At 57.6% G+C, this 187415-nt stretch carries 149 protein-coding genes and 3 tRNA genes (1 of these 152 running past the window's edge); 64 read left to right on the top strand and 88 right to left on the bottom strand.

Going from position 1 to position 187415, the window contains the following annotated elements; genetic code table 11:
* Positions 1 to 254: 254 nt before the first annotated feature.
* Positions 255 to 3470 carry a TonB-dependent receptor gene (locus RBB75_RS20455; RefSeq protein WP_353069146.1) on the bottom strand — a complete coding sequence of 1072 codons (3216 nt, stop codon included), beginning with the start codon at positions 3468 to 3470 and terminating at the stop codon, positions 255 to 257.
* Between the two features lie 513 nt (positions 3471 to 3983).
* On the opposite strand from RBB75_RS20455, the gene RBB75_RS20450 reads away from it, so the two are divergent.
* Positions 3984 to 4196 carry a hypothetical protein gene (locus RBB75_RS20450; RefSeq protein ID WP_179638453.1) on the top strand — a complete coding sequence of 71 codons (213 nt, stop codon included), beginning with the start codon at positions 3984 to 3986 and terminating at the stop codon, positions 4194 to 4196.
* 88 nt (positions 4197 to 4284) lie between these two features.
* Here the strand turns inward: RBB75_RS20450 and RBB75_RS20445 are convergent, their stop codons facing one another.
* Positions 4285 to 4680, bottom strand: a complete 396-nt coding sequence (locus tag RBB75_RS20445; protein ID WP_179638452.1) for a winged helix-turn-helix transcriptional regulator — start codon at positions 4678 to 4680, stop codon at positions 4285 to 4287.
* A 41-nt stretch (positions 4681 to 4721) separates the two neighbouring features.
* Here RBB75_RS20445 and RBB75_RS20440 point away from each other — a divergent pair, with 41 nt between their 5' ends.
* On the top strand, positions 4722 to 5732 hold the full coding sequence (locus RBB75_RS20440; RefSeq protein ID WP_179638451.1) for a zinc-binding dehydrogenase: 1011 nt from the start codon (positions 4722 to 4724) through the stop codon (positions 5730 to 5732).
* A 420-nt stretch (positions 5733 to 6152) separates the two neighbouring features.
* Positions 6153 to 6623: a hypothetical protein gene (locus RBB75_RS20435; protein WP_353069145.1), complete on the top strand. Its 471-nt coding sequence runs from the start codon at positions 6153 to 6155 to the stop codon at positions 6621 to 6623.
* Positions 6624 to 6701: 78 nt separating this feature from the next.
* Here the strand turns inward: RBB75_RS20435 and RBB75_RS20430 are convergent, their stop codons facing one another.
* Both RBB75_RS20430 and RBB75_RS20425 read right to left on the bottom strand, forming a co-directional pair.
* Positions 6702 to 6980, bottom strand: a complete 279-nt coding sequence (locus RBB75_RS20430; protein ID WP_353069144.1) for a hypothetical protein — start codon at positions 6978 to 6980, stop codon at positions 6702 to 6704.
* Between the two features lie 542 nt (positions 6981 to 7522).
* Positions 7523 to 7597 (bottom strand) — tRNA-Val (locus tag RBB75_RS20425).
* A 151-nt stretch (positions 7598 to 7748) separates the two neighbouring features.
* Here RBB75_RS20425 and RBB75_RS20420 point away from each other — a divergent pair.
* From RBB75_RS20420 to RBB75_RS20410, 3 genes are all read left to right on the top strand, one after another.
* Complete coding sequence (locus RBB75_RS20420; protein WP_353069143.1) at positions 7749 to 8540, top strand: RNA polymerase sigma factor; 792 nt, start codon at positions 7749 to 7751, stop codon at positions 8538 to 8540.
* A gap of 68 nt (positions 8541 to 8608) precedes the next feature.
* Complete coding sequence (locus RBB75_RS20415) at positions 8609 to 9112, top strand: anti-sigma factor family protein (RefSeq protein ID WP_353069142.1); 504 nt, start codon at positions 8609 to 8611, stop codon at positions 9110 to 9112.
* 125 nt (positions 9113 to 9237) lie between these two features.
* Positions 9238 to 9876, top strand: coding sequence for a DUF3106 domain-containing protein (locus RBB75_RS20410; RefSeq protein WP_179638446.1), 639 nt, complete (start codon positions 9238 to 9240; stop codon positions 9874 to 9876).
* Positions 9877 to 10388: 512 nt separating this feature from the next.
* Here RBB75_RS20410 and RBB75_RS20405 read toward each other — a convergent pair.
* The 3 genes from RBB75_RS20405 to RBB75_RS20395 form a co-directional block, all read right to left on the bottom strand.
* Positions 10389 to 10907 (bottom strand): hypothetical protein, encoded by a 519-nt coding sequence (locus RBB75_RS20405; protein ID WP_179638444.1) that lies wholly within the window; start codon positions 10905 to 10907, stop codon positions 10389 to 10391.
* A 93-nt stretch (positions 10908 to 11000) separates the two neighbouring features.
* On the bottom strand, positions 11001 to 11402 hold the full coding sequence (locus tag RBB75_RS20400; protein ID WP_218884546.1) for a hypothetical protein: 402 nt from the start codon (positions 11400 to 11402) through the stop codon (positions 11001 to 11003).
* A gap of 86 nt (positions 11403 to 11488) precedes the next feature.
* Entirely contained in the window at positions 11489 to 12070 is a 582-nt protein-coding gene (locus RBB75_RS20395) for a TetR/AcrR family transcriptional regulator (protein WP_353070424.1), read from the bottom strand.
* Between the two features lie 438 nt (positions 12071 to 12508).
* Between RBB75_RS20395 and RBB75_RS20390 the strand changes: the two genes are divergently transcribed.
* Positions 12509 to 13801 carry a peroxiredoxin family protein gene (locus RBB75_RS20390; protein ID WP_353069141.1) on the top strand — a complete coding sequence of 431 codons (1293 nt, stop codon included), beginning with the start codon at positions 12509 to 12511 and terminating at the stop codon, positions 13799 to 13801.
* Positions 13802 to 14040: 239 nt separating this feature from the next.
* On the opposite strand, the gene RBB75_RS20385 is transcribed toward RBB75_RS20390, so the two are convergent.
* The 6 genes from RBB75_RS20385 to RBB75_RS20360 form a co-directional block, all read right to left on the bottom strand.
* A complete protein-coding gene (locus tag RBB75_RS20385) occupies positions 14041 to 14976 on the bottom strand; it encodes a proline dehydrogenase family protein (protein WP_353069140.1) in 936 nt (311 codons plus the stop codon).
* Between the two features lie 107 nt (positions 14977 to 15083).
* Positions 15084 to 15206, bottom strand: coding sequence for a hypothetical protein (locus tag RBB75_RS20380; protein WP_257030961.1), 123 nt, complete (start codon positions 15204 to 15206; stop codon positions 15084 to 15086).
* Positions 15207 to 15316: 110 nt separating this feature from the next.
* Positions 15317 to 15859, bottom strand: a complete 543-nt coding sequence (locus RBB75_RS20375) for a hypothetical protein (protein WP_179638435.1) — start codon at positions 15857 to 15859, stop codon at positions 15317 to 15319.
* Positions 15860 to 16079: 220 nt separating this feature from the next.
* Entirely contained in the window at positions 16080 to 17882 is a 1803-nt protein-coding gene (locus RBB75_RS20370; RefSeq protein ID WP_353069139.1) for an amidase, read from the bottom strand.
* A 133-nt stretch (positions 17883 to 18015) separates the two neighbouring features.
* Positions 18016 to 18588 (bottom strand): hypothetical protein, encoded by a 573-nt coding sequence (locus RBB75_RS20365; RefSeq protein WP_353069138.1) that lies wholly within the window; start codon positions 18586 to 18588, stop codon positions 18016 to 18018.
* Positions 18589 to 18713: 125 nt separating this feature from the next.
* Positions 18714 to 20057, bottom strand: coding sequence for a zinc dependent phospholipase C family protein (locus tag RBB75_RS20360; protein ID WP_179638939.1), 1344 nt, complete (start codon positions 20055 to 20057; stop codon positions 18714 to 18716).
* A 61-nt stretch (positions 20058 to 20118) separates the two neighbouring features.
* Between RBB75_RS20360 and RBB75_RS20355 the strand changes: the two genes are divergently transcribed.
* On the top strand, positions 20119 to 20646 hold the full coding sequence (locus RBB75_RS20355) for a TlpA family protein disulfide reductase (RefSeq protein ID WP_353069137.1): 528 nt from the start codon (positions 20119 to 20121) through the stop codon (positions 20644 to 20646).
* 50 nt (positions 20647 to 20696) lie between these two features.
* Here RBB75_RS20355 and RBB75_RS20350 read toward each other — a convergent pair whose 3' ends face one another.
* Positions 20697 to 21308 (bottom strand): D-sedoheptulose-7-phosphate isomerase, encoded by a 612-nt coding sequence (locus RBB75_RS20350; RefSeq protein WP_353069136.1) that lies wholly within the window; start codon positions 21306 to 21308, stop codon positions 20697 to 20699.
* A 544-nt stretch (positions 21309 to 21852) separates the two neighbouring features.
* Positions 21853 to 22212, bottom strand: coding sequence for a cupin domain-containing protein (locus RBB75_RS20345; RefSeq protein WP_353069134.1), 360 nt, complete (start codon positions 22210 to 22212; stop codon positions 21853 to 21855).
* Between the two features lie 249 nt (positions 22213 to 22461).
* Between RBB75_RS20345 and RBB75_RS20340 the strand changes: the two genes are divergently transcribed.
* From RBB75_RS20340 to RBB75_RS20305, 8 genes are all read left to right on the top strand, one after another.
* Positions 22462 to 23916: an ammonium transporter gene (locus tag RBB75_RS20340; RefSeq protein WP_353069133.1), complete on the top strand. Its 1455-nt coding sequence runs from the start codon at positions 22462 to 22464 to the stop codon at positions 23914 to 23916.
* A 42-nt stretch (positions 23917 to 23958) separates the two neighbouring features.
* The gene (locus RBB75_RS20335; RefSeq protein WP_183811189.1) at positions 23959 to 24297 is read left to right on the top strand and encodes a P-II family nitrogen regulator; all 339 of its coding nucleotides are present in this window, start codon (positions 23959 to 23961) and stop codon (positions 24295 to 24297) included.
* 91 nt (positions 24298 to 24388) lie between these two features.
* A complete protein-coding gene (glnD, locus tag RBB75_RS20330; RefSeq protein WP_353069132.1) occupies positions 24389 to 27034 on the top strand; it encodes a [protein-PII] uridylyltransferase in 2646 nt (881 codons plus the stop codon).
* A 120-nt stretch (positions 27035 to 27154) separates the two neighbouring features.
* Positions 27155 to 27772 carry an NADH-quinone oxidoreductase subunit B gene (locus RBB75_RS20325; protein WP_179638422.1) on the top strand — a complete coding sequence of 206 codons (618 nt, stop codon included), beginning with the start codon at positions 27155 to 27157 and terminating at the stop codon, positions 27770 to 27772.
* 228 nt (positions 27773 to 28000) lie between these two features.
* Positions 28001 to 29632 carry a hypothetical protein gene (locus tag RBB75_RS20320; RefSeq protein ID WP_179638421.1) on the top strand — a complete coding sequence of 544 codons (1632 nt, stop codon included), beginning with the start codon at positions 28001 to 28003 and terminating at the stop codon, positions 29630 to 29632.
* A 113-nt stretch (positions 29633 to 29745) separates the two neighbouring features.
* Positions 29746 to 31755, top strand: a complete 2010-nt coding sequence (locus RBB75_RS20315) for a WD40/YVTN/BNR-like repeat-containing protein (RefSeq protein WP_179638420.1) — start codon at positions 29746 to 29748, stop codon at positions 31753 to 31755.
* Positions 31756 to 31793: 38 nt separating this feature from the next.
* Positions 31794 to 32945 carry an aminofutalosine synthase MqnE gene (gene mqnE, locus RBB75_RS20310; protein WP_179638419.1) on the top strand — a complete coding sequence of 384 codons (1152 nt, stop codon included), beginning with the start codon at positions 31794 to 31796 and terminating at the stop codon, positions 32943 to 32945.
* Positions 32946 to 33374: 429 nt separating this feature from the next.
* A complete protein-coding gene (locus RBB75_RS20305) occupies positions 33375 to 34013 on the top strand; it encodes a PEP-CTERM sorting domain-containing protein (protein ID WP_353069131.1) in 639 nt (212 codons plus the stop codon).
* 335 nt (positions 34014 to 34348) lie between these two features.
* On the opposite strand, the gene RBB75_RS20300 is transcribed toward RBB75_RS20305, so the two are convergent.
* Together RBB75_RS20300 and RBB75_RS20295 are read right to left on the bottom strand one after the other, a co-directional pair.
* Entirely contained in the window at positions 34349 to 35560 is a 1212-nt protein-coding gene (locus RBB75_RS20300; protein ID WP_179638418.1) for an MFS transporter, read from the bottom strand.
* A 7-nt stretch (positions 35561 to 35567) separates the two neighbouring features.
* Positions 35568 to 36647: a LacI family DNA-binding transcriptional regulator gene (locus RBB75_RS20295; protein ID WP_306459677.1), complete on the bottom strand. Its 1080-nt coding sequence runs from the start codon at positions 36645 to 36647 to the stop codon at positions 35568 to 35570.
* A gap of 233 nt (positions 36648 to 36880) precedes the next feature.
* Here RBB75_RS20295 and RBB75_RS20290 point away from each other — a divergent pair, with 233 nt between their 5' ends.
* Positions 36881 to 37348: a GNAT family N-acetyltransferase gene (locus RBB75_RS20290; RefSeq protein WP_353069129.1), complete on the top strand. Its 468-nt coding sequence runs from the start codon at positions 36881 to 36883 to the stop codon at positions 37346 to 37348.
* A gap of 16 nt (positions 37349 to 37364) precedes the next feature.
* On the opposite strand, the gene murA is transcribed toward RBB75_RS20290, so the two are convergent.
* On the bottom strand, positions 37365 to 38645 hold the full coding sequence (gene murA, locus RBB75_RS20285; protein WP_353069128.1) for a UDP-N-acetylglucosamine 1-carboxyvinyltransferase: 1281 nt from the start codon (positions 38643 to 38645) through the stop codon (positions 37365 to 37367).
* A gap of 452 nt (positions 38646 to 39097) precedes the next feature.
* Here murA and RBB75_RS20280 point away from each other — a divergent pair, with 452 nt between their 5' ends.
* Genes RBB75_RS20280 through RBB75_RS20270 form a run of 3 tightly spaced genes read left to right on the top strand, consistent with a single transcriptional unit; the run spans position 39098 to position 42189 of the window.
* Positions 39098 to 39844, top strand: a complete 747-nt coding sequence (locus RBB75_RS20280) for a hypothetical protein (protein ID WP_179638415.1) — start codon at positions 39098 to 39100, stop codon at positions 39842 to 39844.
* Between the two features lie 2 nt (positions 39845 to 39846).
* A complete protein-coding gene (locus RBB75_RS20275; protein ID WP_179638414.1) occupies positions 39847 to 40431 on the top strand; it encodes a class D sortase in 585 nt (194 codons plus the stop codon).
* A gap of 18 nt (positions 40432 to 40449) precedes the next feature.
* The gene (locus RBB75_RS20270) at positions 40450 to 42189 is read left to right on the top strand and encodes a hypothetical protein (RefSeq protein WP_353069127.1); all 1740 of its coding nucleotides are present in this window, start codon (positions 40450 to 40452) and stop codon (positions 42187 to 42189) included.
* A gap of 3 nt (positions 42190 to 42192) precedes the next feature.
* Here the strand turns inward: RBB75_RS20270 and murQ are convergent, their stop codons facing one another.
* Positions 42193 to 43161, bottom strand: coding sequence for an N-acetylmuramic acid 6-phosphate etherase (gene murQ / locus RBB75_RS20265; RefSeq protein WP_353069126.1), 969 nt, complete (start codon positions 43159 to 43161; stop codon positions 42193 to 42195).
* Between the two features lie 416 nt (positions 43162 to 43577).
* Here murQ and lepB point away from each other — a divergent pair, with 416 nt between their 5' ends.
* Positions 43578 to 44108, top strand: a complete 531-nt coding sequence (gene lepB / locus RBB75_RS20260) for a signal peptidase I (RefSeq protein WP_353070423.1) — start codon at positions 43578 to 43580, stop codon at positions 44106 to 44108.
* A gap of 47 nt (positions 44109 to 44155) precedes the next feature.
* Here lepB and tpiA read toward each other — a convergent pair whose 3' ends face one another.
* The 8 genes from tpiA to RBB75_RS20220 form a co-directional block, all read right to left on the bottom strand.
* Positions 44156 to 44917: a triose-phosphate isomerase gene (tpiA, locus tag RBB75_RS20255; RefSeq protein WP_353069125.1), complete on the bottom strand. Its 762-nt coding sequence runs from the start codon at positions 44915 to 44917 to the stop codon at positions 44156 to 44158.
* A gap of 64 nt (positions 44918 to 44981) precedes the next feature.
* Positions 44982 to 46202, bottom strand: a complete 1221-nt coding sequence (locus tag RBB75_RS20250) for a phosphoglycerate kinase (RefSeq protein ID WP_179638411.1) — start codon at positions 46200 to 46202, stop codon at positions 44982 to 44984.
* Between the two features lies 1 nt (position 46203).
* Entirely contained in the window at positions 46204 to 46698 is a 495-nt protein-coding gene (locus tag RBB75_RS20245; RefSeq protein ID WP_179638410.1) for a hypothetical protein, read from the bottom strand.
* Positions 46699 to 46724: 26 nt separating this feature from the next.
* Positions 46725 to 47099 carry a RidA family protein gene (locus RBB75_RS20240; protein WP_353069124.1) on the bottom strand — a complete coding sequence of 125 codons (375 nt, stop codon included), beginning with the start codon at positions 47097 to 47099 and terminating at the stop codon, positions 46725 to 46727.
* Between the two features lie 287 nt (positions 47100 to 47386).
* Complete coding sequence (locus RBB75_RS20235) at positions 47387 to 48019, bottom strand: pyridoxamine 5'-phosphate oxidase family protein (RefSeq protein WP_353069123.1); 633 nt, start codon at positions 48017 to 48019, stop codon at positions 47387 to 47389.
* Positions 48020 to 48157: 138 nt separating this feature from the next.
* The gene (gene gap / locus RBB75_RS20230; RefSeq protein WP_353069122.1) at positions 48158 to 49168 is read right to left on the bottom strand and encodes a type I glyceraldehyde-3-phosphate dehydrogenase; all 1011 of its coding nucleotides are present in this window, start codon (positions 49166 to 49168) and stop codon (positions 48158 to 48160) included.
* A 199-nt stretch (positions 49169 to 49367) separates the two neighbouring features.
* On the bottom strand, positions 49368 to 50228 hold the full coding sequence (locus tag RBB75_RS20225) for an alpha/beta fold hydrolase (protein WP_353069120.1): 861 nt from the start codon (positions 50226 to 50228) through the stop codon (positions 49368 to 49370).
* Between the two features lie 153 nt (positions 50229 to 50381).
* On the bottom strand, positions 50382 to 50615 hold the full coding sequence (locus RBB75_RS20220; RefSeq protein WP_179638406.1) for a hypothetical protein: 234 nt from the start codon (positions 50613 to 50615) through the stop codon (positions 50382 to 50384).
* Between the two features lie 205 nt (positions 50616 to 50820).
* On the opposite strand from RBB75_RS20220, the gene RBB75_RS20215 reads away from it, so the two are divergent.
* From RBB75_RS20215 to RBB75_RS20180, 8 genes are all read left to right on the top strand, one after another.
* The gene (locus RBB75_RS20215) at positions 50821 to 51606 is read left to right on the top strand and encodes an ATP-binding protein (RefSeq protein ID WP_353069119.1); all 786 of its coding nucleotides are present in this window, start codon (positions 50821 to 50823) and stop codon (positions 51604 to 51606) included.
* Positions 51607 to 51639: 33 nt separating this feature from the next.
* Positions 51640 to 52389 (top strand): ATP-binding cassette domain-containing protein, encoded by a 750-nt coding sequence (locus RBB75_RS20210; RefSeq protein ID WP_353069118.1) that lies wholly within the window; start codon positions 51640 to 51642, stop codon positions 52387 to 52389.
* Positions 52386 to 53018 carry an ABC transporter permease gene (locus tag RBB75_RS20205; RefSeq protein WP_353069117.1) on the top strand — a complete coding sequence of 211 codons (633 nt, stop codon included), beginning with the start codon at positions 52386 to 52388 and terminating at the stop codon, positions 53016 to 53018. Before RBB75_RS20210 ends, RBB75_RS20205 begins: the two co-directional genes overlap by 4 nt.
* Position 53019: 1 nt before the next feature.
* Positions 53020 to 53568, top strand: a complete 549-nt coding sequence (locus tag RBB75_RS20200; RefSeq protein WP_353069116.1) for a GNAT family N-acetyltransferase — start codon at positions 53020 to 53022, stop codon at positions 53566 to 53568.
* Positions 53565 to 54479: a glycine betaine ABC transporter substrate-binding protein gene (locus RBB75_RS20195; RefSeq protein WP_434557160.1), complete on the top strand. Its 915-nt coding sequence runs from the start codon at positions 53565 to 53567 to the stop codon at positions 54477 to 54479. The genes RBB75_RS20200 and RBB75_RS20195 overlap by 4 nt, the downstream gene beginning before the upstream one ends.
* A 102-nt stretch (positions 54480 to 54581) precedes the next feature.
* Positions 54582 to 55058 carry a DUF1203 domain-containing protein gene (locus RBB75_RS20190; RefSeq protein ID WP_353069115.1) on the top strand — a complete coding sequence of 159 codons (477 nt, stop codon included), beginning with the start codon at positions 54582 to 54584 and terminating at the stop codon, positions 55056 to 55058.
* Complete coding sequence (locus RBB75_RS20185; RefSeq protein WP_353069114.1) at positions 55058 to 55606, top strand: DinB family protein; 549 nt, start codon at positions 55058 to 55060, stop codon at positions 55604 to 55606. Before RBB75_RS20190 ends, RBB75_RS20185 begins: the two co-directional genes overlap by 1 nt.
* Positions 55607 to 55827: 221 nt before the next feature.
* The gene (locus RBB75_RS20180) at positions 55828 to 56907 is read left to right on the top strand and encodes a DUF3179 domain-containing (seleno)protein (protein ID WP_353069113.1); all 1080 of its coding nucleotides are present in this window, start codon (positions 55828 to 55830) and stop codon (positions 56905 to 56907) included.
* 1 nt (position 56908) lies between these two features.
* Here the strand turns inward: RBB75_RS20180 and ribA are convergent, their stop codons facing one another.
* A complete protein-coding gene (gene ribA, locus RBB75_RS20175; protein ID WP_353070421.1) occupies positions 56909 to 57547 on the bottom strand; it encodes a GTP cyclohydrolase II in 639 nt (212 codons plus the stop codon).
* A 91-nt stretch (positions 57548 to 57638) separates the two neighbouring features.
* On the opposite strand from ribA, the gene RBB75_RS20170 reads away from it, so the two are divergent.
* A complete protein-coding gene (locus tag RBB75_RS20170; RefSeq protein ID WP_353069112.1) occupies positions 57639 to 59042 on the top strand; it encodes a histidine kinase in 1404 nt (467 codons plus the stop codon).
* Here RBB75_RS20170 and bshA read toward each other — a convergent pair.
* The 7 genes from bshA to RBB75_RS20135 all read right to left on the bottom strand — a co-directional run bounded on the left by bshA (position 59000) and on the right by RBB75_RS20135 (position 67680).
* Positions 59000 to 60151 carry an N-acetyl-alpha-D-glucosaminyl L-malate synthase BshA gene (bshA, locus tag RBB75_RS20165; protein ID WP_353069111.1) on the bottom strand — a complete coding sequence of 384 codons (1152 nt, stop codon included), beginning with the start codon at positions 60149 to 60151 and terminating at the stop codon, positions 59000 to 59002. The genes RBB75_RS20170 and bshA overlap by 43 nt on opposite strands.
* A 113-nt stretch (positions 60152 to 60264) precedes the next feature.
* Positions 60265 to 61134, bottom strand: a complete 870-nt coding sequence (locus tag RBB75_RS20160) for a ChbG/HpnK family deacetylase (RefSeq protein WP_353069110.1) — start codon at positions 61132 to 61134, stop codon at positions 60265 to 60267.
* A 70-nt stretch (positions 61135 to 61204) separates the two neighbouring features.
* On the bottom strand, positions 61205 to 63307 hold the full coding sequence (locus tag RBB75_RS20155; protein WP_353069109.1) for a beta-glucosidase family protein: 2103 nt from the start codon (positions 63305 to 63307) through the stop codon (positions 61205 to 61207).
* 299 nt (positions 63308 to 63606) lie between these two features.
* Positions 63607 to 64029 carry a VOC family protein gene (locus RBB75_RS20150; protein ID WP_353069108.1) on the bottom strand — a complete coding sequence of 141 codons (423 nt, stop codon included), beginning with the start codon at positions 64027 to 64029 and terminating at the stop codon, positions 63607 to 63609.
* Between the two features lie 53 nt (positions 64030 to 64082).
* The gene (locus RBB75_RS20145; protein WP_353069107.1) at positions 64083 to 64427 is read right to left on the bottom strand and encodes a hypothetical protein; all 345 of its coding nucleotides are present in this window, start codon (positions 64425 to 64427) and stop codon (positions 64083 to 64085) included.
* Positions 64428 to 64543: 116 nt separating this feature from the next.
* Positions 64544 to 66010 carry a sensor histidine kinase gene (locus RBB75_RS20140; RefSeq protein ID WP_353069106.1) on the bottom strand — a complete coding sequence of 489 codons (1467 nt, stop codon included), beginning with the start codon at positions 66008 to 66010 and terminating at the stop codon, positions 64544 to 64546.
* A 23-nt stretch (positions 66011 to 66033) separates the two neighbouring features.
* Entirely contained in the window at positions 66034 to 67680 is a 1647-nt protein-coding gene (locus RBB75_RS20135; protein WP_353069105.1) for an FAD-dependent oxidoreductase, read from the bottom strand.
* A 239-nt stretch (positions 67681 to 67919) separates the two neighbouring features.
* Between RBB75_RS20135 and RBB75_RS20130 the strand changes: the two genes are divergently transcribed.
* Positions 67920 to 68576, top strand: a complete 657-nt coding sequence (locus RBB75_RS20130; RefSeq protein ID WP_353069104.1) for a response regulator transcription factor — start codon at positions 67920 to 67922, stop codon at positions 68574 to 68576.
* Positions 68577 to 69294: 718 nt separating this feature from the next.
* On the opposite strand, the gene pruA is transcribed toward RBB75_RS20130, so the two are convergent.
* Complete coding sequence (gene pruA / locus RBB75_RS20125; RefSeq protein ID WP_179638387.1) at positions 69295 to 70935, bottom strand: L-glutamate gamma-semialdehyde dehydrogenase; 1641 nt, start codon at positions 70933 to 70935, stop codon at positions 69295 to 69297.
* Between the two features lie 136 nt (positions 70936 to 71071).
* A complete protein-coding gene (locus RBB75_RS20120) occupies positions 71072 to 74647 on the bottom strand; it encodes a polysaccharide deacetylase family protein (RefSeq protein WP_179638386.1) in 3576 nt (1191 codons plus the stop codon).
* A 115-nt stretch (positions 74648 to 74762) separates the two neighbouring features.
* Here RBB75_RS20120 and RBB75_RS20115 point away from each other — a divergent pair, with 115 nt between their 5' ends.
* The 5 genes from RBB75_RS20115 (at position 74763) to RBB75_RS20095 (ending at position 80143) form a co-directional block, all read left to right on the top strand.
* Entirely contained in the window at positions 74763 to 76193 is a 1431-nt protein-coding gene (locus tag RBB75_RS20115; RefSeq protein WP_179638385.1) for an ArnT family glycosyltransferase, read from the top strand.
* A gap of 157 nt (positions 76194 to 76350) precedes the next feature.
* A complete protein-coding gene (locus tag RBB75_RS20110) occupies positions 76351 to 77565 on the top strand; it encodes a hypothetical protein (protein WP_179638384.1) in 1215 nt (404 codons plus the stop codon).
* A gap of 118 nt (positions 77566 to 77683) precedes the next feature.
* Positions 77684 to 78010, top strand: a complete 327-nt coding sequence (locus tag RBB75_RS20105; protein WP_353069102.1) for a PilZ domain-containing protein — start codon at positions 77684 to 77686, stop codon at positions 78008 to 78010.
* A 3-nt stretch (positions 78011 to 78013) separates the two neighbouring features.
* Positions 78014 to 78799, top strand: a complete 786-nt coding sequence (locus tag RBB75_RS20100; protein WP_179638383.1) for a response regulator transcription factor — start codon at positions 78014 to 78016, stop codon at positions 78797 to 78799.
* Positions 78800 to 79111: 312 nt separating this feature from the next.
* Positions 79112 to 80143: a hypothetical protein gene (locus RBB75_RS20095; protein ID WP_353069101.1), complete on the top strand. Its 1032-nt coding sequence runs from the start codon at positions 79112 to 79114 to the stop codon at positions 80141 to 80143.
* Here the strand turns inward: RBB75_RS20095 and RBB75_RS20090 are convergent.
* Positions 80044 to 82095 (bottom strand): tetratricopeptide repeat protein, encoded by a 2052-nt coding sequence (locus RBB75_RS20090; RefSeq protein WP_353069100.1) that lies wholly within the window; start codon positions 82093 to 82095, stop codon positions 80044 to 80046. The genes RBB75_RS20095 and RBB75_RS20090 overlap by 100 nt on opposite strands.
* A 148-nt stretch (positions 82096 to 82243) precedes the next feature.
* Here RBB75_RS20090 and RBB75_RS20085 point away from each other — a divergent pair, with 148 nt between their 5' ends.
* On the top strand, positions 82244 to 82849 hold the full coding sequence (locus tag RBB75_RS20085; protein WP_353069099.1) for a hypothetical protein: 606 nt from the start codon (positions 82244 to 82246) through the stop codon (positions 82847 to 82849).
* A 459-nt stretch (positions 82850 to 83308) separates the two neighbouring features.
* Positions 83309 to 84076: a phenylalanine 4-monooxygenase gene (locus RBB75_RS20080; protein WP_353069098.1), complete on the top strand. Its 768-nt coding sequence runs from the start codon at positions 83309 to 83311 to the stop codon at positions 84074 to 84076.
* Positions 84077 to 84215: 139 nt separating this feature from the next.
* On the opposite strand, the gene RBB75_RS20075 is transcribed toward RBB75_RS20080, so the two are convergent.
* Positions 84216 to 84749 carry a hypothetical protein gene (locus RBB75_RS20075; protein ID WP_353069097.1) on the bottom strand — a complete coding sequence of 178 codons (534 nt, stop codon included), beginning with the start codon at positions 84747 to 84749 and terminating at the stop codon, positions 84216 to 84218.
* A gap of 497 nt (positions 84750 to 85246) precedes the next feature.
* On the opposite strand from RBB75_RS20075, the gene RBB75_RS20070 reads away from it, so the two are divergent.
* Positions 85247 to 86101 carry a PEP-CTERM sorting domain-containing protein gene (locus RBB75_RS20070; RefSeq protein WP_353069096.1) on the top strand — a complete coding sequence of 285 codons (855 nt, stop codon included), beginning with the start codon at positions 85247 to 85249 and terminating at the stop codon, positions 86099 to 86101.
* A gap of 21 nt (positions 86102 to 86122) precedes the next feature.
* Here the strand turns inward: RBB75_RS20070 and cobA are convergent, their stop codons facing one another.
* The 7 genes from cobA to RBB75_RS20035 all read right to left on the bottom strand — a co-directional run bounded on the left by cobA (position 86123) and on the right by RBB75_RS20035 (position 98155).
* A complete protein-coding gene (gene cobA / locus RBB75_RS20065) occupies positions 86123 to 86851 on the bottom strand; it encodes a uroporphyrinogen-III C-methyltransferase (protein WP_179638375.1) in 729 nt (242 codons plus the stop codon).
* Complete coding sequence (locus RBB75_RS20060; protein ID WP_179638374.1) at positions 86848 to 87489, bottom strand: precorrin-2 dehydrogenase/sirohydrochlorin ferrochelatase family protein; 642 nt, start codon at positions 87487 to 87489, stop codon at positions 86848 to 86850. Before RBB75_RS20060 ends, cobA begins: the two co-directional genes overlap by 4 nt.
* Before the next feature lie 9 nt (positions 87490 to 87498).
* The gene (locus tag RBB75_RS20055) at positions 87499 to 89223 is read right to left on the bottom strand and encodes a nitrite/sulfite reductase (protein ID WP_179638373.1); all 1725 of its coding nucleotides are present in this window, start codon (positions 89221 to 89223) and stop codon (positions 87499 to 87501) included.
* Positions 89224 to 89473: 250 nt separating this feature from the next.
* Positions 89474 to 90148: a phosphate signaling complex protein PhoU gene (phoU, locus tag RBB75_RS20050; RefSeq protein ID WP_179638372.1), complete on the bottom strand. Its 675-nt coding sequence runs from the start codon at positions 90146 to 90148 to the stop codon at positions 89474 to 89476.
* Between the two features lie 117 nt (positions 90149 to 90265).
* Positions 90266 to 94360, bottom strand: coding sequence for a sodium:solute symporter family transporter (locus RBB75_RS20045; protein ID WP_434557159.1), 4095 nt, complete (start codon positions 94358 to 94360; stop codon positions 90266 to 90268).
* Between the two features lie 233 nt (positions 94361 to 94593).
* Positions 94594 to 95937, bottom strand: a complete 1344-nt coding sequence (locus RBB75_RS20040) for an Hsp70 family protein (protein ID WP_353069094.1) — start codon at positions 95935 to 95937, stop codon at positions 94594 to 94596.
* A 58-nt stretch (positions 95938 to 95995) separates the two neighbouring features.
* Positions 95996 to 98155: a beta-N-acetylhexosaminidase gene (locus RBB75_RS20035; RefSeq protein ID WP_353069093.1), complete on the bottom strand. Its 2160-nt coding sequence runs from the start codon at positions 98153 to 98155 to the stop codon at positions 95996 to 95998.
* A 392-nt stretch (positions 98156 to 98547) separates the two neighbouring features.
* On the opposite strand from RBB75_RS20035, the gene RBB75_RS20030 reads away from it, so the two are divergent.
* Positions 98548 to 100269 carry a hypothetical protein gene (locus RBB75_RS20030; RefSeq protein WP_257030957.1) on the top strand — a complete coding sequence of 574 codons (1722 nt, stop codon included), beginning with the start codon at positions 98548 to 98550 and terminating at the stop codon, positions 100267 to 100269.
* A 320-nt stretch (positions 100270 to 100589) separates the two neighbouring features.
* On the opposite strand, the gene msrB is transcribed toward RBB75_RS20030, so the two are convergent.
* Positions 100590 to 101153, bottom strand: a complete 564-nt coding sequence (gene msrB, locus RBB75_RS20025) for a peptide-methionine (R)-S-oxide reductase MsrB (protein ID WP_353069092.1) — start codon at positions 101151 to 101153, stop codon at positions 100590 to 100592.
* Positions 101154 to 101348: 195 nt separating this feature from the next.
* Between msrB and uxaC the strand changes: the two genes are divergently transcribed.
* From uxaC to RBB75_RS20005, 4 genes are all read left to right on the top strand, one after another.
* The gene (uxaC, locus tag RBB75_RS20020; RefSeq protein WP_353069091.1) at positions 101349 to 102752 is read left to right on the top strand and encodes a glucuronate isomerase; all 1404 of its coding nucleotides are present in this window, start codon (positions 101349 to 101351) and stop codon (positions 102750 to 102752) included.
* Positions 102753 to 103102: 350 nt separating this feature from the next.
* On the top strand, positions 103103 to 104377 hold the full coding sequence (locus tag RBB75_RS20015; RefSeq protein ID WP_179638366.1) for a lactate racemase domain-containing protein: 1275 nt from the start codon (positions 103103 to 103105) through the stop codon (positions 104375 to 104377).
* A 20-nt stretch (positions 104378 to 104397) separates the two neighbouring features.
* Positions 104398 to 104904 (top strand): gluconokinase, encoded by a 507-nt coding sequence (locus RBB75_RS20010; protein WP_179638365.1) that lies wholly within the window; start codon positions 104398 to 104400, stop codon positions 104902 to 104904.
* Positions 104905 to 104940: 36 nt separating this feature from the next.
* A complete protein-coding gene (locus RBB75_RS20005) occupies positions 104941 to 105717 on the top strand; it encodes an SDR family NAD(P)-dependent oxidoreductase (protein ID WP_179638364.1) in 777 nt (258 codons plus the stop codon).
* Between the two features lie 470 nt (positions 105718 to 106187).
* Here the strand turns inward: RBB75_RS20005 and RBB75_RS20000 are convergent, their stop codons facing one another.
* The 5 genes from RBB75_RS20000 to larE all read right to left on the bottom strand — a co-directional run bounded on the left by RBB75_RS20000 (position 106188) and on the right by larE (position 110948).
* Positions 106188 to 106439: a hypothetical protein gene (locus tag RBB75_RS20000; RefSeq protein WP_179638363.1), complete on the bottom strand. Its 252-nt coding sequence runs from the start codon at positions 106437 to 106439 to the stop codon at positions 106188 to 106190.
* Positions 106440 to 106497: 58 nt separating this feature from the next.
* Positions 106498 to 107259: a nickel pincer cofactor biosynthesis protein LarB gene (gene larB / locus RBB75_RS19995; RefSeq protein WP_179638362.1), complete on the bottom strand. Its 762-nt coding sequence runs from the start codon at positions 107257 to 107259 to the stop codon at positions 106498 to 106500.
* A gap of 367 nt (positions 107260 to 107626) precedes the next feature.
* The gene (locus tag RBB75_RS19990; RefSeq protein ID WP_353069090.1) at positions 107627 to 108643 is read right to left on the bottom strand and encodes an aldo/keto reductase; all 1017 of its coding nucleotides are present in this window, start codon (positions 108641 to 108643) and stop codon (positions 107627 to 107629) included.
* Positions 108644 to 108726: 83 nt separating this feature from the next.
* Entirely contained in the window at positions 108727 to 110076 is a 1350-nt protein-coding gene (larC, locus tag RBB75_RS19985) for a nickel pincer cofactor biosynthesis protein LarC (protein WP_353069089.1), read from the bottom strand.
* A gap of 38 nt (positions 110077 to 110114) precedes the next feature.
* Positions 110115 to 110948 (bottom strand): ATP-dependent sacrificial sulfur transferase LarE, encoded by an 834-nt coding sequence (gene larE / locus RBB75_RS19980; protein WP_353069088.1) that lies wholly within the window; start codon positions 110946 to 110948, stop codon positions 110115 to 110117.
* Positions 110949 to 111227: 279 nt separating this feature from the next.
* Here larE and glgX point away from each other — a divergent pair, with 279 nt between their 5' ends.
* Positions 111228 to 113363, top strand: coding sequence for a glycogen debranching protein GlgX (gene glgX / locus RBB75_RS19975; protein WP_179638359.1), 2136 nt, complete (start codon positions 111228 to 111230; stop codon positions 113361 to 113363).
* Positions 113364 to 113423: 60 nt separating this feature from the next.
* On the opposite strand, the gene RBB75_RS19970 is transcribed toward glgX, so the two are convergent.
* The 4 genes from RBB75_RS19970 to RBB75_RS19955 all read right to left on the bottom strand — a co-directional run bounded on the left by RBB75_RS19970 (position 113424) and on the right by RBB75_RS19955 (position 119789).
* Positions 113424 to 117359, bottom strand: a complete 3936-nt coding sequence (locus RBB75_RS19970; RefSeq protein WP_353069087.1) for an alpha-amylase family glycosyl hydrolase — start codon at positions 117357 to 117359, stop codon at positions 113424 to 113426.
* A gap of 301 nt (positions 117360 to 117660) precedes the next feature.
* On the bottom strand, positions 117661 to 118542 hold the full coding sequence (locus tag RBB75_RS19965) for an HvfC/BufC N-terminal domain-containing protein (RefSeq protein WP_179638357.1): 882 nt from the start codon (positions 118540 to 118542) through the stop codon (positions 117661 to 117663).
* Positions 118539 to 119414: an MNIO family bufferin maturase gene (gene bufB, locus RBB75_RS19960; RefSeq protein WP_179638356.1), complete on the bottom strand. Its 876-nt coding sequence runs from the start codon at positions 119412 to 119414 to the stop codon at positions 118539 to 118541. Before bufB ends, RBB75_RS19965 begins: the two co-directional genes overlap by 4 nt.
* Before the next feature lie 90 nt (positions 119415 to 119504).
* Positions 119505 to 119789, bottom strand: coding sequence for a hypothetical protein (locus RBB75_RS19955; protein WP_179638355.1), 285 nt, complete (start codon positions 119787 to 119789; stop codon positions 119505 to 119507).
* Positions 119790 to 120589: 800 nt separating this feature from the next.
* Between RBB75_RS19955 and RBB75_RS19950 the strand changes: the two genes are divergently transcribed.
* From RBB75_RS19950 to RBB75_RS19940, 3 genes are read left to right on the top strand one after another with little or no spacing between them, the layout of a single operon-like run.
* Positions 120590 to 121063, top strand: coding sequence for a DoxX family protein (locus tag RBB75_RS19950; protein WP_179638354.1), 474 nt, complete (start codon positions 120590 to 120592; stop codon positions 121061 to 121063).
* The gene (locus RBB75_RS19945) at positions 121060 to 121680 is read left to right on the top strand and encodes a sigma-70 family RNA polymerase sigma factor (protein WP_179638930.1); all 621 of its coding nucleotides are present in this window, start codon (positions 121060 to 121062) and stop codon (positions 121678 to 121680) included. Before RBB75_RS19950 ends, RBB75_RS19945 begins: the two co-directional genes overlap by 4 nt.
* Positions 121671 to 121949 (top strand): anti-sigma factor family protein, encoded by a 279-nt coding sequence (locus tag RBB75_RS19940; protein WP_179638353.1) that lies wholly within the window; start codon positions 121671 to 121673, stop codon positions 121947 to 121949. The genes RBB75_RS19945 and RBB75_RS19940 overlap by 10 nt, the downstream gene beginning before the upstream one ends.
* A 25-nt stretch (positions 121950 to 121974) precedes the next feature.
* On the opposite strand, the gene RBB75_RS19935 is transcribed toward RBB75_RS19940, so the two are convergent.
* Positions 121975 to 122433 carry a hypothetical protein gene (locus RBB75_RS19935; RefSeq protein WP_257030953.1) on the bottom strand — a complete coding sequence of 153 codons (459 nt, stop codon included), beginning with the start codon at positions 122431 to 122433 and terminating at the stop codon, positions 121975 to 121977.
* A gap of 84 nt (positions 122434 to 122517) precedes the next feature.
* Entirely contained in the window at positions 122518 to 123285 is a 768-nt protein-coding gene (locus RBB75_RS19930) for a 4'-phosphopantetheinyl transferase family protein (protein ID WP_179638352.1), read from the bottom strand.
* A gap of 384 nt (positions 123286 to 123669) precedes the next feature.
* Here RBB75_RS19930 and RBB75_RS19925 point away from each other — a divergent pair, with 384 nt between their 5' ends.
* From RBB75_RS19925 to RBB75_RS19915, 3 genes are read left to right on the top strand one after another with little or no spacing between them, the layout of a single operon-like run.
* The gene (locus RBB75_RS19925; protein ID WP_353069086.1) at positions 123670 to 125625 is read left to right on the top strand and encodes an amino acid adenylation domain-containing protein; all 1956 of its coding nucleotides are present in this window, start codon (positions 123670 to 123672) and stop codon (positions 125623 to 125625) included.
* The gene (locus RBB75_RS19920) at positions 125622 to 133721 is read left to right on the top strand and encodes a non-ribosomal peptide synthetase/type I polyketide synthase (protein WP_353069085.1); all 8100 of its coding nucleotides are present in this window, start codon (positions 125622 to 125624) and stop codon (positions 133719 to 133721) included. The genes RBB75_RS19925 and RBB75_RS19920 overlap by 4 nt, the downstream gene beginning before the upstream one ends.
* Positions 133718 to 136333 (top strand): condensation domain-containing protein, encoded by a 2616-nt coding sequence (locus RBB75_RS19915; protein WP_353069084.1) that lies wholly within the window; start codon positions 133718 to 133720, stop codon positions 136331 to 136333. The genes RBB75_RS19920 and RBB75_RS19915 overlap by 4 nt, the downstream gene beginning before the upstream one ends.
* 23 nt (positions 136334 to 136356) lie before the next feature.
* On the opposite strand, the gene RBB75_RS19910 is transcribed toward RBB75_RS19915, so the two are convergent.
* From RBB75_RS19910 to RBB75_RS19865, 10 genes are all read right to left on the bottom strand, one after another.
* Positions 136357 to 137832 carry an alpha/beta hydrolase family protein gene (locus tag RBB75_RS19910; RefSeq protein WP_179638348.1) on the bottom strand — a complete coding sequence of 492 codons (1476 nt, stop codon included), beginning with the start codon at positions 137830 to 137832 and terminating at the stop codon, positions 136357 to 136359.
* A gap of 121 nt (positions 137833 to 137953) precedes the next feature.
* Positions 137954 to 138871 (bottom strand): transcriptional regulator, encoded by a 918-nt coding sequence (locus RBB75_RS19905; protein ID WP_179638347.1) that lies wholly within the window; start codon positions 138869 to 138871, stop codon positions 137954 to 137956.
* 359 nt (positions 138872 to 139230) lie between these two features.
* Positions 139231 to 141147 (bottom strand): glycosyltransferase family 39 protein, encoded by a 1917-nt coding sequence (locus RBB75_RS19900; RefSeq protein ID WP_353069083.1) that lies wholly within the window; start codon positions 141145 to 141147, stop codon positions 139231 to 139233.
* A 324-nt stretch (positions 141148 to 141471) separates the two neighbouring features.
* Complete coding sequence (locus tag RBB75_RS19895) at positions 141472 to 144630, bottom strand: efflux RND transporter permease subunit (protein ID WP_353069082.1); 3159 nt, start codon at positions 144628 to 144630, stop codon at positions 141472 to 141474.
* Complete coding sequence (locus RBB75_RS19890; protein WP_353069081.1) at positions 144630 to 146219, bottom strand: efflux RND transporter periplasmic adaptor subunit; 1590 nt, start codon at positions 146217 to 146219, stop codon at positions 144630 to 144632. Before RBB75_RS19890 ends, RBB75_RS19895 begins: the two co-directional genes overlap by 1 nt.
* Entirely contained in the window at positions 146216 to 147475 is a 1260-nt protein-coding gene (locus tag RBB75_RS19885; RefSeq protein ID WP_353069080.1) for a TolC family protein, read from the bottom strand. The genes RBB75_RS19890 and RBB75_RS19885 overlap by 4 nt, the downstream gene beginning before the upstream one ends.
* Positions 147476 to 148478: 1003 nt before the next feature.
* Positions 148479 to 148555, bottom strand: a tRNA-Asp gene (locus RBB75_RS19880).
* Between the two features lie 176 nt (positions 148556 to 148731).
* Positions 148732 to 149100 carry a metal-sensitive transcriptional regulator gene (locus RBB75_RS19875; protein ID WP_179638342.1) on the bottom strand — a complete coding sequence of 123 codons (369 nt, stop codon included), beginning with the start codon at positions 149098 to 149100 and terminating at the stop codon, positions 148732 to 148734.
* Between the two features lie 7 nt (positions 149101 to 149107).
* Positions 149108 to 151558, bottom strand: coding sequence for a heavy metal translocating P-type ATPase (locus tag RBB75_RS19870; RefSeq protein WP_353069079.1), 2451 nt, complete (start codon positions 151556 to 151558; stop codon positions 149108 to 149110).
* Positions 151559 to 151572: 14 nt separating this feature from the next.
* Positions 151573 to 151785, bottom strand: coding sequence for a heavy-metal-associated domain-containing protein (locus RBB75_RS19865; protein WP_353069078.1), 213 nt, complete (start codon positions 151783 to 151785; stop codon positions 151573 to 151575).
* 154 nt (positions 151786 to 151939) lie between these two features.
* Between RBB75_RS19865 and RBB75_RS19860 the strand changes: the two genes are divergently transcribed.
* Positions 151940 to 152016: transfer RNA gene (locus RBB75_RS19860), tRNA-Val, on the top strand.
* A gap of 403 nt (positions 152017 to 152419) precedes the next feature.
* Here RBB75_RS19860 and RBB75_RS19855 read toward each other — a convergent pair.
* From RBB75_RS19855 to RBB75_RS19845, 3 genes are all read right to left on the bottom strand, one after another.
* Positions 152420 to 153166 carry a copper homeostasis protein CutC gene (locus RBB75_RS19855; RefSeq protein ID WP_353069077.1) on the bottom strand — a complete coding sequence of 249 codons (747 nt, stop codon included), beginning with the start codon at positions 153164 to 153166 and terminating at the stop codon, positions 152420 to 152422.
* Positions 153167 to 153388: 222 nt separating this feature from the next.
* A complete protein-coding gene (locus RBB75_RS19850; RefSeq protein ID WP_353069076.1) occupies positions 153389 to 154330 on the bottom strand; it encodes an N-acetylglucosamine kinase in 942 nt (313 codons plus the stop codon).
* 195 nt (positions 154331 to 154525) lie between these two features.
* Positions 154526 to 157984, bottom strand: coding sequence for a TonB-dependent receptor (locus RBB75_RS19845; protein ID WP_353069075.1), 3459 nt, complete (start codon positions 157982 to 157984; stop codon positions 154526 to 154528).
* Positions 157985 to 158261: 277 nt separating this feature from the next.
* On the opposite strand from RBB75_RS19845, the gene RBB75_RS19840 reads away from it, so the two are divergent.
* The 3 genes from RBB75_RS19840 to RBB75_RS19830 all read left to right on the top strand — a co-directional run bounded on the left by RBB75_RS19840 (position 158262) and on the right by RBB75_RS19830 (position 160572).
* Positions 158262 to 159047 (top strand): DeoR/GlpR family DNA-binding transcription regulator, encoded by a 786-nt coding sequence (locus RBB75_RS19840; protein ID WP_179638336.1) that lies wholly within the window; start codon positions 158262 to 158264, stop codon positions 159045 to 159047.
* A 132-nt stretch (positions 159048 to 159179) separates the two neighbouring features.
* The gene (locus RBB75_RS19835) at positions 159180 to 159473 is read left to right on the top strand and encodes an energy transducer TonB (RefSeq protein WP_353069074.1); all 294 of its coding nucleotides are present in this window, start codon (positions 159180 to 159182) and stop codon (positions 159471 to 159473) included.
* Between the two features lie 124 nt (positions 159474 to 159597).
* The gene (locus RBB75_RS19830; RefSeq protein ID WP_179638334.1) at positions 159598 to 160572 is read left to right on the top strand and encodes a glycosyltransferase family 2 protein; all 975 of its coding nucleotides are present in this window, start codon (positions 159598 to 159600) and stop codon (positions 160570 to 160572) included.
* 30 nt (positions 160573 to 160602) lie between these two features.
* Here the strand turns inward: RBB75_RS19830 and RBB75_RS19825 are convergent, their stop codons facing one another.
* The 4 genes from RBB75_RS19825 to RBB75_RS19810 form a co-directional block, all read right to left on the bottom strand.
* Positions 160603 to 161748 (bottom strand): acyltransferase family protein, encoded by a 1146-nt coding sequence (locus RBB75_RS19825; RefSeq protein WP_353069072.1) that lies wholly within the window; start codon positions 161746 to 161748, stop codon positions 160603 to 160605.
* 81 nt (positions 161749 to 161829) lie between these two features.
* Complete coding sequence (locus RBB75_RS19820; RefSeq protein WP_353069070.1) at positions 161830 to 162363, bottom strand: hypothetical protein; 534 nt, start codon at positions 162361 to 162363, stop codon at positions 161830 to 161832.
* Positions 162364 to 162736: 373 nt separating this feature from the next.
* Entirely contained in the window at positions 162737 to 163774 is a 1038-nt protein-coding gene (locus tag RBB75_RS19815; RefSeq protein WP_353070420.1) for an LLM class flavin-dependent oxidoreductase, read from the bottom strand.
* Between the two features lie 44 nt (positions 163775 to 163818).
* The gene (locus tag RBB75_RS19810) at positions 163819 to 164838 is read right to left on the bottom strand and encodes an ATP-grasp domain-containing protein (protein ID WP_353069069.1); all 1020 of its coding nucleotides are present in this window, start codon (positions 164836 to 164838) and stop codon (positions 163819 to 163821) included.
* Positions 164839 to 165028: 190 nt separating this feature from the next.
* On the opposite strand from RBB75_RS19810, the gene RBB75_RS19805 reads away from it, so the two are divergent.
* Entirely contained in the window at positions 165029 to 165997 is a 969-nt protein-coding gene (locus RBB75_RS19805) for a quinone oxidoreductase family protein (protein ID WP_353069068.1), read from the top strand.
* A 136-nt stretch (positions 165998 to 166133) separates the two neighbouring features.
* Positions 166134 to 168533, top strand: coding sequence for a TonB-dependent receptor plug domain-containing protein (locus RBB75_RS19800; RefSeq protein ID WP_353069067.1), 2400 nt, complete (start codon positions 166134 to 166136; stop codon positions 168531 to 168533).
* Between the two features lie 320 nt (positions 168534 to 168853).
* Here the strand turns inward: RBB75_RS19800 and RBB75_RS19795 are convergent, their stop codons facing one another.
* On the bottom strand, positions 168854 to 169006 hold the full coding sequence (locus RBB75_RS19795) for a hypothetical protein (RefSeq protein WP_353069066.1): 153 nt from the start codon (positions 169004 to 169006) through the stop codon (positions 168854 to 168856).
* 24 nt (positions 169007 to 169030) lie between these two features.
* The gene (locus tag RBB75_RS19790) at positions 169031 to 169906 is read right to left on the bottom strand and encodes a VWA domain-containing protein (protein ID WP_353069065.1); all 876 of its coding nucleotides are present in this window, start codon (positions 169904 to 169906) and stop codon (positions 169031 to 169033) included.
* 351 nt (positions 169907 to 170257) lie between these two features.
* Between RBB75_RS19790 and RBB75_RS19785 the strand changes: the two genes are divergently transcribed.
* Complete coding sequence (locus tag RBB75_RS19785) at positions 170258 to 171217, top strand: hypothetical protein (RefSeq protein WP_353069064.1); 960 nt, start codon at positions 170258 to 170260, stop codon at positions 171215 to 171217.
* 422 nt (positions 171218 to 171639) lie between these two features.
* Here RBB75_RS19785 and groL read toward each other — a convergent pair whose 3' ends face one another.
* Together groL and RBB75_RS19775 are read right to left on the bottom strand one after the other, a co-directional pair.
* Positions 171640 to 173313, bottom strand: coding sequence for a chaperonin GroEL (gene groL, locus RBB75_RS19780; RefSeq protein ID WP_179638324.1), 1674 nt, complete (start codon positions 173311 to 173313; stop codon positions 171640 to 171642).
* 112 nt (positions 173314 to 173425) lie between these two features.
* Positions 173426 to 173725: a co-chaperone GroES gene (locus RBB75_RS19775; protein ID WP_179638323.1), complete on the bottom strand. Its 300-nt coding sequence runs from the start codon at positions 173723 to 173725 to the stop codon at positions 173426 to 173428.
* A gap of 305 nt (positions 173726 to 174030) precedes the next feature.
* Here RBB75_RS19775 and RBB75_RS19770 point away from each other — a divergent pair, with 305 nt between their 5' ends.
* Both RBB75_RS19770 and RBB75_RS19765 read left to right on the top strand, forming a co-directional pair.
* Positions 174031 to 174597, top strand: coding sequence for a carboxypeptidase-like regulatory domain-containing protein (locus RBB75_RS19770; protein ID WP_179638322.1), 567 nt, complete (start codon positions 174031 to 174033; stop codon positions 174595 to 174597).
* Positions 174598 to 174623: 26 nt separating this feature from the next.
* Positions 174624 to 175352: an SDR family NAD(P)-dependent oxidoreductase gene (locus RBB75_RS19765; RefSeq protein ID WP_179638321.1), complete on the top strand. Its 729-nt coding sequence runs from the start codon at positions 174624 to 174626 to the stop codon at positions 175350 to 175352.
* Between the two features lie 127 nt (positions 175353 to 175479).
* On the opposite strand, the gene RBB75_RS19760 is transcribed toward RBB75_RS19765, so the two are convergent.
* The 3 genes from RBB75_RS19760 to RBB75_RS19750 all read right to left on the bottom strand — a co-directional run bounded on the left by RBB75_RS19760 (position 175480) and on the right by RBB75_RS19750 (position 178779).
* Entirely contained in the window at positions 175480 to 176271 is a 792-nt protein-coding gene (locus tag RBB75_RS19760) for a tyrosine-protein phosphatase (protein ID WP_179638320.1), read from the bottom strand.
* A gap of 40 nt (positions 176272 to 176311) precedes the next feature.
* Positions 176312 to 177010 (bottom strand): phosphoribosylformylglycinamidine synthase subunit PurQ, encoded by a 699-nt coding sequence (purQ, locus tag RBB75_RS19755; RefSeq protein WP_179638319.1) that lies wholly within the window; start codon positions 177008 to 177010, stop codon positions 176312 to 176314.
* A gap of 431 nt (positions 177011 to 177441) precedes the next feature.
* A complete protein-coding gene (locus RBB75_RS19750) occupies positions 177442 to 178779 on the bottom strand; it encodes an alpha-amylase domain-containing protein (RefSeq protein WP_353069062.1) in 1338 nt (445 codons plus the stop codon).
* A 135-nt stretch (positions 178780 to 178914) separates the two neighbouring features.
* Here RBB75_RS19750 and RBB75_RS19745 point away from each other — a divergent pair, with 135 nt between their 5' ends.
* The 3 genes from RBB75_RS19745 (at position 178915) to RBB75_RS19735 (ending at position 181535) form a co-directional block, all read left to right on the top strand.
* Positions 178915 to 179397, top strand: a complete 483-nt coding sequence (locus tag RBB75_RS19745) for an AI-2E family transporter (RefSeq protein WP_353069060.1) — start codon at positions 178915 to 178917, stop codon at positions 179395 to 179397.
* 469 nt (positions 179398 to 179866) lie between these two features.
* Positions 179867 to 180223 carry a hypothetical protein gene (locus RBB75_RS19740; RefSeq protein WP_353069058.1) on the top strand — a complete coding sequence of 119 codons (357 nt, stop codon included), beginning with the start codon at positions 179867 to 179869 and terminating at the stop codon, positions 180221 to 180223.
* Positions 180224 to 180329: 106 nt separating this feature from the next.
* On the top strand, positions 180330 to 181535 hold the full coding sequence (locus RBB75_RS19735; protein WP_353069057.1) for a P1 family peptidase: 1206 nt from the start codon (positions 180330 to 180332) through the stop codon (positions 181533 to 181535).
* Positions 181536 to 181560: 25 nt separating this feature from the next.
* On the opposite strand, the gene RBB75_RS19730 is transcribed toward RBB75_RS19735, so the two are convergent.
* From RBB75_RS19730 to RBB75_RS19715, 4 genes are all read right to left on the bottom strand, one after another.
* Positions 181561 to 182040 (bottom strand): cupin domain-containing protein, encoded by a 480-nt coding sequence (locus RBB75_RS19730; RefSeq protein ID WP_353069056.1) that lies wholly within the window; start codon positions 182038 to 182040, stop codon positions 181561 to 181563.
* A gap of 51 nt (positions 182041 to 182091) precedes the next feature.
* A complete protein-coding gene (locus RBB75_RS19725; RefSeq protein ID WP_353069055.1) occupies positions 182092 to 182628 on the bottom strand; it encodes a cupin domain-containing protein in 537 nt (178 codons plus the stop codon).
* 174 nt (positions 182629 to 182802) lie between these two features.
* Positions 182803 to 184593, bottom strand: coding sequence for an ABC transporter permease (locus RBB75_RS19720; protein ID WP_353069054.1), 1791 nt, complete (start codon positions 184591 to 184593; stop codon positions 182803 to 182805).
* Positions 184590 to 185942 carry an ABC transporter ATP-binding protein gene (locus tag RBB75_RS19715; RefSeq protein WP_179638312.1) on the bottom strand — a complete coding sequence of 451 codons (1353 nt, stop codon included), beginning with the start codon at positions 185940 to 185942 and terminating at the stop codon, positions 184590 to 184592. The genes RBB75_RS19720 and RBB75_RS19715 overlap by 4 nt, the downstream gene beginning before the upstream one ends.
* 168 nt (positions 185943 to 186110) lie before the next feature.
* Between RBB75_RS19715 and RBB75_RS19710 the strand changes: the two genes are divergently transcribed.
* Complete coding sequence (locus tag RBB75_RS19710) at positions 186111 to 186494, top strand: response regulator (protein ID WP_179638311.1); 384 nt, start codon at positions 186111 to 186113, stop codon at positions 186492 to 186494.
* Between the two features lie 94 nt (positions 186495 to 186588).
* Here the strand turns inward: RBB75_RS19710 and RBB75_RS19705 are convergent, their stop codons facing one another.
* Positions 186589 to 187023, bottom strand: a complete 435-nt coding sequence (locus tag RBB75_RS19705; RefSeq protein ID WP_353069053.1) for a hypothetical protein — start codon at positions 187021 to 187023, stop codon at positions 186589 to 186591.
* A 189-nt stretch (positions 187024 to 187212) separates the two neighbouring features.
* Positions 187213 to 187415, bottom strand: partial view of a glycosyltransferase gene (locus RBB75_RS19700; protein ID WP_353069052.1) — the 3' portion only. Its footprint extends 973 nt past the window's final position; only the last 203 of its 1176 coding nucleotides appear in the window; its start codon lies beyond the right edge, outside the window; its stop codon occupies positions 187213 to 187215.

Genomic DNA, 187415 nt, shown 5'->3' with positions numbered 1-187415 from the left:
ACTTATAGATCGTTCTTGACGGCCTTAGACACAAGGCCGACCGATGATTTGTAGTGATATGTCTTTTGATATCAGCCTCGTGTTAAGCGTCAGCGGAATAGGTGCGATCAATGCGAAATCCGATGAGTATAGCCCTGACTCATCAACTTGAGGCACTGACGGTCGCGAACCGCAAAGCGATGAGGAGGGATCCAAGAGACTCCCTCCTCATCCCTATTGAACGAGATTGGCTTCTTTCCAATGTCCGTTCTTAGTTAGAAGCTGAAGTTCGCTTTGACCTGAATTAGACGGGGAGAAGCATCTCCACCGAGAAAGGAGCCAAGGATGGAGGTTGGAGGATTGACGGTGCCGGTGATCGTTCCGATGGACGAACCAGCGCAGGGGTTAGCCTCAGAGGAAGTGCAAGCACTCACATCGTGGGCCGGCTGGGCGAAATTGGGATGGTTGAAGAGGTTGAACATCTGAACGCCGAGTTTCAACTTGGCGCTCTCCATGAAGTGAAGATCAAACGCTTTGGTAATGGTGAGATCGGTATCCGTGTAGTTCGGCCCGAAGACCTGATTTCTGCTCTGTTGACCGAAGTCAGTGGCGGTCGTGAAGTCCAACGAAGCCGCGCAGTTCGCGCCTTGAGTGAGGGCGTGTCCAGAGCACTTGGTTGGAACATGGGCCACAGTCTGCTGCGCGAAGATGGGACCTCCGTGGTTCGGCAGATTACTGGCGGTGTTGGCATCGGTGAAAGTGAATGGAAGGCCAGTGCTGTGGAAGACGGTTCCAGCTGCCTGCCAGCCGGCGGTGAGGATCCTGGGGCCGCGGAAAGAGGGCAGATTGAAGATATAGTTTCCACTGATGTAATGACGAACATCGTAGTCGGCGTTGCCATAGTTCTGATGAAGGTTAGCGGAGTTTGAGGGGAAAACGGAGTTTCCGCTGAAGCCGTTGAAACCCCCATTGGAGATCTCGTCCAACGCGTGGCTATACGTGTAATTGAACTGCAATGTGAGGACATTCGTGCGATGGATCCCGCTGAGAGTCACACCATTGTAGTTGGAACTTGCACCGGTGTAGACCTGAGTGACTGCAGCGAAGTTTGGATTTGGGATGGAAGTTGGCAGGGAGGCGAACCCGGGGATGCCGGCATTGAACGCGTTTACGTTATTGTCATTCACCGGCTCATGATATCCATGATTGCCTACGTAGCCGACAGAGATGCTGGAGGCGTGAGTTACTTGGTGCTCGACTTGAAGATTCCACTCTTCGTACGTGGGATAGGAGAGTTTGTTTACGGTGCTGGTAAAGCTTGGCGCAGCAAACCCTGGCACCGATGCAGAGAGCGAGTCTTTCGATCCACCAGCTCTAAATTGGTTTTGAAACGCTACGCTGGACGCGGATGCGAGGCTTTGGAAACTACCCGCGGCACCAGGAACAATAGGAGAGCTAGGTCCTCCGCCGGCAGGTCCTTGGATGGTGAAGCCTATGTTGTTGGGAGCGTTGTTGAGCAGGCTGTCTGTAATTTGGGCAGGAAAAGAGTCGGCAAACATACCGAAGCCGCCGCGTAGGACTGTCTTTGAGTCAGCGCCGAGCGGAGACCATGAGAAGCCTACGCGAGGCTCATAGCCGACCTTCTGGAAATTCTGAAAGGCTGAGTTAAGCCCTGTGCTGATGAGTTTGGTATAAGGCACTTCTGTAGAGTTAGCAACAGAGCCGAAGTTCTCGGCGAGTTGAGAGAAGCAGTCAGTTTTGCAGATGGGATTCGAGTTGTGCTCAAACCGCATCCCGAAGTTGAGAGTGAAATTGGAAGCTAGCTTCCATTGGTCTTGCGCATAGAGGCCAAGAGTGTAGAGAGCAACAGGCTGACTTTCCCGGGTTGGGAACTGTTGAACGAACTGATCAGCTGTTCCAGCCTCGAAACTTGCCTCACTAGTAACAACGAGCGGAGTGGTGTTGAAACCGGGGCCATAGTCGGTGACATCATCTCGGCGGAAGGCGAATCCAAGTTTAATGGTATGACGGCCTTTGTTCATGCTGAAGTCATCGACAAATTGGTAACCGGTGACGTTCCTACCTTGTGGGAACTGAAAGTTTTCGCCGCCAGGCAGCGTCGAATACTTTCCTGATGCGTTGTTCAAATTGTTGACCAGATCTCCATCGCTAAATTGCAGAGTGAAAGGGACGAGGGCGTTGGCAGCTACTGCATTGGTGTTGGTGAAGATGGCGCGGTAGTAGATTGCAGCAAAGACGAATTGGTTGGTGACATTCGGTGTAAAGATGTGCGTCTCATTCAGCTGGCCTTCATATTCGGGCTGAGGGCTTGCCGCATTGAAGAGTGGGTTCAGAAGACTAGTTGAGGTCGGCTGGACTCCTTTATCAATCTTGGCGTGCCCGAAAAGAGTATCTCTGTCGCTGATCTTATGATCGATTCGGGTCGTGATCAGCCACTCATGAGCGAAGTTTGCCGAGTTAGCGTTGTAGCTAACGCTGTTCGAATCTGTGGAACTAAGAGTGGCCGTCGCGTAAGCAGGATTTGAGGTGTAGAGGTCAAAGATGTGCTGATAAAAAGCGGTGGCTGCGGGCCCTTGCGCTGCTGCATTCGCCAACGTTTTGGAGATATAGCTAGGGCTAGGCGCATACACTGTGCCGCGAACTGGAATGATGACGCGAAGGCCTTCAGTGTTGAAGAAAAAGAAGGTTTTATCTTTTCGAACGGGTCCACTGAAGGCTCCTGCCCATTGGTTGGCGTTGCTGCGAGGCCGCGGGGTGCCTGACTGGTTGTTGAAGTAGTCGTTTCCATTCAGCGCGCTGCCATTCCACCACCAAGTGGCATCGCCATGAAACCGATTCGATCCTGAGCGGCTGATCTCGTTTACCTGGGTGGCACCGAGGCCGCCGAATTGCGCGCTGTAAGCGTTACTGGTGACTGTTACCTCACTGACGTCGTTGTTGCCGAGCAAGAGGTTGGACGCGCCGGAGTTGCTTAGATTAAGGAAAGGATCATTCTCATATCCGCCGTTGACGGTAAAGGTGTTCGATGTTGCAGGGAGACCGAAGGAGGAGAAGTTGCCGAAGCCGCCTTGGGTGTTCATAATCGCACCCGGCGAAGTCTGCGCGATAAAAGTCAGGTCGTTGCCGGGGTTCGGGAGACTTTGGACTTGGTCTTGCGTGAAGGAGGTAGTGAGATCCGCGTTTTCTGTGTGTAGCAGCGGTTCGGTTACTGCCACCTCCACGCTGGTGGTGCTTGAACCGACGGGCAGCTTGACATCGGCTTGAGCGATCTGTCCAGGTGTAACGGCGACAGTAAGAGTAATGCTCTGGAATCCTGCCATAGTAATGGCGACAGTGTAAGAATCAGGTTTCAAAAGGGAGGCGCGAAAGTTTCCATTCGAACCCGTGGTGAGTATCTGTGTAGCGCCAGTTGCCTTGTCAACGATTGTGACTTTGGCACCTGGAATGGTAGCTCCTGTCGGGTCAGTCACTGATCCTGCGATATCGCCAGACGTATTGTTCTGTGCGAAAAGGGGCGAAGAGCAGATGTTGGGGTTGGCGATGACACTGAGAAAGAGCGCTACCGCGAAGAGGGGACGACAACTGAAAATAAGTCTCTCTTTCGCGATAACGTTACGGAAGGTTTGAGAAACCCCTTTTGCGAGTCTCTTTATTTCATCATAAAAGTGCACTGGCTTCTCCCAATCGAGTTGCAGGAAACAGGTAAGAACCCTAACTCTTGACTATCAGCGTCATGAGTATGCGACGATCAGGCTTCGTCATGATCGTTTCTTGATTGAGCTAGGGAATACGATTCGCTACTGGGAGCGTAAAAGAGAGGGGATGGCGGCCACCTATAGGCTTCTGCAGCCCGGAGACTGCATTTCCATATAGGCTAGGACGGTAATCGGTTGCAGTAGACGGTAATACGCTGAGCGCTGCCGGTGTGACTGCCGGACTGCATGCAGCCCTTATCCTGGTATCCCGTCTCTGTGGAGATGCGGTTGCGCAGGAGATTCAGCTGGCAATCGAGTATGGGCCGAATCCTATCTTTTGATGGTGGTACACCGGAAAATGCGCCGGCCGGTGTGGTTGATGGCTTTCAGAAGAAGTACGACCCGATCGGAGTTGCAAGAGAAGCCGAGGTGATTCACTATGCAGCGAAGGATGCGCTCGCATATGACCTGGCGGAATTGACCGACATCAACTGTTGCTAACAGGGCATGTCATTCATCGAGCCGATCTCAATGATTGACTCCGCGATTTCGCACTGATCCAGAATCACTGTGTGTGTCTTGCGAGGCGCTATGGAATCTCGGCAATCTTCACCTGGTGCTCTAGCCCCCAAGCGGCCATCGACGCCATCACCGGGCGCAGTGTGTTGCCCAGCGCTGTCAGGGTGTATTCGGTTTTGGGCGGCACTTCGCCGAAATCGCGCCGCGAGATCAGGCCACACTCTTGAAGTTCGCGCAGCTCCTTAGTCAGGATGCGGTCGCTTACGGGCGGACACGCGCGGCGAATCTCCGAGAAGCGAAGCGGTTCGTTGCGCACCAACGCCCAGACGATTCGAGCCTTCCACTTACCACCAAGAATTTTGGACGTAAAGGCGACGGGACATCGAGTGGCAAGTTTCATAAAATGCACACTAACAAAAAAACCCGTACTTGCGGAAAGATTAGCGAAGGCGTCATCTGGAACCATCCCCTCAACGAGACAGTTCGTTTGAAGGTATGGAGGAAATTGTGAAAGCCGTTTGCGTCAACGCCAACCGAAAGCTCGAAGTGCAAGATGTCTCCACCCCAAACGATCCGCCGCCCGGTCATCTCATCGTCGATGTTGAAGCCGCCGCGATCAACCACGGCGACAAGGCCTTCCTCGCCAACCCCAGTATTGCAGGAGTGCTGCTCAAGACCAGCGCTTATGGGATTTGGGGTGCCTCCTGCGCTGGCGCCGTCCGTGCCGTGGGAGAGGGTCTGACTGCGGAGCTGGTTGGTCGTACTGTGGCGATCTACCGCTCACTGAGCCAGAGCGAGCATACCGTTGGTCTATGGAGCGAGCAGGCTCTGGTGCCCCGTACGAGTTGCGTGGTGTTGCCAAGGAGCGTCTCCGCACGCGACTACTCGGGTTCGCTCGTCAACATCATGACGGCACACGCGTTTCTTGAGGAGTCTGCCGAAGCCCACAAGGGCTTGATTGTAACCGCAGGAAATTCAGCAACGGGCCTCGCGATGGCTGCACTGGCGCGGAAGCGAGGCGTATCGGCGATCTTTTTATCGCGCTCAGCTGAGGCCGCAACGAAGTTGCGTGCCCTCGGCATCGAGCATGTGCTTGCAACGAGCGACGCGAGCTTTGAGAACGACCTAGGCAAACTTGTGGCAGACTTCGGCGCGACCGCCGTGTTTGATGGGGTCGGTGGCGACCTGACCAGCCGCATCGCTCCGCAGCTACCGATGAATTCGACAATTTATCTGTACGGATTGCTGGGAGCTACCGCGCCGCTCACAATCTCATGCTTTGCCGTCATGGCGAAGAACCTCGTGCTCAAGCGGTTCAGTAACTTCGCGAGTGCAACAGTCAGGGATCCTCAGAGGCTGACATCGGCTATCAGCTATCTTGAAAGTGTTATCGACGATCCACTCTTCCATACCCGGGTGGGGAAAGAGTTCACGTTCCGCCAGATCGATGCTGCGATGGCCTACGAAGCGACGCCAGGCGCAAAAGCGGTCTTTGTCTCGCGGTCAGATCCTGCGTGACCGCAAGAGCCTAACCGTTCGCGCGCCAAAAGGGAACTTCGATGGCGGTAAGAAGAAAGGAAGCTTCGCCACATTTGTAGACCTAAAACTCAAGACGAAACGTCTTCTGTCCTTGCGCGAAGAAGGCCTCGCACGAGCAGCGGAAGCGTTAGAGTTTACGACTGAGTCTGTGGGAACTCGTACAGACAGCCCGGTTCCAGTTGCCCATGTCAAAGCTTAAGCTAGAGCGGAAGGTATCGCGCCCGTAACGCTGCAACGGGTGAAGGAATCAACGAAGATCCAAAGCAGAAAGACAAAGGGTGAGTTTGTGGGTAGTTGGGATTGGTCATTGAGCAAGGCGCAAGTGTTTATTTTTGATGAACTTAGCTGGACGGTGGCGGACAAATACACCTGGACAGTAGCTTGATTTAGTCTTGATGCATGGCGAAGAATCCCGAAAGCAATAAAGACAAAGAAGTGTTGAAGCAGCTCCAGCGGTTGCTCAAACGTTCTCAGGGATTCTTAGGTAAAGTAAACACACTTGTAACGGCTGCGGAGAATAAGAAGTTGACCTCAGAGGTCCGCGAGGACATCAATACCTTGTGGAAAGACGCCGATGACAAGTTGAGACGGGCACAGAAAAACGTTGGAATAGGCGCGTCTCTAACGACACGTCATAATTTGATGAACGCCGGACTTTACGATAAAGAACTCACCGCGAAGGAGCGCTTGTTGGAATTTTGCTTTGATGAAAAGCGATTCATAAGTGCGCTGAAATTGCTTCAGAGCATTGTGGGCAGTTTGACAAAGGCATTTCCGATACTCAGCGCAGTAAAGGAATTCATTGATGCGGTGCTTACCATGCGCGATTGGCTAAACGATCCAGAGATGACAAGGCTAGATTTCAACTAATCTTCGCCAGCAGATGCGACAGTACGCAACGAGTAATCTTTCTGTTCTACTTCGGCGTCCCATTCAAACTTGAATGAACTATTGCGCTTCGCTCTTCAGGAGGCCCATCGATTGGGCTTGATCGTAAGTAATAACTGCGAAAGATTTGAAACCACTTCTAACGGTTGTCAGAGCGGTATTCATCTCAAAATCTGCTACACGAGCCTCAGAAAGGGCCGCATTTAGTTGACTTTCGTTGTCGAAAGTTTTGCTTAGACCGTAGTAACCCATTGACGGACCGACAACTGCGCAGGTTGCAATTATTTTGAAGTCGAAACCACGAGATGCACGCTCAAGAAGAAGGACATAGCTGGTCATTCACCCAGCCTACCATCCTCCCTTGCGTCTGCGTGTGAGACTTGTTGCTGCACTATATGGCTATCAGGGAAACCTAGAAAGACTTCGCTTGGCCGGTAGCGTCGAAGCTCCCCACATAGAGTGCATTGAACTGCGACGTTGCTTCGAGGGAATTCTTGTACGCCACTCTGTGTAGACCGCGCACACTTCTTACACGTCACAACATAGTTCGTCGGACTGACCTTGCCTTGCTGGCTGTAGTGCATTGACATAGGCGAATAATAGGCGAAAAAAAATCGTGCGTCATCCACAGATTTGATTGCTACGTTATAGGGGCAAGACCGACTTTCTACTTCAATCCAAGGCCGGACAGGGCAGGCACCAGCAACAATTACGTGGCACCGGAACCGGGGGGCTGGGGATGTACCTCTGCGCTCGCATCGACACGCCTGTTACGAGCTAATGACGACGCCAGGTGACAGCAGGATTTTGAAAACGCTATGATAAAGCTGGCGTCCGCCGTCGTTGCTAAAACAGTATCTGATTGACTTGTAAAGGTTATTTGGTGGGCACAGCAGGATTCGAACCTACGACTTCCACCGTGTGAAGGTGGCACTCTACCGCTGAGTTATGCGCCCGGAATGGCTTCGGCTGACTGTGCAAGCCGTTCGCCCAAGCTTTTGTACAGAATAGCATTCCTCGCCCTCCAAAACCACATTCCAGCCGCCAGCCGGTACTGACGGGAATACTTGGGCCGCGCTTTCGATAACGGTACAATCGACCAGCAGAATGTCCGCTCCCTCTCCGAACTTTCGTCGCCAAGACCCCCAAGACCCACAGGGTCCCCTTGAGCAGGGTGGCTCCGAGGAGAATACGACGAAATTTGAGCAACAGCCGCAACCCCACGTGGAAGACGGGGTTGACAAAGATATGGCTACGCTGGCGATCAATCCGAGACTCTTTGAAAACCTTCCGGTTGCAGAGACACACCGTGCCACCGGCGACTTTGGACAGATGGATGACGCCGCTATCATGCTCGAACTCCGCGCCGGAAACATGGCCGGGTTCGACTTTCTCATCCAGAAGTACCGTAAGCCGATTATTCACTTCATGTATCGCATGGTGCACAACCAGGCTGTCGCAGAGGAGCTCGCGCAGGAGGTCTTCCTCAGGGTCTACCGTTCGCGTGAGACCTATCGCGCTGAAGCCCGGTTCAGCACCTGGCTCTACCGGATCGCCACCAACCTGGGAGTCAACCACGCCCGCGATACCCGGCACGAACGGACCGCTTCCACCATCTATCTCGACGAGCCCGACTCCGAGACGGGGACGACGCCCGATGTCGCAGACTCCACGCCCGATGTCGAAGCCAACCTCCTCAGGCAAGAGCGTCTCAACGCCATTCGCGAGCATGTCATGGCGCTTCCCGAGCGGCAACGCATGGCCGTACTCATGCACAAGTATGAAGGTATGGACTACAAGCAAATTGGTGATGTCCTTAAATTGAGCGAGTCCGCTACGAAGTCCTTACTCTTCCGCGCCTACCAGACGCTGCGCGAAAAGTTGAAGGCTTTTGTTTAGGAATTCGCTGGAGGTTTTTACGCGCCCTTGTTGAACGCGCTGCAGGAAAGAAATTGGAAAGGTTCACAATGATCTGTAAAGAATGCCAATCCGCAATCGTCGAGCTCCTTCTGGATCCGGCCTCGCCTGCGAGTCGAGAGGTGCAAGCCCATATCGACTCGTGCGCCGGCTGCGCCCAGGAGTTCAAGTCGATGCAGGAGACCTTTGCTCTGCTCGATACCTGGAAGGCGCCGGAGCCATCGCCTTACTTCGATCAAAAGCTGGCAGTGCGCCTCCGTGAAGAGCAGACACACGCCCCCGCAAGTTGGTTTGAGAAGCTCAAATCTCGCCTGCTCTTCAACACAGGACGCCAGCTTCGTCCCGCGCTTGTTGGTGGACTTGCGCTCGTCCTTCTGGTGGGTGGCGGAACCTTTGCCGATCTCACCGGCTTCCATCACTCAGCCCCAGAAACCTCTGCTGCGGTTCAAGATCTGCAGATCCTCGACAAGAACGATCAGGCCCTGCAGACCATGGATCAACTCCTGCAGGACGACACCCCCGCCGACGACTCTTCGGCCCAGCCCAGCAGCTAATTTTTGGAAAGAAGATCCGGAGAAGGTCCGGTCACGAGAAAAACCGATGGAAAGGAGAGAGAACGCGATAAGCTGCTCTAAACACAAAGTCTTATGAAACTGCATCTCCTTTACCCTTTGAAAACATGCCATCTCTCCTTCAGTTTCGGACTCTTGCTCGACTAGCTTCTGCCGGGATTATCTTGTCCTCCGCGATGACGACTGCCCTCGCTCAGTCGGGCTCTGCGCGTAGAGCTGGGGTGGCACTTCGCGCGCCCGTCGCGCAGTCGCGGCCTGCCCCGGGGCCTCAGCCGAATCGAAATCAGGAGCATCTGGCCCAGTGGATGGACCGTCACAGCAACCTCACCCTCCCGGAGCAGCAGCGCGCTCTGGAAAACGAGCCCGGCTTCCGCGATCTGCCCCCGCCGACCCAGCAACGTATGCGCGATCGTCTCACGCAGCTCAATAACATGTCGCCCGAGCAGCGCCAGCGGATACTTGACCGCACCGAAGCGATGGAGCGTCTCACCCTGCCGCAACGCCAGCAGGTTCGCGGCGCCATGCAGCAGCTCGGCGGCCTCCCGGAAGATCGCCGCCGTCTGGTCGCCCGTGCCTTCCGCGACCTCCGCGAGATGCCTCAACCGCAACGCCAGGCCATCCTCGACTCGGATCGCTTTCGTGGCCAGTTCTCCGATCAGGAGCGCAGTACACTCTCCAATCTCCTTGCTGTCGAACCCTATCTCCCGGTCCGGCGGCCAAACGACGGCACGACCTACGGAAAATAACGCACCTGATCTCTACGAAGCTGTAGAAAGAGAGATAGCCGCCCGGAGGCGGCTATTTTTTATTGCGGGCGTGTGGCGGGGCTATGGGTGAGGGACACCGTCTGCTTTTTGGCCCAGCTTCTAGAGGCTATCTCTGGAGGTAAACGATCAAGCCAATCAGGATTGCGGCGAGGTGATCGCGAAGTCCAAACAGATCCGAGATATCTCCTGAACGGTCTCCCTCCCCATAGTGGATACAGTCTGCGCTGGCACAGGTTAACTATCCATACAACTTTGGCAGAACCTATATGGTTCCTTTGCGCGAGGCCCAAGAGTGCCCTTGGCTACCCGTTATTGGAAAGATTTGGGCAACTTCCAAGTTGCCCGTAATTCGCGGGAATCCAAAAAAATGAGTGTGCTCCAACGTGCCTTCAACGCTCACTAAGTGACTCGACGATGTACTTCTCGTCGAGAACCGCATCGACTTTTCGATGATCTCCTCACGACAAGAAGTCGATGCGGCTGATCCCGGCCTAAAATGCGACCGCATCGCCGGCCATCGCCGCCTTGGGTTGAGAGCGCAGCAGCAAATAGAAAGCCGCAATGTGCGTGATCATCAACGCGGGTACGTAGATGATCGGGACCGCATAGATCGCTCCCAGTTGTCCCGCCATCGCGGGAAGGCCGGCCCGGACCGCGTGGTAGTAGTTGAGAACAAGATCAGCTGTTCCCACTGCATTGAAGGCGACGGCTAAGGTCCAGAACAGCGGCCGGACCCTTGTCGCAAGAAGCGCGAGAAGCGCCAACACGCCGGTAGCCAAGTCACCATAGGCTGCGAAGGTCGCAAAGCTCGCAGGCAGATCGGGTCCGACTACGCCCGGAAGAATAAAGACCAGGCCGAAGAACCGGAAGCTGTGAATAGTCGCGATGACGCGTTGCGCCGCGAAACTGTCCATTGAGCTGAGCCTAGGCCAGAAGTAAACCCTGAAGCAGAGCAAGCACGCTACATAACCTAAAACGAGATGGATTCCGAAGATGGTTTCTGGCGTCATTGAGAACTCCTATCGCATGGTTTGAGAGACATGATCGTCTGCTTCCGGTTTTTCTCCTGCAGTTAACGCGAAGAGAGCCTCACTGCTGCAGTCTTACTGCTGCGCACCAGGGCCTATCAACATTCTGAGCGGCATCAAGGGTCCAAGGGGAATGTACTGTTCATCCATCAAGTGTTCCTTAGCGAGCGGTAGCGTTTCCATAGTGGCTCGTGCCTCCTCTTCGGTCTTCGCGTCGAGAAGAAAGACGACACCTCGGCCATCGCCGCGGGAGTACCACTCGCGGATCTTCCCATCGAGATAGAGCCTCACGGTTGCCTCAATCTCTGACGGCATCACTGCCATGATTTGTTGAACTGTTACGCCCTGCCTGGGAGTCAGAATGACCAGTACTGCTGTAGTTTTTGGTATCGCCGCGCTGGGCAGCCCCTGGGAGGCTCCTGACTGCGATTGCGCCAAAGATGCGATGGGTAGCATTGCCATGAGAAGTGAGATCATTAGTTTCACCGGGTATCCTTTCGATTCAGGTTATGGTTTCGCTTCGCGTAAAGAGTACGACAGTACTCTTTGTGAACAAAAAAATACTACTCAGCGAAGGACTTTATAAAAAAAATCCTCGCCTCCATCAACAGCTGCTCACGCTTTTTGGGGGAAGAGGTCATCCGGGCTACAGTCAGAACCCCAGCCATACTGGAGAACAAAAGTTGAAACTTCGTCACCTTTTCCTCTTGCGTCTGACCAGGAAGAAACGGCAGTAGACGCTCACGGTACGCTTCTCGCAAGACCTCAATCCGCTTTCGCACGGCTAGAGGCTTTCGCGCGAACTCCTGCCCGAGAGCGGAGATCACACAACCCATTCCGGGAGAATTCGCATGGCGCGCGCTTAGATAGTATTCGATCATTGCCCGCAGAGCGTGGCCTTTGGGCGCGGACCTCGCAATTACATCCATGCCGCTTCCCATCTCGTCGAATGCTCGGGCTACCGCTTCGACGAACAGGTCGTCCTTGCTCTCAAAGTGCCGGTAGAACCCCCCTTTCGTCAGGCCTGCCTTCTTCATCACAGTCCCGATGCCGCTGCTGTCACCGCCGTGCTCACGGAAAGAGCGAGCGGCCAGGGAAAGAATGTTCTCGTGGTTCCGTGCTTTGTGTTCCAGGGAATACCGCATTGAAAAAAAGAGTACGCTCGTCATCTTAGGGCTGTCAAGCGCAAAATTGATCTTAATAACGACAGCCCGCGGCATGGATTATCACGAACAAAATCCGCAGTCGAAAGTCCGAGCGTATGACGGGCAAACCGAAAGTTGACTCACTCGGCGCCTTCAGGCCAAAGCACTATTTCAGAGAGGGTGTGTTCGGATTCTGGACGAATCTCGTCAATTCGGAAGTTGCACCGGTAGTGAGATGGCTACCAAACAGAGTTTCGTAACTCTCTCTTGACCTGTCCCCACCGCTCGGCCTACTTTATAAAGATGCACATGCAGTACAGCTTCTGTTGTTGTCGCCGCTCCCCGCTGGCCTGACACGCGTGCTCCGAGTCTGCTGATCAAGCAGACTCCCATTGAGTCTTCACCTCCCATAATTCTAAGAAAGAATCGAGATCTTTCATGAAGCTCTTCGCCAGTCTTGTTCTGGTCGTTCTGTCTACCGTTGCTCAGGCTTCGAAGCAAGGTGCAATCGCTGGTCCCTGGGTGGGCGATGCCACTGTCCACGGACAGCAGGTTCCCCTTCGCCTCGTGATTACCGGCCGTGGCAAAGACCTTCAGGCCGCTCTGCTCAATGGCCCGCAGCTCAACGGTCCGCAGCCCAATAATCCTCAGCTCAACGGTCCAGACCGCAGCCCCGCCTCCAGCGTCAGCTTTGTCGGCAATCATCTGCTGATCACCTTCAACTATTACGCCCGAACCCTCGACGCAACCGTAGCGGACGGCCATCTCACCGGAACCTTCGGCACCATCGCCACCCGCTATCCCGTCAGCCTGACTCTTCACGGCTCAACCGGCGTCGACACCAAAGCGGACGGCCCGGCCATCCCCGGGGATTGGGAGGTGGAGGTTAAATCCTCCAAGGGCGAGTCGGCGTGGCAGCTTCGCATTGAGCCCTCAGCTCACTCGGACCAGGTCAAGGCTGTCATTCAGCGCATCGACGGAGATACCGGTGCTCTCTACGGAGGCTGGACAGGGCACGAGTACCTGATCGGGCACTTCACCGCCGCTGGCCCCGCGCTCTACAGCGTCACTCCGCAATCCGACGGAACGTTATTGGTCTCCAATAAACTGCGGGCCGATGTAAACGAGCAGCAGAATCTTACCGCTCGCAGACCCGCACAGGCGCGGGCGGCGGCCCTTCCCGGCATGACCGACCCGACCCAGCAGACTACAGTGAAAGACCCGTCGGCGCGCTTTGCCTTCAGCTTCCCGGACCTCAACGGCAAGCTCGTCTCCAACACCGATCCGCAGTTCGACGGCAAGGTCGTGATCGTTGCGATCGGCGGGTCCTGGTGCCCCAACTGCCACGACGAAGCGCCCATGCTGGAGAGCCTCTACAAGCAGTTTCACAGCCAGGGACTGGAGGTAGTGAACCTCTCGTTTGAAGAGGCCGATCAGTTGAAAGAGCCGACCCGGCTGCGTGCCTTCATCGAAAAATATGGACTTACCTACACGGTTCTGGTGGCAGGAGAGACTGAGCAGTTGAATGAAAAGATCCCGCAGGGCGTAAACCTCAACTGCTGGCCCACCTCGTTCTTTCTGGGACGCGATGGGCGGGTGAGGGAAGTTCATGCAGGCTTTGCCGGCCCGGCGAATCCGCCCGCGCACGAGGCCTTGGTAAAGGAGACGACAGAGCTGGTGGAGAAGCTGCTGGCCGAGCCGGTCCCTGCTCAGTCGGCTTCGTTGAAGTAAAAATCTAGTCGGCTTCGTTGAACCAAAAATAAAGTTCAAAAACGTGGCGTGTTTTTCGTTGTTGAAAAACAGCCTGCAACGCGCCACGTTTACACCACCCATCCACCACGTTCACACCAGCAAAAAACCACCACCAACCACCCACTTTTTTCAAAACCCCCAACAAAACAACAAAATCCAGACTCGAGTCACGGGCAATTTTTTTTTGACTTCCGATCCTCCCCGTCGTTCGGAAGAAGCTAGTTTTTGAAGAAGTTTTTGGCTAGGAAGATGACGTTGGCCGGGCGCTCGGCGAGGCGGCGCATGAAGTAGGGATACCACTCCGGGCCAAAGGGGAGGTAGACGCGGACGCCAAAGCCCTCAGCCGTGAGACGGTGCTGGAGATCGCGGCGAATTCCGTAGAGCATCTGAAACTCGAAGGCCGACTTGTCGATATTGTGTTCCCGAACAAAGGCTCGCATCTGCTCGACGATCGCTTCGTCATGAGTTGCAATGCCACAGAAAACACCCTTACCAGTTGTGGGATTAGAGAAGGTGACCATGCGCCTCATGAGTTTCACGTAGTTCGCATCGACGTCAGATTTAGCAGGGAAGGCGATCTCAGGGCCTTCCTTGTAGGCGCCCTTGCAGAGACGGATGCGGATGCCTTCATTGAGCAAACGCTCGGCGTCACCTTCAGTGCGGAAGAGATAAGCCTGAAGAACTGTGCCAACAGCTCCGGGGAATTTTGTGGCGAGGCGCTCGGTCATGGCGATGGTGGCTTCGGTATAGGGGGAGCCTTCCATGTCGATGCGGACAAAAGATTGAACGTGGGCGGCGTGCTCAACCATCTCGCCCACGATGCGCTCGGCAAGCGCGGGATCGAAGTCCATACCGACCTGCGAAAGCTTCACGCTAACGTTGGCGTTGAGGCCGCGGGTGTGAATGGCATCGAGGAGTTGGTGGTAGATGTCGGCGGAGGTGCGGGCTTCAGCTTCGGTGGTGACGGATTCGCCGAGGGAGTCGAGGCTAACGGCGATGCCTTCTTTGTTGACGCGCTGGCAGGCAGCAAGTGCCTCTTCCACAGACATGCCGGCGACGAAGCGGCCCGACATTTTCTTCCCCATTGTGGAGCGCTCTGAGAATGAGCGTAAAGACTTGTTTTGAGAGAGAGCAATAAAAGCAGATCGCAGCAAACTAAACCTCTGATTCGCCGAAAGGCGCGAGTTCCATTGTTTCACGGGATGAGTCTGAAGGGCGAGACAGGGGTAACTGGAGCTTCTGTGGCTTAGGGAGGCTGCGCTTATTCGGCGGGGTGAATCGGCTGTTCTCCCCAGTGATTGGAGTGGATCGGCTTAACGTTTTGCCAGTCCTTGAGGGCGCCGGTGGACTCTATCTTCAGCGTCACCAACCGACGTACACGCATTCCTGTCTGAGCTGTCTGAATAGGGTAGAGAAGGATGTAGATCAGGCGCCGCCGCTATGCGACGTACTCGTGCTGTAAATGATGGACACAACGGCAAACGAGAGGTGAATCTAGTTATCCATTCTTATCAGATATCTGCTGTCGCGCAGATGCTGATGGAGGTTGGCGAGATGGCACAGGTATTGATCGAAGCCTGTTGCCATCAGCTTCATCATCTCGGCCCGCTTGCCTACAGCGGCCATGAGATAGCACTCTCGGCCCATGGTGGAGTAGAAGTTGATGTTGTGGCGGTGCTTATTCTGGCTTTGAAAGAAGCCGGCATAAAGGAGAATGTGCGCGCCGGCAGACTCCATCCAGAGAGGATTCTTTGCGCTGGTGAGCTGGCGCATCATGAGCTCGGCGATCTGTGTGAGGTCCGCGAACTGACGGAACTCTTGATCGCCGGGGTTGTAGTCGGGGGAGAGAACTTCGGCTCGATCGACCGACTGCAGGCAGAAGTGACCGAGGACGCTTGCGAGATATACGCCAGTCGAGTCGCTGATCTGGGACCACTGCTCACTTCCTATCGACTCGTGGAGATTTGACGCCCAGAAGTTGAGAGCTCGTTCCTCGGTGACTCCGTATAGATCGTCAAAGTAGTTGGTTGATGGCATCTGCACCCCAGGGCCCACATTTCGCGATACGGCATTGTTATCCCGTACCTGTCATGGCGAGAGTGTTTATTTTGTTTGCCCGTATCCAACTGGGTACACATCGGCCTTCGTTTAGCGGCAGAGATGCCGCGGATGGCCCACTGCGCGTGCGTGGTCACTTCATGACTCGTGTACCGGTCTTAATAGCGTGATCCATTCCGATCCTTCCGTTGGCCGGAGGCTAAAAACCAGGTGGGGTTTCTTTGGCTACGTTGAAGTGACGCTCCAGAGCCAAGCCGACACTGGCGATAGTACCCTCGTCGAAGAGGCGGCCGATGAGGGTGACGCCGTGGGGGACGCGGCGCGGTGGGGTGAACTTTGGCAGAGGCTTGGCTGGGTCGGGTGCCCAGTCGCTGCGGGCCTCGGAGACTTCGACGAAGCCGGCGCGGAGGGTGAGGGAGGGGTGGCCGGTGAAGTTGGTGATGGTGAGGATCTCGTCGCGGAGGGAGGGGACGAGGAGGAGGTCGGGAGCGTTGGGGCCTGGGGCGAAGATGCGGGCCATCTCGACGGCGACCATGCGGCGAAGGCGGTCGGCCTGGACGTAGTCGACCGCGGAGAGGAAGCGGGATTGGCGGAAGGTGTTGGGCCAGGCGTCGGGGACCTGGGCTTTGAGCTGGTCGACGGCGTGGTTGAGGGTGATCTCTTCGAAGGCGGCGGCGGCTTCGGCGAAGAGGATGAGGTCGAGGTTGTCGTAGGGCCAATCAGGGAGGGTGACTTCGACGGGCGTCATGCCGAGCGTAGAGATGGCGGCGAGGGCGGCGCGATCGACGTCGGTGGCGGGGGCTTCCTTCATCCACTGGGAGAAGTAACCAACCTTTAGATTTTTTACGGGGGCTTCGGCGTCGAAGTCGAGCTTGCTTAGGACGCAGGCTACGTCATGGCCGTCGGGGCCTGTGATGGCGTTGAGGACGAGCATGGTGTCTTCGACGCTGCGTGCCATGGGGCCGAGTTTGTCGAGGGACCAGCAGAGAGTCATGGCTCCTGTGCGCGGGACGCGGCCGTAGGTGGGGCGCAGGCCGGTGACGCCGCAACGCATAGACGGCGAGACGATGCTGCCTCCGGTTTCAGAGCCGATGGCGAAGGCGACGAGGCCTGCGGCGGTGGCTGCGCCTGGACCTGCGCTTGAGCCGGAGGAGCCCTCTTCGAGAAGCCAGGGATTCATGGTCTGGCCGCCGAACCAGACATCGTTGAGGGCGAGAGCGCCGAGGGAGAGCTTGGCGATGAGGACTGCGCCTGCGGCGTTAAGTCGTTCGGCGACGGTGGCGTCTGCGGGGGGGACGCGGTGCTGGAATGGCTCTGCGCCCCAGGTGGTGGCGATGTTGGCGGTGTCGAGGAGATCTTTTGCGCCCCAGGGGATGCCGTGGAGCGGGCCGCGGTAGTGGCCGGAGGAGATTTCGGCGTCGGCGGCTTTGGCTTGCGCTAGGGCGTGGTCTCGGGTGAGGGTGATGATGCAGTTGATCTTCGGATTGAGGCGCTCGATACGTGCGAGGTAGATCTCGGTGAGGCGTGTGCTGGTTAGCTTGCGGGTTTCAATCCAGCGGGAGAGTTGGTGGACGGGGGCAAAGGCGATGGCTTCGTCCGTGGTGGGGAGTGGGGCGTCGGAGGTGGTGCGGATGAATTCGTTTTTTGGCGGGAGGGTGGGCTGGCCGGGGAGGATTGAGTTGATGAGGGAGTACGGTGCGGTGGTGTTGGGGATGGCTACTTTGCGGGGGCCGGTGCGGCGTTCGTAGAGAGGAGCCATCGCGGCGCGCCAATTGCCTGCGGCCTGAGCTCGGTCTTTTTCAGTGAGAGCGACCTGGACGAGCTTTTCAGCTTCGGCGAAGGTGGCGGGAGAGACCTCTGGGCCGACTGAGGGTGAGGTGCCGAAGGCGGGCGGCGCGCCGGGGGTTGCGGGGGTGGAGGGCGTCTGCGCGAGGGTGGTGGAGGCGGAGGCGAGTACAGCGAGCGTGCTTTGAGTCAGGAATTCACGGCGGGATTTCGACATTGGATCCTCTGGTGAGGATTGTAGCGGGAGATTTGTCCTGCCGGACGGATCTACAGCGCGTGGCGGTTACTTCGTGACGGGTACACCTTGTCTCGGTGGGTCGGTGTGTGCTTGGGCACTCCCGTTGGTCGGGTTAGTCGGGGACCTGCCAGCCTACGGGGGATTGGGCAAGGGTGATGGTGTCAGTGGCCTGGCTGGTGGTGGCGCGAGCCATAGCGGGGAAGGCAGCTTGTACATCGTGGCTCTCGGCCCAGACGGGGACTTCTTTCATGGTGTAGCTGTAGGTGATGGTGGTCTCTTTGAAGCCGTTGGAGACGGCTACGGGCGTGAAGCTGTTGATGCTGGTGACCTCGCGATGGCCGTAGCAGAAGCGCGGGGCGTAGCGGGTTCCGGCGGGGGCGACGGTGTAGCGGCTGACGTGGATGCTGGTCTCGACGGATTTTTCGAGGAGAAGATTTTTGACCAGGGTATCCATCTGTTTTGTCGTTGCGGCGTCGCCGGTCTCGAAGGGGAAGCGAGTGTCGGTGAGCAGGCACTCGGGATGGTCGAGGTAGTGGTTGTTGATGCCGATGGTGAAGTTGGCGGGTGTGGCGGCGGCTTTGCCGGTGTTGTTGCAGCCGGGGAGGAGCAGGAGCGGGATGAGGCTGAGGGCTGCGGCTGTGCGCGAGGCGTGAGTGCGTTGGGCGTGCTTACGAAGGATCGTCATCGCTTCTCCTGTGAATCTAGTTGCCTGTGAATCTGGTTGCCTGCGGATCTGGATGTATGTTCAGTTGGATGCATAGAAGAGGGTGAGGCGGCTTGCATTTGTCAGGGAGGCGCGAATGTTGACCGCTAGTCAGCATCGAGGATGCCATCGGGAACGGGGTCAAGGGCGCCGATGGTCTTCATGGAGGCCAGGGTTTGCAGATTGGTCTGGACCTGGGCCCACTGCTTCGGATCTTTTTTTGTCTCGATGGGAGAGTTCGGGTCGGCGTAGTAGGCAATGAGGTCGTGCTTGAGCTGGAAGGGGACCACGTTTTCGGGCTTTTTGGTGATGGTTGTGAGGAGCTCGGCGTAAGTCCTATCGGTGAGGCGGTAGCCGCCGGGTCGAACGACGTCGCCGGTATCGAGATCGCGATTGGCGATGTAACGGTCGATGGTGTCGTAGTTGGTCAGGACTAGGCGCATGGCCTTGATGGAGCGGTTGACGCTCTTGATGTAGAGGTCTTCGGTCTGCTCGGTGGGGCCTTTGATGGCGAGCAGCTTGAGGAAGCCGACCTTGGGCAGGATGTAGATGAAGCCTGCGAAGAGGTGGCTGCGGACGCCGGGTTTTTTGCGGTAGGCTTCCCAGTTGTTGTCGGCCGAGGCCTGGCGGAGGTCGGTTGCCAAGGCGTCGAGATCGGGACTGGGGGTGTCGGTGGGGAAGTTCTTTTTGTGAAGGATGGTCTCGGCGCGGGCGATGTCGGGAAGGAAGCGGCGGACGGCGAAGCGATAGACGCGGATGGAGGTGTCTTTGGTGCCGATGATGTCGGGAAGGCGAAGGCCGTAGGTCTCGAAAAACGCTTTGCGAAGCAGGACGATAGGGACTTCGAGGCCGACGAAGCGGGTGTAGGCGGAGGGTGCGAAGCGCCTCTTGCTGAGTTGGTTGATGTCGAAGGCGAACTCGGTCTGAACGTGGGCGTGGGGATCCTGAGCGTAGTTGACCGAGGCTCCGTATCTCTGTTCGAGCTTGGGGAACTCGACGGGAACGGACTGGTTGACGGCGTATTTGTGCCCCAGGTTGTCGCCGATGTAGTGGGAGAGCGAGCCGATGGCGAAGGCCAGTTCGTCGGGGGTGTGGGCGTTATGGAGAAGAGAGAGAACGAAGTCGCCGGAGCGGACGTAGTGGGTGAGGTCGGAGAAGAAGGCGTTGCCGAAGGGGTAGTAGCCGAAGTCCTGAATGGCGCTGCCGCCGTAGGCATAGGCGTGGGCCTCCTGCAGCTGGGCTTCGGTGAGGGTGGGAAACTTTTTGAGCAGGAGCGGGCGGATGGACTGCTTCCAGGCGAGATCGATAAGCTCCTGATGGGTCTGGACGGAGTAGGGAACGGCGGGAATTGCCGTGAGGAATAAGGCCAGAAGGGTTATCGTTCTGAGTAGTGCGGAGCGGCGATGGGTGGGAGTGATGGGAGTTGGTCCCTTCTGGCTGGTGTGAAGCATCTCTGACAACTGTACATAGCTCGAGTGGCGGAAGAAAGAGTTGGGGGGCGGGGAGCTGACGATGCGGTCGAGGTGGGTAGGGTATGGGGTTGGCTTGATCGGGTTTGCGGTGGTGAGTGGGGCGTGGTACTTCGCGACCCGGCAGTCGGGCGGGATGACACCGATGGCTGACAGGAGGGCGATGCCGGCGCTGGTGATGACACAGCTCGACGGCGGCACGTGGAGGATGGCGGAACATCGGGGGCAGGTGGTGCTGGTGAACTACTGGGCAAGCTGGTGCGGGCCGTGCTGGGAGGAGACACCGGGGCTGATTCGACTGTCGCAGGAGTTGGGGCCGCAGGGACTGGCGGTGGTGGGAGTGGCCGTCGATGAAGGGGGAACGGCGAAGGTGAAGCAGTTTGTGGAGGAGTTTGGCGTGCCGTATCCGGTGGCATTGCCGGAACCGGGATCGCAGACGGCTTATGGCATGGTCGGTGTGCCTACGACGGTACTGGTGGATCGGCAGGGGCGTGTGGCGAAGACTTATGTTGGAGCAGTGAGGCAGGCGGACTTCAAAGCGGATGTGGATGTATTGCTCGCGGAGCATTAGAGGGAGCACTGCCGAGATCCAAGAGTAACCTTTGCGGCGAGAGGGCTGTTCTATTCGCTGAGAATTTGGCGTTTTTTGTCGAGGTCGTGGCCGAAGGCGAAGCGTTCGACCAGCATGCAGAAGATATGCTCCAGGGCGAGATGGGACTCCTGGATGTTCTGGGTGATATCAGAAGGGACGACGATGTTGTAGTCGCACAGTGGACGCATGAGGCCGCCGCCGTTGCCGGTGAGGCCGATGGTGGAGATGCCGATTATCTTGGCCTGCGTGATGGCTCTGAGCAGGTTCTTCGAGTTGCCGGAGGTCGAGATGGCGAGGAAGACGTCGCCGGGCTGGGCGAGTGCTTCTAATTGGCGAGAGAAGATGTGGTCGAAGCCGTAGTCGTTGCCGGCGGCGGTGAGGATGGAGGTGTCGGTGGTGAGAGCAATAGCGCGGAGGGCGGGGCGGTTGACGGTGAGGCGGACGACGAACTCGGCGACCAGGTGCTGCGCGTCGGCCGCGGAGCCACCATTGCCGGCGACCAGAAGCTTGTGACCGGATTGCATGGCTTCGGCGGTGAGTTTTGCGGTGGAGACGAGAGTCTCGGAGATGGTTTCGTCGGCGAGGACAGCTTGCAGCGTGGCGATAGAGAGAGCGAGTTGCTTCTGGATCAGTTGCTTCATGACTTCTCCGGTGTGGCCTTGGGTGGTGATCCAAGGGTACGGGATGGGTGGGTGGGATGTCGAAGGAAGTATGTCCTGCCGGACGAGCCCGCTACGCTTGCCACCCCACGAACGAAGACCTGTTCGTGGGGGCCCCGATTCGCGCGGGCACTTCGTGACTCGTATACCCTTGTTTCGGTGATGCTAGAGGTATCAGTCCTCGCGTTGCTCGGTGTTTTGAGTTCGAATAGCGGGAGAATTGTCTTGCCTTTGCCCTTACACCCAGGTCGGAGCCTCTCAAGAAAAGTGGCTGCCTCATTTATGGTGCAACTTAATCTCCACAATTTTTTCCGTCGCAAAACAACAAAACCCGCATCATTCCTGCTCGCGCACCACGCGTGTGTGGTGCCAAATCACCACGTTTCACCACCCAAAAACCACGTTGTCACCACAAATCCACCACAAGCTGAACCGCTGGAGAGACCTCTCATGATTCGAGCCCGCACCCTAGCTCTTGCCGCACTTAGCCTCAACCTTTCGGCTCGCACGGCACAGTGGGTTTTTACTATCGGCGGAGATAGCTGTCGTCTTTGTCGATCCAGTCCTGGCGCGGTGGGGCGAAGATGTCGAAGTCGATCGTGTCTTCGAGAGCAGTGGCGCAGTGGGCAAGGTTGCCGGGGATGACGAGGACCTCACCTGCTCTGACAGTGTGCGAAGTGCCGTCGTCGTAGTCGAAGCGGAGTGCGCCCTCAGTGATAAAGGTGATCTGCTCGTTGGGGTGGGAGTGGCGCGGGACGATGCAGCCTTTGGCGAGCACGACGCGGGCGAACATGGCGAGGGCGCCGGTGACGAACTGGCGGGTGAGAAGAGGATTGAGTTGCTCGGGTTCGATTTCATTCCAGCGGTGGAGAGTTGCGGTCGACATGATGAGCGCCTTTCGAAGAGGACGTGGATGCGGGGGCGGCGAATGCAGAATGAATTTCCTGCTTTGTGTTGCGCGCCGTCTTGTGTAGAGTAAAGCGAACCGGAGCGCTGCATGAGGTGCTTCGCTCCTTTTTTTGACGTGTGAAGATTGAGTCGTAGGCTGCCAGATTGGCGAATTGACGGCGTATCTCTTCTCTCCTGCTGCTTCGTTTATTTTGAAATGACTAACTTTGAAACGGGTGATTGAACCATGCGTCTTCCAGTGGCGAAGGTGTTTCTGGCTTTTCTGTTTGCGCTGATTGTCGGCGGAATGGCAGCGGGTGGGTCGCGGGTTCTGGCGCAGACGACTGCCTCGGGCGCTTCTGGAGGTTCGAGTTTGAGCCAGACGGACAGGATAGCGGCGCTGGAGAAACAGAACGCGGACAACACGACGCTGATCGCTGCTGCGCAGACTTCGGGGGATAACGCCTGGATGCTGGTTTCGGCGGCGCTGGTGCTGATGATGAGCGGGCCCGGGCTGGCGCTGTTCTACGGCGGGTTGGTGCGGAAGAAGAATATTCTTGGCACAATGATGCAAACCTTCGCGATGATGGCGGTGATCACGGTGCTGTGGGCGCTGGTGACGTATTCACTGGCGTTTGGGGAGGGGAACGCGTTTATCGGCGGGCTGCACAATGTGTTTCTGCGCGGCGTGGGGCTGGCTCCGGATGTGAAGTATGCGGCGACGATTCCGCTGCAGACGTTCATGGTGTATCAGCTAATGTTCGCGATTATTACGCCGGCGCTGATCACGGGCGCGTTTGCGGAGCGGATGAGGTTTTCCGCAATGCTGGTGTTTATGGTGCTGTGGGCGATGATTGTCTACAGTCCGATGGCGCATATGGTCTGGGGTAAGGGTGGGTTGCTGAATGCTTCGCTGGGCGGACGGTTTCCTTGTCTGGACTTTGCGGGCGGGACGGTGGTGCATGTGACTTCCGGGGTTTCGGCGCTGGTGACGGCGCTCTATCTGGGCAAGCGGCTGGGATATCCGAAGGTGCCGATGCCGCCGCATTCGGTGGTGTTGAGCTTCATTGGGGCTTGTTTGTTGTGGGTGGGTTGGTTCGGGTTCAATGCCGGTTCGGCGCTGAGCTCGGGAACGCTGGCAACTTCGGCGTTTGTGGCGACGCACTTTGGCGCGGCTGCTGCGGCGATCGGGTGGAGCGTGGCGGAGTGGATTCGGCAGGGGAAGCCTTCGGCGCTGGGAGCGATCTCTGGCGCGGTGGCTGGGCTGGTGGCGATTACACCGGCTTCAGGTTTCGTGACGCCGATGTCGGCGCTTTGGATTGGGCTGATCGCGGGAGTGGGCTGTTATTTGATGGTGGTGAAGGTGAAGGCGGCGTTCGGATATGACGACTCGCTGGATGCGTTCGGGGTGCATGGCGCGGGCGGGACGATGGGCGCGATTTTGACCGGCGTGTTTGCCAACAGCGTGATCAATCCGATCTTCGGTGCGGGGAAGGCTACGGGGCTGCTTGAGGGGAATGCTCATCAGTTGCTCAACCAGCTGGTCGGCGTGGCGATTGCCTGGGCTCTTTCGATTGTGGGCACGCTGGTGATTCTGTTTATCGTGGATAAACTGATCGGGCTTAGAGTGAGCGAGGATGAGGAGCGCGAGGGACTCGATCTTTCGCAGCATGGCGAAGAAGGGTACGATTGGGCGCACTAAATTTCGGCGGTAGAACGATCGGCTTGAGAGGAAGATACGGATATGCAGAAGATTGAAGCGGTGATTCAGCCGTCGAAGCTGGACGCGGTGAAGGATGCTCTGGTGGAGATTGGCGTTGAGGGGATGACGATCACCGAGGCTCGGGGGCATGGGCGGCAGAAGGGCCATACGGAGTTCTACCGGGGGCGCGAGTACTCGGTGGACCTGCTGCCGAAGGTGAAGCTCGAGGTTGTGGTGGCGGACGAGATGCTGGATAAGGCGATTCTGGCGATCACAGGCGCGGCTCGGACGGGAACGATTGGGGATGGAAAGATCTTCATCTCGAAGATCGATGAGGCGATTCGAATTCGTAACGATGAGCGTGGCGAGATTGCGCTTTAGGTAATTGGCAGGCGTGTTTAGGTTGCCGCCTTGGCCGCGTGGGGACGGCACGGTTGGCTGTATGCTTAAAGTTCTTTCGAGCACAATGGCCATGAAGGCAACTGAGTACCCAGGGAGCGGAGGGCGCGCGGCGTACCAGCGGAGGATGCTGGAGGTTCGTGGCGCGTTCGAGGCGGGGGGCGCTTCGGGGGCAGCGACGATTGCTGCGCGGGCTGCGGCGCTGGATGAGTTGGTGCGAGACCTGTGGGCGCAGGCGATTGAGCGGGATTCGCGGCTGGGCAATGGAATCTCTCTGGTGGCGGTTGGCGGATACGGACGGAAGGAGCTGTTTCCTTACTCGGATGTGGACCTGCTCTTTTTGCTGGATGGGAGGCTGGCTGAGAGGGATGTCAAAGACGGGATTCGCCGCGTGAATCAGGAGATGTGGGACTGCGGGATTCGGGTCTCACCGGCGACGCGGAAGCTGGCGGAATGCGAGAGGTTCGACGCGGAGAATGCAGAGTTTGCGCTGTCGTTGATGGATCATCGCTGGGTGACCGGGGATGCATTGCTCTACGACAAGCTCGCGGAACAGAGCGTGCCGAAGCTGCTGCAGCGGGAGCATAAGACGATAACGGTTCGTCTGTTGGAGCTGACACGAGCCCGCCATGCGAAGTACGGAGACACGCTGTTTCACTTGGAGCCGAACATCAAAGACTGTCCCGGTGGACTGCGGGATGTGCATGTTTGCGGGTGGATGGCGAAGCTTCGTGCCGCGGGCGCGTTGGCGCAGAAGAAGGGCGGGAACGAGAGTGATCGCGGGCCGGCTGCCGATGGCAATGAGTTTCGTAAGGCGGTGGATTTTCTTTGGCTGGTGCGGTGTTTTCTGCACTATCGGCATGAGCGGGACGACAACACACTGGATTGGCAGGCGCAGGATGCAGCGGCTGAGACCGCTGTAGGAATGACGGGCCGCAAGCCGAAGAAGGCGGATGCGGCGTATTGGATGCGGCTCTATTTTCGACATGCGCGCAGCGTGGAGCGCCGGGTGACGCAGATGCTAGATGAGATGCCTGTAGCCTCCGCGTCCCGGCTGCCTGGATTGAAACGCGAGCGGAAGGTGGAGGTTGTGCAGCATGGCTTTCGTCTGGAGCGCGGCCGGGTCGTGCTTGAGACTTCGACCGAGTTCGGCCATGATCCGGCAGGGGATCCGGATGTGGTGCTGCAGGTGTTTGCGGCAATGGCGCGGACGGGAGTGACGCTGGGGGGGGATGCGGAAGAGCGGTTGTCGCAGGGGCTGCCGCTGCTGTCGGCGCATCTGGAGGAGGGGCCGGCGCTGTGGCATCATCTGCAGGGGATATTGAAGGGCGCTTATGCCGGCGATGCGCTGCGGTCGATGCATGCGATGGGCGTGCTGGAGTTGCTGATCCCTGAGTTTCACGGAATCGACGCGCTGGTGATTCGGGATGCGTATCACCGCTACACGGTGGATGAACACACGTTTGTGCTGATCGATACGCTGCATGGACTGGAGAGCGCGCAGTCGGGTGGTATGGCGGAGTGGGCGATGCGGCTTGGCGGAGTGCTGCGGGAGCTGCCGCATCCGGAGCTGCTGTATCTTGCAGCGTTGCTGCATGACACCGGTAAGGGTCGGAGCACGGGCGATCATACGCGGGAGAGTGCGCGGATGGCCGAGAGTGTTCTGGAGCGGCTGGAGCTGGATACGTATGAGAGCGGTCTGGTGGTGAACTTGATCGCGAATCACCTGGAGATGTCGGCTGCGCTGCGGAGAGATATCTTTGACGAGGAGACGGTGCAGGCGTTCGCGGGAAAGATGCAGACGCCCGAAGCTCTCCGCATGCTGACTTTGTTTACTTATGCGGATATCAATGCGGTACATCCGGATGCGTTGACGCCGTGGAAGGCAGAGAATCTCTGGCAGCTTTTTATCGCTACGGCGAACTATCTGGACCGCAGCGTGGATGAGGAACGGCTGGGGGCGCAGGAGGAGAGCGAACTGGTGCATCGGGTGGTGGCTCTGCTGCCGGGGCAGAAGGCGGCAGTGCTGGAGTACCTGGAGGGTTTTCCGGAGCGCTACGTGCTGACGAGGACGCCGGCGCAGGTACGGACACACTTCAAGATGGCGACGGGGTTCGCGGGAGATCCGGTGCAGCTGGATTTTCGCTATGTGCCTGCGGTGAGCGAGTTGACGCTGGTGACGAAGGACAGACCGCAGCTCTTCGCGACGATGGCGGGGGTGCTGGCGGCGTGGGGGATGAATATTGTCACGGCGGATGCGTTTTCGAACCGGCAGGGCGTTGTTGTGGATACGTTCCGGTTTACGGACAGTTTTCGGACACTGGAGATGAATGCCTCCGAGCACGAGGCGTTTGTGAAGAGCGTCCATGACGTGATGACCGGAGCGGTGTCGGTGGAGAAGCTGCTGAGTGGGCGTCGGAGAGGTAGGCGGAAGGCCCCGCTGGTGGTGGTCGAGACCAGGGTGGAGTTCGACGATGAGGCCTCGTCGCACAGTACGCTGCTGGAGGTGGTGGCGCAGGATACGACTGGACTGTTGCGGGCTTTAAGCCTGATGCTGGCAGCTCAGGGCTGCAATATTGAGGTGGCCCTGGTGGATACGGAGGGGGAGACGGCCATTGACGTCTTCTACCTTACGCGCAGCGAAGCAAAGCTGGACAAAGAAGAGGAAAAAGTGCTGAGAGAGGCTTTGTTGCGGGCCATCGAAGAGAATGCGCGCTAGCCTGAAGAAGGGTTTCATGCTTCGAACGCACTGTTTCAACTCGAGCGGCTTTGGAGTTGCCTGTCAATTACATGCGGAATTGACTATGCGGCGATTGTGTAAGGGTCTTATATTAGAAACATGGGCACAACTACCAGCGACAACACAAGCAATGGCCGTCCCACAGCCACTCCGCAAAGAAACGATCGCTATCTCTTCGGCAACCTGGAAAGCTCCGGCAAGAACCATGAAAAGGTAACCGAGGTGAGCTGGGGAGATGAGCAGCCGGAGGGCATTGTGCTGGCTTCGATGGATGCGGCGATCAACTGGGTGCGAAAGAACTCCATCTGGCCGATGACCTTTGGGCTGGCGTGCTGCGCGATCGAGATGATGTCCATGGGCGGATCGCGGTACGACATTGCGCGGTTTGGGGCGGAGGTGTTTCGCCCGTCGCCTCGGCAGAGCGACCTGATGATTATCGCGGGGCGGGTTTCGCAGAAGATGGCGCCTGTAATTCGGCGGCTGTACGAGCAGATGCCTGAACCAAAGTGGGTGATCTCGATGGGGGCGTGCGCGACTTCGGGTGGAATCTTCAACAACTATGCTTTGCTGCAGGGGGTTAATCAGGTCATTCCAGTGGACGTGTACGTTCCCGGGTGTCCACCCCGACCGGAGCAGCTGCTGTATGCGATCACGCTTTTGCAGGAAAAGATCCAGCAGGAGCGCGGGTCTATGCGAAAAACCCTGAATTTGAGTTAAAGCACCAAGAAAAGTGCAGTTACTGGAAGGGTTCATCCATTCCACCTGAGGAACGTTTTTTCCTTTCTCACTGGTAACGTATTGAAAATAGTGTCATCGAGGAGTATTTTTTTACCGGATGCATTAGCAACTGAAGTAAGCTGTAAGGAATCGAACCAACAAAACGATCCCTGTAGATGAAGATGAAGGCTCGTAAAAAAAAGCAAGACTTTGAGTGGAGGAACTCGAATGGTTTATCGCCCGTTTCGTAATACACGCCGGTACGTACTGGCTGCATGTGCAGTCAGTCTCGGAGTTGCCAGTCTCAGTGCGCAGACTCCCAGCACAGCCGCCCCGGTGGGGCCGAACCCTTCACGCATCGACGTATTCCTGGGATACTCGTACTTTGGAGCTCATGGCCAGGTAAAGCCGGCGGGAATCAACTATTCGTCGATTGACAAAGGTGCGATCGGAAGTGGCGCGTATTACTTCAACAAGTATGTTGGTGGCGAGGTAGTCTTCGCGGCTCATCCAGACGGCAACAATGATGGCCTGTATACGGCTTCCGCTGGACCGATCTTCCGTGCACCGATGCAGAACTTCACGTTGTTCGCCCACGGACTGGCAGGCGGTGCGCGTTTAGGCGGCCCAAACTCTGAGTCGGGCGGATACCACAATCCGTATCAGTGGGGACCAAGCCTGACGGTTGGCGGCGGCATGGACTATGATCTGCCGTTCTTCAATAACAAATTTTCTCTCCGCCTCTTCCAGGCAGACTATAAGTATGTTCACGCAGACTATGGTCCGCCAGTTGCTCCTCCGACCGGTGGCGCAATCGGTGGGCGCGCGAACCTGGGCGGAGCTGAACTGAGCACGGGTATCGTAGCTCACTTCGGCCATATCATTCCTCCTCCGCCGGTGACCTACTCCTGCGCAGCTTCCCCTGCGACTGTCTTTCCTGGCGATCCTATTACGGTCACAGGAACGCCTCTGAACCTGAATCCGAAGAAGACGGCGACCTACAACTGGACCGCGGATGGCGGCACGATCACGGGAACCTCGACCACAGCCAACATTGACACCGCGTCTGCGAACCCTGGAACTTATACGGCGAAGGGCCATATAACCGAGGGTGCGAAGCCGGGTGAGTCGGCGGACTGCTCAGCCAGCTACACCGTGAAAGCGTTTGAGCCGCCAACCCTGAGCTGCTCGGCCAATCCTTCGACGGTTGCTCCTGGGGACTCCTCGACGATTACCGCGAGCGGTGTAAGCCCGCAGAATCGTCCTCTGACCTACAGCTACAGCTCTTCGGCTGGCTCGGTATCGGGAAGCAACTCGACGGCGACTCTGACCACAACCGGCGCGGCACCTGGCACGATCACGGTGACCTGCAACGTTGTGGACGACAAGGGTCAGACAGCCTCTGCGACGACTACGGTTACGGTCAACGCACCGCCGCCGCCGCCAGCGCCAACGACCAGCCAGCTTTGCTCGATCAACTTCGATCGCGACAAGAAGCGCCCGGCCCGTGTAGATAACGAAGCTAAGGCCTGCCTGGACGATATCGCTCTCAACCTGCAGCGCACCTCTGATGCGAAGCTGGCCGTAGTTGGCGATAAGGACAGCGCCGAGAAGAAGGGCGACAAGCTTGCTGCTGAGCGTGCCGTCAACACGAAGGCCTACCTGGTAACGGAGAAGGGTGTCGACGCCAGCCGTGTCTCGGTCTACACCGGTTCGGATAACGGTAAGACAGTGACGACGACGTTGATTCCTGCCGGAGCAACACTCAGCACCACCGGCCTTACCCCCGTGGACGAAAGCGCAGTAACCGCCAAGCCACGGACCGCACCAGTCACGCATCACCACAAGAAGAAGCAGTAACAATTTGCTGTAGTCATGCACATGGCTGACTGGGAATGTTCCCAGTCAGCTTTTGTGTTGATAGACCTTTCCGTAAGTTCGATAATTGTGTTTTACAAGACTGGACCCCTCCCTTGAACAGATTTCTTCGTCTTCCCCTCGCACTCGTAGCTCTCCTTCTCGTTGTATCTTGCCTTTCACTGCATGCAGCAAGCTGGCTGCCGTATGGTCCAGATGGAGGGGACGCGCGGGCATTTGCGATCGACCCTCATGACCACGCTCATATGTATCTGGGCACGGCAACGGGCTGGATGTACGAGTCGCGGAATGGCGGAGCTGACTGGAAGCGACTGGCATGGATCGGCAAACGGGATGATTTGGTGCTGGACTCGATTGTGGTCAACGGCGCTGATTCGAAGCAGATCGTTGTCGGTGCCTGGGTGCTTGGCAGTCCGGATGGCGGAATATTTCTCAGCAAAGATGGTGGCCAGAGCTGGCAAAGTCCAAGCGATATGCAAGGGCAGTCCATCCGCGCCTTGACGCCTGCTCCCTCGAACCCGAAGACTCTTGTGGCCGGTACCTTGAAGGGCGTCTATCAATCGGTAGACGGCGGAGAACACTGGAAGCTGATTAGCCCGGTAGGAAGCCAGGAGCTGCATGAGGTCGAATCGATTGCGATTGATCCAGTAGATCCTCAGATCATATACGCGGGAACCTGGCATCTGCCCTGGAAGACGGTCGACGGCGGACAGCATTGGACCAACATTAAACAGGGAGTCATCGACGACTCCGACGTGTTTTCGATCATTGTGGATCCTAAGGATCCGAAGACCGTCTATGCCAGCGCCTGCTCCGGAATCTACAAGAGCCAGACTGGTGGAGATCTCTTCAAGAAAGTTCAGGGAATTCCCTCTACTGCGCGTAGAACCAGGGTGCTGATGCAGGATCCGACGAACAGCAACATCGTCTTTGCGGGAACAACCGAGGGACTGTGGCGCACGGCGGATTCTGGCGCGACCTGGCAACGAACCACTGGCCCGGAAGTAATCATCAATGACGTCTTCGTCGACCCGACCAACGCCAACCGGGTGATGCTTGCGACGGATCGGGGCGGTGTGTTGGCCTCCAACGACGGAGGCAACTCGTTTGTTCAGTCGAACAACGGATTTTCCGCGCGGCAGATTACTTCCTATCTCGCCGATGCTTCCAGTCCCAGCTCAGTTTACGTTGGAGTGGTGAACGATAAGGCGCTAGGCGGGGTCTTTGCCAGCACCAATGGAGGCCTGACCTGGTCACAAACGAGTTCGGGACTAAATGGTCACGATGTATTCAGCCTGGCGCAGGGACCCGATAGTGCCTTGCTGGCGGGTACCCGGCATGGGATCTACAGGCTGCAAGGTGTCACCTGGAGCCGTGTAGACAATGTGACGCTCAATCCTCCACCTGCACCGCCCACCAGAACGGGAAAGAAGACTGCGCACGCAGGGGCTGCGCAGAAAGCGCCGGCGGTCGTGGTGCATAAGAGCATCCCGTTACGGTCCTTTGAACCCGCGATCAACGCATTCGCCCGTGGAGGAGACACGCTCTATGCAGCAACCTCGACTGGCCTCTTTGAGAGCACCACGTCTGGTCAGAGCTGGAGGGAAGTCCCGGGCTTCGAGCCAAGGGGCTGGAACTTTGTGGCTGCCCGAAAGTCTATCGTTCTGGCATCGAATTTGAACTCGGCGGTGCTTTCCTTCGACGGTGGTCAGCAATGGACGACGATCAAGCTCCCCGAGATGCTCGACCAAGTCTCTGCGATGGCTGTTGATGATGCCGGCGGACTTTGGGTCGGAGGGCGGCAGGGCATCTTCGTGTCCGATGACAAGGGAGCTACGTGGCAGACCGTTAAAGACCTGTTTCTGCGAGATGTGAACAGCATCTTCTATGACGATGTCTCGCAGCGCGTGCTTATCGCTGCCGGAAGCAAGAATACGATCGCGTTCGCAGTCCATCTGCCCGACCGGAAGATTCAATACTGGAACACCGGATGGAACCTCAGGCTGATACGTCCCATGGGGGACCATCTGGTTGGAACAACCTGGTTTGATGGGGTAGTCATCCAGCCGCGCATGGTTGATTCCAAGGAGATGGCAAGCCACTGAAACGTGCCGCAACGACAGATCGGGACTAGAATCAAAGTATGAGCTTTCAATCGTCCACTTTGCCTGCGCGACACTCTTTTCAAACAGACGATCCTGCCCTTTTGCCGATCGCAGCTAAGGTGCAGCAGGGCGAGCGTCTCAGCTTTGAAGATGGAGTTGCGTTGTACCGCAGCGGGGATATCTTGGCCGTGGGCTGGTTGGCAAACCTGGTGCGGGAGCGGATGCATGGTGATGTGGCCTACTTCAATGTGAACCGGCACATCAACCCAACTAACGTCTGCGTGGCCTCCTGCCGGTTGTGTGCGTTTGGACGGAAGAAGGGCGACGCGGGCACCTACACGATGGCGCTCGAGGAGGCCTGGGAGACGGCCGCCTCGGGGTACTCGGAGGCGGTGACCGAGTTTCACATCGTGGGGGGACTGCACCCCGATCTTCCCTTTGAATACTTCATGGATCTAGTGAAGGGGTTGAAGGTTCGGTTTCCGAAGGTACATATCAAGGCGTTCACTATGGTGGAGGTGGCGTTTCTGGCCAAGCGCGGAAAGATGACGATTCCCGAGACGCTGGAGCGTATGAAGGCGGCTGGGGTGGACTCGATGCCGGGTGGCGGCGCGGAGATCTTTGCTGACCGCGTGCGGCATATCATCTGTGATCACAAGATCGATGGCAGCGAGTGGCTGGACACGGCTCGGATGGCTCACCAGATCGGGCTGCGATCGAACGCGACCATGCTGTACGGGCACGTGGAGAACGAAGAAGACCGCGTGGACCATCTGCTGAAGCTGCGCGCGGTTCAGGACGAGACCGGTGGCTTTCAGACCTTCATTCCGCTGTCGTTCCATCCGGACAACACTGCGCTGGCGCATATCCCAAGGACGACGGGGATGCTTGATCTTCGTCAGATCGCTGTAGGCCGGCTGATGCTCGACAACTTTCCGCACATCAAGAGCTACTGGCAGATGGTCTCTCCGAAGATGGCGCAGATCTCGCTGCGATTCGGTGCAGACGATATCGATGGCACCGTAATTGAGGAGAAGATCTACCATGATGCCGGTGCGACGACTCCGCAAGGAATGCGACGGGCGGATCTGGTGCGGCTTATCGCTGAAGCCGGACGCGAGCCGTTCGAGCGCGACACCATGTATCGAGCTGTGACCCGGAGCGAAGACAGCTTTACGGTTGCTGTCTAGCTTCGTAGTCAGTCAAACATTTGACTCACGAAACTTCAGCCTCTTCCTGCGGGAAGAGGCTTTCTTGTTGGGTCCGCTCTAAGTTCTTCATCGAGTTCCGCACAATACGGCGAATCTTGCTAATAACTACACCTTTATTGCAAAGCATCAGCTTTGCGCTAAATATTGCAGATCCAAAGTGGAAAAGTTTTTCCTTTTTGGGCAATCTTTTAGCGCGGCGCGGTCAAGCGGTATGGGCAAACAGCCATCTATCCGTAGCAAAAAGCCAGTAGATCGTGCAATTTATGAGCTTTTTCGAAATTGGTTCGCGACTTGCAATGAGTCAGGGCGAAGTAAGTATTTCGTATATAGGGGCCGGTGTTCACGGACCAAAACGGGAACGCAAGCTCAACCAAGGGGTCGCTCTAATAACAGTTTCAGGAGTCTTAGATGAAATTTGCCTTACTTGTTTCAATCGTCTGTCTTGGTGTTGCTACGGCGGTAGTAAAAGCGGACACACTCACCCTCAACAGCGGGACGGTGAATCCTTCCGGCGGCAGCGCAGATATCTATCCCTATTCATTTCAACTTGGCTCCCCCTCCGGCACGTCGACGGTAAACCTGATGTGTCTCAACTACAACCGCGAGGTCACTCCTGGCGAGAGTTGGAGCATCACCGAAGAGAGCATCCCCACGGGAAACTCTGCCATGGATCAGGACTATCGCGCCGATGCGATTCTCTACTCCGAGATTCTCCATCCGCAAGCTGGCGTGACCGCAAGCGAGGTTCAGTACGCTGAATGGAGCATCTTCGATTCTGCTGACCTGATGGGAAATTCGCTCTTCGATTCTACGGCAGAAGTCCTTGCCAGCAATGCATTGCACGCGGCAAACGATCAGCAGTTGATCAGTTCCGGCTACTTCAATCAGTTCACCTTGTATATTCCCGCGAACGACACGTCCTCGGGGCCGCAGGAATTTATTGGAACGGCGACGACTCCAGAGCCCTCAAGCTTGATGTTGTTCGGTTCGGGATTGATTGGAATGGCGGGGGTGCTTCGCCGTAAATTAGTTCGTTCAAAAGTTTGAGCCGCGGTTTTGGTCTTCCAGTTGCTCCTATACAGGCGTCAGCTTCGCTGCTGAAAACAATTGTTCAGTCAGCCGATAAAGATCTGTTTCAGTTACATACCCACTCTTTGGGGAAGGAGGCATTATGTATCTTCTATTCTCGCCAGCAATTGCAGCAGTCGTAGTCATCGGCGTCATTCAGCTTCGTGATCATTTTGTAGCCGCTGCCAAATAATGGTCGCAGTTCTAACACTTACGGAGGTCAGGCTCAGCCTGGCCTCTCTCTTGGTCTCTTCGTGGCGGCGTCCTCCCTAGAGGATTCTGGGTCTGTCTGCTAACAGCGAGACTGGGCTAACCTACGAGGTTACTTTGAGCGGAGCGATTACTTTGGCCGTGACGATGTCGGAGAGAAGGAGAAGAAGAGCTACTCCAGCGGCTGGGACCAGCAATCCGGCGCGGAGGCCTTGAAAGTAAGTGGAACATATGCCGGTCATCCAAGGCAGCACTGCACCTCCTACGGAGGCGCTCGAGAACAGCACGCCGAGCCGCCTGTGATTGCCAGTACGGGCAAGCATGAAGGAGACCAGAAGCGGAAAGACCGGGGCGAGGGCGAACCCGCCGAGAACCGTAAGCGCGACGATGCTGAATGCCGAGGGATGCGAGATGGAACAGAGCAGAGCTTCGGTAACAAGAAGCATCGCCAGACAGAGTCGATAAAGAGTCGCCTCACTAAGGATGGTCATGAGGGCTGTCACCAGCAGGCGTCCGATTAGTTCTGCGATCCAGAAGTAGATAGCGATGGAAGATGCCTGCAGGGAGGAACTAGAGCGAATGGCGTAACTGGGTAGCCAGCCGCCTAACGAGTTTTCGACCCCTACATAAAGAAACAAAGCAGCGGAGAAGCAGATCAGCGGCAGTGGAGGCAAAGGGAACCGCCGCTCAGCCGTTGCGCTCTTTGATTCTGGAGGATCCGATGTTTCCGAAGCGTTGCCGGAGAGGAGTGTGCGTGGCAGCGCTATCGAAAACAACGAAGCTGCGACAAGAAGTGCCGCAATAACGAATAAGAAACGCCACATACCACCTGCTGAGGTCACGTATATCAGCAAGGGGCAGGCGATCGCACCGAGTCCCCATGCGACATTCAAGATGGCGAGTAGCCGCGCCCGAGCGGCTGGAACCGTGGTTCCTGCGATGATGTTGCCTGCGGTAAGACCCGCGCCAAGGCCGACCCCGATACAGAATAGTGCGATGTGCGCCGCCCCGAAGCCAAGCCAGGTAAGTGCGATGCATCCGCCTGCGGAGAGAATCGAGCCGTAGATGAGGCTCGCACGGAGACTGCGAGCGGCGATCCATGCCCCACAGAGTTGGCCGATAAAGTCAGCGGTGAAGAGGGTGCCGGCCTGGGCGTCCTGGATCTGCCAGTGCCGAATCAGCTGGGGCAGAAGAGGCCCCAACATGACTGTGACGGTACCAGCTATGAGAAAGTAGAAGTAAGCTGGGCCGAGTGTGCGAACGATCTTCGCGCGGTTCGGGCTCAGCAGGGGCACCTTCGGCTGAACGGATTGCAAAGCTCTCCTATCGGCCATTGCCTCGCCGGGACCGGGATGGGCTTGGAATGGCTGCGGTCGACTCTCTCACCACCAGCTCTGGCTCAAACCATACCTCCTGAGGATACGGTTCGTCGGGATACTGAATCCGTTTGACAAGCAGTTGCGCGGCGGCCCAGCCCATCTTGTGAAGCGGCTGGCGAACAGTAGTGAGGCGCGGATTGAAGTACTCCGCGACGATAATATCGTCGAAGCCGATGACTGAGATGTCGCGCGGACAGGAGAGGCCGGCGTCCTGAATAGCCCTAATAGCCCCGATGGCGGCAGTATCGTTGAAGCAGAACAGGGCAGTGAAGTCATGGGTGCGAGCAAGCAGCTCTCGCATGGGTGGGTAGCCAAGTTCGGGCGACCAGAGATTCTTCTCGAGATAGATGCAAAGCTCAGGCTGTAAGGTAAGCCCGAGATCATTCGCCGTACTGACGATGGACTTCCAGCGGGCTTCGGAGTCCAGGGAGTAACGCTGACCTTTCATGAAGGCAATCTTGCGATGACCGAGGTCATAGAGGTGGCGGAGAGCCTTTTTGGCGGCGAAGTCGTGGTCGAGCATGATGTTGGAGACGCCCGGCGATTTGCTGTGGGAAGACACTCCGACAACAGGCAGCGAGACGTTCACGGAAAGCTCCGTGTTGACAAGCAGGAAACCATCGACGCGGCGACTCATGAGGAGTTCCTGATACTCCTCTCGTAGATCGGCGCGGCCAAGGTGGCTGACTGTGAAGTAGAGAAATCCTTCCTGAAGGAGATATTGCTCGACGCCGAGCATAACCCCTGTGAAGTAGCCTTCGCTAAGCTCTGGAACGATCACCCCGATGGTGTTGGTAATGCGTGTACGGAGCATGCGGGCGTGCAGGTTGGGCCGGTACTCGAATTTTTTAGCAGCGTCCAGAACGCGCTCCCTGGTTGCGGGAGAGATCGACTTCGCGACGGGTGAGTTATTGAGAACGATCGAGATCGTTGCCGGGGATAGGTCGAGATACTCCGCCAGAGTCTTCAGCGTAACGGGTTTGCTGGCATCCGGCTTGCAGTCCTTCTTATGTACTTTCATCATGTTCCGGAAGTTCTTCCTTTTGAGTACGGCAACAGTTGTACACCCTTCGTTGGAAGACGGGGAACAGGAACCTTACCGGACGAGAGAGTAGTAACAAACCAATTTCAATTACAAAAAGACAACCCCTGGAGATTTTGGGATGACAAGGATTCAAGGATATCCTAGTCAATTCTTCCATAGCTCCCTGTCGGCTGCTTATCCCAGGAGGCTGCTGCTATTAGTCTGGGTGTCTGATGATCGAAGAGATTGAACTAAAGGAGTATCGGCCAGGTGATCTCGATGCGATGTATTCGCTGGATCAAGAGTGCTTTTCGCCAGCGTTTCGGTTTGATCGAGAGTCAATGCGCGCGTTCGCCGAGGAGCCGGATGCGATCGTTCGCATCGCACTCCTGGCAAGTGGGAAGATCATCGGTTTTGTGATCGTTCACATAGAGCCTGTAGCTGGAAAACAGCGAGCGTATGTTGTGACGTTGGATGTTGCAGAACAATACAGAAGGCACGGCCTGGCTCAGAGGCTTTTGTCACAGGCTGAAGAACACGCAGCCGCTGCCGGAGCGCAGTGGATGGAGCTACATGTGTTCACAGGCAACGACGGCGCGATCCGGTTTTATGAGAGTTCAGGATACGGACGAGTGAGTGTTAGCCGCAGGTTCTATGGCAGAGCCGGGCTGGATGCTTTTGTGTATCGCAAGAATCTGTAGTTTGCAACTCGGCCAGTTACTTTCTCCCGAAGACATCTCCCATACGGCGGATCTGAGCGCCGACGCCGCGAAGCTTCTCTTCGAAGTGCTCGTAGCCTCGGTCGAGGTGATAGATACGGTCCAGGATGGTTTCGCCATCGGCCACCAATGCAGCAAGTACAAGGGAGGCGGAGGCGCGAAGGTCCGAGCACATGACAGCAGCTGATTGCAGAGGCGTCTTGCCACGCACAGTCGCGGTGCGGCCGGAGATGGTGATGTTCGCGCCCATGCGAATGAGCTCCTGTACATGCATGTAGCGGTTTTCGAAGATGTTTTCGATCACGGTGCTGGTGCCTTCGGCCTGGGTGGCGAGCGCCATGTACTGAGCCTGCATATCGGTAGGGAAGCCTGGGTACTCTTCTGTAGTGATATCGGCAGCTTTAAGTTCTCCACCGGAGCGCACGCGAACGTGGTCGGTGCCGACGTCGATCTTGACGCCGCACTGTTCCAGCTTGGTGATGAGCGCGCCGAGGTGTTTGGGTTCGCAGCAGTCGACGTTGAGGTCGCCGCCTGTGATGGCTCCCGCGATGAGGAAGGTGCCGGCCTCGATGCGGTCTGGGTTGATGCGATGGCGTGCGCCGTGGAGTTTGGAGACGCCCTGAATGCGGATCGTGCCGGTGCCTGCGCCTTCGATCTTTGCTCCCATGGCAATGAGCAGGGCTGCAAGATCGGTGACTTCTGGCTCACGCGCGCAGTTCTCGAAGATGGACTCTCCTTCGGCGAGAGTCGCGGCCATCAACAGGTCTTCGGTGCCGGTGACCGTGATCTTGTCGAAGACGATGTGAGCGCCCTTCAGCCGATCGGCACGGGCTTCCAGGTAGCCGTGATCCTGGGTGATCGTAGCGCCCATGGCTTCGAGACCGTTGATGTGGAGGTCGATGGGGCGGCCGCCGATGGCGCAGCCTCCGGGCATGGCAACGCGTGCTATGCCGGTGCGCGCAATAAGAGGCCCCAACACCAGAGAACTGGCGCGCATGGTCTTGACGATCTCGTACTTTGCGACGGGGTCGGACAGGATGGCGCACTTGATGCGGGTGCGATGCTGGGCGCGGCCATAACCTAGTTCCACCTCAGCACCCATGCTGGTTAAGAGCTTGCGCTCAGTTTCGATGTCGTTGACCTGAGGAATGTTTTCGAGGATTACCTCGTCTTCGGTCAGAATGGCGGCGGCCATGCAGGGGAGAGCGGAGTTTTTTGCTCCGGACACTTTGATGGTGCCGAGAAGGGGATTGCCGCCGCGTATTACGAACTTGTCCATTTTGACAGTTTACGAAGATTCCGCGTGGAAATGAGTAACGTCGCTGGTACGGCCACCCTTCTCAGCTATAAAGAGCGTCTTCGCTATCAAAAGCCGCTACTCAACCCGCTGGTGTCTGTCCTATAAGTGTTTCATTTCAAGAATGTTAGTGCCGTTTTCTAGATTGCTAAAAGGGCCCAAGCACCGCAAGTTAGCGATGTCCAAACTCAAAAGCGCGCGAAAGTCGTCAAACCTGGAGTACTTTTGAGCGCATGGTTATCTATGTGAAAAGTATTTCAGCTTCATTCGGCCTCGTAATCGGTCTTTCGATTACCAATCGAATCAAATTTGGATAAGCGGATTACCGGCGCTAAAAAAGTTGAGTTACTCGTATCTTTCCTCCAACCTAACGACTAACTTTTCGCGTACACCTTGCATATCACGGACGTAAGTCGATCCTGCAAGGAGAAACGATGCGACTCAAAGCTCTCATATTCTGCGCCTCTTTGTGCCTTTTCAGCCCGAAGGTATGGGCTGCCGGGCCGGCGACTCCCGCCGCTGATTTCACGATCTCCAACCCGTCGCACATTCCTGGGGTTACGCTTGAACCTGGCTCCTACACAATCCACGTTGTGAGTCGCCTGTCGGACCGGGTGATTCTGAAGGTTGATTCGGTGAAGGGTGATGTGCACTCAACCTTTCTCGGCATTCCAAACGGCAACATACAGAAACCATCGGCTAGCGGGGCTGTGAGATGGGCTAATCCCGCTGATGGCTCTCAGTACCTCAAGGGGTGGTACTTCCCCGGAGGCTCTTCGGTCATAGAGTTCGTCTATCCGAAGGCTGAGGCGGTTGCGATAGCCACCTCAAACCCCGCGAAGGTGCCTGCCGTCGATCCGGCGTCGGAGGGGAAGGTCACCGATAACACGCTGTCTCAGGACGACATGCAACTGCTGACGCTCTGGCTGCTTTCGCTCGAGCAGGTAGGGCCCAGCGGGGCTGGCGATGCTGCCAGTGCGAAGCCAGGCATCAAGGCGGAGCGATACATGCAAGTGGCCAGCGTTCAGAAGCCAGTGATCAAAGCGCTGCCCCATACCGCCAGCCCGGTGCCATTGGTATGGCTGCTGGGCTTCTGCTCCTTGCTCGCCGCAGCGCTTCTGCGACTGATCGCCTACAGCCGTGTGTCCACTTTGAATCAAGAGTCGTTGCTACGGGAATAGATATGCGAGTCCTCGCATACGCTGAGCGTCTTCTATGGGCGTGCGGTCTCCTTTGCGTTGGATACTGCCTGGTGCTGGGTGTTCAAGCAAAGGAGACCCAGAGGCTCGCGGAACGGATCGGAGAGCCTCTTCCAGCCAGAATCGCCCCGGACGTCGCGCCTGCGGCAGGGGATGTGATTGGCAGGATTGAGATTCCCGCACTCGCGTTGTCAGCACCGATTACAGCCGACTATGATAGAGACAGTTTGCATCGGGGAGTGGGCCATATTCCCGGGACCGCGGTGCCGGGTGGCCTTGGTACGGTGGGGCTGGCAGGTCATCGCGATTCGTTCTTCCGGCCGTTGCGCAGGATCGCCGCGAAGATGGAGGTGCGGTTGATCGATAAAAGCGGCACCTATCACTACGTTGTGGACTCGACTGAAATTGTGAGTCCCGACAAGGTAGGAGTGCTGAACATTGCCTCCAGGCCAGAGCTTACGCTCATTACTTGTTTTCCGTTCGACTATGTGGGCGCAGCGCCGGAACGTTTTATTGTTCATGCCCACCTTTTGTCGGCTTCCCCAGACGGGGTTTTTGCCATCCATTAGAAGTAGGGATGAGGCGCTATGAGATTTGAGATCCACGAAACAGTACAGACTCCGGATCCGGAGATGGTTTTGCGTGCGTTGGAGATGTGTTCGCGAGAGATCTCCAGCGAGGTAGTGCGATCTGGCGACCGAATTACGCTACGAGGCGTAGGACCGTCGCCACGATCAAAGAACCAGCACGACACTACGGTGTTCTGTGTGAATGCGGAGAACAACGAGACCGTGATCCAGGGGGAAGTGAACTTCCAGGCGTCTGCGCTCCTGGGAGAGACCTCGCAACAGGAGGTGGTTCGGTCCAAACTGGATGAACTGTTTGAACAGATGAAGGCGCAGATTCACCTCGATTCCATGCGCGTAGCGGCTTATACAGCAGCAAGAAAGTCGGCGTCGTCCACAACGGGCGTGGCTTCATCGACGACGGTAATCGACAGGCCCGAAGATCCGAACGCAATTGAACTGAGGGATGAACTGAGGGAGTTGGAGCCGTCTGAGGAGAAGGTGTGGCTGTCAGAAGAGACAGAGACGTTACAGCCCTCAGAGGAGAAGGCAGCTTCGGCCGTGACTCCAGAGACTGTGATGGAGGCCATGACGGCTGCTGCTCCTGATTCGGGATGGGGCGCAGCCGCTCTCGTTGACCTTGACGAGCCGCAGGGCTTTGAACTGCCCGATCAAAGAAGCGAGTCTCCCCCTGCGCCTATCGCGGAGCCATTTATCGCCCCACCAATGGAGTATCGTCCCGCAGGTATCAAAAATGGGCCAGAAAGAGCGACAAGAGCGATCGATTCGGCGCCGACCGCAACACAGACTACCGCTCAGACCAAAGCACGGACCGAGGGGCAGGCACGCCCGACAGCAGCGAACCAGGCTCCCCTCTGGGAAGCCGCGCGTAATCCCGTTAGACATCCAGAGTTCGATGCCGGATTGGGACGCGAAGATGAACTGACCTGGAACGCTCGAATACCACCGCATAGACTTCAAATGGAAGAGGAGCGAACCTCTGGGTGGAAAAAAATTGCGCGAGGGATAGCCGCCTTTGCCATACTGCTGGCGCTGGCAGGAGTGGGGTATCGTTTGTATTCCTTACATCCCGATCTCTTCGCCTATCCTGCCTCGATTGCTGCGAAGTATTTTTCGTCGCCAGAGATTCATGCTCCAGCGGTTTCGGCGCCACTACCGACAGCACCTCTACCGATCGATCCGAAAGCCTCTGAAGGCCCGTTGGCCAAGACGCCGTCTCCCGTGCCCTCTTTACCAAATCCCAATCCCCAGCCTGTCGCTAATAGTGTGGAAGTGAAGCGGTGGTTGCAAGGGTGGGCGGCTTCTATGCAGACAAGAGATGCAAATGCTCAAGCTTCTTTCTATGCGGACAAACTGGATCGCTATCTTGATCAGCGAAACGTCGGACGAGCCGCGGTTCTGCGAGACCGCGAGGCTACCAACCGCATGCGAAAAGGCCTGTGGACCGTAAAGATGGAGGATATTGTCATTGAACGGCAGACAGAGTCGGAGGCTGAGGTTCGCCTTATGAAACACTTCATCAGCGAGCCCGAGCAGTCGGAGATTTTAGAGTCGTTCGTGCCGACTCGTCTGACACTCAAACGAATCGACGGGCAGTGGAAGATCACGTCAGAGCAGGATCAACCTACCATCTCGGTCAGTCCGTGGAAGGCCCAGGGCGGAGTGTGGCGGGATCAGGACATGCCGGGAGTAAAGCAAGCGCAATTCAGCACCGCATGCGTGGGTGGCTGCGCTTCCTGACAATCAGAGTTCGAGGCGAGAGTCGTCAATAGCGAGGCGAACGTTGCCATCCGACTTGGTGAGGCGCCGCACAGCCTCCATCTTGTCGACGTTAGCCTTTAGCATAACGACGGCGATCGGAATCGATTTGCCCGCGGACTTGATGGTGCGGATCGCAGTATCACGATCGATATCGCACACCGTCATCAGCACGCGAATGCCGCGCTCTACCAGCTTCGCGTTCTTCATGTGCACATTGACCATGAGGTTGTCGTAGACGTACCCGAGCCGCGTCATAGCCCCAGTAGTGATCATGTTCAGCACCATCTTCTGGGCTGACGCAGACTTCATGCGCGTAGAGCCTGAGATAACCTCAGGGCCGACTTCAGTGATGACCGTGGTGTCTGCAACATCGGAGAGCGGGGTATTGAGGTTGCATGTGATCGCGGCGGTCTTAGCTCCCCGAGCCCGCGCATACTCAACCGCGCCGACCACGTAAGGCGTGCGGCCGCTCGCCGAGACTCCGATGACGATGTCTTTGCGGGTCGGGCGTCGTCGGGCGATGTCGCGCTGGCCAATCTCCGGTGAATCCTCGTTCACGTCGGAGGCAGATGCGAGAGCTTTGGGGCCGCCGGCCATTATGTACTGGACTTGCGAAGGAGCGGTAGAGTACGTTGGTGGACACTCCGAGGCGTCGAGAGAGGCGATGCGGCCGCTGGAGCCGGCTCCTACGTAAATCAGTCGGCCACCATCGCGCAGGGAGCGAGCGACAGTATCGATGACGATAGCGATCTCAGGCAGCGCCTTTTTGACTGCGGTTGCGATCTTGGCGTCTTCGTGATTTATGATTCGGGCGATCTCGAGTGCGGACTTGGTGTCGAGTCCCTCTGAGGCGGCGTTGGCGGTCTCCGTGGTGAGATCGTTGTAGTCTGCTGCGCCACGGTTGACGGGTTTTGGTGTCGGGGCCTGCTCAAGCATGGTAAGGGTTGCCATAAGTTTTCCTACTGTTCTGCTGGGGCAATTCTAGTCCTAACCCTCTCAGATGCGTCAAGAAAGGTTTGCCCCATGCGAGTTATCATAAAGGGGCGGGGTTACGGCAGATGATGATTGGGGTGGCGAACTAAGTCGACCTGTGATATGCAGAAAGTTCTGATTCAAACGAAAAGTTCTCATAAAGTTATAAGGCTGAAGTTAAAGCCTCCGGGGCTTCAGTTGACCGAAGTCTCCACTGAGTACATAAGATGCATCTCGGCTCAATTGGTTTACCCAGGCTGAACGCTCAGGAGACCACACGCCGGCAAGCAGCCTGATGATTGCAACTCTTAGATTGGTGCGTCTAAATGTTAGAGGATTCGGAAGATCGCGTGGAGACCGGGAAGGTTCAGCCGGAACCAGAAAATCGACAGCAGATGGAGCCGTCAGGACAGCGGAAGGGAGTCATGCACTCCTGGCTGCGCGACCTGGTGATCTCGGTAGCGGTATCGGCGTTCATCATCATCTTTCTCTATCAGCCAGTACGAGTAGAGGGAACCAGCATGCTGCCTATGCTGGAGGATCAGGACAGGCTGTTCATCAATAAGATCGCATACCGGGTCGGCGAGATTCAACGCGGCGACGTGGTCGTCTTTCTCTATCCCCATGACCATGAGAAGAGTTACATCAAGCGGGTGATCGCCCTGCCGGGAGATACCCTGCGGATCGATCATGGGCAGGTCATTGTGAACGGAAAACGCATCTCGGAGAGCTATGTGCCAAGGCGGTTTGTCGATGACAGATCGCAACCGGAGATGACTGTGCCGGGAAATGAATACTTTGTGATGGGGGATCATAGGTCGATCTCAAGCGACAGCCGCGACTTCGGGCCAGTCGACCGGAATCTAATCTATGGCAAGGCGGCATTTGTCTACTGGCCGATGGATCAGGCAGGGGTTGTCCGTTAGGCAGGAACAATAGTCGCCGGACAGGGGACAGCACATTTGTTGCCGTATCAGGCCGCGGTGGCGTTACGGACGATCTCTGCAAAGGATTTAGCCTGCAGGCTTGCCCCACCAACCAAAGCCCCGTCGATCTCGGGCTGGGACATCAGGCTGGCGACGTTGTCTGGTTTGACTGAACCGCCGTACAAAATGCGCATGCCACTGGCGCAGGGAGAGCCCAGGTGGGCTGCCACCTCGCGGCGAATGATGGCGTGAGCTTCGTTGGCTTGCTCCGGGGTCGCAACGCTGCCGGTCCCAATCGCCCAGACAGGCTCGTAGGCGATGACGAGGTTCCCGCAAGATGCTCCCTTGATGCCGTTGAGTGCGCAGGCAATCTGCCAGCGCAGAACCGCTTCGGTCAGGCCGGACTGACGCTTGTCGAGCGTCTCGCCAACACAGACAACTGGGATCAGCTCGTGATCGAGGGCGGCCTTCAGTTTCAGATTGACCATGTCGTCAGTCTCGTGGGCGTAGATGCGCCGCTCGGAGTGGCCCAGCAGCACCCGGGTGCAGTCGATGCTTTCAAGCATTGTCGGGGATGTCTGGCCAGTGTAAGGCCCTTCGTTCAGCCAGTGCATCGTCTGGGCGCCGGCGGTGACGTTCGTCCCCTTGGTCGCCTCGATGACGTAGCCAAGCGAAGACATGGTGGGGAAGATCGCAATCTCGCTGGTCGTGTGATCCTTCACCAGAGGAAGAAACTCTCTGAGGAAGGCTAAGGACTCATTGGGCGTCTTGTACATCTTCCAGTTGGCGGCGATCAATGGCTTTCGCATGTGCGAATCAGTATTCCATTTTCTTTGCGGACTTGGGAAGGACTCTGTCACAACACGTTGGCGACTAGCGAAATCTCTGGTTGTCTGTCAGTGCGGCTACGCCGGGCAACGTCTTGCCTTCGAGGAATTCGAGGCTCGCGCCACCGCCGGTAGAGATGTGGGTGATCCTGTTGGCAAATCCGGACTGCTGGATCGCAGCAACAGAATCTCCGCCACCGACGATGGTGGTGGCGTCGTGATTGCGCGCAACAGCAGCGGCAATCTCGTTTGTGCCGCGAGCGAAGGCAGGCATCTCGAAGACTCCCATGGGGCCGTTCCAGATGATGGTGCGCGCCTCGGCGATCTCCTCCTCAAAGAGCGCAATGGATTTCGAGCCGATGTCGAGCGCCATCATATCTTCCGGGAAGGGACCATCGCCAAAGAACACCTTGGTTTTCGCGTTCGGAGCGAACTTGTCGGCAAGTACGTGGTCAATCGGCAAAAGGAAGCGAACGCCTTTAGCCTTCGCCTTTTCAAGCGCGGCTTTGGCGACGTCGATCTTGTCGATTTCGACCAGCGATTTTCCCGTACTCTGCCCCTGCGCGTTGAGGAACGTATAGGCCATACCTCCGCCGATGATGATGGCGTCAGCCTTTTCCAATAGGTTGTCGATCACCTGGATCTTATCCGACACCTTGGCTCCGCCGATAATCGCGACAAACGGTTTGTCGGGCTCCGTAAGAGCCTTTCCGAGGTAGGTCAACTCCTTCTCCATCAGCAGCCCGGCCGCGGATTGTTTCACGTAGTGGGTGATCCCTTCCGTGGAGGCGTGGGCCCGGTGAGCACTGCCAAACGCATCATTGACGTAGATGTCGCAGAGCGAGGCGAGCTTTTGCGCGAAGACTGGATCGTTGGCCTCTTCCTCCGCGTGGAAGCGAAGGTTCTCAAGCAGCAATGGCTGGCCAGATTCGAGATTGAGCGCCATCTCGCTGGCGACGACACCAATACAGTCAGGCGAGAAAGCTACGTTTTCGTCATCGCCCAGAATGTGGTCGAGCCGGGTGCGGAGATGATCGACAAGCGGACGTAGGCTCATGGAGGCGACCGGCTTGCCTTTGGGGCGGCCCAGATGCGAACAGAGGATGACCTTGGCCTTGTGGCGCAGAGCGTACTCGATCGTCGGGAGAGTCTCGCGAATACGAGTGTCGTCGGTGATGATGCCGTCTTTGAGAGGGACGTTGAAGTCGACGCGAATGAGGACGCGCTTATCGGTGAGGTCGAGGTCGCGGATCGATAGCTTGGCCATGTCAGTTAGAGGATACCCGAGATGATGGTGAGAAGCGTCGATTGGCCAAAGATATGGGTAAGCCGACCAGAAAAACCATCGCGGCGATGCTATTAAGGAGAACCGCGGGAGCTGGATTCGGATTATTCCTCGGGTAAAGATTCGTGTGCGGAAGCACCAGGTGGTACATCACCGCATAGATGAACGCTCCATACAATAGGCCGGCCGTGATCGCGTGGTCGGCAAGAAACGGAACGGCACGCGCTACGAGGACGAAGAGCGTCGCCCAGACCAATGCGATGAAGAGATGCGCAGCCAGACCGAGGAGGACGCTGGGGATGCCGTCAGAGTACGCGGCGCGGCCAAGGATGCCGCTCGCGATGGACTGCGGGATCTGCCTTGGAGGTATTCCGCGCAGACCATAGAAGATGATCGGATCGATCATGTCCAACAGCGCGGCTACCATCGCGCCGACCAGGATGGCCTTCGGGACGGAGCGGTTTGGATCGCTTGGCATGGGGAATTCTAAAACATCCCGAGCTGCTATTCGGAGATCAAGGCGTCGGCTTCGATCTCGATGCGCCACTTGGGGTTGAGCAGCGCGGCGACGACCACCATAGTGGCGGCGGGACGAATATGCCCGAAGAACTGGCCGTGAACGCGGCCGACGGCCTCCCAGTCTTCGGCGCGGGTGAGGTACATGCGAGTGCGGTACACCTGCTCGATAGAGCTGCCGGCGTTTTTGAGCGCTGTGGCGATCAAGGTCAGACACTGTTCAGTTTGTTCGGCGACTGCTGCATTGTCTGCACCCACCGGACCGGTTCCGGAGACGTGGACGTGGTTGTCGATGCGGACGGCGCGCGAAAAGCCGATGATCGGCTCGAAGGGGGAGGTGCCGAGAATGTTTTTTCGTGTCATTTTTTTTGTAGTGGATGCTCGGTTTTGTTGGGGTTTTTTGGGGAAAGGCGTGTTTTCGTGTGGTGTTTTGGTGGTGGGAATGTGGTGATTTGCGTGGCTGATGTGGTGTTTTAGCAGTCACTTTTTCGGGTGCTAAAAATGCGCCATCTTTTTCAGGTTTATTTTGATGGAATCATAGCAGGCCATTCCGAGAGGAGATGTCAGCACCCGCGAACGGCGAGGGACGACCGTGATGCCGCGCAGATTCTACGATGGCTCGGAGATCTGCTAGGTCGCGCTGGACGGTTCTATCTCTGCGACAGGCGGTGAAGCTTCTCGCGCAGCTTTGCGTTTTCTTCATCGAGCTTTGCGAGCTTTTGAGTAAGGGGCGCCAGCACTTCCTGAATCTCCTCTACGGTGTAGCGAGGGGTGATGTGCTGCGGGCAGTTCCAATCGAAGCCTTCGACGTGGATTAGGATGACTCGCTCGACTATCGAAGACTTCTCCGTGGGCCGGAAGGATTCGATCAGCGCTGGGGCCTGGGAGTCGTGCTCATGGATTTCGACGCGGCCAAGGATCTTGAGGCGCGTCTGGTTGGGATAGTCCATGAAGAAGAGAGCGACACGCGCGTCGTGGTCGAAGTTTCCCAGACTGATGTACTGCTTGTTGCCGCGCAGGTCCGCGAAGCCGAGGAGGCCGGGCTCGATGACGCGGACGAAGCCCTTTGGGCCGCCGCGGTGCTGTACGTAAGGCCAGCCTGTCTCACTGACCGAAGCCATGTAGAAGCTGTCCCGCAGAGCGATGAAGGCCTGCTCGTCAGGTCCAAGCGTGCTTCCTGACGGCGAGTGTTCCGCCATTCGCTCATACTGGCGCCGGCTGCCGTGCTCCTGCTGATGTTGTTTGACGAGTGGGGTAAATGCCAGTTCCTGAAAGCGACCCATAACGTGCTCGATCCGGGCAGGTGGACTCGCTGCCTGAACTATTGATTCACGGCGGGCTCGATAGGATGCAGAAGGAACCAGTATGCAGAAGGAACCCTGGCAGGGTTGAATACGGACCCTGCCAGGCATAGAGGACGGTTACAGGCCTTTTTTGACGAGGAAGAGGATGAGATCCTTCACCCGGCTGGAGTAGCCCCACTCGTTGTCGTACCAGCTGATCACCTTGCCGGTGTTCTGGCCGACGACCTTGGTCAGCTTGCTGTCGACGATGCTGCTGAGCGGGTTGCCCTTGAAGTCCGAGGAGACCAGCTCTTCATCCGTGAATCCCAGAATCCCCTTCAGTTCGCCATCGGCAGCCTTCTTGAGGGCTTCGTTGATCGACTTTTCGGTGATGGGCTTCTCGGAGACGAAGGTGAGGTCGACCACCGAGACGTTCGGAGTCGGTACGCGCATCGAGAAGCCGTCGAGCTTTCCGTCCATTGCAGGAACGACGAGCCTCAGGGCTTTGGCGGCGCCGGTGCTCGACGGAATCATCGAGAGGGCGGCGGCGCGGGCGCGACGCAGATCCTTATGCGGCGTATCGAGAATGACCTGATCGTTGGTGTAGCTGTGGATCGTAGTCATGATCCCCGAGGCGATGCCGAAGGTATCGTGCAGCACCTTGACCACCGGCGCGAGACAGTTGGTCGTGCAGCTCGCATTCGAGATGACGTTGTGCTTCGCCGCGTCGTACTTGTCGTCGTTCACGCCCAGCACGAGGGTGACGTCCTCGTTGGTCGCGGGCGCAGAGATGATGACCTTCTTCACGGTGCTGCCAAGGTGCGCCTTAGCCTTTTCGGCGTCGGTAAAGAAGCCGGTGGACTCAACCACAATCTGCGCCCCAACCGAGGCCCAGTCCAGCTTGGCCGGATCGCGCTCGGCGAATACCTTGATGTGCTTCCCATCGACCGCGATGAAGTCGGAGCCGTGGGTGATCTCGTTCTTCAGGTTGCCGAGGATGGAGTCGTACTTGAGGAGGTGGGCCAGTGTGGCGGGGGTGGTTAGGTCGTTTACGGCTATGAATTCAATGTCGGGGTTGCCTAAAGCGGAGCGGAAGACGTTGCGTCCAATGCGGCCGAAGCCGTTGATGCCTACCTTTACAGCTGCCATGATTTTCGGTTGCTCCTGTCGTGTTGCTGCGTTATGGATTCGTTTGACCATTGTAAAGCGCGGCGAACGACTCTGCACCTCGTCAGAGCGGGACGTACCAGCGCAAAGGCGCGGCAAAATTCGGCGCAGCTTGGTAGTAGGTCAGTTTTTGGAGTGTAATGACTGAGGCTGCCGTAAAGTTGACTTTGCGGGCGCTCCGTCAGAAGCCGTGGGATGTGAGAAAGTTGATGACGATCGAAGCGAAAAGGTCGGGCTTTTCAAGGTATAAGAGATGTCCTGTCCCAGGCACAACAACCCGAGCAGCGCCTGGGATCGACATGACAAGAGCCCCTGAAACCGCCTGATTGTCAGCAATGTCTGCTGAACCCGTGAGAATCAGCGTGGGTACTCGTAGATCGCGCACATATGGAAAAACAGGTTTTTCCGGAAGTGGCATATCGTCGTGCGTGTGGTCTTGCGGAAAAGCGTTGAGCAGCTTCCGGAGGTGCTCGCGGGCGGTGTCATTTCCAGGTGCGATGGAGTAGACATTTTTCGCCCTTACTTCTACAGGATCCTTAGCATCTTGAATCTCAATTTGCGCCATCACGAAATGCTCGGAGTAAGGAAAACCGTCTGCCTCCGGGCCGACAAGCACAAGATCGCTAATTTGCTCCGGGTATCGAAGTGCAACACTCAAGGCAACATTGCCACCGTGAGAACTTCCGACCAGTGCAGCTTGAGATACTTTTCGATCGCGGATGATGGCTGCAACGTCGTCGGCTTCGAAATAGGGCTTCTTTGTAGCTGGGGAGTGGCCGTACCCACGTCGATCGTAACGGATTACGTGGAATTGTTTGCAGAGAGAGGGCCATACATCATCCCACACGGCTGAATTTACTATCCCATCATGAAGGAGAATCACAGCCTTCGGACCTTTACCGCATTCTTCGTAGTACAAGCGAGATCCTTCTACTTCGACGAATGAACCTGGTGGATTCGCGGGCACAGTTGATTGCGCGTAAAGACCCCCCACTCCGAACAGAGTGGAGAAAACCACAAGCGTCGAGCCGAGAATTTTCATCAAGACAGAGTATCCCAAAATCAAATGACTGCCCGCAAAATGGGGTTATAGGTAACTCTGGCAGCTCCGGATTTTCAAACTGACCCACTACCCGCAGTTTCCCCACGACGCACTGGGAGAGAGCTCGCGGCTATTGGTCAATTAGCCACAGACTTAGAACTTGAAGAACTTCTCGCGAAGAGCATCTTCGTAGTTTTTCTTGGCCTCTTTTGCCTTTTCTCGGGCATCTTCCTCACGAAAATCCGCAGCCTCCCAAGCGTCGATCTCTGCCTCGGAGTGATCAACTGAGGCGAGCGCCTCTTCTTCGCGGATAGCGGTGATCCATTGATCGACAGCTTCTTTATATGCAGCCTGCATCTGGTTCAGATCGGAGACTTCGACGGCCATGGTCCACCTCTTTACTCGCGACACTACCTCAGATATGTGAAAAGACGATGTAACCCGCTGAGAAAAGGAGAGATGAGGGTAGACAATTCCGGGTTAGAGGAGTGGCTGAAGGAGTATCGCGCGAGATGCGACGGATTTGCGGGAGCCTTCTGCGCTGTGTTACAAGCGTCGTATGCGCGAATTGCGCGAATGGATAAGCGAAAAGATGAGACGACGCCCTAGACGTGGACCGAATGACTCCGAGTCCACGGGGAAAAGTGGGCAGGAGTTGCCCTCGAACCAGCCAGCTCCCCTGAGACCAACCTACCCGGAGGCCGCGCCGGTACGCGCCGCGGAGCCCGAGCCAGTCAAAGCCGAACGGATAGTGGAACCGGCGACCGTGCCCGCAGCGGAGCATTCAGAGCCCACCGAGCCAAAGATGGTGATGGAGACTCAGCCCGAATCGCTCGGGACTCCACCCGCAGAGCTGACTGCGACCAAATCGCCAAAGGGCTACGTTGTACTTGCGATCGGACTACCCGGTTCAGGCAAGACGACCTGGTACAAGCGCCGCGGCGTAACTCCGTTGTCGAGCGATCTTCTGCGCACCCTCCTCTTCGACGACATCACCGAACAGCGCTATCAGGGTCTCGTGTTTTCGACGCTGCGAAGCCTGCTGCGCGCCCGGCTGATCGCCAAGATGCCGTGGAACTACGTGGACGCGACGAACCTCTCGCCACACGAGCGCAGGCAGTGGATCAAGATGGCCAAGAGCTTCGGCTACGAGGTGCAGGCTGTGTTCTTCGACGTGCCATTGGCCGTCTGCATGGAGCGCAACTCGAAGCGCGATCGCCAAGTGACCGACGAGGTGATGCAGAAGATGGCAGAGCGCCTGAAGCCGCCCACCTTCAAGGAAGGCTTCGAGAAGATCACCGTGGTGCGCGTGAAGGGCCAGCCCGGCGCGGCAGGGGAGCCTGCAGCTGCAGATTCTGTTCCCGAGACCGCAGAATAAACTCGCAGTTCGCCACAGGTTAGAGTAGGAGACATGCCCACGGTTGGCGTTGAGTTCGCGAAGGTGAGCTATACGCTGGCAGGTGGGCGTGTTTTATTGCGCGACATCTCTTTGCAGCTTGAAGCGGGAACCACAACGGCTCTGCTGGGACGGAGCGGGTCCGGCAAGACGACGCTGCTGCGCATGGTGAATAATCTGGTGACGCCAAGCACAGGCGAGGTACTCGTCGCAGGCCATAGGACACAAGATGCCGACACCATATCGCTCAGGCGCAGTATCGGCTACGTTATTCAGGAGACCGGCTTGTTTCCCCACATGACCGTGGAGCGAAACGCCGGTATGGCGCTGGAGCTTGCAGGACGCTCGAAGGACGAGATTGCGGCTCGCGTCCGCGAGATGATGTCGCTGGTCGGACTCGGTTACGAAGAGTTTTGCCGAAGGTACCCGTGGCAGCTCTCAGGCGGTCAGCGACAGCGCGTAGGGCTTGCACGCGCACTCGCAACCGACCCAACCGTGCTGTTGATGGATGAGCCCCTTGGCGCCCTCGATCCTCTGACGCGCGCCGAGATGCAGACCATGTTGCGCGATCTGCTGAAGAAGGTTGGCAAGACTGTACTGCTCGTAACTCATGATCTGGACGAAGCCTTATACTTGGCCCGACGCGTCGTCTTTCTGTCTGAAGGCACTGTGGTGGCAGATCTCGCCGCAGAAGAAGTTTTGCGGTCAGAAAACCTTCATGTAAAAGATTATGTTCATGCTGTACATCGCGTGGTGCAAGCGTGATCGACTTTCTTCGCCAAAATGGATACGACATCGGTCGTCTAACCTTCGAACACCTCTGGCTTACGTTGTCGGCGATGTTGCTGGCCGCTGCCATTGGTCTTCCATTGGGTATCCTGCTAACCCGAAGGCAGAGACTCGCCAAGCCCGTCATTGGGTTTGCGAACGTACTGCAGACCGTCCCCAGCCTCGCGCTGTTTGGCCTGCTCCTGCCTGTGCCGTGGTTGGGAGAAAATGCAGCACGGCTGGCGATCCTGGCTTTAACCGGCTACGCCCTCTTGCCCATCCTGCGGAACACCTATGCCGGAATCGGAAGCCTGGATCCCGCGCTGATCGACGTGGCCAACGCAATGGGGATGACCTCGTGGCAACGGCTCATGAAGGTAGAGCTACCGCTGGCTGCGAGCGTGATTCTGGCCGGCCTCCGAACCGCAACTGTGACCTGCGTCGGCGTCGCGACCATCGCCGCGGCGATCGGCGCAGGCGGCCTGGGGGAGCTGATCTTTCGCGGTGTCGCCAGCGTCGACAACGGCCTCGTCCTCGCCGGCGCCATCCCCGCCGCTCTGCTCGCTCTTATAGCCGACGCAGGCCTGGGACTTCTGGAGAGACGTCTGGCCGTGAGGCGCGTCTGAGATGATCATTCTCGAATCCGAGAGAATGTTGTTTCGCCCGCATGAGGCCGCGGACCTCGAGGCTTTCTGCGCGATGGAGCAGGATCCGGACGTTCGCCGATACGTGGGCGGTGCTCCGCGAACCAGAGAAGTTGCCGAAGATAGATTCTGGAACCGAGTCATGCAGAGAGTGGATGACAGGCTGGCGATGTGGGCCTGTGTGTTGAAAGCGACCGACGGCTACATCGGGCGCTGCGGTCTCTATGCAAACGTGCAGGGAGACGAAAGAATCCCAGGAGAGGCGGTTCTCGGTTACTATCTGCGCTCAGAATTTTGGGGGCAGGGTCTGGCAACCGAAGCGGCCCGCGCCTTCGTAAGGTTCGGCTTTGAAGAGCTGAAGCTGAACCGCATCGTTTCAACCGTACAGGAGGGCAACGAATCCTCCCTGCACATCTTGAAGAAGCTCGGATTCGTCGTCACCGACTACGAGCAGGGAACGAGATCGTTTTATAAATTCGAACTAAAGGCTCCGTCGACGCAGAACGTCTCTGCGGGAGGAGCGAGTTGCTGAAACCGAGCCAACTCCGTCCTACGAGCCTGATTGCTGCTCTCTTCTGCCTGCTTGCCATCGCGTGTGCCCCACCGCGATCCTCTCGCATCACCATCGGAGCCAAGAACTTCACCGAGCAGGTTGTCCTCGGGGAGATGCTCGCTCAGGAGATCGAGTCCATCACCGGCGAACCGGTAGACAGGCGCTTCTATCTGGCTGGAAGTTATCTCTGCCAGCAGGCGCTGGTAAGCGGACGCATCGACGGATACGTCGAGTACACCGGCACGGCGCTGACCGCAATCCTCAAGCAGCCACTCCCTCCTGTAGGACAACGCGATGAGGCCACAGTCTTTCGTCAGGTAAGCGGTCTGTACGCATCGAGGTACCACGTAAAGGTAGGGCCTGGGCTGGGCTTTGAGGACACGTTCGCGATGGTGGTGCGCGGCGACGATGCGAAGCGTCTGGGCGTGAAGACGATCTCGGACGCAGTGAAGACGCCGCCTGATCCCAATGGCTGGAGGCTCGGCGTTGGCTACGAGTTTCAATCCCGTCCGGATGGTCTCAGCGGCCTCGAGGCGACCTACGGACTAAAATTCGCAGGCGATCCCCGAACCATGGACCTTGGGCTCCTGTACCGAGCTCTGTCGAACAGTCAGGTAGACATGGTCGCTGGCAACTCCACCGATGGTCCCATACGAGCGTTAGGCTTCGTCGTGTTGGACGACGACAAGCACTACTTCCCACCCTACGAGGCGGTGCCGTTGATAAGAGAGGATTCGCTGCAGCGGCATCCGGGAATTCAGGTCGCCATGGACAGGCTCGCAGGTAAGGTGAGCGCCGACGAGGTGCGTGGGATGAACTACGCCGTAGACTCCGAGCACAGGGACGTGGCAGAGGTAGTAAAAGAGTTTCGCAAGTCGAAGGGGCTCTAAGAGAGGGCTCTGAGTTTGAGGGAACAATTCGGAGTGTGCGCGCTGATGGTAGTCGTGCAAAATCCCTCCAGTAATTAAGAACAACGACTGGAGAGACGGAAGATGAGCGAGTTGAGAGTAGTTGCGATTGCAACCGATCTGGCACAGAAGGTAAGAGAGTCGAGACTGTCGCCGGGATACAGGCATCCGGTAACCGCAAAGGTTGCAACCGGACATGGCCCCTGCAGGCACTGTCTAAGACCATTTGCCGTCGGGCAGGAGGTGCGGCTTTTGTTTACCCTGAATGCCTTCGATGGAGCAGCGCCGATACCCCAGCCCGGCCCGGTGTTTATCCACGAGGCGGAGTGCAATCGATACGCGGAGCAGGCTGGGTATCCTAAGGAACTCTTGCCCTTCGGTGCGGTGATCGACGGCTACGATGCAGACCAGATCGTGCGGCGGCGTGAGACGATAACTGACGGATCGCAGCCAGCTGCCATCGAACGAATCATGCGCGATCCGTTGGTCCGCTACGTAATGGTTCGCGACGGTAAGGCCGGCTGCTACGACTTTCGCATTGAGCGAGTGGAGGGATCTTGATGGTCGAACCATGGCTGCGAGGAACGTTGACCGAATTCGATGCAGTGCGGCGACAGGTCCTGCACGCGCTGGAACTGGCGCAGGAAGATGTAGAGCGATGGTGCACAGGATTAAGCGATAGCGAGATGAATGCTAGGCCGTTTGGGATAGCTCCCGTCGCCTTTCATCTGCGCCATATCGCGCGAAGTCTGGACCGTCTGCTGACCTACGCCGAGGGGAGAGCCCTATCCGGTACGCAGATGGACGCGCTGCACAGTGAGATGGAGGGCGCATCTGCCGAGACTGTGCTCCGCGAGGTCCGAGCTGGACTGGCCGAAGCGCGACAACGCGTCCTGATGATCTCGCCGGAAAGCTATGAAGAACCGCGGGCAGTAGGCCGATCCATGTTGCCGAGCACAGTAGGTGGACTTCTTGTCCACTGCGCAGAACACACACAGCGTCACATCGGGCAAGCCATCACCACCGCGAAGGTCGTGATGGGAGCGCGCGGGGAGCCGCCATACTCTTCTGAAAAAGCTCTCCGCGAGAAAGGGAACATCATCCCATAGATGGAGCGAAAGATCCTCCATTTACATGGTTGACTCTTCCCACCAGTCCGCGTTGAATCGCTGCGAGGACGAACATGCCACAGGCGCAGCAGATACAAGCGGTACGGAACAAAACCGGATCTCTTTTTTCTTTGGCGGTGGTATCCGCTATAGTTTCGGTAGCCTGTGTCGCCATCCCGATGTTTGTCATTCGCCCGTTCCGCCCACAGGGAGCGCGCGAGTTGGGGATTGCCCTGGCCGTCCGTCACGCCGGCCCTTGGCTAGCGGGTGTGTGCTTAGCGGTCGTGCTGCTCGTGATATATCTCCTCTGGAAGAACGCACGGATTGGCGCTCGAATCGGACTGATCTGCCTGCTTCTGCTTACGTTCGCGGGAGCAGTCTTTACCCATATCAACATCTTCGAAAAGATGTTCCACCCCTACGATTCGCCCTCGTTCGAGAGCGCGGACGAGGCAAAAGTCGATCCCGGCGACAAGGTGCTGGCGGTCACGGTGGGACAGGAAGCCCGAGCTTATCCGATCCGCACCATGGGCTATCACCATATCGTCAACGACACGGTAGGCGGCGCACCGATCGCCGTGACCTATTGCACGTTATGTCATACGGGGCTGGTATGGAGTCGCGTCGTCGATGGAAAACTGCTGCACTTCCGCCTGGCGGGCATCAACAACGGCAACGCTCTCCTGCGCGATGAGCAGACCAGCAGCATCTGGCAGCAGAGCACCGGAGAGGCCATCTTTGGACCGTTGAAGGGGCAGCAGCTGAAGCTCGTGCGCAGCGACGAGTTGACCTTCGCTTTGTGGAAGGGCGAGCAGCCCCACGGGCAGGTCTTGAAGCCGGACCCACTCTATGCGGCGGAGTACGATCCGAAAGACTGGGAGAAGCACGTCGAAAAAACGCCAACAGTAGTAAACACAACCCGCTCCGGCATCGCGCCCCACCAACTGATGCTGGGAGTCACCGTAGGGGAACAGAGCAAAGCCTACCCGATCGAGTCCATCCTCGCGGCAAAGCTGATTCAGGATCGGGTAGGCGACCAGCCGCTCATAGTCGTGGTCGGCCCTGACGGCGCATCGATCCGGGTCTTCGAAGCAACGCTCGAGAACAGACACCTGACCTTCGTCCAACGCTCAGGCCGCCAGACACTCACCGACATCGACACGGGTAGCGGTTGGAACTTCAGGGGATGCGCGGTAGAGGGAAGTCTGACAGGGCGCTGCCTCGCAGAGATCGACGCTCACAAAGACTACTGGTTCGACTGGATGAATCATCATCCCGAATCAGCGGTCTTCAAGAATTGAACTAGCTGACCAGGTGGCCCATCTTCTCGCGCTTGGTCTGAAGGTAGCGCTCATTGGTCGGTTCACTGGGAACTTCGGCTGAGATGCGCTCAACCACCTTGATGCCGGCAAGCTCCAGCGCTTCCACCTTCTCCGGATTGTTCGTGATCAGCCGAACTTCAGAGATTCCCATCTGCTTGAGGATCTGCGCCGGCAGCTCAAAGTGGCGGCAATCGGCCTCGTAACCAAGTTCAAGGTTCGCCTCAATCGTGTCCATACCCTTGTCTTGCAGCTCATACGCGCGCAGTTTCGCCATCAGGCCGATGCCGCGCCCCTCCTGCTGTTCATAGAGCAAAATACCCGTGCCGGCTTCGGTAATGGTGGCCATGGCAAGCTCAAACTGCTGACGGCAGTCGCAGCGCAGGGAGTGAAATACATCGCCGGTTAAGCACTGCGAGTGTATCCGCACAATCGGAGGCGCAGCGTGAACATCGCCCATTACCAAAGCCACGGCTCCCTCGACGCGCACAGCCGGTGGAGGAATATTGTCGTTGCAGGCAGCGGGGTTTTCAATGACACCCTCATAGCCGAGGATTCGGAATTGCCCCCAGCGGGTCGGGAAGTCGGCGTCGGCTACTTTGGTCACACTTGCGAACGGCATCGCTTGATTATACGTTTCCTGCTTCATGACCATTAGACTGTTCGGACCGGCCGTTGGATGCGAAGTTGCATCGGGGGCGTAAAGTAGACGTGTGACCCAGCCCGATCCCAAGCTGATCCTGATTACGCTGTTGATTGAATTGGGCGTAGCTGCGGCGTTTTCAAGCTCCCTGGCGCGATCGAACCGCTTCAAGAATCTCCTCCTTTTATCGCGGCGAACTCCACGCCAGACAATGTGGCTCGTCATCATTATCTGCGTGCCGCTGACCCTCGGGGTATGGGTCCGCACCACCGTGCCCAACTTTCTGGCAGCCGATCTCTCTCTCGAGATCACGATCCTCCTGGGAATTCTTGTAGGGCCACTGGCAGCCATGGCTGGCGGAGCGACTTTGGCAATTCCCGCCGTTCTGCACCATGAGTACTGGGCGCTTCCAGTCAATCTCGCCATCGCCGCCATCGCCGGAGCCTTCGGCCGCTTTGCCGATCCCGAAGATGTATGGTCGTTCTCCCCAATGATCGACCTCAGCATCTATCGCTGGGTCACGCGGAACCTGCGACGGCCGCAGCTCGATCGTCAGATTCTGCTGCTCCTTCTGGTCGCTGGGATGCAGCTCGGCACCAGCGCTCTGTCGCACTACTTTCCGCGCCGCTACTTCGAACTTAACTCCAGGGAGTGGTGGGTCCAGCTGTTGATCTGCGCCACCGCGCCCATCGTCGTAGGAATTCCACTCAAAATCTGGAATGCAATCCGCGTCGAAAGAAAGCTGGAGGAGCAGGGAAGACTACTGCTCGAGGCCCGTCTGGACGCGTTACAACGGCAGATCAACCCGCACTTTCTATTCAACACATTGAACTCGATCACGTCTCTGGTTCGCTCGCAGCCCGAACTCGCGCGCGAAATGATCGTCAAACTCGCCAACATCCTTCGCGTGCTTCTGAAAGATCGCGAGGCTTTCCTGCCGCTCCGTGAGGAGCTGCGCTTCACCGATGACTATCTGGATATCGAGGTAGTGCGCTTTGGCGACAAGCTGAAGGTAGTCAAAGAGATTGCAGACGATACGCTCGACATCGTGGTCCCCGGAATGCTCCTCCAGCCGCTTATCGAAAACAGCATCAAGCATGGCCTCGAGCCGCGAATCAGCGGCGGCACGGTCACCATCCGAAGCCGGATTACGCAAGAAAAAAGGTTGATGGTCGAGGTCGAGGATGACGGAGTCGGCATGGCTCCTGACCGCATCGACGTCTCTCTGGTCAGCGGTCTGGTTCGTCCTGGAAACGGCATAGGGGTACGAAACGTCCGCGAGCGCATGCAGGTCTTGTACGGCGATCTTGCGGCCGTCGAAATCAACAGCCGTCCGGGCCGTGGCACAAAGGTTACGCTGCTGATGCCGATTCTTGACGCCGGCGCCGAGGCCTGGGGACCGATCGGAGGCGCGGCCGGTCAGGCCATCAGTCACATGGTGGAAGACGCCGTGCGCGCGATGACGCGGTCGTAATAATCCTCGTAAAGCGGAATAACTCGAGAGGCGCAGAAGTGATCCTGCGCTGTCTTGCGGCCTGCTCGTGCCATCGCTTCCAGACGCGGCCGATCGCTTAAGAGCGAGATCGCCGCGGTGGACATGGAGTCAACGTCGCCTACACCAAAGAGAAGGCCATTGTGCCCATCCTGGATAAGCTCGGGGACGCCGCCGACGTTTGTCCCGATAGTTGGGACGCTGCACGCCATGGCCTCCAGCGCCGCCAGCCCGAACGACTCCATCTCGCTCGGCATCAGCATCAGGTCAGCCAGCGGCAGCAACTCATTGACGTTATCCTGCTTGCCGATGAAGTGCACCCGGTCCTGCACGTTGTGTTCGCGGGCAAGATACTCGGCGACGCTGCGGTCAGGGCCATCACCGATCAGCATCAGCCGCGCCGGCATGGCCTTGGCGACGCGGGCAAAGACGTTCACAACATCCTGAATGCGTTTGACCGGCCGAAAGTTGGATAGGTGAACCAGAAGCCGCTCGTTCGGCTCCGCAAAGCGCGGACGCATCGCAGCCACCAGCTCCGGATTGCGAACATAGACATCGCAGTTCACGAAGTTGCGGACAACCTCGATCTCAGAGGTGATGGCGAAGGCCTCGCGGGTGCGGTCGCGCAGATAGCTCGAGATGCTGGTAACCCCATCCGACTGCTCGATGCCGAACTTCGTAATGGGAAGATACGAGCGATCGAGCCCCACCAGCGTGATGTCGGTGCCATGAAGCGTCGTGATAAACGGCAGATGAATTCCCCGCGTAGCAAGCATCTGTCGCGCCAGCAACGCGCTCACAGAGTGAGGAATCGCATAGTGAACATGCAACAGATCCAGCGAATAAAACTCGGCGACCTCGGCCATCCGAGTCGCGAGCGCGAGATCGTAGGGCGGATGTTCAAACAGCGGATAGTTTGAAACCGCAACCTCGTGGAAGTGAATATTCGACTCACGGCCACTGAGACGAAAGGGCTGCGAGTAGGTAATGAAGTGAATCTCGTGGCCGCGGGCAGCCAGTTCAATACCAAGCTCAGTGGCGACGACACCGCTGCCGCCGTAGGTGGGATAACAGGTGATGCCGATCTTCATAGTCTTCCCATATCTTTAGGCTGCATCCACTTCTCCTGCTATTGGACGAAGCAACGATCTCATAAGACTCTTTGGCGTCCGGCGGTTCATCAGCTATTCGCAAACGCGCGCCGTTAGGCTACAAGGTCCCCATAGTTGATGAGCTGCGGCGCATTTGGTCGCAAAGACCGCGCGGGAACCTCGGTGAGCAAAGCGTCTCGCTCCACGTCACGATGGGTGCGAAGCCGAGTGGTGACGAGATCGAGATCCCTATCGTTGTAACCGGGATGGCAGCAGAGTTCAAAGGTTCCATCAGCCGGCAGAGCAAGCAAAAGCTCATGCAGGGTAGGGGCGTCCAGATGGCCGGTCGCGGAGATCCCAATCGTTCCGTCGGTAGTTAGCACGCGAGAGTTACGAATCTGCGGCTGGCGTTCGAACCTGCTGTGAAGACTGCCAAGCAGCTTCACCTGGAGGCGTCGAATGCGGTTCCCGTGTCCAAGAGCAAGACTCCAGGGATCCTCGAACGGATTGCGAATCGCGCCAATGCCGCAGCGTTCTGCAACGCGCAGAAGAGGCCTCGTGACAGCTGGGAAAAGATGTGTGTGCTTATGCGTATCCAGATGAGTAACCTCGATGCCTGCGCCTCGTAGCTTCTCCACCTGCGCAAGCGCCTCCCGTTCCACCTCATCTTCGCTGATCTTGCCGCGTACCAGCGCCTGCACAAAATCGACAAGCGACGGACGAAACGTCGTGCCATCAGGACCCAGCAGCGTAGAGATGCTTTGCGCCGGCGAGACAGGGAGACCATCTGTGAGCGTGATGTGACAGCCGACACCAAGGGTAGGATTGGTGCGGGCAAGCGCCACAGCATCGTCGAACGCCGCCCCGGTCGCCATCAACGTGGCAGAGGTCAACGACCCAGCCTGGTGAAGCTCCATGACGGCGCGGTTAACCCCACGAGTGAGGCCGAAGTCGTCCGCATTGATAATGAGTCGGGCAGGCATAAGTACTTATCATAGTGAACGCCCAAGGATCAGCGCCTGAGCCGCCATCAACAGGCTCAGGCGCTGATCCTTACTGAACGTGCAGCGTAGCCTTCAGCGGAGTGTCGCTGGAGGACGGCCCCGCCGTAACTTTGTACTCGCCCGGAAGCAGCTGCCATCCGTTCTGATCCGTGTTGAAGACCGTAAGCGAGAGCGGATGCAGCGGCAACGTAACCTCCTTCGACTCGCCGGGAGCCAGCTTCACCCGCTGCCATGCTGCAAGCCGCTTGTAGTCCTCCTTCGCAGCTGCTGGCAGAGCGACGTAGACCTCGGCGATCTCGGTGCCCTCGTGTACTCCGGTGTTGCGAACCGTGAAGTGAACCGTGCGCTTGGCATCATCGACAGCCAGGCCAGAGTAAGCATAGGTGGTGTAAGACAAGCCGAAGCCAAACGGGAAGAGTGGCTGCTTGTTGGTTGCCTCAAACCATTTGTAACCGACCTTGGCGCCCTCCGAGTTGTAGTTCACGTCGAATGGTTTAACCGGATGCTCCTGGTTGGGGCCAGGTGGCACTCCCTCAAGACCCGGCACCACAGGATGCGGCAACTGTGCCTCATCTTTTGCAAACGTGACTGGCAGCTTGCCCGAAGGATTCACCTCGCCGAAGAGGATGTTGGCCAGAGCCTGCGCGCCGCCGATGCCGGGATACCACATCTCGACCACGCCCTTCACACGTTGAACCCACGGCATACTCACCGGTCCGCCATTTTCGATCACGACGATAGTGTTCGGATTCGCCGCTGCAACCGCCTCGACCAGCGCATCTTGATTGTCAGGCAGTGACAGAGTCACCGCATCCATTCCTTCCTGCATCGGCTGATTCACAAAAACGATAGCCACAGAAGAAGACTTAGCCAGCTTCACGGCCGCGGCAGTATCCAACCCATCCACGTACCGTACCGAAGCCTGAGGCGAGTGCGCCTGAATGTTCTTGAGCGGAGAAGAAGGGAAGTAGACATGCTCGGTCCAGCCGGAACCGCCCGCCTTCGGGTCCGCAGCATTGCCGCCCGGCGCATCCACCTGAGCCGAGCCGCCTCCCGAAAGAACACCCACATCCGCATGCGAACCGATAATCGCAATCGAGCTCGAAGCCGCCGCCTTCAGCGGAAGAATATGATCCGCGTTCTTCAACAGAACGATGCTCTCTTCAGCAATGTGCTGCGCGTCATCTCGCCCACGGAACGGATCGACGACTGTACGGACCGGCGGATCATCCACCACACCCGCTGCAAACATGCTGCGCAGAATGCGATGAACCATGTCGTCCAGTCGAGCCGCGGGGACCTGCCCGCCTTCAACCGCCTTCTTCAGAGGCGCATTGAAGTAGTTTTCGTCGCCTGGCATCTCCTGATCCATCCCGTTCAGCGCGGCCTTGACTGTACTATGGGTCGCGCCCCAATCCGAGACCACCCAGCCCTTGAACTTGAAGTCCTTCTTCAAAACTTCGTTGAGCAGATAGTCGTTCTCGCAGGTATGGTCGCCCTCATACAGGTTGTAAGAGCACATCACCGCCGACGGCTCCGCAATCCCAATCGACACCTCGAAGGCAAGCATGTCCGACTCGCGCAGAGCCTTTTTGTCGAGCAGCGCGTTGACCACAGTCCGCCCAGTCTCCTGATCATTCAGAGCATAGTGTTTGATGTCGCTCATCACATGCTGCGAGAAGACGCCCTTCTCGAGATTGCCCGTCATCGTCCCGGCAAGAATCGGATCTTCCCCTGCGTACTCGAAGTTGCGGCCATTGCGTGGCTCTCGCGTGATGTTCACACCGCCGCCGATTGTCATATTCGAGCCCCACGCACGAAGCTCACGGCCTATCACGGAGCCATATAGAAACGCCGACTCCGGATCCCAGCTTGAGGCGGCGCCAAGCGTCGAAGGCAGCAGCGTCGCATAACGAGACTGATACGCGGCCATGCGAGCCCCGACCGCGGAGTCCGCAAGATCGATCCCCGGAATCCCAAGCCGCTCGATCCCCTCCATATAACCTGCAGCGAAGTTCGACTTCGCCGGCACCGGATCACCCGCGCGCAGCACCCCCCAGCCAGTCCCGTGAACCATCTGCATCTTTTCATCAAGAGTCATCTGGCCTGCCACCAGATTGGCGCGCTCATCCGGAGAGAGGCTCTTGTTCATCCAAGGCCTGTTCGTGGTGGCGGGCGTGGTCTGGGAATTTGCCGCCATTGAACCAAACAACACCACAGTCATCGCTGCAAAGACCGACAAAACGCTGAACCGCTGAAAAAATAACATTCATGCTCCTTCAGGCTAGGTAGGACCGGTCCCACGAAGCAGACAATCGTTTGCTCACGGACCGTAAGTGAGTCTATACGAACTAAAACGATATAGTAAAAGGGTTTTCGCGCTTTCCGGATTAGCGCTTCTTTACTCGAAACAAACAGGGAGCTTCGCCTCTTTGATCCAATCCTGCAAGATTACTTCGCAAAGAGTTGTCTGATGTCAGCGAATGCTTTGAACTCGAGCGCATTTCCAGCGGGGTCAAGAAAGAACATCGTCGCCTGCTCGCCCACCTCGCCCTTGAACCGGATATAAGGCTCGATGACAAACGCAACCCCGGCACGACGGAGCCGCTCAGCAAGCATCTCCCACGTCTCCATAGGGAGCACCACACCAAAGTGAGGAACCGGAACGTCATGTCCGTCGACTGGGTTATGGTGTGTCCTGTCTTTTGACGAGCCGGGCTTCAGATGCGCGACGATCTGATGTCCAAAGAGATCGAAATCGATCCACTGAGACGAGCTGCGGCCCTCCGCACAGCCAAGGGTCGTTCCGTAAAAAGTACGCGCAGCGTTTAGGTCGTCGACGGGAAAGGCGATGTGAAAAGGTGTCAGCGGCAAAGTGGTCTCCTGCATCGATCATACGACTCGAGGAGACCACCAGCCGAGCGTGACTAGCCGCGATGGAACCCCTGGTCGTAGCCGCGAAGATAGGCTCTCCGAAAAGCATCGCGGTAAGGCTCATACGGCCCCAGCGCGGAGTCGTAGCCAGGAGTGCTGTGAAACTTCCGATCATGCTGCGGATGGTAGCCGAATCCGTTGTAGGCATCGCGTCCGCCGTCTTCCGTGCCCGAGCGGAATCCCACCTGATCGGCCCGCGCGATCAGCGGAGGAACACTGTTGTAGCCGGCAGGCGGTGGGGGCTGAGGCGGAGCGTAGTAAGCCGTGTGTGACGCGCATCCGGCCGTCAAAAGACAAGCGGCGGTGACAACAGGCAGAGCAAGATAAGAGAGTTTCATAGCGTCCTCACGATTCGGTTCGCGCGTGACCATCATTGGCGCACGCGTTCGAAGGAGTAAACGCAAGTCAGAGAAAAATGTTGCCCTCCCGAAGAGGGCACAACGTTGGTGCAATTTTATTCGTTATCGCTGGGAAGCCGCACAACAAACTCGGTATTGCCGGGCTCGGAGCTGAAGCGAATGACGCCGTGATACTGATCGACGATACGTTGCACGATTCCAAGACCGATGCCCGTTCCGACGCCGACAGGCTTGGTTGTATAAAAGGGATCGAAGATGTGTTCCTGGCTATCCAGTGGAATTCCCGCGCCGTTGTCGCTCACGCTGATGCACAGGTCGGTGTGAGGATTTTTAGGGTCAGCCTTCGAACTCTCTGCCCAGGTATGCACACTGATCCGTCCATGCTGCGGCACCGCGTCGATCGCATTGTCCAGCAGATTCGTCCAGATCTGATTCAGCCCCGTGCACTCGCTGTGCAGCGCAGGAAGGTCGGTGGCGAAGTTCTTCTCGAGCACAATCTCCTTCTCGCGCAGCTTGTGACCCAGGACGACCAGCGTCGCATGAATGCTGCCATTGATATCGATCGTCTGCTTCTGCCCTCTTCCTTCGTAGACATAAGACTTGACGGCATGTACCAGGTCGGTCACACGGCCAATACTCTCCTCGATGGTGCCCACCAGCTGCGTGCTCGAGACCAGCGCCTCCAGCCAACCCAGCGCTTCAGGCAGCATTGGCCCATTAAAATCGTTGCGGATGCGCTCCAACTCTGCTGGCGTCATCCCAATCGAAACCAGCGTCGGCGCCATCTTCCATGCGTTCTCGATGTTCGCAGACTCCATCCACTCGGCCAGAGCCTCCTCGGCGTCGCTCTGGTCCAGGGAGTTCATCATCAGAGGCTGCTTTGCTGTGAGAGCCTGCTTCTGCAAACCGAACATGCACCTCTTCTGCTCCGCCGATAGCTCACGCTCTGTGAACTTAAGCGAAAGCTCATGCATCCTCATCAGATTCTCACGCAGCTGCGACGCGGCGCGGCGGGCAGCAGAGCCCGGGTTGTTCAGCTCATGCATCAGGCCAGCAGCGAGCGTGCCCAGCGAGGCCAGGTTCTCCTGCCGGAGTGTGATGCTCTGTATCTTCTGAAGCCGAAAGGCCATGTTGCCCAGTATGGCCTTGCGAACCTGTGGGCAGCTGGTCATCAGCTCCCAGAATTGCTCCTCATCGAGCTCCAGCAGATCGCTCGGCACTAAAGCTTCTAGGCTCCCTGCATTTGGAATGCTGGTCAAAAGCGCCATCTCCCCAAACGCATCTCCGGTCTCCAGCTTGGCCATCGTGCTCTGGTCGCCCTCAGGAGTCGTTTGGAAGACGCGGAACTCCCCTCGGAGCAAAATACAGAAGGCGTGGGAGACCTCTCCCTGACGCGCGATAATCTGGCCCTTCTCAACGTGGGTGCGCTTCACTCCCTGAAGACAGTGCAGTTCGTCGTCTTTCAACGAGGACAGAATTGGCACCTTGCGAAGCTGCGCCAGCAGCTCCGAATCGATCGTTTCGATGACGTTGGGTTGGACGGTTTGGGTTTGTTCGCTCATCGGGTTATTGGTTAGGTTGCCTTTCAAAGCGTTGCCAGATATTGGTGGACGAACTGAATCGCGATCGAGCCTTCGCCAACAGCGGAAGCGCATCGTTTGACCGAGTTGAATCGTACATCGCCAGCGACAAAGATGCCGGGAACGCTTGTCTCCAGCAGATATGGATCACGTTCCAACTTCCACGATTTGGGCGCCTGCGCCTTCAGGTCGGGACCAGCGAGAATAAATCCCTTGCTGTCGCGGCAGAGCTCCGCTGGCATCCAGTCCGTCTTCGGCGCCGCGCCGATAAAGATAAACAGGGAGCTGGCCGGTCGAGCCTCTTCCCCGCGCGGTGTCTTGAGAGTCAGGCACTCCAGGTGAGTCTCTCCCCCCATCGCAATCACCTCGGTGCCGGTCTCGACCGTGATGTTCGGAGTCGCCTCAATCTGATCGATCAGATACTTCGACATGCTGCTCTCAAGCGACTTGCCGCGGACCAGCATGTGAACATGATCGGCGTAGCGGGAGAAATGCATAGCAGCTTGGCCAGCCGAGTTTGCTCCGCCCACGATATACACAGCCTCTTCCTTGCACGACATCGCCTCGGTCAGCGCCGCGCCATAGTAGACACCCGCTCCGCTCAGCTTGTCTGCCCCCGGCACATCCAGCTTGCAGTAGTCGACCCCCGTCGCCAGCAGGCACACATGGCAGGTCACCTCCTGCCCGTCGGCCATCGTCAGAATGCGGTACTGATTCTCCGCCCGGATGCAGTTGACCTTCTGCGTCAAAAACTCCGCCCCCAGCCGATTCGCCTGCAGGAAAGCTCGCTTGGCCAGCTCTTCGCCGCTGAGTCCCTCCGGAAAGCCTAGGTAGTTCTCGATCTTAGAGCTCGAACCTGCCTGCCCCCCCGGAGCCGCCGCCTCGATCACCAGCGTCCGCAGCCCCTCAGAGGCCCCATACACGCCCGCCGCAAGCCCCGCAGGCCCCGCGCCCACCACCACAACGTCGTAGAACTCCTGCTGTGCCTGTGTCCGAAGGCCGACCTTATTGGCCATCTCCGTCGAAGTCGGCTGCACGAGCGCTGTCCCGTCGCCAAACAGAATGACCGGCAGCTTGGTATCGTCGATACCCTTCTCCTTCAGCAGCGCCAGCGCATCCGGATTCGTCTCCGGGTTCAACCACTGGTAGGGAATGCGGTTGCGGGAGAGAAAGTCCCGCACCGCATGGTCCATGGCAGACCAGCGCACCCCCACCACCCGAATCCCCTCAAACGGAGGTCTGTACCCCTCCTTCCAGCTCCCCAGCAGATCGTCCAGCACCGGATAAAGCTTCTCCTCCGGCGGATCCCAGGGCTTATTCAGGTAGTAGTGAATCTTGGCCGAATTGATGGCCCGAATCGCCGCTTCCGTATCGGCATAGGCCGTCAGCAGAACGCGTTTCGCATTCGGATAGATGCATAGGGCCTGCTGAAGAAAATCAACCCCTGTCATTCCCGGCATACGTTGATCGGAGAGGAATAACGCGACCGTGTCTTTTCTTTCTTTGAGCTGGCGGCAGATATCCAGGGCAGCAGCGCCGGAGGCAGCACGGACGATGCGGTAGTCCTGGCCATAGTGCCGACGCAGATCCTGGACCACCGCTTCCAGAACGCTGGTGTCGTCATCGATAGCTAGCAAAATTGGCTTAGGCATATCCCTTTATACTGCCTTGATGAGGTTCGAGACACCCCACGTACAATTCGATTAGATCGAAGCCCACAAGTTTCAGAAAGTTAGGCCCCGGAACGACCCTGTTTCTGCCTCTAAAGTGCCATCGACAGCCCAAGTTGTCCGAATTGTAGACATTGCCTCCTCCTCGCTGCAATCCACCGATAAGGGAATAGCCAGAGGGATTGCGGGTCGTTTGCGCCCGGCAGGAGATCACCATACTTATGAACCGAATTATTCTCGCTGACGACCAGGCCATCTTCCGCGCAGGCGCAGCCAGAATGCTGTCGCTTGAAGAAGACATGCGCATCGTCGCCCAGTGTGAGGACGCGCCGAAGCTTTTCGCCGCAATTGACGGGCTGCGCGGCTCGATCGTCCTTCTCTCCTCCAGCCTGCGTGTCGAAGTGAAAGATCTGCTCGCCCGCACCCAGATAGCAGGCAGCCGCACGGTTCTGGTAGCCGAGAACTCGGAGCTTGTTCCCGAAGAGATCGCCACACTCTTCGATGGGATTCTCCATCGCAACGTCGCCGGCAGTGTGCTGGTCGACTGCATTCGTCGGGTCGCTCGCGGCCAGCGCTTCGTGCAGCGCGCCAACGTCACCACCATGCAAAGCTCCGACAGCGTCGGCGCCCGCGTCCGCGACCGGCTGACTCCGAAGGAGATGCAGATTGTTGCGCTGATCGTTCAGGGCTGCAAGAACAAAGACATCGCCCAGCAGCTAGGCACCAAAGAGCAGGTCATCAAAAACTACCTCCGCAGCATCTACGACAAGTCAGGCGTCTCCGACCGTCTCGAGCTGGCCCTCTTCACCATCCACCACCGTGTCCTCGCCGAAGCCGCAGCCAAGGCCGGTCACCTCATCCAGATGAAGTCTGCCTGACAGTCGCAGGATAATCATCAGAACAGCGTTAAGTTGCAGCAGTAAAGCTTTGCAAAGCCTAATTGCCTTTTTCTTGTCCTTCAATTCGTTTCTTGAACTCATCAATATCTAGGCGCGTTTGACTATATCTAGGCGCGTTTGACTATGAAACGGCGTGTCCTTAGATACAGACCAGAGTTCATTATTAGCTTGGTCGCGTACAGAGAAAACCACGGGGGTAGGTGATATGTCTATATCATTGCCTGGTGGGGTGGGTCTGCCATTGGTGTTTGCTGTGAACCGAAGGACCAAATCGGCGTCCTTTGGGTCCTTCAAGATTTTGAATCGCCCCCACTTACTTAATGCATCGTAGGCACGGTCTGTAATCTCTGAGTGGCCCGTTTGATTGTCAATGTACACGGTTTTTGCAGCTATCACGCTGGCCGGGAGCGGAGGACGTTTGTCCTTCGCATGAATCGGGGACACGACGAGAACGAGGGCAAGTGCTACTGTGCTTGCTGCTTTCATGCGATCACTCCTTAGAGAACTATGTTCCACAGATTTGTGCAGCACACTCACTGAAACCACATAGCAGGCGATATCCTTGGGGCCGTCATGACCAAGGCACAGATACCAAACTCGATTCCGTACACCGCGCTTCAGTGCGGTGTACGGGAGTAGTCGCGGTCTAACCGGCCGTGGCCTCGCCGGTCTTCTCACAGGTCCGAGGCCCCCGTCTTTACATCCCCATCTGATCTGCCTGCTTCTCCTCCGCCGCACTAGCATGCCCAATCTTCTCCGCAATGCTCTTAGCCTGCGTAAACAGCAGCAGATAGTCCGGCCCGCCAGCCTTCGAATCAGTCCCGCTCATATTGAACCCGCCAAACGGATGCGCCCCAACCATTGCGCCGGTGCACTTCCGGTTGAAGTACAGATTGCCAACGTGAAACTCCTCTCGCGCCCGGTCCAGCTTCTCTCGCGAAGCCGTGTAGATCGCACCCGTAAGCCCATACTCCGTGCTATTCGCAATCGCCAGCGCATCATCAAAGCTCTTCGACTTGATCACCGCCAGCACCGGCCCAAAGATCTCCTCGAGCGCAATCCGAGCCGTCGGAGCCACATCCGCAATCACCGTTGGCGCGATGTAGTACCCGCCCCCCGGCGTCTCGATAGCGTGGCCGCCATTCAGCACCGTGCCTTCCTTCTTGCCGATCTCAATGTAGTCCAGCGTCTTGCGGTACGACTTCTCGCTGATCACCGGCCCGGTATAGACGTTCTCCGCCGGATCACCCGTCTTGATCTTCGCCACCTTCTCCTGCAGCCGATCGCAGAACACGTCATAGATATCCGCCGCAACAATCGCCCGCGAACACGCCGAGCACTTCTGCCCATTGAACCCAAACGCACTCGCCACCACACCATCCACCGCAGCGTCCAGATCGCAGTCAGCTTCAACGATGATCGAGTCCTTCCCGCCCATCTCCAGAATCGTCCGCTTGATGAACACCTGCCCCGGCTGTGTCTTCGCCGCGCGTTCGTGAATCTCCAGCCCCACCGCCTTCGATCCCGTAAACGCAATAAACCGAGTCTGCGGATGCGCGACAACCTCGCTGCCAAACTCCGGCCCTTCGCCCGGACAAAGGTTCACAACCCCATCCGGCAGCCCAACCTCTTTCAGCAACTCAAAAAACTTCGCAGCAATCGTAGGAGCATCCACCGAAGGCTTCAAGATCACCGTATTTCCAGTCACAATCGAAGCTGCCGTCATCCCCGCCATGATCGCAAAGGGGAAGTTCCACGGCGGAATCACCGCACCCACACCCAGCGGAACATACCTCAGCTGATTGCGCTCACCAGGAAACTGAATCGGCGTCTTCGCCTCACTTAGCCGCAGCGCCTCGCGTCCATAGAACTCCAGAAAGTCGATCGTCTCGCCCACATCCGCGTCCGCCTCGCCCCAGTTCTTGCCCACCTCGAAGGTCAGCCACGCGCAGAACTCAAAGCTCCGCTCGCGAATCATCTCCGCCGCCCGAAACAGCAGCGCAGCCCGCTCGGCTACAGGCACCTTGCTCCAGCTCAAGAACGCCGTCTGCGCGGCCTTCATCGCGCCTTCCACATGCTCCGCAGCCGCTCGCTGATGAATCCCGATCACCTCCGCCGGCCGTGCCGGATTCTTCGAGACAATCTTCCCCTCAGTCTTCAAGCGCTTTCCGCCGATGACGATGTCATACTCGCGGCCAAGCTCGCTCTCGACGCGCGTCAGCGCCTCCTGCATCCTGCGCTTATTCTCAGCCGTCGAAAAGTCGACAAACGGTTCGTTGGAAAATGGTGTCTTCGGCAAAGTCGCCGGGGCGGAGTGGGTGAGATTCATAGTAGCCATAGCGCGTCAATTCTAGCGCGAGTCGTACTCCCTCGTCGCTCGTGAGATAGGGATAATCACAGTGCGTCTCCCATTGGATGCACTGCACAAAGAGTTCGATGGAACTGCCGACTTCGATGGAGCCGCTCAAACCCTCCTAAGCGCCCTCCGTAAGCTTCTCCGTCGCCTTTGACATCTGCGCCGTCCGCTCCAGCTTGTCCCAGTTGAACGGCTTGCCGTCGATCGCGCGCTTGACTGTCTTGAACAGCACAACCGAAAACAGCTGCCGATAGGTAAACCGCTGAATCCAGATATGGAACAGCAGCCAGCCATCGCCCTTGCTCGCCGGGTGCTTCCGCTCCAGCGCAAACGCCAGTGCCGAAGCCGCAAAATCGATCACCAGGAACGCCGCAAAGAAGGCCAGCAGCTTATAGAAGCTGTCCGTCGAGGCCGTCTCCGGATGGAAGTGTTTATCGATGATGTAGTGAAAGACTCCAACCAAAAACATCAAATCAATCAGCGGCGACACCAGCGGCAAAATGATCTGAAAGATCAGAATATTCGGTAGCGCAAACAACCCCATCGCCCGGTGCTTGCTGATCGCGCCCTTGTGTTTATAGATCGCCTGCAGGATCCCGAACGACCACCGGAACCGCTGCCGCGTCAACCCATCCGCATCCACCGGGGCTTCAGTAAACGCGAGCGCCTGGTCCTCATAAATAACGCAGTATCCCTGCTCCAGCAGGTTCATCGTCAGGTCGGCATCTTCGGCCACTGTGTTCGAGTGGTATCCTCCGCCAGCCTTCACTGGCGCCGTCCGCCACGCTCCAATCGCCCCCGGAACCACCATCACGACATCGAACAGATCGAGCGCGCGGCGCTCAAAGTTCTGGCTCGTGATGTACTCCAGCGCCTGCCACCGCGTCCAAAGGTTCACCCGGTTGCCGACCTTCGCATTGCCCGCCACCGCCCCGATCTTCGGATTCGCAAAGTGTGGCACCAGCCGTGTAATCGCATCGTGCGCAATCACGCCATCTGCATCAATGCCAACATAGATCTCTTCGTCGATCCGCTCAAGCGCATAGTTCAGCGCATCCGCCTTGCCCCCGTTCGGCTTGCTCATCACCGTCAGACGGCCCGAGGCGATATCCGCCGGATAAGCCTCACGCGCCACATCGAAAGTGTTGTCCTTCGACCCGTCGTCGATCACGATGATGCGAATGTTCTTGTAGGTCGACATCATCACCGAGCGAATCGTCCGAACGATCACCTTCTCTTCGTTGTACGCCGGAATCAACACCGCAACCCTCGGCTGATACTCCGGAGTCGCAAAGTTCTTCCTCTTGCGGAAGCGGTCGATAATCGCGAACACACCGATGATGATCAACCTCGCACTCATCAGAATGTCTCCGACGAAGAACACCCCCACAACAAAATAATGGAAGAAACTGTAGAAGAAAAACGTAAGCGAATCAGCGCGAGCCTGCCAGCGCTGGCGAGGCGTCAGCTCCGGCATCACCTCGGCGCGCGTCTTGCCCACCAGCTTTGACACCGGAACAATCTCATACCCCTTGGCCTTCAACGCTTCGATCAGCACCGGCAGCGCCGCAATCGTTGCCGACCGGTCGCCCCCTCCGTCGTGCAGCAGAATCACCGAGCCGCGATTCCAAGGCTTCGCCTTCATATCCTCGATCTGCTCGAAGACGCTGTCGGTAATCTCCTGCGGAGACTTGCGCGGATGTTCATCCCAGTCATTCGTGTCGATCTTGTTGCCGACGATCACATAACCCAGCCCCTGAATCTTCTCCACCGGCGCAGCCTGATCGTTCGTATCCGGCTCCTGGTCGATCGAGTAAGGCGGCCTGAAGTAAAGCGGCTGCACTCCAAGCTTCGACGCGAACAACCGCTCCGTCAGGTTCAACTCCAGGTCCACCTGCCGGTTCGAGATTTCGCTGATATCCGGGTGCGACCACGTGTGATTGCCGATCTCGTGGCCCTCGCGAAACACCCGCTGCATCACGCCAACGTAGTCTTCGGCCACCTCGCCAATCATGAAAAACGTGCCCTTCACGTTGTACTTCTTCAGTATGTCCAGAATCTTCGGCGTCCACTCCGGATCGGGACCGTCGTCAAAACTCAGCGCAACTTTTTTGTCGTTGTAGCCGTACTGCTCCACTGTGTAAGAGAGCGGATAAGACGACATCGACTCCTGCGTCACCATCCGGTACTCCAGCGGCACCGAGTCGTCGTCGTCCAGCGTCACCACGCGGCTGCCGGTCTGCGGCTTGCGCGTCACGCGCAGAATATCGCCCTGGCCCTCGGTGTCGACGTCGTACCCAGGCTCAACTTGCGCCAGATCCTTCACCGGGTCCGCATGCTGCGGATGATCCCAGATCTTCCACATCGAGTTATCTTCCGAGCCCAGCCGCCACAGCGCATAGGTCTGGATGCCCAGCTCGCGCGCCGCCCGCATCTGGTTCAAGATCGTGACCGAGTCGAGAAACCAGACCTGATGACGTACCTGCGCATCCTCGTCGTCGTACGCAAAGTGCACGTTCATCGAGTCATCGTCGAGGTCAATCTGCGAATCGGAGTCCGACGCCGCCTGCCACGCGTCCTGCGTCGAAAGATCATGCGCCGCGAGGATCTTCTCAGGAGTCACAGGAGCCGCCGGCTTCTTCACGCGCGGCCTCCTGACTCCCGGCTTCAATTCAGGCTCAGTCGCAGGCAGCGCCGTCGTCCAGTCATACCCATAGCTACCCAGCGCACAGATGATCTTTTCTTTGGGAACAGTCTTAAGTACGTTCTTCAGGTTGTCGACGAACCAATCCTGCGAAGCGATCGGCCCCGGCCCGCTGTCGGTCTGGTGCTCGTCGTAGTTCATCAGCAACAAACCATCCGAGTGGTCCGCCATGAACTTCAGATCCCAGTCATCATCGCCCACTGGCGTATTCACATACAGCCGCAGATTACGCGGATGAAAGTCGTCGTACAACGCCGCAATCAAAGCCCTGAAGCCCGGCTGCGCAGTTGTAGGAATCTCTTCGAAGTCCAGCGAAAGCCCGCGGTAGCTGGGGTTTCCCGCCAGAAAGTTGTGAATCTGTTGAACAAAGGCCGCCCGCGCCGTGTCGCTGGAAAGAAATCCTCCAACCTCCGGCGCCCAAATCTGTCGCCTTGGATCGTAGTTATTCACCAGCGGAAAGATGTCGAGGTTTACGTGGTTGGCAGCAACCGTTCGCGCCACCTTGCCCTCGCGATCCACCTGGTGCACTCCAGCCCGGTCCACAATGTCGTACGCGCGATTATCCTGCGTGTAGGACACCACCTCACCGTTCGTGCCCACCACATGCAGCCACTCCGGAAACAGCAGGTCCACCTGTGCAATGTGCTGCTTCAGCGAAGAGTAGCTCGCTGGATCATCCTCCACGTAGTACGCCGCTCGCAAACCTTCACCCGAGTTCAACGGAACGTCTCCCGGCTTCACGTCCGTCTTTCGGTGAGCCGACCGATGCAGCTTCTGTCCCGGCTTCAACTGCGGAGTCGTCTGGTTCGCCAGCGCCCTGTAGTTCCGCTTCTGTGCCCGCAAAAACAGCTCCGGCAACGGCTTCATTCGCAACAGCCCAATGACGAAGATGGTCCCCAGCAAGAGTCCCAGCAGGGCGAGTACGTCAAAGATTCGGCGCAGCCGCTTCCAGCGCTTGCGTTGTGGATCGTAGAAGACTTGTCTATTCATTGAGGAGTACTGGCGACTCTGCGCATGCGGCTATGTCCCATCGTATGCAGGCGAAACCCCCGAGTCAACGCAGCCGGCGAGAACCGTGGCCCCGCAGCAGTATGATGCAAAAGACATGACCAAAGAAAGGCTGAAGACGTTTCTCTGGGCGGTGCTCCCGCTCGCAGCAGGGCTCGCCTTGCGCCTTTGGTATGTGCTGCATGCAGGCCGCATCGAAGGCGACACGCTCATCTACGGAAGCATCGCAAAAAACTGGCTGAGATACGGCATCTATGGATTCACCTTCGGCTCAGACATGCCGAGGCCCACGCTGATCCGCCTCCCCGGCTACCCACTCTTTCTCGCGGCGTGCTTTCGTCTCTTCGGCTTTGACCGCTACGTCCCCATCATGTATCTGCAGTGCGCCATCGACCTCGGCACCTGTCTCCTGATCGCCGCACTCTCAGGCCGGCTCTTCGGCCGCCGCTCCGCCACAGCCGCTCTATGGCTCGCCGCCCTCTGCCCCTTCACCGCCATCTACTGCGCCGCTCCGCTCACCGAGACTCTCACCCTCTTCACCATCGCCCTCACCTTTTACAGCCTCGAGCGTTGGCAATGCGCCAGCGCACCGTTCAACCGCTGGCTCCTCGCGATCACCACCGCCATGGCCTACTCCGTTCTGTTGCGTCCCGAGCAGGGCCTCCTCCCCGCCACAGTCGTCCCCGCGATGTCTTGGATGGTCTGGCAAAAGTCCGTCTGGCAAAAATCCGCACGCCGGCGCTCTCTCCGCTGCTTCAGACCTGTCGCAATCGCAGCTCTCTGCGTCGTCCTGCCCCTCGCACCCTGGGCCATCAGAAACTGGCGTACCTTCCACGTCATCCAGCCGCTCGCCCCCCGCAGCGCAACTGACCCCGGCGAGACTGTCCCCACAGGCTTTCAGCGCTGGTATCGCACCTGGGCCATCGACTTCTCCTCCACCGAACAGGTCTACTGGAACTACGACAGCACCGACCTCAACATCAAAGACCTCCCCACCCGAGCCTTCGACTCCGACGACTCCAAGGACTCCATAGACTCAGAAGACCAGTACGAGCTCACCGCCGCCATCCTCTCAGACTACAACCAGAACACCAACGCCACGCCCGAACTCGATCGGCGCTTCGAGGCTCTCGCCCAACAGCGCATTCACGCCCACCCTCTGCGCTACTACGTCGCTCTCCCCCTGGCTCGCCTTACCAACATGCTCTTCCGCCCCCGCCCCGAGATGATGCAGATCGGCCTCGACTGGTGGAACTTCCACGAGTACCGCGGCAAGACCCTCCTCGCCTACGCCTCCGCAGCCCTGAACCTCGCGTACTTCCTCCTTGCAGCCATCGGCCTCTGGCTCTGGCGAAGTCGAGGCACCAGACCGCACACCGCACTGTTCTCGGCCATGCTCGGCTTCGTCGTTCTCCGTTGCGCCCTGCTCCTCACCCTCGACAACTCCGAGCCCCGCTACACCCTCGAGCTCTTCCCCCTGCTCATCGTCTGGGCAAGCTGCGTCTTTGCTCCGTCTTCTGGTGAATAGAAATGCACCCTTGCGCGGGCGGCGGCCGCTTCGTGACGTGTGTACCCCTTCGGTTGGCGCTCCCGTTGGTCGCGATCGAAAATCTTCCGCCGACCATCGGGAGGCCCAGGGCGAAGCCGGTATACGCCCCACGAAGTGGGCAGCTACACTAGCTCCCATGCTGCAGCCCTATCGCGACCGCTTCAACGCGCAGTTCACCACAGCCAAATACGAAGACCTCCTCGCCCGCCTCAATCGCCGCACCCGAACCACCGTCGACTTCCGCGTCGCCGAAACCCCCTGCTTCTTCCCCAACTCCCTCATGCAGGAGCTCGCTCAGACCGGCGCTCAGCTCACCCATCAGCTCCTCGACAACCCCGCCTACCTGCAGGCCTCCGAGCAGTGCGTTCCCGCGCAGTACCGCATGCCCAACGAAAATCACCATCCCAACTTCATGACCGTAGACTTCGGCCTGACGCGCAACCTCGACGGCACCCTCAGCCCAAAGCTCGTCGAACTCCAGGCCTTCCCCTCCATCTTTGGCTATCAGGACATCCTCGCCCCTCAGTACATCAAAACTTACAACCTCGACCCTGCGCTCACCTGGCACCTCGGCGGCCTTAACGAGCAAACCTACTGGCAGCTCCTCTCGAAGGTCATCCTCAACAATCACGCACCCGAGAACGTCATCCTCCTCGAGATCGACCCCGCCCACCAGAAGACCCTCCCCGACTTCAACATCTACGAGGACAAGCTCGGCATCGCCACCGTCGACATCACTACCCTCATCAAACGTGGCAACCGCCTCTTCTACCATCGCAACGGCCGCGAGATCCCCATCCACCGCATCTATAACCGAGCCATCGTCGACGAGCTGGAGCGCAAACAAATCCATCTCCCCTTCGACTACCGCGACGACCTACAGGTCGAGTGGGCCGGCCATCCCAACTGGTACTTCCGCATCAGCAAGTTCTCGCTCCCCTATCTCCACCATCCCTCCGTCCCCAAAGCCGCTTTTCTAAATAACTGGTACGCCGAGCGCAACCGCGAAGGCCTTCCAGAAGACCGCAACCAGCTCCTCCTCAAGCCCCTCTACTCCTTTGCAGGGAAGGGAATTCAGTTCGCCCCCACCGACGACGACCTCAACGCAATCCCCCCGGACCAACGCCACCTTTACCTCCTCCAGCAGCGCGTAGCCTTCGAGCCCGTCATCGACACCCCGCACGGCCCCACCCAGGCCGAGATCCGCATCATGTACCTCTGGCCCGACGGCGAAACCCTCCAACCCGCCATCGCCCTGGTCCGTCTCGGACGTGGTCTTATGATGGGCGTCGACCACAATCGCGACCGGTTATGGGTCGGTGGCTCTGCCGCTCTGTGCCCGCCAGAATAACCTTCTATTCATAAAAAAGCTGGCGCTTAAGAAAAGGTGGGGTAAACTCCACAGTGTCAGTCATTGGCGGGGTTCTGAAACTATGTCCTATCTGCAATCCAGGTCCGGAGGAGGTCGAGTGGCTCAATGGCAGATGCCAAATGGGGAAAATCCAGTTCGTACCGCAGTACGTTTCCCTATGAGACTCCCCATAAGGGTGCTGACGGAGAACGGTGAACTGGAAGCCATGACCGAAAACATCTCGGCCAACGGTCTGCTCTTTGTCAGTGATCAGTTGCCGCGGGTGGATAGCAGAATCGAGTTCACGATCGCAATGCCGGCAGAGGTCATGGGCGCCGCAAACGATGTCACCATACACTGCATTGGCCGCGTCGTTCGCCACTATCTGCAAAGTGGAACAAAAAAAGCCGCTGCTGTGATCGACGAATATTCTCTAAAGGCTTGATCTATGACCGTAGTTAATTTTGACCCAATCCGAAACAACGAAGACCTGCCGGAAGAGGACTCCACTCCCACTGCAGGCATTCGTGTCATCCTCGCAGACTCCCAGGCCATCTATCGCGTAGGAATGAAGAAGGTCTTTGCTCTCGAAGACGACATCCGCGTCGTCGCCCAGGTGGAAACGCTCCAGAACCTCTACGCCGCTCTCCAGCGCTACCCGACCGACGTTGTCCTCCTCGAAGGCCAACTCATCTCCGGCACCATCGACGCCATCCCCGAACTCGTTCGTCAGGCCCCCGAAGCTAAGCTCATCGTCCAGGTCACCGAGGCCGACGAGTCCAACACCGTAGAGCTCTATCGCCGCGGCGTTCGCGGTGTCGTGCCCCGCTCCATCTCTCCCGACCTCCTGGTCAAATGCGTCCGCAAGATCGCCGAAGGCGAGACCTGGATCGATAACCAATCCATCAGCTGGGTCATCGAGGCCTACCGCTCCCAGGCCACCAACCTCACCGACCCAAAGGTTCAGCCCAAGCTCTCCAAAAAAGAGCTCGCCATCATCAGCTGCATCACCCGCGGCATGCGCAACAAAGAGATCGCCTACCAGATCGGCACCACCGAGCAGGTCATCAAGAACTACCTGCGCAAGGTCTACGACAAGCTGGGCGTCTCCGACCGCCTCGAGCTGGCTCTCTACTGCCTCCACCACGAGCTGCTGAAAAAGTATCTCGTCGACACCGAAGGTCAAATGGCGCCCCACACCGAGCCCTCCCAGCCCCTCCGCGCCAAAATGTAATCGATGCCGATGACGGCAGTTTCACCCGTCGTTCAAAAGCTAAGTCAGCCGAAACTCCCCCGCAAGGTAGGCGGCAAAGCTGCCGACGCATCTGCGCACTTTTCCAGTAACAGGTTGATTCTTCCTTGACGGGAGTCGCCTGTATGATCGCTTTCGCCTTGGCATGTCTTCAAAAAAAACTTTTCATTTTTTAAACCTTGGAATAGAATTTTGGCTTCCCGTACCCGGTCGGCGAGTACGGGCTGGCGGCCGCCACTCCCCCCTAAAAATTCATTCCCCGCGCTGAGCTTAGGTGCGCCTTAAGGAGACCCCGTGAGCTTCCCTTCAGGTAGGTTTGTCAAACACATCCAGATCTTCCTGGCATTGCCGATAATCATCGCAGTGCTTAGCGTTCCGTCTGCCGGTCAGGCCGACGAGACTGCCACTCCGCAGCTTCCCCTGGCAGGGACCGCCCGACCCGCGAACGTACCGGCCGGCTTTGTGATTACTCCGTTCGGTTACTTCCACTCCTCGTGCGTTGAAGTCCTCAAGCCCGGCGAACGCCTGTTACCCGACCACCGCATGCAACACGCCGATGGCTCCATCCAAGCCAGCGCCGCGTCCTGCGCTTTCCCTCACTTCACGGCGACGGGGAATCCGGTGAATTCGGGTGCTCCCCAGACAAGCAATACCAGCCAGCCCAGTAAGACCCGCACCGGACAATCTCCCGAAGTGAACGGCTGGGTAGAGAACAGCAACGTAACAACTGGCTCCCCGTCCAGCTCCTACGGGGCACTTATCGCGAGGTGGACCGTCCCGCCTCATCCGCTTGCCGAGGATGGTCAGGTTCTATTCTTCTTCCCCGGACTGGAAGATATCAACGACCAGCAGACGAGCATTCTTCAGCCCGTCCTCGGTTTGTATGGCGGCCAGTGGACGATCGCCAGTTGGAACTGCTGCCTGAGCGGCATCGTGGTCGCCAGTCCAGCAGTGAACGTCCAGACAGGTGACAGGATCTACGGGTCCATGACCAACACCTGCGGGACCGGCACGTTGAGTTGTGCCACCTGGAACGTGCTCTCCGTCGATCTTTCGACCGGCCAGAGCACGACTCTCACCGATACTCCCAGCGACGGGCAAGTCTTCAATTGGGCCTTTGGTGGCGTGCTCGAAGCTTATTATGTGGTCCGCTGCGACGACTACCCTCCGGATCGGACCTTCACCTTCGAAGACGTGACGCTCTTCGACCAGAAGCTTCGTCGCGTTCACGATCCGGTGTGGAGCAGTGGAGCCGGCTCCGGAATTTCGCCGCGATGCGGATACGGAGTATCGGCAGAATCTCGTCGGGTCACTCTCCACTTTTGAGCCCAGGGAAGCGTTGACCGCATGCGAATGAGGACACGTGTGTGGCTTTTCCATCCCATGGGGCCACCGTGTTGGCGCTCCACGCCGGGCCTCGCAGCCCTCCGCGCTAAGGTGGTGCTGAATCTTCCCCCAAGGCCCACCCGGCGGACCAGATCCATGAATCGGGGATCTTCACGGACAGGGTCGAAGTAGGGATGGGTTATCAGGAACTGAAGGATATTTGATCTCTCCTTGTAAGCCTGTTCCAGCCAGTCAAATGCCTGTTCGTTCTCACCAAGCCCCAGATAAGCGTTCACAAATGCAGCCGCCGGAACATAGCCGGTCTCTTTGCGTCTCTTCAGCTCCGCAAGCAGCCGCAGTGCGTCATCACGTCGACCGGCGTGGGCATACGCTCTGATCAGTACACCGGTTGCTGCAGGACTACCCTTCGAAAGAGCGATTGCTTTCTCTAACACCGGGATTGCTTCTGCTGGCTGATTGTTCGCAATCAGTGCAAATCCCAGGCCCGAAAGCGTATTCGCATCGTCCGGATTTACCGCCAGTGTGCTGCGCGACTCGCGAATGGCTTCGTCGTAGCGGTGTGCCTGAAACAGAATCCACGAGACATTACCGCCGGAGACCTCGATCGGATCCAGCTCCTGGCCGCGCTGTACCTCTTCGATAGCCTCCTCGCGTCGTCCCTCGCAGACCAGCCATAACGCAAGTCCGGCATGGGCATTTGCTCCATTTGGGTTCAGTTGCAGAGCGCGCCTGTATTCCGTCTCAGCTTCGGCCCATTGCCACTCCCGCTGAAGGACATTTGCCAGCAGCACATGGGCTCCCGCAAGACCCGGATCAATTGCCAGTGCCTTGCGCGCAAAAAGCATAGCCTTCGGTCGCGTCTCTGCAGGAGAAACCCCGACGAAGACCGTTCCCAGATTGCTGTACGCCTGTGCCAGGCCTAGGTACGCCGGTGCAAAGGTCGGGTCTTTATTGATCGCATCCTCAAAATCGCCAATGCTTTGCTCAAGTTCAGCTTTGCTGTTTCCCCGGCTCAGCACAAACCTGCCCCTCAGGTAGCTTTCGTAGACTTCAGGCGCGACAGGGCGTGCGGCTCTAAGCCGCTGGCGCTCCTCTCCGGTAACCGTCGCTTTAACTTTTTCTGCGATGGCCTGGGCCAGTTCACTCTCCAAGGTGAGCGCGTCCCGCATCTCGCGGTCATAGGTCTCGGACCAGAAATGCGTGTCGGTTGCGCCGCGAATCAGCTGTGCCGTCACCCGGATGCGATTGCCTTCCTGGGTCACCGACCCTTCAACGACCGCATCCACGCCGAGCATCTTTGCAATCTCAGGTACGGAGAGCCGGGGATTACTGAAGCGCATCACCGAGGTGTGAGAGATCACACGAAGGTTGTGAATCTCCGTGAGGCGTCCAATAAGCGCCTCAGTCATCCCATCAGCCAGATACTCCTGAGACGGATCGCCCGATAAATTCCTGAAAGGCAGCACCGCCAGCGACCGCACAGCAGGCTGAATCGCACCCTTGGAGCGACCCCTCAGTAAGAACCAGACGGCTGAAAGCAGAGCGAGCAAAACAATCGCTGCGAAAGCGAACCACAAGCGGGATCTCGGTATGGGACTGACTCGATCGCCACTGTCAGCCTGGGGCATGGGCAGCGGTTCAATGTCCGGCGTAAGCTCCGCTTCCTCAAGGGGGAGTCTGCGGCTCTGAACCCAGGAATCGATCTCTTCAGGAAGGGCGTAGACCGAGCCGCGCTTTTCATGCACATGCCGGTGAACCGGCATTCCCTCCCGCTTCTCCCACCTCTGCACAGTGGTTACGTCGCGGTTGAGATAAACGGCGATCTCCTTCCACGAATCCAGCCGCTTTTCGGGTAGCCTCTCCGCCAGCGGTATTTCAAACAACGGCCCACCCATGGCGATCTCCGGAGAAATCCAGCTTGTCGCAGGCATTCTATCGCAGTCGAATTGGCACGGTAAAAGGCGGTATTTGACCGCAAGCTGTTGTTCTGTCTCTTGCGGGTTGACCCGCCGTCTCTGCATGGCCGAAGGTGTAGCCAGTTCAGGCGCAAGTCGCCAATCTCAAAGACTGGAGTCTTTCATGAAACGCAAAATCCTTCCTTCCTCGGCCTGCGTTCTCTCTCTTCTTCTCCTGGTGGCAGGCACCTGTGCCCTCGCCCAGGAGCGCGGGCCGCTCCACTTCAAAGGTCTGCTCAACGATTACACGCCGGCAAACCCGCAAATCGCCGGCAGTCCGTATGAGATGCACGGACAATGGTCGCTTGATCTGCACGAATGGGGCGAGCTCGCTGATTTCGCAGCAGACATGACCATGTCCGACTACGGCACTACCAACAACGTTCTGGATGCCACCAAGGGAGGCCAGAATGCCCACACGCACCACATCCGCTTGACGCACGCCAAAGTTACCTGGGACATGACCGGCTGCCCTGCATACCCTAAGCCTTTCACGACAATGGGTTTTCAGGTAACCGGCACAGTCAGCATGATCACCGGCAACGGAAGCGGTGCCCTCTTCGAGACGACTCCGCCTAGCTCGATGCTTCAAGTCTGCATCACCGGAGGAACCGAGGTCCCGTATTCAAATATGACAATGGTCTTCACAGGACCTGCGACGAACCACTTCGGAAACCAGGCAATCCATGGCGTTGTTCGTAAACTGGAACCAGTCAGCGAGAGATGGTGAAGAGAGATCACCTCTTCCGGCAGGATGGGTCCTCTTCAGGATGGTCTCTCTAGTTTTGGCTCCTTGGTCCTTGGCACTATTTGGGGTAAACATCAGCAATTTGACTTGTCAAGCGACAAAAACGCATAACTAACACAAAATAAGAGAGATCCGAGTGGCGTATTAGTTTCCCTCCCCAGGCTATACTTATTGAAGCTGTCAAAAGCCCCGGCGCCGACCGGGGCTTTTTCATCGAATGCAAGGGAGGGCGCGCTAACTAACTCAAAAAAAGTATTTTAGCCGCAACCTGTTTAGAATGAATAGTTTGCAGAGAGGCACTCACTGTAAACCACTGAAAGCAAGTATTTTACGCGCAAAATACCCCCACCCCCCGGGGGGTACCCCAGCAGCGGGAACTGACACAATCGTAGTCACAAAGATGTATCCTTCTGCTGGCACAAGGAGCCGATAGAGAACCCCATGGGAATTGCAACCTCAACGCTGAATCTGGCCCAGGGCAAGCTGAATGTGGCCGCGCCGTACCTCATCGAACAGACCTGGGCGGACTACACTCCCGAGCAGCACGCCATCTGGAGCGAACTCGTAACCCGCCGCATGCCCCAACTCCGTGAGCACGCCTGCAAAGAATATCTGGACGGCTTCCAGCAGATCGGCCTCCGCGAGGACCAGTTGCCGAACCTCACCGAGGTCAGCGCGCTCCTCCAGCCCCGCACCGGCTGGCAGTCCACCCCCGTCAGCGGCTTCCTCCCTGCCGACGCCTTCTTTGAGATGCTGGCCGCACGCATGTTCCCCACCACCACCTGGCTCCGCTCGCGCGACTCCATGGAGTACACCCCGGAGCCCGACATCTTCCACGACGTCTTCGGCCACGTCCCCATGCACGCCCACCCCGTCTTCGCCGACTTCCTCGAAAGCTACGGAAAGATCTGCGCCCGCCTCACCGACCCCCAGGCCCTCGAGCGCATGGGCCGCCTCTTCTGGTTCACCGTCGAATTCGGCCTCATCCGCCAGAACGGGGAGATCAAGGTCTACGGCAGCGGCCTCATCTCCTCCCACGGCGAGTGCACCCGGGTCCTCGCCGGAGGCTGTGAGGTCAAAGACTTCAACCTCGACGCCGTGCTCAACCAGGAGTTCCAGACCAGCGAGATGCAGCCTGTACTCTACGCCGTCGAATCCTTCGATCAGATCTACGAAGCCACTAAACAGGCCGAAGGCCGCCTGGGCTGAAACCGTAAGGATAGCTGAAAAGAAATCTCGAAATAGCCGAGAAGAAATCCGAGAGCATCGCACGTAAACAACAACTAGTTAAAGAAGAACGGCTGCGGACGATATAGCCCGCAGCCGTTCTTATGACGTCAACTGCCTGTTACCGGTGTCCACCACCACCGTGACCGCCGCCACCACCGCCGTGGAAACCGCCACCGCCACCGTGGAATCCACCACCACCGCCGCCGTGGAATCCACCACCGCCGCCATGGAATCCGCCGCCAACCGACGCTCCACGATAGCCGCCGCCGTATCCGCCACGGTATCCACCGCCATAACCACCACGGTATCCGCCGCCATAGCCTCCACGGTACCCAATGCCGCCACGATAGCCGTAGCCATAACCACCGCGATAGCCCCAACCTCCGCGGTAGCCATAGTAGCCGCCGCGATACCAGGGCCCTGCACCGATAAAGAGTCCACCGCTAAACCATGACGGGCCGTAATACCCATAAGGCGCGCACGCATAAGGAGCGTAGCCGTAGTATCCGTAGGAGCAAACCGGAGCCCCATAACCGTAGCCACCGTAAACGGGGCCACCGATGCCGACACCGACCGAAACCTGTGCATGGGAGTAAGCCGCTGCCGGAACAATCAGCAAAGCGAGCAGAGCGAGGTAGCGTAGATAGCGCATTTCAATCTCCTAAGCAAAGCCCAGTACGCCGTCAGGCGTCAATGACTGTGCGGGATTCAGACCTCTTTGAGGGACCTGACATCCTGATCTATAAGAACGCAAAACGGGAGAAAATGTTGTGCGGCGCGTCAAATTGGTGCGCTGCACGTCAATTTGGTCGTCGGCTTGCAATGATTTGCGCAGCACCGGCCCGGCCTGTTCCTCTTCGTCGCGCCAAAGCCAACTGACAGCCTGGGGCAACTACGCCAGCTTTGCCGGCACGGAAAGAGTGCTAATTTCAACAGAGTTTCCCATTGCGCAAATAAAAAAGAGAGAAAAAGAGAAAACAATTCGCTACTACAGGGTAATATATTCCCAACTGTGCAAAGATTTGGCTCGAATACTGCAACTTCCAGCATGGTTGAACGTGCCTTTCATTTGGTCCACTGATTGCATTAGCAATAACGTTCGTTCAGCAAGCTGTTATTTGGAAGAACGAGAACTTTCTAGGGTGATTTATGCGTCGCTTTGCCTACCTTTTGCTTCTGGTGATCTTTGTTGGTGTCTCTGCCTCGTGCGTTAGCGCATCGACCGACTGTGAGCGTTGGTTTGTCGCCTATCGTCAAGAGTTGGCGCACTCCCGCCAGATCCAGCGCATCGCTGCCGCAAAGCGCCGCGCCAAGCTCTATGCTCAAGGCAAGCTAAAGCCTCGACCAAAGCTGATTCCCGCTGTCGCACCGGCCCCGCATATGACGCGTCCGCAGACGCTCCACCGAATCAACCTGGCTTGTGGTGTCCTGCCCGAGGGCGGCAGTGATGGGCCGCTGGTAGGGGAAGAGACACCCGCCACTCTCCACGCCGGCCGCTCTCTCAATGACGGTATCGATCTACTGCCCACCGATCTCGGTGAGATGGTTGCCTCCAACAACGTCCCACCACCACCTTCCTATGGAGGCATCTCCCCTGAGACTCCGTTGGGTGGCCCACCCATTTACACGCCAGGCTTCGGCGGAGGCGGCTGGCTGCCTCCTAACGCTCCAAGCAAGGGAGCTACAGCACCTCCCAGCGGTCCCGGCGCCCCCACTGGCCCCGGCGCACCGACCGGCCCCGGTACACCGGTTGGTCCCGGTACACCGACTGGACCCGGCACTCCCACTGGCCCCGGCACACCGACCGGCCCCGGTACACCGACTGGACCCGGCACTCCCACTGGTCCTGGTACTCCGACCGGCCCCGGCACACCTACTGGTCCTGGCACCCCCACTGGCCCCGGCACACCGATCCCGGTTGTTCCAGAGCCTTCCAGCTACGTCCTCGTCCTTACCGGAGTAATCGGTGCAGCTGGCGCAATTCGTCGCAGATTCAAAGCCTAGACTTTAGCTCCCTCGTACCTGCTACAGCACCTGAATAGCGTCGCCGATCAGCAGGACCACGGGTGCAGGACCAACAGCGTCGTCATCCAGCTGGGCGAGCGTCGTACTGTAAACATGTTCATCCGCCGCGGTTACCTTGCTGATCGCAACACACGGCGTCTCGCCCGCGATCCCAGAGGAGATAAGGTCTTCTGCCAGGGCGCGAAATCTGCGTCCCGGCATATAGATCACCAGCGTAGCGTTCTCCGGCAGAGCTCCCGTCCATTTTGGGGTCAGCTCTAGCTTCTCCGCCGCATGGTGCGCCGTAGCAAGAATCAGCTTTGAAGCTGCGCTGCGATCGGTCAGCGGCGTTCTCAATCTTGCGGCCGCCGCAAACGCAGTCGTAATGCCGGGGACGATCTCGAACGGAATCTTCGCCCCACGCAGTGCGCCGATCTCTTCGCCCGCCCGCCCGAAGATCAACGGATCGCCGGACTTCAGCCGCAGCACGGATCGGCCCGCCTGCGCCGCCTCCAGCATAAGAACGTGAATCTCCGCCTGCGTAATACGCGGCTGCCCACACCGCTTCCCAACCGGGATAATCTCCGCCCCCCCATGGGCCAGCGATAGTATCTCAGCAGAAACCAGATCATCAGGCAGAATCAGATCTGCTGTTTCAAGTAGCCGAAGGACCCGAAGGGTAAGCAGGTTCGGGTCACCCGGTCCTGCACCTGCTAAGTAGACGGTTCCAGGCTGAGCAGCAGAGTTCACGATTTCTTCTCGGGTAATGGATTCGTCAAAGCATGCTCGCGGGCAAGCAGGCGAGACGGGCACGCCTCGTAGCCGCATACCTCACGCTGAGCGAGTTGGTGAAGCAGCCACTTTCGCTCTTCATTCAGCGGTTCTATCTGAGTTACCTCACGTCGCAGATTACCCAGGTTAGTCAGCCAGTCGCCGACGTCCAGCGGCAGTTGCGAATTGATCTCTTTGCGCAGCCTCTGGGCCAACGCCGGGCTAGCCCCTGCGGTTGAAATAGCAATCTGCAGATCTCCACGCCGCACCACAGAAGGAAAGTAAAAATCGCAGAACGGTGGGTCGTCCACCGCATTGCAGAGGAGATTCTTCTCGGTCGCCTCCCGGAAGACAGCTCGATTTACCACAGGATTGTCGGTTGCCGCGACCACAAGGAACTGCCCCAGCAAATCGCCTTCGACGTACTTCCGGCGCAGCCATTCGAGCTCGCCCGCCGCCGCCATCTCGACCACGCGAGGGCGGGCTTCCGGAGCAATCACCGTCACCTTTGCGTGAGCCGCCAGCAGTGAGTCGATCTTCGCTTCAGCTAGATTTCCGGCCCCAACTACGATGCATGGCCGGCCGGCAATCTTTAGAAAGATAGGGAAAAGGTCCATGAAACTAGGTTACTCTCCCGGCACGTAGCGGCCGGCACCAACCGGCGGAGCATCGCGCTCCACAGGATCGATCACCGTACCCGCAAGCTGGGCTCGCAGGCTATCGTCATCAGTCCGGGCAAAGTAAGCTCGCAGATCTTCGTCCGGCTCACGAGCGTCAAGATACCCGCGCAACAACCGCTCAATCGCATCCGGAACATCGTCCGCCGCAGCGCGATAGCCCAATGGTCGAGCCGTCCGAGCAAACTTACCCACCGCTCCTCCCACGCAAAAATAGAAGGCGTCCACCGACTTCCCATCCTTCTTGATCTTCTTGCCCTCAAGCCCAATGTCAGCGATCCAGTGCTGTCCACAACTGTTGGTGCAGCCTGTGACGTGAAGCTTGATCTGCTGGTCGAAGCCCGGCAGGCGTTCTTCCATCTCACTGACCAGCCACTTCGAAAAGCCCTTCGTCTCCGCAATCGCCAGCTTGCAAAACTCCGTGCCGGTACACGCGATCGCTCCCCGCCAGAAGGCAGAAACATCCACGTGCAGCTCCATTCCATTCAGCGCCAATACCAGATCGGCCGTCTTCTCGTTCGGCACATTGACGATGAGAATATTCTGCATAATCGTCGTGCGAAGTTCTCCGCTTCCATACCGCTCAGCCAGGTCAGCCAGTTGATGGAGTTGCTCGCCCGAGATGCGGCCACGCAGCACGCTGGCTCCCACTGACGACAAACCTGCCTGACGCTGCGGCGCTACGCCGATATGATCACGATAAACATCATCGGGAATCACATCTTCGGTGACCGGGCTAGGATCCAGTTTGTAACCCAGTCTGCCTTCTAATGCCTCCAGAAAAGACTCTGCGGTCCAGCCATGCCTCATAAAAAGATACTTGATGCGAGCGCGAGTGCGGTTCTCGCGTAACTCCTGTTGTTCACGAAAGATCTCCGCCGTGGCATGCACAGCAGCATACGCCTGATCCTGCCGGATGAACGCAGGAATACGCACCGCGAGATGAGGCTCGGTCGACAGGCCGCCGCCCACCCGCAACGTATAGCCAACCTCTTCCTTGCCGTCAATCGTGCGCTTGATCGCGGTCAACGCAACATCGTTGATCTCCGGGTACGAGCACCACAGCGGGCAGCCAGTGACAGAGATCTTGAACTTGCGCGGCAGATTATAGAACTCGGGATTGGCCGTGAGTTTGTGCGCAATCTCTACAGCTAGAGGCGAAGCATCGATAAGCTCGTGTCCATCGATTCCAGCCAGCGGGCAGCCCGTCACGTTGCGAACAACATCACCGCACGCACCCTTTGGGCTGAGCCCTACCGCAGTGAGCGCATCTACCACCTCAGGCAACGCCTCGATGGTCAGCCAGTGGAGCTGTATATTTTGCCGCGTCGTAATATCAGCAAGATCGCGAGCATACTTCTTTGTAACGTCCGCAATGACGCGCAACTGTGCGCTGGTAAGAATCCCGTTCGGCAGGCCAATACGCATCATGAAGTACTCGGTTGCTTTCCCCTCGCCACCAACACCTCCGGTGGCTCCCACTCCATCGCCCTGGGTATAGATCCCCCACCACTTGAAGTAGAGGCCAGCCCACTCCGGAAGAACCGATTCGCGGCCCTCCTTGGCAAACTGACGAACCTCCTCCCATGCCTCCCACGGATTCTTCGCCAGCTTCAAACGTTCGGACTTTTGTGCTTTGGTCTCTTTAATAACAGGAGAGGCTGAGTTGCTCATGAGGAGTGTCCTTTTGTGTGCGGCAGAAACAAGAAGGCCCACCGTATTCAGTGGGCGCTGGTGGCTTTGCTAAGAAAAAGGAGACTTATCGGGTAAGTCTACAACTCAGGCAAAGGCGACGGCGCACGCAGTTGTGACAACACGTGCGACAAGTCATTGATGTAAGCTGAGTCGAACTCACCATACCCCTAAGACTAGTTGTCGCAGGACCACACGTCAAGGCTGCTCACTCTGCCGGCGCACTCATGACTCAATCCGCTTCTGCGAGTGAGAGCTTATGCCGAACATCCGAGCCGCGAACCCAGAAGATTACATCTTCGGCGATGTTGGTAGCGTGGTCCGCTGCGCGCTCCAGGTTCCGCGAGATGATGATCGCATTCAACGCCTGTCCGCTTACCACCGGATGCTGTTGCATCACCTCGATCAACTCATTCTGCACATCGCGGTTCATATCGTCGATCTCATCGTCCATAGCAAGTACGGACTCCGCCAGCTTCGCATCCGCCTCCAGCAAAGACTGAATCGCCCTGCGGATCATCACCCCAACCTTCTCGCCCATATCCGGGATATCGATCGGCAGCGAGATCTTCGGAGAATCCTGTAGATACTGCGTCCGCGAAGCGATGTTCGTCGCTTGGTCCCCAATGCGCTCCAGATCGCCATTGATCTTGATCACGGACAGAATGAAACGAAGATCGATAGCCATAGGCTGCTCTTTGGCCAGAAGGTCGTACGCCATCTCATCTACGTCACGTTCCGCCGCGTTGATCGCAGCTTCAATCTCCTTTACGTGGTCGCAGAGGCTCATATCTCCGGTAAGGTAAGCTTCCAGTGACAACGAAAGAGCCTGTTGCGAGAGCGCAGCCATGGCGAGAAGTTTGTCTTTGAGAGCGACCAATTGCTGTTGAAAGTTGATACGGGGCATGCGGGAGACCTTCGATCTGGGAGCGTTTCACTATTGTGACGTAAATAAGGCGAAGAAACCAAGGGATATTATGACTTCCGGCTCTGCGAATGGTACACAATTCGTGTCACAAGCGGATTACTTGTAAAGCAGGTAGTTTTCGCGTTGGCGCTCGAAAGCAGCCAGTTCCCTCGCCCATCCAGCTGCAATCTTACGGGGGTCGTCCAGGTTGGTCAGCGACTGCATCGTATCCACGTTAGTCACCAAGTACGCGGCCTTTGCCAGCTGAAACTCTGGATAGAGATGGTGCAACGCGCTGAGCAGTTCGATCCCCATCTCAGGGGAGTTGAAAACAGCTCGATCCGTCACAGTAAAAGCAATCCCAGGGATCGTCTTCCCATGAGAGGGATAGTGGTTGGAGTCCTCTGCCACCGCAAAGTTAGTCGGTGCGAAACTTACCCCGGAAATCTTTCGCGCGGTCAGGTATGCCGCCAACTCCGGCGCATTAATGTAGGGTGCGCCAATATGCTCATAAGGTTTGTCTGTTCCGCGGCCAACGGAGATGTTCGTCATCTCAGCCAGGCCCACAGCAGGATAGAGCGTAGCCGCCGCCGGAGTCCGCAGGTTCGGGCTCGGATTGATCCACTTCAGTCCCGTCTCATCAAAGTACTGTGTGCGAGACCAGTTCTGCATCGGCACCACAACTAGCTGCGCATGAATAGGAACCAGAATGTTAGGCGAGGTAGGACCCGAAACTCGCCGTTCGCTGTTGAAGTAAAGCGCAAGCTCCCCGAGAGTCATGCCGTTTCGCACAGGCATCGACATGTAGTTGTTATAGGACTCGGCCCCTGCATCAGACACCGGCCCCTGTACCGCCACACCTCCGTTGGGGTTGGGACGATCCAGCAGAATAATCTCGATGTGAGCCTGCGCCGCTGCCTCGAGAAAATATCCAACCAGGGTCTCATACGTGAAGAACCGAACGCCAACATCCTGCAGATCAATCACCACGGCATCCAGATTCTTCAGAGATTCGAGGCTGGGATGGCGCTGCTCAGGCTTCGCGCCATACAGACTCAGTATCGGAAGTTTGGTCGCAGGATCCACATCATTGCCGATCTTGACAACATCTTTGGTCCCCAGAAGGCCATGCTCGGGAGAGAACAACGTCTTCAGCTCAACCTCCGGCAAGCTGTGCTGCAATATGTCGATCGTCCGCCTGCCCTCGCGGTCAACTCCGGTCTGATTCGTCAGCAACCCCAGTCTCAAGTGATTGCCGTGGCGTTTCGCAGCCTCCGCCAGAGCCTCGAAATGAGTAGCCTCCAACACATCAACTCCCGTGAGCGTCTGACTGCTGGCAAAAGTCGTTGCATGCTCCGCGCCAATTCGCATCGCACGGGCCGCAGCAGAGGCCACTTGCCCCCGCAACATCGAGATAGGTGGTGCACCGCGGGGATGAATCGCATTCGACAAAACAACAACGAAGCTGTCGCTCTCTGGATCCATCCACAACGACGTCCCAGTAAATCCCGTATGCCCGAAGCTCCCAATTGGAAACACCTCGCCCCGCGGCCGCGAATACGCCGAATTTATATCCCAGCCAAATCCTCGCACCGCAACGCCTGTAGTCGTCTTTCCGTCCGGAGTAAAGATCGTTGCGCCGCTCACCGCAGTAGACGGCTGCTCCGGCTCCGTCATCAACTTCAGCGTCGCCTGACTCAACGGAAAGTTACTCGGTCTACCCGCAAGCCGATCCAACAATCCCTGGGCGAACAGCGAGACATCCGCAGACTTAGAAAATACTCCAGCATGCCCCGCAACACCGCCCATCCGCCGAGTCGTCGGATCATGCACGGTCCCGCGCAGCATCCGGCCAAAGTCAGGATTCGTAGCCGCCGTCCCTTGATCGTCATAAGCAGTGGGAGCAATGTTCGGAATCCATCTCTCCCGAAGCCATCCATCCGCTTTGCATCGGTCAAACCCATGGCCTCCAGCGCTGGTATACGAACCTGCACCATCCGGCAACGTTCCACAAGCCTTGTCCATTGGGAGGTAGCGCGTGTGCGTCATCCCCAGCGGCCCAAAAATATGCTCCTGCGCATACTGCTCCAGCGGCTGCCCACTGATCTTCTCCACCAGCACCCCTAACGTGATGAAGTTAATATCCGAATACTTGAAGTGCGTTCCCGGCACAGTCTCCAGCGTCGCATTCATTGCCCGCCGAATCCCCTCCGCCTTGTCCGGAGCAGCCAATCCCCACGCATCTTTCAGGTCAATATCCTCTGGCAAGCCCGAGTAGTGCGTCAGCAACTCACGAATCGTAACCGCCTGCTTCCCATTCACCGCGAACTCCGGCAGATACTTTGCCACCGGCTCGTCGAACTGCAGCTTATGCGCCTCATAGAGCTGCATCACGGCCGTAGCCGTAACCAGACACTTCGTCAGTGAAGCCATATCGAAGACCGTATCTTCCGTCATCGGCTCCACCGCAGGCTCAAGTGCACGATTCCCAAATGCCTTTTCAAACACAGTTCTGCCATCGTGGTTGATGAGCACCACTGCACCCGGTATCTTCTTCGCGCTTATCGCCTCATCCACAAGCGTCGAGACCGCGCTGAAGTCGTATCCCTTATTCGTCTCCGCAGCCCCTCGTGGAGAAAGCAGAAACGGAAGAGACAGCGCGATCACAAGTCCAGCCGCCTTAGCCGTAGTGCGCTGCGACTTCTGCGTCGTGCCATCCCCTCGAAACAGCAAGCTTCCAACCGACCCAACTACGAACGTAACAATCGACCCAATCAGCACATACCAGGTGAACGCGATGTGCGGAATCGTGACTGGTCCCACCTTGATCACACCCGGAGAGAGCCAGAGCAAAAGATTCAACCCAAACCCGCAGATCATTCCTAGAATCGCTCCCGTCTGCGTGGCATATCGAGTCAGCGTCCCGAGCAGAAACACACCCAGCAAAGCACCATAGGCCACCGAAGCAATCGACAACCCTACCTCTACCACGTGGCCCTTCCCGCCAGCAAACACGCTATACATCGCGACCCCAAACAGCACCAGCGCCCAAACAACCGTGCTCGAGCGCGAGATCATCATCCGTTCACGGTCATCCGCCTCCGGCCGCCAATGCATGTAGAAGTCCACCACCGTCGTCGAAGAAAGCGAGTTCAACGCCGCGCTCAAATTCGACATCGCCGCTGCAAGAATCGCCGCTACCAGAAGCCCGGCGATCCCAATCGGCATCTCCCGCACAATAAACGTCGGGAAGATCCGATCAGCCGACGCGAACACCGCAGGATGCAGACCGTAGAAGACATACAACCCCACACCAATCAATAGAAACAACGTGAACTGCAAAAAAATCACCGCACCGCTAGCCAGCAATGCCAGCCGTGACTCGCGCAAATTCCGAGCCGCCAGCATCCTCTGCACCATCAACTGATCCGTGCCATGCGACGCCATCGTCAGGAACGTCCCCCCCAGTACGCCTGCCCAGAACGTATAACTCTGCGTCAGGTTCAGCGCAAAGTGAAAGAGCCGAAACTTACCCGCCGCCGCCGCGACTTCATGTATCTGCGACCATCCCCCTGGTACATGCGTCCCCAGCGTAAAGATCGCAACCATCGTCCCGCCGATGTAGATCGCCATCTGCACCACATCGGTCCAGATCACCGCCGCCATCCCGCCCTCAAACGTATACAGCAGCGTAAGCGCCGAGATAATTCCAATCGACAGCACATCCCGCGTCCCAATCGCGATCCCTACCACGATGCTCACCGCGAACACCCGCACTCCTTCAGCCGCCGCCCGAGTCAGCAGAAACAATCCCGCGGTCACCTTGTGCAGCGTATGTCCGAAGCGCTGATCGATCAGCTGATAAGCGGTCAACATTCGCCCCTCAAAATATTTAGGCAGAAAGATCAACGCCACCACCACGCGGCCCAGCATGTACCCGATCACAATCTGCAGAAACCCGAAGTCCCCTGCAAACGCGACTCCCGGAATGCTGATGATCGTCAGCGTACTCGTCTCCGCAGAGACGATCGACAGCGCAATCGCCCACCATGGAATCGTCTGGTCAGCCAGAAAATAGCTGCGCAGCGATCTCGCATTTGGATCTTTGCCACTCCGAAACCGCAGGCCGAAGAGAGTGATTCCGATCAGATAAACGACGATCAAACCGAGATCGAAGGGATGAAGGCGCGTTGGAGTTACGGCAACATACATTCGTGCCAGTGTATAGCGATAGCCTGCCACAAGTAGCGCTTGTTCTCCCCAGAGGTGCCGAACCTGAAACCACTAGACTAGGACGCATGACCGATCAGACCGAAACGCCGCAGGTCCGGAAAGAAAGACAACTCGCGACCAACGGGAGCGCCAACCGAAGGGGTATACAAGTCACGAAGTGACCGCCGCCCGCGAAGGGCGCCCGTCCGGCGGGACGCCCTAAGCCTCTTGCCCTAGCTTCCCGTTAGTCGAACCTCTTCGGCACGCAGTGCAAGCCCCCGCGCCACCGAAGTAAATTCATTGCCAGTGCGCACACGAGATGCACCGAACCGGGATTCGAAGATACGCCGCACTGCAGGAACGAAGCTGGTTCCTCCAGTCAAAAACACCCGGTCAACCTCTCTGGCAGGAATATTGCTTGTAGCCAGCAGAGTATCGACGCACCGCTCGATTGATTGCAACTCTTCCACGATCCATCCTTCAAACTCCTTGCGCTCAACCGTCGCAACAAGGTCCATACTGCCATCGCGAAAATGAAACTCGGCAGACTCGTGATGTGACAAGTCAACCTTCAAACGCTGGACAGCCTGATGCAGCTGGTATCCAAGGTCCTCTTCGATCAAATTGATGAGCGCTTCGATCTTCTCCGGCTCCTGCGCCCGTGCCCGTGCACTCTTCAGAATCTCCGCGACGTTTCGCGTCTTCAGAAACGAGAGGTAGTGCCAGCGCTCCAGGTTGGCATAGATCCACGCCGGAGCCGCCGGGATGATGCTAGCCGGACGGTCCCGAGCCTGAGCGTAAGACCGCTCCAAACTGTCAGACCCCAGCGCCGGAGAAACCAGCTTCCGAACGATCCGCGCGTCGAAGCTGTCACCCGCCAGCCCCAGCCCGCTGTTGCCCAGAAGATCCTTCGCCGTTCGACCTCGCGCGCGAACGCCGGGGCCAACATGCAGCAACGAGAAGTCGCTTGTACCCCCGCCGAAGTCCCCAATCAAAATCAGTTCGTCGTGATCGAGCGTGGACTCGTAAGCGTAAGCCGCCGCAATCGGTTCCATCTCAAACTCGACCGACTCAAAACCGGCATGAACGAACGCGTGTCGCAGCCGCTGCATGGCAAAGTCATCATCTTCTACGCTCTCTGCGCCAACAAAGCGCACAGGTCGCCCTACCGTGGCCTGGCGCACTGGGCGTCCCAACTGCCGCTCAGCAGACAATCTCAGATCGGTGAGGATACGAGCGATCAGGTCTTCAATGGTGTAACGCCGCCCAAAAACTTCAGTTCCGGTCAACGTCCGGCTAGAGAGATAAGACTTGAGAGACTGAATCAGCCGGCCCTTATGCTCGGCACGAAGATAGTGCTCAATCGCCTGCGGCCCGGTGAATCCTTTAATCTGCGTGCGGCTCGCATGCCTGTGCTGCTCCAGGTAAAGCACAGAGCGGAATGACTCCGTAGTTGCCGCTCCCGCAGGAAAAGAGACCAACTCCACCTCGCCATTCCCGCGGGTAAACGCGATGGAGCTGTTCGTTGTGCCGAAATCAATTCCGAGTGAGGGGCCGATGGAGTCCGTCGAAAGCATGATCTTTTAGATTGCCTGATTTCGCGACCTAAGCGCTACTCAACGCACAAAAACAGACTCATTTCGCCGCCGGAGCCGGAGGTGGTATCCCCAGGTCCGCAGCCGGCGGCAGCGTGTGTGTATCCGACCACTGACGCTGCGCACTTCGAAGCCTGTCGCTCCGACCCTCCCAGATTCCAACCGTGTAGTCGTAGTGCTCCAGCGTCGGCCGCAGCGCATACGCGCGATTCGACCGGTACCACGCCTGCTCGTACAGATCACGCAGCAGGGAATAGGCGTCAATGAAGTCCTGAATCCGGCCATTCACGCCGTTGATATCCGACAGTTCACGGCTCACACTCATGCGCTGCTTCTTATCCGTCGTGTTCTGCATCGCGTAGGCGCGTTGATAACCCTCTGCAATCTCCTCCGACAGCTGAAACTTCAACCCGATCAGATCCATCCGTCGAGCGCCTAGTTCAAGTGCGTCGATAGCCGCAGTCTCCCGAAGCGTCGTAGGCGCACTAGGATAGGAGTCCGCAGGATCATAAGCCTTAGGCCCTGCAGAAACCGTAGGTGACGCAGGCGCAGCAGCCCTTGCCTGTGCAATCAGAGTCAGCGCTCGCTCCGCATGAAGCCGCAACTCATGTGCATACGGAAGCACCTGCGCCCCGATCCTGATCCCATCCTTCGACATCGGGTCCAGCCAGAAGATGCTGTTGGTCCCATCCCCTTCCTTGGCCTGGTCCTTCAACACTGAGTGCGCCAGCATCATCTCCTTCTGCGCCTCATTCAGATAGCCAGTCGCGTCGCCGTGAAACACCTGCGCGTAAGAGTTCTGGAACTCTGGAATGGAAGACTCGCCCTTCTGCCAAGCCGCCGCTGCACCAAACAGAATCCCATACCAATCCTGATTGAAGAGCCCCTCCCCGTCATCATTCCAGATCGTGTTCAGCTGTCCGGTAGACCCCAGCCGTTGCCCGTCGGCCGTAAACCGCTGAATATTTTCGAGCGCATAGTTGTTGTTCGGATAAACCTTCCTGAAGTTGTTCACGCTCGGAGCCACCCAAGTCTCCATCCCCGCATTCGTAAACGGCGTCAAGAACCGGTCATACCCACGAGCCTCCGGGGTATAAACCCAAGAAACCGCGATCGTCGAATCCTTGAACGACTGCGGCAGATCCTTCAGCAAGTCCGGCGAATCATGCGCGATATCCCCCCAAAACAGGAACCTTCTATTGAGCGGCTTCAACTCCGTCACAATTCGCTGCAGAAAATCCAGATAAACTGGCCCCAGCCCTCGCGTGTCCACGTCAGCCTTGGTCTGCCCGAGTCCCAGGTCAACCGTCTCATCCGCGCCGATATGCAAAAACGGCCCCGGATACAGCGCCGCTAGCTCTGTAAACATCTGCTTGATCAGCGCAATCGACCCCGGCTGCCCCGGCGCCAGCACCGCGCCATGCGGAGTCTCCGCCAGCGGCTGATACTGCTCCCACGCCAGATTATGGTGCAGGTGCCCAAACGCCTCCTGCTCCGGCACCACATCAATGTGGTACAGCCGCGCATACTCCACCAGTTCCCGGGTCTCCTCCGCCGAAACACTCCCGCCCGGCGGAGCCATCAGCGGATTCGAAGCATACTGCTGCGTATGTTCAAAGTACGGAGAATACAAATTCACCTTATAAGCCGCCAGCGTCCGAATCAGGTGCTTCTGAAACTCCAGTGTCGTCACCGGCCCCCGCGACAGATCGTCATCCAGCCCGCGATACTTCATCGTCGGCCAATCCCTCACATTCGCCGCATGCAGAACCGCCTTCGCCCCATCCCCTTCAATCAGCTGCTTAACCGTCTGCACCCCATAAAACAGACCCGCCGCCGAATCCCCAATCACCTGCAGCCCACCCCCACCTGCGGCGATCACGTAGCCTTCAGCCTTCATCTCCTCGGTAAACTTCACCTCCGGATGAGCACTCGTTCGTGCCAACTCAATCGAAACCGCGCCCGTCGACCCCACAATGTCGCGTTCCTTCAGCGACGCGGCCAAATCGTCCGCCGCAAAACGGTCCTCCACAGCACAGGGAGCCACGCAGAAAATACCCACCCCATGCGTCAGCACCTCATCCCCCGTTGCATGGATCTCACGCGGCCTCGGGATCAATTTAATAGAAGACTGAGCAGATGCGACAGAAGCAAACAGGCCAAAGCCCACAATGAGAGCGCCAAGTCGGTAAGAGTGCATGAAGATAACGGTAAATCAGTTCCGCGACGCGAGGGGTTACTCAATTCATTCCGGCAAATCAGAAAAAATTACCGGAGTTCGAAAAAATATCCACAGTGAAACGTATTTTCTCGGTGAATACCGCACAAATTATTCCTCTGTTCACACGACTTTGTGAGCATAAGTCAAAGAGCAAAGGAAGAGAGTTGGAGTGGGCCTAAGCCCCGCACCCTTTCTTGTTGTCCTTGTGCCTTTTCATACTTTTGCGAGGTTCCATGACGAAGCAACTACGAGCGACTATGGCGGCGATATTGGTTATCAGTTCAATATCTCTCCAGGCGCAAACCAGCACGGCAACGAAAAAGACGACCAGCAAGGCGCCAGTTCACAAAAAGGCGCCCGTCGAGAGCCCGTTGGCACGCCAGATCCGCGAGCTGCGTGAGCAGATGCTGAGCCAACAGGCCCAGATCGATGCTCTCAAACAGCAGAATGCCGATAAGGACGCGAAGCTTGCGGCCGCTCAGCAGTCCGCTCAGGACGCCCAGACCGCAGCTGCCAGTGCATCGGCCAAGGCGGACAGCCTCAGCTCGAACCTCTCGGCCAACACCGAGGCGGTCTCGAACTTGAACAGCACCGTAACCGACCTCAAGACCACCAACGTCGGCCTCGCCCAGACCATCAGCGACACCAAGAAGACCATTTCGGACGAACTCGAGTCGCCTCTGGCAATCCACTACAAGGGAGTAGCGATTACCCCCGTTGCCTTCTTCGCGGCTGAATCCGTCTACCGTCAGCGTTCGCTCAACTCCGACGTCAACACGCCATTCAACTCCACCCCGTACCCTGGCGCAGCTCAGTCCAACACCAGCGAATTCAACTTCTCTGGCCGTCAGAGCCGCATCGGCGCACTCTTTGTCGCCAACCCCGGTCCGTTCAAGCTGTCGGGCTACGTCGAAGCTGACTTCCTCTCCGCAGGCGCCACCAGCAACGACAACCAGAGCAACAGCTACACTCTCCGTCAGCGTCAGATCTGGGGTCAGGCCGCCACCAACAGCGGCTTCACGGTAACCGGCGGTCAGATGTGGTCGCTCGTCACCGAAACCAAGAAGAGCACCGACAACCGCACCGAAAATCTCCCAATGACCATCGACGCGCAGTACCAAGTCGGTTTTAGCTGGGAGCGTCAGCCAGGCGTCAGGTTCCAGCAGAAACTCGGTGGCCTCACCGGTGCCATCTCCGTCGAACAGGCCGAGTACGTCTACTCCGCCTCCAACGCCAACAATAACTTCTTCATCGGAAACGCTGGTACTGGCGGTGGTCTCTATAACCTCACTGCGAACTACTCCAATAACATCGCCCCTGACGTCATCGTCAAATTCACCTACGATGCCAAGGTTGGTCACTTCGAGGCTGGCGGCTTGGGTCGCTGGTTCCGTGACCGCTACTACCCCAACCAGACCCTCACCGTTCCGTCGGCTGCTGGTGCGGCCAACAACACCAAGGTCGGCGGCGGCTTCTTCGCCAACGCCCGCGTCCCCGTTACGCACTTTGCTGACTTCGGCGTTCACTTCCTCGGTGGCACCGGCGTAGGCCGTTACGGCACCTCCACCCTGCCCGATATCACCGTCCATCCTGACGGGACACTCGCGCCCATTAAGAACTACCAAGCTCTTGGCTCGCTTGAGCTTCACCCCGCCAAGAAGCTCGATGTATTCGGTTACTTCGGTGGCGAGTACGCCCAGCGCACCGTCTACCTCAGCACGCTCGGCGCCTCAGCCGGCAAACAGATCGGATACGCGCCGCGAAACGCAGTCGACTCCGGCTGCTCCACCGAAGGCCTGCCCACAGCCACCACCACCAACCCCTTCGCAGGCTCTGCTCCCTATAACCCCGCAGGCGCAGGAAGCTGCGCTGGCGCAACCCGTGCCATCTTCGAAGGAACGGCAGGATTCACCTACCGCATCTACACCAACCCCAAGTACGGACGCCTCCAGTACCAGATGCAGTACAGCTATCTCACGCGTGATGCGTGGTCTGGTATCACAAGCGCCACCGGTGCAACCACCACCACCTACGGCAGCCCCAAGGCCACCAACAACATGGTCTTCACCAGCATGCGTTACTACCTCCCGTAGTAGCCTCTGCACTTACATAAAAAGGCACCCCTCGGGGTGCCTTTTTTATCTCTGAAGCGGTTTCCGTTGCAGGGACGGGAATTTGTAACACCGAGAGTCCTTGTGGCTCGTCTCAGTCCTCGCACACACCGATAGTTCTTTGTGGCTCGTCTTAGTCCTCGTGACTTCGTCAATCCCTTACGGCTCGTCATCTCGACCGAAGTCGCGCAGTCTTATCGCGCGACGTAGTGGAGAGACCCCCGTATTTTGCTTTTGCTCTTCGATTGCTGCAGCCTGCATCAACCTTATGAACACTTCAAGGTGGATAAGATCGGCGCCAGCTAAGCCTTCTCAAACTTCATTGAAGCCGAGTTCATGCAATATCTCAGTCCCGTCGGCGCAGGGCCATCGTCAAAGACATGCCCCAAATGCCCCTCGCACCGCATACACTTCACCTCGATGCGCTCTATCCCCATGGAACGGTCCGTTACCTCGGCAACATTCTCCTTCGCAATCGGCGCCCAGAAGCTTGGCCAACCTGTACCCGATTCGAACTTCGTCTGCGAATCGAACAACGCCGTGTCGCAGCCGATGCAGCGAAAGACACCTTTGCCATGCTCGTTCAGGCTTACGCCCGAATAGGGCATCTCGGTATCCGCCTCTCTCGAGATCTCGAACGAGTTTTTGCCCAGCTGTCGAAGCCACTCGCCATCGGTCTTCACGATCTTTGCAACCGTCTGCTTACCCAGGTTCTTTCCGTCATTGCTGAAGTTGACGATCGTGACCTCGCCCGGTGTGCCATGGATCGCCACGCTGGCCTCGACGCCGGGGGCTCTCCGCATCACCAGCACAGCATAAGAAGCTGCAACCGCAGCCCCGCCTGCCACAAACACCCGTCTGGTCATCTTTCGTGACCGGTCGTCCCGGCTCACATCCGAATCAAACATTAGGAAACCCAGCCTTCTACTATGCGACGGCAGCCATCCAAAAAGGTTACAGTAGGCCAATTCCTACCTTTTGTTCGAGGTACGGCTAAATCTTTGGTACGCTTCATGGTGCAGGCATTCCCAAGCCCGCAGCCATTGAAGAGGTGATGAAGGATGATTCTCGACCCAAACAGACTCTTTCCCGCTGAGAGCGACGCGCGGTCAGTCTCAGCAAGACTCTATGAGACAGTGCGGGATCTGCCCATCCTCTCGCCCCATGGGCACACCGACCCGCGCTGGTTCGCCGAGAACGAAGCCTTCGCCAATCCCACAGCTCTCTTCATCCAGCCTGACCACTACATCTTTCGCATGCTCTACTCGCAGGGAATCTCGCTGGAGTCAATCGGCATCCCTCCACTCGACGGCACCGCCGCATCCGTCGACCCAAAAGAGGTCTGGCGCCTCTTCGCAAAAAACTACTATCTCTTTCGCGGCACCCCAACTCGCCTGTGGCTCGACTACTCCTTAGAAAATCAATTCGGTCTGACCAAACGTCTCAGCCCGGAGAACGCAGACGAGTACTACGAGATCATCTCGCAGAAACTGCAAACCCCCCAGTTCCGGCCACGCGCGCTCTACGAGCAGTTCAACATCGAAGTCCTCTCCACCACCGACCCCCCCCTCGATAGTCTCGAGTATCACAAAGCCATCCGGGAGTCGGGCTGGAAGGGCCGCATCCTGCCCACCTTTCGTCCGGATTCCGTAATCGACGCCGACCATACCGGATTTCTCGCGAACATCCTGAAGCTCGGTGAGATCACAGGAGAAAACACCACAACCTGGGACGGCTATCTCGACGCACTCCGCAACCGCCGCGCCTTCTTCAAGTCCATGGGCGCCACCGCAACTGATCACGGCCACCCCACAGCTTTCTCAGCCGACCTGGACCATGACACCGCAGCCTCCCTCTTTGGTCGAATCATCTCCGGCCGCTCCGTACCCCAGGAGCAGGAGTACTTCCGTGCCCAGATGCTTACCGAGATGGCCGGCATGAGCGTCGAAGACGGACTCACCATGCAGCTCCACCCCGGTTCGGTCCGCAACCACAACCGCCAGCTCTACGAGAGATTCGGTCGCGACAAGGGCGCAGACATCCCTTCCCAGACCGAGTACGTCCGTGCCCTTCAGCCTCTGCTGAACCGCTATGGAAACGACCAGCGACTCACCTTCATCCTCTTCACCCTCGACGAGTCCACCTTCTCCCGCGAACTGGCTCCTCTGGCCGGTCACTATCCGGCGCTCAAGCTCGGTCCTCCATGGTGGTTCCACGACTCCGCCGAGGGCATGATGCGCTTCCGCGAACTGGCCACCGAAACCGCCGGGTTCTACAACACCGTCGGCTTCAACGACGACACCCGCGCCCTCCTCTCCATTCCCTCGCGCCACGACGTAGCCCGCCGCATCGACTGCGCCTTCCTAGGCCGTCTCGTAGTCGAACATCGCCTCGACGAAGACGAAGCCTTCGAAGTCATTCAGGACCTCACCGTAAACCTGGTCCGGAAAGCCTACAAGCTCTAAAAACTCACGAGAAGAAGAGGGAGGAAGAAATCCAGCTGCAAATCCGAGTAGACCAGCCGATGAAAAATATAGTTCAAAATTGTGGCGTATTTTTCGAGCCTCGAAAAGTGACTGCTTAAACACCACATTAGCCACGCAATTCACCACGTTCACACCAGCAAAATACCACCATAAACTCACCCATTTTCCGTCAACCCCCTCGAAAAAACCCAGCAAAAAGCCACAAAGCACCCGCTCAAACCGTCCAGATTTTTTTCGCGCAAAATAGTATTTTTGAATCTGCTTTCCAATCTGGTCCCATTGTCCAGTCCAACGCGTTCGCATCTTTACCCGGAGTAAGATCAAAGTTCATGAGCCTCTTTTTCGCCGCTGGCAGCGAGACAACGGAGATGTCGCCCACAGAAGTGCAGGCAAACCTCTTCCAGGCCCTGGACAAACTCGGCCAGCGTAAGAAAGTCCTCGCAATTCCGCCCGATTTCACGCGCATGCACTCCCAAAGCGGCGTCCTCACTGAACTTGCGTGGCATTACTACAAAGATAAACTCACCGACATCCTCCCCGCTCTGGGCACGCACAAACCAATGACGGACGAAGAGATTGCAGCCATGTACGGCGCAACTCCGCGAAGCCTCTTCCGCGTCCACAACTGGCGCAACGACGTCGTCACACTCGGAGAAGTACCCAGCGAATTCATGTACGAAGTCAGCGAAGGAAAGCTCGACTACACCTGGCCCGCACAAGTGAACAAACTACTGCGTGACGGTGGACACGATCTCATCCTCTCCATAGGCCAGGTCGTTCCTCATGAAGTGGTCGGTATGGCGAACTACAACAAGAACGTATTTATAGGCACGGGCGGAGCCATTGGAATCCACCGTAGCCACTTCCTGGGTGCGGTGTACGGAATGGAACGCATGATGGGCCGCGCCGATACTCCTGTCCGACGTGTGCTGAACTACGCGAGCGAACATTTCGCCAGCCACATGCCGATTGTCTATGTGCAGACGGTGGTAGCCAAAAACGCTGACGGAAAGCTGGTCATTCGCGGCCTCTACATAGGTGATGATGCAGAGTGCTTCGAACTCGCCGCAGCTCTCAGTCTCAAGGTCAACTTCAAGATGATGGATCGAGAGATTAAGAAGGCAGTTGTCTTCCTCGATCCACACGAGTTCAAAAGCACATGGCTGGGAAACAAGAGCATCTATCGCACCCGCATGGCGCTTGCGGACAACGCAGAACTGATCGTCCTCGCTCCAGGTGTCCATGAATTCGGCGAAGACGCAGCCATCGATACCTTGATCAGAAAGTACGGCTACTGCGGCACTCCTAAAACACTAGAAGCTGTCAAAGAAGATCCGCAGCTTGCTGGAAATTTAAGTGCTGCCGCCCACCTTATCCATGGGTCTAGTGAGGGGCGCTTTACCATTCGTTATTGCCCGGGCCACCTGACCCGGGAGGAGATCGAAGGCGTGAACTTCGAGTATGGCGATCTGGCGGAGATGACCTCGAAGTACAATCCTGCTTTGCTGGCAGACGGTTGGAACGTAGTGGATGGGGAAGAGATCTTCTATATCTCCAATCCTGGTCTTGGGCTTTGGGCTTATCAGGGTCGCTTCGAGAGCTAGTTGGTGAGAGGGTTTGCTGGATGATTGTGGTGTTGATGGGCGTGAGCGGATCGGGCAAGACGACTATTGGGACGCTGCTGGCGGAGCGCGCGGGCGCGGTATTTGCCGATGGCGATGATTACCATCCGCTGGCGAACAAGCAGAAGATGGCTGCTGGGCATCCGCTCGACGATGAGGATCGTCAGCCGTGGCTTGAGGTGCTGAACGGGCTGTTGCGGGACTGGTTTGCGGAAGGGAAGAACGGCGTTCTGGCGTGCTCGGCGCTGAAGGCTAGCTATCGAGCTACGCTGCAGGCAGGGATGCCGAAGAGCGCAGTAAGCTTCGTGTTGCTGGAGGCATCGAAGGAGATGCTTGAGGCTCGTCTAGCGGCGCGGAAGCACGAGTTCATGAATGCTGGGTTGCTGGATAGTCAGCTTGCGACGCTCGAGATGCCGAACGATGCTATTCGAGTCGTGAATGATCGATCGCCAGATGAGGTCGTGAGCCAGATTCTGGCACAGATTTCGCTGAGTGGAACTCGAGTTTGACGACAAATTTTTGAGACAGAAGAGAGGACGTTTTCCATGGGGCATCCGTTGTTTGATTTGAGTGGCAAGTCGGCTGTGGTGGTGGGGGGTACGTCGGGGATTGGGTTGGCGATGGCGGTGGGGCTGGCGGAGGCTGGCGCGGATGTGGTGGCGAGTTCGCGGCGGCTAGAGCAGGTGGATGAGGCGGCGAAGGAGATCGAGGCTACGGGGCGGAGGTCGCTGCGGCTGACCTCGGACGTTGCGGATCGGGCGAGCCTGCAGGCGCTGCTGGATGGGACAGTGAAGGCGTTCGGCAAGGTCGATATCCTCGTCAACTGCGCGGGGAAGATCAAGCGAGAGCCTACGCTGAGTGTCACGGAGGAGACCTGGGATGGCATCATGGATACAAACGTGACTGGAACGCTGCGAGCCTGCCAGATCTTCGGCAAGCATATGCTCGAGCGCGGCTACGGGCGCATTTTGAACATCGCCTCTTTGAACACTTTTGTGAGCCTGAAGGAGGTCACGGCTTATGCGGCCAGCAAGGCTGCGGTTGGAGCGTTGACCAAGTCTCTGGCGGTGGAGTGGAGCGCACAGGGTGTGACGGTGAATGCAATTGCTCCCGGCGTCTTTCGCACGGCGTTGAACCAGAAGCTGCTGGACGAGAGCGATCGGGGCAAAGAGTTGTTGATGCGAACTCCCATGGGGCGCTTCGGTAAGACCTCTGAGCTGGTGGGTGCGGCGATCTTTCTGGCGAGCGATGCTTCAGCGTTTATCACGGGCGAGATCCTTGTGGTGGATGGCGGCTTTCTTGCCAGCGGGGTGAATCAGTAGGTTGGCCGGAAGGGGGGTGCCCCCCTTATTGCCTGCGCGTAAATTCCCTGGATGCATAGAGGTACGCTGAGTGTTGGCTGCTAAATATGTGCAGGCAAAGGAGTTGCGTGCAGATACGTGACAGCAAAGGACTTAGCACCTAGTTGCCGATTAAAAGCAAGGTCCCGGCGGATGGCCGGGACCTTTTTCACCTCTGCTTTTATTTTACCTGATCGAGTGAAACTCATACGCCATGTGTAAGTTGTTGTTGGGGAATGGGTTGAGGGTTTTTGGGGGTTGACAAGCTTTAAGTGGCGGCTGGCGGCGAAAGCAGAAGCAGATTCCCCAGTGAAGATGACGACAAAAAAGACAACGACAAGAGTAACTGCGAAGACAGAAGCAGATTCCCTTCGGGAATGACAACCAAAACGGCGAATGCAACGGCAACGGCGAGATTACCTGCTCGCGGTCAGGAGGGCAGGATTGGCTGTTTAGCGGGCGGTGGATTTGGTGGTGCGGCTGTTGTTGGGATCGTGGTGGGTGGGAAGTATCCAGGGGTAAAGCACGGCGAGGTTGGGCGGGACGATGGTGAGAAATAGCAGGAAGACGCCGACCATCTCCGGGATGTGAAACATGTTGCGGCTCTCGAGAAAGAGCGACAGGCAGACCAGTCCAACAATCGTCACACAGATGACGGTGCGTGCAAGGGTCTTTGCCCAGGGTTTGTCGTCATGGGGAAGCATTTCAGGACCGCCTTTCGTCACGCTTTGATAGCGAATTTTGCTAACAATGCCCGTTCCTTCAGCTACGACGGACGGAGGCACGTGCGATTAATACGGCAGTGTAGGCTGCGCCGAAGCCGTTGTCTATATTTACTACGGTAACGTTTGGGGAACAGGAGTTAAGCACTCCCAAGAGAGCGGCGGCTCCATCGAAGCTGGCTCCGTAGCCGACCGAGGTGGGGACGGCGATGACGGGAACTCCGACTAATCCGCCGACAACGGAGGGGAGTGCGCCCTCCATGCCGGCGCAGACGATCACGACGTCGGCTTGAGTGAGTTGGTCGCGGACGGAGAGGAGACGGTGAAGGCCGGCTACGCCTACGTCGTAGAGGCGGGTGACTTTGGCGTTGAAGAGCTCGGCGGTGACGGCAGCCTCTTCGGCGATGGGCTGGTCGCTGGTTCCAGCGCTGAGGATGGCGATGCGGCCCTTTGGGTCTTCGTGGGGAGATTGCCTGAGGGTGATGGCGCGGGCAGAGGGGTGGTGGATGGCTTTGGGGTGGGCGGCGAGAACCATGGTGGCGGTGGCGTCGTCGGCGCGGGTGGCGAGGACGTCCGTTCCGGCGGCGGCCATGCGGGTGAAGATTTCGATTGTTTGCTGGGGGGATTTTCCCTGGGCGTAGATGACTTCGGGAAGGCCGGTGCGGAGGGTGCGGTGGTGGTCGATGCGGGCGTGGCCGATGTCCTCGTAGGGCATGTCGGCGAGGCGCTGGGAGGCAGCGGCTGGGGTGATGGCTCCGGTTTGGACGGCGGCGAGGAGTTCTAGGAGGGTGGCTTTGTTCATAGGGGGTAGCGAGTCAGCGAAAGGCAGCGAGTCAGCCAAGAGGTTTTGACAGGAGATCCATTTGCTGACGAGATTTTACTTGATGTGCTGAGCGGCTTATAGCGAGCCGCAGATGCTGTTGTTTTCCAAGAAACCTTTGATCAAGTCTCCCCGGATATTCGGAGAAGCATTTGGCGAAGCGGATGCTACGAAAGCAAACCCCAGGGGCTAAAGCCCACGCTTCGGGAGGGTTTGTTTGCCAAGGCTAAAGCCTTGGCCTACCTAGAAGCAAAAGAGATCCTCACAGATCGTCCAAATGGGAACTTAGTTAAAGCTCCCTCATTCGCTAACGTGATGACTCGCTGCCTCTCGCTAGCTTGCTGACTTGCTATCCCAGCCACTTTGGGTTTGCCGCAGTGCCGTCGTAGTGGTTGGTGGTTTTGAAGAGTTCGAATTTGCCTTCGCTGGCTGCGGTGGCGGTGCGGGCCAGTAGAGAACTGATCTGGGTTTGATCGAGGGGCTTGAAGGTGCGGGTGGCTTCGAAGGCCTGGTCCAGGGTTTGGGTGTTGTCGATGCCGGTGATGACGACCGAGACGGGCTGGGTGAGGCCGTAGTGGAGGGCTTCGATGGGTTGGACGGTGTTGCTCTTGAGGATGAAGGGATCGCCGAAGGTCTTCATGGCGAGGATGCCGATGCCTTGTTTGAGGGCGACGGGCATGACCTCTTTTTCGAAGGAGCGGAAGTGCGCGTCCATGACGTTGATGGGCATCTGGACGGTGTCGAAGTGGAAGCTGTGCTTTTGCGCGGTCTCGAGCATGCGGAGATGGACGGCGGGATCTTTGTGGCCGGTGAAGCCGATGTAACGAATCTTGCCGGCTTTTTGCGCGGCGACGGCGGCTTCGATGGCTCCTCCAGAGGCGAAGATGCGGTCGGGGTCTTCCATGCGGATGACTTCGTGGAACTGGACGAGATCGATCATGTCGGTCTGGAGGCGACCGAGGGATTGCTCGAGTTGCTTGTTGTACTCGTCGGCGGTACGGCCGTCGATCTTGGTCATGAGGAAGACCTTCTGGCGGTAGCCGTTGCGGAGGGCCTGGCCTACGCGTACCTCGGAGATGCCGTCGTTGTAGTCCCAGCAGTTGTCGAGGAAGGTGATGCCGCGGTTAACGCCCGCATGGACGAGCTGAATGCTCTCGGCGGGGTCCTTCTGTTTGCCGAGGTGATAGCCGCCCATGCCGATGGCGGAGACGCGCTCGCCGGTGGTGCCGAGTTCGCGGTAGATCATGTCGGGGGATTCGGGGCGTTTGATGGGTTGAGTCGGGGGCTGAGAGGCCTGCGCGTTGAGCGGGATCGCTGCGCTGACGCTTGCGGCGGTTGCGGATTTGAGAAAGTCTCTGCGCTCCATGGTGTGCTCCTCGGGTGAGAGTGTGACTTGTCGATTGGATGCAGGTTTAGGGGCGAGCGCTGGGCTTGGATTCGGGGCGCGGGTTATTTGAGGTAGGCAGCGATGGCGATTTGTTGAACCAGCTTCAAAGGGACGTTGTGTTTTGCGGCGGCGGCACGGCAGTCCTCGAACTCGGGAGCGATGTTGCACTGCTCGCCGTTGAGGGTCCCGATCTTTACGCGGATGTCGCCGTAGGGTGTGGTGACGGTGGCGTGGTGGCGGTCGACGCAGACGCGGGTGTCCTGACGGATGCGGAGGCCAAGGGTGCTGGTTTCGCGAAGGATGAGTTGCTGGAGGGCGGGGCTGTCAGAGGGATTGCAGAGGATAGTGAGGAGGGTGCCGGGGCGGCCCTTTTTCATGATGACGGGAGTGAGCATGACGTCCAGCGCACCTTGCGCCAAGGCTGTTTCGGAGACGTAGGCGAGGATCTGCGGGGAGAGATCGTCGAGTGCGGTTTCGAGGACGGTGACGGTTTGTGAGTTGTGTGGGTGGTGTTTGTTGAGGGAGTGCTCTAGGGATGGGGCGGCGTGGGTGGAGTTGTCGGCTTCGCCGATGCTGAGGCGGAGGACGTTGGGGAAGTCCTTCGGGTTGCGGGTGCCGGCGCCGTAGCCGATGTGCTCGACGCGCATGGCTGGTTGCGGGCCGAAGGTGGGGGCGAGGGCGCGGAGGAGGGCGGCTCCGGTAGGGGTGACAAGCTCTTTTTCGATGTGGGCGGAGTAGGTGGGGAGGCCGCGGAGGAGATCGGCTGTGGCGGGGGCGGGGACGGGGAAGCGGCCGTGGGCGCAGTCCACTGTGCCGCCGCCAACGTTGATTGGGGAGGAAAACCACTTGTCGATTGCGAGAGCGTGGATGCCTGCGGCGGAGGCGACGATGTCGACGATGGCGTCGACGGCACCTACTTCGTGGAAGTGAATTTTTTCGATGGGGACGTTGTGGATCTTTGCTTCGGAGGCGCCGAGGAGTTCGAAGGTGTGGATGGCGGTTTGTTTGACGGCAGGGGGGAGGGATGCGGCGGTGATGAGGTCGCGGATGACGGCGAGGGAGCGGCCGTGGGTGTGTTCGCGCTCGTGCGTGTGAGGATGGCCGGTCTTGTGCTGGTGCTGGGTCTTCGGGTGATGCTGATGAGAATGATCTGCTTCTTCGTTTTCGTGACGATGGGCTGGGTCGGCGGTATTGCTCTCGGCGAGGCTTAAGCCCTCGTAGACGTGGACCTTGGTGGAGGAGATTCCGCTGCGGTCTACTCTTTCGATCTTGAGGGTTGCGTTGAGGTTCAGGGCGGTTACGGCTTCGTGGAGGATGGCGGGATCGAGGCCGGCGTCGAGAAGGGCTCCGAGGAACATGTCGCCACTGATGCCGGCGAAGCAGTCTAGGTAGGCGATACGCATGGGCGTCATTGTTTCATGTTTGGGGTATTAGGTTCGGGGTTCGGCGTTTATCGGGCGGGGAGGATGGCGGAGGCGGCGAGGAGGATGTCGTTCATGGAGCCGGAGCGGTAGCCTTCGGTGTCGAGGGTGACGTAGAGGAAGCCGAGGGGTTTGATGGCGGCGGTGATGGCTTCGAGGGTGGGGAGGGAGAGGGCGCGGGGGAGATCGATGCGGGCGATTTCGATGCGGGCGAGATCGCCGTGGTGGCGGACGCGGACCTGGGGGAAGCCGAGGGCGTGGAGTGCCTCTTCGGCCTGCTCGACCTGGGAGAGATTTTCGCGGGTGACGGGGCGGCCGTACTCGATGCGGGAGGAGAGGCAGGCGCTGGCGGGCTTGTCCCAGAGCTTGAGGCCGGCTTGCTGGGCGAGGGTGCGAATCTCTTGCTTGGTGAGACCGGCGGTGACGAGGGGAGCGACGGCGTGGTGTTGCGCAGCGGCCTGCTGGCCGGGGCGGAAGTCGGCGCGGTCGTCGAGGTTCATGCCGTAGGCGATGTGGGCGAAGTTGCGGTGGGCTCGGGCTTGCTCCATCTGCTGGAAGAGCTCGTCTTTGCAGTGGAAGCAGCGGTGGGCATCGTTGCGCTGGTAGTCGGGGTTTTCGAGCTCGTTGGTGCGGAGGATCTGGATGGGGATGTTGTGATCGGCGGCGAAGGCGAGGGCGGCGGCTAGTTCTGCGCGGGGGAGGGAGGGGGAGTCGGCGATGACGGCTTGCATGTTGTCGCCGAGGGCCTGGTGGGCGGCGTAGGCGAGGTAGGCGGAGTCGGTGCCGCCGGAGTAGGCGACCAGAACGCTGCCGAGGTGCTGGAGGGTTTCGTGGAGCTTCGCGGACTTGGCGGTCAGATCCATTGGGTTCATTGTAGGTCAGGTTGGAGGCTTTGGCATCGAGACAGGGTGGAGGGAGTTCGGTCTCAGCTTTGAGTGAGGGAGGTTTCCGAGTATGGCTCTGTTCGAGGTTCGCCTGTTCTATGCTCTGATGCTGAGACGGGTGGCGGAGTCTTTTTTGTCGCGACAGATGTTGACTTCAAGTGGTGGCTGATCGGTTGATCTTTTGGAAGCAAGCTGAAAGTGAGTTCTATTTTGAGCGTATTCTCCGGAACTACAGATCGTTGGCTGCATCGAAAGTCTATGAAACGCACCCTTCTTCCTGGCCGACCCTATCCGCTTGGCGCGACTGTAACGAGGAAAGGCACGAACTTCGCCCTCTTTTCTGAGGGCGCAACCAAGGTTGAGCTCTGCTTTTTTGACGCAGAGGGCAGACAGACTGATTGCATCGCTTTGCAGGAGCGAACCGCGTATGTATGGCATGGGCTGGTTCGCGATATCAAAGCGGGGCAGTTATATGGGTACCGGATCGATGGTCCGTGGGAGCCGGAGCGCGGGCGCCGCTTCAATAAATACAAGCTGCTGGTCGATCCTTATGCTGAAGCGCTTTCAGGGCAGGTTGACTGGAAGAAGCCGATCTTCGCGTATGACGTGGCGTCGGGAGACGATCTGAAGATGGATACGCAGGACAGCGCGGATGGTGTTCCGAAGAGCGTTGTGATCGACAGCAAATTCGACTGGGGAGACGACTGTCCGCCTGAGACGCCGCTGGCTGATTCGGTGATCTATGAGATGCATGTGAAGGGCTTCAGCATACGGAATCCCATGGTTCCAGAGAAGCTTCGCGGGACTTACGCGGGGCTTGCGTGTGAGCCGAGTATTAACTATTTGAAGAAGCTTGGCGTGACGGCGGTGGAGCTGTTGCCGATTCACCACTTCATCGACGAAGGACCGCTGGTGGCCAGGGGTCTTGTGGATTATTGGGGGTACAACACGCTGGGGTACTTTGCGCCGATGTCCCGCTACAGCTCGTGCGGGGATACCGGCGGACAGGTGAATGAGTTCAAACGGATGGTGAAGGCGCTGCACGCTGCGGGGATCGAGGTGATCCTCGACGTGGTCTACAACCATACCTGCGAAGGCAACCAGCTGGGCCCGACTTTGTGCTGGAAGGGAGTTTGTAACACGACCTATTACAGAGTGAATGAGGAGAGTCCCAGATACTACGTGGACTACACGGGGACGGGGAATACGTTGAACGTGCGGAATCCGCAGGTGCTGAAGATGCTGATGGATTCGCTGCGCTATTGGGTTACGGAGATGCATGTCGATGGGTTTCGCTTTGACCTTGCAGCGACGCTGGCGCGGGAGCTGCATGACGTGAGCCGTCTGTCTTCTTTCTTCGACACGATTCACCAAGACCCTACGCTGGCCGATGTGAAGCTTATCGCAGAGCCGTGGGATGTCGGCGAAGGAGGGTACCAGGTGGGGCAGTTTCCTGTTCTGTGGGCGGAGTGGAATGGGAAGTACCGCGATACGGTTCGCCGCTTCTGGAAGGGTGATGCGGGGCAGCTCTCCGATCTCGGCAATCGCCTTACCGGATCGAGCGATCTGTATCAGTACGACGGGCGCAAGCCGTATGCGAGCATCAACTTTATTACGGCGCATGACGGATATACCCTGTGCGACCTGATCAGCTACGACCGGAAACACAATGAAGCAAATGGAGAAGACAACAAGGATGGCTCGGACAGCAACGACTCGTGGAATATGGGCGCGGAAGGTCCGACGGACGATGAGGGGATCAACCGTTTGCGTGAGAGGCAGATGCGAAACTTCCTGGCTACGTTGATGCTCTCTCAAGGCGTGCCGATGCTGAATGGGGGCGATGAGATAGCGCGGTCGCAGATGGGGAACAATAACTGCTACTGCCAGGACAATGAGCTGACGTGGCATGACTGGGATCTGGATGAACCGCGCAAACGGGTGCGCGACTTTACGAGTCAGCTGATCCACTTCCGGTTGAATCACCCGAATTTGCATCGGCGAAAGTTTTTTCAGGATCGCGAGATTCGCAGGCGAGGCGAGGACCTGATTATCAAGGATGTCGCGTGGTTTAGCACGGATGGCAAACAGGTGCCTGACGAGGTTTGGAATACCCAGTGGAACCGGTCGGTGGCAGTTCTGCTGAATGGGCAGACGCTGCAGGTGACCGATGAGGACGGTTTGCCGGTGATCGACGATAGTTTTTTTCTGGTTGTGAACGCGTCGCAGGATGGCGTCGAGTATGTGCTGCCCGCGTCGCCCTCAGGTAAACCCTGGTGCCAGGTGATTGATACTGAGGATATCGAGCAGCCCTTTACCCATGCTGAGGTTGAGAAAAAGATCATCGTCGGCGGGCGAGCTCTGAAGCTGTTTAGTGATGGGAAGATCAGCTAGTTAGCGAGTTAGCGAGTTAACAGGTCGGCGAGTTAACAGGTCAGTCAGTTAGCGAGTCAGCTAGTCAGCGTGTGGAGTCTTCGGTTTCTTTTCTTCTTTTGTGGGTGGCTTCGATTTTGGAGTTGACTCGGTCTCTTGGGCTGGCTTTGCTTTTAGAGTTGACTCGGCCTCGGGGGCTGGTTTTGGGGTTGGCTTTGTCTTTGAGTCTGGCTTTGTTCTCTGGGCTGACTTCGCAGCGGGTCTGGAGGTTGGCGGTTTCTTGAGATCGCTGGTTAGCTTTTCTTCGGACTGCTTAGGCGGTTCAGGGCTGAGGTAGAGATCGAGGTTATAACCAGCCTTCTGTGCCGATCGGCAAGACTCTAGAGCAGTAGCTTCAATCTTTTTGATCGAATCGAGATCAACGAGAGGCTGCTGGGCAGATTTTATTAACGAGGGGAGTTGGAGCCAGCCGAGGAGCTCTTCAAAGCCCTCTTTGTTGAAGTAGGTGGCGCCGGAAGATTCGTTGACACTGGTGAGCCAGCGAACGTCGGGGTCGGCCCAGAATTTTTGTGTGCTGGTTGTTGCCGGCGAGGTGCCGGTTTGTGCCAGCAGGATCCGTACGCGGGCAGCGGCGCGCCAGGTGTTTTCTCCTTCCATGCCGATGGCGGAGAAGATCTCTGACAGAGCCGAGCGCAACTGGAGCTTGTCGAAGAGCGATGTCTGGTCTTTGTGAGGGAGATTGCAGAGAGTGATCCAGGCCAGGATTGGCGCCCAGATCTGTCCGTTCGTCTTATTGCCGGGTAGAAAGCTGCTCACTGCCGGGGGCAGGATAGTTGAGAGGTTTTGAGAGACCGAGATGAGATGGATGGCCTCTTTCGCCATCATCTCGCAGAGGTCCTTATAGGTTTGGGGCGTGATCGAAGCTGTGGAGAGGCTTGCGTCCGATTGAGGGGAGGATTCTTCGGTCTCAGCGGGTAAAGTTTGGAGCACCCTTTCGAAGAAGCTCTGACTGCACTTCACGAAGGCCTGAAGGCGAGGGTCAAGGAGGGTCTGTGCGGACAGGGCGGGAGAGGCGGCATTGTTTTTTTCTTCGATTGATTTTGGGTTTGTCTTTGGGTTTGTCTTGGGATTTGTCTTGGCGATGCCTGTTGCCGATTTTTGGCTTGCGCTCGACGCAGCGAGATCTTTAGAGAGAGAAGCGGGTTCTTTGGCTGCGAGCTCCGAGGCGACGGTTGCGAAGGCTCGAATGTTGTTTTCGCTGAGAGCCTGGCGGAAGGCCTCATGCACAGGGCGCAGGCGGAGTTTGGAGAGCGCCTCTTCGACGCTGTAGACGCCGGCTCCGTTGAGTGCGTCGAAGAGCTGGTCCCAGGGTTGTTCGGCGGTGGCGTGGAGCTCGCGCCAGTTGATCAGGACGGCGTACTGGTAGCCGCGCAGATCGATGGAGAGGCCGGTGTGGTGGAGGTCGGTGCTGCGGCAGAGATATTCCAGGCCGTGGGCGGTGTCGCGATAGGCGAAGAAGGTGAAGTAGTTGTACGGAAGATCGAGCCCTTCGGCGAGGCTTCGCTGGCGGAGGTGGCCGGTTGCTTTGTCGACCGAGGCCGCGGAGAAGTGGATGGTGCCGCGGGTGCTGCAGTAGCTGTTGTTGTAGAGGATGATGGCGCGCTGGCCGTGGGAGCGGTTGGAGTAGGCGAAGACGTTTTCGTCGACGGTGCCGTGGTCGGCCCAGAAGTCGTAGAGGACGAAGTTGGTGCTCTCGGCGAAGAGACGGCGGTTTTTGAGGAGAGGCGCTATTTCGTGCTGGTGGCGGGCTACAAGACTGTCGTTGGGCCACTCTTCCATCTTGGCCTGCTTGAACTCCATGCCGTAACGCTCGGTGTAGCCTTCGATCTGACCGTGGCCGAACATGGGAAGGCCGGGGAGGGTGGCGAGGAGGGTGCAGACGCCGAAGTACTTGTCGCCGGAGCCGAACTGATCGATCGCGGTGCGCTCGTCGGGATTGCTCATGAAGCTGACGTAGCGCTTGAGGATATCGGGGTCGAACTCGATGGTTTTTTTGAGGTAGGAGCGGTACTTGGCGTTCTCTTCGTCGCGCAGCATGTTCATGAAGGCGCTGTTGTAGACGCGATGCATTCCGAGGGTGCGGACGAAGTAGCCTTCGAGGAGCCAGAAGGCTTCGGCGAGGAGGAGTGTGCCGGGGACCTCGGCGGCTACGCGGTCGACAACCTCGCGCCAGAACTCATGGGGCATGAGAGCGTCGAACTCTTCCTGAGTCATCGCGTTCTCTGCGCGTGAGGGGATGGAGCCGCCGGTGCCGGGGAGGGGGAACCAGAGGCGCTGGACGTGGCGTTTGGCGAGGACCATGGCGGCGTCGAAGCGGATGATGGGGAAGAGGCGGGCGACGTGGAGGATGACCTGGATGACGTGCTCGCGGACGGCTGCTTTGGAGTAGTCGAGCTGTGCGGTGTCGTTCCAAGCGAAGGTGGTGCCGTCGTTGCCGTGGTACATGTAGCGGGTGGCTCCGTCGCGGTGGTGGCGGAGGCGGAAGACTACTGCGGCGTCGGACTGGTCGTAGTAGTGGTCTTCGATCTTGATCTCGACGCGGCTGTCGGTGGAGAGGTCGGGGCCTTCGAAGCGGTAGACGGGGAAGGGGCTCTCCCAGCGGTAGAGGAACCAGTCGGGATTTTCGATGACCCAGTTTGAGTCGATGCCCATGTGGTTGGGGACCATGTCGCTGGCGAGGCGGATGCCTGCCCGGGCGGCGCGGTCGCGGAGGTTTTCGTAGGCGTGGTTGCCGCCGAGGTCGTCGGCGATCTGGTACTCCTTGAGGGAGTATGCGGAGGCGACGGCGTCGGTGTGTCCGCGGAGGCGTTTGATAGTGCGGGAGGCGACGCTGCGCTCCCAGAGGCCGATGAGCCATAGGCCGGTGATGCCGCGGTCGGCGAGGAGGCGGAGTTCTTCGTCGGGGATCTGGTCGAGGCGGTGGATGTGGCAGAGGTATTTTTTGGAGAGCTGCTCGAGCCAGACGTAGGTGCTCTTGGCCATGAGAACGACGGTGGGCATCCAGGCCTGGTCGGCACTGAAGGCTTCGTACTCGTTGAGGGGAGCCTGGTAGTCGTGGCCGTAGCGGCGACGGCGGACGCCATCGGGGCCGGTGAAGTACTCCTCTTCGAAGCCGATGAACTCGTCGCCGACGAAGCCTTCACCTCCGCGGCCGGGCGCGCCGTGACGGTACTGGTCGGGGCCGGGGGGATGGAAGCGCATCCAGATGGCGAGGTCTTCTTCGCGGAGGACGTCGATGGCGAGGAGGACGCGGCGGAGATCTTCGCCGAGGTACTTGGGCCAGTGCTCGCGGATGTAGTCGAGCTGGCCGGTGAGGGAGTCGGGCGAGGCGAGCAGGGGAGCGCGGAGGGCGTCGAGGAGGCTTCCAATCTCGGGGGAGATCGGAGGGCGGGTGAGGAAGTAGTCGGGGAAGGCGGCGGTGATTTGTTGATAGATGGTCTGCTGCTTGAGGGACGTGTCCTCGAAGAGCTCGCGAAAGGGGGTGAAGGCTGGGTTGATGTTTGCGAGCCAGAGGAGGAGGAGCTCTTCGAGGGCTGCTTCGCGATTTGGCAGGCCGTCGGTGGTGCCGTTGAGCCACTGGGCGGCGGTGAGTTCGCCGCGATAGACGGCTACGTTGGGAAACTGGGTGGTGAAGGTGAGGAGGAGGCGTTCGATCTCTTCAGGTTTGGCGTGGCCGGTGAACCAGCGTACGGCTTCGGCGAAGACTGCGGGGTCGATGTCTTTGCGATAGCGGGCGATCATCGCGTGGTTGAGCTCGTCGATGAGTCCCATGGCGAAGAGCGCGCCGGCGTTGACGACTTTTGGGGATTCAGCGTTTTGTGCGCGGTATTCCTGAAGCTGCGTGGCCAGGTTCCGGCTTGCGGTGACGTTGGCAAAGACGATGTTGCCGGTATAGCTGAAGAGAAGATCGTCTACGTTCAGTTTTTCTCGGAGAGCGCGGGAGATATGAAATTCCATGCAGAGGTCCCCTTACAAGTGCCTTAGTCGCGCTCCAACCCTAACGGGCCGGTTCTGTGTTGCTTAGAAGGAACGATGGCTACGAAGACAGGCCTGTATCGTCGGAAGCCAGCTGAGGTGAAATGGATGCCTTGCCAATTCTTTGTATAGGATGACAGCCCCTGGGCAGGCGTCGCAACTGGCGCACCTGGACGATGCAGGAATCAACTTCTGTATGATACCCGCTCGTCGCCAACGAGCGATGAACGCTGGGGAATGCCGCTGAGTGCGGAAGAGTTTTCTGGTGAGGAAGAGGAGATGGTCAGACTTGGTGTCGCTTGCAGAACCAGCCCAGCTCGGCGGCGTGGGCGAAGTATTCCTGAATTTTGGCGGCTTGCTGTTCAGGGGAGAGGGTGCTTTTGCTAAAGGCGATCTCGAGCGCCTGACCGAGGAGGGTGCCGCTTTGCAGCGCGGAGAGGAGGCCGAACGCCTCGGGATCGATCCGCCGGTAGTAGACGGAGTTGTCGTAGCGGTGCACGGCGAGGTGGGTCTGCGAGCGGCGCATGGCGGGAAGGCGGGTTCGCTTGGCTTGCTTGCGCTCGGTGACGGCGTTGCTCATGATGTCGCTGGGTGCGGTCTGGCGGTGGACGGCCAGGACTAGTTCGTCGACGGGATAGCGGAGGTCGAGCAGTTGGAGATGAGGTTGAAGGAAGAGCGAGGAAGCAGCGCCGAGGTCGCCGAAGTCGGCTGCGGTTAGCGGAGGGAGATCGGCTCCGTCGAAGGCTTCAACGTAGGCCCATTCGAGCCGGGCGACGTCGAGGAGGAGGGCATGACGGCGGGGAGAGAAGTCGGGGCGCGATTCGAGCCACTTGGGCAGCCTGGAGCCGAGGTTGCGAAGGGTGAAGGAGGTGGATGGATTCTCGCGGAGGTAGGCGAGGACCATGCTGTCGAACTTCTTCGCTCCGAGGACGGCTGCGAGGGCGGGGAAGTCTTCGGAGACGGCTCCGATGACGCGGAACCAGTACTGCCGGTTGTAGATCTCGAGGCGGTCGAAGGAGGAGAGGCGGTCGTTTGGTTTGATGTAGGTGCTGGCCAGGTCCTGCGTCGGTCTGCCGTCGGCGGTCGATGGCTGCATTTGAAAGTCGGGTGTCAGAGGACGCGTTACGTCTTCAGCCATGCGGCGTTGCAGTTCGAGGAGGTTCAAGAGTGCACGACCTCTCTGGCTTCTTCTTTCACTGTGATCTCTGCCGGTTCCAGATACTGCGTTGCCTTGAGGGCTTCGGAGTGAACCTCGTCGAAGGATGGGATGTTGTCGTCCCACTCGAGCAGGGTTGCGGTGGGGCCGACACGCTCGATGGCTCGGGCGTAGAGATGCCAGACGGGGTCGAGCACGGGATGATCGTGGGTGTCGAGGATGTACTTCTCGAACTTTGAATGTCCTGCGATGTGGATCTGCGCGACGCGTTCGGCGGGGACGCTGTTGACGTAGTCGAAGGGGTTGAAGCCGTGATTCTGCGAGGAGACGTAGATATTGTTCACGTCGAGCAGGATGCCACAGTCGGCGGCTTCGACGACTTCATTGAGGAACTCCCACTCCGTCATCTGGGACTCGTGAAACTCGGCGTAGCTGCTGACGTTTTCGACGGCGATCGGGATCTCGAGGAAGTCCTGGACCTCGCGAATGCGGGCGGCGGTGGCCTTGACCGCTTCAAAGGTGTAGGGCATGGGGAGGAGGTCGTGGGTGTAACGCCCGTCAACGCTTCCCCAGCAGAGGTGATCGGAGAGCCAGGGAGTTTTGGTGCGGCGGGTGAGGGTCTTGAGGCGCTTGAGATGTTCGCGGTCGGCTGGCTGGACGGAGCCGAAGTACATGGAGACGCCGTGCTGGACGACGCGATAGCGTTCGAGGATTTGATCGAGGACCTTGAGCGCGCGGCCACCGTCGACCATGTAATTTTCGGAGATGATTTCGAACCAGTCGACGACGGGTTTTTCGGCGAAGATGTGGTCGTAGTGCGGGACGCGAAGGCCGATCCCTACGCCGTAGTCGCTGAATCCGTTGAAGCGATTGGCTGGCATGTCTCCCCTTTTTTTAAAGAATGGTGAAGATGTCTGGAGGCTTGAAGAGACGATCAAGCCTCCAGACAGGATCGGTTACAGGGGAGGTGCTTAGGCGAGCGAGGGCTTGGAGCCGTCGGTGGCGCATCCGCCCTTGCCCTTGCAGTCGTTCTTGCCGGGGTGCTTGCCGCCGCCCTGGCCCTTACAGTCGTTCTTGCCCTTGCAGGAGTGCTTCGGAAGATCAGGCTTGTCCTGGGCAATGAGAACGCCGGCGTGAACGGTGGTGGTGGGGGTGTTGTTGGCCGGGGCAGTCTGGGCGTTCATGCGGACAGCGGTGCCGCCCAGCAGACCTGCAAACGCAGCGGCCAGAGCGAGAGATTGTGCTGAATTCTTCATAGGGATGAGCCTTTCCTGGTTGAGCCGCACGCGAGAACGCGCCGGACGTGGATGGTGGCTACACGGATCGTAGCAAGGAGTTAACGGCAGAACTTCCTGCTTCGGATTGCATCTGCGGCAAGATTCATTTGCCGATTTTCCTTGCCGCTGAGTTCGACTACATCAAGGCACAAAGGTTACAGGTTCAGCAGAACACTGGAAGGCTATCACTTCTGTAACCTTTTGGCTCAGAGCTACTCCAAGTGGGACACGTTGGATGAATTCAGGCGACGGGGCCGGAGTTACGGCGCTTGCCGGAGTTGAAGAATGGTAGCGAAGAAATTCCTGGCATTGGCTTCACGGGGGCTTTTTTAGAGAATTCGAATTGGGTGCTCAGGGGAAGAGAGACATATCTCAGGGGCTGAAGCCCCGAATGGTTCCGATCTTCGATGTTCGGGCTAAAGCCCGGACCTATCTCAAATGCAGAGACGGCAGCAAAATATCGCAAGGTAGCGGTTTTTAGACAGGTTCTAAGAATCCGGAAGTCAGGGTAAAAAGGTTTTGAGGGTATTGGGTGTGTGAAGCGCATCGGGATCCTTCGCTCCCGCTCAGGATGACAGCAAAGACTGGGGAGCAGTTTAACCGAGGGTGCTTTAGGGTTTTTTGATTGCGATCACTCTTTGAGTGGAGGCTGTAACCAATTCCTTCGTGATGGTTCTAAGTACGTGCAGGTCCCGACAGGTTCCTGGCCGAGCCTGCCGCATTTCGGGGCCTGCGTAAGATTTATTCCGCTCGACGAAGGTGGAGAAAAAAGGGTTGTGATGAAAAAACTGCTTGAGCTGTATGCGAAGTTTGCAACACTGGCTTCTTATCTCCAATCCCCATTTCTTCTGGTGGTGCGGCTCTACTGGGGATGGCAGCTGGTTCAGAGCGGATGGGGGAAGCTGCATCATCTGGATAAGATCACCGACTACTTTACGAGCTTGAATATTCCCTTTCCTGCTTTGAACGCTCACTTCGTCTCAGGGCTGGAGTTCTTTGGCGGACTTCTTCTGATTCTGGGGCTCGGCTCGCGGCTCATTGGGTTGATGCTTACGGTGAATATGCTGGTGGCATACTGGACTGCAGATCGGGACGCCCTCCTTGCGGTGTTCTCCGATCCGGGCAAGTTCTACAACGCCGATCCATACACGTTTTTGTTCGCGGCTGCGATGGTTCTGGTGTTCGGGGCCGGGCTGTTCTCTGTTGATGCGGTGTTGAAGAGGCGTTATCGAGGATGGATCGAGAAGCAATGACGGTAATCTCCGAGAACAGGAATGAAGCTCAGATGATCGCCTCTATCCTTGCGGGCAATACGCATGAGTTTCATGATCTGATCCAGCCGTATGAGCGCAGCGTCTACAGCATGGCGTTGTCGATGTTGCAGAACGAGGCGGACGCGGAGGATGCGGCGCAAGAGGCGTTTCTCAAGGCGTTCCGCAACCTGGAGAGGTTTCGCGGCGAAGCGAAGTTCAGCACATGGCTGATCAGCATTACGCTGAACGAGGCTCGGAGCCGGCTGCGGCAGAAGAAGACTGCGAAGACGGAGTCGCTTGATGAGTTGAATGAGGGCGGGCATGTGTCGCCGGCGCTGCTGCGGGACTGGCGGGAGATTCCCTCCGAGGCGCTGGAGCGGCAAGAGGTTCGGTTGTTGTTGCAGGATGCGATTGGCGATCTGCCGTTGATCTATCGCCAGGTTTTTGTGCTGCGCGACATGGAAGACTTGAGTGTCAACCAGTCGGCGGAGGCACTTGGTATCAGCGTTGCGGCGGCAAAGGTGCGACTGCACCGCGCGCGGCTGATGCTGCAGAAGCGGTTGTCTCCTCAGTTGAAACAGGTGATGCCGAAGCGGAGGTGGTTCCCATGGTTTTAGAGTGCAAGCATGTGTGGGAGCATATCTCGGGTTATCTGGATGGGACTCTGGATGCGGCGGTGCTGGAGGATGTGCAGAAGCATCTGGAGCACTGCGAGATCTGTTCGGCGATTCTGGATTCGACGCGCAATATTCTGATCCTGACTGCCGATGAACGTGTCTTCGAACTGCCGCTGGGATTTAGCGAGCGGCTCCACGCGAGGCTGGCGGCCGAGATGCGGGGATTTACGTATACGCCTCGCGGAAGTGTGGAAGAGGGCGATGGCTAAAGGGTGCGGCGATAGCTGGAGGATTCTAAGCGGCGTGGTGGAATAGGGAATGGAGGATACTCTCGGCGGCTACCAGGAGGAGGGTGACGACTGCGAGCGAGATCTGAAAGGTCTCTGAGCGGCGCTGGCTGGGGGTGGCGGGCTGGGTGCGCCACTGTGAAGAAGGGCGGGCGCGTAGAGAGCGGATGCGCCAAAGAACATAGAGGTTGATGAGGGAGCCGATGGTGGCGGCGATCATCATGGGGATGCGGATGGCGTCGCGGTGGAAGCCGGTGGGAGGCGGGTGGATGCCGAAGGTTGCCGAGGCCAGCGCACTGAGACCGATGGCGACGCGGACTCCGCTGAGGGCGATGACGGCGGTGCAGGCGCTCTGCAGAACGATGAAGACGAGGCTGGTGGCGGTGACGAGCCAGGTCTTTTTGCTTTCTGGAGCGGGTGGTTGTGCCGGGGGTATTGCAATAGGGGATCGTGTGGGAAGGGCCATCTGTTCCTCAAGTTATAGACGTATCAGACGGGTTGTCGGGTGAATGGGAGATTCTGGCGGTTTTTGGGGGGAGCTCGGGATGGCTCACCACGGCTGGCCCAAGGGAAAGATGAACTGTCGCAGCGGCGACTCGGGCGACTCGAATGCTATTGCTCCGGCGGCTTCGGTGTTCAGAGTCAGATCGCTGACGAAGAACAGCTTCCCTTGATCGTCTGTGGAGCCACCGATGCGAATGGGGTGCAGGTGTACTGATTCGAACGGTATATCGAAGGACGCGAGGGAGGCGATGAGTCCGCGTCCATCTGCTTTGAGAACCGCTTCCTTCCGGGTCCAGTAGCGGTAGAAGGTCCTGATGCGAGAGTGGGGATCGGTGATTGCTGCCAGAGAGCGGTGTTCGCTTGCCGTGAAGTTGTAGTGGGCGACCTCCATAATATCGGTCGCGCGGTCGTAGTACTCGACGTCCACTCCCACGGAGCCGCTGCGGGTAAGAGCAATGAGAATGGTGTCTGCGGAGTGAGCTACGTTGAAGGCGATGCTGTCTCCGTGGATGGGAGGGAGTTCCGGTTTTCCATGAACACCGGTAGAGATAGGCAGAGAACGGAGGTCGAGGCCGGAGGCGTTGCCGAGAAGGATTCTCAGACAGGCCCGTCCAACGGAGAAATGATCCTGCACGCGCCCGGGCCGGCAGCGGTTTGCGTGGAGCTGTTCGGATGGAGCGAGAAGCGGGGCGAAGCGGTCATTGAGGCCTGTGGTGCCGAGCCCTGTGGCGTCGGCCAGGTCGATTCGCCAGAGTTGCACTTCGGTGGTCTCGAGTGGCGGGAGGATATCGACCTGTTTCCAATCACTCGACATAAGAGACAACCCGGAGTGTGATGCCACCGTACTGCAATGATAACCAGTCTCCTGGTACTTAAGTTTCAGGCATCTCTGGAACGGTGTCGAAATATTGAAAAACCTACAACTTTCAGGTATTTTCCCCCACTATTGTCTTAATCCGCCTTTCGAATTGTGCGTACAATTAGGCAACAGAGACGGGTTGACTTCGAGAGCTTCGAGCGGTACCTTTCGCTCAAGTTGCATCTTCTACTCAGGGAGTGAAGTCAGGGGTTGTGATCGATCAGCCCATGCCGGCAGCTACTCTGAGTCAATTCGTTTTTCTGCGTTTTTGATCTGCTGTGGGGCTCGATGGAGAACGATGAGCATGTTAAGAATTCGGCCATTGAGGGCGAGCGATTGATGGATCTTCGTCCCCAGGCTTCCGAGGTTCCGGGGGAGAGCGGATTCGACGGAATGGCTCTCGACACGATCGTCAGTGTCTTTGAGAGAATGGCTGCGGAAAAATCGGACCAAGTCGCGATTGTATGCGGAGAGGCTCGCTGGACCTACGGTCTGCTGAATGCGAGGGCGAACGAACTTGCCCGGCGGTTGCAGGAGCTTGGGGTTCGAACGAACTCGTTTGTTGCGATCTACCTGGACCGCTCGCCCGAGATGATAGTGACCATACTCGGCATCCTGAAGGCGGGCGGCGCGTATCTGCCCATCGACTTTGGATATCCCAGGGCCAGGGTTCTGGAGATGCTGGACGATGCGAGGCCGGTAGCGATCGTAACGACCGCAGTTCTTGCATCGGGGGTATCGGGAGAGTTAACTGCTTTGTCCGTATCGGTTGTGGAGATGGATCGTGAGTTTGTGGCGCTGAACTCTCCGGAGCCGGACAATCCACCGTTTGCCGCAAGGGCGGAGGACTTAGCCTATCTGATGTATACCTCGGGTTCGACCGGCAAGCCGAAGGGCGTGATGGTGACGCACAGAAATGTGCTTCGTCTGCTGGAGCAGACTGACGCTTGGTTTCACTTTGGAGCGAACGATGTCTGGACGATGTTCCACTCCATCGCTTTCGATTTTTCGGTGTGGGAGATCTGGGGACCATTGTTGACGGGCGGGAGGCTGGTGATCGTGCCATTTGCTGTGAGCCGTTCGCCGCGGGAGTTCTACGAGCTTCTCTCGATGGAGCGAGTGACGGTGCTCAATCAAACACCATCGGCTTTCTTTATGTTGATCCAGGTAGAGCAGGACAGTGCGGTTCTGCCGCTGTCGCTGCGCGTAGTGATCTTTGGCGGGGAGGCACTGCAGTATCGCAAGCTGGCTCCGTGGTTCCAGCGTCATGGGGACACGGCTCCACGGCTGGTGAATATGTACGGGATTACGGAGACGACGGTTCATGTGACGTACCGGCCAATCACGGCGGCAGAGGCGGAGTCGGTGCAGGAGAGCCTGATCGGGACGCCGATACCCGATATGCAGCTTTATCTGCTTGATGAAGCGAAGCGACCGGTGCAAGCGGGGGAAGTGGGCGAGCTCTATGTAGGGGGCGGCGGGGTAACGCGCGGCTATCTGAATCGTCCGCAGTTGAATGCGGAACGCTTTATCGAAGATTCCTTCAGGCCGGTGCCTGGTGCCACGCTCTATCGTACCGGCGATCTTGCGCGGATTCGTCCTGATGGCGAGATGGTGTATCTCGGACGGAACGATAGCCAGGTGAAGATCAACGGCTTTCGTATCGAACTGGGGGAGGTCGAGGCTGCGCTGGCTGAAGCGCCTGGGGTTAAGCAGTCGTGTGTGGTGGCGCATACGGATAAGACAGGGACTCAGCGGTTGGCGGCGTATTTTGTTGCGACTACGGGCGTTGAATTGACAGCCAAAATGCTTGGCGAGTTTTTTGTCTCGAAGATGCCTGCGCAGATGAGGCCCTCTTCGTACACCGCATTGAAGGAACTTCCTTTGACCGTGAACGGCAAGCTGGATGTCGCTGCATTGCCTGCTCCTTCGGTGGGATCTGCCGGCGAGGCTCTGGACGGTTCGGCGGCGCAGTCGCTGTCTGAGACCGAGGAGCGGGTGTCGCGAGTGTTTACCGACGTACTCGATCTGCAGGGGATTGGGTTGGACGATAATTTTTTCGATTCAGGGGGAACGTCTCTGCTGCTGATTAGCGCTCATCTGCGGTTGCAGGCTCAGTTTGAGCGGCTGATTCCGATTACGGTGATGTTCGAGTGTCCGACGGTGCGTTCATTGGCGAAGCGTCTTGCGGCCAATGGGTCTTCGGCTTCAGAAAAAGATGCAATTCAGCAGCAGGCTCAGAGGGCTAGAGGTGCGTTTGCGCGGGCTCGGGCGACGAAGGGTGTGGCGTCATGAGTGAGCGGCTGAATCAAGAAACACATAGGACTGACGCGAATGCGGGCGACGAGCAGATGCTGGACTCTGTCGCAATTATCGGCATGTCGGGGCGGTTCCCGGGAGCGCCGGATGTAGAGGCGTTCTGGGAGAATATCGCCGGCGGGAAGGTCACGATCTCTCATTTTTCTTCGACTGAACTGGAGGCGAGAAACAGCGCGGGGCTCGAGCGTGGTTCGGACTATGTTGCTGCTCGCGGTGTGCTCGAGGACCCCGGCATGTTCGATGCGGAGTTCTTCGGCATATCGCCTCGCGATGCGGAGAGCATGGATCCTCAACACCGGATATTTCTGGAGACGTGCTGGAATGCGCTAGAGGATGCGGGCTATGACCAATCGACCTATGCGGGACAGATTGGACTCTTCGGTGGATGCAGCCTCAATACTTATTTGCTGGCAAATCTTTGCCGCGATCGGGCGTTCATCGATGAGGTGACGGGGAACTACCAGGTTGGCGAGTTCCGGTCGTTTATGGGGAACGACAAAGACTTTCTGACGACCCGCGTTGCGTACAAGTTGAACTTGCGCGGGCCGTGCATCAGCGTGGCTTCCGCATGTGCTACTTCGCTGGTTGCAATTGCGCAGGCGAGCCAGAGCCTGCTGAACTACCAGTGCGATATGGCGCTGGCTGGTGGTGTGTCGGTGACGTTTCCGCAGAGGCGCGGGCATCTGTACTCGGAAGGAAGCATTGGATCGAAGGATGGATTCTGCAGGCCCTTCGACGCCGCCGCGACAGGCACGGTCTTCAGCCATGGTGCGGGTGCGGTTCTGTTGAAGCGGCTGGAGGATGCCGTAGCAGACCGCGACCATATCACCGCTGTGATTCGCGGGTTTGGCGTGAATAACGATGGCTCCATGAAGGCTGGATACATGGCTCCTGGGGTGGATGGGCAGTCGGGCGTGATTGCTGCTGCGCAGGCGATGGCCGGGGTGGATGCTCGCACCATTACTTACATTGAGGCTCATGGAACGGCGACGCCGCTGGGCGATCCGATTGAGGTCGCAGCGCTGACGAAGGCGTTTCGGTTATGCACGGAGGCGACGGGTTTCTGCGCGATCGGTACTGCGAAGGCCAACGTTGGGCATCTGGATGCTGCCGCGGGAGTGGCGGGAGTGATTAAGACGGCGCTCTCTCTGAACAAGGCGACGCTGCCACCTTTGGCCAACTTTGAGAGTGCTAATCCGAACATCGACTTTGAGAATTCGCCGTTCTATGTCAATCGCGAGTTGAGTCCATGGAAGTCTGATGGACCGCGCCGCGCCGGGGTGAGTGCTTTTGGAGTTGGCGGCGTGAATGCGCATGTGGTGCTGGAAGAGGCGCCAGCACTGCAGCCTTTGACGGCTTCCTTGCGTTCGGCGCAGTTGCTGTGCGTGTCGGCGAGATCGCAGTCGGCGCTGCAGGTGGCTATCGGCAATCTTGCTCGATACCTCAAAGAGCACCCTGAAGTTCCGCTTGATGATGTTGGCTACACGCTTGCGGTTGGCAGAAAAGCGTTTGATCATCGCGCTGCGTTTGTGTGTGCAGGCGCTGAAGATGCTATTGCAAAACTTTCGTCAGCCAAAGCGGAGGCGAATCGAGTTGTGCCGGCAAAGCGGCCCGAGGTTGTGTTTCTGTTTCCGGGGCAGGGGGCGCAGTTCGCGGGCATGGGCAGCTCGTTGTATAAAAGCGAACCGCTGTACCGCCGCGAGGTAGACGAGTGCTGCGAGATCCTGCGGCCTATGCTTGGTCTCGACCTTCGCGAGATTCTTTTTCCGGTGGATGTAACGGCACCGGAGGCTACGGAGAGGATTCAGCAGACGCAGTTTGCGCAGACGGGAATCTTCGTGACGGAGTTCGCGATGGCGAAGCTCTGGCAGGCGTGGGGGATTGAACCGCGTGCCTGTGCGGGCCACAGCATTGGGGAGTATGTTGCGGCTGTTCTTGCAGGGGTTATGAGCCGCGAAGATGCTCTGCGGCTGGTGAGCATTCGCGGAAGGATGATGCAGGAGATGCCGCGCGGGGCTATGGTGGGCGTGCGGCTCAGCGAGTCTGAGCTTCAGCCGTATCTTGCCGATGATATTTCGATTGCTGCGTTGAATGCTCCGAAGCTGAGCGTGCTGGCCGGGCCGCTTGAAGCCGTTGAGAGGCTGGAGAAGAGGCTGACTGCGAATGGAGCGCTCTTCCGCAGGCTGCGTACTTCGCATGCGTTTCATTCGTCGATGATGGATCCGATGCTGGCTGGGTTTGAGGCGGAGGTTGCCAAGGTTACGCTGCACCGTCCCGCTCGCCCTTATGTTTCGAGCTTCACCGGGACATGGATCGAGCCGGAACAGGCGACGAGCCCGCGCTTCTGGGCTGACCAGGTTCGCAATCCTGTTCGCTTCGCAGATGCGCTGAAGACGCTGATGGCGACTCCGCAGATATTGCTGGAGGTTGGCCCGGGAAATACGCTGGCTACGCTTGCGCGTCAGCAGCCGAATAGTAGTGCGGCCGTAATCGTCTCTTCGCTGGCGCAACGGGATGAACAGTCTCCCGTGGAGGCAGGTTCGCTCCAGGAGGCGCTTGGGCAACTCTGGGTGGCGGGGGCGATGCCGGACTGGACGAAGGTTTACGCACAGGAGATGCGGCGACGAGTCTCTCTGCCAACTTATCCGTTTGAACGCAAACTGTATTGGGTGGAGCCGCCGCCATTTACGGGGGGCTTGCAACTCCCCGAACCGCCAATCATTTCTAGAGTAGAGATTTTCGATACAGAAAGTGGCGGCGAAGTTGTTCCCGCCGCGACCGAACCGTTGAAAGAGGCACCAATGCAAGAACGCAAGCTGCGTCTGCAGCCGATTGTTTCAGAGGTTTTTACTCAGTTGAGCGGGATCGAAGTGACCCCGGATCAGGTCGATCATCAGTTTCTGGAGTTGGGGCTTGACTCGTTGTTTCTGACCCAGGCTACACAGGGCATTCAGAAGAAGTTCGGCGTGAAGCTGACCTTTCGCCAGATTATGGAGCAGTATTCCACGATTGCGAGTCTTTCCGGCTATCTGGACAGTGTGCTTCCGCCGGATGCGTTTCCAGCAGAGGCGCAGGTTCAAGCTGCTCCGGTGCAGACGGTCGCCGCTCACTCCAGCGTCGCAGCTCCACTTGCGAGCTTCTCGAGTTCAGGCTCGTCGACTTCTGCCGGCTCTGCGGTTGAGCGGCTGTTTAGTGAGCAGATGGCGATGATGTCGAAGGTCTTTGAGCAGCAGATGGCAGCGTTGCGCGCCACGACCGGATTGCCGGCGGCGGTTGCCACATCGGCGGCATCAACAGTGGTATCAGCGGCTATGCCTGTTGTGGCCTCTGCTGCGTCATCATCAGCTACACCGACGTCGACAGGGGAGACAGCTGAGGTCAAGCACGGATCTTACAGGCCCTTGCAGCCGCGGGTTCAACAGGATCTTGATGGCGATCAGCAACAGTATCTCAACACGCTCCTTGCGAAGTATCAGAAGAAGACGCCAGGGTCCAAGCGTCTGACAGACAAGGCACGGGTTCATCTTGCCGACCCTCGTGCGGTTGCCGGTTTTCGGCCGCAGTGGAAGGAGATGGTCTACCCACTCGTGACTGAGCGCGCCAAAGGTTCGAGGATCTGGGACGTCGATGGCAATGAGTACATCGACATCGTGAATGGTTACGGGGCGATCATGTTCGGGCACTCTCCGCAGTTTGTGCTGGATGCTGTTCACAAGCAGATTGAAGAAGGTGTTGCCATTGGGCCGCAGTCTCCGCTGGCGGGTGAAGTTGCGGCGCAGATATGCGAGCTAACGGGAAACGATCGGGTAACCTTCTGCAATACCGGATCGGAAGCGGTGATGGCGGCTATTCGCGTGGCTCGCACGGTTACGGGACGCGATCGCATCATCTACTTTGCGGGCGACTATCACGGTACGTTTGACGAGGTTCTTGTTCGCAATACACCACGGGGAACGGTGCCGCTTGCGCCGGGCATTCCGATTGCGAATACAGGAAATGTGGTTGTGCTGGAGTACGGCGCCGATGCTTCGCTTGAGTACATTCGCAAGAATGCGAGTGAGATCGCTGCTGTCTTAATAGAGCCAGTGCAGACGCGCAACCCTGGTCTGCAACCGATTGCTTTCATCAAGACCGTGAGACAGATCACGGAGCAGGCTGAGATTGCACTGATTATTGACGAGGTGGTCACAGGCTTCAGACTTGCTCCCGGCGGTGTGCAGGAGAGTTTCGGGGTGCGAGCCGATCTTGCGACGTATGGCAAGGTCATCGGCGGCGGGTATCCCATCGGCGTGCTCTCGGGTAAGGCACAGTTTATGGATGCGCTCGATGGCGGCACCTGGCAGTATGGCGATGCTTCGATCCCTGAGGTTGGCGTGACCTTCTTCGCTGGGACCTTCGTTCGTCATCCACAGGCTCTCGCTGCAGCACGTGCGGTTCTCAATCATTTGAAGGCTGCTGGGCCGCAGCTTCAACTTGATTTGAATCGAAAGACCGCAGAGATGGCGGCGCGGCTGGATAACTTTTTTGTTGAGCGCGGTGTTCCGAGCCGGATCCATCACTTCGCGTCGTGGTTTTACTTCACCTTCCACGGGGACGCTCGACTTGGCAGTCTGCTGTACTACGCGATGCGGGAGAAGGGCATTCATATTCAGGAAGGCTATCCCTGCTTCCTTACGACGGCACACACAGACGCGGATCTGCAAACTGTCGAGGAGGTATTCCGCGAGACGGTCGAAGAGATGCAGGCTAGCAACGCGCTTCCCAGCCACGGGGAGCATCAGAGTGGTCCGGCTGTAGCGCCAGTGTCTGCGATGCATCCTGCGGCTCTTAAGGACTCTCCGGCAAAGGTTCCGATCACTGAGGCGCAACGTGAGATCTACTTTGCTGCTGCGCTAGGCGATGAGGTGAACTGTGCGTTCAATGAGTCAGTGACGCTTCGTTTGCGCGGCGATGTTGATGAAAGGGCACTGAAACAGGCGCTTGAATCAGTGTTTGCTCGACACGATGCGTTGCGCAGCACCATCAGTGAGGATGGTGAATCGATATTGATCGCTCCAGCCTTTCAAGGCACTGTCGAACAGGTGGATCTCTCTTCCGCTGCAGATGCCTCTCGAGAGCAGACGTTGCATGAGGCGATTGAGAGGGAGGGGAGGATACCGTTCTCGCTTACGCAGGGGCCGCTTGCGCGCGCAACGATCTTCAAGATGTCCGCCGATGAGACGGTATTGCTCTTTACCGGGCATCATATCGTTCTCGATGGATGGTCCGTAAACCAACTTTTCGAAGAGATCAGCAAGTTCTACAGTGCAAAGGGGAACGCGAGCGAAAAGTTGCTACCTCTGCTTCCGTTCAGTAGCTATGCCGTTCAGGAGCAGACCCGTCAGAAGTCCGGTGAGTTTGCGGACAATGAAGCCTACTGGGTCAATAAGTTTTCTGGCTTGGCACCGGTGCTCGATCTGCCGACCGACAGACCTCGCCCGGTGAATAAGACCTACCATGGAGCGACATTGAAAGGCAGTCTCGGGTCCGCTCTGTATATGGATTTGAAGGGTGCAAGCGCACGGTTGGGTTGCACGCTTTATGTCACTCTGCTCTCGGGCTTTCAACTTTTGCTGCATCGTTTGACCCGTCAGCCGGAGGTAGTGGTTGGCATCTCGACGGCGGGGCAGGCTCTTTTTCAAAATGCGAGCCTCGTCGGACATTGTGTTCACTTTCTGCCGATGCTGAGCCAATTGACAGAGGCGGAGACGGCGAAGAGTCATCTCGCCGCTACTCGCAATGTGCTCTTCGATGCGTTCGACCATCAGGAGTTTACCTACGGCAGCCTGCTCCACAAGCTTTCGATTCCGCGAGATGCAGGGCGACTACCGCTGATCGAAGTTCAGTTCAATCTTGAAAAGATCGGAGCGCGTATTGGCTTTGACGGTCTGTCGGCGGACATAAAGGCAAACCCGAAGCAGTTTGTAAATACGGATATGTTTCTGAATGTGATCGAAACCGAAGACGATCTCAAATTCGATTGCGATTTCAATACCGACCTCTTTGACGAAGAGACGATTCGCCGCTGGATGCACCAGTACGCCAACCTGCTAAGCAGCGTTGTGCGGGATGCGACGTTGCGCGTAGATGAGCTTGAACTGCTGGACGAGAAAGACCGGCTGGAGATTGTAGAGAGTTGGAATCGAACCGAGGTGGAGTTCGGCAACGAGTTTGTTCCGATCCATCGAGTTGCTGAGCTGCGAGCGCGGGAACAGGCCGATCAGGTAGTGGTCGAGTGCGGTTCGAAGAGATGGACGAGAAGGGAACTGGATCAATATTCGAATCGCATTGCGCATAGACTGCAGCGGGAGGGGCTGAAGCTGGGGGATCTGGTTGGACTCTGTGTTCCGCGGTCGGTCGAGATGCTGGGGGCGCTGCTTGGAGTGTTGAAGGCCGGTGGGGCGTATGTGCCGCTGGATCCGCGGCACCCAAAGGATCGACTAGAGATGGTGCTCGAGGATTCGGGCGCTGCGTTGCTGGTTGTGGGAGATTCGTTCCCGACTGCGCAGCCCGGATTCAGAACCGCGGCGAAGGTCGTGGTACTGGATACGAAGATAGCCGAGGAGAGCGATGCGCCGCTTGAAGCATCAGCTGCGGCGGATTCGCTGGCATACGTCATCTATACCTCTGGCACAACTGGCAGACCGAAGGGCGTAGCCGTTGAGCATGGTGCTCTGATGAACTTGTTGCAATCGATGGAGCGGGAGCCTGGTCTGAGTCGAGCAGATGTGCTGGTCGCGGTGACTACGCTTGCTTTCGATATCGCGGGACTTGAATTGTTGTTGCCTTTATTGACGGGTGCGCGGTTGGTGATTGCGACCGAAGAGGAGGTTGCGGATGGCTACCTGTTGCTACAGCTGCTGCAGCGTAGTAAAGCGACCGTTCTGCAGGCCACTCCCGGCACCTGGAGGATGCTGATCGATGCCGGATGGAGCCGCGAACTGCCGCTGAAGGTGCTGTGCGGTGGTGAAGCGTTGCCGCGAGATCTGGCGGATCAGCTGATGGAGAGAAGCGAGCAGGTGTGGAACGTCTATGGGCCCACTGAGACGACTATCTGGTCGTCTGCTACGCGTGTCACCGCTGGGACAGGACCGCTACTCATCGGGCCTCCGATTGCGAATACACAGTTTTATGTGCTCGATCCTCGGCTGCACCCGACGCCTGCAGGAGTTGTGGGAGAGCTCTACATAGGAGGCGCGGGGCTGGCGCGCGGATATTGGAAGCGCCCGGATTTAACTGCCGAACGGTTCCTGCCCAATCCATTTGCCAAGGGGCGCATTTACAAGACGGGCGACCTGGGTCGCTGGCATGTGGATGCGAAGGGGCAAGGGCAGGTAGAGTTGCTTGGTCGAACCGACTTTCAGGTGAAGATTCGCGGCTATCGAATTGAGTTGGGAGAGATTGAGGTCGCCCTGAACAGGCACCCCGCGGTGCGCGAGGCTGTGGTGGTTGCGCATACTAGCAAGAGTGCCGGAGCGGTGATCACACGACTGGTGGCTTATGTCGACGCCGGCAACTCCGCAGAACACGCTACAGCGCTAACAGCGGATCTGCTCACGATGCTTGCAGATACTTTGCCGGAGTACATGATTCCAGCGGTGATCCTGCCGTTGCCACAGCTTCCACGATCACCGAACGGAAAGATAGACCGTAAGAGTCTGCCGGATGCGGAGAGTTTTCTGAAGGCAGGTCTTCACTCTGCACAGCGGCCATTCACTGCTCCTTCGACGGCAGAACAAAAGAAGCTCGCAGAGATTTGGTCTGCGGTGCTCATGCTGGACCGCGTTAGCATTACAGATAGTATCTTTGAGCTTGGTGCGGACTCGTTGCTCATCTTCCGAATAGCCGCACGCTCACAGAAGGAAGGTTTGAACGTAACGGCAGCGCAGATATTCAAGCATCGGACGATTCTGGCATTATCCGATGGGTTGGGGGAGCACGCGGAGACAAGATCCAACACGATCAAAGCAGCGCCGCGAATTACTGTCGCTCCACGAAAGGCTTATCGCGGTGAAAGCGGGACACGCGGATGAAGCAATATCTCCAATCTGCGACGGGGGTCACTACGAATACACCTGAAGAAACGCCGGTCGTAAACTCGTCGGCCTCGTCGGTGGACGAAGTCTACGCCATGCCTGCTACGCAAGGACAGGTCCGTTTCTGGTCGCTGGATCAGATGCACCCGGGCAACCCCGCGTTGAATATGCCGCTGATGTGGCAGTGCCTCGGCAAACTAAATGTGGATCTTCTGGCCATGGCCTTTACCCTGGCGGTGCGACGACATGAGATGTTGCGAACGACCTTTGCGGTGGTGGATGGAAGACTATCGCAGATCATCGGGTTACCCTACATCGTTGCACTGCCGGTCAAGGATCTGCAGGAAGTGCCTGATGCGGCGAACTCATCAGAGGCCGGCAGACTGATCCGCGAACATGCGGCTTACCGCATGGACTTGTTCAACGGACCGCTTCTCGCTCTCAAGTTGCTGAAGTTCGCTCCGGAACATCATCTTCTGCTCGTCACGATGCACCACATTATCTGTGATGGCATATCTCTTGGCATTCTGCTGCGCGACATTGCGGTCTTTTACGAAGCGCTGATGAAAGACAAGGAACCTGTTCTGCCCGAGCTGCCGATTCAGTTTGCCGACTTCGCTGTTTGGCAGGAGGAGTGGCGAAAGAGTGAAGCTGCGGGAACGTCACTGAACTTCTGGCGTAAGGCTCTAGGAACAAACTTTGGACGGCTTGAACTCCCTCACGATGCAACCCCTGAAGGCCGGAGAGACGTTCGTACGGACTCCGAATCAGGCGATATCGAGACGCTTCTTATTTCGCCGGAGCTCACCGCACGGGCTCACGAGTTCTGCAAAGACCAAAACGTAACGCTGAATATCCTGTTGTTCAGCATCTTCTGTGCTCTGCTGTACCGGGTAACGGGGCAGCGGGATGTAGTCGTTGGATCTCCGTGCGCGAACCGGAACGATGATACGGAAGAGTTGATCGGGCTCTTTATGAATATTCAGGTACTCCGCGTGGGGATCGAACCACAGGAGACCTTTCGATCGCTGCTTACGAAGGTGCAGGACTGGACGCTGGGCGCATACGAAAATCAGGAGCTCCCGTTTGAAGAGCTGATCTACGACTCGCACTTCTCGCACAACAATACTTCGTTTGAAATCCCAATCTTCTTTCTGTATCAAAAGTCTTTTATGGTGATTCAGCGGGTTGCCGGACTTGAGATCACACCACTGCGGTCGATGAGTCCAGGTGCCGTCTTCGAGTGGATGTTCGCCATCGTCGATCGGCCGGAAGAAGGGCCGCGGCTGCAGCTTGAATATAATCCGAACTATTTTCGCCCGGGGACGATTCAACGATATCTAACGAGCTTCATCGCGGTGCTGGAGTCTGCCGTTCAGGAATCGTCGATCCAGTTGGAGAAGATGGCTCCGACAGACGATTTCCTTCCAGCGAAACTTCCTGATGCCCAGAGTCAAAGTGCGCCTCTTAGAAACATGCGTGCAGTCCCTGAGAAGCAATTAGATGGTGGCGCGGCGATCATGGAGAAGTTGGAAGAACAGGTTGCGACGATCAGCGACCCGATCGAGATTCAACTCCTCGAACTTTGGCGATCGATGCTGGGCGTCGAGGAGATCACGACTGATACCAACGTGTTTTCGCTTGGAGTCAGTTCGCTCTCCATTCTTCGCCTGGTTACACGCATGAACAGCCTGTATTCCATGGGATTCGGGCTGGCCAGTTTAATCTCCGCTCCCACGATCAAGATGGTTGCTGACCTGGTCCGCAGACGCTACGCGCCAAACACGGTGACGTCGCTCGTACCGATTCAACCTGTAGGCACGAAGCGCCCCCTTTTTATTGTTCATGGGGCGGGAGGGAACGTAGTCAACTTCTATGGCCTTACGACGAGGATTGGCGCGGACCAGCCAGTTTATGGAGTGCAGGCCCAGGCGCTTGAGCTAAATCGACCGGCGCTGCTCCACCTCGAGGATATGGCTGCTCATTATCTGAAGGAGATTCGACAGGTCCAGCCCATGGGCCCATATCACCTGCTCGGTTACTCCTTCGGTGGAGTCATGGTACTTGAGATGGCCCATCAACTTTTGGCTGCGGGCGAAACCGTTGGCCTATTGGGGATGCTGGATTCAAGAGCGAGAGATTACATCCAAGTATCTTCCGCCGAACCATCCCCCAACAACGGGGTTAGCGAACCGGCCGGTCTTGTTGGTTTTTTTCACAGCCAAAGAGGGCACGGGAGTGTCAAAGGATGGTGGGATTTTTTTCTCAAGGACTTTACGGAACGTCGAGTGCGCTACACCGTTACGATTGCTGCACGAATGTTCTCAAGATTGCCAGCTTTCCTCAAGAACACCCATGAGATTAACGCTGTAGCTGCAAGAAACTATAAGGTGAAACCAGTCTCGCAGAAGTTGACTCTTTTTCGGGCCGCGAAGCAGGCAGATCGCAGTATTCCTTCTGACAATGGCTGGTCGCCGATCTTTCAGGGTGGAGTTGAAATTCACGAGGTTCCTGGAGATCACTGGCAGGTTCTATCCGTGCCGGGAATTGATGTGTTAGCGAAATCGATCCATGGGTGCCTTAGTCGATTTGATGAGCGGGTGCAGTAATAGTGGTCGTCTGGAGAATGTTGCTATTTAGGCAGGGGCGGCTTTAGAGCTGTCTCGACTGATGCCGCTTTAGACTCTGAACTCCAGTGCTCTATCTTGACTCCACGAAACGGACTCGACGTCCCTGATTCGAGCAAAGCCGGCTTTGTCTCTCGAATGGTCTGATCGAAGAAAGCCAGTACGTAGGCGCGAACGATAGTTTCTATACGCGACGGCGAAATATGATCGGGTTGTGTCCATCTGCGCCACGGACTGACGAGAGGATGATCTGTAAAGTCCATATGTGCGGTGTTGTTGATGGACACCTTGTACCCGCCAAATTGCCTGAGGCTTGTATCGACCTCATTGCGATCGGTTGCGTCTAGTTCTGCTTCGGCGCGTTCTGCACGCCCCATCGTTGCTGAATTTGGTGGGGGCGAGGGCGAGTTTCCTGCTATTCCGTATAGGAACATCGTTGGCTGGTTAGCCGCACGCTGTCGAAGATCTCCGAATGTCCAGCCGTCCATATTGATTGCGGATTGGATTCGTGCGTCTACGGAACACATCTGCACGGCTGCCGCACCGCCGAAGGAATGGCCTAATGCACCAGCTCGATGAGTATCAAGTCGACCATACCAAGGGCTCGCTTGATCCAGATTGTCGCTCTGCAGCGTGTTGAGAACAAAAACCTCGTCGGCCACCCATTTGCTGAGCTCTTTATTCCACGTCTCAGTAATTTCACTAACGGAATGAAGATTGGTATCAAGTAGGCTGCTTCCATCGGTATCATCGACGATGCGATCTCCGGGCAACTCAACCCGGCTGGCGTTGTAGGTGTGGTCAATCGAAGCGACTACATAGCCATGGCTGGCAAGGTCTTCGGTCAGAAACGTATTCAGAGTACGTCTTCCAGCCCAGCCATGATTGAACAGCAACACGTGAAACGGACCACCTTGAGTTGCCACGGGGGCATCTTCCCTGGAGTTAGTCCAAAGGACGCTTCGATAAGAGGTGAGTGGAATTGTCTCAGACCTTCTCTCGTAGGCAGCCAGATGGTTGTTCGACGGATCGGCTGGGTACCACAGCTGCACCACTAGTTCTCTGGCGGTTCCGGGTTTCTCTGCTTTATCTTCTGTGCGGCTCGAATCTTTTAGATAGAGGATCCGTGTTCCTACTGGATAGGGCCCCGTTGGCTTCGGGAGCGTAAACATAGGCACGATCAGGAGCAGTCCAAACGTGGTGACGGAGAGCAGCGCACAAGCAATGGCCACCAGGTTTTTCATTGCTGGATAACGTACAGCTCGACGAGTTGCAGGTAGCAGTTGCCAGGCTACCAGCAGGACAAGGCCTGCCAGGACGGGGAACATCTGCCAGTGTGTTCCTTCATGGAGCACATGCCAGATTGCGACGAGTACTCCGAGCACCGTAAAGACTCTCGACCAGTTTGCGCCGGATTTTGCCATCTGCGCCGCCGCGGCAGCAATCAAGGTGACAATTAAAATGACTTCAAATAGTCGCATAACCTGTTGAGAAACTCATCGTCTACACGATGAAGCAGCTCGGATAGCTCTTGAATCTATCCGGCCCAAAGCACGTTTGTAGAGATGTCCTGCAAATGAAAACAATGCTGCTCGGCTGCAACTAAGAGGGTTTTTTCAAGGAAGACAGCTTATGCAAGGCGCCCTTCGCTGCAGCTGCGGCGGCCACGGAGTGAGATTTGAGGTAGTCAATCGCAGGAGATTGGCCAGGAGGACGCGGAGTCAGTCCAAGCGTTCGAAGAGCGTGGTTTGCGCGGTACGTATTTGCTCGAAGAGTATCCTTAAACTGAACGTTGACATTGAGCGAAACGGAGACGTTGTCGTCGTTTTCGACCCAGTGTGGACAATTCACAGGAATATGCACACCGTTTCCAGGGCGCAATTTATACGAAGTAGCACGGGCCTGAAATTGTGGTTTGTAGACAGGCGCATTGTTATCCACCGTCCAGAACCGCTCAATCTCCTCTTCAGGAAGAACCTCTCGATCCGCGCGATCGAAGACATGAATTGTCTTCGTTCCTTTGATCTGGAGCAGGAAGCTGCACTCTCGATCGATGTGGTACGTTGCGACGCGCTTAGGGGAAGTGACAAAGATGAGAGCATCTTCGCGCAGAACTCGAGACTTCAAGTCCCGATCAATCTTCGATTTAATTTTTTCCCATCCGCTGCCCAAGAAGATCTTGTATTTCGGGTCTTTCTGAACGTCCTTGAATAAGAGCCAAGCCCCACAGGTCTCGATACGTTGCATCGTTTCGATGACTGAGAACTGCTTTGCAGGCATCTGATCCCATCTTTGGTCGACCCGGATATCGGTGCCCGCATCATAGTAGATGCCTGCTGGTCTGTCCCTTTTCGTGCGATCCGCCAACTCCATAAGTTCGGGAATCTGCAATAACGGATGTTCCGTAAGCGAATGGATGATCTCGAAGTGTTCACGATCAAATCCTCCGCTCAGTTGAGCCGCGTCGGTTGTAATCCAGCACTCTTCAAGAAGGTCGTTCGAGATGGTTTGAGTTGACATAGCTCTCAGGTACTCCCAGGCCAGAATTCACGCAAAGTCTATCTTCTAAATTCGCGTCCGCACAATAAAAAATGTCAGTACAGCCTCAGTAACTTACCAAAGTAATTTTTTAATTACTCAACCTTTAACCTGGCTGTATGCCGAGATTGTCTCCGGGGTACAGGTTATAGCTTTTTCTCAAGAGAATCACTCAAAATCTTTAATTCCTATGAGGTTTGTGAGGGCTGGCACTGGACCTCTTCGAGTTAATTCCAGCCAGGAACTTCAGGTAGGTGGCGAATCTCTCTGGGACAACCCGGTAATAGACATTCAGACCATCCTTGCGGAATGTGATCAGTCCTAGATCTGCAAGGACCTTACTATGGGTCGTGGAGATGGCTTCGGGCTGCTTCTATTCCCGCTGTACTCCTTGGAATTAGGTCTTCATCCTCAAGCTCCGGCCGAATGGTTCTTGCCAACTCATTTGCCCGCTGATAGTGATCCAATGCCTCGCTCCATCTCTGCTTCAGTGCCAGCGTATCCGCCAGATTGAGTTGCGTAATCGCCGAGTTCGGCGCAAGGGCAACTGCTTCCTGCGCCATGTTTAGTGCCTCATCTATCTGACCTGTCTTCGCAAGGTCCCCTGTCTTCCGCACGTCCACCAGAGCCGCCATCAGTGGTACGGCAAATCGGCCGCGGTACACGTACACGCCTTGCTGAATGGTCCCTACGGGCTTCGCTTCACGAAATGGCTCGAACCAGTTCAGCGGGCCATCCCCGGACTCAATTCCCTCCAAATCGCTGTCGCTGATAAGAATCGTTCCGTCAATTACAGATGGCACATCCATCGACAGTTTGAACCACCAAAGCGAACTTCCTGTCGGCAATCGCTTGCACGATATGTCATAGTCGGAAGGCTCGACTGCACCATCCGGAAAGTAAGCGAACCAGCAGTCGGTGACGTGATTTTGGTCTAGATACTGCTTGACCGACTTTAGTTGCTGCCCCCAGTCGACGTTCGCGTCGCTCAGGTATCGATGCACATTGGAAGGACCGCCCCACGCCTCATTTCCGTAGGCCATGTACGCCGGAGCAACTCGCACCGATGTGACCACCTGCCACAACAGCAGCATCACCGCAGCAACAACCCAAATACGATTGCGAAGAAGCGCATGGGCAATCGACACCCCCGCAAGAGAATAAAGAAAAGGGTAGATCGGCATGAGATGCCGTGCGCCGATGTCCATATGTGACATTGTGACCAGAGTGAAATAAAAGACCACCGGGACAAGCATGAAATACAGCTCTCGTATGTGTCGATCCTCTCGCCGGAACCAGAGAAAGGGAAGCAGAGTCAGTAGAATCAGCAGGGGGAGCGTGGACTTGATCAGAAAGGCAGCCGGAAAGTAGGGCCATGGCCCATGGCGGTACATCTTGCCGAAGAAGTAGCTTGTGTACTCCCACTCGGTCTTCTTCGTGTTGGCAAGGCCCCAAATATAGGACTCGGGCAGCAGGTGAAACTTTGCGATGAGGGAAAGTTCTTCAGCGTTAGCCTTGTTAGGCATCGAAGCAACATACGGCGTCAGCGTCGGCGAAATCTCGAGTCCATTCGGCGCTGGAGCGTAGCGGAAACCGTAGAACGCCCAGATTACAGCCCAGGCGCAGACGAGGACGACCGCACACGCCACCAGTCGTCGCCAGAGTATGGCGGAGCTACGAGCGAGCAGCGCTTCGGCTCCCGCCAGTAATATCAGCATGGGCAGCACGAAGATGCCCGTGAACTTGGCGCACATGGCCAACCCGGCCGCCAGACCGACGATTGCCAACCGTGCGGGACTCGGCGCTTTTGTATAGAGGTAGAATGCGTAGATCGTTCCAAAGATGAAGCAGGCGCTGCCAATATCAGTTGAGATCAGGGTGCCATGCGCCAGAACGTTGGGGTCGAAGACAAACAGCGCCAACGCGGCCAGTGCGGCAATGTCACCGAACATTTCCCGTGTAGCGACGTAGAGCAATGCTGCCAGCAAAAACGTAAAGATCATGCAGAACATGCGCGCCGGGAACAGGACACGGTCGCCTCCGTTGCGGAAGACAAACAACCTCCCATCCAAGAAGGCTTCCAAACTCTGAGACTTCCCTTGATTGGCCGGTGTGTACAGATGCATTGGGAGTAGGGGGAGCGCGGCGGTGAGCTTCACAAGTGGCGGGACTTCGGCGTTCAATCTGTAGTCGTGCTTTGTCCAGACGTTATAGCCGTCGTACAAGTGATGCGCCTCGTCCCAGTTAGCTGAGGACATCTTTGCAACATGAACAAGCTGTAAGGCGAAAACGAGAATAAGTAACGTCACGGCCAAGATCCGATACATCCGACTAAGGGGGTGCAAGCTCACTTTACTAGTTTTCTCCTTGCATGAAGTCGACGAACGGGATACCCGGATCAATGGCATAAGGGACGCTGTAGCAGCATTCTAGACGCTGACTGGGCCGAGAGGTATGGAAGTCAGGCAATAAAGATCACGCACTCTTAGCAGAGGCAGTGGCCCAAAGAAAATTCGGACGGATGCTGATACAGTTTTTGCGCCTTCGGCTAGACGTATATAAAAGGACAACCTTCTCCCCTTCTAGCTGCTCCCTGAATTCCGTAGCTGCAGATGTCCCTTTCGCAATGCGCGTTCCTTCATCATGACGAAGAAGACGGGCACCAGAATCAGGACGTGGATGGTGGAAGTGATCATGCCACCCACAATGGGCGCGGCAATCGGCTTCATCACATCGGAGCCGATACCAGATTCCCAAAGGATCGGAACCAGGCTGGCGAGTACAGCGCAGACTGTCATGAGCTTTGGCCTCAGACGATGGACGGCACCTTCAATCGCTGCGTTTTCAATGTCAGCATTCGTCAACGCCTTGCCAGATTGCAGCTTATTTTCGAGTGCCTCATGGAGATAAACCACCATGACTACGCCGGTTTCCACCGCAATCCCAAAGAGCGCGATATAACCGACCGCCACGGCGACGCTAAAGTTGTAGTGAAGAAGCCATTGCAGGAGCAAGCCTCCACTCATCGCATAGATGGTCGGGAAGATGAGAACAAGCGCTTCGGCAACCGAGTGAAAGACCAGGTACAACAATAGGAAGATCACGAAGAAGACGATCGGAAGGATCAGTTGCAATCGCTGCTTCGCACGTAGTTCGAGTTCATACTCCCCCGACCACTGAAAGGTGTAGTTTGCAGGCAAAGCGAGTTTGCTGTGAATGAGTTTGTTTGCCTCTGCGACGAAGCCGCCATAGTCGGAGTTTTTGAGGTCGATATAGATGTATCCCGTCAACGCACCGTCTTCGTCCCGAATCATGACAGGGCCACGCGTGAACGAAATCTTCGCTACCTGGCCGAGCGGAATCTGCGCACCGGATGGCGTACCGATTAGCACGCCACGCATCTTGTCGACATTGTCGCGGAAGTCGCGCTGATAGCGGACGTTGATGGGATAGCGTTCTCGACCCTCAATGTTCTCTGCGATATTCTGGCCTCCAATACCAGATGAAACAGCAGTCTGCACATCCGCGATCGTCAGACCGTAACGAGCTGCCTCTTCTCGTTTGATTTCGACATTGACGTAGAAACCCTGCGCGACCTTCTCAGCAAAGACAGATCGAACCTGCGGAAGCCCAGAGATAACAGTCTGAAGTTGCGAGGCAAGTTGCTGAATGCCATCTACATTCGGCCCCTGCACCTTCATGCCGAGTGGCGTCTTGATGCCGGTCAATTCCATATCGAGGCGGTTTTCGACTGGACTTGTCCAGGTGTTTGAGAGTCCAGGAAACTGGAGCTTCTCATCCATCTGCTGAATGAGCTTTTCGTAGGTCATCCCAGCGGGCCATTGCTCTCGCGGTTTGAACATGAGCGTGGTGTCATACATATCGAGCGGCGCATTGTCAGTTGCACTGTCCGAACGACCGACAGCGCCGAATACGCTGGCTACTTCCGGGAAACTGCGAAGAATGCGGTCCTGCTGCTGCAAGAGCACCTTAGCTTGTTCGATGGAGATGCCGGGAAGAGCAGTCGGCATGTAGAGAATGGAGCCTTCAAAGAGAGCTGGCATGAACTGGCTGCCCAGACGTGAGGCGAGTGGAAATGTGATCAGCAGAAAGATGAGGTTGACCACGATAGTGAGCCAGCGGTGTCGCAGGCAGAATTTCAGGATAGGCAGGTAGATCGCCTGCGTAACACGTGAGATCGGATTCGCCTTTTCCGGCTTGAGCCGCCCTCGAATCAGCATCACCATCAGAACCGGCACAAGGGTGATGGCAAGGATGGAGGAAGAACCCACTGCAAGAGTCTTCGTCCATGCCAGCGGACGAAACATGCGTCCTTCTTGCGCTTCGAGCAGGAAGACTGGCATGAAGGAAACGACGATGATAATCAGTGAAAAGAAGAGTGCCGGACCAATCTGCTTGGCCGAATTGATAAGAATGCTCTGCCGCTCTGGCTCCGATACCGGGTTGGCATCGTTTTTCTGCCGTTCCGACAGATGGCGATAGCCATTTTCGACCATCACAATGGACGCATCGACCAGCACTCCAACTGCCAACGCGATGCCGCCCAGCGACATGATGTTTGAACTCACTCCCAGCCAATACATCGGGATAAAAGACATTAGCACCGCGATAGGCAGGGCGACGATGGCGATAAGCGCCGAACGGAAATGAAACAGGAAGATGATGATGACCAGGCTAACAATGGCTGCTTCTTCGAGCAGATCGCGTTGCAACGTTTTAATCGACGCATTGATCAAATCGGAACGATCGTATCCCGTCATGATCTGGACGCCGGGCGGCAGAGAGGGCGCTATCTCACGCAGCTTCTGCTTCACTCCGTTGATGATGTTGAGCGCGTTCATGCCCTGGCGCATGACGATGATCCCGCCGACGGTTTCTCCATCTCCATGCCACTCCGCAACCCCTTCGCGGATATCCGGGCCGAAAGTTACCGTTCCCAGATCGCGTATCAGGATAGGGGTCCCATTTTTGCTGCCGACGGCAACCGTGGCGAGATCGTCCAGTGAGCGCAGATAGCCGAGACCACGGATCATGTAGTCGGCACCGCTCAAGTTAAGAACGCGACCGCCGACTTCATTCGTGCTCATCTTTACTTTGTCGATGACTGTAGAAAGCGGAATGCCATAAGCAAGTAGCTTGTTCGGGTCGAGCTGTACCTGATATTGCTTGACGAAGCCACCGATGCTGGCTACCTCGGCAACTCCGGGCACAGTCTCCAGCGCATACCGCAGATGCCAGTTCTGCAAACTACGCAGGTCTGCCAGACTGTGTTTGCCGCTCTTATCGACGATGGCATACTCATAGATCCAGCCTGCGCCCGTCGCATCAGGGCCGATCGAAGGATGCACGTTCTCTGGCAAGCGCCCGCTGATCTGCTGCAGGTATTCGATGACACGCGAGCGCGCCCAGTAGAGGTCCGTGCCGTCCTCAAAAACGACATAGACGTAGGAGTCGCCAAGCATGGTCTGGGCGCGAACAGCTTTGACATGCGGGGCCGCCAGGAGGCTTGTAACGATGGGATAGGTTACCTGATCTTCAATGACATCGGGCGGCTCGCCTGCCCAACCCGTATGAACGATCACCTGCACATCGGAGATGTCCGGCAGTGCGTCCAGCGGGACATGCTGTAAAGACCAGATTCCAGCAAGTGTAAGCAGCAGCACGCCCGTGAAGACAATAAAGCGATTGCGGGCACAGGCATCAATGATTTTTGAAAGCATCACATGCCTCCCGTCGCGTTTACGCGCAGTTGCTTGGTTGCGATTGTCTGACCATTTTTCTTAGCGGAGATGGTCGCCTGCCATGTCCCCCCGGAATCGAGAGAACCGCTTCCTTGATACATGCCATTGCCTTTTTCGATGAGCTTGGTGGTTGTGTTCATGGCCGCCATTCCCATCGCCGGCATACCAGACATATAGAACGTGACTGTAACGTCAGCTCTGGTGGCAGGTTTTCCATCTGCGCCTGTGAGTTTTACTCGAAAGACGTTGCTGCCCTTTTGCGGCGGGTTGGGATCGGTGGTGAAGTCGATATTTGCTTGTGCAGCAGCTGGTGCATTCACCGTTGAAAAATTTCCTCCGGCACCCGGGGCGGGTGGCACGAAAGAACCTGCCGCAGCCTGTAGCTGGCTTTCTGAGTCGATGAGGAAACTGGCAGATGTGACGATGGATTCGTGTGCCTTCAGGCCCTTGAGGACTACAAAGTCATCACCAACGCGGGGACCAATTGTGATCTCTTTTGGCTCAAGACTGCCATTGCCGTGATTGAGGAAAATCAGTTGTCGTGTACCGGATTGAAAGACGGCCGACGCAGGGACAATTAGTTGATGTCCCAGGTTTGTTTTCAGATCGACGTTCACGAACATACCCGGTTTCAGTTTGAGTCCCGGATTTGTCATCGCTAGCCGCACACGAACGGTGCGTGTTGCCATATCCACTTGCGGCAGAATCGCTTCGATCTGACCGGAGAAGGTGCGGCCCGGATACGAATCGACGGTAATCTGCGCAGTATTGTTGGGTCTTATGCGGCCTATGTCGTCCTGGAAAACCTGGGCATACACCCACACGCGAGATAGATCGGCAACGGTATAGAGTTTGGTCGAAGGCTCGGCGTACATATTGGGCAGGGCATTTCGTTCGGTGATGTATCCCTCAACCGGAGAGTTGATGGTGAGGTCAGTCACCGGTTTGTCAGTTTCTTTTAGCTTTGCGATCTCGCTTTCGGGTATATCCCACTGCTGTAGCCGCTGCTCCGCCGCGCTCGAAAGTGTGGCCGCGCCATCAGCTACACCATCAATGGTGCTTGCGCTCATGGTCTTCTGGTTCCGCCGTGCCAGCAGATACTCTTGTTGTGTCGCCACAAGGTCAGGGCTGTAGATAGTGAAGAGCGGCTCACCTTTTCTCACATATTGATACGTGGCATTGGCAAACACCTTGCGGATGTAGCCGGGAAAGCGCACCTGCACACAGGAGATCAGACGCTCATCGATGTCTACCGTGCCGGTCGTGCGTATATCGTCGCTCAATTGTTTGTATTCGACTGTGCCAGTCTGCACGCCGATACTCTGCATCCTCTCGGGTGTGAGTTGGACTGGAACAAGCTGAGCATCCATCTTCATATCTGGCATGGATGGCTTTGGATCATCCACACTAGCAGGCGGACCAGAGGCTACTGGCTGCATATCGCCGGACATCGACGTCTTCATTGCTGCTGGCTGGTTCGCCTGATGGAAACGGTATGCCCAAACTCCAGCGACAACTGCGAGGACGGCGATCCAGACGAGTGACGTTCTCAAGACATATTTGTTCATCGCAGTGTCGCTCCTGTTAGAGATTCGAGGTGGGCCAAAGCAGCTTCGTGATCCACGAGGGTCTGCGCGTATTCGAGCCTCAGACTCAGAAGGTCGGTGAAGTACGAGAGAACGTGAATGAATTGCTCACGATTGAACGCATAAGCGTTTAGTGTGGCCCGGTACGCTGCATCTGATTGTGGGATGAGACCTTCCCGATATTCCTTTAGCAGCTCCGCATCGCTCGTAGCTTTGACATACCCTCCCTTCACTTCAGCGAGTTGCTGTTGCAGATGTGCATTGAGTGTTTGTTGTGATTCTGAGCGCTTCTCCGTGGCCTCTGCGATCTCCGCATTCACCCGCGTTTTGCGCGGGAAGCGCACATCGAAGGTGAACATGTAATAGTCCCGATACTTGCGGTCGGTGTTTTGGTAGATATAACCAACTTCAAAGTCCGGCTTTCCTTCACGCTTCGCGGAGGCCAACTGCGCGTCCTGCTTCCGAATGGAACTCGCATCGACCTGAATCTGAGGGTTGTTTTGCTTGACCATCGCGAGCAGCTCGTCGGAGGAGCGGTTGAGTGGAGTCTCGACCAAGTCTTCCGTAGCAATGTCCGGCGATCCCTGATCTCGATTGAGCAGTCCTTTGAGATGAGCCTGTATCTGCCCCATTTGCTGATGGTGCATCGTTATCTCTTTCACGATCTTTGTTCGATTCATCTGCGCCTGCAGGACATCCTGCTGAATCCCCTGTCCAACCTGATAGTGGGCCGTTGCATCCTGAATGAGTTGGTCGAGAACGGCTTCGTTTTGCCGCAGGATGCCGAGCGTCTGTTGCAGATACGCCAGTTGGAGATAGTCGGCTTTCACCGAATCGGCAATGTTGGTTTTCGTGACTTCAACTTCGGCCACCTTTGTATCGGCATCACGTTCGGCTACTGCCCCGCGCGCTTGCAACTTCCCGGGATAGGGCAGTTCCTGCGATGCGCCAACGCCGATGTAGGCAAAATCGCTGTTGGTGTATCCGGCAAACGGCTTCGGACTACCCACACTCAACTGCTGGTAGGTCAATTTGGGATCAGGCAGCGTAGTCATCTGCGGCGCCACTTGCCTCGCGGCTCGTGCGCCGTGATCGGCTGCGGAAATCTGTGGGTTGTTTGCCCCGGCCTCAGCTAAAAGCTGGGACAAGGATGTGGGTGTACTCGCCATCGGCGTCTGCCCAGAGGCAGAAAATGCAGTGGCCAGCACGAGCGCGGCAGTCAAAGAGACCACGTTCATACGGAAGCTCCAATCTCAAATGCAGTTCAAGGCATTCGCCAAAACACGCAAACAGGTGTGCGTGCTCGGCAAAAGTAGAGTGCGAGAGGGGAGCTGACTAGATTCGTAGAATGGAAATGGTCGAAGGCGGGGGCTTCGGAGGCGAGTAGTCGGGATGTTCGACCCATTCAATGATCGTTACGGGCCTATTCAACATCTCAAAAGCAGCCAACCAGATTACATCTGCCACAACTGGATGGAAGGTCACTGCTTTCGTGTCCAACGCGTTCTCATGAACACTCGGGGGAGTCTTCTGGCAGCAGCCATGCGACGCAGACATATTGTCCGTCAGCCCACACTGGTTCTTCATCATGCGGCAGCAGGCACGTTCTTCGGTGTTCATTTCCGTGCTGGAAACCATGCAGGCCATCGCCGGCGCCAAGCACGACATCAGTAGCAGGACCAACACACCGAATTGTCGGACAATACGCATCGCTGTGACTAGACTACGTCTACCCAATGAATCGAGCAAATGGCGATACCGGCGTCGTGGCAGCCACGCGCAGATGCACCGACGACGCCGAGTTCAAGTCGTTTTCAATTCTTCTTCGCTCCAGCGCATCGGATGTCAGTCGATTGGAATTCCTGTTTATGAGAATCCGGACAGCCGAATGATGGACAGTGAAGGGAATGCCTCTATCACTGACACTGATATTCGCGTACGAGATAGTTCTGAAGAAAGTCATCGGACGGCACAGCTTCCGGTACTCTCTGACAACTAACCTGAGCGGTTTCCGGATCACGCTCGACGTCTACACGCGAGCGACCTCCGAGACGAAACGGGGATGCAACAACAAAGTCATGGAGATGGTAATTGAAGTCGGCAAAAACCAAGCTTTCAGCACCCTCGCAACGAGAACCTCGCTTACTTAAAGCCAGCAAAAAAGGTGCTGGAAACTCTCAGCACCCTCGCGGTAAGACTTGAATTGTCACTGTGCCATAAACCATTCATTTCTTTGGCTTATGGCGGGGACGACGGGGCTCGAACCCGCGACCTCTGCCGTGACAGGGCAGCGCTCTAACCAACTGAGCTACGTCCCCAAATTTCGCCTTCGACAACGATTATATCTTACTCGAACGGCATAAATAAATCATTGCCAATCCTGATTCGTTGTCTTTGAGTTCGGTTACGGTCTCTTCCGAAGGCCAGTACGCCCAACCCGACGACAGCACTAAGTCTATCAGATCAAGGAAGATTTTAATGGTCCGATTCGTCGTTAGCGCGCGTTTTTATAGATGAGTTCGAGTAGCTCATCGTACATCGCCTGCCTCTGCTCCAACGATCCGCTGCGAATTGCCTGAGTCGCGCAGTGAGAGAGGTGATTCCGCATTAGCGCACGAGCCACCGAACGAAGCGCCTCCTGCACAGACGACACTTGGGTCAGAATGTCGGCGCAGTAGCGATCGTCCTCGACCATACGCTGCAAGCCTCGGATCTGTCCTTCGAGTCGCCGCAGACGGCGCAGGTTGGAGGCCTTTATCTCAGGATCGACTCCGGTAGCCTTGCGTTCCGATTCGCCTATCTCACAGGCGCAGGAACCTGTCATCGCGCTTTCAGATTGAAGATCCGTTTTTTTCGTAGCCATGTTTTCCCTATTCGAGCCGCAACCGTCGCAATCGGAGGCTGTTGGTCACCACACTGAAAGAACTGAGCGCCATTGCCGCGCTGGCTATCACCGGGCTCAGCAGCAAACCAAACGCCGGATAGAGCGCACCAGCCGCAACTGGAATTCCGATCACGTTATAGACGAAGGCCCAGAACAAATTCTGCCGCATCACGCGCATCGTGGCCCGCGATAGGATTATCGCTGCAGCCACGCCGGTGAGATCGCTCCGCATCAGCGTTACATCGCCAGCTTCCATAGCGATATCCGCGCCACTGGCCATCGTAAGCCCCACATCAGCCTGTGCCAACGCAGGAGCATCGTTGACCCCGTCTCCCACCATCGCGACCACGCGATGTTCCGCTTGAAGACCCTTGATGGCATCCACCTTGCCCGCAGGGAGCACGCCCGCAATCACCTCATCGATGCCAACCCTCTGTGCAATGGCAAGAGCTGTGCGTTCGTTATCGCCGGTAAGCATCACCACGCGAAGCCCCTCGTCGTGCATCTTCCGAACAGCGTCGAAAGAGCTAGATTTGATCGTATCTGCAACCGCGAGAACGGCGGCCAGTCTGCCCTCGATCGCAATCCATAGCGGAGTCTTTCCTTCCACTGACATTCGCTCGGAGGTCGAAACCATCGGTTCAACGAAGACACCGTACTTCTCCATCAATGCAGTATTGCCGATCAATACGGTTTCCCTATCGACGACTCCCACCACGCCAAGTCCGGGAAGCGATTCAAACTCCTCAGCATGAGGTGGATTTAAACCACGCGCTGCGGCGTATTGGACGATGGCGTCAGCAAGTGGGTGTTCACTGGCGCGTTCCAAGGCTGCGGTAGCGAGCAGGACGTGATCCTCGGCGGTACTCCCGCTCTGTGTTCCAGCCACATCGTTACCACTTGCAGCGAGAAAAAAATCAGTAACCTCGGGACGCCCCGCCGTAACGGTCCCCGTCTTGTCCAGCACGATCGTATCGATCTTCTCTAATCGCTGAAGAGCCTCACCACCTTTGATCAGAATCCCATAGTTGGCTCCTCGTCCCGTCGCCACCATCACCGCCGTCGGAACAGCCAAACCCATCGCGCAGGGGCAGGCAATCACCAACACGGTGACAGCAGCCGCAAACGCCTGCATCACGCCCGAGTGCGGCGCGAACAACTGCCACGCCGCGAAGGTAACGATAGCAATCGCCAGCACAGTAGGAACAAATATCGCGCTGATACGATCCGCGATCCGTTGAATCGGAGCACGAGATCCCTGGGCCTCACGCAGGAGGCGCACGATCTGTGCCAACGTGCTGGCCGCCCCCAGGCTAGTCGCCCGGTACTGCAGCGATCCCCGCTGGTTCAGCGTTCCCCCCATCACCCTGTCTCGAGCCGTCTTTTCAATCGGCAATGACTCGCCTGTAAGCATCGACTCGTCTACGCTACTCCTGCCCGAGATCACCTCTCCATCCGTAGGGATTCGCTCGCCAGGCCGCACCAGCACAATGTCGCCACTCTGGATCGACTCCAACGGTACGCTGCTCTCGATACCATCTCGCAGAACGGTCGCAGTCTTCGGTTGAAGCTGCACAAGCTTTCGCAGAGCGCTTGCCGTCTGTCCCTTCGCCCTGCTCTCCAGCGCACTCCCAGTCAGCACCAATCCAATGATCAGAATGGCAGCTTCAAAATAAACATCGGGGGCGATGCCGCGCGCCACAAAAAATCCGGGTGCGATCGTACTTGCAGCCGAGTAGAGATACGCAGCGCCGGTGCCAAGCGCCACTAGCGTATTCATATCCGCCGTCCTATGCAGAAGCGCAGACCATGCCTTGATGTAAAAACGTCGCCCCGCCCATCCCAGAATGAATGTCGCAAGCGCAAAGAGAAACCAGCGAATCACTTCCGCATCCATCCGATACATCCAGGGAAGCACGCTGCGCAACAATGGATCAATCACCCGCGTGCTCCAGCTCATCAGCGGATCTTTCATTCGCTCCAGCCCGCCCGTGCCGCCAATCGTCATCAGTGGCGTCATCAGCGGCATCGACAGGAGCATAGCCACTCCACCGGCGATCAGGCTTGTCACAGCCTTTAGTCGCAGTTGCCGATACTCCATCAGCTGCGCCTCGTCGTGTTGCTCTTGTTCTTCGAGGGCGGACTGATGTTCGGCAGGGAACTCAGCGCCGTAGCCTGTGCTTCGAATCGCATCTACCAGCGCAGAGGTCGAAGTCGCATCAGGATCGAACGTCACCGTCGCATTGTGCAGCATCAGGTTGACCGTCGCATCCCGCACCCCAGCCTGGCCGGCAAGCTCCCGCTGAAGAAAGGACTGACACGCCGCGCAGGTCATCCCGAAGACCGGAATAGTGACATGCTCTACCAAAGCCGTGATTTCGGCTGGGGCAGTCACGTTGGCGTCAGCTCCGTCTTTGATATTCAGACTACCCGGCATCGCTTCCTCCCTTGTTACTTCTCGCTGCGTACCGTAAATCCGACCCGATGGACCGCATCGGCGATCTTCTCCGCTGCAACCCGCTCCGGATCGAATGTCACCGTGGCCAATCCAACCTCGACTGAACTCACCTCAACTCCGTCGATCCTTCCGAGAGCATCCGTCACCCTCCGAACACAAGCTCCGCAATGCATTCCTTCAATCGACAACTCAAGCGCTTCCTGCATGAAATCTCTCCTTTTCAGGTTAGATGCAAAATACCCCCTGGGGGTATTAAAAAAATTATAGCTTTTTACAGAAGGTGAAATGAATATCAGGCGCCATACATTGCATCCAGCCCGCCGCTCCCATACACTGAGTTAGGTCCCAAAGAACTTCAATGGGCGGTTAGCTCAGTTGGTTAGAGCGCCTGCCTTACAAGCAGGATGTCGGGGGTTCGAGTCCCTCACTGCCCACCAGCCCATCTTCTAAACTTATCGGCAAAGCCAAAAGAACACCCTGCTGTCCTCTGAGGTGTTGAGAGCGGCAGCGCGTCTTTTAGTTTGTGCCATTAACGACTAAGCGTTACGAAGCCTGATAAGGTTTTTGTGCCATGTCAAACCCCGAGTGCTACAGAACAGAACGGCATTACGAAGAAGCCACAAAGACGCGTTTAGCCGCCGAAGAGGATTTAAAGAGCTCTTCTCCAAACGCGTCGCCGGCCGCCGTGCGCACCGCAAGGCTTCAGACAGCAAAGCGCGAACAGGCCGCGGCGAGGGAGATTCTCATCGAGCATAGGCGCGGCTGCCCCATCTGCGAAACCAAGGGCATCCCGGACTAAAGCCGTTCGCGGATTACAAACTATCAAACGCGCTCCGAAAATCAGGCGCTTCGCAGGTTCTCGATCATGGTCAGCACATCAGCCGAGTCCACCACGAAGCGCGAGGTGCCATCGAGCGAATCTGCATCCTCCAGCACCCAGCGACGCTCGTGTTGCATCCTGCCGGCTTCGCTGCGACGCAGAGAACCATGAAAGTGGCTGGCGCCTGTCGCTCGAGCCAGGGCCTTTGCATCCTTAACACGCAGACCGCCGCCTACAGCGATATCAATTCTTCCGTCAGCAACTTTCACCAGCCGCGCCAGCTTATCCGCTCCCGACAGCACATCAGGCTCGCCCCCAGAGGTGAGAACACGTCTGCAGCCGGTCGCGATCACGTCTTCCAGAGCCTGCTCCAGCGAGTTGGTGTAATCAAAGGCGCGATGAAAGGTGACCTCGAGCGGTGCAGCCAACTCCACTAGTTCGCGCGTCCGCTCCAAGTCCACCGTGCCGTCCGTACGAAGGATGCCAAGCACAAAGCCACTCGCTCCGAGACTGCGCGCGTGAAGCAGATCCTCCCGCATGACCGCGAACTCATCGTCCGTATAGTCGAAGTCGCCGCTTCGAGGCCGCAAGAGAACATGCACGGGAAGTCCGCTGCGAAGGACCGCTGCGCGTGTCAGACCATGACTCGGAGTAAGCCCGCCTTCGCTGAGGGCAGTGCATAGTTCAATCCGATCAGCCCCGCCTTCGCGCGCGGCGAGACAAGCCTGAAGACTTTCAGCACAAAGTTCGAAGATAATCTTGCGCATCAACTCACACGAACCACAGGAGCTTTTCTGATCCTTGCTTTCTGATCATTGAACAGAGGCTAGCCCGGCCATCTTGCCGACGGCGTTCTACCGAATAGCCCTTCCTTATATACAGGATAAATTCATAAAGTGGAAATTTCAGCGTCAAACAATCAGAATTATGAGAAATAAAGACCGAGAGGGTTAAAGTCACCTTCGACCCCAGTCGAAGTTAGGCATCTCCTAAGCCCCTCCAGCTTTCAGCAGTTCTCCAATCCGAGCCCGCCACAGCGCACCCAGGATGGGATCAACAGAGCCGGGCAGAACCTTCAAAGAAGGGTACCGGCGTTGCAGGGCTTGAACGATCCCATCACGAATCGGCGCGACATGTTCAAGGATGCTTCCGGTGAACGCAAGGTCGGGAACCCATCCCGGACGGCCTTCTGATGCGTCACGCTGCAGGCGCTCGATGACCAGATGAGCAAGGTGGGCCAGCTCCTCTGCTTCGCGCTGAAGAACGTTCTGTGCCACAGCGTCTCCCTCCGCCGCGCACCTCACCACCAGGGGAGCCAAGCGAGTAAAGTCCGGAGCAGGGATCTGGTTAGCATATCCGATCAGCGAATCGAGATCAGGCAACTGCCATAGCTCAAGAATCGTCGGCAGCAGGGTGGTCGTACGGCCTTCGTCGATAGCAAAAAAGGTATCGCGCAGCGCCTGGTGCCCGATCCGGTTGCCGGAGCCCTGATCGGCCAGCGCCGGTCCCCAACCTCCGGCAGTCGTCAGATTCCCCGATAGAAAACGCCCGGCGACGTTCGAGCCCGTGCCAGCCATTACCAGCACCCCCGGTCCGCCAAAGAACGCGGCATCGAGCGCAATCTCCACATCCCCAACCAGGACCAGCGAGCCGCCCACGCGCTCCGCAAAGGCCTCCCGTATCCAGTCGGTCACCAGCGCCACCGTGATGCCGGCCGCACCAACACAACTGCGTGTGACCGATCTCATCGACACGCCGGTTATCGAGGTCAACTCCGCAAGTGCCTTATCCAGATTCTGCGCCGCAGTATTCGCGTCGGTGCGCATACGTTTGATGGTGCCGCCCCGCACTCGCGCCAGTTCGCGGGTCTCATCTGCCAGTACATACTCCGTCTTCGTGCCGCCCAGATCCAGTGCCAGATAAAACGCCAAGCGTCTTCCTCGTCTCTCTACTTCAAAAAATAGTAACAACAGAAGACAGCATATTGGTTCTACCTGAGACAGTGTCGCAATAAAGTGTGCGGCGACCTCAGGAGAGCCGTGCCTCAGCAGACAAGGGCAGAGCCTAAGCCCCGCCCTTGTCATCATGGCGAATACTGCAGCCTGATGCTTCTATAAAAAGTAGCGTTAGAACCGGTAGTTCGCTGAGAACTGCAGATGCCGTTCTGAAGATCGCACGGATTGTTGAATACCATTGGCTGTGCCCTGGTTCGAGATATTGCCGAAGTTGGCCGCATCGTTGATATTCGTACCCGGATTGCCGTAGCTGACGATGTTGAACGCGTTGAACGCATCGAACCGGAAGCCAAGAGTCTGTTCACGAAACGTGTGAAAGTCCTTGAAGGCCGACATGTCCACATTCAGATACCCCGGACTGCGGATATTGCCGTTCCGTGCAGTGCCAAAGGTGTTGGGAGCAGGCACTCCGAAGGCGCACACGCCGTTGTCGACACCGGGCGTCGTACAAGGTATCGCGGAGGGGTCGGTTCCGAACCAGTTGTCGATGCTGCGATGAACGATCTTCAACTTCCGATACTGATTCGGGCGCGAATTTCCGTAGCTGTTCGAGTTGTTGCCAGGACCGTTGGTAGTCCCAGGGAAGCCCGAATACACCACGCCGGCTACCGAGAGCTTCCATCCCCCGATCGCTTCGTCGGCCCAGCGGTTGATGCCGGAGAGGTATTGTTTTCCGCGCCCGAACGGCAGCGCATAGACTCCTGTGCCGCTAACATTATGTTTTACGTCATAGGCTGCCGGTCCCCAGTCTGCAGCGCTGTCGTAGTAATTTTGAAACGCGCCCTGTCCGAAGTTGGAAGCCCCGGAGCTATTCACAGGATAGTTGCCCGCGCTATTGGTCAGTGCCTTGGCATAGGTGTAGTTCAGCGTAAACTCCAGTCCGTGGCTGGTGCGCTGACGAAGCACCGTCTGGAGCGCCTGGTAGTTCGACGCTGCACGAGACTCGGTGATAAGCAGCGAGCCGGAGCCGATGCTCACCGAAGGGTCGATGGCGTTAATGCCGATAAAAGGATTGTTGTAGTAGGGAGCAGTGGTCTGATCTCCATTGACCAGGTATTGATTGAGATTGCCGTAGTCTTCGATGTGCTGTCCCTGTTCGCCAAGATATCCTACCTGAAGCGACAGAGTACGGCTCACCGCGTACTCAAGGGTGAGGTTCCACTCCTGAACATAGGCAGGCTGAATGTCCTTCGGGTAGACGTTGAAGGTACCGCCAAAGGCGACCGTGCCGCTGGCGAAACCCTGCTCTGCGGTACGCGGGCTACCTGGATTCCCGGGCGTCGGCGTGACGACGTTGACATTGACGGCCTGGATAAAGGGAGTGATGGAGGTGAGACGCTGGTTGGAAGAGTTGCCCTCAAAGAAGCTGGTCGCGCCGTATCCACCCCGAACGACGAAGCGGTCGTTTGCCTGGTAGGCGAACCCGAGTCGCGGAGTCAGTTGCCGGTAGTTGGCGTCGTAGCAGGCATGGTTGCTGCACAATCCTGAACCAGCTGGTGCACCGGCCGGAATATGGCCGGCGTAGATCACCTGGCCCGTTGCAACATCGATATTGCCGGTCTTGTCATTGGACTCCACCCACGGCTGGTCGTACTCGTAACGCAGACCGATATTTAGTGTGAGATTCGGCAGCGCCTTGAAGTCGTCGTTGATATACCCGGCAGCGCGCCATTGTCTCTGTCCAACGTTCACGCTGGCCAGGGTGGCCGACGCTGAACTCACGCGATCGAGTACAAAGTCCGCACCGCTGTAGCCACCGAGGCCGGCAGGGTTTGTTGAAGAGGGATTACTGGTGAAGGATCCGGTGTAGCCAAGTGAACCCAGAAAGCCATTGTTGTTGCTGGTCGGATAGTTATTCTGATACCGGATGGCTTGAACGCCAAGACTGAGCGTATGCCTTCCGCGCTGCCATGTAAGGTTGTCGATGTAGCTGTAGGTGTTGTCGACAAGACTGCCATTGTTGCTCGCATTGTTTCCGAGAGTTGTGAACCCCGCGTCGTTGTTACCTGAAAGACCCTGGGCTGTGAACCCTTGGTAAGCCTGATTGGGAAACGTAATGCCAACAACAGCATTGCCGTTAGTCCCGAACACACCCGTCGTGTCGACCGGCAAGCCTTTACTCCAGCTGACGCGGGTATAACCGATACGCGCCGAGTTCACGATCGCCGGCGAGAAGATGTGGACCCAGTTCGCGCCCGTCACCTTAGTGGGGTAGACGCTGGTTCCGGGGAAGGAGATCGGCAGAACCGAAGTCGAACCATCGTAGGCCGTGGAGATGGAAAAGAATCCCGTAATCTTGTCCGAAGAGCGCGGATCGTACTCGATCTTGATATCCCCCTGGTTGTTGGCCATGTAGGTCCTTGACGGTCCCGTAAGGTCGTTGTTGATGATGCCGTCCGACGGAGTCGTATTGGGAAGCGGGTAAAGATTCGGATGAGCGAAGAGATACTTCGCAACCGGATTCAGGATCGGTACACCCAGGTTCCCGGCGTAAAGCGCAAAGTTGTTCTCCGGATCGTAGAGTTGCGTATTGCCATGGGTGAGAAGCGCGGAGAAGTCCCCGTTCCGCATGGCCTGGGTGAAGACGCTATTTCGGGAGAGGCCCCCGCTATGCCGGCGCGATCCAAGGTAGTCGAAGAAGAAGAAGAGTTTATCTCGCTTGATGGGACCACCCAGGGTGCCCCCAAACTGAGACTGGGTGAACGGATTGATCGGGATAATCTGATCCCGCGTCGCGTGATTGTTCGTCCAGGAGTTCGCGTTGGTCTTGGAGTCCTGAACGTAACCATAAGCCGAGCCATGGAACTGATTGGTTCCGCTCTTCAGCACGCTGATCACGCCCGCTCCATTGACGTTGCCGTAGTCCGCAGGGGAGTTTGCGGTAATTACCTTAAGCTCCTGCAGCGACTCCGGCGCAGGACTGTAAGCGATCAGATTATTAAAGCTCTCGTTGAGATCGATGCCGTCGAGCGTGTAGTTATTCGCCTGAGCGCGATTCCCGTTGAGATTCACCGAGTCGGTGTAGAAGGTGCTGCGCTCGATGCCGGTCGTGCCCGAGGTTCCTACGCTGCTCACAGCACCTGGCACATAAAGCGTCAGCGCGGAGAAGTCGAGGCCGTTCAGGGGAAAGTTCTCAATCGTATTCGTGGTGAAGGTTCCGCTCAGCGTAGCGTCATTGGTGTTCAGAATCGGAGCCGCCTCAGACACATTCACCACCTCCGAAGAAGCTCCCAGCGACAGCTTGACGTTGAAGGTGACCGTCTGCAGGACCTCGAGCTGAAACGCCGGGATCGTCTCTTTATTGAAGCCCTTCGCATCAACCAATACCTCATAGCGGCCGATCGGCAGAAACTGAACTCGATACAGCCCAGCCGAATTTGTTGTCACACTCGAGTCCACACCCGTATCCGTGTTGTGCGCCACAATGCTCGCCCCGGCAATGACGGCGCCGCTCGGGTCCGTTATCACGCCAGTGATCGTCCCAGTGACGGTCTGAGCTAGCAGGCTTTGCGTACAGAACAGCGCGGCCATAACGATCACGGCCCCGGAGATACATTTGAGAAATTTCATCTTTTGCGCTGCTTTCATCATTTTGAACAACTCCAGGGTGTCTGTAGGACATGGGAGGGATCCGCGCAGCGGACAACGGCTATCTGAGGCCGAAGATCCGTTCATTGCGGTCAGGAAGAATCAAATTGTTGCTAGAGAATAGAAATCTATGGAAACATTTGTCAACATTACTTTTCATAATTCTGAAGAAAATCAGTTCATATACTCAAAATGAAAGCACCAATCTGCCGAAATCCAGCCCGTCTGCAGACTTAAGCGTGATTAGAATGGACGAGACATGGCCCAGAAGACCCAGGATCGCGCAAACCAGATACTTCATCTCCTGCTGCAGAAGGGCCAAAGCTGCGTTGAAGACTTGGCCGTTACCATCGACGCCTCTCCGGCCAGCGTCCGCCGGGACCTCATCAAACTGGCCCAGCGCGGCCTGGTAAACCGCACCCACGGCGGCGTCGAGCTGGCCGGAAAGATGACCTACGAGCCATTCCGGTTCGATGCCGCCTTTCCTCTGCGCGAAGAGCGTTTCGCGAACGAGAAACGGCGAATCGCCATCGCCGCCGCCGAGATGGTCAACGAAGGCGACACCATCGCGCTCTCACCCGGCACCACCACCACCCAGGTAGCCCGCAGCCTCCGCCATCGCGAGGGCATCCACATCGTCACCAACGCGGTCAATATCGGCATGGAGTTCTCCAGCCTCCCCAACGCCCGCGTCACCCTCACTGGAGGCTCCATCCGCTGGCCCGGCGCGTTCTCCATGGTCGGCGCAACCGCCTTCGACTCCCTGCAGCGGCTCTTCTTCGACAAGGTCTTCATGGGCGCATGCGGAATTCACCCCGACCACGGTCTGACCGTCATCGAATCCGACGAAGCGCTGGTTCTAGGCGAGATGGTCAGACATTCCAAGCAGGTCATCGCCGTCGCGGACGCCAGTAAACTCGGCATCTTCACCTCGGTCAAAGTCTGCGCCACAAGCGACCTGCACACCATCATCACCGACGACAGCGTCGACCCCGAACTCGTTGAAGCCTTCCAGCGAAAGCAGGTCCGTGTAATCACCGTTTAAGCAAGATCATCGCCCGATGCGAAGCAAGCCCGAATCGCAAAAAAGATTGAGGTTACGCCCTCACCAACTCGTGAGAGTATTTAGCTTATGCGTACAGTCTGGGCCCTTCTTCCGCTTTTTCTCGGAGCGCCCGTGCTCCTGCAGCTGCACGCCCAAAGCAGACCCTCGATCACACCGCCCAGGCTGATCAGCATGCCACCCCCGGATTGCAGGGCAGGGAAGCCCTGCCACAGAACCCACGGCCAAGTCCGTCTCATCGTCGATGTCCTCGAGGACGGCAAAGTAGGCGACATCCGAGTAGAGATTGGGGATGATGCCACGCTGGCCGATGCCGCCACCGCCGCTGCCCAACAGGCCGAGTTTGTCGCCGGCTCCTTTCTAGGCAAGCCGCAAAATATGGATTACGTCTTGAACTTTCGTTTTTAAGCCGTTCCTGGACATTTGTAGGCCTTCGTTCTCGGCGCTCATCGACAAAAAAAACTGGTAGATTCAAATCTTTTGTCCTCCGATCGGCATCCAAAGAACGCAACCCCGGGAGTATCATCATAAAGTGCCGAAGTATTCCATCGTCGTCCCCTTCCATAACGAGGAAGAGAATGTCACCACACTCTACGATCGCCTGAAGGCCGTCATGGAGCACGTCAACGAGACCTTTGAACTGGTCTTTGTCGACGACGGCTCCCGCGATCGCACCTACAGGTTGCTCGAAGAGATCGCTGCGGTAGACAGCCGCGTACTGGTCATCAAGCTCCGCCGCAACTTTGGCCAGACCTCGGCCCTTGCCGCCGGCTTTGACCACGCCCAGGGCGACTTCATCCTCGCCATGGACGGCGACCTCCAGCACGACCCCGATGAGATTCCCGGCTTCCTCGCAAAACTGGAAGAAGGCTACGACGTAGTAAGTGGCTGGCGCTCCCAGCGCGGCGACAACTTCATCATGCGCCGCATCCCCTCACGCGCCGCAAACTGGCTCATGGCTGCGCTCAGCGGCGTCGACATCCACGACTTCGGCACCACCTTCAAGGCCTACCGCCGCGAGGTCATCCAGAACATCCCCCTCTACGGTGAGATGCATCGGTTCATCCCCGCCCTCGCCTCCTGGTATGGCGCCAGCATCTGCGAGATTCCCATCTCCAATCCCGCGCGCGAGTTCGGTGAGAGCCACTACGGCATCTCCCGCACCTTCCGCGTCTTCTTCGACCTCCTCACCATCCGCTTCCTGCTCCGCTATATGACGCGGCCTCTGCACTTCTTCGGAACTATCGGAGCCTTCGGCGTGGTTGCTGGCTTCGGTATGTCTGCGTGGCTTCTCATCCTCAAGATCGTCACCGGCCAGCACATCATGAGCCTCCACGGCCCGCTCTTCGTCATCGCCGGAGTTCTGATCCTCGCCGGAATTCAAATGATGGGCATCGGTCTGCTCGGAGAACTCCAGGTTCGCCACTTTCACACAGCAGCCCACCGCGCACCCTACGCCGTAGACCGCATCCTCCGCCTCCGCTCCGAAGAGAGCCTGATCCAGTAATCCGCGTCGTTCAAGCCAAGCAGCCCCCTGTCAGACTCCAATAACAGGGGCCGGCACTACTCGTCGTCGAGCGGAGATCAACTTGTATCGGCCATTCAGCCACCTAAGTAGTGGCGTTTCCACGAACCAAAAACAGACCATACCCGTCAGAATTACGCACACTAATGCGATCCCTTCTCTCAAAACAAGGGGACCGCTCCTCAGGAACTCTATCGGAATCCTGGCCATGAGTCGCGAGATCATCTCGGTGGAAATCGCAGATGTTAAATAGATGGAATAAGATCCATCCCCAATAGCGACCAGCATCTTGCCAAGCCGGGACCTCACCTGCGGCCCCCAGAAAACCACTCCGCTAACCAGCAACCACGCTGCAATCCCCCACGTCCCCACGCGCAGAAGCATACCTACCCCCAGCAGGACGTTCTGTTCCAGTGCGACGTTCGTCGAAGTGTAGAAAGTCACCAGTCCTGCCGCAATAACTCCTGCAACCAGCATCGCGACACCCGCCTTGCGCTGTCTTCCGAATCTCTGAAACCCAAGTGCCGTAATGTTTCCCATCACAAACTCAAGCAGAATTGGATTCATGACAACCACAAGGCCCGATCGACGGATGCCCAGAAACTGCCCAGCCACCACCAGAAGAACCAGCGCTGCGATCGTATTCCGAACCGCATCTCGTAGAGTGATCCGCAGAAACACAGTCAGGACGTAATAGAAGAACATCTCGAAGATCAGCGTCCACGCCAGACCAATGATCAAATGGATCCGTGGATAAGATAGGCCCGGAAGCAGAAACCAGAAGTCCAGGAACGTGAATCCCGACACCTCACTCGAACGAAGCCATCGAGTCAAAGGGAAGAGGATAACGATCCAGTAGATCGGCAGGATTCGCAGGATGCGCCGGGAGATGAAGTGGAGTGACTCGAATCGAGCATCTCCCGATGCAGCTCTCAACGCGGTCAGTCCTAAAATAAATCCGCTGATGACAAAAAAAATGTCAACGCCGAACATTCCAAGATTTCCAAATCGCACCATCGTCAAACTACCGCTTCCGCCCATCACCTGCATCAGATGGAGCGCAGCCACCAGGATGACGGCAATCGCCCGCCATATCTGAAGGCCTTCGATTTGATGAGGGGTCTTTGAAAGCGGCATGGCGCTGGAGTTGATCGGCAAGCTGATCCTGTTTACTCGGAGGGTAGAGAGGCATGCGGAACCGATGCTGCTCCACCCCCATCTTAGCAAAGTGTCTGAGCCTTAATTGCTTCCGGTCGGTGCAGGTGGCGCCTTCTGCTGCTCTCTCTTCAACTCTTCCTGCGCCTCCCTGGTCGAGTCCTTGAACGCCGCAGCATCCAGATCCTTGGCCAGTTTGTCTTGCTCGACCATCGGATCGGTCAGAGCCTCCAGGTATCCCACAAACTGCTGAACACACTCCTGCTCTGCAGAGGGTTGCTGGCTTTCGTTCAACTTCTTCCGCAGCACATCCTCAAGCCGCAGCGCATCGTCCAGGCTGAATGCAATGGAGACGTACGACGTACGGCTGCGCATCCCAAAGATATCCTCATGCAATCCCGTCTGGCTCACGATCAACCCGTTGCGCGCATTTTCGAAGGATTGCTTCCCACACGTCTCCACAATTGCGGCCGCACCCTCCGCCGCTAAATGATTCGGCCCCAGCGTCTTCGCTTGTGCCTGGCTCGTAAGAGCATTCAGAAGAGCATCGCTTTGGTGCCCCGAGTGACAGCCCTCGATCAGTACCACCATCCCAGCGAGGAGCAAACCACGCCCCACTGCCGCACCTCTTCCTCCACGTGCCCATTCATTCACTGTTTAGCCTCAACCATCCCACGGATCTCCCCGTTGCAAAAAACCGCATGTGCAAAATTCTGCTTAATTCTAATGCCTGATGTCCAGCCCGGCTATACCCTTTCAGAGCTATTCCGTGGCAGAACCCTCCAAGGAACCCTCATCAAGTCCTATTCTTGAAAGGCGGGACTTTAGTCCCGCCGCAATCGAATCGCAGCAACGCGACTTTAGTCGCGGAGGGAATGCTATAAGACTTAATCAGAGTTTCCCTGAAGTAACCGCCTCAGTCGTTTCGCCCCAAAGACCTAAGACCGGTGTCCAGCCATAGCACCCGGCTGACCTCAACCCGGTATGCCCTTTAGACCGCCGCCTCTGCCTTGCTGCCGATCACCTGCGCCCCAAACCGCTCCATCTCCTCCGCCTGCGGACTCGACTGCAGCAACACCAGATCCACCCCCACCGCGGCGAACTCCTCCATCCGCTCCGACACCTGCTCCGGCGTTCCCACAAACCCGCAGCGCAGCCCGCGATTCGACACTGAGTAATCCTTCAACGAGATCTCCGTCTGCAGATTCGACCCCGTCACCCACTGCTCATAGTTCGCATACCCACGCGCCGACTGCTTCACATCCGTAATTCGCTCCACCTCGCGCAGCGCCTCCGCCTCCGAGTCCCGCACCACCGCATACCCCGCCACGCCGAACGTCATCGGCCCCAGCCCCAGCCTCTCCCGCCGCTCCCGCATATCGGCGATCTTCTTCCCCACAGCCTCCGGAGCATCGCCATGCATCAGGTACGCATCGCACTTCGCCGCGATCAGATTCTTCGCCGTCTCCGACTCGCCACCCGCATACAACGTAGGCCGCGGCTTGCTCACTGGCTTCGGCGAAAGCACATTCTCGCGCACATCATAGTAGTTGCCTTTATAGGAAAACCCCTGCGTCTTCCAGCATCCATCCACCACATCCAGCCACTCCGAAGTCCGCGCATACCGGTCATCATGCTCGTCGAAGTGGACCCCATACTTTGTTGCCTCATCCTTCCACCAGCTAGAAACCACATTCAGCGTCAACCGCCCATGCGACATCTGATCGATCGAAGCCGCCTGCTTCGCCAGCAGCGCCGGGTTATGAAACGTAGGCCGCACCGCAACCATCAGCTCCAGTCTCTCGGTCACCGCAGCCAGCCCAGCCGCTGTCGACCACGCATCGAGCGAAGGAGCATCCACACCCTTGATGTCATTCAGATTCAACTCCGCAATCAGAGTCAGATCGTATCCAATTGTCTCGGCCTTCTTGGCCAGGTCGCGCACATACTCCCAGCTGGCCTCCATCTTCTCGTCGTCGACGTTGCGGAGCCACCCACCAAACACCGGCAACCAGAAGCCGTACCGCATCCTCGTCTTTATGCTCCCCGCCTTTGTGCTCCCTATCTCTGTACTCAAAGCCGCGCTCCCGTCAGTTCCGGCACACCAGCCCGGCGCTCATTCACCATCCGCGCCTCCTCCTCCAGCCAATCTGCCAGCTTCACAAATGGATCGAAGCCCACAACCTTCTGTCCATCGGCCACAAAGTTCGAGAGCGCATTGATGTCGTAGTACATCCTCACGCCGTCGCGATCATCCACCATAAACTCCACACCACCAAGCTCGATTCCTGCAGCCGCCATCAGCCGCTCCACCTCCGCGATCACCTCAGGCGGCGCGTCAAAGGCCTCTACCGCCAGCCCATCCTTAGCCGCATCGATCGGGCAAGCCGCACGCTCCAGCTCCACTCCCAACGGCGTCTTGCAGATATCCGCCGGACAAAGATCAAACGTCTCGCCGGTAATATGTATCTTGATCGCGTACAAATACTTCCCGTTCAACACCTCAACCCGAACGATGTACGACCCGCGCGCTGGAACAAACTCCTGCACCAACCCGGTCAAATCCATCCCCAGAGTCAATCCGCCTTCCATCGCCGAAGCCTCCGCCAGGTGCTCCTTCGTCTGGAACTTCACCACGCCGCTTCCACTGCCGCCAATATTCGGCTTTACCACCACAGGGAAGCGCAACTCCTCCGCTGCGGCACTCGCCTGCGACGCTCGGTGAATCACCCGAGCCTTCGGATACCCAAGCCCCAGCGCCTCCAGCATCGAAAGCTGCGCCGCCTTCGACAACTCACTCCGAAAAGCCTTCACACCATTCACCACGCGAACCCCGCGGCTCTCCAGGTGCTCCAGAAACCCCAGCGTGTAAAAGATCTGATCCCCATGACCACGATTCCACGCCGATGGGCTCATCTTGTTCAGTACAACTGCGTACTTCTCCTCCGGATGATCCTCCGGCCCATAGCTATGCTCCACCGCACTCACCTTCACATAGTTCGCCCCGCGCCGATCCAACTCCTCAAACAACAGCTTGAACCAAATCGGCTGCTCATAGTAAATCGCAATAGGCAAAGGCTGACGGCTGGACATAATCTTCTTCAATCCCCTTCAAAAGTTCGACTCAAAACCTACCCCACAGTTACAACGTCGGGGACGGAGGCAAAGCAACGCCACGAATCTGATATCTCAAGTTTAGATGAAGAAACGATATGGGAGCTTCAAATAGGCCACCCAAACCAAAGCCACTCTCTATGCCGCCATGTTGTACCCTAAACCAGCCATGCAAGCCATCCAGATCCACACCACCGGCTCCGCCGACGTCCTCACCCTCACCGACCTACCCACGCCAACCCCCGGCCCCGGCGAAGCCCTCATTCGCATCGAAGCCTCCGGCGTCAACTTCATCGACACCTACTTCCGCGAGGGCCGCTACCCCGCCAAACTCCCCTACACCCTTGGCCAGGAGGCCGCCGGCACCATCGTCTCCGTCGCCCCCGACGTGACCACCTTCAAGCCCGGCGACCGCGTAGCCTGGTGCCTCATCCCCGGCACCTACGCCCAGTTCGCCGTCGCCCCTGCCGCCCGCCTCGTAGCCATCCCTGAAGGCGTCACCACCCAGCAAGCCGCCGCTGCAATCCTTCAGGGCATGACCGCCCACTATCTCCTCCACTCCGCCTATCCCGTCCAATCCGGCGACGAGATCCTCATCCACGCCGGCGCAGGCGGCACCGGCCTCCTCTTCATCCAGATGGCCAAAGCCCTCGGCGCCCGCGTCTTCACCACCGTCTCCAGCGAAGAAAAGGCCACCATCGCCCGCGCCGCCGGAGCCGACGAGATCATCTTCTACACCAAAGAAGACTTCGCCGCGAAGGTCAAATCCCTAACCAGCAACAAGGGCCTCCCCGTGGTCTACGACTCCGTAGGCAAATTCACCTTCGAGCAGTCTCTCCAATGCCTCCGTCCTCGCGGTGTCGCCGTTCTCTTCGGCGGATCCAGCGGAGCCGTCCCACCCTTCGACCTCATCCGCCTCTCCACCATGGGCTCCCTCTTCGTTACTCGCCCCACTCTCAAGGACTACATCGCCACCCGCGCCGAACTCGAACACCGCGCCAAGGATGTCTTCGACGCCATCGCTAACGGCACCCTCAGGCTTCGCGTCGAACACGTCTACCCCCTGGCCGACGCCGCTCAGGCCCATCGCGAGCTGGAGTCCCGCGCCACCACCGGCAAACTCCTCCTAATTCCGTAACCTGATCCCATAGCCTTCCGACCAACGGGAGGACCGAAGCAGCAAGCCTCGCCCAAACAAGGTATACAAGTCACGAAGTGACCGCCCCACGCGAAGTGGGCCCGTCCGGCAGGACTCACGCACTTACAATCAAACCATGCATACCGCGGCGCCACGGAGCGCAATCCACCTCCTCGCAATCGCCGCGCTCCTCCTAACCCTGCCCGCCCGAGCCGTCATCGTAAGAGGCAAAGTCACCACTCCCCTGGGCCTCCCCCTCGGCAACGCCCGCATCCAGCTCATCCAGGGCGGTCGTGTCGTCGCCTTCACCTTCTCCCTCATGGACGGCACCTACGAGCTCCGCAGCGGACTCCCCGGCCGCTTCGTCCTTCTCACCTCCGCCTCGCCCTTCACCCCCAGCATTGGCGACGCCTTCTACGGCGGCCGCATCGCCGTCGTCAGTCGCAACATCGTCCTCGAGTACGCCACCGTCACCCCGCAACTCGCCACCACCTCCACCGCCATCCCCACGCCAATCCAACAAGTCCCCGCAGCCATCACGCTCATCCCCAGGCAAGTCCTCGAAACGCAGATCAACCTGCTCAACGATCTCCGCCAGGCCCCCGGCACCAACGTCCTCCAGACCGGCCAGACCGGAGGCCCCATCGAGCTCTACGTTCGCGGCGGCAGCCCCGACGCCAACAAGATCCTCATCGACGGCATCCCCGCCACCAACCTCGGCGGCCCATTCGACTTCAGCCCCCTCGCCACCACCGCCCTCACCGGCCCCGAGATCTATCGCGGAGCCAACAGCGCCCTCGAAGGCACCGGAGCCGAAGCCTCCATCGTCAGCCTCGGCACCACCCGCAGCAACTTCCTTCGCCCCACACTCGACTACACCGGCGACGCTGGAAACCTCCACACCTACCGCAACGAAGCCATCCTCTCAGGCACCTACAAGAGGCTCGACTACCAAGCCGCCTTCAACCGCCTCAACACCTCCAACGCCCTCCCGCGCGACCAGTTCCACCTCATCACCAGCACCGCCAACATCGGCTATACCATCCTCACTAACACCACCGCCCGCTTCACCCTGCGCAACGCCGACTCCGCCGCTGGCCTCCCACAAGCGCACGACATCTACGGCATCTCCGCCTCCGGCAAACAATCCGATCAGGATCTCTACTCTGGCATCACTATCGAAAACATCCTGGCAGGGAACTGGCACAACCTCGCCCGCTACGGCATCAGTCGCAAGCGCGAACAGGAGCAGCAGTTCGACCAATCACCCGACGCCATCACCTACGGCGACCTCGTCACCCTCCGCGGAGCTAACGGCTACACCGCCACCGGCCAGGCAGCCTTCCTCTCCCCAACCCTCGACAACGTCCACAACCGCGACCAGCTCGACTACCAGACCGACTACACCTTCCCCTACCGCATCGCCGCCCTCTTCAGCTTCCACTACGAAGACGAGCGTGGCCGCCTCTACAATCCCACCACCGGCTTCAACCAGCAGGCTCAGCGCACCAACTTCCTCTACACCCTTCAACTCCAGGGCGACCTCCACCACCGCCTCTTCTACTCCTTCGGCGGAGCCATCGAGCGCAACCACCTCTACGGCACCGCCGGAACCCCGCGTCTCGGCCTCACCTACGTCCCCGTCCTCCCCGGCCACCGTCCCTTCCACGGCACCAGCATCCGCGCCAACATCGCCACCGGCGTACAGGAGCCAACCCTCGAAGACCAGTTCACCAGCCTCGACACGCTTCTCGCACAAACCGCCAACCAATCCGCCATCGCCACCTACAACATCCGCCCTCTCGCCGCCCAGCGTTCCCGCACCTTCGACCTCGCCGTGGACCAGAACATCCTCAACCAGAAGCTCATCCTCAAGGCTGGCTACTTCCACAATCAGTTCAGCCATCAGCTCGAGCGCCTCGCCCCCAACGACCTCGAGCAGTACTTCAGCATCCCCGCCAACATCGCGCTGCAAGTCCCTGACGCCTCGCTGAACTCCCTCGCCTACCGTACGCAGGGCCTCGAACTCGAGCTCCAGTATCAGCCCCTCACGCACCTCTTCCTGCGCGGCGGCTACACCTACCTCGCCTCACTCGTCGAGCAGTCCTTCACCTCCGACAACGTCGCCCCAGCCTTCAACCCTGACATACCCGGCGTCCCCATCGGAGCTCTCTCTCCCATCGTTGGCAACCGCCCCTTCAACCGCCCGCCCAGCACCGGCTTCTTCGCCGTCCAATACTCTGCCAGCAGATTCTCCGCCGCCATCAAAGGCGCGCTCGCCAGCCGCAGCGACGACTCCACCTTCCAGCTTCACAACGACCGCAACGGAGGCAACACGCTCCTCCTCCCCAACCAGGACGTCGACTTCGGCTACGCCAAGCTAGACCTCAACCTTCTCTTCAGCGCCACCCGCCACGTAACAGTCTTCACCCAGCTCGACAATCTCCTCAGCCAGCAACACATCGGCCCCATCGGCTACCCGGGCCTGCCGTTTACCATCCGCGCCGGTCTGAAGATCCGCATAGGCGGCAACTAGAGTCGTCCTTCATGGGGATCTGTTCTCCTCCCACACCCAAAAACACGTCATCTTGACCGAAGCTGTTCACTGTCTCACCGTGAGCAGCGCAGTGGATTGCGGCCACAACTCTCGGTTGCAGCGGACCGATTCGCGCTGCTGTATCCGTCAAGACCCGTATTTGCTTTTGCTATTGCCGTTGTTGTTGACGTTGCCTTTGTTGTTGCCTGCTCTTCGCAGTCATCCTGAACGGAGTGAAGGACCCCGACACATTCCACCGACCCATACCGTTCGAACCTTCCAACCTAAGCATCCAAAGTTTCGCTCCCCCACAGAGACCGTCATCTCGACGGCTCAGACGCCCAATAATTGCTCCGCGCCGACACCAGCAGCTCCGGATGATGACCCAGCCGCACCTTGATCGTATGCAGCCCCGGCTCCGAAGAAGTCGGTGTAAAGCTGAGTACGTAGCTGTTATGAAGATGATTCGTCAAAACGCCAAGATCCTGCGTCAACTCCTACGCATTGTCAAAGCTGCTCCACTCGCCCCCGGACAACGTCGCAACCTCAGCCGAAGTATTCTTGCTCATCGCACCGAGGATCAAACGCAGTGGCTCGCTCAGGTTGAAGTAAGCAATCAACTCCGCGGGGCTTCCCGTATCTCCTCCTTTTGGATAAGTTCCAACTGTAGGCGGTGTTACATTCCCAACAGCAATCGGTTTTGTCTTGGGCCCTGGTTCCTTTAACTCCTGTCGTAGGGCCGTCTTCTCCGCTGAAAACGTGACGCTGTAGATCGCGGTATTTGTCTCGCCCAGCTCCCGCACAACATCCTTCAACGGAGTCTTGCTCCCCACATCGTGCCCCTGGCTCAGCAATAGAATGGCGCGACGATTGTACGTAGGGCGCTTTTGTAACAAATCAAGTCCATATGCGATGCTGTCGAAGATCGCAGCTCCTCGATCCCCCACATCAGGATGATCGATCGCATCGCCCCACTCCGCAACGTTTGTTGTAAAAGGCGAAGCCGCCTCCGGCTGACTATCGAAGTTCACAATCGACACCTCGTTCGGAGCTTCGCCCAGCAGCGAAGCAATCATCGTGTCGAGATGCGCATAACTCGAAAACTGTCCACGAGCATCTCCGCCCGTCTGCATCAGCACCACCAGCGACAGCGGCCGCCTCGTCTCCTCTTCCAGCGTCACCTTCTGCGGAACTCCATTGTCGGTCAGCACAAAATCTTCCGCCCGAAGCGAGTACACCAGATCTTTGTCCGGCGTCTGCACAAGAGTCGGAACAACCACCAGAGTCGTAGTGGTATGCAGCGTCGTCTGCGCCAGCACAGTGCTGCTCAAAGAAGCAAGGAAAACAACGGTTTTGCGGAGCCCTAACATCATCGTGTCTGAGTTAGACGAGCCAGTGGTGTGTCAGGACGGAAAAACCAGTAAAAAAGGTCCTGCCGGACGGGCCTCCTGCGCGGAGGGCGGGCGTTCGCACGCCTCTTTAGAGCTTCGCGTAGTCCTCCCGTTGGTCGGAATCGTCTTTCTTCGCAACCAACGGGAGCGCCTAGCGAAGCGGTATACAAGTCACGAAGTGACCGCTCCACGCGAAGTGGGCCCGTCCGGCAGGACCGCGCACCAAAAAACGCAACCAAACATGTCTCCCACGTGTTTCCATCATGTATGTTCTTTCCCTCCCCGCATCGCCCAGCCTCACTGCACCGTCTAACCTAACGAAGGGAAACAAAAATGACCCGATATCTGCTCGCACTAACCCTCCTGGCAGCGACCACAGCAAGCACAATCCACGCCCAGGAGAGCCCCGCCACCACCCAGGCTCTCGTCGCATTCGACAGCAAAGCCCCCGTCAGCCCCACCGCAAAAGATCTCACCCTCAAGGTCGACAATCGTGTCAGCCCACTTACCAACCTCGCCGCCATACCCCCTGGCGGAGCCCAGGTCGCCCTCCTCATCGATGACGGCCTCCGCACCAGCGTCGCCCGCGAGATGAACAATCTCCGCGCCTTCATCACCAGCCTACCCGCTGGCACCGAAGTCTTCGTCGGCTACATGCAGAACGGCAACGTCGTTCCCGGCACCGGAGCCTCAGGCTTTACGTCGAACCTCGCCGCTGCAGCCCAGAGCCTCCGAATTCCCAGCGGCATCCCCGGCTCCAGCGCCAGCCCCTACTTCTGCCTCTCCGCCTTCGTCAAGAACTGGCCCGGCCAGGCCGAAAATCAGGTCAGCCCCGTCCAGCGCACAGGCCCCGTCCACAAGCCACGCTTCGTCCTTATGATCACCAACGGCGTAGACCCCTATAACGGCAGCACCAGCCCACTCAACCAGAACAGCCCCTACGTCGACGCCTCCGTCACCGACGCCCAGCGCGCCGGCGTCCCCGTCTACTCCATCTACTTCAGCGATGCCGGCTTCAGTCGTGGCCGCGGCAGCTTCAGCGGACAAAACTACCTCGCCCAGATGGCAGAAGGAACCGGCGGCCTCTCGCTCTACCAAAGCACCGGTCAGAACCCTGTCTCCATGGCCCCCTACCTCAAGCAGTTTCAAGAGGCCATCGCCCGAACCTACGTCGCCACCTTTCCCGTAGACGCCAACAAAAAACTCGTCAGTCTGAAAACGTCAACCGACCTCCCCAAAACCAAACTCCGCGCCCCAACCCAGGTCCGCCCCGGAACCGTCGTCGCCAACTAACGCAAGGTGTCCTGCCGGACGGGCGCCCTGCGCGGGCAGCGGCCACTTCGTGACGCGTATACCGGTCTTGGCCAACCAGACAGCATTGCTCCTTCCGTTGGTCGGCACGAACTCCTGTTCGCGACCAACGGGAGCGCCAAGCGAAGCGGTATACCCGCCACGAAGTGGCCGCCGCCCGCGCAGGACGCCCGTCCGGCAGGACACAAATCTTTTCACAAAAAAAATCTTCAAAAGTGTGGCGTATTTTTCGGCTCCGAAAACATTGCGGCTAACGACCATGTTCAGACCACCATCCCACCACGTTTACACCAGCAAAAAACCACCACTAAACACATGCTTTTTCCAAAACACCCCTCAAAACTCCAGCAAAAACAGCAAAGCCCTGGCTCTCACCAGGGCTCCACTTTTTTCTGAACAACTTCTTAGTACATGCCGTCCATACCGCCGCCGCCATGGTTATGTCCGCCGCCCGCAGCTTCCTTCTTCTCCGGGATATCAGCGATCATCGCCTCGGTGGTCAGCATCAACCCAGCGATCGAAGCCGCATTCTGCAGAGCAGTACGCGTAACCTTCGTAGGATCAATGACGCCAGCCTTCACTAGGTCCTCGTAGGCGCCGGTAGCGGCGTTGTAGCCGTAGTTGGTCTCCTTCGATTCGTGGATCTTGCCGATCACCACTGCGCCCTCTTCGCCTGCATTCGAGACGATCATGCGCAAAGGCTCTTCAATCGCGCGACGGATAATCGTTGCACCGATCTTCTCATCGCCTTCAAGGCCCTTGATTACAGCATCAACCGCTGGGGTGCAGCGAACAAATGCAACACCGCCGCCCGGAACAATGCCTTCCTCAACCGCCGCGCGCGTCGCATGCATCGCATCTTCAACACGAGCCTTCTTTTCCTTCATCTCGGTCTCAGTCGCCGCGCCAACCTTGATCACGGCAACACCGCCAACCAGCTTGGCAAGACGCTCCTGCAGCTTCTCACGGTCGTAGTCAGAGGTGGTCTTGTCGATCTGGGCGCGAATCTCCTTCACGCGTCCTTCGACATCGCCATCCTTGCCGCCGCCATCAACGATAGTGGTGTTGTCCTTGTCGATCGTCACGCGCTTCGCAGTGCCAAGGTCCTCGATCTTCACACCCTCAAGCTTGATGCCGAGGTCTTCCGTGATCGCCTTGCCACCAGTCAGAATCGCGATATCTTGCAGCATCGCCTTGCGACGATCGCCGAAGCCAGGAGCCTTCACGGCCGCAACATTCAACGTTCCGCGCAGCTTGTTCACTACGAGAGTCGCAAGCGCCTCACCGTCCACATCCTCGGCAATAATGACGAGGGGCTTCGCGGTGCGTGCGATCTGCTCGAGCAGGGGAAGCAGGTCCTTCATCGACGAGATCTTCTTCTCGTAGATCAGGATGTAGGGATTCTCAAGAGCAACTTCCATCCGCTCCGCATCGGTCACGAAGTAAGGCGAAAGATAGCCGCGATCGAACTGCATGCCCTCGACGACATCCAGTTGAGTCTCCATCGTGCGAGACTCTTCGACGGTAATAACGCCGTCCTTGCCAACCTTCTTCATAGCCTCGGCAATAATCGTGCCGATCTGAGAATCAGAGTTCGCCGAAATGGTTCCAACCTGGGCAATCATGTCGCCCGAAACCGGCTTCGAGAACGTCGACAAGGCACCACCTACTGAAACACCGTTCTCATCGCGCTTGCCGATGATGGCCTCAACCGCCTTATCGATACCGCGCTTCAGCGCCATCGGGTTTGCACCGGCAGCAACCGTCTTCACACCCTCGCGATAGATCGCCTGAGCCAAAACGGTAGCAGTGGTGGTACCGTCGCCGGCAACATCGGAGGTCTTCGAAGCCACTTCGCGAACCATCTGCGCGCCCATGTTCTCGAGCGAGTTCGAAAGCTCAATCTCCTTGGCAACGGTCACGCCGTCCTTGGTGATCGTCGGCGAACCGAACTTCTTCTCGATAACGACATTGCGACCCTTCGGTCCAAGCGTCACCTTCACTGCGTCAGCCAAAATATTGACACCACGCAGGATAGCCTGACGCGAATCTTCTCCATGCAGAATCTGTTTTGCCATTGTCTTACTCCTGTTTACCGGCTCAAAGCCGATCAAAGTATGTTGATTGGTAAGCAAGCAGCTTTGTTTTTGCGCCGAAAGCGCATCCGCTGCGTGCAATGCCACGAAGTGCCTACTTCTTGAGAATTCCGAGGACTTCTTCTTCCCGCATGATCAGCAACTCTTCGCCGTCGATCTTGATCTCTGTGCCCGAGTACTTTCCAAACAGAATGCTGTCGCCGGCCTTCACATCCAGCGGGAAAACCTTACCTTCGTCGTTTGACTTGCCCTTGCCGACGGAGATCACCTCGCCCTCCTGCGGCTTCTCTTTTGCCGAGTCCGGGATGATGATCCCACCACGAATGCTTTCGCCCTCTTCAATGCGCCGAACCAGAATCCGGTCGTGCAGCGGTGTAAATGATGTTGTAGCCATTGCTTACATCTCCTTAGTGCGATTTGGCGAACGGCTGGCCGTCCGCGTTGTAGAGCGCAGCCTCTGCCATTGACCTCTGGCCCGAGCCGCAATAAATGAGTGGAACAGGCCGCAGCCCAGGCTCCTAAAGCAAATAAGAGAGCCGTTAGCACTCAAGCCTTCCGATTGCTAACGATAGTCAGCCCGCTTCCCGTTGTCAACCCGGCTGCGTGAAATGTGAGTGAAACCCGCGCAAGGCCCGCCAGGCCTACCGGGCCATGATGACCGACCCACAAACCCAATCTCAAAAGTCGTAGAATGAGGCCATGTCGTCACGCCGCACCGTCTGGTCCCTATCGTTCCTCGTTCTCCTCTTCGCCTTCGCATCCAGCCTTCCCGCCAGGGCTCAGGATCAGGATGTCCCTGCCAAGCGTGGCCGCAAATACAAGGCGCCGCCAGCTACGTCCCACATCGAGGTTACCGTCGTCAAGAAGTTCAACGGCAAGCCCATCATGAACGCCGCTGTCATCTTCAATCCATCGATGGACGGCAAGGACGAGGGCAACCTCGAAGTCAAGACTGATCCCGACGGCAAAGCCGTCATCGACGTTATCCCTACAGGCAGCACGGTGCGCGTGCAGGTTATCGCGCCGGGCTTCGCAACCTTTGCCGAAGAGTACGAAGTCAAAGAGGCCAGCAAAGAGATCTCCGTCGCTATGATTCATCCCAGGGAGCAGGTCTCCTCCTACGAGAACAACGATGGCAAAGCTGCAACCAGGAAGCCAGGCGTTCAGGAGCCGATAAGGCCGACTGTGCCGGTTACCAGGCCGGCACCGGGCAATCCGCCCGCAACTTCGCAGCCTGCCACTCCCAACTCGACACCCCAGCTGTAACCGACCAGGCAGTATGAAAAGAGTCTATGGACAGGCCGCTAACAGGAAAGACTGTGCTTGTAACTGGGGCGGCCAAGCGAATCGGCCGGTCTATCGCTCTGGCTCTCGCCGAACGCGGCGCAGACGTAGCCATCACCTATCTCTCTTCTCAAACCGAGGCGCAGCAGACAGTTCACGCGCTCGCGGCCCACGACGTCGACGCTTTGGCCATCCGCTGCGATCTACGCAATCCCGAGGACATTGAACAGACCGTAGCTGCAGTCATCAACGATCTGGGCCGCATCGACTTACTCGTCAACAACGCCGGAATCTTTGCCTCCGAAGCGCTCGAGAACATCTCAGTCGATCAGTGGGATGCGATGTTTACCACCAACACCCGGGCACCCTTTCTTATGGCCCGGGCTGCGCACCCACACCTGCGCGCTGTCAAAGGGCGCATCCTCAACATCGGCTCGCTAGGAGGCCTGCATCCCTGGGCCACTCACGGCCACTACTGCACCTCCAAGGCGGCGCTGCATATGCTCTCGAAGACCATGGCGAAGGCCTGGGCGCCTGAGATCAGTGTCAACTGCATCGCCCCCGGCATGATCGTTCAAGGAGAGGTTGAAGAGGCCTATGAGCACTTCGCCCGCAAAACACCCATGCAGCGCAACGGCACTGCCGAAGATGTAGCGGCAGCTGCCGTCTTTTTCGCCACGGCGCCCCACTTTATTACTGGCCAACTCCTCGCCGTCGACGGCGGCCTTGGATTGTAAAAGATAGGTCCTGCCGGACGGGCCTACTGCGCTTGCCACCCCACGAACGAAGACCTGTTCGTGAGGCCCCGATTCGCGCGGTCACTTCGTGACTTGTATACCGCTTCGCGTGGTGCTCCCACCAAATCTACTGCCCCAGCAGTCTCCGCCACCAGCTCTTCTCCTGCAGATCCTCATAGAGGTTCAGCGGCTCCACTTGTGGCGGCATCGGCTTCCCCATAAATACCGCAAGAGGATTGGATACACAGAGCAGATGCGCATAATCCGGCCCATACTTCGCTGCGACCAACTCCAGCGCCTCTCGCATCTTTGGTGCGCGCGAGGTCGTATTGTGCGCATCGGTTGCCAGAAAGTGCACCCACCGATTCTCGAGCAGCTCATGCGCCATCCGCTCTGCATGCTTGCCCATCCGGCCTAGCACAGACCCCGCCGTGACCTGCACCAGTACTCCCCGCTGCAGCCACTCCGCGATTCGATCCTGATCGGCCTGCAGCGTAGGATTCCTCTCCGGATGCGTCAGAATCGGCGTTAGACCGGCCAACTGCAGTTGATAAAAGATTTCAGTCAAACCCCGCGGCAGTCCATAGTCCGGAACCTCTACCAGTAGATAGCCCAGCCCGTTGATGCTGAACTTTGTCGGGTCAACTTTGGCCTCCTGGATATTTTCATACGACATATGGAAGTCGCATCCACGGCCCAGCTTTATACCGATCGAATCACGATCTAACCGCTCCTGCAACTCGATAATCTTCGCGTTGATGATGGGAGGGTCGTAGGAGTATTGGCCGTTCGAGTGCGGCGAACACACGATGTGGGTGATCCCATCCGCTGCAGCCATCTTCGCCATAGCTACAGAGGCTTCGAGGGTCGAAGCACCATCGTCCATGCCCCACAGAAGGTGATGGTGAATGTCAATCATTGCGTGATCAGCTTATCATCGCGTCAGTGGGCTGGTTGCGTTATCGCGCTGTAGCCAAAGACTCCGCCATCGCTTGAAACAAGCGCAAGCCATCCGCAGATCCAAGGAGAGCCTCGCTGGAACGGTCCGGATGCGGCATGAGACCCAGCACATTGCGTCCTTCGTTCAGGACGCCAGCGATGTTCTCGAGCGATCCATTCGGGTTCGCAGCAGCAGTCACCGTGCCCTCTCGAGTGGCGTAGCGAAAGGCGATGCGATCCTGTTTCTTCAGCGTTTCCAGCGTATCGGAGTCGCAGAAGTAGTTACCTTCCATGTGGCCAATTGGCATCTGCAACACCTGCCCGCGAGACAGCCCGTGCGTAAAGGGAGAGTTGTTTGTCTCGGTTCGCAGAAAGGTTTGTTTGCAGATGTAGTGCTGGCTGGCGTTGCGCATCAGTGCGCCGGGAAGGAGGCCTGCTTCGCACAGAATTTGAAAGCCGTTGCAGATTCCCATCACCAGTCCGCCGTTTTGGGCGAACTTCTTTACCGATTGCATGACTGGCGCAAAGCGGGCAATGGCGCCGGTTCTGAGGTAGTCGCCGTAGGCGAATCCGCCAGGGACGAGGATGGCGTCGCAGCCCTGAAGGTCCTCTGAGGCGTGCCAGAGGTAGGTCACGGGCTGGTGCGCGATCGCGTCCACTACGTGGTGGGTGTCATGGTCGCAGTTGGACCCGGGGAAGACCAGAACGCCGAATTTCATGCTTTAAGGATAGCATTCGCTTTTTAGAGGCTCGAATTCTGGCAAAAATCCGGTTGTGGTGGCGGGTGCGGTTTTATTGAGGGTTTTTGGTTTTCCACCGTGCAAAATGATGGTTTTTTGCTGGTGAGAACGTGGTGTTTTGCGTGGCTGACGTGGTGTTTTAGCACCGTGTTTTTTGCTCGCTAAAAATACGCCACGTTTTGGAACTTTATTTTTGCATTAGGTGCGTGTGTCCTGCCGGACGGGCCCACTGCGCGTGGGGCGGGCGTTCGCACGCCTTTTTCCGAGCTTCGCGCGGTGCTCCCGTTGGTCGCAGACCAGAGCTTGGCCGACCAACGGGAGAATTGATGCTGTTTGATTCGCCGAGACCGGTATACGCGTCACGAAGTGACCGCTCGTCCGCGCAGGGCGCTCGTCCGGCAGGACACCTCTTACACAGGGGCGTAGATGGCAAAGCCTCGAGGCGGAGCAGGGAACTCGGAGTTGCCGTCCGCGTCGGTCGTTCGCTCGTCCGGGTGAGCGTCGTCGTGGCCGTCCCAGGCGATGGGAGCGAACTTCTGATTCACCCACTTGGTCTTCACTGAGGTGCCCGACCATTTATCGCCAAGGTTGTTGAGCACGTAGATCAGGCCTGGTTGATCGACACTGTCGTCCTTAAAGCCGACGCGCTGCATGATGTAGAGGTCGGGATCGGCGTGCAGGATCTGCGAGTCGCCTCCAGCGTACTTCTGGTGGGCGATGATCAGGGCGTCGATTCCGTTCGGAGTGAGCGGTCGCGCCAGGCCGTTGTTGTAATAGTCGTACCAGAAGATGCTGGGATACCCTTCGTGCACCATGATGAACGAGTAGGCCATCATCTTGTCGTTGACGATCGCGTTGTCGCCCATGTCGTGATTGTCGACGAAGGTAGCCGCGTGCATGGGCCGCTTCATCACGACGGAGCCGCCTACGGTCAGGTTGCGCAGGTCGTAGTTCGGTTTATCGCAGACGTCCTTGAGCTGGTATCGCAGCGGAAAGTCGAACGCTGCAATCTGGTTGTCCGTCATGCTGTTTACCTTGTCGAGCCACTTGTCGATGTCTTCTTCCCCGGACCACAGTTCGCCGACAACAAAGGGGGTGAATTCCTTGCCGTCCTTGACGTAGCGATACTTCGCCAGCAGTCCGATGATCCACGCGCCGAAACCTTTTACGAAGTCGAAGCGGAAGCCGTCGAAGCCTAGCTCTTCGATAAGGAAACGGGCATACTCAAACATCGCGGTATAGACGACGGGGTTTCGATGGCAGAGGTGAGGGAAGCCAGCGAAGTTCTCGCCTTCCATCATTACCTGCTCGTAGCGGCTGGGATGAAAGCAGTTCCAGTCGCGGGGAAACTTGCCGCTCTTGGGGTTGAACTTGGTCCAGCGCTTCTCGCCGTCGAGAGGGTTGACCTCCTCCTCGTCGGCGCCGGAGTTGTGGTTGATGACCATATCCGCGTAGAGGCCGATGCCGTGCTTGTGCGCTTTGGCGATCAGCGCTTCGAGTTCGGCGCGGTTGCCGTAGTAGGTCTTGGTGCCGCCCTTCTGATCGAAGTCGCCAAGATCGAAGTAGTCGTAGGGGTCATAGCCCATTGAGGTGTGGTCGGAGCCTTTCGAGACGGGAGGCAGCCACAGCGCACTAAATCCTGCCTTGCTAAGGTCCTCTACTTTTTCGGCTACGAAGTTCCACCACTCGCCCTCTTTTTTATCGTGCTTGGGTGCGTCCCAATAAAACGCCTGCATCATGACAGCCATCTTGATCGTGCTCCATTCCAGTGCCGTTCGCGCGAGCGTCTGCCTCGCGGTTGCAAGGTGCGCATCGAATGAAAGTGGCTTGAGTTATAGTTCTGCTTCAGAAGGTCTGATGCGAGTCGGGGCGGACAGGTTGGTATGGAGATTCGAAACCGCAATACGACGACTCATCTGAAGACGGCAGGCGGTGCGCTGCTTAACTGGTGGCGGGCGGCGACGCTGGATGCTTTAATCGTCGGTGTCCTCTGGCTCGTCGGGCTTGAACTCATCCGTGTGCCGTTCGCACCCTTCTGGGCGATCCTCGGGGGCATTCTTCAGATCGTCCCAACCTTCGGTAGCATGATTGCACTCATCGGTCCGGTTCTGGCCGTCGCCTTCAGTGGTCACGACGAGTGGCGGCTGGGGCTGGTCCTCGGCCTCTATGGGCTGATCGTTATTCTGGAAGGGCTGGTCATTGGGCCTTACGTGCTGCACCGCACTACGAAGGTTCCGTGGTGGGCTGCGTTTCTGGGGCCGATTGTGCTGGGGATTGTAATTCCGTTTTGGGGTGTGCTGCTGGCTCCTCCGCTGCTGGCGATGGCTTTTGCGTTTCGCAAGCAGCCGGGTGCGCCTCCGCTCTGAACGACGACCATCGCATGTTCTCTGGAGCTTGAATGACCTACGAAGTGAAAGAGGGAAGATTCCCATTGAGGTACATTGCGGGATGACAAACCCTATGAAGCTCATTTCAAGTAGGAGCGGCGCAAGCCTCGGGCGGCGCGGGCTGCGATTCGCAATCCGTGAACTCTGAATCGACCGAAAAGGATCGCTTGCTTCAGCGCCTCTCGAAGACTATAAGTTACAGCCATCTTCAATCCGCGGGCCCCGTTTAGAACGCAATCAGCGCAACACGGAGGAACCCATGATTAATGTCTCATTGCAAAGCACCGATCTCCAATTTCCCCTGGATATAGTAGGCCTTATCGCTTACCCACCCAACAACCAAGTCAGAGACAACACGCACATAAGTCCCGGTAATAACAAGCCACGGTCGCTATGGCTTCGCCCCGGAAGCAGTTGGTATTCCCCTGGTGGTGCATTCAGGCTCACCTTGCAGGAATCCGATGGAAACCTGATTCTCGAGAGCGTCGACTCGTCCTCCATCGGCTTAGCCCAGGTGACTGGGGGCCCGGCGCCAGCACTCGATCCTAACAACCAGATGCGATGGGTACCGGTCTGGAGTGCCAAGATAAACGGAAAGGGCGTCACAGAGGTAGATTTTCAGGAGGATGGCAATCTGGTGGCGTATGCGGGGTCAATTCCGGTGTTCAATACGGGTACATTTGGCATCCAGCACCCGACCCTCTATCTGCAGGATGATGGGAATCTTGTCGTTTATACGGATGGCCCCACCGCCAAGTGGTCCACCAAAACAAGCGTGCTCTTAACTCCTGGAAAGAACACCTGAGTATGAAAGTGGGCGGCAGCCACTGACCAGAACGGCACAGAAGTTTTCCCAGAGGTGATAAGGTCTGATCGAGCGTGGGCGAGGTAACACTTCGGGGGTTAGATCTGTGCGCATCCCATCTCGTGGTCTTTGTGGAAGCGCTTTCGTTCTGTTTGTCAGCCTAGTGGCTGGAGCACAAAGCGCAGGCACACCGAAACGTCCTCGAGCCGCCGACATTGGCCTGAAGGTTGGTGTGTTGCCGGCAGGTCCGCTCGATGCGATTACGGATGTTGCAGGTGTGGAAGTCGGCCAGACGACTCTCATCCTCGGTGACAACGTGCGTACCGGTGTTACAGCTATTCTGCCTCACGCCGGGAATATGTATCGCGAACGGGTTCCCGGCGGGATCTTCATTGGTAACGGCTATGGAAAACTTACCGGGTCTACACAAGTGGATGAGATGGGAGAGATTGAGACCCCCATACTCCTGACCTCAACCACCAGTGTTCCTCGTGTGGCCGATGATCTGATCAGCTACATGCTTTCGCTTCCGGGCAATGAGAGTGTACTTTCGATCAATGCGATCGTTGGCGAGACGAATGACGGATGGCTTAGCGACATTCGCGGCCGCCATATTGCGCCGGAGGACGTAACCAATGCGATCAGAGATGCCAAGCCGGGGCCTGTTGATGAGGGCACAGTGGGAGCCGGTACGGGCACCGTAGCCTTTGGCTGGAAGGGTGGCATAGGAACCGCGTCGCGACGCCTTCCGGCCACGCTGGGCGGATACACGGTCGGGGTGCTGGTGCAGTCAAACTTCGGAGGGATACTTACCATCAATGGTGCGCCTGTGGGTCAGGAGCTTGGTCAGTATTATTTGCGCAAGGAAACCGGTCAGGTCGAGGGCGTAAAAGATAAGGCCGATGGTTCTTGCATGATGGTGATCGCGACGGACGCTCCACTGGATGCGCGCAATCTGAAACGCCTTGCAGCTAGAGCTTGGGTCGGGATGGGCAGGACGGGCAGCTCCGCGTCGAACGGTAGCGGCGACTATGCGATCGCGTTCTCCACCGCATCCCAGGTTCGCATTCTTACGAGCGATGTATCCACGACGCGCAGGACTGAGGTGCTCACTAACGAGACGCGCAGGACTGAGGTGCTCACTAACGATGCGATGTCTCCACTCTTCGAGGCCGCGATCGAGGGGACCGAGGAAGCCATTTACAATTCGATGCTGAAGGCCACGACGGTGACCGGCAACGGACATACGGTCGAAGCGCTGCCGATCGACAGAGTCGTAACCATCCTCAGACAGCACCAACTCACGAAGTAAGCGCGATGCAGAAGCGTCCTTAGATTTATTTGTTCTTTTGCTTGTCGGCGGAGGGCTCAGGTTTTTCAAAGATCAACCCGTACTGAGCTGCTACTTCGAATAGCTTGCCCATGTCGGATGGCGCAATCTTCGACGCTTCCGCAAAGAAGCGCTCGATACCTGCCGGATAAGTAAGAAAGATAATGGTGCCCGGCGCCTCTCCCACGCAATGGTAGGTGTGACGCACGTTGCGGGGTGCGTCGAGGACATCGCCGGCTTTGGCACGAATTGTCCGGTCCCCGAGCAGGATGTCGAACTCGCCGGAAGCGATGTAGAACACTTCGTCCTCGCGGGTATGGGTGTGCGGGGGTGGTCCGTCTCCTGGATTTAAGAGTTGCTCCATCACGGCATATCTGCCGTCCGTACTTTCGGCGCTCTGTTTGATGAGCATCTTGTCGCCCAGCACGAGGAACTCTCTCACAGCAGGTGGTTGCGCTTCAACAGCAGACTTCGGTGTGTTTGTCATTCTTCTCTCCTGGAGTGTTCTGATCCCGTTCCCATTTACTTCTCGCCCAATTTACTTCCCGCCGGACATGTCCATGCGTGTGTCGGCGGCTGGCCGAAGGACGTCTGGGCCCGGCACCGGCTTCATACCAATCTCCGCAAACAGCTTCATGGCGTCCGCCATGGAACCACGCATGGGCAATCCTTTTGGAGGGAGTGTGCGCTGCTTTGCCGGCTCTGCAAGCTCAACGATCGACCGCTCAAAACCTGCAGGTACGTACAGGTTGAGCAATCGACAGGTCTCTGAGTCGACCCTGAAACTGTGCGCCACACCAGGTGGCACGGTCACTGCTGATCCCCCTTTGCCTTTGATCTCTTTTCCGTCCACCAGAAAAGTGATCTCGCCATCCAGCAGATAGAAGATCTCCGTTTGAGTATGCGTGTGTGGAGGCGGTCCGGAGTCTTTGGGGCAGAGCTCTTCAAGGAGCGAAAAGCTGTTTCCGGTCTGATTCCCATCCGCAAGCACCAGCCAAAGGATGTCCACCTGCCAGTATGCCGGGGCGGTCTCCCGGTTCTCTATAAGCGGCGCAAAGGTAGCTGAACCTGTCATAGAACCTCCTATCGTCCACGCTCATAGGATGCGAAATCTACAGGCAGCACGTTAATATTCAAAGTTCCGCTTGCAACAGCTTCTCGTCAGAGGGTGGCGCGGTCGGAGGGTTGCAGTAGTTCAGGCTGGTATGCGTGCCTGGCATTGGCGCGTTCGCTCCTCTCACTCTGGCGTTTAGCCGCCTAGTTTGTAACGAGTTTCGGCGAGGCGGTAGAGCGGGCGCCATACCAGACGGTTGATGGTAACGACCATGATTGCCATCACGATCGTGGCGAGGAGCAGGATCTGGAATTGGCCGCTGTCTGTTGCCGCGCTGATGACTGCACCAAGCCCAACCGTCTGCAGCGTCTGGTTTTTGAGCCGGAAATATTCTGCGATGATGCTCGCGTTCCATGCGCCGCCGGAGGCTGTCACCATGCCGGTGATGAGGAAGGGAAAGATGCCGGGCAGAATGACCGTCTTCCACTTCTGGATGGTGGTGAAGTGGAAGAGCGTCGCGACTTCTTTTAGATCGGATGGGATCGCCATTGCACCGGCGATGACGTTGAACAGGATGTACCACTGCGTTCCTAAGAGCATCAGCGCGATAGAGCCGATATTCATGTTGCCGCCGATACGGATGAGAGCGAGAAGGATGACGGGGAAGAGTGCAGTTGCGGGAACGGAGGCTGCGATCTGCGCGATGGGTTGTGCGATGCGCGCGAGCCGGGGATGGAAGCCGATGGCAACGCCTGCGGGAATCGTCCACGCAGCAGCGAGAATCAGTGAGATGTTGACTCTGAGGAAGGTAGCCATCGCGCCCTTTAGGATTGTGGCGAACTCGCTGCCATGGACCTGCCGTAGAAGCGCCAACGCCTGCCAGGCCGCATAGAGAACCGCGGTTGCCCCAATCACGATAACAAGTCCGCGCAAGATGGTAGACGCAGAGCCGTTCTTTTTGACCTCGCCATCGGAGTTTGCAGCGTTGGCAACTGTGCCGCCGGCTCGTCCCTCTGCGAGCCGGCGATAGAGACTCTCCTCGAAGGGAACGATCGTGTGCTGACGTAGCGTTCGCAGTCCGCGAGACTGCTGGAGAAGATGCAGCAGTGGCGAGCGCACTCTTGAGTTGCTCTCTACCTGCTCGAATTTGAACTTGTCGCTCCACGCGATGATGGGCCGCCAGACGAGCTGATCGGTCGCGACGATGATCGCAACCATCGTAAGCAGGCCCCAGGTGATGGCTGCGAAGTTTCCCGTGCCGGCAGCGGTTTGGAGGTATGATCCCAGTCCCGGAAGCCTGAAGTCGCGTGTGCCGAGGACGAACATCTCGCAGGCCATCAGGAAGAACCATCCGCCTGCGACCGAGACCATCGAGTTCCAGACCAGTCCGATGGCGGCATAGGGAAGCTCGAGCTGGATCAGCTTTTGCAGGCGGGAGAACTTGTAGATGCCGGCGGCTTCGGAGAGCTCTCGCGGGATGCTTTTGATGGAGGAGTAGAAGCTGAAGGCCATGTTCCAGACCTGGCCGGTGAAGATGAGGACGATGGCACCCATCTCGACGCCGATCTGCCGAGTGGGAAAGAGCGCGACCATCGCTAGCATGACGCCGGGGAGAAAGCTGAGGACGGGAATCGATTGGAGGATGTCGAGGCCAGCGATCATTAGTGGCTCTACGCGCTTGCTGTAGGCCGCGATGTAGCCGTAGCCGATGGCGAAGACGAGGCTCAGCAGATACGCCAGGCCGATCCTTACGACCGAATAGAAGGCATACTGCGGCAGCGCGCGCGGGCTTTGCGAGATGACGATTTCAGGCTCGGGATGGCCGAACCAATAGCGCGCGATCACGACTACGCCATAGAAGCACGCCAGTCCGATTCCGGCTACGCAGAGGTCCAGCACCACTGGCCAGCTGCGCTGTAATACCTGCGTGCGAGCGAGCGTTTCACGCGGCTGCAGCCGGCTGAAGCGGTCGGGGAGATGGATCATGCATCGATCTCCGCGGTGGAGCTTGCTTCCGTGTCGTGATGAAGCTTTTCGGACTGGATGAAGCGGCGGCGGGAGGCGTCGAAGTCGAAGAGCTCGGCGTAGCGGCCCCAGTTGATGGCCGTCTCCAACTGGCGGAGAGTCTCGTCTTCGCTGAACTGCTCGTCGAGCATGTCGTGGAAGAACTCCTCGGGGACGCTGCGGTCGCTTTTGGACTCAATGGCGCGCACGATCTGACGAAGGAGGAGCACATTTTCGACGGCGGCGGTGCGGAAGAGCTCTTTTTGGCGAAGGATTTCGGAGTTGGCGTACTCTGCGCCGGTAGGTGTGATGGCGGCGTCGCCTTCTGTAACCGTGAGGAAACCTAATAGCTGCGCGGCGTCGACGATGGGCAGCAGGTCGTCGATCTGGAAGGCGAGGTCGTCGGCGAGGCGATAGATGTCGTCCTTGCCATTGTGATCGAGAACGAGCTCCAGCAGGCCAGCGATTCCGCCGGGGCGTGCGTGCGGCAGCATCTGGTAGTGCATTTGCCGTTGATCGCGGACCGTCTTTCCAGTGGAGGTTTGAGGCAGGGCTGGCGGCTGGGCGTCTGGCTGCGTCAGCACTTTGTAGATGTAGTCGACCAGTTGCGTGAAGGCGGTTGCTTTGCGGTCGCGCGGGTGCGGGATTGCGACGCGGAAGTCGGTTCGCACATGGCCTGGGTTGCGCCCGAGGACGATGATGCGATCGGCAAGCTGGACGGCCTCTTCGATGTTGTGCGTGACGATGAAGATCGACTGCGTTGGGATGGTCTTGTTCTGCCAGAGCTCCAGCAGTTCGCTGCGGAGGTTCTCGGCCGTGAGGACGTCGAGCGCGGAGAAGGGCTCGTCCATGAAGAGGACTTCGGGCTCGACCACAAGAGCACGCGCGAAGCCGACCCGCTGCCGCATGCCGCCGGAAAGCTCCTTGGGATACGCAGCCTGGAAGCCGTCCAGACCCACCGTGTCTAGGATCTTCATGCCCCGTTTGCGACGGTCGGCGGCGTCCATGCCACGAGCCTTCAGCGGAGCTTCCACGTTTTCGAGCACGGTCAGCCACGGGAAGAGGGCAAAGCTTTGAAACACGATGGAAACGTTGACATCCGCGGTTGCAATTGGTTTTTCGTGCCAGTACACCTCCCCGGCAGAGGGCGCGGACAGGCCCGTCAACATGCGCAGCAGGGTCGATTTTCCTGAGCCGGAAGGCCCAAGTAACGCAACAATCTCTCCAGCCGTAATCGACAGGTCGGTGGGCGAAATTACCTGGATGCGGTTTTCGCTCGGTTGCGCGTAGTATTTTTCAACACGTTCGGCACGAATGATGGCTGGCTGCATAAGAAATTTAGTGGTACTGGATGCGGCGGTTGAATTTGTGGCGGTTTGTTGGTCAACCACCTCTGCGCTCAGCGTATCATTACTAGGTGGGCGAAATATAAATCCGCTGCCTGCGTACGTCACATTTAAAACTGAACTTTGAACCTTCTACTTTTGGGGAAACTTAGCATGGCAGATTTAACTTCTACCGCAACACCCAAGCCCAAGGTGCTGGTCGCTGACGACGAGCAGGTGATTGCGAATACTCTGGCGATAATTCTTAACCAGGCAGGCTTTGAGGCGCGTGCCGTCTTCAGCGGCGAGAAGGCCGTCGAGTTGCTCGATAGCTTTCAGCCCGATATGCTCATCAGCGACGTCATCATGACCGGAATGACCGGCATCGAAGCGGCCATCATCACGCGCAGCAAGCTGCCGAAGTGCAAGATCCTTCTCTTTTCGGGCCAGGCCGCTACTGCGGATCTACTCGAAAAGTCTCGTGCGCAAGGTCACGAGTTCGAGATCCTAGCCAAACCCGTTCATCCGACCGATCTTCTCGCAAAACTCCGCGGATAGAGATCTATGGATAGATCTTAGGCAGCCTTAGAGAGAACGACGAAAACAGCGGGACTTCGGTCCTGCTTTTCTCTGCCCCAAAGAGGCAACCGCATCAGGCGGGGTTGGAAGAGCTAACCGGGAACTGACGGCGCTCCTTTACTTTGACCGCGGGCACGCCAGCGTACACGGTCCAGGCCTCGAGGCTTCGCGTGGCAACTGACCCCAGACCAAGCACCGATCCCTCGGCCATATTGGCTCCCGGCGCGACTGAGGCCCGGGCGCAGACCCAGGCGTAGGCCCCGATATTCATCGCATACGCGATCAACGGGAACGCCGGATCATCGTAGTTGTGGGTTGCCCCGCAGAGGTATGCTTCCTGGGACAAAATTGCATGCGACCCCAGAGTGACCGGCGCCGGGTTGTAGATCTCAACGCCATCTCCCGCAGTGACCTGGTCGGCACAGATCAGATTCCACGGAGCCCACACCTTCGAACGCGGATAAAAATGGCAGTTCGGCCCCATCTTTGCCCCGAAGAGACGAAGCAAAAACACTCTCCAGGAATGTAACGGTCTTGGTGACGTTCTATAAAAGATGGCCCAGCAGAGATTCCAATTCAGCCGCCTCAGCCGGTCTCGCAGCGAAAACGCGGGACGTAGATAGGGGTCAGCGACCGTCTCTGCCGAGATATGGTCTGCCGCGTTGTAATGAATCTGCCTGGGCATCGGGGCTCCTTCTTACTCTGAGTCCACAACGGTGGGAGTGAGAACCGTAGCTGTTCCAAATAGCCGGATGATAGCCTTCGCATTCTCGCGCATATCGTAGCGGCGATGGAAGCACTGATACGCCAGCTCCGCCATGCGCTGCCGTTCTGCAACGGTCATGCCGATCCACCCCTTCAACAACTTCAACGTGCCGTCCGGAGTGTCCAACTCCATCA

Origin of the sequence: Tunturibacter empetritectus (assembly GCF_040358985.1) — a bacterium.
Taxonomy (GTDB): Bacteria; Acidobacteriota; Terriglobia; order Terriglobales; family Acidobacteriaceae; genus Edaphobacter; species Edaphobacter empetritectus.
This window is presented reverse-complemented; position numbering and strand designations above follow the sequence as displayed.

Coding starts and splice junctions, on each gene's coding strand:
- RBB75_RS20445 (WP_179638452.1), bottom strand. CDS start 4,680: ATGGTTCCAGATGACGCCTTCGCTAATCTTTCCGCAAGTACGGGTTTT.
- RBB75_RS20435 (WP_353069145.1), top strand. CDS start 6,153: ATGGCGAAGAATCCCGAAAGCAATAAAGACAAAGAAGTGTTGAAGCAG.
- RBB75_RS20430 (WP_353069144.1), bottom strand. CDS start 6,980: ATGACCAGCTATGTCCTTCTTCTTGAGCGTGCATCTCGTGGTTTCGAC.
- RBB75_RS20420 (WP_353069143.1), top strand. CDS start 7,749: ATGTCCGCTCCCTCTCCGAACTTTCGTCGCCAAGACCCCCAAGACCCA.
- RBB75_RS20415 (WP_353069142.1), top strand. CDS start 8,609: ATGATCTGTAAAGAATGCCAATCCGCAATCGTCGAGCTCCTTCTGGAT.
- RBB75_RS20410 (WP_179638446.1), top strand. CDS start 9,238: ATGCCATCTCTCCTTCAGTTTCGGACTCTTGCTCGACTAGCTTCTGCC.
- RBB75_RS20405 (WP_179638444.1), bottom strand. CDS start 10,907: ATGACGCCAGAAACCATCTTCGGAATCCATCTCGTTTTAGGTTATGTA.
- RBB75_RS20400 (WP_218884546.1), bottom strand. CDS start 11,402: ATGATCTCACTTCTCATGGCAATGCTACCCATCGCATCTTTGGCGCAA.
- RBB75_RS20395 (WP_353070424.1), bottom strand. CDS start 12,070: ATGCGGTATTCCCTGGAACACAAAGCACGGAACCACGAGAACATTCTT.
- RBB75_RS20390 (WP_353069141.1), top strand. CDS start 12,509: ATGAAGCTCTTCGCCAGTCTTGTTCTGGTCGTTCTGTCTACCGTTGCT.
- RBB75_RS20380 (WP_257030961.1), bottom strand. CDS start 15,206: ATGCGTGTACGTCGGTTGGTGACGCTGAAGATAGAGTCCACCGGCGCC.
- RBB75_RS20375 (WP_179638435.1), bottom strand. CDS start 15,859: ATGCCATCAACCAACTACTTTGACGATCTATACGGAGTCACCGAGGAA.
- RBB75_RS20370 (WP_353069139.1), bottom strand. CDS start 17,882: ATGTCGAAATCCCGCCGTGAATTCCTGACTCAAAGCACGCTCGCTGTA.
- RBB75_RS20365 (WP_353069138.1), bottom strand. CDS start 18,588: ATGACGATCCTTCGTAAGCACGCCCAACGCACTCACGCCTCGCGCACA.
- RBB75_RS20360 (WP_179638939.1), bottom strand. CDS start 20,057: ATGCTTCACACCAGCCAGAAGGGACCAACTCCCATCACTCCCACCCAT.
- RBB75_RS20355 (WP_353069137.1), top strand. CDS start 20,119: ATGCGGTCGAGGTGGGTAGGGTATGGGGTTGGCTTGATCGGGTTTGCG.
- RBB75_RS20350 (WP_353069136.1), bottom strand. CDS start 21,308: ATGAAGCAACTGATCCAGAAGCAACTCGCTCTCTCTATCGCCACGCTG.
- RBB75_RS20345 (WP_353069134.1), bottom strand. CDS start 22,212: ATGTCGACCGCAACTCTCCACCGCTGGAATGAAATCGAACCCGAGCAA.
- RBB75_RS20340 (WP_353069133.1), top strand. CDS start 22,462: ATGCGTCTTCCAGTGGCGAAGGTGTTTCTGGCTTTTCTGTTTGCGCTG.
- RBB75_RS20335 (WP_183811189.1), top strand. CDS start 23,959: ATGCAGAAGATTGAAGCGGTGATTCAGCCGTCGAAGCTGGACGCGGTG.
- glnD (WP_353069132.1), top strand. CDS start 24,389: ATGAAGGCAACTGAGTACCCAGGGAGCGGAGGGCGCGCGGCGTACCAG.
- RBB75_RS20325 (WP_179638422.1), top strand. CDS start 27,155: ATGGGCACAACTACCAGCGACAACACAAGCAATGGCCGTCCCACAGCC.
- RBB75_RS20320 (WP_179638421.1), top strand. CDS start 28,001: ATGGTTTATCGCCCGTTTCGTAATACACGCCGGTACGTACTGGCTGCA.
- mqnE (WP_179638419.1), top strand. CDS start 31,794: ATGAGCTTTCAATCGTCCACTTTGCCTGCGCGACACTCTTTTCAAACA.
- RBB75_RS20305 (WP_353069131.1), top strand. CDS start 33,375: ATGAAATTTGCCTTACTTGTTTCAATCGTCTGTCTTGGTGTTGCTACG.
- RBB75_RS20295 (WP_306459677.1), bottom strand. CDS start 36,647: ATGATGAAAGTACATAAGAAGGACTGCAAGCCGGATGCCAGCAAACCC.
- RBB75_RS20290 (WP_353069129.1), top strand. CDS start 36,881: ATGATCGAAGAGATTGAACTAAAGGAGTATCGGCCAGGTGATCTCGAT.
- murA (WP_353069128.1), bottom strand. CDS start 38,645: ATGGACAAGTTCGTAATACGCGGCGGCAATCCCCTTCTCGGCACCATC.
- RBB75_RS20280 (WP_179638415.1), top strand. CDS start 39,098: ATGCGACTCAAAGCTCTCATATTCTGCGCCTCTTTGTGCCTTTTCAGC.
- RBB75_RS20275 (WP_179638414.1), top strand. CDS start 39,847: ATGCGAGTCCTCGCATACGCTGAGCGTCTTCTATGGGCGTGCGGTCTC.
- RBB75_RS20270 (WP_353069127.1), top strand. CDS start 40,450: ATGAGATTTGAGATCCACGAAACAGTACAGACTCCGGATCCGGAGATG.
- murQ (WP_353069126.1), bottom strand. CDS start 43,161: ATGGCAACCCTTACCATGCTTGAGCAGGCCCCGACACCAAAACCCGTC.
- lepB (WP_353070423.1), top strand. CDS start 43,578: ATGGAGCCGTCAGGACAGCGGAAGGGAGTCATGCACTCCTGGCTGCGC.
- tpiA (WP_353069125.1), bottom strand. CDS start 44,917: ATGCGAAAGCCATTGATCGCCGCCAACTGGAAGATGTACAAGACGCCC.
- RBB75_RS20250 (WP_179638411.1), bottom strand. CDS start 46,202: ATGGCCAAGCTATCGATCCGCGACCTCGACCTCACCGATAAGCGCGTC.
- RBB75_RS20245 (WP_179638410.1), bottom strand. CDS start 46,698: ATGCCAAGCGATCCAAACCGCTCCGTCCCGAAGGCCATCCTGGTCGGC.
- RBB75_RS20240 (WP_353069124.1), bottom strand. CDS start 47,099: ATGACACGAAAAAACATTCTCGGCACCTCCCCCTTCGAGCCGATCATC.
- RBB75_RS20235 (WP_353069123.1), bottom strand. CDS start 48,019: ATGGGTCGCTTTCAGGAACTGGCATTTACCCCACTCGTCAAACAACAT.
- gap (WP_353069122.1), bottom strand. CDS start 49,168: ATGGCAGCTGTAAAGGTAGGCATCAACGGCTTCGGCCGCATTGGACGC.
- RBB75_RS20225 (WP_353069120.1), bottom strand. CDS start 50,228: ATGAAAATTCTCGGCTCGACGCTTGTGGTTTTCTCCACTCTGTTCGGA.
- RBB75_RS20220 (WP_179638406.1), bottom strand. CDS start 50,615: ATGGCCGTCGAAGTCTCCGATCTGAACCAGATGCAGGCTGCATATAAA.
- RBB75_RS20215 (WP_353069119.1), top strand. CDS start 50,821: ATGAGACGACGCCCTAGACGTGGACCGAATGACTCCGAGTCCACGGGG.
- RBB75_RS20210 (WP_353069118.1), top strand. CDS start 51,640: ATGCCCACGGTTGGCGTTGAGTTCGCGAAGGTGAGCTATACGCTGGCA.
- RBB75_RS20200 (WP_353069116.1), top strand. CDS start 53,020: ATGATCATTCTCGAATCCGAGAGAATGTTGTTTCGCCCGCATGAGGCC.
- RBB75_RS20190 (WP_353069115.1), top strand. CDS start 54,582: ATGAGCGAGTTGAGAGTAGTTGCGATTGCAACCGATCTGGCACAGAAG.
- RBB75_RS20185 (WP_353069114.1), top strand. CDS start 55,058: ATGGTCGAACCATGGCTGCGAGGAACGTTGACCGAATTCGATGCAGTG.
- ribA (WP_353070421.1), bottom strand. CDS start 57,547: ATGCCGTTCGCAAGTGTGACCAAAGTAGCCGACGCCGACTTCCCGACC.
- bshA (WP_353069111.1), bottom strand. CDS start 60,151: ATGAAGATCGGCATCACCTGTTATCCCACCTACGGCGGCAGCGGTGTC.
- RBB75_RS20160 (WP_353069110.1), bottom strand. CDS start 61,134: ATGCCTGCCCGACTCATTATCAATGCGGACGACTTCGGCCTCACTCGT.
- RBB75_RS20155 (WP_353069109.1), bottom strand. CDS start 63,307: ATGAACAAGAGCCTCTCTCCGGATGAGCGCGCCAATCTGGTGGCAGGC.
- RBB75_RS20145 (WP_353069107.1), bottom strand. CDS start 64,427: ATGAAACTCTCTTATCTTGCTCTGCCTGTTGTCACCGCCGCTTGTCTT.
- RBB75_RS20140 (WP_353069106.1), bottom strand. CDS start 66,010: ATGAGCGAACAAACCCAAACCGTCCAACCCAACGTCATCGAAACGATC.
- RBB75_RS20135 (WP_353069105.1), bottom strand. CDS start 67,680: ATGCCTAAGCCAATTTTGCTAGCTATCGATGACGACACCAGCGTTCTG.
- RBB75_RS20130 (WP_353069104.1), top strand. CDS start 67,920: ATGAACCGAATTATTCTCGCTGACGACCAGGCCATCTTCCGCGCAGGC.
- pruA (WP_179638387.1), bottom strand. CDS start 70,935: ATGGCTACTATGAATCTCACCCACTCCGCCCCGGCGACTTTGCCGAAG.
- RBB75_RS20120 (WP_179638386.1), bottom strand. CDS start 74,647: ATGAATAGACAAGTCTTCTACGATCCACAACGCAAGCGCTGGAAGCGG.
- RBB75_RS20115 (WP_179638385.1), top strand. CDS start 74,763: ATGACCAAAGAAAGGCTGAAGACGTTTCTCTGGGCGGTGCTCCCGCTC.
- RBB75_RS20110 (WP_179638384.1), top strand. CDS start 76,351: ATGCTGCAGCCCTATCGCGACCGCTTCAACGCGCAGTTCACCACAGCC.
- RBB75_RS20100 (WP_179638383.1), top strand. CDS start 78,014: ATGACCGTAGTTAATTTTGACCCAATCCGAAACAACGAAGACCTGCCG.
- RBB75_RS20090 (WP_353069100.1), bottom strand. CDS start 82,095: ATGCCTGCGACAAGCTGGATTTCTCCGGAGATCGCCATGGGTGGGCCG.
- RBB75_RS20085 (WP_353069099.1), top strand. CDS start 82,244: ATGAAACGCAAAATCCTTCCTTCCTCGGCCTGCGTTCTCTCTCTTCTT.
- RBB75_RS20080 (WP_353069098.1), top strand. CDS start 83,309: ATGGGAATTGCAACCTCAACGCTGAATCTGGCCCAGGGCAAGCTGAAT.
- RBB75_RS20075 (WP_353069097.1), bottom strand. CDS start 84,749: ATGCGCTATCTACGCTACCTCGCTCTGCTCGCTTTGCTGATTGTTCCG.
- RBB75_RS20070 (WP_353069096.1), top strand. CDS start 85,247: ATGCGTCGCTTTGCCTACCTTTTGCTTCTGGTGATCTTTGTTGGTGTC.
- RBB75_RS20060 (WP_179638374.1), bottom strand. CDS start 87,489: ATGGACCTTTTCCCTATCTTTCTAAAGATTGCCGGCCGGCCATGCATC.
- RBB75_RS20055 (WP_179638373.1), bottom strand. CDS start 89,223: ATGAGCAACTCAGCCTCTCCTGTTATTAAAGAGACCAAAGCACAAAAG.
- phoU (WP_179638372.1), bottom strand. CDS start 90,148: ATGCCCCGTATCAACTTTCAACAGCAATTGGTCGCTCTCAAAGACAAA.
- RBB75_RS20045 (WP_434557159.1), bottom strand. CDS start 94,360: ATGTATGTTGCCGTAACTCCAACGCGCCTTCATCCCTTCGATCTCGGT.
- RBB75_RS20040 (WP_353069094.1), bottom strand. CDS start 95,937: ATGCTTTCGACGGACTCCATCGGCCCCTCACTCGGAATTGATTTCGGC.
- RBB75_RS20035 (WP_353069093.1), bottom strand. CDS start 98,155: ATGCACTCTTACCGACTTGGCGCTCTCATTGTGGGCTTTGGCCTGTTT.
- msrB (WP_353069092.1), bottom strand. CDS start 101,153: ATGACCAGACGGGTGTTTGTGGCAGGCGGGGCTGCGGTTGCAGCTTCT.
- uxaC (WP_353069091.1), top strand. CDS start 101,349: ATGATTCTCGACCCAAACAGACTCTTTCCCGCTGAGAGCGACGCGCGG.
- RBB75_RS20015 (WP_179638366.1), top strand. CDS start 103,103: ATGAGCCTCTTTTTCGCCGCTGGCAGCGAGACAACGGAGATGTCGCCC.
- RBB75_RS20010 (WP_179638365.1), top strand. CDS start 104,398: ATGATTGTGGTGTTGATGGGCGTGAGCGGATCGGGCAAGACGACTATT.
- RBB75_RS20005 (WP_179638364.1), top strand. CDS start 104,941: ATGGGGCATCCGTTGTTTGATTTGAGTGGCAAGTCGGCTGTGGTGGTG.
- RBB75_RS20000 (WP_179638363.1), bottom strand. CDS start 106,439: ATGCTTCCCCATGACGACAAACCCTGGGCAAAGACCCTTGCACGCACC.
- larB (WP_179638362.1), bottom strand. CDS start 107,259: ATGAACAAAGCCACCCTCCTAGAACTCCTCGCCGCCGTCCAAACCGGA.
- RBB75_RS19990 (WP_353069090.1), bottom strand. CDS start 108,643: ATGGAGCGCAGAGACTTTCTCAAATCCGCAACCGCCGCAAGCGTCAGC.
- larC (WP_353069089.1), bottom strand. CDS start 110,076: ATGACGCCCATGCGTATCGCCTACCTAGACTGCTTCGCCGGCATCAGT.
- larE (WP_353069088.1), bottom strand. CDS start 110,948: ATGGATCTGACCGCCAAGTCCGCGAAGCTCCACGAAACCCTCCAGCAC.
- glgX (WP_179638359.1), top strand. CDS start 111,228: ATGAAACGCACCCTTCTTCCTGGCCGACCCTATCCGCTTGGCGCGACT.
- RBB75_RS19970 (WP_353069087.1), bottom strand. CDS start 117,359: ATGGAATTTCATATCTCCCGCGCTCTCCGAGAAAAACTGAACGTAGAC.
- bufB (WP_179638356.1), bottom strand. CDS start 119,414: ATGCCAGCCAATCGCTTCAACGGATTCAGCGACTACGGCGTAGGGATC.
- RBB75_RS19955 (WP_179638355.1), bottom strand. CDS start 119,789: ATGAAGAATTCAGCACAATCTCTCGCTCTGGCCGCTGCGTTTGCAGGT.
- RBB75_RS19950 (WP_179638354.1), top strand. CDS start 120,590: ATGAAAAAACTGCTTGAGCTGTATGCGAAGTTTGCAACACTGGCTTCT.
- RBB75_RS19945 (WP_179638930.1), top strand. CDS start 121,060: ATGACGGTAATCTCCGAGAACAGGAATGAAGCTCAGATGATCGCCTCT.
- RBB75_RS19940 (WP_179638353.1), top strand. CDS start 121,671: ATGGTTTTAGAGTGCAAGCATGTGTGGGAGCATATCTCGGGTTATCTG.
- RBB75_RS19935 (WP_257030953.1), bottom strand. CDS start 122,433: ATGGCCCTTCCCACACGATCCCCTATTGCAATACCCCCGGCACAACCA.
- RBB75_RS19930 (WP_179638352.1), bottom strand. CDS start 123,285: ATGTCGAGTGATTGGAAACAGGTCGATATCCTCCCGCCACTCGAGACC.
- RBB75_RS19925 (WP_353069086.1), top strand. CDS start 123,670: ATGGATCTTCGTCCCCAGGCTTCCGAGGTTCCGGGGGAGAGCGGATTC.
- RBB75_RS19920 (WP_353069085.1), top strand. CDS start 125,622: ATGAGTGAGCGGCTGAATCAAGAAACACATAGGACTGACGCGAATGCG.
- RBB75_RS19915 (WP_353069084.1), top strand. CDS start 133,718: ATGAAGCAATATCTCCAATCTGCGACGGGGGTCACTACGAATACACCT.
- RBB75_RS19910 (WP_179638348.1), bottom strand. CDS start 137,832: ATGCGACTATTTGAAGTCATTTTAATTGTCACCTTGATTGCTGCCGCG.
- RBB75_RS19905 (WP_179638347.1), bottom strand. CDS start 138,871: ATGTCAACTCAAACCATCTCGAACGACCTTCTTGAAGAGTGCTGGATT.
- RBB75_RS19900 (WP_353069083.1), bottom strand. CDS start 141,147: ATGTCCTCAGCTAACTGGGACGAGGCGCATCACTTGTACGACGGCTAT.
- RBB75_RS19895 (WP_353069082.1), bottom strand. CDS start 144,630: ATGCTTTCAAAAATCATTGATGCCTGTGCCCGCAATCGCTTTATTGTC.
- RBB75_RS19890 (WP_353069081.1), bottom strand. CDS start 146,219: ATGAACAAATATGTCTTGAGAACGTCACTCGTCTGGATCGCCGTCCTC.
- RBB75_RS19885 (WP_353069080.1), bottom strand. CDS start 147,475: ATGAACGTGGTCTCTTTGACTGCCGCGCTCGTGCTGGCCACTGCATTT.
- RBB75_RS19875 (WP_179638342.1), bottom strand. CDS start 149,100: ATGGCTACGAAAAAAACGGATCTTCAATCTGAAAGCGCGATGACAGGT.
- RBB75_RS19870 (WP_353069079.1), bottom strand. CDS start 151,558: ATGCCGGGTAGTCTGAATATCAAAGACGGAGCTGACGCCAACGTGACT.
- RBB75_RS19865 (WP_353069078.1), bottom strand. CDS start 151,785: ATGCAGGAAGCGCTTGAGTTGTCGATTGAAGGAATGCATTGCGGAGCT.
- RBB75_RS19855 (WP_353069077.1), bottom strand. CDS start 153,166: ATGCGCAAGATTATCTTCGAACTTTGTGCTGAAAGTCTTCAGGCTTGT.
- RBB75_RS19845 (WP_353069075.1), bottom strand. CDS start 157,984: ATGAAATTTCTCAAATGTATCTCCGGGGCCGTGATCGTTATGGCCGCG.
- RBB75_RS19840 (WP_179638336.1), top strand. CDS start 158,262: ATGGCCCAGAAGACCCAGGATCGCGCAAACCAGATACTTCATCTCCTG.
- RBB75_RS19815 (WP_353070420.1), bottom strand. CDS start 163,774: ATGCGGTACGGCTTCTGGTTGCCGGTGTTTGGTGGGTGGCTCCGCAAC.
- RBB75_RS19810 (WP_353069069.1), bottom strand. CDS start 164,838: ATGTCCAGCCGTCAGCCTTTGCCTATTGCGATTTACTATGAGCAGCCG.
- RBB75_RS19805 (WP_353069068.1), top strand. CDS start 165,029: ATGCAAGCCATCCAGATCCACACCACCGGCTCCGCCGACGTCCTCACC.
- RBB75_RS19800 (WP_353069067.1), top strand. CDS start 166,134: ATGCATACCGCGGCGCCACGGAGCGCAATCCACCTCCTCGCAATCGCC.
- RBB75_RS19790 (WP_353069065.1), bottom strand. CDS start 169,906: ATGATGTTAGGGCTCCGCAAAACCGTTGTTTTCCTTGCTTCTTTGAGC.
- RBB75_RS19785 (WP_353069064.1), top strand. CDS start 170,258: ATGACCCGATATCTGCTCGCACTAACCCTCCTGGCAGCGACCACAGCA.
- groL (WP_179638324.1), bottom strand. CDS start 173,313: ATGGCAAAACAGATTCTGCATGGAGAAGATTCGCGTCAGGCTATCCTG.
- RBB75_RS19775 (WP_179638323.1), bottom strand. CDS start 173,725: ATGGCTACAACATCATTTACACCGCTGCACGACCGGATTCTGGTTCGG.
- RBB75_RS19770 (WP_179638322.1), top strand. CDS start 174,031: ATGTCGTCACGCCGCACCGTCTGGTCCCTATCGTTCCTCGTTCTCCTC.
- RBB75_RS19765 (WP_179638321.1), top strand. CDS start 174,624: ATGGACAGGCCGCTAACAGGAAAGACTGTGCTTGTAACTGGGGCGGCC.
- RBB75_RS19760 (WP_179638320.1), bottom strand. CDS start 176,271: ATGATTGACATTCACCATCACCTTCTGTGGGGCATGGACGATGGTGCT.
- purQ (WP_179638319.1), bottom strand. CDS start 177,010: ATGAAATTCGGCGTTCTGGTCTTCCCCGGGTCCAACTGCGACCATGAC.
- RBB75_RS19750 (WP_353069062.1), bottom strand. CDS start 178,779: ATGGCTGTCATGATGCAGGCGTTTTATTGGGACGCACCCAAGCACGAT.
- RBB75_RS19745 (WP_353069060.1), top strand. CDS start 178,915: ATGGAGATTCGAAACCGCAATACGACGACTCATCTGAAGACGGCAGGC.
- RBB75_RS19730 (WP_353069056.1), bottom strand. CDS start 182,040: ATGACAAACACACCGAAGTCTGCTGTTGAAGCGCAACCACCTGCTGTG.
- RBB75_RS19725 (WP_353069055.1), bottom strand. CDS start 182,628: ATGACAGGTTCAGCTACCTTTGCGCCGCTTATAGAGAACCGGGAGACC.
- RBB75_RS19720 (WP_353069054.1), bottom strand. CDS start 184,593: ATGATCCATCTCCCCGACCGCTTCAGCCGGCTGCAGCCGCGTGAAACG.
- RBB75_RS19715 (WP_179638312.1), bottom strand. CDS start 185,942: ATGCAGCCAGCCATCATTCGTGCCGAACGTGTTGAAAAATACTACGCG.
- RBB75_RS19710 (WP_179638311.1), top strand. CDS start 186,111: ATGGCAGATTTAACTTCTACCGCAACACCCAAGCCCAAGGTGCTGGTC.